The organism is Methylomagnum ishizawai (genome assembly GCF_019670005.1).
GTDB lineage: Bacteria > Pseudomonadota > Gammaproteobacteria > Methylococcales > Methylococcaceae > Methylomagnum > Methylomagnum ishizawai.
In genome coordinates this window covers 2963343-3194028 of record NZ_AP019783.1, presented here as the reverse complement: position 1 = coordinate 3194028, position 230686 = coordinate 2963343, and the positions used below count along the sequence as shown (strand labels likewise).

The 230686-nt window shown below is 62.1% G+C and carries 215 protein-coding genes, 5 tRNA genes and 1 pseudogene (2 of these 221 only partly in view); 99 read left to right on the top strand and 122 right to left on the bottom strand.

From position 1 onward, the window contains the following. Positions 1–1112 carry the 3' portion of a PAS domain S-box protein gene (locus K5658_RS14580; protein WP_221063839.1) on the top strand. The gene continues 3550 nt to the left of window position 1, outside the view, so the window shows 1112 of its 4662 coding nt (coding positions 3551–4662); its start codon lies beyond the left edge, outside the window; the stop codon is at positions 1110–1112. A gap of 169 nt (positions 1113–1281) precedes the next feature. Here K5658_RS14580 and K5658_RS14575 read toward each other — a convergent pair whose 3' ends face one another. Further along, entirely contained in the window at positions 1282–3255 is a 1974-nt protein-coding gene (locus K5658_RS14575) for a cyclic nucleotide-binding domain-containing protein (protein WP_221063838.1), read from the bottom strand. A gap of 213 nt (positions 3256–3468) precedes the next feature. On the opposite strand from K5658_RS14575, the gene K5658_RS14570 reads away from it, so the two are divergent. Then, positions 3469–4827 (top strand): DegQ family serine endoprotease, encoded by a 1359-nt coding sequence (locus tag K5658_RS14570; RefSeq protein WP_221063837.1) that lies wholly within the window; start codon positions 3469–3471, stop codon positions 4825–4827. Between the two features lie 91 nt (positions 4828–4918). On the opposite strand, the gene K5658_RS14565 is transcribed toward K5658_RS14570, so the two are convergent. The 6 genes and pseudogenes from K5658_RS14565 to K5658_RS14540 all read right to left on the bottom strand — a co-directional run bounded on the left by K5658_RS14565 (position 4919) and on the right by K5658_RS14540 (position 8821). Then, positions 4919–5263 carry a type II toxin-antitoxin system VapC family toxin gene (locus tag K5658_RS14565; protein ID WP_281425984.1) on the bottom strand — a complete coding sequence of 115 codons (345 nt, stop codon included), beginning with the start codon at positions 5261–5263 and terminating at the stop codon, positions 4919–4921. A gap of 57 nt (positions 5264–5320) precedes the next feature. Next, the gene (locus K5658_RS14560) at positions 5321–5572 is read right to left on the bottom strand and encodes a hypothetical protein (RefSeq protein WP_221063836.1); all 252 of its coding nucleotides are present in this window, start codon (positions 5570–5572) and stop codon (positions 5321–5323) included. Between the two features lie 125 nt (positions 5573–5697). Further along, positions 5698–7274, bottom strand: a pseudogene (locus K5658_RS14555) (IS3 family transposase). A 77-nt stretch (positions 7275–7351) separates the two neighbouring features. Next, on the bottom strand, positions 7352–7897 hold the full coding sequence (locus K5658_RS14550; protein ID WP_246628653.1) for a transposase: 546 nt from the start codon (positions 7895–7897) through the stop codon (positions 7352–7354). Positions 7898–7917: 20 nt separating this feature from the next. Then, on the bottom strand, positions 7918–8466 hold the full coding sequence (locus tag K5658_RS14545; protein ID WP_221063835.1) for a helix-turn-helix domain-containing protein: 549 nt from the start codon (positions 8464–8466) through the stop codon (positions 7918–7920). A gap of 28 nt (positions 8467–8494) precedes the next feature. Next, on the bottom strand, positions 8495–8821 hold the full coding sequence (locus K5658_RS14540) for a hypothetical protein (RefSeq protein ID WP_221063834.1): 327 nt from the start codon (positions 8819–8821) through the stop codon (positions 8495–8497). A 475-nt stretch (positions 8822–9296) separates the two neighbouring features. Between K5658_RS14540 and K5658_RS23985 the strand changes: the two genes are divergently transcribed. The 3 genes from K5658_RS23985 (at position 9297) to K5658_RS14530 (ending at position 10043) form a co-directional block, all read left to right on the top strand. After that, positions 9297–9431 (top strand): hypothetical protein, encoded by a 135-nt coding sequence (locus tag K5658_RS23985; protein ID WP_281425898.1) that lies wholly within the window; start codon positions 9297–9299, stop codon positions 9429–9431. 14 nt (positions 9432–9445) lie between these two features. Then, positions 9446–9655, top strand: a complete 210-nt coding sequence (locus K5658_RS14535; RefSeq protein ID WP_221063833.1) for a DUF1289 domain-containing protein — start codon at positions 9446–9448, stop codon at positions 9653–9655. Between the two features lie 130 nt (positions 9656–9785). Next, entirely contained in the window at positions 9786–10043 is a 258-nt protein-coding gene (locus K5658_RS14530) for a hypothetical protein (protein ID WP_221063832.1), read from the top strand. A gap of 18 nt (positions 10044–10061) precedes the next feature. On the opposite strand, the gene ubiA is transcribed toward K5658_RS14530, so the two are convergent. The 10 genes from ubiA to tusD all read right to left on the bottom strand — a co-directional run bounded on the left by ubiA (position 10062) and on the right by tusD (position 16204). Beyond that, the gene (ubiA, locus tag K5658_RS14525) at positions 10062–10934 is read right to left on the bottom strand and encodes a 4-hydroxybenzoate octaprenyltransferase (RefSeq protein ID WP_221063831.1); all 873 of its coding nucleotides are present in this window, start codon (positions 10932–10934) and stop codon (positions 10062–10064) included. Further along, the gene (locus K5658_RS14520) at positions 10931–11509 is read right to left on the bottom strand and encodes a chorismate--pyruvate lyase family protein (protein WP_221063830.1); all 579 of its coding nucleotides are present in this window, start codon (positions 11507–11509) and stop codon (positions 10931–10933) included. Before K5658_RS14520 ends, ubiA begins: the two co-directional genes overlap by 4 nt. A 154-nt stretch (positions 11510–11663) precedes the next feature. After that, complete coding sequence (locus tag K5658_RS14515; RefSeq protein WP_221063829.1) at positions 11664–12338, bottom strand: calcium-binding protein; 675 nt, start codon at positions 12336–12338, stop codon at positions 11664–11666. Between the two features lie 827 nt (positions 12339–13165). Continuing rightward, positions 13166–13948 carry a serine O-acetyltransferase gene (gene cysE, locus K5658_RS14510; RefSeq protein WP_221063828.1) on the bottom strand — a complete coding sequence of 261 codons (783 nt, stop codon included), beginning with the start codon at positions 13946–13948 and terminating at the stop codon, positions 13166–13168. Further along, entirely contained in the window at positions 13933–14097 is a 165-nt protein-coding gene (locus K5658_RS14505) for a hypothetical protein (protein WP_221063827.1), read from the bottom strand. The genes cysE and K5658_RS14505 overlap by 16 nt, the downstream gene beginning before the upstream one ends. Before the next feature lie 256 nt (positions 14098–14353). After that, positions 14354–14788: an NUDIX domain-containing protein gene (locus K5658_RS14500; RefSeq protein ID WP_221063826.1), complete on the bottom strand. Its 435-nt coding sequence runs from the start codon at positions 14786–14788 to the stop codon at positions 14354–14356. 34 nt (positions 14789–14822) lie between these two features. Next, positions 14823–15158: a TusE/DsrC/DsvC family sulfur relay protein gene (locus K5658_RS14495; RefSeq protein ID WP_221063825.1), complete on the bottom strand. Its 336-nt coding sequence runs from the start codon at positions 15156–15158 to the stop codon at positions 14823–14825. Then, positions 15158–15463, bottom strand: a complete 306-nt coding sequence (tusB, locus tag K5658_RS14490; RefSeq protein ID WP_221063824.1) for a sulfurtransferase complex subunit TusB — start codon at positions 15461–15463, stop codon at positions 15158–15160. Before tusB ends, K5658_RS14495 begins: the two co-directional genes overlap by 1 nt. Beyond that, positions 15463–15822, bottom strand: coding sequence for a sulfurtransferase complex subunit TusC (gene tusC / locus K5658_RS14485; RefSeq protein WP_221063823.1), 360 nt, complete (start codon positions 15820–15822; stop codon positions 15463–15465). The genes tusB and tusC overlap by 1 nt, the downstream gene beginning before the upstream one ends. A 1-nt stretch (position 15823) precedes the next feature. Then, a complete protein-coding gene (tusD, locus tag K5658_RS14480) occupies positions 15824–16204 on the bottom strand; it encodes a sulfurtransferase complex subunit TusD (RefSeq protein ID WP_221063822.1) in 381 nt (126 codons plus the stop codon). A 53-nt stretch (positions 16205–16257) separates the two neighbouring features. Here tusD and K5658_RS14475 point away from each other — a divergent pair, with 53 nt between their 5' ends. Beyond that, positions 16258–17724: a beta-barrel assembly-enhancing protease gene (locus tag K5658_RS14475; protein WP_221063821.1), complete on the top strand. Its 1467-nt coding sequence runs from the start codon at positions 16258–16260 to the stop codon at positions 17722–17724. 69 nt (positions 17725–17793) lie between these two features. On the opposite strand, the gene K5658_RS14470 is transcribed toward K5658_RS14475, so the two are convergent. From K5658_RS14470 to K5658_RS14430, 9 genes are all read right to left on the bottom strand, one after another. Beyond that, positions 17794–17869 (bottom strand) — tRNA-Gly (locus K5658_RS14470). Positions 17870–17877: 8 nt separating this feature from the next. Beyond that, a tRNA-Cys gene (locus tag K5658_RS14465) sits at positions 17878–17951 on the bottom strand. A 241-nt stretch (positions 17952–18192) separates the two neighbouring features. Further along, positions 18193–18268 (bottom strand) — tRNA-Gly (locus K5658_RS14460). Between the two features lie 17 nt (positions 18269–18285). Further along, positions 18286–18885, bottom strand: coding sequence for a CDP-diacylglycerol--glycerol-3-phosphate 3-phosphatidyltransferase (gene pgsA / locus K5658_RS14455; RefSeq protein ID WP_425515950.1), 600 nt, complete (start codon positions 18883–18885; stop codon positions 18286–18288). Then, entirely contained in the window at positions 18882–20720 is a 1839-nt protein-coding gene (gene uvrC, locus K5658_RS14450) for an excinuclease ABC subunit UvrC (RefSeq protein WP_221063819.1), read from the bottom strand. Before uvrC ends, pgsA begins: the two co-directional genes overlap by 4 nt. Positions 20721–20935: 215 nt before the next feature. Beyond that, a complete protein-coding gene (locus K5658_RS14445) occupies positions 20936–22132 on the bottom strand; it encodes a transposase (RefSeq protein WP_221063818.1) in 1197 nt (398 codons plus the stop codon). A 548-nt stretch (positions 22133–22680) separates the two neighbouring features. Next, on the bottom strand, positions 22681–23070 hold the full coding sequence (locus K5658_RS14440; RefSeq protein ID WP_221063817.1) for a hypothetical protein: 390 nt from the start codon (positions 23068–23070) through the stop codon (positions 22681–22683). A 577-nt stretch (positions 23071–23647) separates the two neighbouring features. After that, on the bottom strand, positions 23648–24448 hold the full coding sequence (locus K5658_RS14435; protein ID WP_221063816.1) for a dihydrodipicolinate synthase family protein: 801 nt from the start codon (positions 24446–24448) through the stop codon (positions 23648–23650). 43 nt (positions 24449–24491) lie between these two features. Then, positions 24492–25775 carry a DUF3422 family protein gene (locus tag K5658_RS14430; RefSeq protein WP_221063815.1) on the bottom strand — a complete coding sequence of 428 codons (1284 nt, stop codon included), beginning with the start codon at positions 25773–25775 and terminating at the stop codon, positions 24492–24494. 303 nt (positions 25776–26078) lie between these two features. Between K5658_RS14430 and K5658_RS23605 the strand changes: the two genes are divergently transcribed. Next, the gene (locus K5658_RS23605; RefSeq protein ID WP_246628450.1) at positions 26079–29210 is read left to right on the top strand and encodes a methyl-accepting chemotaxis protein; all 3132 of its coding nucleotides are present in this window, start codon (positions 26079–26081) and stop codon (positions 29208–29210) included. Positions 29211–29235: 25 nt separating this feature from the next. On the opposite strand, the gene K5658_RS14415 is transcribed toward K5658_RS23605, so the two are convergent. Together K5658_RS14415 and K5658_RS14410 are read right to left on the bottom strand one after the other, a co-directional pair. Then, entirely contained in the window at positions 29236–29790 is a 555-nt protein-coding gene (locus K5658_RS14415) for a flavodoxin (RefSeq protein WP_221063814.1), read from the bottom strand. An 854-nt stretch (positions 29791–30644) separates the two neighbouring features. Next, positions 30645–31415: a hypothetical protein gene (locus K5658_RS14410; protein WP_221063813.1), complete on the bottom strand. Its 771-nt coding sequence runs from the start codon at positions 31413–31415 to the stop codon at positions 30645–30647. 13 nt (positions 31416–31428) lie between these two features. On the opposite strand from K5658_RS14410, the gene K5658_RS14405 reads away from it, so the two are divergent. The 4 genes from K5658_RS14405 to K5658_RS14390 all read left to right on the top strand — a co-directional run bounded on the left by K5658_RS14405 (position 31429) and on the right by K5658_RS14390 (position 37721). Then, a complete protein-coding gene (locus tag K5658_RS14405; protein WP_221063812.1) occupies positions 31429–33465 on the top strand; it encodes a DEAD/DEAH box helicase family protein in 2037 nt (678 codons plus the stop codon). Between the two features lie 15 nt (positions 33466–33480). Beyond that, positions 33481–35106, top strand: coding sequence for an HsdM family class I SAM-dependent methyltransferase (locus tag K5658_RS14400; protein ID WP_221063811.1), 1626 nt, complete (start codon positions 33481–33483; stop codon positions 35104–35106). 177 nt (positions 35107–35283) lie between these two features. Then, complete coding sequence (locus K5658_RS14395) at positions 35284–36612, top strand: transposase (protein WP_221063785.1); 1329 nt, start codon at positions 35284–35286, stop codon at positions 36610–36612. A 5-nt stretch (positions 36613–36617) separates the two neighbouring features. Beyond that, the gene (locus K5658_RS14390; protein WP_221063810.1) at positions 36618–37721 is read left to right on the top strand and encodes a restriction endonuclease subunit S; all 1104 of its coding nucleotides are present in this window, start codon (positions 36618–36620) and stop codon (positions 37719–37721) included. A gap of 3 nt (positions 37722–37724) precedes the next feature. Here the strand turns inward: K5658_RS14390 and K5658_RS14385 are convergent, their stop codons facing one another. The 4 genes from K5658_RS14385 to K5658_RS14370 all read right to left on the bottom strand — a co-directional run bounded on the left by K5658_RS14385 (position 37725) and on the right by K5658_RS14370 (position 42349). Continuing rightward, the gene (locus K5658_RS14385) at positions 37725–38192 is read right to left on the bottom strand and encodes a DUF4411 family protein (protein ID WP_281425897.1); all 468 of its coding nucleotides are present in this window, start codon (positions 38190–38192) and stop codon (positions 37725–37727) included. After that, the gene (locus tag K5658_RS14380) at positions 38189–39367 is read right to left on the bottom strand and encodes a helix-turn-helix domain-containing protein (RefSeq protein WP_221063808.1); all 1179 of its coding nucleotides are present in this window, start codon (positions 39365–39367) and stop codon (positions 38189–38191) included. Before K5658_RS14380 ends, K5658_RS14385 begins: the two co-directional genes overlap by 4 nt. Before the next feature lie 487 nt (positions 39368–39854). After that, positions 39855–42101: an AAA family ATPase gene (locus tag K5658_RS14375; RefSeq protein ID WP_221063807.1), complete on the bottom strand. Its 2247-nt coding sequence runs from the start codon at positions 42099–42101 to the stop codon at positions 39855–39857. Positions 42102–42115: 14 nt separating this feature from the next. Beyond that, on the bottom strand, positions 42116–42349 hold the full coding sequence (locus K5658_RS14370; protein WP_221063806.1) for a helix-turn-helix transcriptional regulator: 234 nt from the start codon (positions 42347–42349) through the stop codon (positions 42116–42118). A 129-nt stretch (positions 42350–42478) separates the two neighbouring features. Here K5658_RS14370 and K5658_RS14365 point away from each other — a divergent pair, with 129 nt between their 5' ends. Next, positions 42479–43081 carry a hypothetical protein gene (locus K5658_RS14365; RefSeq protein ID WP_221063805.1) on the top strand — a complete coding sequence of 201 codons (603 nt, stop codon included), beginning with the start codon at positions 42479–42481 and terminating at the stop codon, positions 43079–43081. A gap of 10 nt (positions 43082–43091) precedes the next feature. Beyond that, positions 43092–44285, top strand: a complete 1194-nt coding sequence (locus tag K5658_RS14360) for a tyrosine-type recombinase/integrase (RefSeq protein ID WP_221063804.1) — start codon at positions 43092–43094, stop codon at positions 44283–44285. Between the two features lie 94 nt (positions 44286–44379). On the opposite strand, the gene K5658_RS14355 is transcribed toward K5658_RS14360, so the two are convergent. The 6 genes from K5658_RS14355 to K5658_RS14330 form a co-directional block, all read right to left on the bottom strand. Then, positions 44380–44455 (bottom strand) — tRNA-Phe (locus K5658_RS14355). A 103-nt stretch (positions 44456–44558) separates the two neighbouring features. Beyond that, complete coding sequence (locus tag K5658_RS14350; protein WP_221063803.1) at positions 44559–45239, bottom strand: helix-turn-helix transcriptional regulator; 681 nt, start codon at positions 45237–45239, stop codon at positions 44559–44561. Positions 45240–45280: 41 nt separating this feature from the next. Beyond that, positions 45281–45655: a VOC family protein gene (locus tag K5658_RS14345; protein ID WP_221063802.1), complete on the bottom strand. Its 375-nt coding sequence runs from the start codon at positions 45653–45655 to the stop codon at positions 45281–45283. Between the two features lie 214 nt (positions 45656–45869). After that, entirely contained in the window at positions 45870–47909 is a 2040-nt protein-coding gene (locus K5658_RS14340) for a thioredoxin domain-containing protein (protein ID WP_221063801.1), read from the bottom strand. Positions 47910–48059: 150 nt separating this feature from the next. Then, the gene (locus K5658_RS14335; RefSeq protein WP_221063800.1) at positions 48060–48716 is read right to left on the bottom strand and encodes a hypothetical protein; all 657 of its coding nucleotides are present in this window, start codon (positions 48714–48716) and stop codon (positions 48060–48062) included. 252 nt (positions 48717–48968) lie between these two features. Beyond that, positions 48969–50687, bottom strand: coding sequence for a hypothetical protein (locus K5658_RS14330; protein WP_221063799.1), 1719 nt, complete (start codon positions 50685–50687; stop codon positions 48969–48971). A gap of 302 nt (positions 50688–50989) precedes the next feature. Here K5658_RS14330 and carA point away from each other — a divergent pair, with 302 nt between their 5' ends. The 7 genes from carA to K5658_RS14295 all read left to right on the top strand — a co-directional run bounded on the left by carA (position 50990) and on the right by K5658_RS14295 (position 63883). Further along, complete coding sequence (gene carA, locus K5658_RS14325; RefSeq protein WP_221063798.1) at positions 50990–52108, top strand: glutamine-hydrolyzing carbamoyl-phosphate synthase small subunit; 1119 nt, start codon at positions 50990–50992, stop codon at positions 52106–52108. Positions 52109–52258: 150 nt separating this feature from the next. Next, the gene (carB, locus tag K5658_RS14320; RefSeq protein ID WP_221063797.1) at positions 52259–55483 is read left to right on the top strand and encodes a carbamoyl-phosphate synthase large subunit; all 3225 of its coding nucleotides are present in this window, start codon (positions 52259–52261) and stop codon (positions 55481–55483) included. Between the two features lie 132 nt (positions 55484–55615). Continuing rightward, positions 55616–56092 carry a transcription elongation factor GreA gene (gene greA / locus K5658_RS14315; protein WP_221063796.1) on the top strand — a complete coding sequence of 159 codons (477 nt, stop codon included), beginning with the start codon at positions 55616–55618 and terminating at the stop codon, positions 56090–56092. 127 nt (positions 56093–56219) lie between these two features. Continuing rightward, the gene (locus K5658_RS14310; RefSeq protein WP_221063795.1) at positions 56220–58220 is read left to right on the top strand and encodes a TonB-dependent receptor plug domain-containing protein; all 2001 of its coding nucleotides are present in this window, start codon (positions 56220–56222) and stop codon (positions 58218–58220) included. After that, positions 58220–58747, top strand: a complete 528-nt coding sequence (locus K5658_RS14305; RefSeq protein ID WP_221063794.1) for a YfiR family protein — start codon at positions 58220–58222, stop codon at positions 58745–58747. The genes K5658_RS14310 and K5658_RS14305 overlap by 1 nt, the downstream gene beginning before the upstream one ends. A gap of 160 nt (positions 58748–58907) precedes the next feature. Then, on the top strand, positions 58908–60935 hold the full coding sequence (locus tag K5658_RS14300; protein ID WP_221063793.1) for a TOL_0244 family TonB-dependent receptor: 2028 nt from the start codon (positions 58908–58910) through the stop codon (positions 60933–60935). 140 nt (positions 60936–61075) lie between these two features. Then, positions 61076–63883 (top strand): response regulator, encoded by a 2808-nt coding sequence (locus K5658_RS14295; RefSeq protein WP_221063792.1) that lies wholly within the window; start codon positions 61076–61078, stop codon positions 63881–63883. 19 nt (positions 63884–63902) lie between these two features. Here K5658_RS14295 and yhbY read toward each other — a convergent pair whose 3' ends face one another. Next, on the bottom strand, positions 63903–64175 hold the full coding sequence (gene yhbY, locus K5658_RS14290) for a ribosome assembly RNA-binding protein YhbY (protein ID WP_221063791.1): 273 nt from the start codon (positions 64173–64175) through the stop codon (positions 63903–63905). Positions 64176–64219: 44 nt separating this feature from the next. On the opposite strand from yhbY, the gene rlmE reads away from it, so the two are divergent. Beyond that, positions 64220–64837 carry a 23S rRNA (uridine(2552)-2'-O)-methyltransferase RlmE gene (rlmE, locus tag K5658_RS14285; protein ID WP_221063790.1) on the top strand — a complete coding sequence of 206 codons (618 nt, stop codon included), beginning with the start codon at positions 64220–64222 and terminating at the stop codon, positions 64835–64837. A gap of 8 nt (positions 64838–64845) precedes the next feature. Further along, positions 64846–65358 (top strand): BrnT family toxin, encoded by a 513-nt coding sequence (locus K5658_RS14280; RefSeq protein ID WP_246628652.1) that lies wholly within the window; start codon positions 64846–64848, stop codon positions 65356–65358. A 173-nt stretch (positions 65359–65531) separates the two neighbouring features. Here K5658_RS14280 and K5658_RS14275 read toward each other — a convergent pair whose 3' ends face one another. Then, entirely contained in the window at positions 65532–66683 is a 1152-nt protein-coding gene (locus K5658_RS14275; RefSeq protein ID WP_221063788.1) for an AI-2E family transporter, read from the bottom strand. Positions 66684–67004: 321 nt separating this feature from the next. On the opposite strand from K5658_RS14275, the gene K5658_RS14270 reads away from it, so the two are divergent. The 3 genes from K5658_RS14270 (at position 67005) to K5658_RS14250 (ending at position 72066) form a co-directional block, all read left to right on the top strand. Further along, positions 67005–67529 carry an OmpA/MotB family protein gene (locus K5658_RS14270; protein WP_221063787.1) on the top strand — a complete coding sequence of 175 codons (525 nt, stop codon included), beginning with the start codon at positions 67005–67007 and terminating at the stop codon, positions 67527–67529. A gap of 186 nt (positions 67530–67715) precedes the next feature. Beyond that, positions 67716–71744: a ribonucleoside-diphosphate reductase subunit alpha gene (locus K5658_RS23600; RefSeq protein ID WP_425515859.1), complete on the top strand. Its 4029-nt coding sequence runs from the start codon at positions 67716–67718 to the stop codon at positions 71742–71744. Between the two features lie 76 nt (positions 71745–71820). Beyond that, a complete protein-coding gene (locus tag K5658_RS14250; RefSeq protein ID WP_221063786.1) occupies positions 71821–72066 on the top strand; it encodes an FRG domain-containing protein in 246 nt (81 codons plus the stop codon). Here K5658_RS14250 and K5658_RS14245 read toward each other — a convergent pair whose 3' ends face one another. Further along, positions 72067–73395: a transposase gene (locus tag K5658_RS14245; protein ID WP_221063785.1), complete on the bottom strand. Its 1329-nt coding sequence runs from the start codon at positions 73393–73395 to the stop codon at positions 72067–72069. An 84-nt stretch (positions 73396–73479) separates the two neighbouring features. On the opposite strand from K5658_RS14245, the gene K5658_RS14240 reads away from it, so the two are divergent. Next, positions 73480–74145, top strand: coding sequence for an FRG domain-containing protein (locus tag K5658_RS14240; RefSeq protein ID WP_221063784.1), 666 nt, complete (start codon positions 73480–73482; stop codon positions 74143–74145). A 239-nt stretch (positions 74146–74384) separates the two neighbouring features. On the opposite strand, the gene K5658_RS14235 is transcribed toward K5658_RS14240, so the two are convergent. Further along, on the bottom strand, positions 74385–74723 hold the full coding sequence (locus K5658_RS14235) for a small metal-binding protein SmbP (protein ID WP_085213392.1): 339 nt from the start codon (positions 74721–74723) through the stop codon (positions 74385–74387). A 320-nt stretch (positions 74724–75043) separates the two neighbouring features. Here K5658_RS14235 and K5658_RS14230 point away from each other — a divergent pair, with 320 nt between their 5' ends. Beyond that, positions 75044–75472 carry a hypothetical protein gene (locus tag K5658_RS14230; RefSeq protein WP_221063783.1) on the top strand — a complete coding sequence of 143 codons (429 nt, stop codon included), beginning with the start codon at positions 75044–75046 and terminating at the stop codon, positions 75470–75472. Positions 75473–75645: 173 nt separating this feature from the next. After that, positions 75646–76374, top strand: a complete 729-nt coding sequence (locus K5658_RS14225) for a phosphoadenylyl-sulfate reductase (RefSeq protein WP_221066985.1) — start codon at positions 75646–75648, stop codon at positions 76372–76374. A gap of 39 nt (positions 76375–76413) precedes the next feature. Here the strand turns inward: K5658_RS14225 and K5658_RS14220 are convergent, their stop codons facing one another. From K5658_RS14220 to K5658_RS14145, 16 genes are all read right to left on the bottom strand, one after another. After that, positions 76414–77106: a hypothetical protein gene (locus K5658_RS14220; protein WP_221063782.1), complete on the bottom strand. Its 693-nt coding sequence runs from the start codon at positions 77104–77106 to the stop codon at positions 76414–76416. Next, entirely contained in the window at positions 77103–77507 is a 405-nt protein-coding gene (locus K5658_RS14215; RefSeq protein ID WP_221063781.1) for a RusA family crossover junction endodeoxyribonuclease, read from the bottom strand. The genes K5658_RS14220 and K5658_RS14215 overlap by 4 nt, the downstream gene beginning before the upstream one ends. 12 nt (positions 77508–77519) lie before the next feature. After that, on the bottom strand, positions 77520–79595 hold the full coding sequence (gene glyS, locus K5658_RS14210) for a glycine--tRNA ligase subunit beta (RefSeq protein ID WP_221063780.1): 2076 nt from the start codon (positions 79593–79595) through the stop codon (positions 77520–77522). Then, complete coding sequence (gene glyQ, locus K5658_RS14205; protein ID WP_221063779.1) at positions 79588–80511, bottom strand: glycine--tRNA ligase subunit alpha; 924 nt, start codon at positions 80509–80511, stop codon at positions 79588–79590. Before glyQ ends, glyS begins: the two co-directional genes overlap by 8 nt. Positions 80512–80602: 91 nt before the next feature. Continuing rightward, positions 80603–81607 (bottom strand): type II secretion system F family protein, encoded by a 1005-nt coding sequence (locus K5658_RS14200; protein WP_221063778.1) that lies wholly within the window; start codon positions 81605–81607, stop codon positions 80603–80605. A gap of 34 nt (positions 81608–81641) precedes the next feature. Beyond that, positions 81642–82622: an N-acetyl-D-Glu racemase DgcA gene (dgcA, locus tag K5658_RS14195; RefSeq protein WP_221063777.1), complete on the bottom strand. Its 981-nt coding sequence runs from the start codon at positions 82620–82622 to the stop codon at positions 81642–81644. A gap of 3 nt (positions 82623–82625) precedes the next feature. Beyond that, positions 82626–83633, bottom strand: coding sequence for an N-acetyltransferase DgcN (dgcN, locus tag K5658_RS14190; protein WP_221063776.1), 1008 nt, complete (start codon positions 83631–83633; stop codon positions 82626–82628). Positions 83634–83818: 185 nt separating this feature from the next. Continuing rightward, positions 83819–84601: an FkbM family methyltransferase gene (locus K5658_RS14185; RefSeq protein ID WP_221063775.1), complete on the bottom strand. Its 783-nt coding sequence runs from the start codon at positions 84599–84601 to the stop codon at positions 83819–83821. A 360-nt stretch (positions 84602–84961) separates the two neighbouring features. Then, positions 84962–86002, bottom strand: coding sequence for a DUF2333 family protein (locus K5658_RS14180; RefSeq protein ID WP_221063774.1), 1041 nt, complete (start codon positions 86000–86002; stop codon positions 84962–84964). A 63-nt stretch (positions 86003–86065) separates the two neighbouring features. Next, positions 86066–86992, bottom strand: coding sequence for a tyrosine recombinase XerC (gene xerC / locus K5658_RS14175; RefSeq protein WP_221063773.1), 927 nt, complete (start codon positions 86990–86992; stop codon positions 86066–86068). A gap of 6 nt (positions 86993–86998) precedes the next feature. Beyond that, the gene (locus K5658_RS14170; protein WP_221063772.1) at positions 86999–87688 is read right to left on the bottom strand and encodes a DUF484 family protein; all 690 of its coding nucleotides are present in this window, start codon (positions 87686–87688) and stop codon (positions 86999–87001) included. After that, positions 87685–88509: a diaminopimelate epimerase gene (gene dapF / locus K5658_RS14165; protein ID WP_221063771.1), complete on the bottom strand. Its 825-nt coding sequence runs from the start codon at positions 88507–88509 to the stop codon at positions 87685–87687. Before dapF ends, K5658_RS14170 begins: the two co-directional genes overlap by 4 nt. Before the next feature lie 10 nt (positions 88510–88519). Continuing rightward, positions 88520–89767, bottom strand: a complete 1248-nt coding sequence (gene lysA / locus K5658_RS14160) for a diaminopimelate decarboxylase (RefSeq protein ID WP_221063770.1) — start codon at positions 89765–89767, stop codon at positions 88520–88522. Beyond that, positions 89767–89997 (bottom strand): LPS translocon maturation chaperone LptM, encoded by a 231-nt coding sequence (lptM, locus tag K5658_RS14155; protein ID WP_221063769.1) that lies wholly within the window; start codon positions 89995–89997, stop codon positions 89767–89769. Before lptM ends, lysA begins: the two co-directional genes overlap by 1 nt. Before the next feature lie 151 nt (positions 89998–90148). After that, positions 90149–91006: a transglutaminase-like domain-containing protein gene (locus K5658_RS14150; protein WP_221063768.1), complete on the bottom strand. Its 858-nt coding sequence runs from the start codon at positions 91004–91006 to the stop codon at positions 90149–90151. A gap of 404 nt (positions 91007–91410) precedes the next feature. Beyond that, positions 91411–92118 carry a peptide deformylase gene (locus K5658_RS14145; protein ID WP_221063767.1) on the bottom strand — a complete coding sequence of 236 codons (708 nt, stop codon included), beginning with the start codon at positions 92116–92118 and terminating at the stop codon, positions 91411–91413. A gap of 115 nt (positions 92119–92233) precedes the next feature. Here K5658_RS14145 and K5658_RS14140 point away from each other — a divergent pair, with 115 nt between their 5' ends. After that, on the top strand, positions 92234–92968 hold the full coding sequence (locus K5658_RS14140; protein ID WP_221063766.1) for a hypothetical protein: 735 nt from the start codon (positions 92234–92236) through the stop codon (positions 92966–92968). A gap of 7 nt (positions 92969–92975) precedes the next feature. On the opposite strand, the gene K5658_RS14135 is transcribed toward K5658_RS14140, so the two are convergent. After that, positions 92976–93809: an SDR family oxidoreductase gene (locus K5658_RS14135; RefSeq protein WP_221063765.1), complete on the bottom strand. Its 834-nt coding sequence runs from the start codon at positions 93807–93809 to the stop codon at positions 92976–92978. 95 nt (positions 93810–93904) lie between these two features. Between K5658_RS14135 and K5658_RS14130 the strand changes: the two genes are divergently transcribed. Together K5658_RS14130 and K5658_RS14125 are read left to right on the top strand one after the other, a co-directional pair. After that, positions 93905–94309, top strand: a complete 405-nt coding sequence (locus K5658_RS14130) for a DUF3574 domain-containing protein (RefSeq protein ID WP_221063764.1) — start codon at positions 93905–93907, stop codon at positions 94307–94309. 244 nt (positions 94310–94553) lie between these two features. Then, on the top strand, positions 94554–95054 hold the full coding sequence (locus tag K5658_RS14125) for a hypothetical protein (RefSeq protein WP_246628449.1): 501 nt from the start codon (positions 94554–94556) through the stop codon (positions 95052–95054). 48 nt (positions 95055–95102) lie between these two features. Here K5658_RS14125 and K5658_RS14120 read toward each other — a convergent pair whose 3' ends face one another. Then, positions 95103–97598 carry an ABC transporter permease gene (locus tag K5658_RS14120; RefSeq protein WP_221063763.1) on the bottom strand — a complete coding sequence of 832 codons (2496 nt, stop codon included), beginning with the start codon at positions 97596–97598 and terminating at the stop codon, positions 95103–95105. 15 nt (positions 97599–97613) lie between these two features. Further along, complete coding sequence (locus tag K5658_RS14115) at positions 97614–98324, bottom strand: ABC transporter ATP-binding protein (protein WP_221063762.1); 711 nt, start codon at positions 98322–98324, stop codon at positions 97614–97616. On the opposite strand from K5658_RS14115, the gene K5658_RS14110 reads away from it, so the two are divergent. The 3 genes from K5658_RS14110 (at position 98323) to K5658_RS14100 (ending at position 100581) form a co-directional block, all read left to right on the top strand. Beyond that, positions 98323–98934: an arylesterase gene (locus tag K5658_RS14110; RefSeq protein WP_221063761.1), complete on the top strand. Its 612-nt coding sequence runs from the start codon at positions 98323–98325 to the stop codon at positions 98932–98934. The genes K5658_RS14115 and K5658_RS14110 overlap by 2 nt on opposite strands. A 143-nt stretch (positions 98935–99077) precedes the next feature. Then, positions 99078–99938 (top strand): LabA-like NYN domain-containing protein, encoded by an 861-nt coding sequence (locus K5658_RS14105; protein ID WP_221063760.1) that lies wholly within the window; start codon positions 99078–99080, stop codon positions 99936–99938. Between the two features lie 79 nt (positions 99939–100017). Continuing rightward, positions 100018–100581: a hydrolase gene (locus K5658_RS14100; protein WP_221063759.1), complete on the top strand. Its 564-nt coding sequence runs from the start codon at positions 100018–100020 to the stop codon at positions 100579–100581. Positions 100582–100594: 13 nt separating this feature from the next. On the opposite strand, the gene cysB is transcribed toward K5658_RS14100, so the two are convergent. The 4 genes from cysB to K5658_RS14080 all read right to left on the bottom strand — a co-directional run bounded on the left by cysB (position 100595) and on the right by K5658_RS14080 (position 103650). Continuing rightward, positions 100595–101569: an HTH-type transcriptional regulator CysB gene (gene cysB, locus K5658_RS14095; protein WP_221063758.1), complete on the bottom strand. Its 975-nt coding sequence runs from the start codon at positions 101567–101569 to the stop codon at positions 100595–100597. Between the two features lie 230 nt (positions 101570–101799). Further along, positions 101800–102123, bottom strand: coding sequence for a ferredoxin FdxA (gene fdxA / locus K5658_RS14090; protein WP_221063757.1), 324 nt, complete (start codon positions 102121–102123; stop codon positions 101800–101802). A 109-nt stretch (positions 102124–102232) separates the two neighbouring features. Further along, positions 102233–103144, bottom strand: a complete 912-nt coding sequence (locus K5658_RS14085) for an HDOD domain-containing protein (protein ID WP_221063756.1) — start codon at positions 103142–103144, stop codon at positions 102233–102235. A 5-nt stretch (positions 103145–103149) separates the two neighbouring features. After that, a complete protein-coding gene (locus K5658_RS14080) occupies positions 103150–103650 on the bottom strand; it encodes a cytochrome P460 family protein (RefSeq protein WP_221063755.1) in 501 nt (166 codons plus the stop codon). Between the two features lie 394 nt (positions 103651–104044). On the opposite strand from K5658_RS14080, the gene K5658_RS14075 reads away from it, so the two are divergent. Next, positions 104045–105748, top strand: a complete 1704-nt coding sequence (locus tag K5658_RS14075; protein WP_221063754.1) for a hypothetical protein — start codon at positions 104045–104047, stop codon at positions 105746–105748. A 6-nt stretch (positions 105749–105754) separates the two neighbouring features. Here K5658_RS14075 and K5658_RS14070 read toward each other — a convergent pair whose 3' ends face one another. Genes K5658_RS14070 through K5658_RS14045 form a run of 6 tightly spaced genes read right to left on the bottom strand, consistent with a single transcriptional unit; the run spans position 105755 to position 109625 of the window. After that, the gene (locus K5658_RS14070; protein ID WP_221063753.1) at positions 105755–105970 is read right to left on the bottom strand and encodes a DUF2905 domain-containing protein; all 216 of its coding nucleotides are present in this window, start codon (positions 105968–105970) and stop codon (positions 105755–105757) included. Further along, the gene (locus K5658_RS14065) at positions 105949–106887 is read right to left on the bottom strand and encodes a VWA domain-containing protein (protein WP_221063752.1); all 939 of its coding nucleotides are present in this window, start codon (positions 106885–106887) and stop codon (positions 105949–105951) included. Before K5658_RS14065 ends, K5658_RS14070 begins: the two co-directional genes overlap by 22 nt. Further along, complete coding sequence (locus K5658_RS14060) at positions 106884–107426, bottom strand: MxaK protein (RefSeq protein ID WP_221063751.1); 543 nt, start codon at positions 107424–107426, stop codon at positions 106884–106886. The genes K5658_RS14065 and K5658_RS14060 overlap by 4 nt, the downstream gene beginning before the upstream one ends. Then, positions 107414–108394, bottom strand: coding sequence for a vWA domain-containing protein (locus tag K5658_RS14055; protein WP_221063750.1), 981 nt, complete (start codon positions 108392–108394; stop codon positions 107414–107416). The genes K5658_RS14060 and K5658_RS14055 overlap by 13 nt, the downstream gene beginning before the upstream one ends. After that, on the bottom strand, positions 108391–109296 hold the full coding sequence (locus tag K5658_RS14050; protein WP_221063749.1) for a hypothetical protein: 906 nt from the start codon (positions 109294–109296) through the stop codon (positions 108391–108393). Before K5658_RS14050 ends, K5658_RS14055 begins: the two co-directional genes overlap by 4 nt. 14 nt (positions 109297–109310) lie before the next feature. Next, on the bottom strand, positions 109311–109625 hold the full coding sequence (locus K5658_RS14045; RefSeq protein WP_221063748.1) for a PilZ domain-containing protein: 315 nt from the start codon (positions 109623–109625) through the stop codon (positions 109311–109313). 154 nt (positions 109626–109779) lie between these two features. Between K5658_RS14045 and K5658_RS14040 the strand changes: the two genes are divergently transcribed. Further along, the gene (locus K5658_RS14040) at positions 109780–110178 is read left to right on the top strand and encodes an exosortase system-associated protein, TIGR04073 family (RefSeq protein WP_221063747.1); all 399 of its coding nucleotides are present in this window, start codon (positions 109780–109782) and stop codon (positions 110176–110178) included. A gap of 10 nt (positions 110179–110188) precedes the next feature. On the opposite strand, the gene K5658_RS14035 is transcribed toward K5658_RS14040, so the two are convergent. Further along, positions 110189–110557, bottom strand: a complete 369-nt coding sequence (locus K5658_RS14035; RefSeq protein ID WP_221063746.1) for a VOC family protein — start codon at positions 110555–110557, stop codon at positions 110189–110191. A 73-nt stretch (positions 110558–110630) separates the two neighbouring features. Between K5658_RS14035 and K5658_RS14030 the strand changes: the two genes are divergently transcribed. After that, positions 110631–111437, top strand: coding sequence for an ATP-grasp domain-containing protein (locus tag K5658_RS14030; protein ID WP_221063745.1), 807 nt, complete (start codon positions 110631–110633; stop codon positions 111435–111437). A gap of 10 nt (positions 111438–111447) precedes the next feature. On the opposite strand, the gene K5658_RS14025 is transcribed toward K5658_RS14030, so the two are convergent. The 3 genes from K5658_RS14025 to K5658_RS14015 all read right to left on the bottom strand — a co-directional run bounded on the left by K5658_RS14025 (position 111448) and on the right by K5658_RS14015 (position 115333). Continuing rightward, positions 111448–113118, bottom strand: coding sequence for an SWIM zinc finger family protein (locus tag K5658_RS14025; RefSeq protein WP_221063744.1), 1671 nt, complete (start codon positions 113116–113118; stop codon positions 111448–111450). Between the two features lie 402 nt (positions 113119–113520). Next, positions 113521–114069: a GTP-binding protein gene (locus tag K5658_RS14020; protein WP_221063743.1), complete on the bottom strand. Its 549-nt coding sequence runs from the start codon at positions 114067–114069 to the stop codon at positions 113521–113523. Further along, a complete protein-coding gene (locus K5658_RS14015) occupies positions 114053–115333 on the bottom strand; it encodes a hypothetical protein (RefSeq protein WP_221063742.1) in 1281 nt (426 codons plus the stop codon). The genes K5658_RS14020 and K5658_RS14015 overlap by 17 nt, the downstream gene beginning before the upstream one ends. 601 nt (positions 115334–115934) lie before the next feature. Between K5658_RS14015 and K5658_RS14010 the strand changes: the two genes are divergently transcribed. Together K5658_RS14010 and K5658_RS14005 are read left to right on the top strand one after the other, a co-directional pair. After that, a complete protein-coding gene (locus K5658_RS14010; protein WP_221063741.1) occupies positions 115935–117308 on the top strand; it encodes an ammonium transporter in 1374 nt (457 codons plus the stop codon). Between the two features lie 465 nt (positions 117309–117773). After that, positions 117774–119240 (top strand): PAS domain S-box protein, encoded by a 1467-nt coding sequence (locus K5658_RS14005; RefSeq protein WP_221063740.1) that lies wholly within the window; start codon positions 117774–117776, stop codon positions 119238–119240. Between the two features lie 46 nt (positions 119241–119286). Here K5658_RS14005 and K5658_RS14000 read toward each other — a convergent pair whose 3' ends face one another. The 3 genes from K5658_RS14000 to K5658_RS13990 form a co-directional block, all read right to left on the bottom strand. Then, positions 119287–119835 carry a hemerythrin domain-containing protein gene (locus K5658_RS14000; protein WP_221063739.1) on the bottom strand — a complete coding sequence of 183 codons (549 nt, stop codon included), beginning with the start codon at positions 119833–119835 and terminating at the stop codon, positions 119287–119289. A gap of 129 nt (positions 119836–119964) precedes the next feature. Beyond that, complete coding sequence (locus K5658_RS13995; protein WP_221063738.1) at positions 119965–120720, bottom strand: proteasome-type protease; 756 nt, start codon at positions 120718–120720, stop codon at positions 119965–119967. 475 nt (positions 120721–121195) lie between these two features. Further along, on the bottom strand, positions 121196–122218 hold the full coding sequence (locus tag K5658_RS13990) for a DUF3530 family protein (protein ID WP_221063737.1): 1023 nt from the start codon (positions 122216–122218) through the stop codon (positions 121196–121198). Between the two features lie 128 nt (positions 122219–122346). On the opposite strand from K5658_RS13990, the gene K5658_RS13985 reads away from it, so the two are divergent. The 3 genes from K5658_RS13985 to K5658_RS13975 all read left to right on the top strand — a co-directional run bounded on the left by K5658_RS13985 (position 122347) and on the right by K5658_RS13975 (position 125937). Continuing rightward, a complete protein-coding gene (locus tag K5658_RS13985; RefSeq protein WP_221063736.1) occupies positions 122347–123807 on the top strand; it encodes a glycosyl hydrolase family 57 in 1461 nt (486 codons plus the stop codon). A 109-nt stretch (positions 123808–123916) separates the two neighbouring features. Further along, positions 123917–125014, top strand: a complete 1098-nt coding sequence (locus tag K5658_RS13980; protein ID WP_221063735.1) for a DNA cytosine methyltransferase — start codon at positions 123917–123919, stop codon at positions 125012–125014. Then, positions 125014–125937 (top strand): DUF4928 family protein, encoded by a 924-nt coding sequence (locus K5658_RS13975; protein ID WP_221063734.1) that lies wholly within the window; start codon positions 125014–125016, stop codon positions 125935–125937. The genes K5658_RS13980 and K5658_RS13975 overlap by 1 nt, the downstream gene beginning before the upstream one ends. Before the next feature lie 185 nt (positions 125938–126122). Here the strand turns inward: K5658_RS13975 and K5658_RS13970 are convergent, their stop codons facing one another. The 4 genes from K5658_RS13970 to ftsH all read right to left on the bottom strand — a co-directional run bounded on the left by K5658_RS13970 (position 126123) and on the right by ftsH (position 130813). After that, positions 126123–126620 carry a hypothetical protein gene (locus tag K5658_RS13970; protein ID WP_221063733.1) on the bottom strand — a complete coding sequence of 166 codons (498 nt, stop codon included), beginning with the start codon at positions 126618–126620 and terminating at the stop codon, positions 126123–126125. A gap of 10 nt (positions 126621–126630) precedes the next feature. Continuing rightward, entirely contained in the window at positions 126631–127896 is a 1266-nt protein-coding gene (locus tag K5658_RS13965) for a glycosyltransferase (RefSeq protein ID WP_221063732.1), read from the bottom strand. Between the two features lie 9 nt (positions 127897–127905). Then, positions 127906–128802, bottom strand: coding sequence for a hypothetical protein (locus K5658_RS13960; protein ID WP_221063731.1), 897 nt, complete (start codon positions 128800–128802; stop codon positions 127906–127908). A 76-nt stretch (positions 128803–128878) separates the two neighbouring features. Beyond that, complete coding sequence (gene ftsH, locus K5658_RS13955) at positions 128879–130813, bottom strand: ATP-dependent zinc metalloprotease FtsH (RefSeq protein WP_221063730.1); 1935 nt, start codon at positions 130811–130813, stop codon at positions 128879–128881. 454 nt (positions 130814–131267) lie between these two features. Here ftsH and K5658_RS13950 point away from each other — a divergent pair, with 454 nt between their 5' ends. Next, positions 131268–132836, top strand: a complete 1569-nt coding sequence (locus K5658_RS13950; RefSeq protein WP_221063729.1) for a multicopper oxidase family protein — start codon at positions 131268–131270, stop codon at positions 132834–132836. Between the two features lie 183 nt (positions 132837–133019). After that, positions 133020–134246, top strand: coding sequence for a PQQ-binding-like beta-propeller repeat protein (locus tag K5658_RS13945; protein ID WP_221063728.1), 1227 nt, complete (start codon positions 133020–133022; stop codon positions 134244–134246). 371 nt (positions 134247–134617) lie between these two features. Here K5658_RS13945 and K5658_RS13940 read toward each other — a convergent pair whose 3' ends face one another. Together K5658_RS13940 and K5658_RS13935 are read right to left on the bottom strand one after the other, a co-directional pair. Further along, positions 134618–135130: a Slp family lipoprotein gene (locus K5658_RS13940; protein ID WP_221063727.1), complete on the bottom strand. Its 513-nt coding sequence runs from the start codon at positions 135128–135130 to the stop codon at positions 134618–134620. Beyond that, on the bottom strand, positions 135130–135690 hold the full coding sequence (locus K5658_RS13935) for a Slp family lipoprotein (protein ID WP_221063726.1): 561 nt from the start codon (positions 135688–135690) through the stop codon (positions 135130–135132). Before K5658_RS13935 ends, K5658_RS13940 begins: the two co-directional genes overlap by 1 nt. A 180-nt stretch (positions 135691–135870) precedes the next feature. Between K5658_RS13935 and K5658_RS13930 the strand changes: the two genes are divergently transcribed. From K5658_RS13930 to K5658_RS13860, 15 genes are all read left to right on the top strand, one after another. After that, positions 135871–135947, top strand: a tRNA-Val gene (locus tag K5658_RS13930). A gap of 58 nt (positions 135948–136005) precedes the next feature. Then, complete coding sequence (gene thrS, locus K5658_RS13925; RefSeq protein WP_221063725.1) at positions 136006–137922, top strand: threonine--tRNA ligase; 1917 nt, start codon at positions 136006–136008, stop codon at positions 137920–137922. Between the two features lie 21 nt (positions 137923–137943). Then, positions 137944–138468, top strand: coding sequence for a translation initiation factor IF-3 (infC, locus tag K5658_RS13920; protein ID WP_221066983.1), 525 nt, complete (start codon positions 137944–137946; stop codon positions 138466–138468). Positions 138469–138492: 24 nt separating this feature from the next. Continuing rightward, complete coding sequence (gene rpmI / locus K5658_RS13915; RefSeq protein ID WP_085213507.1) at positions 138493–138690, top strand: 50S ribosomal protein L35; 198 nt, start codon at positions 138493–138495, stop codon at positions 138688–138690. 32 nt (positions 138691–138722) lie between these two features. Next, the gene (gene rplT, locus K5658_RS13910) at positions 138723–139070 is read left to right on the top strand and encodes a 50S ribosomal protein L20 (protein WP_085213509.1); all 348 of its coding nucleotides are present in this window, start codon (positions 138723–138725) and stop codon (positions 139068–139070) included. Positions 139071–139163: 93 nt separating this feature from the next. After that, the gene (gene pheS / locus K5658_RS13905; RefSeq protein WP_221063724.1) at positions 139164–140186 is read left to right on the top strand and encodes a phenylalanine--tRNA ligase subunit alpha; all 1023 of its coding nucleotides are present in this window, start codon (positions 139164–139166) and stop codon (positions 140184–140186) included. Positions 140187–140207: 21 nt separating this feature from the next. Beyond that, a complete protein-coding gene (gene pheT / locus K5658_RS13900) occupies positions 140208–142586 on the top strand; it encodes a phenylalanine--tRNA ligase subunit beta (RefSeq protein ID WP_221063723.1) in 2379 nt (792 codons plus the stop codon). A 2-nt stretch (positions 142587–142588) separates the two neighbouring features. Beyond that, positions 142589–142906: an integration host factor subunit alpha gene (locus K5658_RS13895; protein WP_085213515.1), complete on the top strand. Its 318-nt coding sequence runs from the start codon at positions 142589–142591 to the stop codon at positions 142904–142906. A gap of 114 nt (positions 142907–143020) precedes the next feature. Next, positions 143021–144052, top strand: coding sequence for an N-acetyl-gamma-glutamyl-phosphate reductase (argC, locus tag K5658_RS13890; RefSeq protein ID WP_221063722.1), 1032 nt, complete (start codon positions 143021–143023; stop codon positions 144050–144052). A 55-nt stretch (positions 144053–144107) separates the two neighbouring features. After that, positions 144108–144341, top strand: coding sequence for a DUF433 domain-containing protein (locus K5658_RS13885; protein WP_221063721.1), 234 nt, complete (start codon positions 144108–144110; stop codon positions 144339–144341). Further along, on the top strand, positions 144338–144691 hold the full coding sequence (locus K5658_RS13880) for a DUF5615 family PIN-like protein (protein ID WP_221063720.1): 354 nt from the start codon (positions 144338–144340) through the stop codon (positions 144689–144691). Before K5658_RS13885 ends, K5658_RS13880 begins: the two co-directional genes overlap by 4 nt. 70 nt (positions 144692–144761) lie before the next feature. After that, on the top strand, positions 144762–145679 hold the full coding sequence (prmB, locus tag K5658_RS13875) for a 50S ribosomal protein L3 N(5)-glutamine methyltransferase (RefSeq protein WP_221063719.1): 918 nt from the start codon (positions 144762–144764) through the stop codon (positions 145677–145679). A 21-nt stretch (positions 145680–145700) separates the two neighbouring features. Then, the gene (locus K5658_RS13870; protein WP_221063718.1) at positions 145701–146309 is read left to right on the top strand and encodes an arylesterase; all 609 of its coding nucleotides are present in this window, start codon (positions 145701–145703) and stop codon (positions 146307–146309) included. An 84-nt stretch (positions 146310–146393) separates the two neighbouring features. Continuing rightward, positions 146394–147494, top strand: coding sequence for a chorismate synthase (gene aroC, locus K5658_RS13865; protein ID WP_221063717.1), 1101 nt, complete (start codon positions 146394–146396; stop codon positions 147492–147494). Continuing rightward, positions 147491–148660, top strand: coding sequence for an MFS transporter (locus K5658_RS13860; protein ID WP_221066982.1), 1170 nt, complete (start codon positions 147491–147493; stop codon positions 148658–148660). Before aroC ends, K5658_RS13860 begins: the two co-directional genes overlap by 4 nt. Positions 148661–148711: 51 nt before the next feature. Here K5658_RS13860 and mscL read toward each other — a convergent pair whose 3' ends face one another. Genes mscL through K5658_RS13825 form a run of 7 tightly spaced genes read right to left on the bottom strand, consistent with a single transcriptional unit; the run spans position 148712 to position 153645 of the window. Then, positions 148712–149167 carry a large conductance mechanosensitive channel protein MscL gene (gene mscL, locus K5658_RS13855; protein WP_221063716.1) on the bottom strand — a complete coding sequence of 152 codons (456 nt, stop codon included), beginning with the start codon at positions 149165–149167 and terminating at the stop codon, positions 148712–148714. A gap of 59 nt (positions 149168–149226) precedes the next feature. Further along, positions 149227–149793 (bottom strand): putative Fe-S cluster assembly protein SufT, encoded by a 567-nt coding sequence (gene sufT, locus K5658_RS13850; protein ID WP_221063715.1) that lies wholly within the window; start codon positions 149791–149793, stop codon positions 149227–149229. A 22-nt stretch (positions 149794–149815) separates the two neighbouring features. Then, entirely contained in the window at positions 149816–150499 is a 684-nt protein-coding gene (locus K5658_RS13845; RefSeq protein WP_221063714.1) for an SDR family NAD(P)-dependent oxidoreductase, read from the bottom strand. Then, a complete protein-coding gene (locus tag K5658_RS13840; RefSeq protein ID WP_221063713.1) occupies positions 150496–151176 on the bottom strand; it encodes an HAD family hydrolase in 681 nt (226 codons plus the stop codon). The genes K5658_RS13845 and K5658_RS13840 overlap by 4 nt, the downstream gene beginning before the upstream one ends. Further along, complete coding sequence (ubiG, locus tag K5658_RS13835) at positions 151173–151886, bottom strand: bifunctional 2-polyprenyl-6-hydroxyphenol methylase/3-demethylubiquinol 3-O-methyltransferase UbiG (protein ID WP_221063712.1); 714 nt, start codon at positions 151884–151886, stop codon at positions 151173–151175. Before ubiG ends, K5658_RS13840 begins: the two co-directional genes overlap by 4 nt. A gap of 30 nt (positions 151887–151916) precedes the next feature. Then, positions 151917–153227: a TRZ/ATZ family hydrolase gene (locus tag K5658_RS13830; RefSeq protein ID WP_221063711.1), complete on the bottom strand. Its 1311-nt coding sequence runs from the start codon at positions 153225–153227 to the stop codon at positions 151917–151919. 52 nt (positions 153228–153279) lie between these two features. After that, positions 153280–153645 carry a SpoIIAA family protein gene (locus tag K5658_RS13825; protein WP_221063710.1) on the bottom strand — a complete coding sequence of 122 codons (366 nt, stop codon included), beginning with the start codon at positions 153643–153645 and terminating at the stop codon, positions 153280–153282. Between the two features lie 309 nt (positions 153646–153954). Between K5658_RS13825 and K5658_RS13820 the strand changes: the two genes are divergently transcribed. From K5658_RS13820 to K5658_RS13805, 4 genes are all read left to right on the top strand, one after another. Continuing rightward, the gene (locus K5658_RS13820; RefSeq protein WP_221063709.1) at positions 153955–156252 is read left to right on the top strand and encodes a cytochrome C; all 2298 of its coding nucleotides are present in this window, start codon (positions 153955–153957) and stop codon (positions 156250–156252) included. Between the two features lie 77 nt (positions 156253–156329). Beyond that, positions 156330–157646 (top strand): dicarboxylate/amino acid:cation symporter, encoded by a 1317-nt coding sequence (locus K5658_RS13815; protein WP_246628446.1) that lies wholly within the window; start codon positions 156330–156332, stop codon positions 157644–157646. 49 nt (positions 157647–157695) lie between these two features. Then, a complete protein-coding gene (locus tag K5658_RS13810) occupies positions 157696–161094 on the top strand; it encodes a tetratricopeptide repeat protein (protein WP_221063708.1) in 3399 nt (1132 codons plus the stop codon). 55 nt (positions 161095–161149) lie between these two features. Next, positions 161150–161482 carry a DMT family transporter gene (locus tag K5658_RS13805; protein WP_085213545.1) on the top strand — a complete coding sequence of 111 codons (333 nt, stop codon included), beginning with the start codon at positions 161150–161152 and terminating at the stop codon, positions 161480–161482. A gap of 20 nt (positions 161483–161502) precedes the next feature. Here the strand turns inward: K5658_RS13805 and K5658_RS13800 are convergent, their stop codons facing one another. The 4 genes from K5658_RS13800 to K5658_RS13785 all read right to left on the bottom strand — a co-directional run bounded on the left by K5658_RS13800 (position 161503) and on the right by K5658_RS13785 (position 165476). After that, positions 161503–162408: a DUF2167 domain-containing protein gene (locus K5658_RS13800; RefSeq protein WP_221063707.1), complete on the bottom strand. Its 906-nt coding sequence runs from the start codon at positions 162406–162408 to the stop codon at positions 161503–161505. Continuing rightward, positions 162405–162998: a Uma2 family endonuclease gene (locus tag K5658_RS13795; protein WP_221063706.1), complete on the bottom strand. Its 594-nt coding sequence runs from the start codon at positions 162996–162998 to the stop codon at positions 162405–162407. Before K5658_RS13795 ends, K5658_RS13800 begins: the two co-directional genes overlap by 4 nt. A gap of 54 nt (positions 162999–163052) precedes the next feature. Continuing rightward, the gene (locus K5658_RS13790) at positions 163053–164240 is read right to left on the bottom strand and encodes a pyridoxal phosphate-dependent aminotransferase (RefSeq protein ID WP_221063705.1); all 1188 of its coding nucleotides are present in this window, start codon (positions 164238–164240) and stop codon (positions 163053–163055) included. A gap of 150 nt (positions 164241–164390) precedes the next feature. After that, entirely contained in the window at positions 164391–165476 is a 1086-nt protein-coding gene (locus K5658_RS13785; protein WP_221063704.1) for a right-handed parallel beta-helix repeat-containing protein, read from the bottom strand. Between the two features lie 675 nt (positions 165477–166151). Here K5658_RS13785 and K5658_RS13780 point away from each other — a divergent pair. Together K5658_RS13780 and K5658_RS13775 are read left to right on the top strand one after the other, a co-directional pair. Beyond that, a complete protein-coding gene (locus tag K5658_RS13780; RefSeq protein WP_221063703.1) occupies positions 166152–167267 on the top strand; it encodes a tyrosinase family protein in 1116 nt (371 codons plus the stop codon). A gap of 141 nt (positions 167268–167408) precedes the next feature. Beyond that, the gene (locus tag K5658_RS13775; protein ID WP_221063702.1) at positions 167409–169502 is read left to right on the top strand and encodes a carbon starvation CstA family protein; all 2094 of its coding nucleotides are present in this window, start codon (positions 167409–167411) and stop codon (positions 169500–169502) included. Between the two features lie 122 nt (positions 169503–169624). Here K5658_RS13775 and K5658_RS13770 read toward each other — a convergent pair whose 3' ends face one another. Then, positions 169625–170263: a hypothetical protein gene (locus tag K5658_RS13770; protein ID WP_221063701.1), complete on the bottom strand. Its 639-nt coding sequence runs from the start codon at positions 170261–170263 to the stop codon at positions 169625–169627. A 215-nt stretch (positions 170264–170478) separates the two neighbouring features. On the opposite strand from K5658_RS13770, the gene K5658_RS13765 reads away from it, so the two are divergent. The 3 genes from K5658_RS13765 to K5658_RS13755 all read left to right on the top strand — a co-directional run bounded on the left by K5658_RS13765 (position 170479) and on the right by K5658_RS13755 (position 173426). Beyond that, complete coding sequence (locus K5658_RS13765; RefSeq protein ID WP_221063700.1) at positions 170479–170970, top strand: helix-turn-helix domain-containing protein; 492 nt, start codon at positions 170479–170481, stop codon at positions 170968–170970. A gap of 533 nt (positions 170971–171503) precedes the next feature. Further along, positions 171504–173084, top strand: a complete 1581-nt coding sequence (locus K5658_RS13760) for a peptide chain release factor 3 (protein WP_221063699.1) — start codon at positions 171504–171506, stop codon at positions 173082–173084. A gap of 12 nt (positions 173085–173096) precedes the next feature. Then, positions 173097–173426 carry a hypothetical protein gene (locus K5658_RS13755; protein ID WP_221063698.1) on the top strand — a complete coding sequence of 110 codons (330 nt, stop codon included), beginning with the start codon at positions 173097–173099 and terminating at the stop codon, positions 173424–173426. Here K5658_RS13755 and flgL read toward each other — a convergent pair. The 19 genes from flgL to K5658_RS13660 all read right to left on the bottom strand — a co-directional run bounded on the left by flgL (position 173413) and on the right by K5658_RS13660 (position 188837). Next, positions 173413–174708: a flagellar hook-associated protein FlgL gene (gene flgL, locus K5658_RS13750; RefSeq protein WP_221063697.1), complete on the bottom strand. Its 1296-nt coding sequence runs from the start codon at positions 174706–174708 to the stop codon at positions 173413–173415. The genes K5658_RS13755 and flgL overlap by 14 nt on opposite strands. Positions 174709–174712: 4 nt before the next feature. Continuing rightward, positions 174713–176413 (bottom strand): flagellar hook-associated protein FlgK, encoded by a 1701-nt coding sequence (flgK, locus tag K5658_RS13745; protein ID WP_221063696.1) that lies wholly within the window; start codon positions 176411–176413, stop codon positions 174713–174715. A gap of 144 nt (positions 176414–176557) precedes the next feature. After that, on the bottom strand, positions 176558–177469 hold the full coding sequence (gene flgJ, locus K5658_RS13740; RefSeq protein WP_221063695.1) for a flagellar assembly peptidoglycan hydrolase FlgJ: 912 nt from the start codon (positions 177467–177469) through the stop codon (positions 176558–176560). Positions 177470–177481: 12 nt separating this feature from the next. Further along, the gene (locus K5658_RS13735) at positions 177482–178624 is read right to left on the bottom strand and encodes a flagellar basal body P-ring protein FlgI (RefSeq protein ID WP_221063694.1); all 1143 of its coding nucleotides are present in this window, start codon (positions 178622–178624) and stop codon (positions 177482–177484) included. Positions 178625–178641: 17 nt separating this feature from the next. Next, entirely contained in the window at positions 178642–179334 is a 693-nt protein-coding gene (flgH, locus tag K5658_RS13730; protein WP_221063693.1) for a flagellar basal body L-ring protein FlgH, read from the bottom strand. A gap of 11 nt (positions 179335–179345) precedes the next feature. Continuing rightward, positions 179346–180134: a flagellar basal-body rod protein FlgG gene (flgG, locus tag K5658_RS13725; RefSeq protein ID WP_221063692.1), complete on the bottom strand. Its 789-nt coding sequence runs from the start codon at positions 180132–180134 to the stop codon at positions 179346–179348. A gap of 43 nt (positions 180135–180177) precedes the next feature. Continuing rightward, the gene (gene flgF, locus K5658_RS13720; RefSeq protein ID WP_221063691.1) at positions 180178–180918 is read right to left on the bottom strand and encodes a flagellar basal-body rod protein FlgF; all 741 of its coding nucleotides are present in this window, start codon (positions 180916–180918) and stop codon (positions 180178–180180) included. Between the two features lie 40 nt (positions 180919–180958). Then, positions 180959–182227 carry a flagellar hook protein FlgE gene (gene flgE, locus K5658_RS13715; RefSeq protein WP_221063690.1) on the bottom strand — a complete coding sequence of 423 codons (1269 nt, stop codon included), beginning with the start codon at positions 182225–182227 and terminating at the stop codon, positions 180959–180961. Positions 182228–182251: 24 nt separating this feature from the next. Next, positions 182252–182935: a flagellar hook assembly protein FlgD gene (locus K5658_RS13710; protein WP_221063689.1), complete on the bottom strand. Its 684-nt coding sequence runs from the start codon at positions 182933–182935 to the stop codon at positions 182252–182254. Between the two features lie 12 nt (positions 182936–182947). Continuing rightward, entirely contained in the window at positions 182948–183385 is a 438-nt protein-coding gene (gene flgC, locus K5658_RS13705; protein WP_085214322.1) for a flagellar basal body rod protein FlgC, read from the bottom strand. A gap of 2 nt (positions 183386–183387) precedes the next feature. Next, on the bottom strand, positions 183388–183789 hold the full coding sequence (gene flgB / locus K5658_RS13700) for a flagellar basal body rod protein FlgB (RefSeq protein ID WP_221063688.1): 402 nt from the start codon (positions 183787–183789) through the stop codon (positions 183388–183390). 437 nt (positions 183790–184226) lie between these two features. Next, entirely contained in the window at positions 184227–185300 is a 1074-nt protein-coding gene (locus K5658_RS13695; RefSeq protein WP_221063687.1) for a tyrosine-type recombinase/integrase, read from the bottom strand. 247 nt (positions 185301–185547) lie between these two features. Further along, a complete protein-coding gene (locus tag K5658_RS13690) occupies positions 185548–185880 on the bottom strand; it encodes a hypothetical protein (protein ID WP_221063686.1) in 333 nt (110 codons plus the stop codon). Further along, positions 185877–186278, bottom strand: coding sequence for a hypothetical protein (locus K5658_RS13685; RefSeq protein WP_221063685.1), 402 nt, complete (start codon positions 186276–186278; stop codon positions 185877–185879). The genes K5658_RS13690 and K5658_RS13685 overlap by 4 nt, the downstream gene beginning before the upstream one ends. A 136-nt stretch (positions 186279–186414) precedes the next feature. Continuing rightward, positions 186415–186582 carry a hypothetical protein gene (locus tag K5658_RS13680; RefSeq protein ID WP_221063684.1) on the bottom strand — a complete coding sequence of 56 codons (168 nt, stop codon included), beginning with the start codon at positions 186580–186582 and terminating at the stop codon, positions 186415–186417. Further along, on the bottom strand, positions 186579–187283 hold the full coding sequence (locus tag K5658_RS13675; RefSeq protein ID WP_221063683.1) for a hypothetical protein: 705 nt from the start codon (positions 187281–187283) through the stop codon (positions 186579–186581). The genes K5658_RS13680 and K5658_RS13675 overlap by 4 nt, the downstream gene beginning before the upstream one ends. A gap of 83 nt (positions 187284–187366) precedes the next feature. Beyond that, on the bottom strand, positions 187367–187984 hold the full coding sequence (locus K5658_RS13670; RefSeq protein WP_221063682.1) for a glycoside hydrolase family 19 protein: 618 nt from the start codon (positions 187982–187984) through the stop codon (positions 187367–187369). A 9-nt stretch (positions 187985–187993) separates the two neighbouring features. Beyond that, positions 187994–188209 (bottom strand): hypothetical protein, encoded by a 216-nt coding sequence (locus K5658_RS13665; RefSeq protein ID WP_221063681.1) that lies wholly within the window; start codon positions 188207–188209, stop codon positions 187994–187996. Positions 188210–188486: 277 nt separating this feature from the next. Beyond that, on the bottom strand, positions 188487–188837 hold the full coding sequence (locus K5658_RS13660; RefSeq protein WP_221063680.1) for a hypothetical protein: 351 nt from the start codon (positions 188835–188837) through the stop codon (positions 188487–188489). Positions 188838–189312: 475 nt separating this feature from the next. On the opposite strand from K5658_RS13660, the gene K5658_RS13655 reads away from it, so the two are divergent. From K5658_RS13655 to K5658_RS13610, 10 genes are all read left to right on the top strand, one after another. Further along, positions 189313–189546, top strand: a complete 234-nt coding sequence (locus K5658_RS13655) for a hypothetical protein (protein ID WP_221063679.1) — start codon at positions 189313–189315, stop codon at positions 189544–189546. 291 nt (positions 189547–189837) lie between these two features. Further along, the gene (locus K5658_RS13650; protein ID WP_221063678.1) at positions 189838–190128 is read left to right on the top strand and encodes a hypothetical protein; all 291 of its coding nucleotides are present in this window, start codon (positions 189838–189840) and stop codon (positions 190126–190128) included. A gap of 9 nt (positions 190129–190137) precedes the next feature. Beyond that, positions 190138–191571: a DEAD/DEAH box helicase gene (locus K5658_RS13645; RefSeq protein WP_221063677.1), complete on the top strand. Its 1434-nt coding sequence runs from the start codon at positions 190138–190140 to the stop codon at positions 191569–191571. After that, positions 191568–194270: a DUF5906 domain-containing protein gene (locus tag K5658_RS13640; RefSeq protein ID WP_221063676.1), complete on the top strand. Its 2703-nt coding sequence runs from the start codon at positions 191568–191570 to the stop codon at positions 194268–194270. Before K5658_RS13645 ends, K5658_RS13640 begins: the two co-directional genes overlap by 4 nt. 433 nt (positions 194271–194703) lie before the next feature. After that, positions 194704–195219, top strand: a complete 516-nt coding sequence (locus K5658_RS13635; protein WP_221063675.1) for a terminase small subunit — start codon at positions 194704–194706, stop codon at positions 195217–195219. Next, entirely contained in the window at positions 195200–197314 is a 2115-nt protein-coding gene (locus K5658_RS13630; protein WP_221063674.1) for a phage terminase large subunit family protein, read from the top strand. The genes K5658_RS13635 and K5658_RS13630 overlap by 20 nt, the downstream gene beginning before the upstream one ends. 1 nt (position 197315) lies before the next feature. After that, the gene (locus K5658_RS13625) at positions 197316–197606 is read left to right on the top strand and encodes a Mor transcription activator family protein (RefSeq protein WP_221063673.1); all 291 of its coding nucleotides are present in this window, start codon (positions 197316–197318) and stop codon (positions 197604–197606) included. A gap of 2 nt (positions 197607–197608) precedes the next feature. Continuing rightward, positions 197609–197821, top strand: a complete 213-nt coding sequence (locus tag K5658_RS13620; protein ID WP_221063672.1) for a hypothetical protein — start codon at positions 197609–197611, stop codon at positions 197819–197821. Between the two features lie 32 nt (positions 197822–197853). After that, entirely contained in the window at positions 197854–198042 is a 189-nt protein-coding gene (locus tag K5658_RS13615) for a DUF6471 domain-containing protein (protein WP_221063671.1), read from the top strand. A 92-nt stretch (positions 198043–198134) separates the two neighbouring features. After that, the gene (locus tag K5658_RS13610; RefSeq protein WP_221063670.1) at positions 198135–199169 is read left to right on the top strand and encodes a P63C domain-containing protein; all 1035 of its coding nucleotides are present in this window, start codon (positions 198135–198137) and stop codon (positions 199167–199169) included. 211 nt (positions 199170–199380) lie between these two features. On the opposite strand, the gene K5658_RS13605 is transcribed toward K5658_RS13610, so the two are convergent. Next, positions 199381–200838, bottom strand: coding sequence for a hypothetical protein (locus tag K5658_RS13605; protein WP_221063669.1), 1458 nt, complete (start codon positions 200836–200838; stop codon positions 199381–199383). Between the two features lie 239 nt (positions 200839–201077). Continuing rightward, positions 201078–201545: a hypothetical protein gene (locus K5658_RS13600; RefSeq protein WP_221063668.1), complete on the bottom strand. Its 468-nt coding sequence runs from the start codon at positions 201543–201545 to the stop codon at positions 201078–201080. Positions 201546–201660: 115 nt separating this feature from the next. On the opposite strand from K5658_RS13600, the gene K5658_RS13595 reads away from it, so the two are divergent. Then, complete coding sequence (locus K5658_RS13595; protein WP_221063667.1) at positions 201661–202209, top strand: helix-turn-helix domain-containing protein; 549 nt, start codon at positions 201661–201663, stop codon at positions 202207–202209. 17 nt (positions 202210–202226) lie between these two features. Next, entirely contained in the window at positions 202227–202775 is a 549-nt protein-coding gene (locus K5658_RS13590) for a transposase (RefSeq protein WP_246628648.1), read from the top strand. Positions 202776–203026: 251 nt separating this feature from the next. Here K5658_RS13590 and K5658_RS13585 read toward each other — a convergent pair whose 3' ends face one another. From K5658_RS13585 to K5658_RS13575, 3 genes are all read right to left on the bottom strand, one after another. Beyond that, entirely contained in the window at positions 203027–203479 is a 453-nt protein-coding gene (locus K5658_RS13585) for a carboxymuconolactone decarboxylase family protein (protein WP_221063666.1), read from the bottom strand. 271 nt (positions 203480–203750) lie between these two features. Continuing rightward, entirely contained in the window at positions 203751–205442 is a 1692-nt protein-coding gene (locus tag K5658_RS13580) for a S8/S53 family peptidase (protein WP_221063665.1), read from the bottom strand. Between the two features lie 13 nt (positions 205443–205455). Next, positions 205456–205803 (bottom strand): Pepco domain-containing protein, encoded by a 348-nt coding sequence (locus K5658_RS13575; protein ID WP_221063664.1) that lies wholly within the window; start codon positions 205801–205803, stop codon positions 205456–205458. 641 nt (positions 205804–206444) lie between these two features. Here K5658_RS13575 and K5658_RS13570 point away from each other — a divergent pair. The 18 genes from K5658_RS13570 (at position 206445) to K5658_RS13485 (ending at position 227616) form a co-directional block, all read left to right on the top strand. Next, on the top strand, positions 206445–207287 hold the full coding sequence (locus K5658_RS13570) for a hypothetical protein (protein WP_343223250.1): 843 nt from the start codon (positions 206445–206447) through the stop codon (positions 207285–207287). A 351-nt stretch (positions 207288–207638) separates the two neighbouring features. Next, entirely contained in the window at positions 207639–207878 is a 240-nt protein-coding gene (locus K5658_RS13565) for a hypothetical protein (RefSeq protein ID WP_221063662.1), read from the top strand. Continuing rightward, a complete protein-coding gene (locus K5658_RS13560; protein ID WP_221063661.1) occupies positions 207871–209445 on the top strand; it encodes a phage portal protein in 1575 nt (524 codons plus the stop codon). The genes K5658_RS13565 and K5658_RS13560 overlap by 8 nt, the downstream gene beginning before the upstream one ends. After that, entirely contained in the window at positions 209438–211474 is a 2037-nt protein-coding gene (locus K5658_RS13555) for a ClpP-like prohead protease/major capsid protein fusion protein (protein WP_221063660.1), read from the top strand. The genes K5658_RS13560 and K5658_RS13555 overlap by 8 nt, the downstream gene beginning before the upstream one ends. Before the next feature lie 28 nt (positions 211475–211502). Beyond that, positions 211503–212162, top strand: coding sequence for a DUF2190 family protein (locus tag K5658_RS13550; RefSeq protein WP_221063659.1), 660 nt, complete (start codon positions 211503–211505; stop codon positions 212160–212162). 14 nt (positions 212163–212176) lie between these two features. Beyond that, positions 212177–212431 (top strand): hypothetical protein, encoded by a 255-nt coding sequence (locus K5658_RS13545; protein ID WP_221063658.1) that lies wholly within the window; start codon positions 212177–212179, stop codon positions 212429–212431. A gap of 54 nt (positions 212432–212485) precedes the next feature. After that, complete coding sequence (locus K5658_RS13540; RefSeq protein WP_221063657.1) at positions 212486–212782, top strand: hypothetical protein; 297 nt, start codon at positions 212486–212488, stop codon at positions 212780–212782. Next, positions 212779–213339 (top strand): phage tail protein, encoded by a 561-nt coding sequence (locus tag K5658_RS13535; RefSeq protein ID WP_221063656.1) that lies wholly within the window; start codon positions 212779–212781, stop codon positions 213337–213339. Before K5658_RS13540 ends, K5658_RS13535 begins: the two co-directional genes overlap by 4 nt. Beyond that, a complete protein-coding gene (locus tag K5658_RS13530; RefSeq protein ID WP_221063655.1) occupies positions 213332–213796 on the top strand; it encodes a phage tail terminator protein in 465 nt (154 codons plus the stop codon). The genes K5658_RS13535 and K5658_RS13530 overlap by 8 nt, the downstream gene beginning before the upstream one ends. Positions 213797–213798: 2 nt before the next feature. Continuing rightward, positions 213799–214026 (top strand): hypothetical protein, encoded by a 228-nt coding sequence (locus K5658_RS13525; RefSeq protein WP_221063654.1) that lies wholly within the window; start codon positions 213799–213801, stop codon positions 214024–214026. Between the two features lie 176 nt (positions 214027–214202). Continuing rightward, a complete protein-coding gene (locus tag K5658_RS13520) occupies positions 214203–215237 on the top strand; it encodes a phage tail tube protein (protein WP_221063653.1) in 1035 nt (344 codons plus the stop codon). Between the two features lie 25 nt (positions 215238–215262). Next, entirely contained in the window at positions 215263–215637 is a 375-nt protein-coding gene (locus K5658_RS13515) for a phage tail assembly chaperone (RefSeq protein ID WP_221063652.1), read from the top strand. Between the two features lie 77 nt (positions 215638–215714). After that, positions 215715–216032: a DUF1799 domain-containing protein gene (locus K5658_RS13510; RefSeq protein WP_221063651.1), complete on the top strand. Its 318-nt coding sequence runs from the start codon at positions 215715–215717 to the stop codon at positions 216030–216032. Beyond that, positions 216022–222579, top strand: a complete 6558-nt coding sequence (locus K5658_RS23980; protein WP_221063650.1) for a tape measure protein — start codon at positions 216022–216024, stop codon at positions 222577–222579. Before K5658_RS13510 ends, K5658_RS23980 begins: the two co-directional genes overlap by 11 nt. Positions 222580–222596: 17 nt before the next feature. After that, on the top strand, positions 222597–223007 hold the full coding sequence (locus K5658_RS13500; protein ID WP_221063649.1) for a phage tail fiber protein: 411 nt from the start codon (positions 222597–222599) through the stop codon (positions 223005–223007). 9 nt (positions 223008–223016) lie between these two features. Beyond that, positions 223017–223445, top strand: coding sequence for a hypothetical protein (locus K5658_RS13495; RefSeq protein ID WP_221063648.1), 429 nt, complete (start codon positions 223017–223019; stop codon positions 223443–223445). Positions 223446–224069: 624 nt separating this feature from the next. Beyond that, positions 224070–226826, top strand: a complete 2757-nt coding sequence (locus K5658_RS13490) for a hypothetical protein (protein ID WP_221063647.1) — start codon at positions 224070–224072, stop codon at positions 226824–226826. Between the two features lies 1 nt (position 226827). Then, the gene (locus tag K5658_RS13485; RefSeq protein ID WP_221063646.1) at positions 226828–227616 is read left to right on the top strand and encodes a hypothetical protein; all 789 of its coding nucleotides are present in this window, start codon (positions 226828–226830) and stop codon (positions 227614–227616) included. Positions 227617–227656: 40 nt separating this feature from the next. Here K5658_RS13485 and K5658_RS13480 read toward each other — a convergent pair whose 3' ends face one another. Continuing rightward, positions 227657–228799, bottom strand: coding sequence for an LBF_2804 family protein (locus tag K5658_RS13480; protein ID WP_221063645.1), 1143 nt, complete (start codon positions 228797–228799; stop codon positions 227657–227659). Between the two features lie 87 nt (positions 228800–228886). Beyond that, a complete protein-coding gene (locus K5658_RS13475; protein ID WP_221063644.1) occupies positions 228887–230098 on the bottom strand; it encodes a tetratricopeptide repeat protein in 1212 nt (403 codons plus the stop codon). 196 nt (positions 230099–230294) lie between these two features. On the opposite strand from K5658_RS13475, the gene K5658_RS13470 reads away from it, so the two are divergent. Further along, positions 230295–230686 carry the 5' portion of a thiosulfate oxidation carrier protein SoxY gene (locus K5658_RS13470; protein ID WP_221063643.1) on the top strand. Its footprint extends 79 nt past the window's final position, so only the first 392 of its 471 coding nucleotides appear in the window; the start codon lies at positions 230295–230297; the stop codon falls past the right edge of the window.

Sequence of the window (230686 nt, the reverse complement as noted above, 5' to 3'; positions counted from 1 at the left end):
GCATGGAGCTTGAATCGGTCAACTTCCCCTTGGATGCCGTGCTGGACCATGTGCAATCCTTGATCGCGGAACAGGCGAGGGCCAAGAATCTCGCGATCCATGTGGACGATGACGGCGTGCCGAGGTGGATCAAGGGCGATCCGACCCGCTTGCGGCAGGCCCTGCTGAACTATGCCGGAAACGCGGTCAAGTTTACGGCGGAAGGCTCGATCAGCCTGCGGTCCTTCCTGTTGGGCGAGGACGATGGCTTCTTGTTGGTCCGTTTCGAGGTCCAGGACACCGGTCCGGGCATCGCGCCCGAGAATTTGTCGAAGGTGTTCCAAGAATTCGAGCAGGTCGACGCCTCCACGACCCGCAAGCATGGCGGCACGGGGCTTGGCCTCTCCATCACTAAAAAAATCGCGCACCTGATGGGCGGCACGGCTGGCGTGGACAGCGTGCCGGGGCAAGGCAGCACCTTCTGGTTCACCGCAAAACTCAAACGCGGCGAGGAGATGGCTCCCTTGAACTCAAGCGCCCCCCAGGAAAACGCCCTGTTCAAATTGCAACGGAACCACGCGGGCGCCCGGTTGCTGCTGGCCGAGGACAACGAGATCAACCAGGAGATCGCCTCGCAGCTATTGCGGGCGGCGGGGCTCGTGGTGGAGGTGGCGGATGACGGCAGGCAGGCCGTGGACAAGGCTCAAGCCAATGGTTACGACCTGATCCTCATGGACATGCAGATGCCACACCTCAGCGGGCTGGAGGCCACGCGGATGATCCGCGCATTGCACGGCCTCCAAAACGTTCCCATCGTCGCCATGACTGCGAACGCGTTCGAGGACGACCACCGGGCTTGTATCGACGCGGGCATGGACGACTTCTTGTCCAAGCCGGTGGACCCGGAAATCCTGTACGTGACGTTGCTGAAATGGTTGCCCTCGGCCGCTTCGAAGATGAGCGGTGAACCGAGGGCAATGGCGGACACAGCCGACCGGCCTGGCTCGCGGCCGGGCCGCGCCGACCATACCGGCGGATCCCTTGATTTTGTGAGCCACCCGACCGATCTCGACATTGTTTCTGGAGGCCAAAAGCTCGGGTTGCCGTTCCAAGGCGATCTGCCCCTGGTCTAGCGACTGCTCGCCACGCTATGCAATCAAGGGATTCGTCCACAAGGCATTGATTGGAAAGAGGGGTGCTGCGCGCCGATTATCCCAAGGCGTACTTCGGCGCGGTGGGACGGGCGTTATAGCGCTGCCTGGCGCATTCCCAAGCGGAGTTCGGGAATGCGCGCCATGGGCGTCAGCCCCCGATGAGCGGGCGCAGCAGCGCCCGGCCCGGTTCCAACCCGAGCAAACCGCCCAGGACCAGGGCGGTCAGCAACAGGCCGGCCAGCAAGGACCAGAGCGCTTGCTTGGCCAGGGAAGCCTTGGGCGGGTTGGCGGAGGTTTCTCGCATCGCCACCGTGGCGGCGACCTCGCGCACCGAGAGCTGGGTCTTGAGGGTCTGGGTCTCGGCCTTGAGCTTGGTGTTTTCCGCTTCGATCTCGGAAGCCCGCGCTTGCAGGGCGGCGACCTCGGCCAGGGCGCGCTGGCGCACCATTTCCAACTCCGAGCGCAGGGCTTCCGCTTCCCCGCCCCCCGAATAATCGCCGCTATCGAGGAATTCCTCGACCACGGTTTTCAATTCGCCCACCTGTTTTTGCAGGACTTCGACTTCCTGCTCGGCGGCTTCCTTCTCGAACAGGACTTGGGAATGCGCCGCCTTGAGTTCCGCCAGTTCCTTGCGGAGTTCTTCCAGGCCCGCTCCCCCGGCCGCGGCCAGCGCCGCTTGGGCTTCCCCCAGTTCCCGCGTCAGCCGTCCGTGGTCCTGGACCAGGCTGTCCAGCCGGGATTCCTGGCGTTGCAGGGTTTGCTTGGCTTGGTCCAATTCGGCCAGGGCGGCGTCTTTTTCCCGCGCGAGGCGGCCGCGCTCGGTTTCCAGGAATTGCAGTTCCCGCTCGGCCCGCGCCAGGCGGTCGCGCAGTTTGCGGGTATCGTCGTTGGATTCGCCATCGGCGGGCACGGCGGGGTCGGGTTGCGGAGCCGGCGCGGGGAGGTTCCATTCGGGGTCCGGGGGTTCCCAGGCGGTCAGTTCGATATCCAGGTCGATGTCGTCGGTGCCGGGCGGCGCGCCGGCGGGGTCTTGGTCCTGGGGCGGGTCGCCGGGGTTGTCGGCCGGCCCGGCCTGGACGATGAGTTCCGGTGGCAGGGTGCCGATGCCGCCCCGCAGGGCATAGGCTTCGAAGCCATGGCGTAGCAGCAGGTAAGACCCCGCCGCGCTGACCTTGCCATCCTCGCAGACCAGCATGTATTTGCGGTGGCGTTCCAGCGAGGGCAGCATCATCCTCAGGGAAAAGAACGGGGTGTTGATGGCGCCGCGGGGGTGGCCCTGTTGGTAGATATCCGGCAGGCGCAGGTCCAGCCACTGGCCGTCCTGTTTCATCATCGCCCGCGCCTCGGCGCTATCGACGTAGCCGATGACCGGCTGGCCGACCAGCTTCATGAAATTGGCCTTGTCGAGGCGCAGCAGGACGCCGTCGGTCGCCATGGTCACGGTGACGGTGCGCGGTTTCTCGGAGATCAGGGCGTCCTCGCCGAAGGTGTCGTAGTCCTTGAGGGTGGCAAGCTTGATGTCCTTGGCGAGTTGCGAGGGCTTGCGGGTCAGGGCGCATTGGCCTTGTTTGATGATGTAGAAATAATCCCCCGGATCGTCCTGCTTGCAGACGGCCTCGCCTTTCTTATAGGGGATTTCCTCGACGGCGCGGAGCAGGGCTTGCAGGTTGGAGGGCGGCAGGCGGCGGAATATCGGCGAGCGCAATAAAGCCGAGATCCAATCGCCGCCGGAAGTGTCCGGCGAATGGCTGACGGTGTAGCCGGGCAGCGGGGCCGGGCCTTCGTCGCGCTGGTTCACCTGGTCGGTGGCGACGCGCACGTAGCGCACGCGGTCCTTGGCGACCGCCGAGACCTTGCGCGGGTTTTGGTGGGCGAGGGCGAAGCGGCCGGTTTCCGAGCCGCCGGTCACGGCGTCCATCTCCACGCCCCCGGCTTGCAGGGAAATGGTGCCGCTCAGCACATAGACGAATTCGTGGGTGGGATCGCCCTGGCGGAACAAGAGGGTGCCCTTGGGTCCGTCCTCGATCTTGAGTTCGGCGCACAATTGCTCGAAGCGGGGGGCCGACAAGGTGTTCAAGGGGATGAGCCGACGCAATTCCTGCGCTTCTGGGGAGATCGCCATGGATGGTGTTCGTTAATGGTATCGGGTAGGGAAGTGGGGGCCGGGCCGGCCTGGGGTCGGGCCTGCGCCACGGGTGGCGGAGGGGTCCGGCCCGAGCTTTAAATCCGCACGGGGTAGCCCAATATAATAGACCATCGCGGCGTCACTCCAAGCCTTTGTAAAGTCCCGGAATCCGGGCGGGATGTCGGTATAAAACAGCGTTCGAGGTCAAACATGTCAAGATTTCCGCAGAAATGGCTCGCCTTGGTTTTCATGGGGGGGCTGGCTTGTTCCGGCATGGCGTCGGCGGCCTGGCCGATAGGCGCGGATGGCCAGCCCATTCCCAGCCTTGCGCCCATGCTCAAACGCACCACGCCCGCCGTGGTCAACATCTCGACCCGTACCCAAATCCAGGAAGCCGAGCATCCCTTGATGCGCGATCCGTTCTTCCGGCATTTCTTCGATATCCCCAACCAGCCGCGGCGGCGGGAGGGTTCCAGCCTGGGGTCCGGGGTGATCGTGGACGCCCGCCGCGGCTATGTGCTGACCAACAACCACGTCATCGACAAGGCCGACGAGATCATGGTCACGCTCAGCGATGGCCGCAAGCTCAACGCCAAGCTGGTCGGGGCCGACCCCGAATCGGATATCGCCGTGGTCAAGGTCGATTCCAAGGACTTGGCCGAATTGGCGGTGGCCGATTCCGACAGGTTGGAGGTGGGCGATTTCGTGGTCGCCATCGGCAATCCGTTCGGGCTGGGGCAGACGGTGACTTCGGGCATCATCAGCGCCTTGGGGCGGTCGGGGCTGGGCATCGAGGGCTACGAGGATTTCATCCAGACCGACGCCTCGATCAACCCCGGCAACTCCGGCGGCGCCCTGGTCAACCTCAAGGGCGAATTGATCGGCATCAACACCGCCATCCTCGCGCCCAGCGGCGGCAATGTCGGCATCGGCTTCGCCATCCCGGCCAACATGGCGGTCAGGATCATGAACACCCTGGTCGCCCATGGCGAGGTGCGGCGCGGCCTGTTGGGCGTTTCGGTGCAGGACGTGAGCCACGAACTGGCCCAGGCCTTCGGGCTGAAGGAGACCCAGGGCGCGGTCGTCACCGGGGTGCAGCCCGATTCGCCCGCCGACAAGGCCGGGCTGGAGGCGGGCGACATCGTCCTCGCCATCAACGACCGCAAGGTGCGGAGCAGCATGGATGTCCGCAACGCCATCGGCCTGTTGCAGGTCGGCGAGGCGGTGCGGATCGAGGTGTTGCACAAGGGCGAGGCCGAGACCCGCGAGGCCAAGATCGCCGCGCCCAGGCTGGCAGTGGCCGAGGGCCAGAAGCTCAGTCCCAAGCTGGCCGGGACGATGCTCCGCAACGCCGACGGCGGCGGCGGGGAAAGCGGCGTCCTGGTCGAGAAGATCCACACGGCGTCCTATGCTTTCCAGGCCGGTTTGCGCCCCGGCGATATCATCGTGATGGCGAACCGCAGGCCGGTGCAGGACTTGGCGGACCTGGAAAAGGCGGCCAAGGGCGGGGGCCAGTTGTTGCTGAATATCGAACGGGACGGGGGCGGGTTCTTCTTGTTGTTGCGCTGAGGCGAGGTTACGTCCGGGCATGAAAAAGGGGCTTTTCGGCCCCTTTTTTGAAGCCCGTCGCTTGTGGATGCGGAACCGCGTTGGCCGGGAACTATGCGCAGAATGGGTTCAGCAAGCGAACGCCAGTGCGCTCGACATCCTTCACGTTGCGCGTGACCAGGATCAAGCCATGCTCAAGCGCGGTGGCCGCCAATAGGCTGTCGATGACCGGCAAAGGGTCGCGGGCGTTCAGGTATCCCCAGCGCTCGGCGATGGCTTGGGTGATGGGCAGGATTCGCCCGGCCATGAGCGCTTCCGTTGCCGCCAGTTTCCGATCCAGGTTTCCGGCCTGTATCGGATCGCGGCGGCGGAGGTTTTCGATGCCGCGCCGTATTTCGCCGATTACCAGCACGGATAAGAATAATTCCGTCTCTCCTAACGCAGCGAACCACCGCAGTACATTCGGATTGCAGCGGGTGCCTTTTTGTAGTTCCGACAGGATAATTGGTGTCGATCAGGTATCCCATTCTGGAATCTCCCGCCCGAAATCCTTGGGTCGCGCCAAGTCTTCATCGCTTAGCGCTTCCGATAGGCTCATCAGCAGGGCTTTCAGGGCTTGGCCTTCCGGGCTGTCGTCCGGGGGCGTTGGGGTGGGCGGTGTGGCGTCGAGCAGGACGAGAACCCGGAGTTGAACCCCGTCCGGCACGCTGTCGGGGATGCGGATGGTGTGGCCGTGGGCGATGGTCTCGAATTCGATGGCTTGCATGGGAGGCTCCTGGTGAAGGAGGTCAAGGGTAAGGCAGGGGGTGGGATGCGGCAAGCCTGTGGATTGGTGGACATTACTCCCTTCCCGGAAGATTTCAATGTAGTTGTCGCCTCGCCGTTGTGGGTTCAGGCCGCTTTTGGAGGCGTGGCGTGAACCTCGGATTGGGTCTTGGCTGGCGCGGCTGATCGTTCCGGGTTCAGGTGTACGGCCGGGATCGGCCGCCAATTGCGGAGGCCACCGGTCCATCGTTGCGGATGCCGTGCGCGGGCGGCCTCATAGACGGCTCGGCGCCGCTTCAGGAGGTCGGCGTCCTGGCCGGCATGCCGCTCGGCGGGGGTGACGAAGCGGATCGCGCCGTGGCGGTGCTCGTGGTTGTACCACCGGACCAGGCCTTCGGCCCAACGGCGCGCCGCCGCCAGGTCGTCGAACGGCCGGACCGGATGGTCGGGCCGGTATTTCAGGGTCTTGAACACCGCCTCGGCATAGGGGTTGTCGTTGCTGACGGCGGGCCGGCTGAAGGACGCCGCGACGCCGAGGGATTGCAAGGTCGCGAGCATGGTCGAGCCTTTCATGGGCCCGCCGTTGTCCGAATGTAGGACGACCTGGCCCGGGGCCACGCCCTCGCGCCGACATACGTCGCGCAGGAGTTCGCCGGCCAGGGCGCTGCTTTCCTCGCCGTAGACCTGCCAGCCCACGACCTTGCGGCTGAACAGGTCGAGGAACAGATAGAGGTAGAAGAACTGGCCCCGGATCGCGGCGGGCAAATAGGTGATGTCCCAGCAGTAGACTTGATTGGGAGCCGTGGCGCACAGGGCCCTGGGCTTGCCGCGCGGCTGTCCCGGCCGTTCGGCCCGGCGGTGCGCCAACTGGTTTTCGGCCTTGAGGATGCGGTGGAAGGTCGATTCCGAGGCCAGGTATTCCCCCCGGTCCGCCAGCCGGGGCACGATCTGGCACGGCGGCAAATGGCCGAACTCGGGGGAGTTGGCCACCGCCAGCACCTTGGCCCGCTCGGCCTCGCTCAGCTTGTGGGGTGGAACGTACACCCGCGCGGGCCGCCGGTCGGCCTGGACGCCGTCCCCGGATCGCCAGCGCTGGACGGTGCGGGCGGACAACCCCAGCACCCCGCAGGCCCGCTCCAGGCGCGCGCCGGCGGCGGTGGCCTCGTCGATCAGGGCGGTCACGGTTTCGCGCTCTTGCGGCGGGGTCATTCTTCCCCTCCCCCCAAGAGCGCCCGGTACTTTTTTTGAAGGACCAGCAACGCCGCCGCCTCCGCCAGCGCCTTGTCCTTACGCGCCAATTCCCGTTCGAGGCTCTGGTTGCGCTCCTTGAGGACCCGCAGTTCCCGGGCGTTCGTCGATGCCTCTCCCGTGCCCCCTGGATCCCGGCAAAAGTCCCGCTTCCAACCGTCCAGCTGGTGGGCGAACAGGCCGCGCTCCCGGCACCAGGCGTTCAGGGCTTCCCCTTCCAAGCCATGGCTCTCCTGCAACGCCGCCAACCGTTCCTCCGGGCGCCAGTCCCCGGGACGCCTCTCCCGCTTCACCGCGCCGCGTACCGCCTCGGGTAATTTCTTTTTCATCCAGCCCTTCAAGGTCAAGTGGTTCATGTTCAGTTCCTCGGCCACCTCTTTTATCGACCGGCGGCCACGCGCAAACACCTTCCGAAGCGCTTGCTCTTTGAACTCTGCGGAATACGTCGTAATCATGGGCAATTGTCCTCTTCTTTCCTCTTTCATTCGGAAAATTAGAGGCGACAACTATTCTGACGCCGGGGGTTCCCGCCCTAAGACCACCCACTTTTTGGCAGGCGGTAGATATGGCTGAGAATGTTCTTGACCTGCTGGGGTGTTTGGGGAGGAGCCTGGGCCAAGTGCCGATGGACGCGCTCGGCCCGCTGCTGGACCGTCATGGCATGGGGCAGGTGGTAGAGGGAGTTCTTCCTGACGAGGCGGATGAGGTATTCGGCCGGGTTGAACTTGGGGGAGTGGGCCGGGGTGTGGAGGAAGTCCACGGCGATGCCCTGGGCCAGGGGGATTTCCGCCAGCAACTCGGCCAGAGCGGCCTTCATGGAGTCGTTGTGGATGGAGCAGTTGTCGAGGATGAACAGAATCCTTTGGTAGCCCAGGCTGGCGTAGCGCAGGACGATCAGGGCGATGACGTAAACGGCGTTCGGGGTTTTGGCCTGGGGTTGGAAGTCCACGGTGGTCTGGCCGCTGTTCAGGTCCAGGGCCAGGAAGCCGTTCAGTTTCTCCCGCCGCTTCTCGTTGCTCGGCGGCGCCTGGGCGGTGTTCTTCTCCGCCCAGGCGTAGTGGGTGCGGGTCGTGGACAGCAGCGCGAACTCGTCGAGGGCTACGAGGGCGGTGCCGGGGTCGGCCTCGGCGGTTTTTTTTCGAGCGCCTCCACGAAGCCGGCCCGCTCGGCGGGCTGGGCGGGGCCGTAGTCGCGGTGGGCGCGCTGGTGGGAGAGGCCCAGTTCGTCGAAGATTTCGTAAAGCCGGTTGGCGCTCAGCGGCAGGCCCCACTTCTTAACGAGCAAACCCTGGACGTGGGCCGCCGTCCATTGGTAACTGTCGATGCCATAGTCCGCCGGCGTCTTGTGGAGCAGGATGTAGCGCAGGACCTTGCGCCGCTGCGGGTTCAGGGCTTGCGGGCGGGGCCGCCTTTGCGGGGCCAGCAGGGCGTCGAAGCCACCATGCAGGTAGCTGTCCAGCCACTCCTCCAGCGTCTTGCGCTGGACTCCCTGGCTGCGGCAGACCCCGGCCATGCTCTCGCCGTCCCACAGGGCCTTCAAGGCCAGCAGCCTACGCCGTCGGCTTTGCTGCTGGTGGCGGTAGAACAGCGCCTGCCACCGTTCACGGTCCTGCGGGGCCAGCCGTTGGATGCGGATACAGCGGTTCATCGTGCCTTTCCCAGTCCAGTTCGATTGCCTATAAGCTTAGTCGTTCTTTAGACGGGAAGGGAGTAATTCCACGTTCAAAAATATATAATGGCTCTGTTTCTTCAATATCGAACTGGCTCAAATATTTTTCCATTGAGATTTCGGCATGCGCCTTGACAACAAGGCATTGGAAACCTTCCTGAACCCCTAAGAGCTCAACCGAAAAATGATTATTGGCGTTTGTGCATAGGAGAATGCTTGGATACAGAATTTTCCTGTTTTTTGTTAATTGATTATCGAATGAATTGTGATAAATATCTTTTAGATAGTTATTCCAGAAATCCTCGCTTGCTTTGACAAAGACTTTAAATTCCATATGCCGCGATTTTCTCTGAAAACCTAAATGTGTATTAGGCGGCGCGGATGCCGCGTAACAAAACCCGATTATGCGTCACATCCGCCGCCCAAGCAAAAACGATACGCCGCCTAATTCTGCCCGTCAACAAAAAACACAGTTAAATCAAGGTATCCCACTTTCTTATGCGGCACGGCCACGGTTGACACCAACCCAATTACTCCGCCACGAAATGAGGTACCGAAGCCAGCGAACGCGCCATCGCTTATCGACGGCAAAACGGACCCGATCCCACCCCCAAAATCGGCGCTATCATACGAACCGCTTTCAATTGGCCCGAGGAGGCTCCGATGTCCACACAGGTGATGCTTGACGATGGTTTGCTAGAACAAGCCCGGCAACTCAGTCCGGCGAAAACTATCCGCGAGGTGGTTGACTGGCTCTGCGCGAATTCGTGGACCGGCGCGGCCCCGACAGTGGTTCCGGCCATGTTTCCATGGATAAGCCCGTGGATGCGGACGCGCAACGGCTTGAGGCTTTCCGCCTGTTGGACCAGCGCCGGGTGTTGCGGCCTAAATTGGGCGCGGAGGAAATCCGCGAAGCCCGGCTTGAGGCCCGCCGATTGAGGTAATTGGGAGATTTTTCTTGAACCCGAACCGCGCCATAGAATCCCCCTGCGTCCGCAACTGCTGCCTAGACCAACACAATATCTGCCTGGGCTGTTTCCGCGCCCTTGAAGAAATCATGCGCTGGTCCCAGGCCGACGACGCGGAGCGCGCTGCGATACTCGCCAATACCCGGCGCAGGCGGGCGCACAGCCTCGCCGGGAAGGACAACCGGCCCGGCCTGGACTAGCGGTTTTTATCGCCGCTTTTTGTGATCCGGGCGGCAAAAACGCAAAAAATTGGAGGGCGGAGCCGGCGGCAGGTGGTGGGACGCGCTAAACTGGGCATAGGGCATACCCAGCACGCCCTTGGAGGAAGATATGAGCGTTTATCCGGTCGGCGGCTCCGGCTCCCAAGCCCTACAGCAGGCCTATAAGCACATGAACGACGCGGCTTCCCGGATCGCCCGCGATTCCACCACCGCCGCCAATCCCAAAACCGAAGCCACCAGCAGCGGCAACGGCACCACCCAATCCCTGGTCGAGATGAAGGAAGCCTCGGCCCAGACACAGGCGGGCGTCAAAGCCGTCAAGGCCCAGGATGGCATGGTCGGCACTTTATTCGACAATTACGCTTGATCCTCGCGGGCGGCGGTCTCAGCGCAGCGCGTAATCCAGCGCCAGCCCCGCGAACACCGCCAGCCCGAACCAATTGTTGTTGAGGAAGGCCCGGAAGCACTCGGGCTTGCCGCGTTCCCGGATCAGCCCTTGCTGATAGCCCGCCAGCCCCGCCGCCACCGCCAGCCCGGCGTAATACGCCCCGCCCAAATCCGCCTGCCGGCCCACCGCGCCCAGGATCGCCAGCATCAGCGCCTGCAACAGCGCCAGGATCAGCCGGTCGTGCCGCCCGAACAGGATGGCGGTGGATTTCACCCCGATCTTGAGATCGTCGTCGCGGTCCACCATGGCGTACAGGGTGTCGTAGATCAGCGCCCAGAGGATGGTGGCGGCGTAGATTTCCCAGGCGATGAAGGGGATGCCGCCGGTTTCCGCCGCGAAGCTCATCGGCACCGCCCAGCCGAACGCCAGCCCCAGATACGCCTGCGGCCAATGGGTGTAGCGCTTCATGAAGGGATAGGACGCCGCCAACAGCGCCCCCGGCACCGACAGCGCGATGGTCAGCCAATTCATCGTCAGCACCAGGACGAAGGCCACGAGGCACAGCGCCACGAACAGCCACAGCGCCGACCTGGGCGCGATTTCCCCCGCCGCGATGGGCCGGAGCTTGGTGCGCTCGACATGCGGGTCGAAATCGCGGTCGGCGTAGTCGTTGATGACGCAACCGGCGGCCCGCATCAACACCGTGCCCAAGGCGATGACCAACACCACGGAGGGCGTGGGATGGCCCTGGCCCGCGATCCACAAGGCCCACAACCCCGGCCAGAGCAAGAGCAGGATGCCGATGGGTTTGTCGAAGCGCATCAAGCGCCAATAGGCGTCGAAGCGGGCGGCGGACAGGGGCGGCATCATGATTTTTGCTCCAGGGCGAATAGGGCGGGCAGGAAGAATTCGGCGACCAGCAAACGGCCCGGCCCGATGCGGTAGCAGGAACGGCGGCCCCGGATTTTTCCGGCGAGGCCCAGGGTTGCCGCCAGTTCGCGCCGCCACAGCCGGGGTTCGAGGGCGGTGAGTTCCAGATGGGTGCGTTCCAGGCGCGGGTCGCGGAACAGGATTTCCCCGAGGGGCCGGGTGCCCAGCCGGGCCAGCGCGTGTCCGGCCCCGCGCAGGGTGTCCGCCGGGATGACGCTGCGGGCCGCGACCAGGGGCCGCCCGCCGCATTGCAGCAGGACTTCGCGCACCACCGCCCGCCGCAATTGGGGGATGCCGAGCGCCCGTGCCTCGTCGGCGTAGGGCTGCGCCCAGTCCTGCCGCAGCAACCGCACGCGGAACTCCGGGCCGCACAGGGCGCGGAGCCGCAGGGTCAGCGAGCCTTGCTCGAACAGCCAGGACTCGGCGCCGGGCGGGATGTGGTGGCTTTGGCCGGGACGGACGGGACGCCAAACGGGCGGGCGGGTGAACAGCGGGCTGGATGTGGTCAAGGGCATGGTCTCGGGATGGGGCGGGGCATTCTAGCAAAGGGCGGCGAGGCTGGGAGTGCCGCGAACCGGAGGCTTTGCCAATCTGAACGCCATTTCCGAGAGCCGGGAAGATCGACCGGCGGCGCTTGGCGTCGTCGGTCGTGGCCGTCCGGTGGATTGCTTAGGGCTGGCTACAGGGTCCGCGGAGGATATCCCCACTATCGGACAAGACCGTGTTCTTGTCGGATTTGCAGATGATCAAGTCGCCGTCGTACCCGTCGCGTGCGTTGATATGGGTCTCGCCGTCCGGCGAGCCATAGAAGGTATCCTTGCCGGGGCCGCCCACGAGCAGGCTCCGCCCGGCGTTGACGGCCTTCAAAGTATCGTTCCCATCGCCACCGATAGCGACGGCGTCGGTGGCGTTTACGGTGATGGTGTCGTTGCCCAGGCCACCCAACACGACGCTGCGGTCCTTGTCGGCCCACAGTTCGTCGTCGCCCAGGCCACCGAAAACGGCACTATGGGCGCTCGGCGTCGATATCCGGTCGGATTTGACCGTGCCCAGCGCGATGCCGATGTCGCCATAAGCCAAGGAGAATAGTTTGGCGGACTTATTCCGGCATGACAGTTGTAAGCTCACGGATTGTCCATCCAGGTTCGGCGTGGGCAACGCGGTGACGCCCCGCTCGGTTTCCCAGAGGATGGCGTCGTCGGAACCGCTGGAGAAGGATTCCGCATGGATGGGAGAGAATCCCTTGGGGCAGGTCAGCGTCAACTGGGTCGGCATGACCGCGGTCTTGTCGAGTACCTTCATCCCCACCATATCGGCGATGCCGCCCATCCCAACACCGCCCATTCCGACCGGCTCGGCTGCGGCTTGCCCGATGCTTTGGAGGCCTGGAGGGGAACTCGTCAGGGTGGCCGTGATGGCCCCATAACTACCGCAGTTGGAACTATAGGCGCCGCTATCGGGTGTGCCGGCCGCCCATAAAGCCCCCACCCCCCAATCGTGGCTATGGAGCGCATCCCAATTGGTCGCCGACACGGAAAGCGGCCATGGGACAAGGGTATTGGCCCCTTTCACATACATATCCGGGGTTATGGATACCGCTGAGCTATTCGTACTCCAACAGAAAAAACCCCATGACCATTGGCCAGTCGGAGAACCATTTGGATAATTGGACCAGGTTTTGGTTTTATACGGTTTGATTTTTTGCTCCCCGGAGCCGGTTTGCGCCGCGCAGATATAGCCCCCCGTGTTGCTTTGGATATACTCGCCAGCGTCGCAGGCGACCGTGTCCGCGAAGGTGTCGCTTATTCCCAGGGCCGCGCCCAAGGCGATGAGCGGGCGGAATAGGGATGGGCTACATAGGGTGGGGCGTTTGTTCATGGTCATGATGGGTTTCTCCGGATTATTGTTGTGATGCCGGGGCGGGTGTGGTGGCATGGCCTGTATGTGGCAGGGCGGAATGCGGAAAGGCCGGGCCATGGCCAAGCTTCCCGGATTCCATTACATTCCATGTGGGCTATACGGGGCTAATCCAAACACAGGCCCAGAAATTAGGCAAGCGCCCATCACATGGCGCAAAAATTGATAAGTGGGGGAACCGGGCCGGAAAGCCCGCCGGGTTAGCCCGGAAACCGGCCTAACCCGCTGAGTAAGGAAGGGAAGAAGGGAAGCTTTCAGGCCGCGTCGGCCAATTCGGGCTGGATGAGCGCTTCGTGGGTATGGCAAACGGTTTCGGCGTGGCAGGAGGCGCATTCCTCGATCTTCTCGTGGACCGCCAGCTTGGCTTCCAGTACTTCGATGCGCTCCATCAAACAGGCGATGGCCTTGCCCACCGGGTCGGGAATCAAATGATGGTCCAGGTCGATCCCGAACGAATTCTCCGTCGGCGCGTCCTTCCGTTGCACGATCTTGCCCGGAATGCCGATCACCGTGCAGCAGGACGGCACATCCTTGATGACGATGGAATTCGCGCCCACCCGCACCTTGTCGCCCAGCACGATGGGACCGAGGATCTTGGCCCCGGCCCCGACCAACACCCCGTTACCCAGGGTCGGATGGCGCTTGGTCTTGTGCCAGGAGGTGCCGCCCAGGGTGGTGCCATGGTATAGGGTCACGTCGTCGCCCACCTCGGCGGTCTCGCCGATCACCACGCCCGCGCCATGGTCGATGAACAAGCGGCGGCCGATGGTCGCGCCGGGATGGATGTCCACGTTGGTCAACCAGCGGGTCAGGAAGGCCAGCAAACGGGCGGGGAATTTCCAGCCGCGCCGCCATAGCCGGTGGCTGACCCGGTGCAGCATGATCGCGTGGACGCCCGGATACAGGAAGATCACCTCCAGGAAGCTACGCGCCGCCGGGTCGCGGGCGAACACGCAGGAGACATCTTCCCGCCATTGCGCCCACAGCGGGGCGGGCGCTTCCCGCACGGGGACCAAATGGCTTATTCCGGCAGCCATGGGTTCAGGCTCCAAGCGATTTTGCCGGGCACGGGCGGGGCCGGGATGCGGTAGACGCATTCGTCGTCGGGGAGTCCGCTGTCGCGGGGCGTGGCGGCGAGGCCGGCGGCGGGGTTGGATTCTTGGGGTTCGCGGTAATCGGGGTTCATGGCGGCGGTCTCCAAATCGTTGTGGGGGCGTATGGTGCGCGGTATGGAGGTCCGCGCCCGGCAAGCACTCCGCAAGCGCCATGCCAGTCCATAACGGAGGCTAAGTGCATGATCTTGGAAGGGGCGGCGGGAGATTCCCCACTGTCCGCAGTGTTGGTTAAGGCACCGGGGAGGGCGGTTTTGTCGGGTTCGCGACAAGGCTGTTGATTCCCAAGCGCCGCTTGGGAACCCGTGCTGGCTGGGAGTTGCCGGGAGATCAGCGCAAGGGCGCGACCGCGCCCGTTTCCCGGAAACGCCGGTAATCCGCCAACACCAGGGCATGGTCGAAAGCCAAGGGCTGGGGCAAATCGTCCAGGGCGGAAACGCGGGCGGTCTTGGCGTCGTCGGCGGCGACCGGGCTGCCGTGGGCCTCGGCGACATAGACCGCCGTGACGGTATGGCCGCGGGGGTCGCGCTCCGGGTTGGAATACAGTCCGAGCAGGGCGACGAGTTTCACATCCAGCCCGGTTTCCTCGCGGGCTTCCCGCACGGCGGCGCATTCCAGGCTTTCCCCCACATCGACGAAGCCGCCGGGGATGGCCCAGCCCGCCGGTGGATACCGCCGCTCGATCAGGACGATGGGGCGGCCCGGTAGGTCGATGAGTTCGATGATGGCGTCGGCGGCGATCAAGGGCGTGACGGGTCTGGCCATGGGGAACGGTCCTCGGTATGGGTGAAGGAAGCTTTCAGACGCAGCCGGGCGGTTTGGGCAAACCGGCGACGAGGCAGGCGTATTTCAGGGGGCTTTCGGGGAACAGCCGGTGCAGGTAGCGCGAATTGCCCTTGTCCCCGCCCAGTTCCTTCTGTACCGCCTTGACGAACATGCGGGTATTCGGCAGATGCTGGAAACGCTGGTGGTAGCCGCGGATGAAGCGCAGGATTTCCCAATGGGCCTCGGTCAATTCGATGGGGAGGGTCGCGGCCAGGGCCAGGGCGACCCGTTCGTTCCAGGCGGAGCCGTCCACCAGGAAACCACCGTCGGTGGTGGCGAGCCGCTGGCCGTCGATTTCGAGTATGGGCATCAGAACCAGGATTGGATGGGGTTATGGGTGGTGGTGAGGGCGACGAAACCGGCGTAATCGACCGGGACGATATCCGCCGCGAGGCCGGAGGCCGCGAGGCCACGCGCCGCGAGGTCCGGGACCAGGGCATACAGGGCCACGCGTCCGGCGGCGAGCCGCGTGGTTTCCGCGCCCAAGCTCCCGACCGCCGCGTAGACGCCGTCCTCGATCAGCAGGACCGCATCGCCCGCGCCCGCCCGGAGCAGGCAGTCCGCCAAGGCCCGGCTTCCGTGCGGCGAACCGTTCACCAGATGTAAAACCGCCATCAGCAGGCCACCACGATATCCTGCGCCGCCGTCAGCCCGGCCACGGCGGCGCGGTCCAACAGGCGGACCGGGATGATTAAATCGGCGGGTTCCAAGCCACGCTCGGCCAGGGATTCGCGTTCTACCCACACCTCGTCCACATCGTACAATTCCAGCGCCTCGAACATCTGCGCCACCGGCGGCAAGCCGGCGGCTTCGGGATGCTGGCCGCGCTTGAGCGGGTAGACGCCATCGCCCAGGAATAACAGGGCGACGGTTTGGTCGAAGGCGGCGGCGGTGAGGATCATATCCAGGCTTTCGCGCAGGCGGAACCCGGCGTGGGGCGGATGGCGCAGGACGAACAGCAGTTTTTTCGCCATCTCAGCCCCCGAACACCACAACCCGGTCGGCCTTGAGGCAGGCTTCCATCCATTGCCCCAAACCCCCGGCCCGGAAGCCGGGCGCGATGGCCGGGGATTCCGGCCAATCGTTTTCTTCCGGCGGCAACAAACCCCGCCGGGTCGCCGCCGAGACGCATAGCACCAGGTCGAGCCCGTGCGCCCCGGCCAGGCCCGGCCAGTCCGGGAAGAGCCGGGGCGCGTCGGTGCCGCCCGGTCCGAAACCCTGTTGCACGCCATCGAGGTAGAAAAAAATCCTCACGATTTCGTGGCCTTCCGCCAACGCCGCTTTGATAAACTGGTAGGCGGTATGGGCCGATGGGGTTTGCCCCGGCCCGCCGTGTACCTGGATCGCGTATTTCATCCATCGCCTCCGCCGCCCGTCGTATCCATGCCCTTCGAGGGCGCTGCCATCCTATGAAATTCCAGAAAACCCTGCTCGCCCTGCTCATCCCCGCCCAACTCGCCCTGTCGTTCCCGTCCCCGGTCCGGGCCGAGGAAAAGAAGATCGAACTGCCCGATATCGGCGATTCCACCGGCACCTTGATGACGCCGCAGCAGGAAGCGGAATTGGGCGAGGCGTTCTACCGCAACCTGCATAGCCAGTTGCAGATCAGCCAGGACCCGGAAGTGCTGGATTATATTCAATCCATCGGCCAAAAACTGGCGGGCGAGAGCGACAATCCGGCCCAGCCCTTCCATTTCTTCGTGGTCGACGAACCCGCCATCAACGCCTTCGCCGGACCGGGCGGCTATATCGGCGTCAATTCCGGGTTGATCCTCCTGACCGAGGCCGAGAGCGAATTGGCCTCGGTGCTGGCCCACGAAATTTCCCACGTCACCCAGCGCCATCTTTACCAGGCGTTCCAGGCCGCGAGCCGGATGGCGATCCCCACCGCCGTGGCGATGCTGGCCGGGGCCTTGCTCGGGGCCAGGGGTGGCGGGCAGGCGGGCATGGGCGCGATGATGGCGGCCCAGGCCGCCAACCTGCAATACCAGATCAATTTCACCCGCGACAACGAGGCCGAGGCCGACCGCGTGGGTATGCAAATCCTGTCCAAATCGGAATTCGACCCCAGGGCCATGCCGGATTTCTTCGAAAGGATGCAGCAATCCACCCGTTTCGCGGGCAGCAAGATGCCGGAATTCCTGCTGACCCATCCCGTGACGGTGTCGCGTATCTCCGATACCCGTGGCCGGGCCGAGCAGTTCCCGTACAAGCAATATCCCGATTCCCTGGCCTATCGCATCGTCCGCGCCAAGCTCCGGGTGGAAACCGCCGCCAGTCCCAAGCTGGCCTTGGATTATTTCAAGGCGATGAGCGGGCAGGGCACCAAGGTCCAGCAGGATATCAACGGCTATGGTTTGGCCCTGGCCCTGATCAAGGCTTCCCGTGGCGAGGAAGCCAAGCCTTTGCTGCAAAGGCTGATGCAGGCCTATCCCGACCAATCGCAGTTCGCCAACGCGCTGGCGGAGGCGTACCTGGACACCAAGGACTTCGCCAAGGCCGGGCAGTTGTTCGATTCGTCCTTGCAGCGCTTTCCGGGCAACCGGGCCTTGACGCTGAACTATGTCCGGGTCTTGCTGATGACCGGCAAGGCGATGCAGGCGGGGAAGCTGCTGCACGATTACACCCGTTTCCACGCGGTCACGCCGGAAGTCTATGAACTGATGGCGGAAACCTATAGCAAGCTGGGCAACGAGGCCGAATCGCACCGCTATCTGGGCGAAGCCTATTACGCCGACGGCCAGACCCGCACCGCCATCCTGCAATTGCGCCTCGCGAAGAAATTCGCCGGGGATAATTTCTATCTGAATTCGGTGTTGGACGAGCGCCTGAGGGAATTGCAGGCCGAGGAGATGGACCGGCGCAAGGAGAAATAATGGCGATCTACGGATGTAGCCCCGGAAGGGGGAATCCGTTTAACGATGGGATACCGGGGAGGGGGGATTTGGAGCGGGAAACGAGACTCGAACTCGCGACCCCAACCTTGGCAAGGTTGTGCTCTACCAACTGAGCTATTCCCGCTTATATTTTGGAGGCTGAGGTCGGAATCGAACCGGCGTACACGGCTTTGCAGGCCGCTGCATGACCATTCTGCCACTCAGCCTTGGTTCTTCTTTCGGGGAGCGGTTTCAAAGCCTTGGCGGATCGCTTGGCTTTAGTTCCCCGTTGGAAGAGCGCGGCATTATAGCGGAGGCTCGCGGTCGAAGCAACACTTATGATTTCCGGGCGGGCGATAGGCTATCCGTGGCTCCAGGAACGGGGCGATAAACCTATCGGGGAGGGATTGCGCGGGGATTATCTCCTGGCAATAAAAAAGCCGTGATAAACACGGCTTTTTTTATATTTGGAGCGGGAAACGAGACTCGAACTCGCGACCCCAACCTTGGCAAGGTTGTGCTCTACCAACTGAGCTATTCCCGCTTGCTTGTCCGAATATTCTAAGGGTCCAGGGCGGGCTTGTCAACACTGGAGTTGGGCTGGTCGGCGAACGAGGGTAGGGCGGCGCGCAAATACACCACCATCGACCATAAAGTCAAAAGGGCCGAAATGGACAATAGGAATTGGCCGAGACCCTGCAAGGTCTCGCGCCAAATATCCATGCCGAATAGCAGCAAGGTGATGGATACCATCTGGGCCATGGTTTTCCATTTGCCGAGTTGCGAGACCTCGACCTTTTTGCGCTGGCCGATTTCCGCCATCCATTCCCGCAGCGAGGCGATGGTGATTTCCCGCCCGACGATGATCGCGGCGGCGATGGCGACGAAGGGGCTGGGGTCGGCCTGCACGATCAAGACCAGGGTGACCGCGACCATCAGTTTGTCCGCCACCGGGTCGAGGAACGCCCCGAAGCGGGTGGCCAGCCCCAGCTTGCGGGCCAGATAGCCGTCCAGCCAGTCGGTGAATCCGGCCACCATGAATACCAGGCCGCAGGCGGCGTGGGCGCCCGGCCAGGGCAGGTAGAACAACGCGACCAATACCGGGATCAGGACGATCCGCAGCAAGGTCAGGTAAGTGGGGAGGTTCAACTCCATAATCAGGGTTCCCGTTCGTGGAAGGTGTCGTAGATGCGTTGGGCCAATTGCTGGCTGATGCCCTGCACCCGGCTGAGGGCGTCCACCCCGGCGCGGCTGATTTCGCGGAGGCCGCCGAATTGGCGCAGGAGCTGTTGGCGGCGCTTGGGGCCGAGTCCGGCGATAGCGTCCAGCGTCGATTGTTGGTGGGCCTTGGCCCGGCGTTGGCGGTGGCCGGTGATGGCGAAGCGGTGGGCCTCGTCGCGGATCTGTTGGATCAGGCGCAAAGCCGCCGAATGCGGTGGCAATATGAGCGGCTGGCCGGTTTCCGCCGGGACGAGGACTTCCAGGCCGGGTTTGCGGTCCGGCCCCTTGGCGACGCCGACGATGCGGGGCGCGTCCAGGCCGAGCCGGGACAAGGTTTCCCGCACGGCGGCGACCTGGCCCTTGCCGCCGTCGATGAACAGGATATCGGGCGCTTCGATTTCCCCGTCCTTGATCCTTTGATAGCGCCGGGCGGTGGCTTGGGCCAGGGCGGCGTAGTCGTCGCCGGCTTGGATGCCTTCGATATTGAAACGCCGGTAGGCCGATTTGACCGGGCCTTGCCGGTCGAACACCACGCAGGAGGCCACGGTCTGTTCGCCCTGGGTATGGCTGATATCGAAGCACTCCAGGCGGTGCGGCGGTTGCGGGCACGCCAGCGCCTCGCCCAGTTCCAGGAAGCGGGCGTGGATATCGCGGCGGCTGGCGAGTTTGAGGGCGAGGTCGTGCTGGGCGTTGGTCACGGCCATCTGCACGCGCCTCGCCCGTTCGCCGCGCAGCCGGGCCGAGAGTTTCACGGCATGGCCGGCCTCGTGGGCCAGCATGTCCTCCAGCAATCCCGCGTCCTCGACCGGATGGCTGAGGAGGATTTCCTTGGGGATGGGCTTGCCCAGGTAATACTGGCCGACGAAGGCGGCGAGGATGCTGCCCGGTTCGTGGGCTTCCCGCATCGTCGGGAAGAAACTCCGGTCGCCGATTTGCTGGCCGCCACGGATGAACACCATCCGCACGCAGGCCACGTTGCCATCGAGGGCGCAGGCGATGATGTCCACGTCGCCGTGTTCGCCATGCACCGCTTGTTTTTCCAGGAGGGTGCGGAGGCTGGCGATCTGGTCGCGGTAACGCGCCGCCCGCTCGAAATCCAGCCGCGCCGCCGCCTGTTCCATGCGCCGGGCCAGGGTGTCGATCAAGCGCCCGCCCTCGCCTTCCAGGAAGGCCACCGTATCCCGTACATCCTCCGCATAGGCCGCCGCGTCGATCAAGCCCACGCAGGGCGCGGTGCAGCGCTCGATCTGGTATTCCAGGCAGGGGCGGGAACGGTTCTCGTAGAAGGAATCCTCGCATTGCCGCACCGGGAAGGTTTTTTGCAGCAGCTTGAGGTTCCTCCGCACCGTGTCGGCGCTGGTGGGGTAGGGTCCGAAATAGCGTCCCGGCTTGGACTTGGCCCCGCGGTGGAACGCCACCCTGGGGAATTCCTGGTGGGTGGAGATATAGATGAAGGGATAGCCCTTGTCGTCGCGCAGCAGGATGTTATAGCGCGGCTGGTAGCGCTTGATGAGCTGGCTTTCCAGCAGTAGCGCCTCGCCCTCGGTCTGGGTCACAGTCACGTCGATGGCGCGGATGCGGGCCACCAGCGCCTGCTGCTTGGACGGGGCGTCCTTGTGCGAGAAATAGCTGGACACCCGTTTCTTGAGGTTCTTGGCCTTGCCGACGTAGATCACCTCGCCTGTGTCGTCCAGCATCCGATAGACGCCCGGCCTCTGGGTCAGGCCGGCCAGGAAGGCGTCGATTTCGAAAGCGGCGGCGTCGGGCGGACTCATCGCGGGGCATACCGGAGGGTGGGGGATGGGGCGTCATTATAATGCGGAACCTCGGAGGGCACGCAGACTTACTTAGCTCCGGTCCGCTGGGGGGTGGGAAGGCCGGGAGGTGGCCCGCCACCCAGATTGGTATCGTATCGATATCTTATGATATTCGGATACATGGGGCGGAATCCGGGCGCGGGGTCCATATTCCCTTACAGGTGTAGGTTTATTCATACCGCCCCCGTGAGGATCGCCACGGTTGCCCCTGGGGTTGGGATTGGCACCGATGGCCAGGGTTCTGGGCGGGCCTTCCCCACCGGCAAGGCGCGGCGCTCGAAGAGGGCGGCCAGGATCAGGGAACGGCCATGGCGGAAAATCCCCACCAGCCGCCAGCGGTGGGCCTGTTGGCGGGGAGAGCCCGGAATGGCCGGGAAGGTGGCGGCGGCCATTCCGGCCTCGGCCTCCCCGCCCACCGAGAGCAGCCACCAGGTGGCGATGGCGATCGCCAACCAGAGGCGCTCCGCCCGCTCGGGATCGTCCATGCGGGTGTTCTGCCATTGCCAGCCGCCGCCCTTGATTTTCTTGAAGCTTTGCTCGATCCAACCGCGCAATCCGTACCAGCAGGCGTTGGCGGCTTCCGGCGGCAGGTCCGTCAGGACGAGCCAGGGGTCCTTGTGGCCTTCCCCCCAATAGGCCAACAGGGTGCAGTCCAGGCGGGTCCGCTTGCCGCCGAACGCCGTCCCCCGGCCTTGCCAGCGGTCGCCCACCTTCGGCACCAGGCGGGTGAACGGCCGCCAGTGCCGCCATCCCCGGGGGCGGAAGGTGCCGCCCGAGTTCACCCGCAGCATCGGGTGCCAGCCCAGCGCTTGGATCCCCTCGAACAGCCACTTGGCGTACAGCCCCCGGTCCGCCAGCACCAGGACGGTCCACGACGCGGGCGCGACGTCCTTAAAATGCCTCAGCAAGGCCAGCCATTCGGGCTTCCACGGATGCTTCCGTTCCGCCCTCAGCACCTTCCAGGCCACCGGCACCGCGCAGCCCCGGTAAAGTACGCTGACCGCCAGGACCACGAACCGCTGCCCCAGGCTCGTCGCGTCCAAGGCGACCGCCAACTGGTTTCCATCCCAGCCCTCCAAAACCCAGCCCAGCCAGGGGGCCCGGCACGCCTCCACGTCGAGTTCGCGGCGCTCCTTCCCGGCCTTGGCCTCCTTCCCACGGTAGACGTAGCGCAGGCGCTCCCGCACCGCGTCGCCCTTCTGCCCCAGCCGACACGACCACCAGTCGGTCAGCGCCGAAAGGCTGCAAGCGCCGACCACGACCATGCCCAGGCTCCACAGGGCCAAGCCCATCACCATCGGCTTCGAAAGGCCGGGAAAGTGGATGGCGATCTCCCGGTTCCATTGGTACAGTTCTGGAGGGCGAGGCATGGCGGTTCCTCCGGTACAGGGTGTTTGTCGTTACTCACCAATGTACCTTAACCCTTTGTCTCGCCTCCGGTTTTTTCAAAAACCTACACTTGTAAGGTCCATATTCCTGGATCTTCCGTTGCATCCGTGCTACGGCATCGACAGTCGATGGGTGGGGTCGGCTGGGACCGGGTGTTTTTTAAGCCGGTCATTATCGGCGTTTTGATAGGGCGGCGATGCCAGATGTCGTTATTTTTGATTTATCGCTTTGCGCTATGTGGCAGGTATTATTATAAACTTGTTTCAAATATGTTTTGGCTGTTTCTTGTGGTGTATTGGGTGGGTTTGTATAGGGGTATCTGTCGCAATGTATGCCTGGAATGACATGCCTGCGGATCGCCTGGGTCCGGGGAGTCGGGCTTAATCGCGGGGCACCCTATTTTTTATAGAGAAGTTTATATTTTTTCAAATTTTTTGAAAGCCGAAGCCATCCCGCCAATCATTCCAAGCGCGGGGATATTTCCCCGCGCCCAATCACAGCCGAATGAAGGTTTCGTGTATGCGGCGGGTCAATGCGGGCGGCTTGAGGAATACCCCAGCACGGTGCCCTCGAACACCGCTTTCAAGCGCTCGAAGCAGATTTGCAGGCAGACCAATTCCGCCGCGCTCAGCTCGAACACCATGTCTTCCCCCGGCGTGTCGGACGCGGAGCGGGTCATCTTCCAACTCCATAGGTCCTCGGCCAATTGGCGCTCGTAGCGGGTGGGGCGGATGCCGCCGATATTGGGGTTCATATTCAAGCGGTTGAACACGGCGGCGATGCATTCCGCCGCCCGTTCCTGGGAGCCGATCACAGGGTGGGTCGGCAGGTAGCGCATCAAGGGCGGGATCGCCAGGCGGAATTGGACCGGCGTGAGTTCCCGGCACAATTCGGCGAGATGGTGGACTATGGGTTCCATGGTGGCCTTCTTCGCGATGATCGATGGGATGGGAAAGGTGGGGCCGGGGGTATTTCCCACGACCGCCGTGCAAGGTCGGGGATAATATTAATAGGTTTCCGCCGAGGTTTCAGGTGCCTGCGACGAAGTTTGGGGAATCGCTAGGGTGGGCGGTTCGTTGGCGGGGGTATCGGGACGGGGCTGGCGGTATTCGGTCCAGGCTGGTTTTGGTGGATACCGCCAAGTATGTCGATCAGGTTTTTGGAGTGTGCCGCCTTATTGTGGCAGGGTTTGTACCGACCTGCTTGGGGTATGAGGCATCGCGGTTTTCTTAAGAATTTATCCAAGCCGGGGTGGGGACCGCCAAGCCAGCGCAATAAAGCTTGGATATGGGGGCGCAACCCGATATCGACCGGGTATCGTTGGCTCTGGGATTAGGGGTTTTGGCGAGACTATCTGTAACCCAGAGACCCCGGCTGAAAGCCATTTACAAGGAATGCGCCCCAGCCGGAATACGTTTACGGGCGTATTTCCGTCACAGCCCGGCCGGGGAAAGCGCGAACCATCCCGTTGCGCTATGGCCAACGGGCGAGCGCTTTCAGGGCGGCGGAAAACCGCAACCCGCCGCGCCGAGTTCGGACAGGAGGCCGCGCCGTCCGGGCTCGGACAGCGGGTACAGGGGCGGACGCGGGGCCAGCCAGCCGGGATCGCCGGTCTGGGCCGCGAGCAGGGCTTTGCAGGCGGGCAGGAAGGGATGGGAGGAGACGATCTCCAGGAAGTCCCGGATGCGCTTTTGGTCCCCGGCGCCGACGCCGGGTTTGAGCAGGGCGGCGACGGCTTCCGGCCAGAGGTTGGCGATGCCGCCGATGGAACCGGCCCCGCCCTCGCGCATCAGCCGGGGCAGGTCGGGTTCGTGCCCGACCAGGATCGAAAGGCCGGGCGCGGCGGCCAGGAAACGGGCGGTTTGGGCGTAATCGCCGCCGCTGTCCTTCAGCCCGGCGACCTGGACGGGATAGGCCGCCGCCAGCCGGGCCAGCACTTCCGCGCCGATGGCCACGCCGGAAACCTGGGGGATGTGGTACAGGTAGACCCGCAGCCGGTCGTCGCCCACGCCCTCGATCACATCGGCGTAATAGCGGAATAGCGCATCATCCGGCAAGCCTTTCCAGAAGAACGGCGGCAGCACCAGGCAACGCCCCACGCCCGAGGCCAGCGCGTGCCGGGTCAGGGCCAGGGTGTCGGTCAGGGCCGCGCAGCCGGTGGCGGCGAGCAAGCGGTGGGCCGGGATGCCCGCCGCCCGCAAGCCCTCCAAGCCCGCCATCCGTTCCACCACCGGGAAGGACGGGCCTTCGCCCATGGTGCCGAACGGCATCACCCCATCGACGCCCCGTTCCAGCAAGCGCCGGGCATGGGCGGCGGGGTGTCGATCATGGGGTCTCCGCTTATGCGCCGTGCTTGGCCGCTTTCCAAATATGCCGGGTGCCCCGGTATACGGCGTAGCCCACGAACGGGATCATCAAGGCTTCCAAGGTGTTGCCCTCCATCGGGAACAGGCCGTGTTTGTACAGCACGTCGCCGACGATGCCCATCAAGGACACCCCGGCATAGGTGATACCGGCCAGCGACAGGCTTTCCACCGTCTGCTGTAGGCGCAATTGCAATTCCGAGCGCCGGTTCATCGCGGCCAACAGGGCGTGGTTCTGCTGTTCGCGGCGCACATCGGCGCGGGTCCTGAGCATCTGGCTGGCATTGGTGACGCGGGTGGACAGGGTTTCCAGCCAGCGCATGGAGGAGTCGCAGCTATTCCGCGCCGGTTCCAGGCGGCGGTTCAGGTAGCCGCTGAGGGTGGCGAGCTCGCCGATCTTGATTTCCCGCAGTTCCGCCAGCCGGATCGAGACCATGTTGAAATAGGCCCGCGTGGCGTTGAAGCGGTATTCGTGGCTGGAAATCAGGTTTTCGATAGCGGCGGCCAGGGTCGAGAGGTCTTCCAGCAAATCCTCGTCGCTGCGGTTGTTGTGGTTGGCGACGGCGGTGGTCAGTTCGACCAGGGTGCGGTCCTTGTCGCGGAGGGTGGCGCGGAGCCCGTCGATCAGCGGGGCGGCGAGCAGGGCCATCATCCGGTAGGTCTCGACCTCCAGCAGCCTAAGCAGGGTACGGCCCGCCTGGGCAGGGTCGTCGCGGTGGTCGAACAGCAGCCAGCGCGAGAAGCCATCTTCGTGGATGCGGAAATCGGTGTAGGCCGACAGGGCGCCATTGGCGAGGCGGGCACCCATCAGGCGGCGCTCGGGGAAATGGGGGGCGGCGGCGTCCGGCGTCGCGTCCTCGATGGGGCAGGGCAGCACGGCGGCGTGGATGGCGACCATGACCCGGCCCGGAATCCCTTCGACCCAGTCCTCCGGGACGCGGCACAGGGCCGGGGCGGCGAAGGGGTCGTTCAGCGAATCCGCCAGGATGAACAGGTAGCGGGTGAATTCCTCGTGCTGCTCCACCCGCAGGCGCAGGTCGTCGAACTTGAGATGGAAGAAGCGCTCGCCGCTGTGGACCCATTCATGGTCGAAATGGCGGCACAGCGCGTCCAGGTGGGCGGTTTCGCGGGCGCGGTCCTGCTCGTCCACCAGATAGGCGAGGTAGGAGACCCGTTCCGGCGGGCGCAGGGGTTCGTAGGGCCGGGCGTTGATTTCGTCGTGCAGCTTGGCGCGCAAGGGATGTTCTGGCAAGCGGATCATGGGGCGTCCTGTAGTCTCGGCTTTTCGGAAGGCGCCTATCTTAGCCGAATCGCCGCCGGGAGCGGTTCCCCCGGCGGCTCCGCCCGGCCCGCCGCGGCCCGGTCCGGCGGTTTGATAACGGTTTTATCGATTTTATAACCCCGGTTTTACGGATGGGGAAAACCCCGCTTTCCGGGGGCGGGATAAGGGGCTTATGGCGGCCATGAAACCAGTGCGGGTGGGCTAGTCTTCTAGGCGACCGTACTCCCCGCGCAGCCGGCCCGGGCGTGGCCGGGGACTTGAAACAACTGAACAGGTATGCCCATGAAACAGAATATGCCGGTCACGGACACGGAATACGTCCTGAACCCAGACGCCATGATCGTCAGCAAGACCGACCTGAAGGGAGTCATCACCTACGCCAACGCCGAGTTCATCGCCGCCAGCGGTTTCGGCGAGCGCGAACTGCTCGGCCAGCCGCATAACCTGGTGCGCCATCCCGATATGCCGCCCGCCGTGTTCCGGGAACTGTGGGATAGCCTCGGGGCCGGGCGGCCCTGGACCGGGTTGGTCAAGAACCGCCGCAAGAACGGCGATTTCTATTGGGTCCGGGCCAATATCGCCCCGTTGTGGGAAAACGGCCGGGTGACTGGCTATCTCTCGGTGCGCGGTGCCATATCCAAAGCCGAGGCCGAACGGGCCGCCGAGCGATACCGGCGCATGAACGCGGGGGGCGGGGACGGGACTCCGCTGTGGCGGCGGCTGAATTTCCTGGGCCGCTGGCCGCTGCGCCGGCTGGGCATCCTGGTCGGTGTCTTGCTGCTGGCGGCGGTGGCCGTGCCCATGGGCCTGCTGCTCAAGGAAATCGGGGCCGGGATCGAATTCGCCGAACAGGAGCGCCAAGGCGTCGTGTACCTCCAGGCTTTGTCGGCTTTGCTGGACGACCTGCCGCGCCACCGGGCTTTCGTCGCCGCCGCGCTCGGGGGCGACGCTTCCGCCAGGGCCAAGGCGGCGGAGGTGGAGGCCAAGATCGAGGCCGAACTCGCGGTGGTGGACGCGCTGGACACCCGTTGGGGCGCGGCCTATGCGACCGGCCCCCAATGGGCGGCGCTCCGGGGGCGCTGGCAGGCCCTGCGCCAAGCCTGGCCCATGTCCAAGGGCGCGGACGGCTCCGAGGCCCACAACGCCCTGCTCAACAGCCTGTTGGGGTTGATTACCCAGGTTTCGGACGCCTCCAACCTGACCCTGGACCCGGAACTCGCGACCTACTACCTGATGGATGGCTGGGTCTTCAAGAACCCGCAAAGCCTGTACCACCTCGGGCTCGTGCGCGGTTTGGCGACGGCAGCGGCCTTGCGCCAGGGGATTTCCGAAGCCGACCACACCCGGCTGGCGCTCCTGTCGGAATCGGTACGCGCCACCCAGGCCGCCAACCGCTCCGGCTTGACCAAAGTGTTCGGCGAATTGCCGGGTTTGAGGGAAAGCTTATCGCCCCTGCTCGAAAACAGCGACCGGCGGCAACAGGCGTTCCTGGAGTTGCTCGACCGTGGCATCGTCCAGGCCGGACCGGTCGGCCTGCCGCCGGAAGAGGTGTCCGCGGCGGGCGGCGCGGCCATCGAGGCGGGTTTGCAACTGCACGCCGGTTTGGGCGCGGCCCTGGACGGGGCGCTGGCCGGACGCATCGACCGCTTCGCGTCCAGGCGCGCCGCGATGCTGGCGGCTTCCCTGGCCCTGGCCTTGCTGGCGGCCGGCGTGCAGCGCTATATGATGCGGCGGGTATTGGTGCCCTTGGGGCAGGCTTCGGAAGGCTTCATGCGGATCGCCCAGGGCGATTTCACCCAGGGCATCGAGGTGGCGCACAACGACGAATGCGGCGAGGTATTGAACGTCCTGCGCTGCGTGCAGACCAAGCTCGGCTACGACATGGTCGAACTGCGCCGCCTCGCCAGCGAGGGCCTGCGGATCAAGGCCGCGCTGGACAACGCCTCCACCGGCATGATGGTGTCCGACCAGAACTTCGACGTCGCCTACCTGAATCCGGCGGCGCGGAACCTGTTCAAGGCCGCCGAGGCCGATCTGCGCGGGGCGATCCCCGGATTCGACGCCGACCGCTTGCTCGGGACCGGACTCGATCTGTTGCAGTCTTCGCCCGCCCGTTCGCGCCACCTGCTGGAGCAGTTGATGTCCACCTACCGCTTCGAGACCGAGGTGGCGGGCCGGTGCTTCGTGGCGGTGGTCAATCCGGTGTTCGACCACGACGGCCAACGCATCGGCAGCGTGGTGGAATGGGCCGACCGCACCGCCGAGGTGGCGATAGAACGGCAGGTGAACCAATTGCTGGAGGAATTCCGGTCCGGCGACCTGGCGCGGCGGATCGAGGCGGGGGAGGGGGTCGGGTTCCTGAAAACCCTGTGCGAGGGCTTGAACCAAGTCGCCAGCGATACGGAATTGCTGTTCAAGGATTTCGGTTGGGTCATCCGCGGCATGGCCGAGGGCGATCTGACCCGCCAGACCGGCTATGACGCCTATACCGGCATCTATGGCGAGTTCCGCGCCAATTTGGCGCGGACCCAGGACAGGCTTGGCGGGGCGTTCGGCCAAATCCGGCGCTCCGCCGAGTTCATCCACAACGCCTCCCAGGAAATCGCCACCGGCAACAACGACCTGTCACAGCGCGCCGAGCAACAAGCCGCCAGCCTGCAACAGACTTCGGCCAGCATGGAGGAACTGACCGGCACGGTGCGGGAGAACGCCGAACACGCCCTCCGCGCCAACGAGGCCGCGGCCCAGGTCCGGCTGTTGGCGGAGCGCGGCGGCGAGGTGGTGCGGCAGGCCGTGGCCGCGATGGCGGAAATCAACGAGAGCAGCGCCAAGATCGCCCGGATCATCGGCACCATCGACATGCTCGCCTCCCAGACCAACCTCCTGGCCTTGAACGCGGCGGTCGAGGCGGCGCGGGCGGGCGAGCAGGGGAAGGGCTTCGCGGTGGTGGCGGCGGAGGTGCGCGGCCTCGCCCAGCGCAGCGCCCAGGCCGCGAAGGAAAGCCGTGAATTGATCGAGGGCAGCCTGGACAAGGTGCGGGTCGGCGTGGGCTGGGTGAGCCAATCGGGCGGGATGCTGGAGGAGATCGTGGCCGGGGTGCGGCAGGTGGGTGGCTTGGTGTCGCAGATATCGGCGGCGAGCGCCCAGCAGGCCCAGGATATCGGGCAGGTCAACCAGGCGGTGGCGCAGATGGACGAGATCACCCAGCAGAACGCCGCCTTGGCCGAGGAGACTTCGGCGGCGAGCCTGTCCATGTGCGGGCAGGCCGAGGAGATGGTGCGGTTGGTGGGTTTCTTCAAGACCGGGGACGGGGCCGGCGGGAGCCTGGCCGCGCCGTCGCCGGACCGTCCGGCGCGGCGATCCTCCCAGGAAGCGGTTTCGGCCACCGACGGCGGGGGGTGGGGGGAATTCTGAGCGTGGCGGGATGCCGCGCCCAGGTTTACGCCGCTTCCGCGTGGCGCTCCCGCAACAGCGGCCCGACCTCTGCCAGCCACGCCTCGATACGGGGATCGGTCAGCGCCGGTTGCGAGCGCTGGTCCACCACCAGGCCCACGAAGCGCCCATCGACGATGGAGGCCGAAGCCTCGAAGGTATAGCCCTCGGTACTCCAGGTGCCGATCAATTCCGCGCCATGGGCCTGGAAAAACCGGTAGAGGTGGATCAGCGAACTGGCGAAGCGCTCGGAATAGCGCTCCTGGTGGCCGAGCCCGAACAAGGCCACCCGCTTGCCGGAAAAATCCAGCCCTTCCAGCCGCGGCAGGAATTCCGCCCAATTGGGTTCGACGCAACCGACCGCCTGGCCGGGGATGGCCCCCACGCCATAGCTGGGTGTGCCCAGGATCAGGGCGTCGTAGCTGGAGAATTCCTCCAGCCCGGCCCGGTTGACGTTCTTGGGCGCGTCGGCGGCTTCCGCCCCCAGCGCCTTGAAAATCCGCTTCGCCACCAAGCGGGTGGTCCCGGTGTCGGTGCCATAGAAAATGCCGATCTTGTTCACGATGTTCCCCGTTGTTGTCCATGACCGCGCCGCGAGGCGCTGGAATCCTGTGCAGCAGGTTCCAGGCCAGCCGGTATTTTCGTGTGGGATTAAGGGGTTATGGAATGGAGGGCGGCGGTGGTGCGCCCGCCCCGGCGCTGGATTGTAGGGAATGCGACAAGCCCGGAGGGCGTGGAACGGAATCCGGGAGGACGGGCGGGAACTCCGGCTTCCCGGATTCCACCGCGCCGCCTCCGGGGCACGGGGTGCTTAAGCTCCGCAGCACTTCTTGTGCCCAGCCCTTCCTCCGAGACGCTCCAATCTTCCTAGCCGTCAAACGAAACGGGCGTGGTTTTTACTACGCCCGTTTTTTTGTGGCGTTAGCCAGGAATCTGTTTGTGTTAGCTGTACCCAACTTTTGCTTTTCTGGGTCCGCTCAGCGGGCCTCGATCCGCTATCGTGGGCTGTGCCAAAGACTTTGCCATTCTGTGCTAAAGACCTTGCCGCCCTACAGGAGCTTGACCCGTCAAATGTACCGTAAGGAATACTGGGATTGGATGCTATCGGATGAAATGGCTTGAAACAACAAAAAACCCGCAGAGCCTTACGCTGTGCGGGTTTCCGGTACGCCGTGGGATGGCGTGAAATGTCGATTTGGTGGCAGGGACGGAATCGAACCGCCGACACGGGGATTTTCAATGTTGAGTGCAAACGTTCTTGGAAGTTCTGAAATATTCCCAAGTCTTTGATTTTAATGCGATAAGTTGAGATATTGCACTTTAGACTATTCTAGCTGATTCTAAGATTTTGTGTAATTTTCCGGGCATGATTACACTGAAATTACACAGGGAGAACAGTCGGCTTTGTGCCTAAATTCACCATGGTAGGTTGATCTTTTTCAAGTGGGCCAGGAACGCAGTTGTAGACTCCCCGGTCAGCTCTTGGACTTCGCGGGATAGGCGGTAGAAGGTTCGCCAGTGCATCCCTTTGGGCTTGCCGCCCGGACCATGAAGGATTCCGGGTTCCCATTGAAGCCGCGCCCGCAGTTTATCGGCCCGCCTTGCCAGACGGTTATGCCTTGCTTCACGCTGGCTTGCGTAGGCCAATTGGTAACAATGTCGGCAGGCGAAATACCGGCCAGTACCGTACAACAGCGCCACGCGACGACCGCAACCCGCCGCCGGGCAGCGGAACCAATAGCGCCCGCCGCCGTAGTGGCAAGCGGTTTTTTCCAGCGCTACCGGGTAATCCAAGCTTTCCCATTCGCCACCGTTGCGGCGATAGCTGTAATTCAGGAACACACGCCCGCTTTCCACCCGGACCCGGATGTCCGCCACAACTTGGCCCCTGCGCGACCATTGCCAGCTAAAAGCATTTCCCGGCGTTAATAGCCCATCCCGTTGCCAGCGCCGCACATCCAAGGATCGCGATTCTTCCACCGTGTCTTTTGTCTTCCAACGATACCAGCTACCTGAATTTGGACCGCCCATGATTTTTTTACCGAAATCATTAGATAGGTTAACATTGTAACGATCTTGGGGTTGCCCGCAACAAAACAAGGCTACAGGAAATCCAATGGCGTCAACGGAAGCTTTTTCCCGTGCGGTGATAGACGGCTTGCTCAAAGATAGGGGATGGAACATCACGGATGGATCGAGCGTGCGCTTTGAATACCGCCTACCCGATGGCACCCGCGCCGATTATTTGCTGTGCGACCGCAACGGGCGCGGCCTCGCCATCATCGAAGCCAAGCGCAGCACCATCAATGCCGCCGATGCGGCGGACCAAGCCAAACACTACGCCGAACAGGCCGATGTGCCTTTCGTGTTTCTCGCCAATGGCCGGGAAATCCGCTTTTGGGATTGGCGGGCCGAAGCCCATCCCCACCCGGTTCGGTCCTTCTTCAGCCAGGAAGATTTGGAGCGCCGGGTAGCCTCCCGGATTCTGCGCGTCGATCCCTTGAAAATCCCAATCGATGCCAAGATCGCCGGGCGGGATTACCAAAAAGCCTGCATCGATGAGCTTTGCCAGGAAATCACGCGGGGTCGGCGCAAGCTATTGGTCGAAATGGCGACCGGCACCGGCAAGACCCGCACCGCCGCCGCGCTGATTAAGCGGCTGTTCCAGGCCAATTTGATTACCCGCGTTTTGTTCCTGGTGGACCGCATCCCCTTGGGACTGCAAACCGAAGACGCCTTTGCCGAACACCTCAGCGAATACCCTTGCTACGTGCTACGCAATGGTCGCCGGTTCGACGACGCCAAGCGCATCACCATCACGACCTTGCAGTCGATGATCAACATCTACCCCGAATATTCGGCGGGCTATTTCGATTTGGTCATTTCCGACGAATGCCACCGCAGCATCTACGGCAAATGGAAAAAGGTGTTGCTGCATTTCGATGGGATTCAAGTCGGCTTGACCGCGACCCCGTGCGTAGCCGGGGGAAACGAGACGGGCGACGACGAAGACCGTAGCTTCGTTCGGGATACCTTGCGGTTTTTCGAGTTGGAGCGCCCCACCTTCCGCTATACCTTGCAGCAGGCGATTAGTCACGGCTATCTGGCCCCTTATCAAATCTACCGGGCCAAGACGGTCGCCACCGCCGCCGAAGGCGGATTCCCGGTCAGGCGGGACCAAATCGATTGGGATGGGTTGGACGACCGGACCCGCCGCGAGTTGGAGGAAGCCTTTCAGCAGCAAGACCCGATCTTGGTCAGCCCGAACGCCTTGGAGCGCAAATTCACCTTGCCCGAGCGCAACCGCGCCATGGTGCGCGAATTCCGGGAGGTGATGCGGAACGGCTATTGGGATGCCGCCGCCGGGCGGGTCCGTGCCCCCCAGTTCGGCAAGACCATCGTGTTTGCTGTGACCAAGGCCCACGCGGAAACGCTGGCCCGGATGTTCGATGAGGAGTTCGCCGACCAAAAGCCAGCGCCCGAAATCCGCTACGCCGATTATGTGGTGTCGGGCATGGGGGCGGATGACGATACCGCCGATGGGCTGGCCCGGATCAAGCGCTTCAAAAAGGAGAAATATCCGCAAATCCTGGTGTCGGTGAATATGTTGGACACCGGCTTCGACTGCCCGGAAGTGATGAATCTGGTTTTCGCCCGCTATACCGATTCCGTCATCCTCTACCGACAAATGCGCGGGCGCGGCAGCCGCAAGGCGCAGGGCAAGCCGGTGTTCACGATGTTCGATTTCGTCGGCGTGACCGATGTCCACCTCGACGAAGACACCTACGGCGAAGGCGGACCCATGCGCGAATCCCCGCCGCGCCCGCGCCCCAATCCCCGCACCGTGGTTTCGGTCGATGCCGACGACCATATCGACCCGATGACCCGTGGTTGGGTAACGCTGGACGAAGACGGGCGCATGGTGTTCGCCGAAGCTTCCGAAGCCAAGGCGAACGAATTGGGCTTGCGGTTCGAGGAATGGCTGGGCGGGCAGGAATTCACGCCGGAACAGGAACGCTGGCTGCATTGGGTGGAATCGCAAATCCGCGCCAATGCCGAGATGTGCGACGACTTCACCATCGATCATTTAGAATGCCCGCCCTTTAGCAGTCAGGGCGGACGGCGCAAGGCGGTGGAATTGTTCGGCGATGATGCCCGGTTGGCCGAAACCATCGCCGGATTGAGCGCCGCCGTGTTCGAGCACCCGCCCGCCGCCTTTCCCCACGCTTCCCACTAAGGCCGATCCAAACCCATGCCCTTCACGCCCGAGCTACGCCAAAAAGTCGATCAAATCCGCGATTACCTGTACGGGGGCGGTTATCCCGATCCGGTCAGCAATGCCGAGCAATTGGCCTTCCTGCTTTATTTCAACATGGCCGAACCCTTGGACGCGCAGCACGCCGCCCGTGCCCGCGTCACCAAGCAGCGCCATGACAGCATCTACGCCGGGGAATGGGCGCTGAAAAATCCCTTGAACGGGGTGATGTTCGATGGACAGACCATCCCGAGGGAGCGGTTCCGCTGGTCGCAATGGGCCAAGGTGATGTCCGGGGAAAACCTGGTGCGCTTCGTGCGGGATGAGGTGTTCCCATTCTTCGCCGAGGTGGCCGAGCGGTCGGCGGTCAACTTCATGGACGGTGCCCGCTTGGGCTTGGACGAACCCACGGTCTTGACCCAGGCCATCGGCAAAATCGACGAACTCCGGCTGGACAGCGCCGACGCCGACACCAAGGGCGATTTGTTCGAGCATGTGTTGCGGCAGATCAAAAAGGCGGGCGAGTTGGGGCAGTTCCGCACGCCGCGCCATGTCATCCGGGCCATCGTGCGGATGATCGCCCCGGACATCGGCGAAACCATTTACGACCCCGCCGCCGGGACCGCCGGTTTTTTGGTCGCGGCCTATGACTTCATCCGGCTGGCCCATTCCAGCGAACACGCCCTGGAAACCGTGGAGGTGGACGGCAAGCCGCTACGGCGCGGGCATGGCGACCGGCTGAATCTGGCGCAATGGCAGGCGCTACAGGAACGGACCTTCTACGGCAACGATGTGGACCCGAAGATGGTCCGGCTCGCCACCATGAACCTGAGTTTGCGCGGCTTGCCCGAGGTGCGGATTCAGAAGCGCAATGTGCTGACCACCACGCTGGATAACGAGCAGAAGCGGGAGCGGGGGCTTCCGGTCGAGGGTTATCACGTCATCCTGGCGAATCCGCCGTTTTCCGGGCGGGTGGACAAGGACCGCATCGTCGAGGAGGTGAAGGTCGGCGGCACCACGGCCACGGAAATCCTGTTCCTCAAGTACATGATGGACAGCCTACGGCCCGGCGGGCGGTGCGGGGTGATTGTGCCGGAAGGCGTGTTGTTCGGCTCCACGGGGGCGCATAAGGAATTGCGGCGGCAGTTGTTGGAGAACTTCCGGGTCGATGCGGTGTTGAGCTTGCCGGGCGGGGTGTTCCAGCCTTATTCCGGGGTGAAGACTTCGGTGCTGTTGTTCAGCAAGCAGGGCAGCACGGAGCGGGTGTTGTTCCTTCATGCCGATGCGGACGGCTACAAGCTGGACGCGAACCACGACGCAGCCGTGGAGGCGGATGACTTGCCGGGCTTGGTCGAGGCGTTCCAGGCGCGGGCGGAACGCTGGGCGGCATGGCGTGACCGTGACCCGCAGGCGGAATGGGCGGAAAAATGGTGGTTCGCCACGGCGGAGGAAATCCGGGGGAACGATTTCAACCTGTCCGCCGGGCGGTATCGGCCCATGAGCCAGGCGCAGGTGGAGCATCGGAATCCGTTGGAATTGTTGGATGAGTTGGCGGCGATTGAGGCGGAAATAGCCGGGGAAATTGAAGAATTGCGGACAGCGTTGACGAGGAGCACCGCATGACGAAATGGCCGATAAAATCTCTCGCCGAAGTGTGTGAAATCAATCCGCGATTGCCTAAAAACCACGGTGTTACGGACGAACAGGAAGTATCTTTCGTTCCAATGGCCAGCCCTTTCAAACTGAAATAACCGATAGTATTATCGGCGCTCAACATACCAACACCAATAGTCGAGATCAATGCTAGAGCTATTCCGCCAGAAAATGCCCCTGTCCTGCCTGCTGCACGGCCTACTGGAACGCTGCTTTGCGGCGGAGAGGCTGGACAGGATTTTCCTGGAGAACGCGAAGGAGCAATACACGCGGGAAATCCTATTTTCGACGGTGTGCGACCTCATGCTGAGCGTGGTCCTCAAGGTCCATCCCTCGATCAACGCGGCCTACCAGAAACACCCGGAACCCCTGGGGGTAACGGTATCCGCGCTCTACGAGAAACTCAAGGGCGTTGAATTATCCGTGTCCCAAGCCCTGCTGCGCGATACCTCGGAAGACCTGTCGGATATTCTCGATGCCCTGGGTTTCACCCCCGAACCCTGGTTGCCGGGTTATCCGGTCCGCCTCCTCGACGGCAACTGTCTGGCGGCGAGCGAGAAACGCCTCGCCGTCCACCGCGAGGTCGGCGGTGCCGCGTTGCCGGGCAAGTCGCTGGTGGTGTTCGACCCGGAGCGCCGCCTGATGCGGGACGTGTTCCCTTGCGAGGACGGACATGCCCAGGAGCGCCGCCTGCTCGACGCCGTGGCCGGTATCCCCAAGGCCGGCGAACTGTGGATCGCCGACCGCAACTTCTGCACCGTGGGATTCCTCGACCGGCTCCAGGGCCGGAACGCCCACGCCTTGATGCGCTTGCACCTGAACCTGCCGCTGACCGAGGAAACCCTGTTTTCCCAGGCCGGGGAACAGGGCGGCGGGCGGCTTTTGGAAAAGCGGGTCGGCGTGGCCGGGCGGCCCTATCGCCTCGTCCGCGTCGAACTCGAACAACCCACCCGCGACGGCGATGCCTTCGTCGATATCCTGACCGACCTCCCGGCGGACATACCCGCCGCCACCGTCGCCGACCTCTACCGCAGGCGCTGGACCCTGGAAACCGCGTTCCAACACGTCGAAAAACATTTCAAGTCCGAGATCGAAACCCTGGCCTATCCCAAGGCCGCCCTGTTCGGATTCGCCCTGGCCCTGGTCGCCTATAACCTCTTCTCGGTCATGATCTCGGCGCTGGACTGCGCCCATGGAAAACCCGTGTCCAAGGATATCTCCGGGTATTATCTCTCCCACGAGATCGCCGCCACTTTCCTCGCGCTCATCCAACTCAGCGGGGTCGGCGACTGGCTGTTCGTCTCCGAACAAACCCCGGCGGAATTCGCCGCGTGGCTGCGCGAAACCGCCCGGAACATCCCGTTGCGTACCCTCAAAAAGCATCCGCGCGGCCCGAAAAAGCCCATCGACAAACCGCCCTACGACCCGAAACAGCCACATGTCTCGACATATCAATTACTTAGGAAGAAGAAGTAGTCACTTTGAAAGGGCTGGTTCCAATGGCTTCTGTTAATGAAATATCCGGTTCTATTTCCAGTAAGCAGGTTCGTCTATTTTCTGAGGTTAAGAAAGGCTACACATATTTCAAAGATAATGATGTGCTGTTTGCCAAGATTACCCCGTGCATGGAAAACGGGAAGGCGGCTATCGCTAATGGGTTAGTTGGAGGAATAGGTTTTGGTTCTACTGAATTTCACGTTCTACGGACTCGTGAAGAAATGTTGCCAAGTTGGATTTTTTACTTTGTCCGAAGACAGCAGTTTCGTGATGCCGCAAAACGCAACTTCACAGGAACAGCGGGGCAACAGCGAGTTCCAACGGATTTTGTTTCCGATGCTCAAATTTCCGTCCCACCACTCGCCGAACAAAGCCGCCTAGTCGATATTCTCACCCGCGCTGAAGGCATCGTGCGCCTACGCCGCGAGGCTTTGAAGAAAGTCCAGGAAATCATTCCCGCGCTGTTTGTTGATATGTTTGGCGACCCGGCGACGAATCCGAAGGGGTGGCCTCTCAAGTCGGTTGGTGATATTTGCAGTTATACGCGCTATGGGCCTAGATTCCATGATAGAGATTATTCTATCGACGGTGCCCATATTCTTAGAACTACTGACATGGGATATAGCGGCGAACTAAGATGGCAGGATTCACCAATTTTATCTATGAGTGAGGGAGAATTAGAAAAGTACAGCCTGAGAGCGGGAACCTTGCTTGTCACCAGAACCGGCGCGACCATTGGAAAGGTCGCTTTGTTTGAAGGCGCTACCCGGCCATGTATCGCGGGCGCTTATCTCATAGAGCTTGGATTTACCGATGAGGTAATTCCTGAATTTGTACTCCACTTTTTCCTTAGCAGTTTTGGACAGGCTTTATTGACAAGCGGAAGCCGTGCGGTTGCTCAACCGAACATCAACGTTCCGACAATCAAAGCAATAAGAATCCCCTTGCCGGGGCTTAATATTCAAAGAGAATTCGCGAAGAATATCGAGCGAATCAATTCCATCCAATCCCAAGCCACTCGCGCCCTAGCCACCGCCGAAGCTACCTTTCAATCCCTGTTGCACCGGGCCTTTGCCGGGGAGCTTTAGGGCTTAAAACCGCCAGCCTTCACGCCGAATCAATTCCAGAATATTCAGGCAAGGAATCGACAGCGCATCACAAACATCGGGGATTTTCGGCTTGTTCGGATTCCCACGGTTCTTTTCTCCCGTCACCAGAATTAACCCGTTGACTTGCGCCAAGGCGATAAAAAACGGATCGCCCATCGAGCGGCTTTTGTTTGGGTTGATGAGATTGGGAAACGTGCCAAGAATCGCCGCCACGGCGTTTTGTTGGGCTTCATCCATCGGCATAATCAAAGCATCCTCATTACGCTTAACCCATCCCGATAATTCGTCATCCTTGGGCACCGTTTCATCAAGAAGCAAAACAGGCGCTTTCAATCGATCTTCCGCCAGCAATTCATCAATACCGCGCCAAAAACTAGGAAACACGTCCGGCGGATAATGCCGAATCCGAGCATCCATTAAGGCGCTCGTATCGATGCAATACCGATTCAAGGGGAATCAGGCCGGTTTAATAGTTGGCCGATCCGGTCAATATGACGCACTTTCACCCCCAAATAATCAGAAACACGGGCCAAACTAATCTTATCTTGATAATACGCTTCTAAAATCAAGCGGGTATAAGGCTTCCCAAGGTTCCTAACCGCCATCACCGCAGGATTTGGCCCACCATCACCAGAAGGACGCTGTTCGGCCAATGCCTTATATTCCCTTATAAATAAACCCCGCATCTTTTGGTAATATTCCCGAGTCGTCCGGCCCAAATCCAAGAGACGGCGCAAAACCACTTCCTTACTGACAGAGAGTTCCCTGGAAATATCCTCCAACTCTTCCCGCGTCCAATCCCGAGGCTCAGCTTTTGGCGCAATCCCAATAATTACCGAACTAGGGACCATGGAGGCACCAGCCACCGCATTGCAAAACGCCTCAATTCGGCTGTCTGGGCTTTCTGGGTTTTCAAAGGCTTCCATATCGCAAACCCCGCCTTGCCTAAGCAAAAGGTGGGTATATTCGTGGAATAAAGTAAAAATCCGACCATTAGGACTATCACCGCCATTCAGGACGATAACCGGCAACCTATCCGCCGCAATGGAAAGCCCCCGCATTTCTTCATGCGGAATCCGGCTAACCTCGAAAACCAAGACGCCTTGCCGTTCTATCGCGGCTTTCCATGCCTTAAGCGCCTTGCCTGAATCCCGCCACCGCTTTTGCTCTGCAAGGGGAATATTCAGCCAACTCCTAACCCGGTCGGCGACAGTTTCCGGCGACTCTTCGAGGCTTGCCGAAAATTCAAATGGGGGAAATGACTCGTTTAGATCGCCCGCCAACTCCAAGGCTTCCTGCCGCCGCTCCTGTGCGTTGCGGATTTCAAAGTTAAGGCGAGGGGAATAAGGCCGCTGGGCCACTCCCGGCTGTAACCGGAAATCGTGAACCAGGGGTTTGGATAAGGGAGGTTCGGGTAGAAAAAACACCGCCAATGGCCGTTTATACGCATCCGCCGCTTTTTTCAGTTGCCCGAACGTAAGGCGGTTCTCGCCCGCCTCGACGGCTTTTAGTTTTTCGGTTTTGACTCCCAAACGATGGGCAGCATCGTCCAGCGTGAAGCCAGCCGTTGTTCTGGCCCACTCTAAAAGCGCTGGTTTTACAATGGCTTGGACTTGGCCTGTCATTTGGAAGCGAGTGAAGGAATGGAGGTGGAAGGTATCCGAAAGGCACGTAAATCGTATTACATTTGATTGCCCCCATAAACCGTCCGCGCCGGGAACCATGGCGCTTACCGCGCTCACGAACCGCGCCGAAATCGGTCACAGCTTCGCGGATCGAACTTCCACCAACTGCCGCACACCGCCGGGGACTCCCGACCCGCACCGCACAAAATCAATGCGGTATGGCCGGTCGGTTGTTGGTGGGCGCAATCGCAGCACCGCACGCGCCCAGAGACATGCGGCGGACAGGCTTCGGAAGCTTTGCTTTGGACTTCCACGGCTTGCGCTGGATCGCCGATAAGCGCCGCTATGATCGCGGGCTTGTTCTGCCGAATGAACGCCCGCTGGGACTCGGACAACTGGCTTGCCGGACTCACAGCTAGGTTGCTGCCTACGACAGCCAGGGTGAAGCCAGCGTCTTGAATGCGCCCAATCAGGCCGGGCACATCCATTAGAAAAACTCCACATCGGCGGAATTTGCCGAAGCTGCCCCATCCTGCCCTTGTGGCATACCTTCAAAATCGTGGGCACCTTGGGCTTCTTGGGCAGGTTCGCGGGTGGATGGGCTATCGGAAACGCCCGAAGGTGCCGAAGGTGCCGAAGATGCCCCGGTTTTTTGTGTCCGGGAATCGTGGGCGGGTTCGGGCACCTTGGGTAATTGCCAAAACCAACCGCCGGAAAATTCGCGTTTTACCGGCTGAACCCCAAGCTTTTCACGGGCGGTGCGTAATTGCTTGGAAGAAATTCCCGCTTCCTTTGCTTCCACCTCGACATCGGACGCCACCATGCCGCCATTGCCCAGAAGGTTACGCAACCATTCCATATTCGCATCCGGTGCCTTTTCCGGCTTTTCCGGTTCTTCCGGTAATTGCACCGCATCGGCCCGCGCCAATAATTCGCGGGCCGAACCGTCCATGGCCGCGCCCCATAAAACGCGGGTGGCGAAAATGTCGGGATGGCCCGGAACCTCGATTTGTTCCAAGTCATAGCGGAACCCGCCCGAATCCGGCCCGATGTTGCTCTTGCTTCGGCAGAACAGCCGCGCCCCGCCTTCCTGGTCATCGTCGGGCAATTTCGCCGCCGCGAAGACCACGCGGGCCAGGGCACCGAAGGCAATGGACCCCGTAACCCGTTCGACGGGATCGCGCCCGGCGGTGGATTTTGAAAAATGGGTGATGCCCAACACCGCCGCGCCCATATCGGCCCCGAGCGTTACCAAGGGCTGCAAACTGCGCCGGACTTCGGCATTTTTGTGGGAATCGCCCGCCACGGCGGAAACGATGGGGTCCACGATCAAAAGCTTGACGCCGCCTTCGATGTCCGCGACCGTCGCCGCCAATTTTGCAAAATCCGTCGCCGGATCGAACGGGCGCGGTTCACCGGCAACGAGGGTATCCCCCACGAAATAAACGCGGTTGATGTCGGCCCCGCACGCCAGCAAACGCGGCACAAGGGTATCTTCCGGGTCATCCTCCCCGGACCAAATCAACACATTGCCGATTTCGGCCCGAGTACCATCCGGCCATAACCCGCCCCTGGTCAACGTGGCCGCGATTGCCGCCGCCAAGGTGGTTTTGCCTGTTCCCGGCGGACCCGGCAAGACATGGAACTTGCCAGCCGCCAGCCACCCCGGCCATAACCACTTGATCGCCACGGGCCGAATACTGGCACCATGGATCAATTGAACCCTATCGGGGATCGCGCCTTGTTGGGGTGGTTGCCGGGAATCGGCCTGATTATCAGCCATCATTGACGCCTCGATTTGCTTGCGGACTTCGGCCAAACCAGCCACCGCCGCCAAGTCGTTGAAGTCGGTTCCGTCCGAGCCTTCGGGAAAGCTGGGAAGCACCAGCACCGCGCCCGTGGTTTTCGTGGCTTCCACCGCTTTATCCTGCCCATGGCCGATGTCGGCCAGAATCAGCAGACGCGCCGCCGGATAACGCGCTTGCATCGCCTTGGCGACCTTGAGCAAGCCATAACAAGACAGCGCCGCGACCGCCGCGTAACCAGTGGCTTCCTTGGCTGATAACGCGGTGGCAACGCCTTCGGCAATAACCAAAATCAACCCGGCCCCATCGCCTTTGGGCAACGGTTGCGCGGCCCAATAGCCGCCGCCTTTGGCCCCATCCCTGAGCGCCGCTTTCCGTCCGGCTTGGTCGATCAATTCAACGGAGGTGATCCTGTCGCCGATCTTTATCGGGACGACGATCCAACGACCGGGGGCAAGTGGGCCTTTTTTGCTTTTCGGCAGATAGCCCAGGATGCCCGTGGCCTGTTCTGACGGAATTTCCCGCAAAGTCATTACCGGCTTGACCCCCTTGCTGGTGCAGTAGGGATAGTCGGGTTCAAGCTCTGTTGCGGCTTTCCATAGCGCCACTGCTTTCAGCGCCGCTTGTTCCCTGTCGCGCTTCTCTTCTTCCTTGGCCCTTTGAATCAGCGCTTGGCGTTCCCGGCGTTCCTCATCCGTCAGGGTCCGGCCATCGTTGATGAAAAAAACATGGGGTTTGTCGCTGGATTTCCAGTTATGCACCATGCCGCCCCGACCATCGGGAAAAAGCTTGATGCGGCCATCGCCCCGGCCCCGTGGGTCATCCTCTATATCGGTGTCATGCCATCGACCATCGGCGGCAACTTCCCGGTAGAGGATGCCCACATGGGCACAAGCCTTGAGTAACGCTTGATAAAGATCGCCGGTCATCTATCGGTAAGCCTTCAACCGGCCAACCGTGCTGCTTGGGCCGTGCTTACCGCTTTCGCCGCCAGCAACCATTCATCCAAGTCGGTTCGGTAATAGAACACCCGACCGCGCTTTATGAACTTCGGGCCATTGCCGTTGCATCGCATCATTGCCAGGGTCTTCACTGAATATCCGAGGTACGTAGCCGCATTCTTGGCGTCCATTCGGCCATCGGGAAGGACCGTCACTTCAATATTTTGTGCCTGCATGTTCTATGAACCCCTATAGGGTGTGGAAAGTGTCCAGCATCATAAATTAAATTCCACAGCGTTGCCAAATGTTAACGTGTTGTCTATGATTCAAATAGAACAATGTAGAACTTTCGACGAGGGGACAAAGTGGCAACACGTAAACAAGATGATGAGGGCGGGGATTTCGTCCGCTCGAAGGTGGTGGGTGTAAGGCTTGACCCGAAGCTTCGTTATCTAGCGGAAATCGCCGCCAGAAAGCAGCGCCGAACAATTTCAAGCTTTATCGAGTGGGCTATTGAGGCCAGTCTAGGCGGGGTCGTACTTCAACATGGGGTTGGTTATAACGGTGGCGATGTCACCCTTGAGCAAGAAATCAATCGATTATGGGATGTTGATCCTTCCGAGCGCTTTGCCCGATTGGCCATTCTCTATCCCGAGCTACTCACAACCGAGGAACAAGAACGTTGGAAATTACTAACCGATAGCCTTTTATTTTCGCCCGCAAAATCTCGGGACCGAACTGGCGGCAACTCTTGGGATTGGCCCATGCTTGAAGACAGAGTTTTTCCTATGCTACGCAAGCTATGGCCGGACTTCATCAAAGCATGGGATAAAGGTAAAGAAGAACAACGTAAATGGGTTGAAGAAATAGGGGAAAAAGTTTCAAAAGGAAATATTTACCCCTATTATCCAAATAAGGATGAGATCAAACCAGAAGTTTTTGACGAATTTGGTGATGTTCCTTTTTAGTGGGATATATATGGCTAAAGCATTCGTAAAAATTACCCGTCCGGCCATGCGTAAGCTTAAACCGGGAGAGAAAATTATCGAACAGGGGATCAGTTTTGAACGGCTAGCCAATGGTGACGGCGTTTTCACTGTCAATGTTATGGTGGACGGACAGCGCATTCACCGGGTCATAGGCAGGGAGTCGGACGGCACGACCCGGACCCAGGCGGAGGAGTTCATAGAAAAGGTGCGGCAGGATGCCAAGCATGACCGGCTTGCGCTTCCCAAGGGTCGGAAAATAGTCCTAACTTTCCGCGAAGCCGCCGTCAAATATCTGGAAAAATTGGCGGAGGAGGGTGGTAAAGATATTCCCAAGAAACGCCAGCGTTTAGAGCAGCACCTTATACCGTTCTTCGGGGATATGCCGCTTGGGAAAATCAGTGGTTTTGATTTGGAGCGCTACAAGAAACAGCGCCGTGAAGAAGCAGCCGCCAAGAGCAATAGCCGGGGGCAAGGAAAAGTAACTTATAAGGAATCGGGGGCTTCCGCCGGGACCATTAACCGCGAGCTTGCTGTTTTGTCCCATCTTTTCAATAAAGCCGTTGAGTGGGAATGGCTTGATCGAAGACCGGCGAAAATTAAGCGGTTTAAGGAAGATAATGGGCGGATTACCTATTTGACCGTAGACCAGATCAAGCGGCTTGTGGAATGTGCCAGGGAGGATTCCAACCCACAGATTTACCCTTTCATTGTTATCGGCCTCGAAACATCCATGCGAAAGATGGAGATTCTTTCGATGCGCCGGGAGCATGTCGATTTGCAGAAGCGGGTTATCTTCATTCCGAAAGCCAAGGCCGGGGCTAGGGAACAGCCCATCACGGCACACCTTGCGGAATTTCTCGCGGGCCTTATGGCGGGACTGCCAAAGGGAACGCCTTGGCTGTTTCCGTCGCCCGCCGCGAGCGAGGGTCACACCATGGACATTCGGAAGCCCTTTTGCCGTGTCGTTGCCGCCGCTGGACTTGATCCAACACAGGTGGTCAGACACACCCTACGGCATACGGCGATAACCCACCTTGTTCAAGCTGGGGTCGATCTTCCAACCGTGAAGCGAATCAGCGGACACAAGACCCTTGCCATGGTGGAGCGGTATTCACACCAGAATGGTGAACACATCCAAAGCGCGATGGATAAGCTTGAAAGCCGGTTGAAGATCAAAGCCTAAACGCCGAAATGGCGATTTGGGGCACGATTACACAGGAATTACACAAACAAAAAAGGCTTGCAGTGCGTAAACACATGCAAGCCTTTGTTTTGTATGGTGGCCAGGGACGGAATCGAACCGCCGACACGGGGATTTTCAATCCCCTGCTCTACCAACTGAGCTACCTAGCCGCTTGAGCCGACTATTAAACAATAGTCCGGGAGATGAGTCAAGCATTATGTTTAAAAAAGATGAAGCGGGACTATCCCGCCAGTGCCCGGCGCTTGCCGATAGCTACTCACAGTTCATCCGCTTGAGGAAGTCTCGCAGGCTTTGGCCTTCGGCATCGGTGAAGGCCGCATCTTCCGGCTGTACGCTTTGCATCCGGTCCAGGCGGAAGCTACGGAAGTCGTCGCGGAGCTCGCACCAGCCGACCAAGGTCCAGACATTGCCCCAAAAGTACAAACCCAGTGGCCGGATGCGGCGCAGGCTTTGCTCGCCGTCGGCGCGGCGATAGCTCATGGTGATCATGCGCTTGTCGTCGATGGCTTTGCGGCAAATATCCAGGTCGATATCCAAGTCCTGGCGCTGCGAGAACCTTGGCGAAAACAGCTTGCTGTCTTCGATCTTGGTTTTGAGTTCGGCGGGGATGACGGCGGTGATCTTGTCCAGCGCCGATTGCGCCGAGCAACCTAACTCGGTGCCCGCCCAGGTCTTGGCCATCCGCGCGCCGACCACCAGGGCCTGGATTTCGTCGGCGCTGAACATGATCGGCGGAATGTCGATGGTATGCCGCAGGCGGTAGCCGACGCCGGGCTCGCCTTCCACGGGTACGCCGGATAGGCTGATATCCTGGATATCCCGGTAGATGGTGCGCTCGGATACTTCCAGGCGCTCGGCGAGCGCCTTGGCCGTCACCAAGCGTTTATTACGCAGGATTTGTACGATCTGGAAGAGTCGGTCGGCGCGGCGCATCGTGGAATGGGAGGCCGGATCAGCGGCCCCCGGCTGATGGATTAGGCCTGTGAATATAAACCGACACGGTTGCCTTCGCTGTCCAGAAACAGCGCGAAATAACCGCATTCACCGTCGTGGATCGGCGTTTTCGGCACCAGTACGCTGCCACCGTTTTGAATGGCCTTGTCCAGTGGCGTGTTAAGGTTCTCGCCGCCGTTGAGGTATACCACCGCGCCGGTTGGGCTGGGTTGATACTGCTCGCCCAACACCAGCATACCGCTGACGGCACCGGCCTCGGCATCGAAGATCGCCAGCTGGAAACCGTTCATTTCCTCGTCTTTGAACGCGGCATCCAGCACATTCCGATAAAAGCTTTGTGCGCGTTGCATATCGATCACCGGCAGTTCAAACCAGGTGGCTATATGGCTATTCATGATCCGCTCCATAATGAAGTGTAAGGAGCGGCCATGGTATTTCGATCCTCCTGACAGCGTGGTGTCAGTAGTGTTTGGCCATCGGGTAATTTTTCCCGAAGGGGATGCGGTGCCGATCCGCGCCATCTATCCGGCTTAACAACCACCGCTTGGATAAGGTGGGCATGGGGACATGTCCACCCTACGCCGAGCGTACACCCAAATCGAAAGCGCCCTAGCCCAGTTCCGCCAGGCTGCGGATCGGCGGCAGACAAGCCGTCCCGGCGCAGACATAGGCCACTTCGCCCGCCTCGGCTTTCCTTTCAGCCAAATCCCCCGGCAAATCGCCGATGTCATTGGGAATGGAAAACACCCAGCGCCGGGGATCGGCCCGCCGCGCCGTCGCGGCCCACAGGGGCAGCGCTCCGGGCTGGCCGCGCAGGATCACGCATTCCGGCGGCTCGAACCACTCGGCCAGGGCGGTGAGCAGCGCCCCATGGCTGTGTGGATATTGGTCCAAGGCCGTCGCGGCGGAAACCAGGGTGCGTTCCGCCGCCGTGGTGTAGCGCATATCCCCCACCAAGCGCCCTAGCCGCAGCAAGGCCAGGGCCGCGACGCCGTTGCCCGAGGCCATGGATTCATCGGCGTAGCCCTTGGGGCGGTGGATCAGGGTTTCGTGGTCGCGGGCGGTGAAGAAGAAACCGCCGTGGTCCCCATCCTCGAAATCCGCCAGCAAGCGGTCGGCCAGTTCCAGCAGCCAAGCCAGATCGGCGCTCTGCCAACGGCATTGCAGCAATTCCAGCCCCGCCGCCAGCAAAAAGGCGTAATCGTCCAGATAGGCGCGTAGCCGCGACTTGCCGTCCTTGTCGGTCGCCAGCAAATGCCCGTCCGCGTCCACGCAGGCCCGCCGCAGGCAGGCGAAGGCTTGTTCCGCCGCCGCGATGAAATCCGGGCGTTCCAACAGCCGTCCGGCCTGGGCCAAGCCCGCGATCATCAGGCCGTTCCAGGCGGTCAGCAGCTTGTCGTCCAGGCCGGGCCGCACCCGTGTTTCCCGCGCCGCGTAGAGCTTGATCCGCGCCGCCGCCAAGCGCCGTTCCGCCTCCTCCACGGCGATATCCAGCCGCGCCGCCACTTGCGGCAAGGGCAGCGCCACCTGCACATGCCAAGCTTCGCCCTCGAAATTGGGCCGCTGGTCCAGGCCGAAATGCGGTTCGACCACGGCGTATTCCTCCGGGCCGAGCAGCGCCCGGACCTGGGCCGGGGTCCACAGGTAATACTTGCCTTCCTCGCCTTCGGAATCGGCGTCCAGGGCGGCGTAGAACCCGCCTCCGGGCGAGCGCATCTCGCGGATCGCCCATTCGGCGGTGGCGGTGGCGGCGTCCCGGAACAAGGGCAGGCCGGTGGCCCGGTGGGCTTCGGCGTACAGGCCCAGCAACGCGCCGTTGTCGTACAGCATCTTCTCGAAATGGGGAATCCGCCAGGCCGCGTCCACCGAATAACGGCAGAAGCCGCCGCCGATCTGGTCGAACAAGCCGCCTTCGGCCATCTTGGCGAGGCTGGTGGCGACCACCGCCAGCGCGTCCGGGTCGGGCAGCGCGCCCGCTTCGGCCCGCCGCAGCAAAAAGCCCAGGTTGGCGGCCTGCGGGAATTTGGGGGCGCCGCCGAAACCGCCGTTCACCGGGTCGAAGGCGTCCAGCAGCGCCTGCCGGGCCTGGTCCAGCACCGCCGGTTCCAGGGGGGCGCCGCCCTCCTGCGCTTGCGCCGTCGCCAGCAGGTTGGCCAGATAATCGTGGTGTTTGTGCAAATCGTCCTTGCGTTCGTGGTAATACGCCGCCACCCGCTGCATGACGGTGACGAAGCCCGGCAATTGATAGCGGGCGGTCTTGGGGAAATAAGTCCCGGCGAAGAACGGCAGATGGTTGTGCGGGTTCAGGAACACCGTCAGCGGCCAGCCACCGCCGCGCCGGGCCATGATCTGATGGGCGAGTTGGTAGATTTTGTCGAGGTCGGGGCGTTCCTCGCGGTCCACCTTGATGTTGACGAACAAGCCGTTCATCACCTGGGCCGTGTCCGCGTCCTCGAAAGATTCGTGGGCCATGACATGGCACCAATGGCAGGCGGAATAGCCGATGGAAAGTAGGATGGGTTTGTCCTCGCGCCGGGCCAGGTCCAGGGCTTCCTGGCACCAGGGGTACCAATCCACCGGATTGTGGGCGTGTTGGCGCAGGTAGGGGCTGGTTTCGGCGGCGAGCCGGTTGCTGTGGGCGCTGTGCATGGGGAATTCCTCGTGGGAGCCTGGGGGGTTCCACACTGTAGCAGTAGGAAATTCCGAAAACAGTAGGCCGAGCGCGAATACCGGGTTTCCCCGCCCATGGAACAAGGGCGGTCCGGGGACCGCCTTTGTCCGGGGGGGAGCGCCCCGCCGTTATTTTTGCGGCGAAGTGACCGTGATCGACATGGCTTCGGTGTAGCGGGCGACCACCGCATCGCCGGTTTTCACCTCGTTGAGGCGCTTGATCTCGGGACCGGCCTTCACCTTCAGCAATTTGCCGTCCGATCTTTCCAGGGTGACCATGCGGCTGTCGTAGTCGATGGCCTTGACCGTGGCCGCGACCTCGACCGTCTCCACGGCGGCCATGCCCGGCTTGGCCCCCTTGGGGGCGCGTTCCACCACGGTGGCCCCGCCCGGTTCCGGCTTGTCCTCGGGGGCGGTGACGAACAGTTCGATGGTTTCCAGGAATTCCGCCGTCACATCGTCGCCGACCCGGATTTGCGCGAAGTTGCGGACTTCGGGGCCGCATTTGACCTTGGCCTGCTTGCCGTCGGGGTATTTCAGGGTGACGACCCGGTGCTTCTTGTCGATGGCCTTGACCTTGGCGGTCACGACGACCAGTTCGCCCTCGATCCCACCCGGTTTGTCTTCCGCGGCCGGGGCGGCGGGAGCGGGGGCGAGTTGCGCCGCCGGGGCCGGATCGGCGGCGGGGGCCGGGGCGGGGGATTGGTGGGCGCAGCCGATCAGGAGCGAACCGGCCACGAGGGCCGTGGGGCCGCCGAGCAGCCAGGGTTTCATACGATGGTTCATTGAAAAGCCTTTTTTGGTTTTGGGGATCGATGGCGGGGGCGGACGCAACCGCCGCTACCCGTTGGGCGCGCTGTCCGGGGCCGGGGCATTTTCGGTTTGGATATTCAGGGTCGGACCTGTAGGGGTGGATTAACCCGTCGTGGCCGCCTATGGCCGGAAATACCCCAGGGAAAACGCCGGGGTGCCGGGGGCTGAGTGTAGCGGTGGGTCGGCGGTTTGCCAATCCGGGAGGCAGGGGCCGCGCCGCCCGTTTCACAGGGCCAGTTCCAAGGGGGCGGGAATCAGCTTGAAACGGCTGAACGAGGCGGTGGCTTCCTGGATGCGGCCCAGGTGGAAACCGGCATGGGTGGTTTTGCCCGACAGGCGCAACAGGACGCCGGCATGGAACCCGGTGGGCGGCAGCAGGATTTCCGGTTCGGCGCGGACCGCCGGTATGGGCGGGAGCAACAAGCCCTTGCCTTGGGGATGGCCGAGCTCGTCCCAAATGGCCACGGATTCGGCGCTGGGTGATAGCAGTTCCACCCCGAAGCGCAGACCGTTTTCACGCTGCGCCAACCAGCGGATCACGCCGATATGGGGCGGGTGCGGCGCTTCGGCGATGCCGACCAGGGAACCGGCCTGGAGTTTGGGGTCGCCGCCGTCGCAGAGCAGCACGCAATAGCCGTGCGGGTCGGTATTGAGCAATTCCCCCGCCGTGCCCGGATCGGCCCCGGTCCGGTCCGCCGCCGCCCCGCCCCAGATTTCGTCCCTGGGGCAACCCGAGCTATCCAGCAGCAGGCGCTCGATCACGGCGTCGGCCCGCAAAGCCCGCTCGTCCTGGCGCGGATGCTCGGCGACCTCGTGTTCCATGGGCAGCAATTCCAGGCGGGAGGCGGCTTTGAGCCAATCGGCCCGGCCCGCGTTGACGGGTTTGAGCCGGGGCTTGGTGTGGGTGGGCCGGGGATCGAGGGCGGCGACCAGTTCTTGGAAACCGATGAACAATTGGCAGGGCTGGTGCAGCGGCAGGCGTTCCGAGCGCCGTTGCGCCGGGCCGAACAGGCTTTTCGCCAACAGGGTCGGCAACCGGGGTCCGTTCAGGCCCAGGGCGGCGAGTTTGGCGCGTTGTTCCGGCGATTTGTCCAGCAGGCGTTCGATCAGCCGCCCGATGAACAGGAACCGGCAGGAAGGGGCGGGCATCCAGTCGTCGCGGATGCGGTAGGGGCCGTGTTCGCTGTCGAGGTCGAGGCGGAACCGGGCCAGTTGTTCCCCGATCACGGGCCGGGCCTCCCAGGCCACATGGTCGGCCCATTCCCCCAGCATCCGGTAGATCAGGCGCATGTCGCGCTGGCGGTAGCGGCCATAATCGGCCATGGCGAACAGCAGGATGCGCTTGAATTGGCCCAGCGGCGTGCGGCAGGCCGGGGGTTCGCCGGGGTCGCCGAATTGCGCCGACGCCGCGCCCTGGGCCTCGGCCAGGCGGTAGGCGCGGTAGAGGTCGGGCCAGAACGCCGGGTCGGGTTCGCGGTAGAGCCGCGCCGTGTCCAGCAAGGCCAGTCCCCAGTGCTGGAACGCCCGGTACAGCGCGGCCAGGCTGGGGTCGGCATCGCCCAGCCATAGGCTATCCGCCGAGCGGCTGGCCGGGCAGGCATAGGCGTAGAGGTTGCCGAGTTCGCGGCGCAGTTGGCTGGTGGTCTCGATGCGCTGGGCGAGGTCCGGCGGGTAGGGCAGGGCGGCGTCGAGGCTGTGGGTGTCGATTTGTTCCGCCAACTGGGCGGCGCGGGGGCGGATCGCATCGGCCAGGGCCAGCCGGGCCGGGCCGGACAGGTCCGGCTTGGCGTTGAGCGCCCTCAGCAAGGCCAGGAGGGCGTCCAGGCTGCGCTCCGGGTGGGCGAGCGGTAGTTCCGCGAGCCAGTCCGCGACGGTTTGGGGCGTGGGGAGCGGCAGGATGATTTCGGACGCCGTTCCCGTGGGGGATGTGCCGGAGGGCTGCATGGGTGACTTCCTCGGTCCAGGATGTGCGGTGGCCCGGTCCCCTGGGATCGCGCTGATAAAGTGTGTGATATTGTATCGACCCGCCTGGAAAATGCCGGTTCCCGCCGCCCGGTTTCTCCGTTGGCCCTGGGATTTCGGTAAAACCACCCGTCCCCCTGGGCGGCGACCTTTGCCCGCATAGACAGAATTCCGGGGTTTCCTTTAAAATTTCGCGACCTACGGAACTTTACAAGAACAACATCGACGGGAGGAACCTCAAGGGGTCCTCCCGTTTTGTATGTTTAAGGCGACCCCACAGCATCATGAATACTCAAGCACTCTTGGCCCTGGAAGACGGCACTTTGTTCCGGGGCACCGCCATCGGCGCGGTTGGCCGGTCGGTCGGCGAGGTGGTCTTCAACACCGCCATCACCGGCTATCAGGAAATCCTCACCGATCCTTCCTATGCCCGCCAGATCGTCACCCTGACCTATCCCCATATCGGCAATGTCGGCGTCAACACCGAGGACGTGGAATCGACCGGCGTGTTCGCCAGCGGGCTGGTGGTGCGCGACGTGCCCCTCCGGCTCAGCAACTTCCGCGCCGGCCAGAGCCTGACCGATTACCTCAAGGCCCATAACGTGGTCGGCATCGCGGGCTTGGACACCCGCAAGCTGACCCGCATCCTGCGCGACAAAGGGGCGCAGCGCGGCTGCATCGTGGCCGGCCCCGATATCGACGCCGAGGCCGCGCTGGCCGAGGCGCGGGCGTTTCCGGGGCTGCAAGGCATGGACCTCGCCAAGGAGGTCAGCGCCAAGGCCAGCTATCCCTGGACCGAAGGTTCCTGGCAGCTGGGCGAGGGCTACACCCGGCCTGCGGCGGGACGCCTCCATGTGGTGGCCTACGATTTCGGGGTCAAGCGCAACATCCTGCGGCTCCTGGCCGACCGGGGCTGCCGCCTGACCGTGGTGCCCGCCCAGACGCCCGCCGAGGACGTGTTGGCGTTGCAACCGGACGGGGTGTTCCTCTCCAACGGCCCCGGCGACCCCGAACCCTGCGATTACGCCATCCGCGCCATCCGTGTTTTCCTGCAAGCCAAAATCCCGGTGTTCGGCATCTGCCTGGGACATCAGTTGTTGGGACTGGCGACGGGCGCCCGCACCGCCAAAATGAAATTCGGCCATCACGGGGCCAACCATCCGGTGCAGGAACTCGACACGGGCCGAGTGCTGATCACCAGCCAGAACCATGGCTTCGCGGTGGACGAAGCGAGCCTGCCCGCCAATGTGCGACCGACCTACCGCTCGCTGTTCGACGGCAGCCTCCAGGGCATCGAATTGACCGACCGGCCCGCGTTCAGCTTCCAAGGCCACCCGGAAGCGAGTCCGGGACCGCATGATTTGAAGCCGTTGTTTGATCGGTTTATTCGGATGATGGGTTAGCCTGCCAGCGGCTCGCGTCGGCTGGGTGAGTCGCCATGCCCAAGAAAATCAGGGAGCTTATCCGGTCTCCTTCATAGACCGGCGCAGGGCTCAACGCGCCTAGCCTGAATTCCCATCGAACCGTATGGGAACGAGAACATAGAAACCACCATGCCAAAACGTACCGACATCCAAAGCATCCTCCTCCTCGGCGCCGGCCCCATCGTCATCGGCCAGGCCTGCGAATTCGACTACTCCGGCGCCCAAGCCTGCAAGGCCCTGAAAGAAGAGGGCTACCGGGTGATCCTGGTCAATTCCAACCCGGCCACGATCATGACCGACCCGGAAATGGCCGACGCCACCTATATCGAGCCCATCGATTGGCAGACCGTCGCCAAGATCATCGAGAAGGAGCGCCCCGACGCCCTGCTGCCCACCATGGGCGGACAGACCGCGCTCAACTGCGCCCTCGACCTCGACCATCATGGCGTCCTGGAAAAATTCGGCGTGCGGATGATCGGCGCGTCGAAGGACGCCATCGACAAGGCCGAGGACCGTCAGAAGTTCAAGGAGGCGATGACCAAGATCGGCCTGGGCTCGGCCCGTTCCGGCATCGCCCATACCTTGGAACAAGCCTTGGCCTGTCTCGAACACACCGGCTATCCCGCCATCATCCGGCCTTCGTTCACGCTGGGCGGTTCCGGTGGCGGCATCGCCTATAACCGCGAGGAATTCGTCGCCATCTGCGAACGCGGCCTGGACCTGTCGCCGACCCACGAACTCTTGATCGAGGAATCGGTGCTGGGTTGGAAGGAATACGAGATGGAGGTGGTGCGCGACCGCCAGGACAATTGCATCATCGTCTGCTCCATCGAGAATTTCGACCCGATGGGCGTGCATACCGGCGATTCCATCACCGTGGCCCCTGCCCAGACCTTGACCGACAAGGAATACCAGATCATGCGCGACGCCTCCATCGCGGTGTTGCGCGAGATCGGGGTCGATACCGGCGGTTCCAACGTGCAATTCGCCATCAACCCCAAGGACGGGCGGATGATCGTGATCGAGATGAATCCCCGCGTGTCGCGCTCGTCGGCGCTGGCCTCGAAAGCCACCGGCTTCCCCATCGCCAAGGTGGCCGCGAAGCTGGCCGTGGGCTACACCCTGGACGAACTCCGCAACGAGATCACCGGCGGCGCGACCCCGGCCTCGTTCGAGCCGACCATCGATTATGTCGTGACCAAGGTGCCGCGCTTCACCTTCGAGAAATTCCCCCAGGCCGACGACCGCCTCACCACCCAGATGAAGTCGGTGGGCGAGGCCATGGCGATAGGCCGCACCTTCCAGGAATCCTTGCAAAAAGCCCTGCGTAGCCTGGAAATCGGCATCGACGGTCTGGCCGAGAAACTCGACGCCAGCGAGGAGGACGCCATCGGCAGCCTGATCCGCGAATTGCGCCATCCCGGCCCCAGCCGCATCCTCTACGTGGCCGACGCTTTCCGGGCGGGTTGGCCCTTGGAGCAAGTGTTCGAGCATAGCGCCATCGATCCTTGGTTCCTGGCCCAGATCGAGGATTTGATCGCCGAGGAAAAACGCCTGTCCGGGCGGGTCTTGGGCACGCTGACGGCGGATGAATTGTTCGCCCTGAAGCGCAAGGGCTTTTCCGATTCGCGGCTGGCCCGCATCCTCGACACCCGCGAGGCCGAGGTCCGCGCCGCCCGCCATCGCTTGGGCGTGAGGCCGGTCTACAAGCGCATCGATTCCTGCGCGGCGGAATTCGCCACCGCCACGGCCTACCTTTATTCCACCTACGAGGAGGAATGCGAGGCCGCGCCCAGCGACCGCCAGAAGATCATCGTGCTGGGTGGCGGGCCGAACCGCATCGGCCAGGGCATCGAGTTCGATTATTGCTGTGTCCATGCCGCCATGGCGCTGCGGGAAGATGGCTACGAAACCCTCATGATCAACTGCAACCCGGAGACGGTCTCGACCGACTTCGACACCTCCGACCGGCTGTTCTTCGAGCCGCTGACCTTGGAGGACGTGTTGGAAATCATCCACCTCGAAAAGCCCATGGGCGTGATCGTGCAGTACGGCGGTCAAACCCCGCTCAAGCTGGCCCGCGCCCTGGAAGCGGCGGGCGCGCCGATCATCGGCACTTCCCCCGACTCCATCGATCTGGCCGAGGACCGCGAGCGTTTCCAAAAGCTGGTGGACCGTCTCGGCATCAAGCAGCCGCCCAACCGTACCGCTCGTTCCCTCGACGAAGCCCTGCGCTCGGCCAAGGAAATCGGTTATCCCCTGGTGGTGCGCCCGTCCTACGTATTGGGGGGCCGGGCCATGGAAATCGTGTTCAACGACGAAGACCTCAAGCGCTATATGCGGGAAGCGGTCAGCGTGTCCAACGAATCGCCGGTCCTGCTCGACCGCTTCCTCGACGACGCCATCGAGATGGACGTGGACGCGGTGTGCGATGGCCAGCGGGTGGTGATCGGCGGCTTGATGCAGCATATCGAGCAGGCCGGGGTGCATTCCGGCGACTCGGCCTGTTCCATCCCGCCCTACGATCTCGCGGCCAATATCCAGCAGCAATTGCGCGAGCAAGTGCGGAAGCTGGCCGAGGCGCTGGGCGTGGTGGGCTTGATGAACACCCAGTTCGCCATCCAGGGCGAGGAAATCTTCATCCTGGAAGTGAACCCGCGCGCTTCCCGCACCGTGCCTTTCGTGTCCAAGGCCACCGGCTATCCCTTGGCCAAGATCGCCGCCCGCTGCATGGTCGGTAAAACCCTGGAGGCCCAGGGCGTGACCGTGGAGCGGATTCCGGACTACTACTCGGTCAAGGAGGCGGTGTTCCCGTTCATCAAATTCCCCGGCGTCGATCCCTTGCTCGGGCCGGAAATGAAATCCACCGGCGAGGTGATGGGGGTCGGGGCGACCTTCGGCGAGGCTTACGCCAAGGCCCAACGCGCCGCCAGCAACAAGCTCCCCCGTGGCGGCAAGGTCCTCATCAGCATCCGCGAAAGCGACCGGCCCAAGGTGACTTCCATCGCCCTCGACCTCCTGGCCCAGGGCTTCCAACTGGTCGCCACCCGCGGCACGGCCAAGGCGCTGGAAGACGCCGGGATTCCCTGCGCCGTCGCCAACAAGGTCTACGAAGGCCGTCCCCATATCGTCGACATGATCAAGAACGGCGAATTGCAGTTCATCATCAACACCACGGAAGGCAAGAAGGCCATCGCCGATTCCTTCACCATCCGGCGGCAGGCGTTGCAACAACAGGTCACTTACACCACCACCATTTCCGGGGCGCGGGCGACCTGCTACGCCTTGGGCGAACTCGACGCCGGCGATGTGAACGCTTTGCAGGACTTGCACCGGGCCTGGAACCAAGCCTAGGAATACCCAGGGGCGCGGATGGCCGGTTCCGCCGTTGCCATTCGCGCCCTTGTCATGAAAAACTTCCGCCCTAGCGGTGGCTCCATCGAAGCCACCCTTCCTCCTTAGATCAAACCACCGGGAATCCCCACCATGCAAAAAGTACCGCTGACCCTGCGCGGGGCCGAAAAGCTGCGCGAAGAATTGACCCACCTCAAAAGCGTGATGCGCCCCAGGATCACCCAGGCCATCGCCGAGGCCCGCGCCCATGGCGACCTCAAGGAAAACGCCGAATACCACGCCGCCCGCGAGCAGCAAAGCTTCACCGAGGGCCGCATCAAGGAGATCGAGGCCAAGCTGTCGAACTGCCAGATCATCGATGTGACCTCTCTGAACGCGCATGGCAAGGTGGTGTTCGGGGCCACGGTCGATCTGGCCGACGCCGACACCGGCGACGAAGTGACCTACCAGATCGTCGGCGAGGACGAGGCCGATATCAAGGCCGGGATGATTTCGGTGACTTCGCCCATCGCCCGCGCCCTGATCGGCAAGAAGGAAGGCGACCTGGCCGTGGTGCAAGCGCCGGGCGGGACGCGGGAATTCGATATCGTCGCCGTGCGCTATATTTGAGGTGGATTGGCGTCTGGCATGGCGGGGTTCTTCCCGTGGCCACCAGCGGGGCGCTGCGCGTGGATGAGGGCGCGAACGGGTATGGGGGAATCCTGTGCGGATGCCGATTGGGGGGGCGTTTGCGGCGATGGCCGCTCCGTGTTTACGCCGGGGAGGGCGCTGGCTGTTCGGGCTGGCGCTGTGCCTGGGCGGGACGGCCCTGGCCCAGGCCCCGGACGCGCTGGACCGCAGCCTGGAGGAACTGAGCGGTACGGGGCTTTCGACCGCCCCTAAGAATGTGCGGGTCTCGACGGCCTCGAAATATTCCCAAAAGGCCGCGACCGCGCCGGGCTCGGTCCACATCGTCACCGCCGAGGATATTCGGACCTACGGTTTCAGGACCCTGGGCGAAGCCCTGCGGATGCTGCCCGGCACCTACCTGACCAACGACCGCAACTACAACTACCTGGGCGTGCGCGGCTTCAACCGGCCCGGCGACTACAACTCCCGCATCCTCCTCTTGCTCGACGGCGAGCGCATCAACGACAGCATCTACGATAGCGCGTTGTTCGCCAACGATTTCATACTCGATATCGACCTGGTCGAGCGGATCGAATTCGCGCCCGGACCCGGCTCGGCGGTCTATGGCAACAACGCCTTCCTCGGCGTGATCAATGTCATCACCAAGCGCGGCAATGCGCTGGACGGTGCCGAGTTGTCCGGCAGCTATGGCAGTTTCGATGCCTACAAGGCCAGGGGCAGCTTCGGCCAGCGTTTCGACAACGGTGCCGAGGTCTTGCTGTCCGCCACCGGCTTTGATTGGGAAGGGCCGGGCCACCTCTATTATCCCGAGCTCGATACCCCGGACCAGAACCACGGCAAGTCCGTCGGCCAGGATTATGACCGCGGCCAAAACGCCTTCGCCAAAGCCTCCTACAAGGCGTTGTCGCTGGAGGCGGGCTATGCCAGCCGCACCAAGGGCATTCCCACCGGGTCGTTCGGCCAGCATTTCAACGATCCGGCCAGTTTCACCGACGATCAACGCATCTTCGCCTCGCTACAGTTCGACGACGAGGTCGCGGAGGATTGGGGGATCCATGCCCGGCTGGGCTATAACCGCTATCGCTATGTCGGGCATTATCCCTATGCCGACCCGTATGTCCTGAATGTGGACCGCGGCGAGGGCGACTGGTGGGATGGCGAACTCCGCCTGACCCACACCGGCTTCCAAGGGCACCGGATCATGGGTGGCCTGGAACTCCAGGACAATTTCCTGCAAGCGCAGCGGAATTTCGATGTCGGCGGCCCGGCTTACCTGGATAAGACCTATGCCAGCGTCCGCTATGGGTTTTTCTTGCTGGACGAGTTCGGCCTGTGGGATGGGCTGACCCTGCAGATCGGTGCCCGCTACGACCACACCCCTTTCGGCCATAGAGCCAATCCCAGGGTTTCGCTGGTGTGGCAGGCCCTGGACACCACCACGGTGAAGCTGCTGTACGGCACGGCCTTCCGCGCCCCCAACGTGTACGAGCGCTTCTATAACGATGGCAACATCACCCAGAAGGGCAATCCCAACCTGAGTCCGGAGCACACCGCGACCTTGGAACTCGATCTGGAGCATTATCTGACGCCCTCCACCCGCTTGGGCGCGGCTTTCTACCGGTACGGCATCGATGACTTGATCGGCCAGGTGACCGATCCGGCCGATGGCGTGCTGGTATATCGGAACGCGCAGGGCATCGAGGGGCTGGGAATGGAACTGGAGGCCGAGCAGCGCTTCGCCAACGGTGTCCGGGGCACCCTCGGCTATTCCTTGCAACATGCGGAAAGCCTGGGCCGGACCCTGATGAATTCCCCCGAGAACATGGCGAAGCTGCATGTCTCCGCGCCGCTGTGGGGCGACGGCTACCGGGTGGGCTTGGAAACCCTTTATTTCGGTCGGCGCTATACCAAGTCCGGCAAGGTCGATGGCTATGTGCTGACCAACCTCACGGCGCTCGCGGAACCCATCAAGGACGTGGCGTTTTCCTTCAGCCTTTATAACCTTTGGAACACGCACTACGCCGACCCGGTCGGCGAGGATTTCATACAGGAGAGCATCCCCCAGGATGGCCGCGGTTTCCGTCTCAAACTGACGGTGCGGTTCTGATGAAGCCGCTGGTCAAGCGCTTATATGCGTCGGTATTGAGCCTGCTGCTCGCGGTGACCGACCTTTCCAAGGGGGTCGAGGCCTTGACCGAGAGCCAGTTGAAGGTCGCGCTGCTTTATAAGTTCGCCCAATTCACGGTTTGGCCCGTCCTGCCCGACGAGGCGTTCGATTTCTGCATCTTGGGTGAAAACCGGTTCGGGGAGGATTTGGATGCCTTGGCGGGGAAAAAGCTCCACGACAAGCCCTTGAAGATCACCTATCCGGCCACCCCGGAAGCGGCCCGTGGCTGCCAACTCGCCTATCTCAATTTCCCAGATTCCAAACAGCTTGCCCATTGGATAGACATCTTGGCGTCCGCGCCCGTCCTCACGGTGAGCGAAAGCCCGGATGCCTGGCGGAAGGGGGTGATGGTCGTGTTCGAGGTGGAACCCAATGGCGTCAGTTTCAGTATCAACCTCACCGCCGCCCGCGATGCCAACCTCTCGCTGAGCGCCCAGATGCTCAAGTTGGCCAAAGATGTCCGCTAAGCAAAAGCCGCCAGTCCGGCTATTATGGAGGACGGATTGCCTTGGCCTCGCCGCCTTGGCGCGGAAAGCGCCGTGCCTGGGTTCCGATTCCAGGCAATCGCTTCCGCGGGCGGGAGGCGCACCGCCTATCCGCCGGGGGATGGGGGAGTTCTTGGGCGATATGAAATTGATCTGCAAGAGGACGCTGGTTTTTGCGCTGCCCTTCGCGTTGACGTTGTCGGGCGGCACCTCGTCTGCGGTGGAGACCAGCGAGCTTTTGGACATGAGCTTGGAACAGTTGATAAAGCTCGAAGTCACCAGCGTCGGCAAAAAACCCCAGCGCCAATCCCAGTCCCCCGCCGCTATTTTCGTGGTGCGCCAGGAGGATATCCGCCGCAGTGGCGCGACCAGCCTGCCGGACATCCTGCGGATGGTGCCCGGCCTGGAGGTGGCCCGTATCGATTCCAACAAATGGGCGGTCTCAGCCCGCGGTTTCAACGGACGCTTCGCCAACAAACTGTTGGTGTTGATCGATGGCCGGACGGTCTATTCCCCTTCTTTTTCAGGGGTTTATTGGGATATGCAGGATGTGATGCTGGAGGATGTCGAGCGCATCGAGGTGATCCGGGGACCGGGGGCGACCTTGTGGGGCGCGAACGCCGTGAACGGCGTCATCAATATCATGACCAAGGAGGCCGGGGACACCCAGGGCGGTTTGCTCAGCCTGGGCGGGGGGTCCATCGAGCAGGGCTTCGGCGCGGTCCGTTACGGGGGCAAATTGGGCGAAGGAACCTATGGCCGGGTCTACGGCAAGGGCTTCAACCGCGCCAGCTTCACCACCATCGAGGGGACCGATAGCGGCGACCAATGGAACCGCGGGCAGGCCGGGTTCCGCGTGGACCGCAAATCCGAGGACGGCGGCGGTGCCACCCTGCAAGGGGACGCCTATGCCGGGGATATCGATCAGCGTATCTCCCAGCCCGGCCTGGACCCCGCCAGGATGGTCTATGGACAGGACTATGGGAGGATGTCCGGATTCAACCTCTTGGGCCGCTGGCGCAAGCCGTTGGCGCCGGATTCCGAAATCACCGTCCAGGCCTATTACGACCATGCCTATCGTAGTGAAAGCTATGTGGTGCAGGAGCGGGATATGTACGATCTCGAACTGCAACATCGCTTCGTTCCGGCGGAGGGGCACGATGTGGTGTGGGGATTGGGCTACCGCCTGAACCATGACCGTTTCTCCAACCAGTTCCCGGTCTATTTCTGCTCCCCCAGCCAGGACCGCCAGCTTTTCAGCGCCTTCGTCCAGGACGAGGTCGCCCTGGCCGGGCGCGAACTCAAGCTGACCCTCGGCTCCAAATTCGAACATAACGAATTCACTGGCTTCGAGGGACAACCGAATATCCGCTTGGCCTGGACCCCCAACGATCGGCATACCCTGTGGGGGGCGGTTTCGCGCGCGGTCAGGATTCCCACCCGGGCCGAAAACGACGGCAGGATCACGATCTTGGTGGAGCCGGGGGTGCCGGAAACCTTCGGGTTGCCCATCGTGGTGCGGACCCTGGGCAATCATCATATGCAAGCCGAGGTGCTGATGGCCTATGAACTGGGGTATCGCTTCCTGCCCGATCCCTCGTTCACCGCCGATCTGGCGCTGTTCTACAACAACTACGACCGGATCCGCTCCACCACCACCCGCGTCGCGCCGAATTTCGCCAAGGGCGTCATCGAAAACGACGAAGTGTTCGCCAACCAATACGGGGGCGAATCCTATGGCGCGGAATTGGCGTTGGACTGGAAGCCCATGGATTTTTGGCAAGTGCAGCTCGGATATACCTTCCTCAAGCTGGACCTGCGTGGTTCCGATCCCTATGGCCCGCCCGCGATAGCCCAGAGCAGCCCGCAACAGCAGCTGACGTTGCGCTCCGGCGTGGCCTTGCCGCGCGATGTCTCGCTCGATCTCTGGTTCCGCTACGTCGACCGGATCACCGCGGGCTTCCCCGACCTGCGCATGGCCCAGCCGGTCGATGCCTATGCCACCCTGGACGCCCGCTTGGCCTGGAAACCCTGGAAGGAAGTGGGGCTGGCCTTGGTGGGACAGAATCTGCTCGAAAACCGCCATGTCGAATTCATCCAGGAAGGCTTCGGGCCGAAGCCGACCCAGATTCCCAGGAGCGTTTATTTGCAGCTGGACTGGCGGTTTTGAAGGGACGGGGGGCCGCCATGCGGATGAAAAATATCCGGGTGGGTGCCGACCGGTCCCGGCAAAAAAATTGAATATCCGGCCGCCGTGGCATCGGCCCGGCGGCCCAAGCGCACACGTTATGTCATCGGAGAGTTTTGAGCATGCCCCGATCCGTCTCCATCGCCGCGAAAATCCGGAGCATCGTGGTTTTGTCCACGGCCATCGCCTTGACCCTGGTGTTCTGCACCTTCGCGGTCATCGTGGTGCAGCGCGAGCGGCAGGCCACCCGCCAGGAAGTCACGACCCTGGCCGAGGTGATCGCCGCCAATAGCCAGGCGGTGCTGTCGTTCCAGGATTCCCATGGCGCGGCCGAAACCCTGCGCGCCCTGAGCGCCAAGCCCAATATCGTGAGCGCCTGGATACTGGACCGCGAGGGCCGGGAATTCGCCCGCTACGACCATGCCCCGGTGTCGCCGGGACCGGCCATCGTCACGGTCGCCGCCGCCCTGGGCGCGCTGGAGCCGCTCAGTGGCGGCTGGCTGTCGCCGGAGCTGGACCTGGAGCGGCAGATCACCCTGGGCGGTGAGGCGATAGGTTCGGTCCGGGTCCGCGCTAGCCTGGTGGACATGTGGCTCAGCCTGGTCCAGCAATTGGGGGTGTTGGCCCTGGCCACGGCGGGTTCCTTCGGCACGGCCTTGGCCTTGATTTTCCGGCTGCGGCGGCAGATCACCGAGCCCATCGACCGTCTGGTGGAAACCACCCGCAACATCACCCTGACCGGCGAATATTCGCTCAGGGTGCCGAAACAGGGCGAGGACGAGCTGGGGATACTGGTCGAGGACTTCAACCGGATGCTGGATCAAATCCAGGAGCGCGACCAGTTGTTGGCTGCTCACCGCGTCAACCTGGAACGGGAGGTGGATAACCGCACCGCCGACCTGCGGATCGCCAAGGAGGCGGCGGAAGCCGCCAATATCGCCAAATCCCAGTTCCTGGCCAATATGAGCCATGAAATCCGCACGCCGATGAATGGCATCCTGGGGATGACCGAACTCCTGCTCGACACCGAGTTGACCGATACCCAGCGGCGCAACGCGGAGATCATCCATAAGTCCGGCGAAAGCCTTCTGTCCATCATCAACGACATTCTCGATTTCTCCAAGATCGAGGCGGGCCGCTTGGAACTGGAGCGGGTGGTCTTCGACCTGCCCGTTCTGGTCGAGGAAGTGGCCGAGCTGTTCGCCGAACGCGCCGAGAACAAGGCGCTGGAGCTGATTTGCCGGATCGCCCCCGACCTGCCCGAGCGGATGGTGGGCGATCCCACCCGGTTGCGGCAGGTGCTCAGCAACCTGATCGGCAACGCCTTGAAGTTCACCGAGCGGGGCGAGGTGGTCATCGAGGCGGCTTGCGCGGACGGGCCGGACGGGAAGGCCGGAGCCGACCTGTTGCCGATCCGTTTCGTGGTGAGCGACACGGGGGTCGGGATCGCCGAGGACGTGCTGCCGCGCTTGTTCCAGGCGTTCACCCAGGCGGATGGTTCCACCACGCGGCGGTACGGCGGCACGGGGTTGGGACTCACCATATGCAAGCAATTGGTGGAACTCATGGGCGGGAAGGTCGAGGTCGAAAGCCGCCTGGGGCGGGGTGCCGCCTTCGGGTTCACCGTGCCCCTGGTCCGCGCCGACCCCGCCGGGGCGGGCGCCCCGGCCCAGCCCATGGAGTTGCAGGGGCGGCGGGTGTTGATCGCCGAGGACAACGCGACCCACCGGGATATCCTGGGGCGCTATGTCGAGTCCTGGGGCATGGAGGCGGGTTTGGCCGCCGACGGTTTCCAGGCCATCGATCTTTTGCGGGAAGCCGCCGGAACCGGGCATCCCTTCGATTTGGCCATGGTCGATATGGTCATGCCGAAGATGAATGGCCTCGAACTGGGGCGTTATATCAAGGCCCATCCCGCCCTGGCCGCGCTGCCGTTGGTGATGCTGAGTTCGGCCACGCGCCAAGGGGAGGCGGCGGAGGCGCGCCGGATCGGCTTCGCCGCCTATCTTTGCAAGCCCATCCGCAAGGGTGGCCTGCGCCGTAGTCTGGTCCAGGCGCTCGCGACCGAACCGGTCGCCTCGCCCCACTCGGTCCGCAAGGTGCCGGGATACCGGACGGTGCCGATGCCGCGGCTCGATGCCCGTATCCTGTTGGCCGAGGACAACCAGATCAACAAGGAGGTCGCCTTGACCATGCTGGAAAAGTTCGGCTGCGCGGTCGATGTGGCCGGGAACGGCCTGGAGGCGCTCGCCGCGCTCGAACGGGGCGTTTACGATGTGGTCTTGATGGATTGCATGATGCCCGAAATGGACGGCTACGCCGCGACCATGGAAATCCGCCGCCGCCAGGCCGAGGGCCGTTTGCCGGGCTTTCCGGTCGTCGCGATCACGGCGAACGCGGTCGAGGGCGACCGCGAACATTGCCTCGCCATGGGCATGGATGACTATCTGGCCAAGCCGTTCACGGCCGAAGGGTTGTACCGGATGCTCGAAAAATGGATTCCGCCGTCCCCGCCGCCGGGGAGGGAGTTTCCGGAGGAAAGCCCGGCGGTCGCAAGGATGCGGGGGGACGGTTTGGTGGACGCGGCGGCTTTGCTCAGGTTGCGGGGGATGCGGGCTAGCGGGGGGGAGAGCTTCGTCCGCCGGATCGTCGCGCTTTATCTGGAGAATTCGCAGACCCTCCTGCGCGACTTGGAACGGGGCTGGGCGGCGGGCGATGCCGAAGCGGTCCGGTTCGCGGCGCATAATCTCAAATCCACCAGTGCCCAGGTGGGGGCGGTACAATTGGCGGAAACCTGCCTGGCGGTGGAAAACGACGCCCGTGCGGGCCGGTGGGAAGCTTCCGGCGCGGTGTTGTCGCGGTTCCGGGAGTTGTACGCCGCGACCCGCTTGGCGTTGCAGGAGGAACTGGGCCGGTTCCACGGCCCATGACGGGCCGGGGGCGGTGCCCTCAGGGCTTGCCGGGATTCTTCCGGTACAGCACGATCACATGGCCGACGGCCTGGATCAGGGCCGCGCCGGTCTGTTCCAATATCCCCGACACCATGATTTGCCGCTCCTCCCGGTCGGCGGCGTTCACCCGCACCTTGATGAGTTCGTGGTGGTCCAGGGCCAGGTTGATTTCATTTAGCACCGGCGGGGTGATGCCGTTGTGGCCGGTGATGACCACGGGTTTCAGGGCGTGGGCCTTGGCTTTCAGGAATTTCTTCAAATCCGATTTCAAGTTGTGATCCTCGATGTACGATTCAAACGATGGCAGGTGCCGCCATGGCGCGTAGCCGTAGCAGCGGACGCTGGTTGTCCGAGCATTTTTCCGACGAATATGTGAAGCTGGCCCAGGCCCAGGGTTATCGGTCGCGGGCGGTGTTCAAGCTGAAGGAATTGGACGAGCGGGAGCGCTTGTTCAAGCCCGGCATGGCGGTGATCGACCTGGGCGCGGCCCCCGGCGGCTGGTCGCAGTACGCGGCGGAGCGGATCGGCAAAAGCGGCAAAATTATAGCCCTCGACCTCCTGCCCGTGGAAGCGATGCCGGGGGTGGTGTTCATCCAGGGCGATTTCCGCGAGGAGGCGGTGTTGGCCCAGCTCGGGGCCGAGCTATCCGGGCAACTGGCCGACGTGGTGCTGTCCGACATGGCCCCCAACACCACCGGCGCCCGTGCCGTGGACCAGTCCCGCTCCATGGTTCTGGCCGAGCTGGCGCTCGACACCGCCCGCGAACTCCTGAAACCCGGCGGCGGTTTCGTGGTGAAGCTGTTCCAGGGACCGGATTTCGACGCCTATGTCAAGGCGGCGCGGGAGGTTTTCGCCAAGGTCACGGTCAGGAAACCCAAGGCTTCGCGCGACCGGAGCCCGGAGGTTTATCTGGTGGGGCGGTCGCGGAAGTGAACTTGGCTATGAATTTCGAGTGGGATGACCACAAGAACAGTATCAATATCGCCAAGCACGGTTTCGATTTTGCCGATGCCTCGCGGATTTTCGATGCGCCGATGTGTGTGGGACTCGACCGGCGGGAAGATTATGGCGAGGATAGGTGGGTCGGAATCGGATGCTTGGATGGTAGGGTGGGGTCGTGGTTTATACCGAACCTGACGATACCACTATCCGGGTGGTTTCTTTGCGTAAAGCGCTTTCGCATGAGCGGGTTTGTTATGAGCGATATCTCAAAAACCGATTGGTCTAGGATAGACGCGATGACCGATGCGGATATTGATACTTCCGATATTCCGGCCTTGCCCGAGGAGTTTTTCGCTACGGCGCGGCTGCGTTTGCCGGATGCGCCGCAATCGAGGGTTGCGGTGCCCATCGATGCCGATACCTTGGCGTGGTTCCGTAGCCAGGGCGAGGATGCCGAGCGGTTGATGGCGGTGGCGTTGCGGATTTACGCCGAGGCGCATAGGGCGGCTTGACTGCCCCCGGAGCTTCGCGCCCCGGAGGCTTTTATTGGGCGGGGATTGCTTGGGCAGTTTCAGAACCTTGGGTTTCGCCGGGATCGGGCTATCGCGTAGCCGTCGGATTTGGCGGTGAGGACCGGGAATGCCCCGGCGCAAAGTCTCCGCCGCCGTGTTCGATAACCCCCGCCTCAATGCCGCTGCCGCCCCACCCAGGCATCCGGCCCCTTCAACATCGCCGCTGGAATCTCCGGGCTGGCCGTTGCCGTGCCCGCATCCTCCTCTTCCCCCAAACGCGGCCAGGCGTTCAGCACGGCCTTGACCAGGGTCGCCAAGGGAATCGCGAAGAACACCCCCCAAAACCCCCAAATCCCCCCGAAGAACAGGATGGCGACGATGATCGCCACCGGATGCAGGTTCACCACTTCCGAGAACAGCAAAGGGATCAACACCACCGCGTCCAGAGCCTGGATGATGGAATAGGCCAGGATCAAATACCAGAATTCGTCGCCCATGCCCCATTGGAAGAAGGCCACGATCACCACCGGGAAAGTCACCAGGGTCGCGCCCACATAGGGGATGATGGCCGACAGCCCGATCAACACCGCCAGCAACAGCGGATAGTTCAGCCCCATCAGGGCGAAGGTGGCGAGGCTCGCGATCAACAGCGCCAACACCTCGATGAACTTGCCGCGCACATAGTTCCCGATCTGCATGTCCACCTCGTCCCAGACCTTGCCCGATAGGTGGCGGTCCCTGGGCAGGTATTGGATGAACCAGGCCAGGATGCGCTCCTTGTCCTTGAGGAAGAAGAACACCAGGAACGGCATCAGGATCAGGTAGACGGTCAAGGTGATGATGCTGACCAGGGAGGAATAGGAGTAGGTCAGCATCGATTGGCCCCAGCTCAGCAAATCTTTGCGCATGGTGGCGGTAATCTCGACCAGCTGCGTCTCGGTGATGAAGCCGGGATAGCGTTGCGGCAGTTCCATGATCAAGGTTTGGGCGCTGTTGGCCCAGGCCGGAAGCTGGGTGATGAATTGCATGCTTTGCTGGTAGAGCAGGGGCAGCAGCGCCACCAGCAGGAACAGCACGAAGGCCAGGAACAGCAGGTAGACCACCAGCACGGCGGCCAGCCGCGGCAGCTTGCGGCGCTCGCCCGCCTTGACGATGCCCTCCAGGAGATAGGCGATCACGCCGGCGGCGAACACCGGCATCAGCATCTTGCCCAGCCCGATCACCAGCCCGAAGCCCAGGGCCAGCAGCAGCGCGAGTGAAATCGCCTGGGTATTGGGCAGCACTTTCTTAATCCAATCGTGGGTCCATTCGCTCAGGGTTTGCATAGCGGTTTTCTTATTGTTGTCGTGGCTTCCGTTGCGGGGTGGGGCCGTTCGCCGTGGGATCGATCCCGGAGCATGGCGGAAGCGGCCCGCGTGGAAGCCTTGTTTCTATTTTTCGATGGGGGGCGGTCGGCGATGGATGCCATCGGTCCCGTCGCGGGCGGCAGGGGGTTGCGAATCCCGCCCGCTGGCCGACTTTTATCCGTCGCAACGATAACATAACGCGGCCTCTGCCGCTCCGAAGGCGCGTGCCCGCGTCCGGCGGGGAATGGCGGGGGCCCCATGGCCTTCCGGCCCAATCACTACTGACACAGGAGCCACCCTATGCGTTTGCCAGCCGTATTGCTTGCGTCCCTACTCCTCGGCGCTTGCGTGATGCAACAAACCTACGACCGCGAACACCAGCTGAACCAACAGCTCGAATCGGAGCTACAGTCGGATCAGGTGCAAATACAACAACTCAAGGACCGGCTGCGGATCACCATCGAGGACAGCATCCTCTATCCTTCCGGCCGGGCCGACCTCAGCCGGGAAGGGCGGGCCTTGCTCGACAAGCTGGCACCCACCCTCCAGCAGGCCACCGACCATCGCATCGAAGTCGAAGGCTATACCGACGATGTGCCCGTCGGCCACCACCTCAAGGGCAAGTACAAAACCAATTGGGAACTCTCCTCCGCCCGTGCCGCCGGCGTGGTCGAATACCTGCAACGCAAGGGCATCGATCCCAGCCGGATGACGGCGGCCGGCCATGGCCAGTACCAGCCCGAAGGCGATAACAGCACCGCGTCGGGGCGGGCCGAGAACCGGCGCATCGATATCGATTTGGTGCCCATCTACACCCAGAACTAAGCCCCGGCCCCGCTGCCTGGGTATCGATCCGGGGGGCCATCGGGCATGGCCCCCCGGACGCCGCCGGCTGCCGGGGAATGGGCGGATATGGATTTTTCCGCGCAATAGACCACAGGATATGGTGCTTGACTCCGGGTTTTACCACACTCTATAGTGGCGACCCTTAATAAGACCCAGGAGTCGTCCATGCCGTCCGAAACCCGCCTGAACCATCCTTCCGCCCATGCCCTCCCGCCCGAAATGCCCGTCAACACTCCCGAACCCCACGCCGACAGCCCCGGCGGGATGCGCGTCATCCGCCGCAATGGCAAAGTGACCCAATTCGACCCCGGCAAGATCGGCGTCGCCATCACCAAGGCTTTCCTCGCGGTCGAGGGCGGTAGCGCCGCCGCCAGCCGCCGCATCCACGAAGTGGTGGAAGACCTCACCGCCCAGGTGGTCGCCGCCTTGTCGCGGCGTCATCCGTCCAGCGGCACCCTCCATATCGAGGATATCCAGGACCAGGTCGAATTGGCCTTGATGCGCGGCGAGCATCACAAGGTGGCCCGCGCCTATGTGCTGTACCGCGAGGAACACGCCCGGCTCCGCGCCGAGAAGTCCAACGAACAGCCGCCCGCAGGGGATGCCTTGCGCGTCACCCTGGCCGATGGCCGTCAGAAGCCGCTGGATAGCGTGCGCCTGGGCCGCATCGTCGATGAAGCCTGCCGTGGACTGGCCGATGTCGATGGCGGCTGGATCCTGGAGGAGACCCGCCGCAACCTGTTCGACGGCGTACCGGAAAAGGACGTGGCCGCCGCTTTGTTGATGGCGGCGCGGACCCGCATCGAGCAGGAGCCGAATTATTCCTACGTCACGGCGCGGCTGTTGCTCGACACCTTGCGCCGCGAGGCTTTGGGTTTCCTGGGCCAGGGCGCGCCCGAGGCCACCCAGGACGAGATGGCGGAACGCTACCCGGAGTATTTCGCCGACTTCATCAAGCGCGGCGCGGAATTGGAACTCTTGTCGCCGGAATTGACCCGCTACGACCTAGGCCGCCTGGGCGCGGCGCTCCAGCCGGAGCGCGACCTGCTGTTCAACTACCTGGGGCTGCAAACCCTGTACGACCGCTATTTCATCCACCACGGCAATACCCGCTTCGAGTTGCCGCAAGCCTTCTTCATGCGCGTCGCCATGGGTTTGGCTCTGAACGAGATCGACCGCGAGGCCAAGGCCATCGAGTTCTACCGCCTGCTGTCGAGCTTCGATTTCATGAGTTCGACCCCGACCTTGTTCAACTCGGGCACGCTGCGCCCGCAGTTGTCGTCCTGCTACCTGACCACGGTGCCGGACGACCTGGAAGGCATCTATGGGGCCATCAAGGACAATGCCTTGCTCTCCAAATATGCCGGTGGCCTGGGCAACGACTGGACCCGCGTGCGGGGTTTGGGGGCGCATATCAAGGGGACGAATGGGAAATCGCAGGGGGTGGTGCCGTTCCTGAAGGTGGCGAACGATACAGCGGTCGCGGTCAATCAATGTTTCTCTCCCGAGACTCCCATATTCTCTGCAGACGGTATCAAAGCCATCCGTGATATCGAAATCGGCGATTTGGTGCTGGGCATCAGTGGTACCTACCGGGAAGTCACCGACAAGATGGTTTACAACCAACGCGACCCGATGGTCAGCTTGGATGTAAAACACAGCGTCGAACCCTTGCGGGTGACCGCTGGACATCCGTTCTGGGCGATTCGCGGGGTGCCGATGGAGCAAGCCGCCGCCCGCACCCTGGCTTGGCTGGATAAGGGCAAGATTGGTCCCGCTTGGATCGATGCCGGTGAATTACGCAAGGGCGATTACGTGGGGCAGGTGATTCCCGCCGAAGTGCTGCCGGTGGACGGCTTCACCGAGGACGACGCCCGGCTCTACGGCATTTTGCTGGGCGACGGCCATATGTCGGGGGATGGTAAGGAATGGGGCGTTTCCGGTAATCCCGAGCGGGATGAACATATGGAATTCGTCCGTCTTTATCTGGCGCGGCGCGGCGTCCATTACTGGGAAAATGGTCGCGGCGAGACTTACGGCCAGATTCACTGGTCCACCGGGTCCGGCGCGGTGCGGGATGGCACCACGGGCCGGATCGTCGGTGCTGGCGCTCCGACCCTGCCGTTCACCCGCGACGACCTCTACGACGCCCAAGGCCGTAAGCGCATCAGCCGCCGTTTCAGCCATCTGCCTTTGCCCCAGGCCCGCGCCTTGATCAAGGGTTTGCTGGAAACCGATGGTGGTGTCAGCCGGGGCAAGGAAATCTATTTCACCAATACCTCGCACGCTTTGGTGGAAGGCTTGCGCTATCAATTGCTGCGGATGGGCATCCCCGCCGCCGGGCAATACCGGGAGCGCGAGAATGCCCATACCGCCCGTCGTTCCGATGGTTCGGAAATCGCCTTCAGCGGCGTGACCAAAGCCTACGACCTGCGGATTCCCGCCGTGCCGGAAATCGCCGAACTGGTGGATTGCCGCGCCATCGCCAAACGCAATTGGATCGTCTACCAAGGCTGCGTATTCAGCCGGGTCCGCAAAGTGGAGCCGATGGCTCCTTGCCCCTTCGTGATCGACTTGAAGGTCGAGGGCGACGAATCCTATATGACCGCCGCCGCCCTGGCCCATAACGGCGGGAAGCGGTTGGGCGCGGTCTGCGCCTATCTCGAAACCTGGCACCTCGATATCGAAGAATTCCTCGACCTCCGCAAGAACACCGGCGACGACCGCCGCCGTACCCACGACATGAACACCGCCAACTGGGTGCCGGATTTGTTCATGAAGCGGGTGGCGGAAGAAGGCCAGTGGACCTTGTTCAGCCCCAGCGATACCCCCGACCTCCACGACCTGACCGGCGCGGATTTTGAGAAACGCTATACCGACTACGAAGCCAAGGTGGACCGGGGCGAAATCGCCCTGTTCAAGCGCCTGCCCGCCGCGCAGTTGTGGCGCAAGATGCTGTCGATGCTGTTCGAGACGGGGCATCCTTGGATCACGTTCAAAGACCCGTGCAATTTGCGTTATAGCAATAGGCACGTAGGAATGGTGCATAGTTCTAATCTTTGCACTGAAATAGCTTTGCATACTAACGAAAATGAGATAGCCGTTTGTAACTTAGGATCGATAAATCTCGCCTCGCATATCACAGAATCCGGCGAAATCGATACTCCCAAACTGGAACAAACCATCTCCACCGCCATGCGGATGCTCGATAACGTCATCGACATCAATTATTACAGCGTGCCGCAAGCCCGCCGCTCCAACGTGCGCCACCGCCCGGTGGGACTGGGCATCATGGGTTTCCAGGACGCGCTGTATAAACTGGGCATCGCCTACGCCTCGCCGGAAGCGGTGGAGTTCGCCGACCGCGGCATGGAATTGGTGAGCTATCACGCCATCAAGGCGTCCACCGATCTGGCCGAGGAGCGGGGCCGTTATTCCAGCTTCGAGGGGTCGTTGTGGAGCCGGGGGATTTTGCCCATCGATTCCATCGCGCTGGTGGAGGAGGCGCGGGGCGGTTATCTGCAAATGGACCGCTCGGCCACGCTGGATTGGGACGCCTTGCGCGAGCGGGTGAAGACGGTCGGGATGCGGAACAGCAACACCATGGCCATCGCGCCGACCGCGACCATTTCCAATATCTGCGGGGTGTCGCAGTCCATCGAGCCGACCTATCAGAACCTGTTCGTGAAGTCGAACCTGTCGGGCGAATTCACCGTGGTCAATCCGTACCTGGTGGCCGAGTTGAAGCGGCACGGCCTGTGGGACGCGGTGATGATCAACGATCTCAAGTATTACGACGGCAGCGTGCAGAAGATCGAGCGGGTGCCGGAGGCGGTGAAGCGGATGTATGCGACCGCGTTCGAATTGGACGCCCGTTGGTTGATCGAGGCCGGTTCGCGGCGGCAGAAGTGGATCGACCAGGCGCAATCCTTGAACCTGTACATGGCCGAGCCTTCCGGCAAGAAACTGGATAACCTCTATAAGCTGGCCTGGATTCGCGGCCTCAAGACCACGTATTACCTGAGGACGCTGGGAGCCACCCATGTCGAGAAAAGCACGGCGTTCGATGGCAAGCTGAACGCGGTGAAAAGCGGGGAGGGCGCGTTGCTGATGGAACCGGCTTCGGATATTAGGCCGGCGGAGGGGGCCAAGGTGTGTTCGTTGGATGATCCGACTTGTGAGGCTTGTCAGTAGGTTATAAGCGATGGGGTGGGCATGTTTTGTGCCCATCTCATGAGATGGGCGCTTCAAGTTTAAACTAGGGGGTTATATGGAAAATCTTAAAAAGAATTTAAATATTGACGAGTTTCTTCCATCAAGGAATGGATTTTTAGAGCATAAGCTGGACTCTTGGGGTGATTATTTAGAGCTATCTAATTCCCTCAAGGAGTCATCGAATTTTATATTTCGTGGTCAATGTGATTCTAGTTGGGAGTTAATTCCAACTTTAACTAGGCATCTTGCTGGGGTTAATAAAAGGTTTATTAAGTTAAGTAAAGCAGCCCTTTCAAAGTGACTACTTCTTCTTCCTAAGTAATTGATATGTCGAGACATGTGGCTGTTTCGGGTCGTAGGGCGGTTTGTCGATGGGCTTTTTCGGGCCGCGCGGATGCTTTTTGAGGGTACGCAACGGGATGTTCCGGGCGGTTTCGCGCAGCCACGCGGCGAATTCCGCCGGGGTTTGTTCGGAGACGAACAGCCAGTCGCCGACCCCGCTGAGTTGGATGAGCGCGAGGAAAGTGGCGGCGATCTCGTGGGAGAGATAATACCCGGAGATATCCTTGGACACGGGTTTTCCATGGGCGCAGTCCAGCGCCGAGATCATGACCGAGAAGAGGTTATAGGCGACCAGGGCCAGGGCGAATCCGAACAGGGCGGCCTTGGGATAGGCCAGGGTTTCGATCTCGGACTTGAAATGTTTTTCGACGTGTTGGAACGCGGTTTCCAGGGTCCAGCGCCTGCGGTAGAGGTCGGCGACGGTGGCGGCGGGTATGTCCGCCGGGAGGTCGGTCAGGATATCGACGAAGGCATCGCCGTCGCGGGTGGGTTGTTCGAGTTCGACGCGGACGAGGCGATAGGGCCGCCCGGCCACGCCGACCCGCTTTTCCAAAAGCCGCCCGCCGCCCTGTTCCCCGGCCTGGGAAAACAGGGTTTCCTCGGTCAGCGGCAGGTTCAGGTGCAAGCGCATCAAGGCGTGGGCGTTCCGGCCCTGGAGCCGGTCGAGGAATCCCACGGTGCAGAAGTTGCGGTCGGCGATCCACAGTTCGCCGGCCTTGGGGATACCGGCCACGGCGTCGAGCAGGCGGCGCTCCTGGGCATGTCCGTCCTCGCAAGGGAACACGTCCCGCATCAGGCGGCGCTCCGGGTCGAACACCACCAGCGACTTGCCCGGCAACGCGGCACCGCCGACCTCGCGGTGGACGGCGAGGCGTTTCTCGCTCGCCGCCAGACAGTTGCCGTCGAGGAGGCGGACCGGATAACCCGGCAACCAGGGTTCGGGGGTGAAACCCAGGGCATCGAGAATATCCGACAGGTCTTCCGAGGTATCGCGCAGCAGGGCTTGGGACACGGATAATTCAACGCCCTTGAGTTTCTCGTAGAGCGCGGATACCGTTACCCCCAGGGGTTCCGGGTGTTTCTGGTAGGCCGCGTTGATCGAGGGATGGACCTTGAGGACCACGCTCAGCATGAGGTCGCACACCGTCGAAAATAGGATTTCCCGCGTGTATTGCTCCTTCGCGTTCTCCAGGAAAATCCTGTCCAGCCTCTCCGCCGCAAAGCAGCGTTCCAGTAGGCCGTGCAGCAGGCAGGACAGGGGCATTTTCTGGCGGAATAGCTCTAGCATTGATCTCGACTATTGGTGTTGGTATGTTGAGCGCCGATAATACTATCGGTTATTTCAGTTTGAAAGGGCTGGTTAAGTAAAGCTATGGCTGTTTTTAAAGGTGGTGGAGATATTGGCGAAGACTTAATTGAAGAAGATAGGTATTCTGTGTTTTCCGATCTATTTGTTACGGATGAGGAAATAGAAGCTCACCTAGAGAGATTTAAAAAAAGTATTCAAGGAATGCATGATGATCGTCCTGAATTTTTCAAGTCATTTATAAACATAAAAAATGAGGTGTGGGCTTTAGGACAACACTATGGACTGGGTACGCCTTTATTAGATTGGACAACTTCGCCCCTTATTGCTGCTTTTTTTGCTTTTGAACCTAAAAAAGACCCTGATTCCTCACAAGGTGAGCGTGTTGTTTACGCCATTGATAAAACAAAGCTTGACAAGCTAAAGGTTGGCGAGTCAAAGGTAGAGTTATTTGAACCAAGTTACAATGGAAACAAAAGATTAGCCGCTCAAAGTGGTCTTTTTACATATGTACCAAACGGTGTTTGCCTGAATGAGCTTGTCAAGCGGTGTTATAAAGATGTAGATGGTAATGAATATGTGCTGATAAAACTAATTATACCTGGCGATGATCGCGATGGTTTTCTTAGGCTATTGAATAGTAAGGAAAATATTAATAATTCTTCTCTATACCCTGATTTGATTGGCGTATCAAGGCATTGCAATCTCCATTTTGAAATAGATGATTACTAAAGGCCACTATGGGCAATAATCCAAGTAGTCTTCTTGCGATACTTCAGACCCCCTCGAAATCCCGGAGAATATCGTTGATTATCTTGCAGTTCATAGGGTACAATAACCGGTACCCCGGTGTATTCTGACCTACGGTATCAAAAACAAAAAAAGCACGCATGGCTCCAAAACCACACGCGCTTTTTCATATTCCCTGACTAACGTCGGACTCCCGCCCGGCGAAAGCCCTTGGCTAATTATTAACCGCCGATCTTCTTCATATCGGTCATGGCTTCCTCGACCGCCTTCATACCCTCGTCGACCTTGCCTTCCTTGCCCAAAGTGACGGCGGATTTCAGCTGTCTCACCATCCTTTGGGTGGCGGCGGAAAAAGGCTTGGATTGGGCCTGGATCAAGGCGTCTTGGCTGGCTTTGACGAACGCAGCGGAATCGCCTTGCTTGCCCGCGTCCAGCGCTTTCTGGGCGTAGGGGGCGATGGCCGACAGGTCTTCGTTCATCGGGCCGCCCGCCGCGTGGACGGCGCTGGCGGAGGCCAGCAGGGAAACCAATAACAACCTGATCGCGGTTTTGAATTTCATGTGGGGTTCCTTGAAAAATAAGGAGACATGGAAAACCCATATCCCCTTCGCAGAATAGGCTTTTTTAGAAAAATAAGCAAAGCCAAAAACAGCGGGCAACTGATTTGGCCCGTAGCCCGTAGGGCGGAATGGCCGGTACTTCGGCGGAATACGTCACTCTTCCCTACGCGGGCCAAGGCATGGAAAAAACCAGCTTGGCAAGCCTGGTGGGCATTAGGACTTGTGCTAAGCTCGATGGTGTTGCGCGCTGTGATAACGCCTGGTCACAAGTTGGGTAATATAAATAAGTTACGATTATATGATCGATGAGGGAAATCATTATGCGAAAAAAATTAGCGAGTATAACGATGCTGCTGGGCTTAATGTTGGCGCTTCCGGTACAGGCTGAGATATGGATTTGCGACTACGATGGCAGCTGGTCGACGTTCGGTAGTAATAATAAGGGCAGGTTTACTTGGAATGTATTTTGGAAGGGCAAAGCCGGGGTCGGTTGGGAAATCGATGGCGAATATACGGATCGCTATGGCAAATCGTTGCTAGACGGCAATTGCAATGACCATACGTGCAGCCTAACCCAGGTTTATCGCAGCGGTGAACTAAATGGGAAGCAATATTTTTGGAAGGGTAATTATACCGACGAAGCCATCGGCAATGCCAAGACGATCAATCGATTTGAAGGCACCTGGGGCGCTACGCCCAGCGCTGGCGATGGCTTGTGGCGGGCGGTCGCTACTTGTATACGCAAATAGTCTTTAGATACACCGCGTGGCAGTCCATGGTGCGGAATAGCCGGTACTCCGGCATATTCCGCCGCGCCCCCCGATATGGATGGGTGCCGAATATCCATAGCGCACAAACGAATTTGTCCGCTTCCCGCCTTATGGTAAGGTAAGCCCCTTTGCAATCCCGCCCATTGATGCCCATGAGTTTCGAGACTTCCGACATCGCCAGCCTCCATGCCGACCTGGTCGGCAAGAACCCCCGCACCATCCTCAAGACCGCGCTCTCCCTGTTCGACAACATCGCCGTGTCCTTCAGCGGTGCCGAAGATGTGGTGCTGGTCGATATGGCCCATAAAATCCGGCCCGACATCGCCGTGTTCACCCTGGACACGGGCCGCCTCCACCCCGAAACCTACCGCCTCATCGAAGCCGTCCGCGAGCGCTATCCCAGCATCCGACTGGAGGTGCTGTTCCCCGATTGCCAAGCCCTCTGGCAGATGGTCAAGGACAAGGGGCTGTTCAGTTTTTATAAGGACGGCCACCACGAATGCTGCGGCATCCGCAAGGTCGCCCCGCTGCGGCGCAAGCTGGAAACCCTGGACGCCTGGATCACCGGCCAGCGCCGCGACCAGAACCAAACCCGCCAGGAATTGGCCGAGGTGGAGATCGACGCCGCCTTCTCGGGACCGGAACGGCGGCTGGTCAAGTTCAACCCGTTGGCGAATTGGTCCTCGTCCCAGGTCTGGGATTACATCGAGGCCCACGATGTGCCGTTCAACGAACTGCACCGCCGGGGCTATGTCAGCATCGGCTGCGAACCCTGCACCCGTCCGATCCTGCCGAACCAGCACGAGCGCGAGGGGCGTTGGTGGTGGGAAGATGCCGGCAAGAAGGAGTGTGGGCTCCATGCCGGGAATGTGAAGGGATAGGTTGGCGCTGGGGTGGGGTGGGGATAGTCGAGGGCGGTTTCAATGCGCCGGTTGCCGCCAAGTTTCCAATAACCTGGAAACCAGAAGGCCGAAATCCTCCGCAAGCCGTGCGTGGACTATTTGGCTATCCGATCCGGCGATAGCGCCATGACTCAGCCGGTTCCGGGCCGCGAGCGCGGCCAAAACCAAGTCATAATCCTTCACCGAGATTTCCCCCAGCGAATACATATGGTCGACCGCCCGCCGCACCGGAAACCTTTCCACGGGGATGGCCGCCTCCACAGCGCGTTTACGCAAACCACCCTCGAAAATACCCCACAGATATAACAAAGCGGGTTCGTGCTCCCCGGCATCGATCAAATGCCGGGACCGGCCAACACCTTCGATAAGTTTCTGCCAAGCGGGTAAATCCGCCGCCAATCCCGGCACGGAATCCGATTCCACATCGTCGGGCGTGACCAGTATAAAACGCCAGCCAGGATGCTTGGCCACTTCTTCGGCCAAGGCGTGGAATCTTTCCACGGAAATCCGGGCCGAACTCGGCTTGACTTCGACGATAATCCCGGTCCCGCCTTTGACAGCGATAAAATCCGGTCGATAATCGCCAAGATCGAAGGGAATCGCGCCGGTATCGGGTTCAATCGATACTTGGAAGCCCGCCTCGGTATACTGTTCCGCTAGGGACCGGATTTGTTCATACTCATGATGGAAGGCTTGCGCGGTGGTATTCATAGATAAATCTCCAACGGTTGGGCAAGGCTGACTTTGATATAAACGCACTCCAGGCCGCTCGCTACACCCCGCTGTAATAACGGTGGCAAGACGCTAATGTCGATCCCTTCGCTGATAAAGCGGCGATGGCTATCCACATCAGAAATCAAATTATCATCTTTGAATACTAAGCCCACCAAAGCGTCTTGGATGGGCTTGATGATGTTATCGGTATCGGCGGGCGAGTCATCGCATAGATAAACCAGCGTGAACCTTAAAGTCATCGCTGCGATCGGAGGCTTGTCCCTCCAAGCCTTGGCGACTTCGCAGCGCACGAAAGTTTTCCAAGCTTGGAGGTTTTCCCTATTCCTGGTCTGTAAAGAAACAGGACGCTTTTCGATGAGGTATTCGAAAGGCAGCATGGTTTTCGCAGCTTATCCCTGCAATTTGGAAATATCCGCGATATTCAAGAACAAACCCTCCACGATGCCCAACAGCCCCAAACGGTTGCGGCGCAATTCGGCATCTTCCGCCATCACCATCACGCCATCGAAGAAGGCGTCCACCGTTTCCCGCAATTGGGCCAGACGCCGCAGCGCCCCGGTGTAGTCGCGTCCGCGCAGCAGCGGCAGCACGTCCTCCTTGGCGAGGCGGGCGGCTTCCAGCAGGCGCTTCTCGGCGGGTTCGGCCAGGACGTGGTCGTCCACGCTGGCGGCGGTTTCTTCCTCGGCCTTCCGCAGGATGTTGCGGATGCGTTTGTTGGCGGCGGCGAGGCTTTCGGCTTCCGGCAGGCGGCGGAATTCGCGCACGGCCTGCAAGCGCCGCTCGAAATCGAGCAGGCTCGACGGCCATACCGCCAGCACCGCCTCGAATTCGTCGTGCTTGATGCCCCGGTCCAGGAAATAACCGCGTAAACGCTCGATCATGAAACCGTGGACGTTCTCCCGCGCCTGCTCGGTCTCGAAGTCGTGGCTGAATTGGTCCAGCGCGAAATCCAGCAAATCCGGCACGTCCAAATCCAGCTTGGCCTCGATCAGGATGCGGATCGCGCCCAGGGCGGCACGGCGCAGGGCGTAGGGGTCTTTATCGCCGGTCGGGATCAAGCCGGCGCTGAAAATGCCGGTCAGGGTGTCGATCTTCTCGGCCAGGGCCAGCATCAAGCCGGTGCGGCTCTCGGGCAGGGCACCGCCCGAGACCTTGGGCAGGTATTGCTCCTCGATGGCGGCGGCGATATCCTCGGGTTCGCCTTCGGCCAGGGCGTAGTAGCGGCCCATGGTGCCTTGCAGTTCCGGGAATTCGCCGACCATGCTGGTCAGCAAATCGGCCTTGGCGAGCAGGGCGGCGCGCTCCACCCAGGCGCTTTCGGTATCGAGCTTCCCGGCGATATAGGCGGCCAGGGATCGCACCCGCTGGGTTTTCGCCAGCATCGAACCCAAGGTTTTCTGGAAGGTGATTTGGGCCAGTTCTTCGGCGCGGCTTTCCAGCGTGCGCTTGCGGTCCTGGTTCCAGAAGAATTCGGCGTCGGACAGGCGCGGGCGCACCACCCGTTCGTTACCGGCCCTGACCGTGTCCAGCGCGGTGCTGACCACGTTGGCGAAGGTGATGAAATAGGGCAGCAAGCCGCCGTGCTTGTCCTTGACCGGGAAATATTTCTGGTTGGCCTGCATGGTGGTGATGAGGACTTCCGGCGGCAGGGCCAGATAGCGGGCGTCGAAGCCGCCCAGCACCGGCACCGGCCATTCCACCAGGGCGGCGACCTCGTCCAGCAAATCCGGCTCGATATGGGCCTTGCCGCCGACCCCGGCGGCGGCTTCTTCCGCCAGCGCCTGGATTTTCCGCTTGCGGGCGGCGAATTCGGCGACCACATGGCCGGGATCCAGCAGGGTGTCGGCGTAGTCGGCGGGTTTTTCCAGGATCAGGCGCGAAGGATGGTGGAAACGGTGGCCCCGGCTTTCCCGCCCGGTGCGGACGCCCAGGATTTCGGTGTCGATGATTTCCCGTCCGAACAGCAACACGGCCCAATGCACCGGCCTTACGAATTCGGCGCTGCCATCGCCCCAGCGCATCCGCTTGGCGATGGGCAAACCGGCCAGGGCTTGCCGCAGGATATCGGGGATCAGATCGGCGGTGTAGCCGCCCTGCACGGTTTGGCGGAACGCCACCCATTCGCCCTTGTCGGTGCGGAGGGTGATGAGTTGCTCGGGGGTCGCGCCGCAGCTTTTCAGGAAACCTTGCAGCGCCTTGCTGGGCGAGCCGTCGGGCTGGTAGGCGGCGTTGACGGCGGGGCCGCGGCGTTCTTCTTCGCGGTCGGGCTGGGCCACGCTCAAACCCTGGATGACGAGCGCCAAGCGGCGCGGCGTGGCGTAGGGCCGCACTTCGCCATACGACAATCCCGCCTTGCCCAGCCCCGCCTCGACATTGGCCTTCAAAGCCAGGCTCAGGTTCGATAGGGATTTGGGCGGCAATTCCTCGGAGCCCAGTTCAAACAGCAAATCGCGGGTCTCAGTCATCTTTGGCGCTCCTAGCGTTCAGCAGCGGGAAGCCGAGTTTCTCCCGGCGTTGGTAATAGGCCTCGGCCACGGCCTTGGCCAGATCGCGCACCCTTAGGATGAAGCGCTGGCGCTCGGTCACGGAAATGGCGCGGCGGGCGTCCAGCAGGTTGAAGGCGTGGGAGGCTTTCAACACCATTTCATAAGCGGGCAGGGGCAGGTCGAGCGCGATCAGCTTCTTGCATTCGCGCTCGTAGGTGTCGAAGGCGTCGAAATGGAAGCCGGTGTCGGCGTGTTCGAAATTGAAGGCCGACATCTCCACCTCGTTCTGGTGGTAGATATCGCCGTAGGTCACCTCGCCCTGCGGCCCCCGCGCCCAGATCAAATCGAACACGCTGGACACGCCTTGCAGGTACATGGCGATGCGTTCGAGCCCATAGGTGATTTCGCCGCTGACGGGGCGGCAATCGATGCCGCCGACCTGTTGGAAATAGGTGAACTGGGTCACTTCCATGCCGTTCAACCACACTTCCCAGCCCAGGCCCCACGCGCCCAACGTCGGCGATTCCCAGTTGTCCTCGACGAAGCGCACATCGTGTTCCAGCAGGTCGAAGCCCAGGAAGGCCAGCGAACCCAGGTAGAGTTCCTGGAAATGGGCCGGGGACGGCTTCATGATGACCTGGAACTGGTAATAGTGCTGGAGCCGGTTGGGGTTCTCGCCGTAGCGCCCGTCGGTGGGCCGGCGGGAAGGCTGGACATAGGCGGTGTTCCAAGGCTCGGGACCGATGGAGCGGAGGAAGGTCGCGGGATGGAAGGTACCCGCGCCGACTTCGAGGTCTAGCGGCTGGAGGATCACGCAACCCTGCGCGGCCCAGTAATCCTGGAGCGCCAGGATCAAGCCCTGGAAAGTGGATACATCGTATTTTTGGGTGTTCACGCTGGCCCCTTGAAGCTTGCGGGTGGTTGAACGAAGCCGGGCATTATAGCCGGAATCGCCGATACCCAGCGGGGACCGGAACGGCTGGAAATCAAAGGGCGGAAAGGGCGGCGCTGGGCATGAACGCGCCGCTTCCCAGGATGGACGCGGCCATCATGGCGAGGACCGCGCCATAGACGAGGCGCGGCAGCCATTCGGCCAGGGCGTCGTCGAAGCGGGCGACGCGCTCGGCTTCCTGTCCGGCGTAGCGGCGCAGCAGGGCGGGGAGTTCGCCGCTGGCCTCGCCGGTGGCGACGAAGGACAGGGCTTCCGGCGGTCCCGGCCAGGGCAGGGTGCGCAGGGCCGACGCGAGGTCGCCGCCGCGTTTCAGCGTGCGTTCGGCGGGGGCCAGTTGGGCGCGGAGGACGAGGTTATCGACGGTGCCCAGCGCTTTGGGGAAGGCGTCCAGCATCGGCACGCCCGCTTCCAACAGCAAGGCCAGGCTGGACCAGAAGTCCCGCAGATTGCGCCGCATTTCATAGCGACCCAGTTTGGGCAGGCGCAGCAGCAGCCTATCGAACCCGGCCCGGAACGGCGACAAAGCCCCGCCCCGGAACCCAGTCGGGAATTTGAACAGCGCGTAAGCGCCCAGGCCCATCTGCAATAAGGGCAGCAAGGCCAGCTTGAGATAGCCCAGGCCATCGACCCGGCCCAATACCAGTTCCGGCAAGGGCTGGATCAAACCCGCCAGCACCAGCACCGCGACCGGCAGGGCCAGCCGCGCCCGGATTTGGCCGCGCCGCCGCGCCTGGGCGTCGTAGTGGTCGGACAATTGCCGATAGGCGCTGGCCAGGCTGCCGGTCGCCGCCGCCGCGCCCAGCAAGGCGGCGTCGAATTCGGTGAACAGCCCGTAGCGCCGCCCGGTTTCCACCCAATCGGCCCCGCGTTCCAGCCGGGACCGCAGGAGTTGGAGTAGTTGATCCGAGTCTTCCGTCTTGGGTGGATCGAGCATCGCCACGGCTTGGGCCGGGGCGATGCCGGCCCGTTCCAAGGCGGCGAGTTGGAGATAGAGGTCGGCGCGTTGCTTGGGCTGGTCGAGGCGGAAGGTTTTGGCCATGGCGGGTGTTATCGGTCGTGGAAGGGCGGGGCGATCATCCCCATACCGCTGCTTCCGCCGGAAATACCCGGCTGCCTTCGTAGCGCAGTCCCGGCTCCCGGTCTTCGGCTAGGAGCAACGGCCCGTCCAAATCCACATAATCCGCGCCCTGCGCCAATAACAGGGCCGGGGCCATCGCCAAGGAAGTCGCCACCATGCAGCCGACCATGATCCCGAAACCCTGCGCTTTCGCCAGGGCTTGCATCCCTAGGGCTTCGGTCAGCCCGCCGGTCTTGTCCAGCTTGATATTCAGCGCATCGTAGCGCCCGCGTAGCTGGGCCAGGCCGGCCCTGTCGTGGCAGGATTCGTCGGCGCAGACCGGCACCGGCCTCGGTAAGTCCGCCAATGCCGCGTCGGCCCCGGCGGGGAAGGGCTGTTCCACCAACTCCACGTCCAGCCGCGCCAGTTCCGGCATGAAGCGGTGATAATCGGCCAAGGTCCAGGCTTCGTTGGCATCGACGATCAAGCGGGCGGCGGGCGCGTGGGTCCGTACCGCCGCCACCCGTTCCAGATCATCCCCGCCCGCCAGCTTCAACTTGAGCAAGGGCCGCGCGGCCTGGGCGCGGGCCGTCGCCGCCACTTGTTCCGGCGTGTCCACACACAGGGTGTAGGCCGTGGTCAAGGGGGCGGGCGGGGGCAAACCGGCCAAGCGCCACACGGGTTGGCCCGCCCGTTTCGCGGCCAAATCCCATAGGGCGCAATCGATGGCGTTGCGGGCCGCGCCGGGGGGCATCCGTGTCAAGAGTTCTTCCCGCTCCAGGCCCGCCGCCAAATCCGGGACCAGGGCGGCGATGGCCCCGGCCACGGCTTCGGGCGTTTCGCCATAGCGGGGATAGGGGCGGCATTCGCCCCGGCCCCGGAACGCGCCTTCGCGGATTTCGACCACCACCACCGTGATTTCGGTATTGCCGCCCCGCGCGATGCGGAACACGCCGCGCAACGGCCAGTTTTCGCGCTTGATCGTGATTTCGCGCATGGCTCAGCCCAGCCCGGCGATACGGTCCACCAGGGCGGCGACCCCGGTACGCAAGGGATCGACACAGGGCAGGCCCAGCCGGTTCCGGGTGTCTTCCAGCAGCCGCCCGGCCGCGGCGGTGGAGAGGTGGGCGGTGTTGATGGAAACCCCGATGCAGCGGGCCTTGGGATTGGTGAGGCGGGCGGCGGCCTCGTTGGCGGCGATGCATTCGGCCAGGTCCGGCAGCGGATAGCCTGGCACGCCGCGCATGTGCGGGCGGGTGGGTTCGTGGCACAGCACCAGCGCGTCCGGCTGCGCCCCGTGCAGCAGTCCCAGGCTGACCCCGGCGAACGAAGGATGGAACAGCGAACCCTGGCCTTCGATCAAGTCCCAATGGTCCGGCGCATTGGCGGGGCAGAGCGTCTCGACCGCGCCCGAGATGAAATCCGCCACCACCGCGTCCACGCACACCCCGGCACCCGCGATCAGGATGCCGGTCTGCCCGGTGGCGCGGAAATCGGCGTCGAAGCCGCGCCCGCGCATTTCCCGTTCCAGGGCCAGGGTGGTGTACATCTTGCCGGTGGAGCAATCGGTGCCCACGGTCAGCAGGCGTTGGCCGGGACGTTTTTGGCCGGTGCCGACCTCGAAGCTTCCGCCAGGATGGCGCACGTCGATCAAGCGGCGGTCCAGGATGTCCGCCGCCGCCGCCAGTTCCGGGAGATCGGCGAGCCGCTGGTGCAGGCCGTTGGCGAGGTCCATTCCCGCTTGCAGGGCCGCCAGCAATTCGGGAAGCCATGCCGCCGCCAGCTTGCCGCCCCGGTTGGCGACCCCGACGATCAAGGTCCGCGCCCCGAGCGCGGCCGCCGCTTCTATCGAAAGCTCCGGCAGCCCGGTATCGGCTTGGCAGCCCGGCAGCCTGAGTTGTCCCACGCAATCCTCGGGGCGCCAACGCGCCACGCCATAGGCGGTTTTCGCGGCCAGGGGATCGGCGGCGTCGCCCAGGAACAGGAGATAGGGTTTGGCGATAAGCATAAGTGTCCTCATGTTGGCAACCTGAGAACGGGGATTATGGCGTGCCCACGGGGTTCCGGGGGGATTGCCGGGGCAATGCAACGTTTCATGGCGGCCCCGGCCCGGCCTTGGCGGGGGAGGCCGGGCCTATGGGCGGGCCCGGCCGCGGCCTTGGGGGGAAGGCGGGGCTGCGCGGTCTGGCCGGTTTATTCCGGCAGGAAAATATGGTCGTTCGGGCTCAAGGACTGATCGAAACGATAGCCCAGCGCTTTCAAAGCGGCCTCGCCGGAGGGGAATTCGTTCATGGGCTTCCTGAGTTCGACCCAGATGATGGGGCGGCACCGTGCCAGGGTTTCCTTGGCCCCCATGAGCGCCGCCACATGCCCCCCCTCCACGTCCATTTTCAGGAAATCCAGGCGTTCCAGGTTCATGGCGTCGAGGGAGGTCATCGCGTATTCCCCGTCGTCGCCGACCTGGAACGAGGAGGCACCGGTATTGACCGCGCTATACCGGCCGAGATTGGTGCGGCAGGGCCGTTCCCCGACGGCCGCGTTGGTGGCCGTGACGTTGGTGAGTTCGTTCAGGGCGATATTGCGTTGGAGTATGCGGAAGGTCTCGTGCAGGGGCTCGAAGGAATAGACCCGTTCGGCCCGGCAAACCTTGGAGAAATAGACCGTGTGGTTGCCGATATTGGTGCCGACGTCGGCGACGATGGCTCCCGGCGGGATCATGGCCTGGGCTTTGCGCAGCAGGTGGAATTCGTAGAACGTATTCCGCATCAGGATGAAGTTCTGGATGAAGTCGATATTCGCGAACGGGAGATACATTTTGAATATCTGGTCGGAATAGAGGAATTCATGGACCTTTTCCGGTCCCATGGCCAGATATTTCTGCTGTACGTTGAGGGTGGTGATTTGCTGCAATATCTGCTTCAGCAACTCTTCTTGGGACGGCAGGGTTTGCTTGGTTTCTCTGGTATCTTCGGACATGCTTGGAGCCTTTCGCTTTAGGGGGCGTGGTCGAGGGTTTCGAGGGGCCGCGATAGTGGATTGTCGCGGGTGGGGTGGATACCTACCCAATCCGGCGGGTTGCGATGATGGGCTGTGGCGCGCCTTCATGGCAGGGCGTTCCCGTGGCGGCGGGGAAATAGTATTTTAGCGAAGAGCCAGGGCCATGCCTGGAATCTTTGGGTTGAGTATATCAGAAAGATCGGAAAGCACGGCCCGGAGGCCACCACGGCCTTTTTTACAGGGGTCCGCATACCGGGATTGCCGTGGAATGCCGGTGTCCGGGGGCGGGCATGAAAAAAGGCACCCCTTCCGGGGTGCCTTTGCCGTGTGGGCCGGCTATCAACCTTGTTGCAGCAGGCTGCGCAGGTCGATGGTGGCGGCGTTGGCGCGGGCGATGTAGTTCGCCAGGGTCAGCGAATAGTTGGCGAACAGGCCGAAACCGCTGCCGTTCAGGATGACGGGGCTGAGATAGCTGGCCTGGCTGTTCTCCAGTTCGCGGATGATCTGCTGCAAGGAGACCAGGGCGGTCTTGTTGCTCAGGATGTCGCGGAAGTCGAATTCGATGGCTTTCAGCACATGCATGGCGGCCCAGGAATAGCCGCGGGCCTCGAAGAACACGTCGTCGATCTTGAGCCAGGGGGTCTTGGTGAGTCCGGGGCGGCGTTCCTCGGTGGTGCCGGGGGCGTCGGCGGTGCTGGCGCTGAGGCGGTTGGAGTAGTCGCCCATGCGCTTTTCCAGGATTTCCAGGTATTGGCGCAGGTTGTCGGCGCGGGCGTAGAAATTGGCGTCGCGCTTCATCAGCCGTTCCCGGTAGCCTTCCAGCGCTTCCACGCCTTTTTCGTATTCCGATTCGGAGGACGGCAATTGCCAGGATTTGTGGTCGAAATAGAAGAACGGTTCGCCCTTGGCGAGGTCCGGGTCTTCGCGGGATTGGGTTTGGGAGCGGGAGATATTGTTACGCAGGGCGGTGGTGGCGTCGCGCAGGGCGATTAGGGCACCCAGTTCCCAGTTGGGGATGTTGTCCAGCATCACGCTGGGCGGGAACACGTCGTTGGTCAGGAAGCCGCCCGGCTTGTGCAGCACGGTGTCGGCGATCTCGATCAAGGCGGTGGAATAGGTATAGCCCAAGGGCAATTCCTTGGGATTCTTGATATTGGCCGCTTCGGCCGCGACCTCGACCACGTCGAACCGGGCCGGCTCCCGGCTCCAATACCAGGAGATGCCGAGCATGACCAGTCCCACCACGCCGAAGAAAATGCCGACCTTCCAGGCCGTGCCCCGTTCGCGGAAGCTCTTGGCACCGAAAATACCCTTGGTGCCGGCGGTGGCGGAAGGGGCGGGGGAGGGCTGCTGATCGACATGCTCTGCTGGCGCTGACATGGTGGCGTCCTGGTGGCGGTTTCCCGAAGTGGGCGATTATAACTTAAAAGCGGGCGGGGTCCGTTAGCCTTGGCCGTCCTTGGCACGGTTTTTCTTGCGGGCGCGGGGATGGGCCTGGTCATAGACGCCGGCCAAATGCTGGAAATCGAGATGGGTGTAGACCTGGGTGGTGGCGAGATTGGCGTGGCCGAGCAATTCCTGCACCGCCCGCAAATCGCCGCTGGCTTCCAACAGATGGCTGGCGAAGGAGTGGCGCAGGCGGTGCGGATGCAGGTGTTCGGGAAAACCCTGCCGGAACTGCCAGCGGTCCAGGCGGACCTGGACCGTGCGCACCGAGATGCGCCGCCCCAACCGGCTGACGAACAAGGCGGTTGCCTTGGCATCGGCATAGGCGGGACGGAGGTCCAGCCAGCGTTCCAGGGCGGCGAGGGCCGGACCGCCCACCGGCACCATCCGCGATTTATCGCCCTTGCCATGCCGGATCAGCACTTGGCCCGCGTGCCGGTCCACATCGTACAGGTCCAACCCGGTCAATTCGGACAGGCGCAGGCCGGAGGAATAGAACAATTCCCACATCGCCAGATCGCGGATATCCAGTACGTCCTCGGCGGGCGCGTCCAGGAGTCCGGTGAGTTGGTCCGCGTCCAGGGGCTTGGGGAGTGTCTTGGGGGCTTTGGGGGCGCGGATGCCCTGGGCCGGGTTGCGCTTGGCCTCGCCGCGTTTGACCAGGAAGGCGAAGAAGCCCCGGATCGCCGACAGTTCCCGTTGCAGGCTGCGGCTGGCGATGTCGTCGCGGTGGCGCAGGGCGATATGCTCGCGGAGCTGGGCGGGTTCCAACCGGGTCCAATCGGCGATGTCCTTGCCCGCGCAGTATTCCCGCAGGCGCGCGAGGTCGTGGGCATAGCCCTCGACCGTGTGCGGCGAGGCGCGGCGCTGGAACCTCAGGCTATCGAGGAAAGCCGCGACTTGCCGGTCCGCCAGGGCGTCCATCGGGTTTCAATCCAGGATCAACGCGGCCAGCCGGGCCGAGACGATCTCGCCCATCTGGGCCAGGAAGAACGAACCCATACCCGGTTGATAGCGCTGGGGGTCGCGGCTGCCGATGGCCAGCACGCCCTTGAAACCGGCATGGCGCAAGGGCACGAAGGCGCAGGAGGCCGCTTCCCCGCCATGGGCGCCGAACAACGATCCGCCCTCGTGCGGAGCGAGGCCGAGGCAATGGGGTTCGCCATCCTCCAGCGCCGGGGTCCATAAGGGCGTGTCGCCGGAGAGCGCGAGGTCGGCGATGGGGCTGTCGAATGCGGGGTTGGCGATACGGACCGCCACGAAATCGGCCTGGAAATATTCGTGCAAACCCCATTTCAGCCCGGCCAGGGCGTCCTCCAGGCCGCGGGCGTCGATCAAGGTCAGGGTCAGGCGGTGGAGGCGTTCGCGCAGGACTTCGTTGTCGCGGGCGACATGCAGGATTTCGGCCATTTGCTGCTGCAAGCGCTGGTCGCGTTCCCTAAGGATTTGGATTTGCCGGGTGATGAGCGACACGGCCTCCCCGCAGGGATGGGGGATTTTCAGGCTTTCCAGCAAGGTCAGATGGTGTTTGAAGAACTCGGGATGCTTTTGGAGATAGGCTTCCACCTCGCGGGCGGTGGTTCGGATTCTTTCCTTGCGTTTGGCGGTTTCGGCGCTCATGCGGGGATTTCCCCCTCGAATACGGCGACCGCCGGGCCGCTCATCAGCACCGGCGAACCCCGGCCCGCCCAGGCGATGTCCAACGCCCCGCCGGGAAGATCGACCCGCACCGGGCTGTCCAGCCAAGCGCGCTCCATTCCCACCACCACGGCTCCGCAGGCGCCGCTGCCGCAAGCCAGGGTTTCCCCCGAACCGCGCTCGAACACCCGCAGGCGGATGTGGCTCCGCTCCACGATTTCCATGAAGCCGATATTGGCCCGTTCCGGGAACAGGGGATGGCTTTCCAGGCGCGGACCCAAGGCCGCGACCGGGGCGCTGTCCACGCTCTCCACCCGCAGCACGGCATGGGGATTGCCCATCGACACCGCGCCGAATTCCCAAACCGTGCCGTCGATCTCGACCGGATAGGCCAAGGCTTCGGTTTCCGCCCGCAAGGGGATTTGGGCCGGGGCGTGGCGCGGTACGCCCATGTCCACCGTGACCGAGCCGTCCGGGCGCGGACGCAGGATCAAGCGGCCCGCCTGGGTATCGACCCGGATTTCGTCCTTATCGCACAGGCCCTGGTCCAGCACGAAGCGGGCGAAACACCGCGCCCCGTTGCCGCATTGGGCGACTTCGCCGCCATCGGCGTTGAAGATGCGGTAGCGGAAATCGGCGTCGGGGCTTTGGGCAGGTTCGACGACGAGGATTTGGTCGCAGCCGATGCCGAAATGGCGGTCGGCCAGGAAGCGCATCCGTGCGGGCGAGAGGTCCACGGCTTGGCGCACGGCGTCGATCACCACGAAGTCGTTGCCCAAGCCCTGCATTTTGGTGAATTTCATAGGATTCGCTTCAGCCGGGCAGGATTTCATCGCGGAACAGGTCGGCCAGGGTTTCCCGCTGGCGGACCAGGATGGCTTGCCCGCCATCGACCAATACTTCGGGCGGGCGGGGCCGCGAGTTGTAATTGGAACCCATGCTGGAGCCATAGGCCCCCGCCGAGCGCACCGCCAGCAAATCGCCTTCCCGGATCGCCAACTCGCGTTCCTTGCCCAGGAAGTCGCCGGTTTCGCAGACCGGACCCACGATGTCGTAGACCTGGGCCGGGACCGCGTCCGTGGGCTTTACCGGCAGGATGGTTTGATAGGCATCGTACAGGGCCGGGCGGATCAAATCGTTCATGGCCGCATCGACGATGGCGAAGTTTTTGAAGCGGTTGGATTTGAGATATTCCACCTTCGTCAGCAACACGCCGGCATTGCCGACGATGGCGCGGCCCGGTTCCATCAGGATTTCGTAATCGGTCCCGGCCAGGAGTTCGGACAGGGCGGAGGCGTAGTCGGAAGGTTCCGGCGGGCGCTCGTCGCTATAGCGGATGCCGAGGCCGCCGCCGATATCGAGGTGATGGATGGCGATGCCGTCCCCGCGCAATTGCTCGGCCAGCCGCAGCACCCGCGCCAGGGCGTCGATGAAGGGCTCGACCTCGGTCAATTGCGAGCCGATGTGGCAATCGATGCCGACCACTTCGAGATTCGGCAGGCGGGCGGCGTGGCGGTAGCACGCGCGGGCTTCTTCGATATCGATGCCGAATTTGTTTTCCTTGAGTCCGGTGGAGATATAGGGGTGGGTCTTGGCGTCCACGTCCGGGTTGACGCGCAGGGAGATGGGGGCTTTCACGCCCAGTTCCCCGGCGATGCGGTCGAGGCGGTCGAGTTCGCCCGGCACTTCGACATTGAAGCAGCGGATGCCCACTTGTAGCGCCCGGCGCAATTCGTCCTCGCGCTTGCCCACGCCGGAAAACACCACCTTGGCCGGGTCGCCGCCCGCCGCCAACACCCGTTCCAATTCGCCGACCGAGACGATATCGAAGCCCGAGCCCAGTTTCGCCAGCACGTTCAACACGGCGAGGTTGGAATTGGCCTTGACCGCGTAGCACACCAGATGCGGGCGCTCGCCGAAAGCCCGGTCGAAGGCCCGCCAATGGCGTTCCAGGGTGGCGCGGGAATAGATATAGCAGGGGGTGCCGAAACGCTCGGCGATGGCGCGGAGCGGCACGGATTCGGCGTGGAGTTCGCCGTCGCGGTATTCGAAATGGTCCATCAGAATTGTTCTTGTTGCGGGAAGGATTGTTCCACGGTGTCCGGTTGATCCGGCTTTTGGCTGGTGGCCGGAGCGGGGGAGGGCGTGGTTTTCTTGGGCTTGGCGGCCACGGGTTGGCGTGGCGGGGGACGTTCCAGGTAGAGCGGCCCTTTTTGTCCGCAGCCTTGGGCCAGCAGGGCCGAGAGGCCGAGGGCGGCGGCGAGGGCGGCGCGGCTTTGGGATGGGGTCATGGGTGTTCTGGCGTGACGATCCGGTGAAGGAGAAGGCGGGCATTCTAAAGCAAAAGCGGGCTTTTTGGGGGAGGCGGGGCGGTGGGCAATGGTGGGCATGTACCCATGCCCACCCTGACCGCATCCGATGATGCTGCGCGGCGGGCTTGATCTACGGCGAACCGGGGCGTGCGGATCGGTCCTGGAGGGCTTTCGCGACCTCCGGGCGGGAGAGTTCGTAAGCCCAGATGTCGAATTTTTCCAGGATGTGCTTACCAAAGCTCGTGGTCAGGGCGACATCGGCGGCATCCCGGCCCCGGGCCATCAAAACCCGCCCCACGCGGGGAGTATTGTTGCGGGAGTCGAAAGTATGCCATTCCCCTTCCAGAAACACCTCGAACCAGGCACTGAAATCCATGGGCGGGACCACCGGCACGTGAATATCGCCAAGATAACCGGTGGCATAACGGGCGGGAATGCCCATGCATCGGCAGAAGGTGATGGCGAGATGGGTATAATCCCGGCATACCCCCCTTTGGTCCTTGAAGGTATCATAGGCGGTGCGGTCGCAGCGGGCGGCTTCGTGGGCGAAGGTGACGTGGTTATGTACCCAGTTGCAAATAGCCTGCACCCGTCCCCATCCTGTCGGCCCATGTCCGAAAAGCTCCCAGGCGACATCCGATAATTTCTCGATCTCGCAATAACGGCTGCCCAGCAGATAAAGCAGGGTATCGGTCGGAAGTTCGTGGATGGTATGTTGACGGGCCTCCGGTTTCAGGATATCCGGTAAACCGCCATCCACCACGATGGTATCGTTCTTGAGATGCAAGCGCCCGCCGGGACAGAAGGCCCGTGCGCACCGGTTCCCATAGATGTCTGTGAATTCCTCGATAGTGATGGCGGGATCGCTGCTCAAGCGCTCGGGCATCATTAAAAACGACGACCGCTCGGGATGCGTGTAGAGCATCAGGATCATTTCTGTGGGCTGGGGAAACGAATAGGCGATATCGAAACCGATTCTAATAAACATGGAATACTCGGGGGATTATAAGGATTGGCCCGATGAGTGGGCCGGGCTTTGGCAGGGCTGTTGGGCTTTGGGTATGGCCTGGTCGCGGCTGGCCAAGGGCTACTATGTTTACCGCGTTGCCATAAACCTCAGGAAGTCGGGCAGTTTCCTCCCCGGCTTTTCGCCATCCAGCAAGCAGGGTGGACTGGTATTCCCGGCCCACCACGAGGCTTGGAGATGGTGGGCGTGATAGGGTCATTCTACTCGCTTTTATCGTATCAGTGGGCTATTTTAAAACCACAATCACATTCACCGCTTCCATCCAAACCCTATTTTTCCCGGACCCGTACCCAATAGGTTCGCGCCGGTGTCAAGCCTTGCAAAAGGATAGGGGGACTGGTGGCGGAAGTCCGGGCAGGGCTCCATCAGGGCCGGACCGCCTTGGCCCGTGTTTCCCAATGCGCTTTGGTTCGTGCCCGGCAAGCGGCGCGTTCCAGGTCGGCACAGCCCACCTCGGCCAGGAAACCGGCCATCCCATCCTCCGGGATGAACCAACGCGGATCGTGGCCGCTGCTCAGGAGCTTGCCGTCGAGATGGTCGAGTTCCTGTTGGAACACCACGGCCTCGCCATCGGCGAGGGTTTCGCGGTGTTCCGCGCCGTCCGGGGTTTGATAGCGGAGGGTGATTTTTGCCGGTCTATCGGTGTAGCGGTAGCCCCAAGGCACGGATAAACAGCGCTCCCAGGCACCAAGGCGTTGGGCCGAGGCGGCGATGCGCCGGGGATTGAGGAAGGCTTGGAATTCCCCACCGGCTTCGCGCCGCAGCAGCGCGACCCTGACCGGAACGCCGATCTGGACCGCCGCCAAACCCATGCCGTGCATGGCTGTGACCGTGCCGCGCATATCGGCGATCAAGGCGGGCAGTTCCGGGCTGTCCGGCGCGATGGGCCGGCTGGGCTGTTCCAGACGGACGCGCTGTTCCGGGATGTCCACATTGAGCGTCGTGGCCATGCCGGCTTGGGCGCGGTGGCGTAGGTATTCGATCTCTGCGGGCGTCAGTCCACCATCGGCATGGCAGGTCGCCGCCATGAGTGGAAGGGCGAGCGCCAATCCAGGGAAAGGGGTGCGGGGCATGGGGATTGTTTCCATGGCAAGGCTTCAGCCTGGGTTCAGCCGAGGCAAGTATAAATGTGCGTGCGGTAGCGCCAATGTCCGGCTTTTTCCACCACACCTATCAAGAGCAATCGTCATGAAACCCCCGGTCCTGTGTTTTCTGGTCCTGCCCGCGCTGGCCTTGATGGCTTCCGGTTGCGCCGAGTATGGCGGCGGTGGCTATGGGGCGCGGCGGGCCTATCCGGGTGGCTATTATGAAACCCAAAGTTATCCTGGTTATTCCGGGTATCCGGTTTATTCGGCCCCGGCCGGATATGCCTATCCCAATGCTGGATATTACGAGGAAAGGCGATACCACGGCGACCATGAGGATCATGGCCGGCGCGAATGGCGGCGGACACCGCCGCCGCCGCAACCACCCACGGCCCGGCAAAGGCTGGATGCGGTGGAACGGGAAATGCGCCACGACCGGCGGCAATACCAACAGCAAAGCCAGCACCTCGACCAGCGCCAACAGCAGCGGGAGCAGCGCTTGGATCATCGGCTGGACCGGGCCGAAGAGCGGAGGCTGGGATACCTACGGCACCACCAAGCCCCCCCATCGGCTTTGGAGGCCGAGCGCCAGCAATTCCAACAGTATCGGGATTTCGCGACCCAAAGGCTAGAACGGCGCTTCGAGGCCAAGCAGGACCATCTACGCCAGCGCGAAGCCGGGGAACAGGCCCGCTTGGCGCGGCAGCAAGCGCATTGGCAGGCGCGGGTACAGGAACATCAGGCCCAGCGTCCGCCCCAGCCGCAACCACAATGGAACGGCGGGGGCGAACATCATCGCGGTTGTGGCGAAAAGCGTAGGCAGCGCGGCGAATGCTGACCCCGGCCTATCCCACCTTGCCGAGTATCCAATCCAAGGCCCGCGTCGGCAGTAGCCTTTTCAAATAGGCGAACAGATAGGTCGGGAAGGTCACGTAATAGCGGGCGCGGGGCCGCTTGGATTCCAAGGCCAGGATCACCTTGGCCAGCACCGCTTCCGGCCCCAGGGTGAAAGGCGCCGCCGGGCCTTCCTTTTGCAGGCGGGCTTCCATCGCCGCATAGGTCTGGCGGTGCGGGCTGTGTTCGGGCTGTATGTTCTTCCGGTACATGGCGAAGGCGTTGTCCCGGAACCGGCTGAGGATGGGACCGGGCTCGACCAAACACACCTCGACGCCGCTGCCTTTCAATTCCAGCCGCAAGGTGTCCGACAAACCTTCCAGCGCGTATTTGCTGGCATTGTAGGCACCCCGATACCGCATCGCGGCGAAGCCCAGCACCGAGCTGTTCTGGACGATCCGGCCATGGCCCTGCCGCCGCATGACCGGGATAATCAAATGGGTCAGTTCGTGGGTGCCGAACAGGTTGGTCTCGAACTGTTCGCGCAGCACTTCCCGCCGCAAATCCTCCACCGCGCCCGGTTGCCCATAGGCACCGTTGTTGAACAGCGCATCGAGTCCGCCACCGCTGGCTTCCAATACCGCGTCCACGGCGGCGCGGATCGAATCCGAATCGGAGAGGTCCAGCCGGAAAGCCTCGAAGCCTTCGGCGCGGAGCCGTTCCACATCGTCCGGGGCGCGGGCGGTGGCGAACACCCGGTAGCCGCGTTGCTTGAGGCCACGCGCCACGCACAGGCCGATGCCGGACGAACAGCCGGTGATGAGGATGGATCGGGGGGCGGTCATGATCGGGCTGTCTCGCAGGGAAAGGGGCGCATAGTTTCGCACGGCCCTCCGGCTTTGCGGTTATGATCCGCGTCCCCGCATCCCGGAGGCATCGCTTGAAACTTGGATTCGCCGCCCTGTGTCTGGCCGGAGTTTTGGCCGCTTGCGCCCTGGACGCGCCCGATGGCTGCCGTCCGGGCGAACGCGCCATGTGGGTCGATACCTTATATTTCGGCACGCGCAAACCGGATGGCGTGGTCGCCGCCGAGGCTTGGCGGGGCTTCGTCGATGCCGAGGTGACGCCCCGTTTTCCCGGCGGGTTCACTTGGTGGACGGGCCAAGGGCAATGGCGGACGGCCCAGGGCGGGATCCAGCGCGAGGACGCCTATATCCTCCGCGTCGTCCATGGCGATACGCCCGCCGAAACCGGGGCCGTGGGCGCTCTCGCCGAACGCTACAAGGCGGAATTCCAACAAGAAGCGGTGCTGCGGGTGCGGTCTATGGCCTGCGCGGCTTTTTGAGGCGCGCAGGCCGGGCCTGGGGGCGTTTTTGCCGCTGATCGGGGCGTGTCCCGTCCGCGCCGCTGAACTCGGACCGGATTCCTTGGTCGTAAACCTGCCCGGTGGCGACTCCCCTCAACGGCGGCCACCGGCCAAATTACCTGTTTGCATCGGATGGACGACATGATAATTTGCGCGTGCCCCAAGCAGCCCCGGCCCGGTCGCCGGGGCCGAATCAAAAAAATCCACTAGAGGAGGTATCAGAATGTCCGAAGAGAATAAAGACAGCGCCGCCCCGGAAACCCCGGCCCCCGCCGCCGAACAACCCGCCGCCACCGAGAAGCCCGCTGCCGCTCCCGTGCCCACGCCCACCGCCCAAGGAGGTCTCCTGGAAACCCTGAAGACCAACCGCAATGCCCAATACGCATTGGGTGGCGCGGTGGTGGTGGTGATCCTCGCCAGTTTCATGGGCGGTGGCGACGAAGTGACCAAGGTCAATACGGCGGCGGTGGCCATCGGCCAGACGGTGACGGTGGAAAATCCCAATGGCGGCAATTCCCAGTTGACCCTCGCGCCGGGCATGATGGGCGCGGCCGATCCCGACGACACCGAGCAGAACGTGTGCTTGGTCAAGGGAGCCGCCAAGGGCACTATCGAGGAAGAGCAGATCGCGGGCCTGTTGTCCTATGTCAAGGTCAAGATGCTGGAGGGCGATTGCCAAGGCAAGTCCGGCTGGACTTCCAAAATCAATATCAAAGCCGGTTGATCGCAGGGCGGCGATGCGCGTCCCCGAGGCCCATCGCCGCATCCGGTGCTAGAGTTCCCGCAACACCCGCATCGGGCTGTTTTTCACCACGGGCCGGGTATTCCAATAACCCGCCAGGCCCACCGCCAAAGCCCCCACCAGTGGCGTCGCCAGCCAAGCTTCCCAGTGCATCCGGTGCGCCAGGTCGAACACCCGGCTGAACAAGACCCAGGCCACGCTCTCCGCGATCCCCGCCGCCAACAATCCCGCCAGGAAGCCCAGGGCGCAGAATTCCACCCATTGCGCCCGCCGCAGCAAACCCCGGTCCGCGCCCAAGGCCCGCAACAGCGCATCCTCGCGCAGGCGTTCGTCCAGGGTGGCACGCACCGAGGCGAACAACACGGTGAAACCCGCCGCCAAGGCCAATACCAGCACGAACTCGATGGCGCGGGTGATCTGGGCCAGGATGCTCTGGAATTGCTGGAGCAAGGTGTCCACCTCCAGCAGGGTCACGCCGGGGAACGCCTTGACCAGCCGCGCCAAGGCCGGTTTCGCCGCCGGGGGCAGATAGAAACTGGTCAGCCAAGTATGCGGCTGCGAATCCAGCACGCCCGGCGGGAAGATCATGAAGAAATTGGGGGCCATGGTGTCCCAGCGCACGCCACGGGTGTTGGCGACCGTGGCGGTGAGTTCCTGCCCGGCGATGTTGAAGCCGAGCTGATCGCCCGGCTTGATGCCCAGGTTCTTGGCCAATTCCTTTTCCACCGAGACCAGGGGTTCGGTGGGGGCTTGGCTTTCGCGCCACCATTCGCCCTCGACGATGGGGTTGTCGGGTGGTGGTTCGGCCCCCCAGGTCAGGCTGAGATCGCGGTTGATGGCCCCTTCCGCCCGCGAATTCTTGCCAATGATCTGGAACACGTCCTGGCCGTTCACCAGGGTCAAGCGGCCCCGGACGATGGGGTAGAACCGGCTGCTGGCGATTTGCTCCCGCGCCAGGAAATCGCGGAAGCGGTCGAGGTCGGCATCGAACAGGTTGAGGGCGAAATGGTTGGGGGTGTTGTCCGGCAATTGCCGCCGCCATTCCTGCAATAGCTCGGTGCGGACCAGGAGGCTCAGCAGCATCGCCGCCAGGGTGATGCCGAAAGCCAGGATTTGGCCGACGCCCAGTTGGGGCCGCCGGGTCAGGTGTTGCAGGCCGAAGCGCCAAGCCAGGCCCACATGCGGGATCGGCAGCTTGCCCAGCTTGAGCAGGAACAAGCCCAACAGGCCGAATCCCGCCACCGCCGCGCCGCTCGCGGCCAGCACGGTGACGGTCATCAGCCCATCCTGGGTATAGCGCCACATCAACGCGCCCAGGACCAGGGCGGCGCAGCCATAGACCAGCCAAGCGCTGGACGGCAGGGGTTCCAGATCGCGGCGTAACACCCGCAGCGGCGGTAGGCGCTTGAGCCTCAGGATCGGCGGCAGGGAGAAGCCGAACAGGATCGGCAAGCCCACGCCGGTACCGAACAGCAGGGCGAACAGGCTGGGGCTCGCCAGATGGCGCGGCAGCAACGCCCCCAGGAAATGCGCCACCCCGGCTTGCAGGCCATAGCCCAGGGCGCAACCCAGGGCGCTACCGGCCAGCCCGATCAAGCCGAATTGCCAGAGGTGCAGCCGCAGCACATCGCGTTCCCGCGCTCCCAGGGTTTTGAGCAGGGCGGCCAGATCGAAATGGCGTTCGGTGTAGCGGCGGGCACTCATGGCGATGGCGACGCCCGCGATCAACACCACGGCGATGCTGGTCAAGCCTAGATAGCGCTCGGCCCGGTTCAGGGCGTTCCCGAGTTCCGGGCGATCCTCGTGGATATCGGAAATGCGTTCCCCCGGATGCAGGCGTGGTTGGAGCCAGCGTTTGAAGCCGCGCAGGGCGGTTTCGTCGCCCGCGTACAGGGAGAAATAATGGACATGGCTGCCGGGTTGCACGATGCGGGTGGCGTCGAGGTCGGCGGCGTTGATGATGATGCGGGGCGACAGGCTGTAGAGGTCGCCGCGGCGGTCGGGTTCGTGGGTGATGAGGCGGGTGGTCCGCAAGGGTTGTTCGCCCACCGTCAACGTGTCGCCCAGCTTCAAATGCAGGGTGGACAATACCCGTGGTTCGATCCAGACCTCGCCCGGCGCGGGAATGGCATGGGTTTCCTCGGCGGTGGCGGGATCGTCCAGGGTGGTTTTCACCGCGCCGCGCAGGGGATAGCCCACCGCCACCGATTTCACGCCCGCCAGCAGGATTTCGCCGTTCTCCATCAGCACGCTGGGAAATTCCGCCGTGGCCGAATGGGCGAGGCCCAGGCGTCCGGCTTCCACGGTCCAGGCCGGATCGGGCGGGCCGTGGCTCGCCACCGATAAATCCGCGCCCAGGAATTCCGCCGCTTGCAAGGCCATGGTGCGGTTCAGCCGGTCGCCCAGCAGGCTGACGGCGGTGGAAGCGGCCACGGCGACCACCAACGCCGCCAGCAGGAGGGTCAGTTCGCCGCTGCGGAAGTCGCGGCCCACCAATTTGAACGCCAGTTTGAAACTATTGCCCATGCCAGCCTCCCGCCTTCAAGCCTCGACCACGCGTCCGGCTTCCAGCCGGACCGTGCGTCCGCACCGCGCCGCCAGCGCCTCGTCGTGGGTCACCAATACCAGGGTGGTGTCGCGTTCGCGGTTGAGCGCGAACAACAGGTCGATCACCGTCTGGCCGGTCTTGCTGTCCAGGTTGCCGGTGGGTTCGTCGGCGAACAGGATGCGCGGCTCGGTCACGAAGGCCCGCGCCAGGGCCACGCGCTGTTGTTCGCCGCCGGAAAGCTGCTTGGGGTAATGCTTCACCCGGTGTTCCAGGCCCACCCGCGCCAGCATGTCGAGCGCCCGGCCACGGGCCTCGGGGCTGCCGACGAGTTCCAGTGGCAGCAGGGTGTTTTCCAGCGCGGTCAGGTGCGGCAGCAATTGGAAGGACTGGAACACGAAGCCGACATGCAGCGCCCGCAACCGCGCCCGGCCATCCTCGTCCAGCGCGGTGAGGCAGGTATCGGCCAGCCAGACCTTGCCTTCGGTCGAGCGGTCCAGGCCGGCCAATAATCCCAGCAGGGTGGATTTCCCCGAACCCGAAGCCCCGACCACGGCCAAGGTTTCCCCCGGTTTGATCGAAACATCGACTGATGACAAGATATCCAGCCAGCCATCCGCCGTGGGCACCCGTTTGCCGAGATTCTCCGTCCGGATGATATCCCCGGAGATCGCGGGGCCGTTTTTCTCCAATGGGTCGGAATCCATGCGTAATTTACTGTTGTCGTTCATGTTGTGGGCAATGTCCGGTTGGGTTGGCGCGGCAACCATCGTGGTGTTGGGGGATAGTATCAGCGCCGGTTACGGCCTGGAAAAAATCGACCAGGGCTGGGTTTCCCTGCTGGCGGAAAAACTCCGGCCCCGCGGTATGATAGTCGTCAATGCCAGCATTTCCGGGGATACCAGCGCGGGGGGGCTTTCCCGCGTCGATGCCTTGCTCGCCCAACACCATCCCGCCGTGCTGATCCTGGAACTCGGGGGCAACGATGGCCTCCGGGGTTTGCCGCCCGCCCAGATGGCGGCCAACCTGGGCGGCATCATCGACCGGGCCGGGGCGGCGGGGGCCCAGGTCTTGCTCCTGGGCATGAAGATTCCGCCCAACTATGGCAAGCGTTATACCGAAATGTTCCAGAAGGTCTATGCCGACCTGGCCGGGCGCAGCGGGGTGGCGTCGGTGCCGTTCCTGCTGGATGGCGTGGGCGGGGTGGAGGCCTATATGCAGGCCGACGGCATCCATCCGAACCGGGAGGCCCAGTCTTTATTACTGGAACAGGTGTGGAATAAGTTAGAACCCCTACTGGCGGGCCAGCCGCGTTGAAGCCGAATAAATATGGATTTTGGAAAAGTAATGTTTTATCCGTTGTATTGGAAAGGTGGCGAGAGGAGGATGCGGTTGTTGTGAAGTAATGTTGGAAATCACTCAAGGATATCACTGCTGGATTATTTTTTAGAAAACAACACATGAATTCTGCGATAAAAAATCATACATCGGGCTCCAAGGTCGGGATTTTCGTGGATTCCGCCAATATGTACCGGAATGGCGGGGCCAGGATGCAATACGACGTGCTGCGCGAATATGCCTGCCGGGATCATAGCGATCCGGTCCGGCTCAATGCTTATGTTTCCTACGACGCCCGCCGCGCCAAGGTGGATTATGATTATCGGAAGAAGGCGGAAGGCTTCCACTCGGTACTGCGCGATATAGGTTTCAAGGTCATCATCAAGGAAGTCAAATGGTATGAGGATATCGACGAGGAAGGGAAGCTGACCCTGGTGCCCAAGGCCAACGCCGATTTGGATTTGGCGGTGGACGCCTTGTTGCAGTCGGAGAACCTGGACCGGGTGTTGCTCGCCAGCGGCGACGGCGATTTCGTACAGGTGGTCAGGGCCTTGCAGAACAAGGGCTGCCGGGTCGAGGTGGTGGCGCTGGACAATGTCTCCTCGGCCCTTAGGCAGGAGGCCGATTCCTTCATGTCGGGGTATCTCATCCCCAATTTGATTCCCACGCCGACCCCCGCGCCGGAATGGGGGCAGGTGGGTTCCTGGGTGCGGGGCTGGTGCTATTATTACGACGACACCAAGGGTATCGGTTTCATGCGCTACCTTTCCCGTATCGATAAGAACCTCTGGCTGACCGATAAGCGCAAATACCCGGATTCCCCGTTCGAGACTTCGTTTTTCCATTTCTCCAAGCTCCAGGACGAATCCCTCACCAACCGGCTGCCCAGCCGCGATTTCATCTTCGAGTTCAGGCTGGCGGCGTCCGAGCGCGGCCCGGACAAACTGAACGCCACCGATATCCGTCTGGTCAGCGAGCTATGACGCCGCCGCCGGAGGCTTTCCCGCGGGGGCGTCCGGCGGTTTTCCCCACCCCATCCACGATTCCGAGAGGCGCGGTCCCATGAATATCCCTTCGCTTTGTTCCGCCGACGATAGCGTGTTGGTGGTGGTGGACCTGCAAATCCGCCTGTTGGCCGCCATGGCCGAAGCCGACCGCGCCCATTTGGTCAAGCATACCGAGACCCTGCTGCAAGCGGCCGGGGCGTTGGAAATCCCGGTGCTTTATACCGAGCAATATCCCAAGGGCCTGGGTCCGACCGTGCCCGCCCTGGTCGAGCGCTTGCCGGCCATGGCGCTGCGGTTCGAGAAGACCGCGTTTTCCTGCTGCGCCGCCGAGGGGTTCCTGTCCGCCTTGAAGGCGCCGGGCCGGGGGCAGGTGGTCCTGGTCGGCCAGGAAGCCCATGTCTGCGTGTTGCAGACCGCGCTGGAATTGCTGTCCCTGGGTTTCCGGGTGTTCGTGGTCGAGGACGGGGTGTGCTCCCGCGCCCAGGGCCATAAGCACAACGCCCTGGCCCGGCTGCGCGAGGCCGGGGCCGTCGTCACCAATGTGGAGTCGGTGCTGTTCGAATGGCTGCGCGACGCCGCCCACCCCGAGTTCAAAACCATTTCCCAGTGGGTGCGCTGAACCCCGGTACCCCTCAATGCACGGGTAGCTCGATGTTCTTGAACAGGGCGTCGAGTTCCCGTTTCTCGCGGGTTTCCATGGCCTGGTCGATCAGGTCGCGGGTCAGGTGCGGGGCGAAGGCTTCGATGAATTGGTAGATGAAGCCGCGGATGAACATGTCCCGCCGCAGCCCGATCTTGGTGGTGCTGGCCCCGAACAAATGGCTGGCGTCCAGCGGCACCAGATCGACATCGACCACCGGGTCGTAGGCCATCTTGGCGAGGATGCCCACGCCCAGTTCCAGCCGCACATAGGTCTTGATGACATCGGCGTCCACGGCGGTCAGGGCCAGTTGCGGATGCAGCCCGGCCTTGTCGAAGGCTTGGTCGAGTTGCGAGCGTCCGGTGAAGCCGAAGGTGTAGGTGACGATGGGGTATTCGGCCAAATCCTGGAGTTCGATGCGTTCCAGCCGGGTCAGCGGATGGCCCCTCGGGACCAGGACGCAGCGGTTCCAGCGGTAGCAGGGCAGCATCACCAAGTTCTCGAACAGCTCCAGGGCTTCGGTGGCGATGGCCATATCGACCAGCCCCCGCGAGGCCAACTCCGAAATCTGCATCGGCGTCCCTTGGTTGATGTGGAGCTTGATGCCCGGATAGCGCTGCATGAAATTCTTGACCACCGGGGGCAAGGCGTAGCGGGCCTGGGTGTGGGTGGTGGCAATGGCCAGCGAACCCACCTTGTTGTCGCGGTGTTCCTGGGCGATGTGCTTGATGTCCTGGACCCGGCCCAGGATTTCCCCGGCGATGGCGACGATTTCCTGGCCGGCGGCGGTGACCTCGGTCAGGTGTTTGCCGTTGCGGGCGAAGATCGGCACGCCCAGTTCGTCCTCCAACAGCCGGACCTGCTTGCTGATGCCGGGCTGGGAAGTGTAGAGGCTGTCGGCGGTGGCCGAGACATTGAGTTCGTGCTGCGCGATTTCCCAGATGTAGCGTAATTGCTGGAGCTTCATGGCACCCCGTTTTTTATTCCAAAATCATTGATAGAGCCGGAACCATTATAGCATTATGGTCTGAACGGCGCTGTCCTGCGGGACGGGGCGGATGGAAAGACCGCAACCAGCCGCCGTGCCTGGGCGGCGGCGGTTGGCTTCCGATGGGGGGCTGGTGCGGGGATGGGTTGGTCGCGCCGGGGGGATGCGCGAACCCTGGGCGATGGGGAACGGGGCCGGGTTCCCGGCGCTTATTTTTCCAGCAAATCGCGCTTGCCGGGTTTGCCCTTCCAGGTGTCGGCGTCGGCGTTGGCGGGCTTGACCTCGGTGATGCTGGGCCAAATCTTGGCCAGATCGGCGTTCAGCTTGATGAAGTCCTTCTGGTCGTTGGGCACTTCGTCTTCGGAGTAGATCGCGTTGGCCGGGCATTCGGGTTCGCACAGGGTGCAATCGATGCATTCGTCCGGGTCGATCACCAGGAAATTCGGTCCTTCGTGGAAGCAATCGACCGGGCACACGTCGACGCAATCGGTATATTTGCACTTGATGCAGTTTTCGGTAACTACGAAGCTCATTTCAGGGTCCTATCTGCTGTTTTAATCGCGGGCATAAGGCGCGAACCGCGCGCCATTTTACATGTAGCCCGGTCATTTCCCAAACCCGTCAAGCAAGGGGGAATCCCGCTCAGCGGGGGGCCCGGCCCGGCAGCAACAGGTCCAGGGTTTCCAGGAAATGGCTGTTGGCTTCCGCCAGGACCGGCTCGATCACGGCCTCGTCCAGTCCCGTGATTTCCCAGGCCAGGGGGGAGATGCGGGATTCGCAGCGGGGGAGGATGCGGCCCGGCTCCAGCCGGTTGGCGATGGCGTTGGCGAGATGGACGATGGCGATGTCCAGGGCGTGCGGGGATTCCGCCAGGGGTTCGTGATGGTGGAGGGCGACCGCCTGTAGGCTTTCCGGCAGCCCCCAAGCCTTGAGCAATTCCGCGCCCACCTCGGCATGGGTGTAGCCGAACACCCGCCGTTCGGCCCGGTAGGCGCCATCGTCGGCGGGTTCGGCCAGGACCAGGGCCTGGGCGGAGGCGGCGGGCTGGAACCGGTATAGCACCAGCTGGCCGATATCGTGGAGGATGCCCGCCACCGCCATGCGCTCGCTGTGCAGGACGTGGCAGCGCCGGGCCAGTTGTTGGGCGGCCAGGGCGCAATAGATGCTATGGTGCCAGAAGGTGGATAAATCCACCGCTTGCGGCGGGAGCTTGCCGAAGGTCCGCACGATGGTCGTGGCCAGCACGATATCCCGCAGGATGTGCCCGCCCAACAGCCCCACCGCCTGGGAAACCCGGTCCACCCGCCGTCCCAGGCCGTACAAGGGGCTATTCACCGCCTTGAGCAGGCGGGCGGTGAGGCCGCTGTCGCTTTCGATCAGCCGCGCCAGGGTCGCCGAATTGTGCCGGGGATCGTCGATCAATTCCTGCACGCGGTAATAGACCTCCGGCAGCGAGACCACCCGGTGGGCGCCCCGGACCAACTCGGCCAGTTCGGGAGCCTGGGAAGACGCCGGGGGATCGGCCTGGATGCGCGAGGACGGGGAATGGTTCATGGGATTCAGGGCAGTTTGGCCGGCGTGGTGAAGACCCAATCGGCGTCCTTGGCCGCGCCATGGCAGCCCAGGCACTCTTGGGCGAACTGGGCGTCCTGCCCGTAGGGGGTGAATTTGTCCCCGAGCCAGCGGGCGAAGCCCCAGCCCCCGGTCGCCGCGTATTTGGCGGCGTCCTTCACCATCAGATCGGTATGCACATATTCGCCGGGCACCACGGCGGTGGCGAACTTATCGTGGCCCTTCTGTTTCCAGGCGACCTTGGCGAGCATGGCCCCGTCCGGCCAGGGATGGGTTTGCCCGGAGCGGGCGGCCTCGATGGCCTTGTCGTTGCCCAGGATGGCCCGCAGGGTGCCGTTCTCGGTGCGCTGGGACACGCCCAGCAAGCGCCAGTTCTGGTAATCCTTGGGCAGGGTGATACCGTTCGGGGCCGGGGGGGCGGCGGCGGGGTCGGCGAAGCCCGGCAGGGTGTTGCAGGCCAGGGCCAGGACGAAAAGGGATCGCTTCATGATGGGTTTCCTCTGGGGCTGGGGCATATCAAGTTTAGAGTGGTTTTGCGGGAATCGGTCGGTCGCGTGGTGTTTTGGCCGCTCCCACGGCGGGCGATTATTGCCTAATCCCGCTGCCTGGGGGAGTCCGCGGGGGATTTCGCGGCTGTCAAGGGAACTAATTCCGCCGGGTCCGTGAAATGGTGGGGTCGGTGGGGTTGGCGGAATTCCTTTAAAGTCGGGCAATTGTCGGCAGGGGCGGTGGGTGCCGAGACAACGGGCGGGGAGAAACCCCGCCCGCCCGGACGGTGGGCGGCGGCTTTCGCGGCCCTGGCATAAACTGTAATATCGGTCCGGCGATAGCCGCGGTCTCGGGTGGGTGCCCGGCGGTGGCCATTCCAAGGGGGAACCCTCGATGACAGAATCAGTATCCAATTTCGGAAGTCCCCGGCGGGTTCGATATCAAATCGAACTCCCCGAAGCCAAGACCAAGGCGCTCGCCGCTTGGCTGGATGAGTTGCCGTTGGCGAACCTGTTCCATTGCTTCGATGCCGTGGAGGCGGTGCTGGAATATTTCAACGGCGAAACCGCCATCCCCGGCGCGGTCCGCCTGGAAATGGCCGAACTGCTGAATCCCAAGGTGGCCCTGTTGGTCGGGCAATGCGAGGGGCATTTCATGGACGCCGCCCTGCCTTATCATCCCAAGGCCGAATTCTATGCCGGGGTGGCTTTCCGCCTGCAATATGGCTTGGGGATGGCCTACGCCCTGGCCGCGTTCGACATCAAGCCGGCCCATGGCTGGTTCAACCATGGCGGCAATCAAACCTTGAAGGTGGTGTGCCGGGCTTTGCAGCACCTGGGCTTGGCGCAATTGCGGGTGGCCCAGCAATACCTGAGCCTGCCGATGGATTATTGGGGCACTTGGTTCCGCCTGTACCGCCACGCCGAAGCCCACAAGCTCTTGCTAAGCCATTTCGACTCCCCCGGCGAACCCGACGCCTGCAAAACCCCGCTCGGACTCTTCAAGCGCGGCCTGTTGTTCTATCTGGCCGGCACCCGCCACCTGCGCCAACGCGACATGGCCCGCGTCTACGACTTGCTGGGCCAATGGGCCGACCATGCCGAATGGAGGCCGGAAGCCGTCCGGGGTTGGCATTCCGCCGAATTCATGGTCTATCTCGACGGCGATTGCCCGCCCTCGCGCAGCCTGCCGGGCGGTGCCCCGCAACTGCGCGGCATCCATTTCCTCTATACCCTGGGCTTGGCCCGGGTGGTGGCGGAACTGGCCGAGGAGGCCGGGACCGGCTTGTCCGGGGACCGGCATCCCATCGACGAGTCCGTGTTATCGAGCGTGGCCCGCAACCTGGAAGGCATCCAGAAGCGCAAGGCCGACCGCAAGGTGCGGGACCGTGCCTGCCATTGCATCGTGGGCCTGAACAAACTGATCGCCGCGCTTGCCCCGTCCGGCTCCGACGCCGGCGAAACCGCCGTCCCGGCCGAACCGGGCCCATCCGGCAAGCTGGCCCGGCGGCTCGATTTGATCCTGGGGCGGGATTTGGATAACGAGGACGCCGATCTGCGTAGCGAAATCACCCTGCCCAGACTGATGCGCAAGGGCGGGCTGAGCCGGGATGAGATTTGGACGGCACGGCGGGAGGAAGAACCCGAAACCGCCGGGGACCGGGCCAGGGTCGAGGGCCGGATCGCCAATGTCGGGGTGAACGATTACTGCATCGTATGGCCCCTGGACCAAGTGGCCGAGATCAAGGTCGGCGAGGTGATCGGCGTGAGCGAACCCGGCCAGCCCTTGTTCATCGGCGTGATCCGCTGGTTGCATTGCGGCGAGGGCCGGGTGCGCTTCGGCGTGGAACGGCTGACCCTGTCCGCCCAGGTGGTCGATTTGCTGGACCACGATATGCAACCGACGGCCAAGGGCTTGCTCTTGCCGCCCGAGCCGGGACTCCGGGGCGAGCCGGAATTGTTGGCCCTCCCTGGGAAAACCCATCCCGGCGGCATGGTGCGCCAGAAGACCGGGGAGGGAAGCCGTTTGTTCCGCACCTATACCTTGCTCAAGAACGCGGCCTCGTTCAGCCGCTACGCCATGATCGCCTTGCAATGAACGGGTTCAGCGCCGGAACCACAGGTTGGCGAGCAGCGTCAGCACCGCGCTGACCACGATCATGCTGGTGATGGGGACGAAGAGGACGCGCTTGCCGTCCTGGATATGGATATCGCCCGGCAGCTTCCCGAACCAACCCAGCAAGCCCGGCGCATAGGACAGCGCCAACCCGGCCAACACCAGGACCAGGCCCAGCCCGATCAAGCCTTTTCCCCAATCCATCCTTTGCCCCTCCGCCGGGCCGCCGGCCAGTGCGCCGCCAATAACAAGGCCCAGGCCGCGAGTCCCAGGACGGGCCGCAGATCGGTATCGACCGTGCGGCGGACGGCGAATTCCGGTTCCCGCAGCAAGCGGCCCAGGTCCGCCGGGTCTTCCAGGCGATGGTAGCGCAGCCCGGTGATGGCGGCCAATTCCCGTAGGTGGGCCTCGTCCAGCCAGGACAGGAAATGCCCTTCCTTGGGCAGGGCGGGGGGTTTTTCCTGGGCGTTTTCATAGGCCGCGGTCAGGACCGGCGGGGTTTCGATATCGGTGTTTTCCCAATAGCCGATGAAATGGTTGTCGCGGTCGTAGCGCGGCACCACGGTGGGCAGGGTGCCGCCGGTGCCGACGATCACGCCGCGCACCGCGCCGGGCTGGCCCTGGAACAAGGCGCGGACGCTGGGTGGCGGGGTTTCCTGGCCGTCGGTGAAGAAGGCCAACCGGATCGACGGATCGCGCTTGCCGATCTCGCGCAGCGCCGCGTACAGCCCTTGCTCGACGAAGGTGTTGGCCGACCAGGCCATGCGCCAATCGATATGGGCCAGCGCGTCGTCGATCACCGGGAAATGCCCGCACACCTCCAAAGGCTCGAACAGGAACTGCACATTCTGGGTGGTGAAGAGGCCCAGCCCCGCCTCCGAACCGCAAGGCAGTTCGGCCAGCGCCCGGCGGAGGGCGGCCTTGGCGTATGCCAGCCGTTCCGGGGGCAGCCCCTCGGCGTGGTAATCGCGGGTGTTCATGCTCTGGGTGATGTCCAGCACGAACCAATAGCGGTAGACCGGCCTGGGCAGGGCGAGCCGCGGCTGGAACAAGGCCCAGGCCAGCAAGCCCGCCGCCAACCACAGGGCGGACTTGCGGCCATCGGCCCGGAAGCGCCTCATGGCGCACCGCCCGGCAGGCTGGGCATGGTGGCGTAGACGCTGCCCTTGGAGGCTTTGAAGTCCGATTTGGGTTTTTCCTTGGGCGGCGGGGTGATGCGGTAGGCGTATTCCAGGTTGTAGCGGGCGTCCCAGTGCCCAGGGGAGAGCCGCAGGGCCGCCCTGAGGTTTTCCTTGGCGGCGGACACCAGGGTATTCACCCGCACATATTCCAACACGCCGCGGGCGTTCCAGAGCCGGGCCGCGTCGCCCAGGTAGAGCGTCCCCAGGTTGTAATATGCCCGCGTCCGCAATTCCGCGTCGCCGGTTTGGGTCAGCGCGCCATAGAGCCGGGTGGCTTCCTGGGTATCGCCGTGGCGGGCGAGATCGTAGGCCTTGGCGAAGACCAGGGCCGGCGGTGTGGCGGGATCGACCTGGATGCGTCCGGGCGCGGCGATCAGCGCGTTATCGCGGTTTGCCCGCCACAGGTGCCAGCCTTCGTGGGCGGCCCCCGCCAGCGCCAAGGCCAGCGCCGCCCGGAGCGCGAGGTTCAGGCGTGCCATGTTTCGATCTCCAGGGTTTTGGCGGCGATGAGCAGGAGCAGCCAGGGCAGGGCCGCGCCATAGCACCAACCGGATAAATCCTGCCGCGGCAGTTTTTCGCGGTAGCGCAGGGGCAGGTTTTCCAAGCGCTCCACCTCGGCGATGGCGGCCCGCATCGCCGCCGGGTTGTCGGCCTCGAAAGCCCGGTAGGGAATCCCCAGGCTTTGGAAATATTGGTCCAGGAAATATTCCGGGGTGGTGCTTTCGTTGGGATTGGCGGGTTTGTCGGCCAGCCGCCCGCTGTTGGGATTGCGCAGGTAGATCCAATACAGGCCGGTCTGGGTGTCCTGGAAGCTTTGGCGCAGGCGGTCGCGGGTTTCCTCGTCGATGCGGGCCGCGCCGTCGGAAACCAGCAGCACGATGCGCGAGCCGGTCGGGGGGCGTCCTGCGAAGAAATCCAGGGCCATCGCCAGCCCCGGCGCGATGTGGGTGACGCCATGGCCGCGCCCGCCCGCCGCCGCGATGGCGGCTTCGACCGCCGCCCGGTCCTCGGTCAGCGGCAGCACGTAGACCGGGGCCGCCGCGAAATCCACCATGGCGAACAAATCATGCTCGCGCCGGGCCACGAACTCGCCCAGGAGTTGGCGGGCCACGGCGCTTTTGGATTCGCCGGTCTTGGCCCCCAGGTATTTGCCGGTGAAGTTCTCGTTCATGCTGCTGCTGCGGTCGAGCAACAGCACGATATGGGCACCGGTGCCGGTTTTTTCCACCCATTGCTCGCGTAGATAAGGACCGGCCAGGGCCAGGGCCAGACACAGCGCCGCCGCCGAACCCGCGAATTTGAGCAACCGGTCCAGCCCGGTGGATAAGGGATCGTCCGGCACCAGGGCCAAGGCGGAATAGGGCAGGGCCGGGGGGCGCGCCAGCCAGGGCAGGATGGCACCGAGTCCCAGCAGCAAGACCCAGGGTTCGGCTAGGTCCAGGTTCAAGCCCGCCTCCGTTCGGCCTGGGCGCAGCGGCGGCAGAGTTCTTCCAGCCGGGCGGCGGGATAGTCGGGCGGGAGGGGCGCATCGGGCGCGGCGAAGAACACGCGCCGCGACAGTCCGAAGAATCCGGCCAATTCTTCCCGCAATTCCGCGAAGGCGGGGCGTTCCGCGCAAAAGCCGCCGAGTTGCTCCGCGAACAGGCTATGGCCGGCGGTTTCGTTCAAGGCTTGGTGTAGGCGTTGGACCGCGGCGCGGTAGGTTGCCGCCGTGGCGCCACGCCGGAGTTGCCGCCGCAATTCGCGGTGGGCGCGGGCGAACGGGCGGGGTTCGGAACCATGCCGTTGCCAAGCGATAAGGCCGAGCAGGGCCGAGGCGAGGCCCAGATAGCCCACGAGGCGCGAGGTATGGGGCCGGGTGGGTGTCTCCATCGGCGGCAGCGGTCCGCGGATCGCGACTTGTTCGTCGGCGAGGTCGGGTGGGATCAGCGGCGCGACGGTGAAGCGCCATTCGGGCAGTTGGGCCGCCAGCGGGCTGGGTCCCTGGAAGCGCAAGGGCAGGGCGGGCACCGTCGCGGTTTCGGTGGCGCGCACCCCTTTGAAGACTTGGTAGGCGATACGCACCTCGTACACCGGCCCCTCTTCCTGCTGTTCCATGCGCCATTCGCTGCCTTGGATTTCGAGGTATTCGTCCAGCGCCCCGGTTTGGGGCAGGTATCCGGTTTCGAGCGTATAGCCTCGCGGGAGCGCGACCGTGAAGCTTTGTTCGAGGATATCGCCCATGGCGTAGCCGAAATCGCGGGGGGGCTGGATTTCGAGGCGCGGCGTGGCGGGGTCGGCCAGGACGGGGCCGGCGCAGAGCAGGAGCGGGAGCCACGCCGCGAGGGTGCGGGAGCGGGGGGCCATCATGGGCGCGGCCGCTGTTATTCGTCGTCGTCCCGGAAGCGGTAGGTGTTGTCGCCCACCCCGTCCATGCGGTTGATCTGGAAGCCGATATGGCAGGTGCCTTCCGGTTGCGGGGTGACGCGCACCACCGTGACCAAGCCTTCGACGCTTTGGTCCGGCAGGTTGATCCTGAGGATTTGTTCGGGTTGCAGGCCGGGGTTTGTATCGAACTCGGCTTGCAGTCCCCGCAGGGACAAGTCCAGCAGGGAGAATTTCCGCTCTTCGCCGGATGGTAGAATCAGGTATCCGGTCGATGTCAGTTTTTTCCGGTAGAAGTGCCTTTGTTCGCTCATGTCGTGTCCTTGGAATCTGGGTGGGTTGTGGCCGGGGGAAACCGCGGCACAGTTTAACGTTCCAGGGGGTGGGGGGTGAACGGGGCCGACGTTTTTCCAGCGGGACGTGCCCGACCCGGCATCGATCCCCCTATCCGCGACGAAGTGGAGTTTTATGAAGAAAATCAACTATATGGCCGTCGCGCTGGTTTGCGTCGGCCTGGCCAGCGTCCCGCCCTGCCACGCGCAACGCGAACCGGCCCCGGTCTATCGGGGCTATACCGGCACCATCGCCGAGAAATTCGGGACCGGCGTGACCAATATGGGCTTGGGCTGGGTGGAAATCCCCAAGACCATGTATGTGTCCTCGATGCAGGACGGCGTGTTGTCGGGCCTGACCCTGGGGCTGTTCAAGGGCATGGCCAACACCTTCGGCAGGATGTTCCTGGGGATGGCGGATATGTTCACCTTCATGATCCCGACCAAGCCCATGGTTACGCCCGACGTGGTATGGCGCGATTTCGGCACGGAAACCGCGTATAGCAATAGCTGGGAGTTGTACAACACCCGCTAGCCATGGGCCGTCACTGGCCGATCAACTCGAAGGCGTTGCCGTCGGGGTCGCGGCAGAACAGGGCGGGACGGCCCGAGCGGCTGAGGGTGTAGGGGATGCCCGCTTGTTCCAGGTCGGCCTTGAGGGCGTCGAGGTCGGCCACCCGCAGGGCGGTATGGCGGTCGCGCCCGCCGTGTTCGGGCTTGGGAAGGCCGAATTCGGGGCTGGGCAGGGCGAGCAGGTGGATTTGCTGCTCGCCGATGTCGTACCACGCGCCGTCGAAATCGAAGTTGGGGCGCTTGGGGTTGGGGACCAGCCCCAGGATGCCCTCGTAGAAGGGACGGGCCAGGGCCATATCGCTGACCATGATGGAGGCGTGGTGGAAGGCGGTGATTCGCATGGGAAGCTCCTGTGTCGGGTGGTTCGGGGGCCGGACGATCGCAAAGGCTGGGTGGCGCGGCAGGCTTATGGTTATGCGGAATTTCTCCCCGGTCAACTTGAAGGACCCGGGATTTTCTATTTTGTTTTCAGATAAAAAGGGTTGGAAAACCGCGCTGCAAAATAGGCTATCCGGGTACAACATAGCCTTCGGGGATTTCCGCGCCGTCGATCTGGGCGCTTTCGACCTCATTATCCCGCTGAATTTAAGCGACCAGAGATTTCTCAACGAGGTGGCGGTTGCGCACAAACCGTTGGCCGGCTTGGGTCCTTCGGAATATTGCATGGGGCTTTGCAATGACAAAACGGAACTTTACGCTTTCTTGCAAGATTTGGGTCTTGGCGACGCGGCCCCCAAAATCGATCAGCAATTGCCGCCACCTTACATACTGAAGCCGAAAATCGGGGAATGGGGGATTGGCGCAAGCATCGTCCTCGGCCCGGAAGACGAGCCGGGGAATGCCGATAAACTCAAGTCTGGAAAATATTTCAAGCAGGCATACATCGCGGGCGGACGCGAATATGCGACCCATATCATCATGAAGGATAGGAAGATCGTCTTTTTCAAGACCGTCGAATTCGAATTCGATACCGATGTCTATGTCAAGGGCATCGACAAAACCCCGGTCAAGGCGCGGCGGATCGACCATGGAAAATACCAAGGGATATTCGAGAAAATCTTAGGGGCGATGGATTATCAAGGGATTTGTTGCTTCGATTATAAGGTCGTGGACGACCGTCTTTATCTCTTCGAGATCAATCCACGCTATGGGGGCAGCCTGACGGGTTTCATAGAGGAGGCTTTGGCGGCCTATGCCCTGGCGGTTTATGGGGCGGGTTGATTCCGCGCGCCTACAAATCCCAGCCCATTTCATCCAGCAGCTTCATGAAGTTGCGCTTGGCCTTGAACGCCGCCCGCCACCCGGCCAGCAGCCCCTGGAATTCATCCTCCCGGTCCAGGCGCTGTAGCAATTCCCCGACGATCCCGATCAACTCCACCGCCCGCTGGTAGGCTTCGTTCTTGCCCAGGGCGACCTGCGCCGGGATCATCGGCAGATAGAGCGCCAGGGCTTCCGCCGGGCGCGGTTCTTCGAGTTTTTCGGCCAGCCGCGTCTTGAGTCCCGGTTGGCAATAGCCCCGCTGCGCCGCTTCCCAACCCGCCTCCGGGTCTTCCTCCCACAGGGCGATTTCCACCCGCAACGACGTATCCGGGGTTTGGTTCTGGGTGGCCCAGCGCTTGGGATGTTGGGCCGCGCGTTCCACTTCGGCCAAGGCCCGTTCCCGCTGTTCGGGCCACTTGCCCAAGCGTTCCGCCAGGCCGCGCAGCTTTTGATAGGTGCGGAGGCTTGGGTCTTCGGCGAATTGCGCCCAGGCCAGAGCCAGCGCCTCGTCGTTCCGCCCGAGTTCCAGATACAACTCCGCCAGGAAATCCCGCAGCCGGGAGTCCGGGCGTTCGGGAAAGGCTTCCAGGCCGAGTTCGGCCCACTTCAAGGCTTGGTCCGGTTGCCGGGCCTCCTGGTAGATTTCGGCGATGTCCAGGAAGCGATGGGCGGACGACAGGTCGTGGGCCTTGACGGCGACCAGGGCTTCGATATTGCCGGATTCCCGCGCCAGGTTTTCCATGATCGAGCTGATCCGATAGTTGCCGCCAGGGTTTTCGCGCCAAGCGGCTTCGGCGAGTTCCCGGTAGCGCCGCGTCCCGGCTTCGCCCAGCGCTTCCCGGTAGTCGGGCAGGCTGTTGTGGAAGGCATCGCCTTCGCCGGTCGTGTCGTAGCGGAACAGCCGTTCCGCCAGGGCCACCGGGTCGGGCCGGGCCGACAAGCAGGCTTGGCGGTGGAGTTCGCCCAACCGGTCCAGGATATCGATGGCCTCGCCCTCGTCGTATTCGAGTTCGGGAATGGCCGCCTCCACCCGCTCGACGGCGTATTCGGCCACCTCGACCACGGCGGCGGGTTCGGTGTCCAACAGTTCTTCGAGGCTGTCGAGCAGGGAATCCCAGTCGTCCGGGTTGCAATAACGGGCGATTTGGTCGACTTCCCGGCGCAGGGCTTTGATCTGGTGTAGCGAGCCGCCGACCTTTTCCATGGCCAGCCGCAAGGTCCGGTAGGTGGTTTCGTCGCGTCCGGCGGCTTCGAGCAGCCAGTCCACCAGGGTTTCCACAGGTTGGAGCGGGAGGTATTCCTGTAAACGCACCCAAACGCCTTGCGGAGTGTTTTCCGGGGCCAGATGTTCCATACCGCGCCGCCCGTCCAGGAAGGCCAGCCCGGCCGCGACGCAGTGCTTGCAGAAATTGCCCTCGGCGGCGTGGGGGCAGGTGCAGGCGTATTCGAATTCCTCGCCGTCGGTCCACAACTCGACCTCGTAGTCCTCTGAGCCCGAAACCCGGGCGCTGACCCGGTGGCCGATGTCGCGCAGCCGGGTGACGGTGTTGGCTTGGAAATAATCGAGCCCGCGTTGGAAAACCTTGGGACCGGCGTATTCGGCCAGGGATTTCCGGGTGATCCATTCGTCGAGGTCGGGCATGGGAGCGCTCGGTGGTGGTGGGAGGAGGGGTAGTGTAATGGATGTGCCGTTCCGTGCTAAGCCGTGGGGGGCGGGCGGCGGAATCCGGGGGGAATTTCAAAATTCGGCGTCGATGCCCTGTCGGCGGTGGGGGGAATCGGTTGAAAGCCCTGGGGTTGGAAATCCGCTTCGCGCGGACTTCCGGGCGATAGGACGCATCCAAATTTCTGGATTTCTGGCGCATATCCCGGCACGGCACAGGCGAGAACGGCGCTGAACCGCCCAATACAACCCGCCGGGCCAGGAAAAGGGGAAGAAAAACAGCGGGAAATTCGCCCGACCGGAACCCAGTGGAATCCGTGACCCCCAAGAAACCGGGTCGTCACGGATTCCACCCAACTCCACCCAGGCGGAAGGGGAACCTCAGCCGAACTCCAACACCGACAGCAGCGCGTTCACCAGGATCGTCACATCGTCCCGGCTGCGGGCGTCGGCCTTCAGCACGGGCCAATATTCCCCGCGCTCGGCCAGGCATTGGTAATACTCCTCGATGCCGGGCGTGGCGGCCTCGTCGAGGTGGGTCACGCCGATCACGGCGGGCCGGTCCTTCAGGAAATCGGCGTTGAGGTTGAGGTAGTAGTCCAACTCGTCCAAGGGCGTGGGATGGGCGTTGTTGATGAGTACGATCAGCCCCAGCGCGCCCTTGGTCAGGATATGGCACATGAAATCGAAACGGCGCTGGCCCGGCGTCCCGTACAGGTTCAGCTTGATCCCGCCTTCCAGGGTCAGCTCGCCGTAGTCCATCGCCACCGTGGTGCTGTTCTTGCGGAACGCCACGTCGTCGCTGGGGCGGGCCTCGGTCATGATCGGCGGCACCTCGCTGATGACCGAAATCGCCGTGGTCTTGCCCGCCCCCACGCTGCCGGTGAAAACCAGCTTGATCTGCGGATTGCCCTTAGGAGGTTGGCTCATGCTGCGCGCCCGCCTTCATGGTCTCCAGGGCCTTGGATATCTTCCGGTAGATTTCGCGCTGGCCTTCCGCCACCGGTTTGGCCTTGATGCTCTCGGTCCCGCCGGCCTCGATCAGGCCCAGCGCCGCGCAGGCGTTGTGGAATTCCGCCACCCGCCCCAGCGAGATGCCGGTGTATTCGGAAATCTTCGCCACCGAGGCGGTATTGGCCGACATGAACGCCGCCAGCGCGAAAAACCGCCGGTCCAGTTCCAGGCAGTGGGCTTCCGGCCAGCGGGTCAGGCGCACGGTGTCGCCCAGGGCGCTGCCCGCCACCAACCGTCCGCGCGAGGTGTCCAGCGTGGCCCGGAATAGCAGTTGCGTCAGCGGATAGGACGGTGGCGCGGCCACTTGCACTTCTTTCTTGCGGCGTACCCACATCCGCCCGATCTGCACCAATTCTTCCTCTTCCCCGGTCTGGGTGCCGAGGCCGTCGGCGATGCCGATGTCCATTTCCGCCAGCGAGGCCGTGGCATAGGCCGCGACCGTGGCGGCGTCGCCCTGGGTGTAGTACTTGCCTTCGGCGGGGGCCAGGAACAAAGGGGCGCGGCCCGGCAGTTCGCAGCGCCGCATCTGCCGGTCGACCAGCGCCCGCTGGATCGTCCCGGCCAGGTATTCCCCAGGGTCGAAGGCGTTGCCGCGTTCGATCAAACCCAGGGCGGCGCAGGCGTTGTGGAAGTCGAACACCTTGGCGAGCGGGATGCCGGTGGCCTCGGCCACGGTCAGGAGGTCGCCGCTCTCCTCCATCATGAACACCGCCAGGGTCATGTCGTGTTCGGAATGGGGCAGGATCGAGAAATCCGGGCAGCGCTTGAGCCGCACCAGATCGTCTGCCCGGCAGCCGTGCAGCAATTGCCCTTGCGAGGCGCTGAGGCTGGCGTACCACAGGAGTTCTTGCAGGGGGCGGGCGGGCAGGCTGGGGGCGGCGGTTTCGGCTTTGGGTTTACGCATCCAGAGCCGGCCCGCCTGCACCGCTTCCTTGCCGCCGTCGGGCCGCCAGTCCGGCACCGGTTCCACCGTCAGGTCGAAGGGCGCGGCCAGGCAGAGTCCGCGTAGCGCCTGGACATTGGGGGCCGTCGTGTAGTAGCGCTTGTCGGCGGGTACGATATAGACCTCGGGACAGGCCGGCATCGAACAACGCCGGGGAATGCCGTCCGAGAGGGCTTTCTGGATCAGTCCAAGGAAGTGGAACGAGGGGTTGAATTGGCCTTCTGTCGCTAGTGGCATGATCGTTCACCGGGGAAGTGGGGCAGCGGAGCGGGGTGGTCGCGGGGGCGTCCCGCATATGCCGGGTAGGCAGCAGGTTATGTGCCAAGCGTCCCACGGGTTCGCTGTGTCGGGTGTAGCCGGAATTAACCGGGGCTTGTGACGCCGTCATGGCCTGGGTCCGTTTGGGCTATGGCCCTATGGGGCGTATGGATATGCACCATTATTGAGCTTGGCCGTGAACTTGGTTTGTTCGTGGTGCGTGTGGGTGTCGTCTAAGCAAGGCCGGTGTCGGTGCAGGCGTGGCACGGTGGGGCCGGGGGTCTGGGGCGGGTTTCGTTCCGCCGCCGCCGGTCCCGCGCGGGGCTGCCCTGTATGTTTGGCATCTTTAATGCTAGGACGCATTCCGCTCATCGCGCACCGGCCTGGGGGGCGCGGGGACCACGCATCCCGTCGGCCGGGACCGGATACAGCGACCCATCGCCCTGCGCCGCCGCCCGCGGACGCCGAACAACGGCCAAGGCCCGATCCGCCCATTCGGGGAGGGACGGATCGCGATTTGGCTGGATGGGGTGATTTTTGATGAGAACAACCTTTCAGAAACAACCGTTTAGGGGAGTCCATGATTAAACCATCGACCTCGCTCGCTTTATTGCTCCTGTCCGGCGGCGCGATGGCCGCCGAACCCGTGGCCAGCAAGCCCGACACCGCTTGGCTGTTGGTCGCCACCGTGCTGGTGATCCTGATGACCGTGCCGGGGCTGGCCTTGTTCTATGGCGGCATGGTCCGCGCCAAGAACGTGCTGTCGGTCCTGATGCAGGTGTTCGTGGTCTTCTGCCTGGTCGCGCTGCTGTGGGCCGTCTATGGCTATAGCCTCGCCTTCACCGAGGGCAACGCCGTCCTCGGCGGCCTGGGCAAGAGCTTCCTGAGGGGCATCACGGTGGATTCGGTCGCGGCCACCTTCAGCAAGGGGGTCTATGTGCCGGAATACGTGTACGCGATGTTCCAGCTCACCTTCGCCGCCATCACGCCGGCCTTGATCGTGGGCGCCTTCGCCGAGCGCATGAAATTTTCGGCGGTGCTGCTGTTCATCGTTTTGTGGTTCACCTTCTCCTACCTGCCCATCGCCCATATGGTGTGGTACTGGGCCGGTCCCGACGCCTATACCGACGCCCAGGCCGCCGAGGCCGCGGCCGCCACCGCCGGGTTCATCTTCCAGAAGGGGGCGCTGGATTTCGCGGGCGGGACGGTGGTGCATGTCAACGCCGGGGTGGCCGGCCTGGTGGGTAGCCTGCTGGTCGGGCAGCGCCTCGGTTTCGGGCGCGAACCCATGGCCCCGCACAATATGCCGATGACCATGACCGGTGCCTGCCTGTTGTGGGTGGGCTGGTTCGGTTTCAACGTGGGTTCCAACCTGGAGGCCAACGGCGCGGCGGGGCTGGTGTTCGCCAACACCTTGCTGGCCACGGCGGCGGCGACCCTGGCCTGGATGTCCGCCGAATGGCTGGCGCGGGGGATGCCCTCCGTGTTGGGCGCGGCTTCCGGGGCGGTGGCGGGTTTGGTGGCGGTGACCCCGGCCTGTGGCTGGGCCGGTCCCATGGGGGCGATCCTGTTGGGGTTGGTGGCGGGGGCGGGTTGCTTCTGGGCCGTGACCGGCTTGAAGGGCCATTTCGGCTACGACGATTCGCTGGATGTGTTCGGCGTGCATGGTGTCGGCGGCATCATCGGCTCCCTGGGGACGGCCTTCGTGGCCGCCCCGGTCCTGGGCGGTACCGGGGTCTATGATTACGTCGCCAATGGGATCGGCGAGTACAGCCTGGGATCGCAACTGCTCAGCCAGATTTGGGGGACCGGGGTGGCCTTGGTCTGGTCCGGCGTGGTGGCCTTCCTGGCCTTCAAGTTGGTGGACATGACCCTGGGCCTGCGTGTCGCCCCCGATGCGGAGCGCGAAGGACTGGATTTGTCCGAACATGGCGAAATGGCCTATCACGATTAAAATCCGGGGGCTGCCGCCATGGCGGCCCCCGCTTCGGCTTTCCTCCCTATGGGGTTCGACCGGGCGGCGGACCTGTGACACAGGTCCGATCCGCCACATCCTTGTGGCGCGACCATAGCGCTATCAGCGGATTATCCCCGGACACACCGGCAGCGCGCCCGGATTTTCCTAAGCATTAATACTTATTCCCCCGCTGGCAGGTTTCTGTATATTGGTCCACGATTCCATCGGCGGACGGATGGTGGCCCATCCCATGCGGGTGCGGTCCCCGAGAATCTCTCCCTCATAGCGGTTTGCGCGGATCGTTTTCACAAAACCGGACACCCCGGTATCGCCATAATACCCGCGCTCCCCGTTCGACAGCGTCCACCACCCCGGTTTTCCCCTGTCCGACCGCGATCCCCCGCCGTGGTGTCTTTATGCCCTGTGTCGTCCATTGTCCCGGCCAGTCCAAGGAGTCCCAGCATGAACCCGCAGCCCCACCACACCCCCCCGGTCCGCCTGTTGCTCGTCGCCAGCGATCCCGTCGATAGTGCGGCTTGTCGGCGGGTCCTGGCGCGATCCGGCGGCGCGTTCGCCCTCCACGAGGCCGGGACCGTCGCGCAAGGCATCGTTTTGGTGCAGGACGGTGGCTGCGATTGTGTGCTTTTGGAGCAGCGGTGGCCCGATTGGGAATTGCTCGCGGAATTGGCCGGGACCTGCGAAAGGGCCGGCGTGCCCGTGGTGGTGCTGGCCGGAGCCGAGGACGCCGGGGTCGGGCTGCGGGCGCTGGAATCGGGCGCCGCCGATTATGTGGTCGCGACCGCCGCCGGCCTGGAATGGCTGCCCGCCGCGATTTTCAAGGCCTTGCGGGAAAGCGCGGCCCGTCGCGTGGGCCGTGCGGCCTTGGCCGAGCTCGGGGCCGTGCGGGCGCAGTACCGGGGCTTGGTGGAGCAGATGCCGGCCATCGTCTACCTCGCCGCCTTGGAACCGCCGGGGCGGCTCCTGTACCTCAGCCCCCGCATCGCCGATTGCCTGGGCTATCCCGCCGAGCGTTGGCGGGAGGCGCGGGACGGGCTGCTCGGCGCGGTGCATCCCGAGGACCGGCCCCGGTTGGCCGGGCTGTGGGCGCGGACCTGGGAGGACCATGCGCCCCTGCGGGCCGAATACCGGATGCTCAAGCGCGATGGCCGCGTCCGCTGGATGCTGGACGAGGCGCGGGTGGTGCGGGACGAACTGGGCCGTCCTTTGTTCGTGCAAGGGCTGTTGGTCGATATCACCGAGGACAAGGAGAACGAGCGCGACCTGGAGTATTACCGCCACCGGCTGGAGGATTTGGTGGCCCAGCGCACCGAGCAGCTGGAGCGGCAGAGCGGCTTGCTCCTGGCCGCCAACCAGCGGATGGACCTGGAGCTATGCCACCGCAAGCAGGCCGAGGCCAAGCTCCGGGCCAGCGAGGCGCGGTTCCGGCTGTTGTTGGAATCGGTGGGGGAGGGCATCCTGGGCATGGACCGGCAGGGGCGCTGCACCTTCATCAACCGGGCGGCGCGGGATTTGCTGGGCTGCGAGGACGGTTGGGAGCCGGTGGGGCAGGATTTGCTGGGTTTCCTCTGCCATTGCCAGGGGGAGGTGGCCGAACCCTGCCCCTTGCGGCGCACCCTGCGGGACGGGGTGCCGGCCCGTTTCGACGAAACCTTGCTGCGTTCCGACGGTACCCATTTCGTCGCCGAATTCGCCGCCTATCCCTTGCGGATCGGGGCGGAGGCGGCGGGGGCGGTGGTGGTGTTGCGGGATATCGGCGAGGCCCGCGCCTTCATCGCGCGTTTGGCCCAGGGCGCGGGGTTCGGCGGCCATCTGCCGGGCCGTCTGGATGCGGAATGGCCCGTCGAGGCCCCGTCCTCCGCCCACCACGCCCCCAGGGCCGAGCCGCTGCGGCAGGTCGCCACCGGTTGAGGGCGCGGCGGGGGCCGGTCCCCGGCCCCCGCCCGCCGGGACCGGCTCAATAGGCCGATTCCACCACCCGTTCGTAGATGTTCTGGTAGCGCCGCCGCATCTGGTCCGTGAACAAGGGATCGGACCCCCGCGGCAGGCCCGCTTCGATCCCCGCCCAATCCTCGTCCCCCAGCCCTTCGGCCAGCATCCCGTAGATCGAGCCTTCCTCCAGGTTCAGGTGTTCCCATTGCAGGCGCAGGTAGTCGTCGATCTGCCCGGCGACCTGTTCCCGCGGTATCGGCGAATCGCAATGCCATTGTTCCAGCGAGACCTTGAGCTGGGCGGTGCTGTCCAGCAGGGTTCGATGCTCCGCCATCAGGCGCTCGATCACGTCGATCCCCGGCAGCGCCCGCGCCCGGTAGGCCGCGAAGATCACGTCCTCGCGGGGATGGTGGACGAGGTCGGGATAGCTCTGCACATAGTCGATGATTTCGCCCAGGACGTGGATGTCCGCGTCCGCGCCGGCGCGGAGCAGGCCGAGCTGGTTCTCCAGGATACGCAAGACCCTGCCGAGGTTGACATGGTCTTGGTGCAGTTCATTGAGTAGGCGATGCATGGCGGACCTCCTGCGGGGGAGCCGGGTGGGGACGGAAGGCGGGACCGTCCACGCCGGTGGCGGCGTGGGCTTGTATATCCTGCTCCGATTCGCGGTGGATGGCGAGTCCCTCCCGGGGGTCCGCCGGCCTTAGGGCGGGGAGGCTTTCTTGTCGCGCTTGTCTTCCCAGGAAAATACCGGGAGGCTTTCCAGGGCCAGGATCAGCCCCTTGTTCCAGCGCTCGGACAACTCGTGGGCGAAGGGGTCGTCGTCGGTGAGGAACAGCCTGCGGCCCCCGCTGAGGCTGTCGCGTTCGTAGATCAGGAGTTCCACCGGCGGGCCGACGGTCACGTTGCTGCGGATGGTGGAATTCATCGACACCAGGGCTACCCGCGCCGCCCGTTCCAGGTCGATTTCGCGCTTGATGGTACGGTCCAGGATGGGTTTGCCGTATTTGGTCTCGCCGATTTGCAGGAACGGGTGTTCGCTGGACTCGTGGATGTAATTGCCCTGCGGATAGACCATGAAGGTTTCCGGGGTCGCCGTCCCCAACTGTCCCCCGAAGATGAAGGTGGCCTCGAAATTGGTGTTGGCCGTGTCGCGGGTGGCCTGCTGGCGCTGGATTTGGGTGCTGATCATGCCCACGTAGTCGGCGGCCTCGCTGATGCTGCCCACCGAGAGCAGGTTGGGGACCAGCGCCTGGTCGATATCGCGGTTGAGTTTTTTCACCACGGCCTGGGTGGTCGCCAGGTTGCCCGCCGACAACAGGACGAATACCCGGTCGCCCGGCCAGATGAAGGGATGCATTTTCGAATAGCTGCCGATGTTGTCCATCCCGGCGTTGGTGCGGGAGTCGGAGCAGAAAATCAAGCCGCGGTCTACGTTGATGGAAAGGCAGTAAGTCATGGCTATCCGGGTCCTGAAGGTCTTTTTAATTCTTGAATGCTAGGTCTTGGGCCTCAGGGATGGTCCTGGGCCGCCGTGCGGTCCGGGGAATCGGCCGGGGGCGCGGCACGGATGGCCACATTAGGCAGAAATTAAGCCATTTACGCAAGTCCGGCATTTACCCCCTTGCGGCAGGGATGCGGGGCTGGGCCGGGCGTATGGGGAAAGGTCTTGCCCCGTCGTGGTGCGTGGATGCCTTGCGATGAGGCGGCGCGGCGGGGAGGGAAAGGGCGGGAAGCGGGATTCGCGGGGGCCGAAAAAACGGAAACCCGACCTTGCGGCCGGGTTTCAGTCCCCCAGTCCGAAACGGAACACCGATGCAAAATGTCTCCGCCAGACTTGGTGCCTATTTAACCGCGGTACCGTTTATCGGTAAATTAGTAGATTCCGTCGCTATCTACGAGGAACTACGTAGTCCCCGCTACGGGCACGGGCTTCAGGGGGCGTCGGCGGTATCCTGGATCGGCACCGATCCGCCGGGATCGGCGCTTTGTTGCAGCCGCACCAGCCAGCCATGGACCCGGTTTTCCACGAACTCCTCCATATCCTTCCAATCGGGATGGGGATCGTTCAGGACCGATTGCCGGTAGCCGGGATCGCCCCGGAACGCCACCCGCCATAGCCGCGCCTCTTCCCCCAGGACCGCGATATCCCGCCCGGTGCGGAGGTCCAGGACCGGGAGCCGCAGCCGCGCCGCCTGTTCGTTGCCGATCCCCGAACCCGGCGCGAAGATGCCCGGCACCGGGTCGATCACCACGGCGGCCTTGACCGCGGGGTCGGCCTGCTTCAGTAGATAGCCGAGCAAGGTGCGTACGCCTTGGTCGTGTCCCAACAGGATCAGCGCCCGCAAGTTCTTGCCCTTGAGGAAATCCACGCCCGCCTTGACCCGCGCCTCGGCCTGTTCCAAGGCCTGGGCTTGGCCCGGCGGCGTGTCCGGCAGGACCAGGGACAGGCTGGACCAGCCGCGTTCCGGTAGCCGGACCCGGAGCGGATCGACGACGGCTTGATCGTTCGCCGCCGAACTCCGGCCATGCAGCAGGAGGATCGTGCCCCGGATCCGCCGCGCCGGGGTTTCGCGGAACAAGCCCTCGAAGGACGTGCCGTCCGCCGTCAGCTTGACCACTTCGCTGGGCGGGAACAGGTCGCTCGCTTCCGGAGGCTTGGGTTTCGGTGGCGCGGCGGGTGGGGTGGGTGCCGGGGCGTTGGTGGTCGTGGGCGTCGGGGTGCTGGGGGGCGCGGGCGTACCGCCGGGCGCGGGTGCGGTGGGCGGCGCGGACGCGGGCGGGACTGGAGCCTGAACTTGTCCGGGCGGGCCGGCCGGTGGATTCGCGGGGGGCGTTGGCGGTTCGGGGGCCGCCAGCGGCGGGGCCGTCGCCAGCAGCAGCGGCCAGCCGAGCCAGAGGGTCCGGACCCCACGCCGGGGGCGCGGAATGGAAGCGGAGCGGGATAGGCGGTTCATGGCGGATAAGTTGCATCAAGGCCGGACTGCCGGGTCCGGGGATTCGTGTAAACTCGGGCCGTCGCGGCGGGCCGGTCCCCGTGGGTCCGGTACCGAGCCAACCCCTCCACAGTTTAGAGGAGCCTGCCATGGAACATATTCCCGAATACATCGACGACCTGCCCAATATCTCCGGTTCCGAAGCCTTGATCGAAGCGGCTGTGCGGAACCGTCCCGCCGAGGTGTTCAAGCCCGCCAGTCCCATCCATTTCGATCACATCGAGAGCGCCTGCGCCATCGCCCTGCACATGCACCAGCCCTTGATCCCGGCGGGCGGTGGCGACCTCCGCAGCGCCGATATCATCAGCAACCTGCAATACATGATGTGGAACCAGGGCGTCGGCGACAACCACAACGCCCCGGCATTCCACTGGTGCTATAAACGCATCGGCGAATTCGTGCCGCAGTTGTTCCACGAGGGCAAGAGCCCCCGGGTGATGCTGGAATACTCCGGTACGCTGTTCCACGGACTGCGCAAGATGGGCCTGCACGATGTATTCGATACCTTGCGCAATGTGACCTGCAACCCGGATTACCGCCAGGGCGTGGAATGGCTGGGCGCGCCCTGGGGCCACGCGGTCGCGCCTTCGACCCCGGCCCAGGATTACCGCCTGCACGTCAAGGCGTGGCAGCACCATTTCGCCGCCATCTTCGGCCTGGAGGCGCTGCAACGGGTGCGCGGCTTCTCGCCTTCGGAAATGGCCCTGCCCAACCATCCCGACGTGGCCTACGAATATATCAAGACCCTGCGCGATTGCGGCTTCACCTGGCTCTTGGTGCAGGAACACACGGTCGAGCAACCCGGCAACGGCCATGGCCCGGAGCTCAAACATTTGCCGCACCGGCTGGTCTGCACCAATTCGGCGGGCGAGAGCGTCGATATCATCGCCATTATCAAGACCCAGGGCAGCGACACCAAGCTGGTGGCGCAGATGCAGCCGTTCTACGAGGCCAAGGCGTTGTCGCGCTGGACCTTGGCGGGGCGTTCGGTTCCGCCCCTGGTGACGCAGATCGCCGACGGCGAGAACGGCGGGGTGATGATGAACGAATTCCCCGGCAAGTTCATGGACGCGGTGCGGGAAGCCAGCGGCAGCCGTTCCCCCTTGATGAACGCCACCGAATACCTGGAATTCCTGTTTGCCATGGGCATCAAGGAGAGCGATTTGCCGGTGGTCCAGCCCTTGTTCCAGAAGAAGATTTGGGACCGCTTCGCGCCGGGCGACGGTCCCGCCAAACTGGAAGCCGTGATCGAGGATATCCGCAAGGAGGATCACCGTTTCCACATGGAGGGCGGCAGTTGGACCAACGATATTTCCTGGGTGCGCGGCTATGACAACGTGCTGGGGCCGATGGAGGAGGCCAGTTCGGCGTTTTACCAGAAGGTGCTGAAGTCCGGCGCGTCCACCGCCGATAGGCGCTACCGCAACGCGCTGTTCCATCTGATGACGGCGCAGACCAGTTGCTACCGCTATTGGGGGCAGGGCCAGTGGACCGATTATGGGCGGGAGATTTGCCGGCGGGCGGTGGAGATCGCGACGCACGATTTTTGAGGGGATTTGGGGGCGGGTTGGTTTTTTAAGATTAACCCGCCTTACATAACACGGCAGGATGGGTAAAAGTGATAACAGGAGTTATCACGATGATTGAAAACCAAGGTCTATGAGTAGAGTGTACAACAAGCCAACCTGCTTGGATTTTTTCGCCGGTAGCGGGTTGGTGGCCGAAGGGCTGAAAGACCATTTCGAGACGGTTTGGGCGAATGATATTTGCGAGAAGAAAGCCAAGATTTTTTGTGCTAACCACGATGGAAACATCTTCCACCTCGGCTCGATCAGCGATGTGAAAGGTGGAGACCTACCCCCGGCGGTTTTGTCCTGGGGAAGTTTCCCATGCCAGGATGTTTCATTGGCCGGCAATATGGGGGGTCTCTCTAGTTCACGCAGCGGCTTGGTTTGGGAATGGCTGCGGGTGCTGGATGAGATGCCGCGCCGGCCCCCATTGGCGGTCGCCGAAAACGTTGTCGGTTTGGTGTCCACCGCGCAGGGAGAGCATTATCGTAAACTTCATCGTGCCTTGATCGAGAGGGGGTATAAAGTCGGTGCAGTCATAATCGATGCTTCACACTGGGTACCCCAATCGAGAAAGCGTGTCTTCGTCATCGCTGTGGAGGCCGGGATACCGACAGCCCCCTTTGAAATGGACCAGCCAGCTTGGTGCCATCCCTCCGCCATTACCAGGGTGGCCGAGGGATTGAAGGGCTGGATCTGGTGGAATCTCGCCAGACCACCGGAAAGAAAAAAGAAACTCGATGATTTGATTGAATTCACCGCGCCCTGCGATGGTCCAGAAAAGCAGACACGCCTGCTAGCCTTGGTACCGGACAAACATTACGAGAAAATGGCGGTCGCTTCCAAGGAGGGGCAAATGGTTTTTCCTGGTTATAAACGTATCAGGCAGGGGCGGCAGGTTTTGGAATTGCGCTTCGATGGTCTCGCCGGATGCCTACGCACACCGGAAGGCGGTAGCAGTCGTCAATTTTTGGTGATAAGGGAAAATAATGGTTTGATTAAAACCCGGTTGCTTACCATAGGGGAAGCCGCTGCCTTAATGGGGGCACCCGCAAGCTATAAACTGCCCGGCACTTATAACGATGGGTATAAGGCAATGGGTGACGCTGTTGCCCTTCCAGTATCCCGGTATCTTGCGGAGAACTTATTATCTCCCCTGGCGGAATTGATAAGGAAAAGAGGTTTTTAATGCCCTTCGATGAGAAACTCGATGAGTTCGCCCGGAAAAACCATATGAAGGGCAAAGGGCCGCTTTGCGTCGCCTTGGTCGTGACGCGCCATGGTAGGAAACTTGGAATGCCCCTCGACCCGGAGGCATTGTTGACCGAGGGCGGTGGGCAAGTCGTGGGACTTGGGAAATCCGCTGTGCAGGCCATTTTGAAAGAGCATGGCATCGAACGTGTCCTGGCCGAGGAGGGCGGGCGTACCAGCCGGGGCAGCGTAGGCAATATGCGGAAATATGTCGCCTTCCTGAACGAGGCCCACGCTTCCGGCATCATCGATTTCGCACGGTTGGAAGCGTGGTGGATCGAGCGTGTGCGGGAGTTTTTCTCGGGCAAGCCCTTTGTGCTGCGGTTCGACGGTTCGAAGTCCCTACGCGCCGTGATCCGGGACTTGCTGTCGCAAGCCGAGAAACGGCAGGCCCAGGCCAATGGTTCGACTTTTGTGGGGACTATGCTCCAACATCTGGTTGGCGCGAAATTGAACCTGTTGCTCGATTCGCCGCTACGGCATCATGGCGCGAATGTCGCGGACGATGTGTCGGGCCGTGGAGGTGATTTCATCGTCGAGGATGTCGCGATCCATGTCACCACCGCCCCGTCCGAGGCATTGATACGCAAATGCGGGAGGAATCTCGATAATGGGATGAAGCTCGTCATCATCACCACTGGCCGGGGTGCGGTGGTGGCGGAAGGGCTGGCCGAACAGGCGGGCATAGCCGATAGGCTCGACGTATTCGAGGCCGAGCAGTTCATAGCGGGCAATCTGTATGAGATAGGCAAGTTCGCCCAAGCTGGCCGACGCACCACGACGGAACAACTTATCTCCGAATACAACGCCATCGTGGATGAATGCGAGACCGACCCTGGTTTGAGAATAGAGGTCGCTTAGGGGTTGGCCGGCAATTTGCGGCTCCCACTCACTGTTTGGCGTGGCGCTGGAAGCAGGGCTTCGTATCGGCATTTCCAAACGGAGCTTGGGGATGCGGGTATAGGATGGGCAGAAACAGTAGCCCAAACCCGGTTTGCACGGCCTGGGCACGAGCCGCTTGGTTTGCATCGCCGCGAAGCAAGCCGCTATCGAGCCAGCGCGGTCCGCGCCCGCAAGAATTCCCCGATATACTCCCCCGGCAGCGCCAACCCCCGCCGCCCGCCCGCCTTCCCGAGCAAAGCCAATTCCACCCCCTCGGCCCGCGCCCGCTCCAAAGCGCCCGGCGGCGGGTCGAGGTCCAGCACATCGTGATAAATGCAGCGCGATTGCAGGCTACCGAACACTTGGCAACGCTCCGCCGAATGTTCCAACACCCGCAAAGGCTGGATGCCCAGTCCCGGCCAGTCGATGGCGCGGAAATCGGCGCTGGCGGCCCCATAGCGCAAATCCACGACGAGTTCGTCCCCCGCCGCCGTGTGGCGCAGGCGGTAGGCCGCTTCGTCATAGCCGTAGAATTCGCCGCGCCACCATTGGGCATGTAGGCGCGGGGCTTCGATCACGCCGGGTTCGGTGGCGGGGGGCGAGGCGCAGGCGGATAAAACCACCAATAACAGCGCTATCGACCGGGATCGGAGTCTGGGCATGGCAAACCAGTCAAGGGTATGGGGCCAGGGGAAGGTGCCCGCCGGGATAGCGCCTTTCCGCCACGGCCCGCACCAAGGCCACCTGTTGGGGCAGGCACAGGCGTTCCAGGTCGTAGCGCTCGACCACGGTACGGCGGGCGTTTGCCCGCAAATCCCGTAGCTGTTCCGGCTGTTGCAGTGCCCGTATCACCACCCCGGCGATGGATTCGGGCGAGAAGAAATCCACCAACAGCCCGTTCACCCCGTCCTCGATCACCTCCTCGACCGGCGGCGTGCGGGAACCCACCACCAAGCAGCCCGCCGCCATCGCTTCCAGCACCGACCAGGACAGCACGTAGGGATAGCTCAGGTAGACATGGGCGGCGGACACTTGGAACAGCGTCAACAGCAGCGGGTGGGGCAGGGTGCCGACGAAGTGCACCCGGCCCATGTCCAGCTGGGCGCCGACCTCGGCCAGGGCGCGTTGCTTGTAGCTGTCGCCGGCGGGGAGCGCCGGGCTATAGCTGGCGGTTTCGCCGCCGACGATGATCGTCCGCGCCTGGGGACAGGCCCGCTGGATCAAGGGCAGGGCGCGCATGAAACCCAGGAAGCCGCGGGCGGGTTCCAGGCTGCGGGCCGCGAAGGTTATCACCGGGTCGCCGGGGCGTAGCGTGAGCCGATGGGCGGCCAGCTGGATAGAGGCGTCCGGGTCGGGCCGGGCGGCCTGGGTGTCGATGCCGTCGTGGATGACTTGGATGCGCGGGCGGTGATAGTCCGGGAACTGCGCGGCCTGCCACTGGGTGGGGCTGATGCCGAAGTCCATGGCGTCGAGTCCATGCAGGGCGAAGCTGTTCTTCATCCGCCAGGCGCATTCCGCCTCGAAACCGCGCTCCGGGTATGCGTGATCGAACGCCCCGAAGTGGTTGCCCCGTTGGAAGAAGAATTCCAGATAGCACAAGAGCGGCGCATCCGGCCACACGTCCTTGAGGAACAGGGCTTCGCCCCAACCGGGATGGGCGCAGATCGCATCGGGGACGAAGCCGCCGCGCTTGAGTTCCAAGGCCGCCCGCGCCGCCGCCTCGCCCATGAGGACGCGGGTTTCGGTGGTTTCCAACCAGGGGTGGAGGCCGCTGGCGAAGTCCGGTCGCACCGTGTAGCGCACGGCTTGGAGGCCGGGGGGCAAGGGGCGGCGGTGGGCGCAGAGGACCACCACTTGATTCCCAGGGTCAGCCGCCAGTTGGGGCGCGAGGCGCTGGTATTGGCCGGGGAAATTCTGGTGGACGAACAGGACGTGCATGGGCCGGGTTCAAGTCCTGCCGCACCAGGAACCGCGATAGGCCTTGCGGATATCGCGGGTGCCGAGATTGGCCTGGATGCGCTCGACCCGGTCTTGGATATCGTCGGCGGACTGGCGGCGGTAGTCGGCGATTTCGCGTTCGATGCGCTGCTGGGTTTCGGGCGAGGCCGTCTGCACGAAGCGGTTCAGCAGCCCCGCGAACACCGGGCCGCTGTCTTCGGTCGGGCCGCTGATGCCGTAATGGCGGCGGATGGCGGCGGCGGCTTGGTCGGTGTTGCAGAAGTCCAGGTCCAGCCATAGCCGGAGTTGATCCAGCGCGGTGTCTTTGTTGCCGAGGGCCGTGCCGGTGGCCGCGCCGTTCCCGGAGACGGCGGCATAGGCCGTCCAGCTGCGCTTGACTTCGGCGTCATAGGCTTCGCGGGTGATGGTCCGGGCTTGGTATTGCTTCCAGGCCCGCGCCGTTTCGGTTTGATAGCTGCGCCAAGCTTCCATTTCGGCGAGGTAGTCGGCTTCGCTGGCTGGGGCGGCGGGCGCGGGCGCGCTGGCTTGCGCGGGGGCATGGCGGGTTTTGGGACGGGGTGGCGGCGCGGGTGCCGGTTCCGCCGGGACTGCGGCGGGGGCGGGTTGGACCGGCGCGGCGGATTGGGATTCCGGGAGGGTGGGTTTGGGTTTGGGTTCCGGTGCGTGTCGGGGCCGGGGCGGCGTTTTCGCGGCCACGGGAGCCGGGTGGTGGTGTTTGGGCTCGGTGGTTTTGGCCGGTTGCGCCGCCTTGGCCGGGACCGGGGCGGCGGCTTTGCTGGGGTGGGGTTTGGCTTTGCCAGGGTGTTTTTCTGCGGCGGCGGCGGGGCCGAGCGTACACAGGAGGGCGAGGGCCAAGGGCAATTGTCGGACGATGCTCGGGGTCATTGTGATGCTTGGAGATGGGGAATCAAGGGGGACGCGGGCCGATGGCGTTGCGGATTCCCGGCCCGCGCCCCTGGTGTCAGCCGCCGTGGATGATTTCCTTGATTTCTTCTCCGCCGACGACTTCCTTATCCTGAAGCAGCTGGGCGATTACGTCCAGGATTCCGCGCCGCTCGCCGAGGATTTCCCGCGCCCGGCGCTGGCCTTCCTCCACCAAGCCGCGCACTTCGGCGTCGATCAGCTTCGCGGTTTCCTCGCTGAAATTGCGCTCCTCCATGCCTTCGGTGGCGAGATAGGCCAAGCGCTGGCGGCGGCCATAGGTCAAGGGACCGAGCCGCTGGCTCATGCCCAGTTGGCAGACCATGGCGCGGGCGATTTCCGACGCCTTTTCCAGGTCGTTCTGCGCCCCGCTCGACACATCGCCGAACACCAGTTCCTCCGCCGTGCGTCCGCCCAGGAGGATGGCGATCTGGTCGCGCAATTCGGCCTCGGTCGAGAGGAATTTCTCCTCCACCGGCAGTTGCAGGGTATAGCCCAGCGCCGCCGCGCCCCGCGGGATGATCGATACCTTATGCACCGGCTCGCCGGTCGGCACGATCTCGGCGACCAGGGCATGGCCGGATTCGTGGTAGGCCACCCGGCGCTTCTCGGCTTCGTTGAGGGTGCGGGATTTCTTTTCGGGACCGGCGATGACCCGGTCTATCGCCGCTTCGAAATCTTCCAGGCCCACCGCGTTCTGGTTCTTCCTGACGGCGATGATGGCGGCCTCGTTGCAGATGTTGGCGAGGTCCGCGCCGACCAATCCGGGGGTGCGCTGGGCCACGATGCGCAGGTTCACGCCCGGTGCCAAGGTGATCTTGGCGGTGTGGAGTTGGAGGATGGCGAGGCGGTCTTCGAGGCCCGGTTTGTCCACCACGATCTGGCGGTCGAAACGGCCCGCCCGCAGCAGGGCCTTGTCGAGGATTTCCGGGCGGTTGGTCGCGGCCATCACCACCACGCCGACGGAAGGATCGAAGCCATCCATCTCGGTCAGCAATTGGTTGAGGGTCTGCTCGCGCTCGTCGTGGCCGCCCATGACCACGGGACCGCCACGGGCGCGGCCTATGGCGTCCAGTTCGTCGATGAAGATCATGCAGGGGGCTTTCTGGCGGGCCTGCTCGAACAAATCGCGCATCCGGGCCGCGCCCACGCCGACGAACATCTCGATGAATTCCGCTCCGCTGATATTGAAGAACGGCACGCCCGCCTCGCCGGCCACGGCCCGCGCCAGCAGGGTCTTGCCGGTGCCTGGGGAACCCACCAGCAACACGCCCTTGGGCATGCGTCCCCCCAGGCGCTGGATTTGGCTGGGGTCGCGCAGGAATTCGATGGTTTCCCGCAGTTCCTGCTTGGCTTCCTCGGCCCCGGCCACGTCCTGGAAGGTGACTTTGACCGAGACATCGGCGTTGATCCTGACCCGGTTGCGGCCAATGCTGAGGAAGCCGCGGCCCGCCCCGCCGGTCATGCGCCGGGCCATCCAACTCCATAGCGCGACCATGATGGCGATGGGCAGCAGCCAGTTGAAGATGAAATTGCCCAGCCAATTGCTGCCATAGCGCACGCTGTATTTGACGCCCTTGGCTTCCAAGTCCTTGGCCAAGTCCTGGTTCCACAGGGGCACAGTGATAAAGCGGCGGCGTTCCTCGCCGTCCTTGGGTTTCAGGGTGCCGGTGATGACCTGGTCGGTGACGACGGCGTCCTCGATGCGTTGTTCCTGCACGTATTTGAGGAAATCGCTGTAGGGGATTTCGTCCTGGCGGACTTCCTGGTAGCCCTGCCACAGATAGAGCGTGGCGAAGAACAGCAGGGCGTAGAAAAACAATAAGTTGCGGCGGCGCTGGCCATCGCCTTGGGGATTGATTTCCACCTCGGGCTTCCCGAGCGGGTTGGCGGATTTGAACGAGTCGGCGAGCTTTTGCCAAAGTTCCTGGAGGGTTTTGAGCAGGGGGCTGGAGGGGGAAGGGTCTTTGTTCATGGTGTTCTCCTTAAAAACTCGGGGGGATTGCCGGTTCCGGCCGTTTCGCGGGGCGGAGTTGCCCCGAAGGATAGGGGCCGTCCGCCGTTGTTCAGGGCGCATCCTAGCTTGGATTTGTTGCGGACGGCGCTGTGGACGGGCGGGGCGTCGGTCCGGGGCGAGTGTAGGCGCTAGCCGTGGGGAATGAAAGTTTACAGCCCGAAGCGCGGTTCGCGGGCGGGTTGGCCCGGTGGGGTTGCAAAAGCGGCGGACCCGTCGATTTAAGTGGGTTCGCGTATTTATCCGTATCGACCCGGTTTCTAGGATGTGGTGTCGGCGCGGGATCGGCGGTCGCTCCGGTGGACGGCCCTATCCTGGGCTATATTCCGATTCGGTCCCGCCGTGTCCGCCGTGGGCGGGCGCGGACCGGGCCGAGGTATGGACAAACGACAACTAAAACCGATAAGAGGTGGCTATGCATGCTTTGAATAAATCTGTGGTGGCGGGAGCGATTGCGCTGCTGACGGGAGTGGCCTGGGGGGCCGACGCGCCGGGCGACGCAGCGGCGGCGCGGTCCGGCGCGGCCCACGCCGGGCATCGTATGGATGCCGAGGTGGCCCCGGCCGCGCCGCCGCCCCGGATTCCCAACAGCGTATCCGGCGATATCCTGACCGGCCTGCCCCTGACCGAGCCGCCGGTGATCCGCAGCCGCCAAGGCGTGTTGAAGGTGGAGTTGACCGCTATGGCGACCCCGGTGCGGATCAGCGGCAAGCTGGTCAACGCCCGCGTCTATGCCGCCAGCGCCTACGGGCAGAGCTATCCGCCCGCGTTCGCCCCGCCGACCTTGGTGGTGGACCCCGGCGATAACCTGCAAGTGACCCTCAATAACCAACTGGGCGAACCCACCAACCTGCATACCCATGGCTTCTTCGTGTCGCCGATGGGGAATCAGGATAATATCTTCGTGGATTTGCCCAGCGGCTCCAAATTCCTCTACAGTTATGATTTGCCCAAGGGTATATCGCCGGGCTCGTATTGGTATCATCCGCATTTCCATCCCTTGGTCGAGGAACAGGTGTTCGGGGGTTTGTCCGGGTTTATCTATGTGCGTGGGCAGGAGTCTTTTTTGCCCCAGGATTTGCAGGATATTAAGCAGCGCTTCCTGCAACTCAAGGATTTCCAGTACGACAGCGGGAACACGATCCCGGCGACCAATATCGATTCCAACGCCGCCACCCATCGCACGGTGAACGGTTTGGTCCAGCCGACCCTGGCGCTGCGGGCGGGCGAGACCCAACTTTGGCATCTCGGCAATCTCGGGGCCGATATCTGGTATACGCTGGAACTGTCCGGGCTGAGCTTCACCGTGATCGGCGAGGATGGCAACATCCTCAGCCGCCCTTGGACCACCACGCAATTGCTGATGCCCCCGGCCAAGCGCTTCGATGTGCTGGTGCAGGCCGGGACGCCGGGCAGTTATTCCCTCCTGACCGCGCCGATGGATACCGGCCCGGCGGGCGATAACTACCCCTTGGCCTTGTTGGCGACCTTGAACGTGACCGGCAAGGCCGCGGAACCCGCCGCCCTGCCCAGGTTTCTCAAGCTGTATGACAATCTGAGCGACGCGGCCATTGCCAAGCAGCGCGTGTTCGTGCTGTCCGAGAACCAGAACACCAATCGTTTCTTCATCAATCACCGCACTTTCGGGGCCAACCGGGTCGATGCCACGCCGGAGACCGGCACGGTCGAGGAATGGGTGTTCCAGAACACCACGCAGGAACTGCATCCGATCCATTTCCACGTCAACGATATCCAGGTGATGAGCGTGAACGGCGTTCCGCAGCAGGCGCGGTCCCTGGTGGATACCGTGCCGATTCCCTATGCGACCACGGACGCGGCGGGGAACCGGGTGCCGGGCGAGGTGGTGATACGGACCCGCTTCAGCCGGTTCGTCGGTCCCTATGTGTTCCACTGCCATATCCTGGCGCACGAGGACAACGGCATGATGTCGATTATCAACGTGACCAGTCCGGGATCGGAATAGGGGCGGCGTGCCCACCCGGAACGTGGGCTGATCCTGTCTGGTAGGGTTGACTTATGGATTGGACAAGGATTGTCCGATCCGGGTTGACCTGTCCGGCCACTTGGACGAGCATGGGACACGGTATCGATCCACGGTGGTCCGCCATCCCGGCGACCGGACCCATTTCCTTCCAGGAGACCCGATATGTCCAAAGCGCGTTTTTCCCTGAAGATCGCCGCCTGCGCCTTGTTGTGCGGGGTCGGCCTCGCCGCCCAGGCGGCCCCCGCCCAGGCTTGGCGGCAGAGCGGCTACGACGCCGCCCAGACCCGTTATAACCCCAACGAAAGCCAGTTGAGCAGTAATACCGTTGCCCGGTTGCGTCCGGTGTGGTCGGCGGAAACGGCGTTCTACCGTACCGCTCCCATCGCCGAAGCCGGGGGCGTGGTGTATCAATGCGGCTCCAACCTCACCGCCCACGATCCCGCCACCGGCGTTGTGCTGTGGAGCGTGCCCGGCTGCGGCACGGCCCCGGCCCTGGTGGGCAATCTTGTGTTAGGCAGCGCCCTTTCCGGCCATTCGATGGTGGAGGTCGGCGCCTACAACAGGAACAAGGCGGGGGCCAAGGTGTGGCGGCAGACTTTCGCCGGCGAGCATATTTCCGCGCCCACCGTGGCCAACGGGGTGGTCTATGTCAGTGTTTCCTATGGCTTCCAGAACACCACGCCGCCCTCGGTGTACGCCCTGGACGCCAAAACCGGGGTGGTTTTGTGGCAGGGGCAGGCACCCGCCGACAAGACCGTCTTCCATGACAACGGGGTGAGCGTGGCCGATGGGTTGGTCTATCTTTCGGACCACGATTGGGTACTCAAGCCCAAGGGGAGGGGGCGGATCACCGCCTTCGACGCCACCACCGGAGCCCAGGTATGGAGCGTCATCCGCAGCACCCTATATGTCCCGGTCGCGGTGGCGGACGGTTTGGTTTTCTTCGGCGAGGAGAGCGGCCGGGCCACCGCTTTGGACGCCAAGACCGGCGCCGAGGTCTGGAGCCTGCCCAAGAAGGCCAGCGGCTGGTTGTTCCTGTCCCCCGCCGTGGCCGGCGGGACCGTGCTGTTCCCGGCACCCGGCGGGGTCGCCGCCTTCGAAGGCAAGACCGGCAAACCGCTCCGCGAATTCCGTATCAGCGAGGCCCGGCTCAGTTCCGACATCGTGGTCGCCAACAATGTGGTCTACCTGACCCTGGACAGCTTCGGGCCGGGAGCCATCCATACCTTGTTCGCCCTGGACTTCTTCAGCTTGATGCCGGTCTATATCACCCCGCCCCTGGGGGGCAGCGATTCTATCGCCTATTCGCTCCAGGTGGTGGATGGGAAGCTTTATTCCAGTAACACCAACGGAGGATTGAACGCTTATGGGTTGCCGTCGCAGCCTTGAGGGGCGGGAACCCGAACTCCGCGAATTGGCAATGAGGGCGTCCTGCGGGACGCCCTTTTGGTTGGGGCCACCGGCACCTTGCAAGGCACCGTCGCCGCCGCCCGGCGGATTACGCCTTCGCCTGAGCCGATACTGGCAGCGGCGGCAGCCATGCCGCCATCCGCATCCAGCAGAACTCCCACCGCACCGGGCCAAGGCCTCATCCGCCCAGCGGAAGCCGCCCACCACGGCGGGAATCCCGCCCTCCGACTCCGGGAGAGGCGCTCCCTGTTTTTTCCGTGCCCGGTTTGGTCATGATCCCGCTGCAAGGCTGGGTCAAGGCCGAGGGCACCAAGCGGGTTTCGAGGCCGTTTGTGGGGGATGGGATGGCCTTAAAACCCGCCCATCACCCCGATACCGATCAGGATGGGAGAATCGTACAAGGTGGGTTCCGGCAGCAGTTTCAATTCCAAGGAGCGCAGTACGGGGTGGTGCTGTACGGTGCCGTTGCTGGAGGTTTCGCGCTCGCCTTCGACCCGCGCGGCGGCGGCGATGGAACGCCCCGGCCAATAAACCTTGGGGTCCAAATAGCCGGGATAGCGCAGGAAGAAGCGCGCCAAGGCCGGTTCGCTGGTATCGGGAAAGCCCCGCGCCGTGGTGGGATAGCCGAGAATTTCGAGTATCGCGCCTTCCTTGGGGTTTTCCAGCCCCAGGATGGGACCGGCCAGCAGCACGACCTGCCCGATATGATGGCGGGGAGCCTCCAGCACCGCGCCGGGTGTGACGCCCGGAGTCGCCCAATCCATCGCGGCCCCGGAAAGCGCTGTGGCGCAACCGCCCAGCTGCCAGAGCGCCCAGCAGAGTCCGAGGTGAAACCCGCGCCGGGCCAGGCGGTTCCGTCGCATCAGTACGGATACCAATAGGGGTAATACCCCGCCCAGCCACCCCACCCAAGACCATAGCCATAGGGATAAGCCGGATAGTAATAGGCCGCTTGCGGCTGGGCCGGCCACAAATGGATTTGCTGGCAGCCGATCACCGGATAGGTATAGTGGATTTGATCGAGGGGCCGGGTTTCCGCGCCCTCGACCGGTCCCGCCACCGTGATATCCCGCCCCTTGGCATAGAGCGCCGAGTCCAGGAAGCCGGGACAGCGCACCAGGAAGCGCCCGGCACTGCGGTCGTTGTCCTCGGGGCTGTCGTTGTAGCGGCTGAGGGGTTTCTGCAAGACTTCGATTTCGGTGGTTTTCGGCTGGTTGGTGGTTTGGATCACGCTGCCGCCCAGCACGACCGCCCGGCCCTTGAACGCCCCGGGCTGGACGGCGATGGCGCTGAACGCGGGCTGTTGTTCCGCCGCCTGCCGCAGCGGCTTGGAGATGGGGCTGGCGCTACATCCCGCCAGCAGGAGGGACAGCAAGAACCAGGGCAGGCGGGAGCAGGGCGGGTGGGTCGGGTGGATGTCCATGTCGCGGTCCTCGGTGATGGATGGAAAAGAAGCTTTAAAGAGCGGTTTCATCCTGGGCGATAGTTTAGACCGCCCGCCGCTGCGGCTATCCCGGACGCGGTTGGCACGACTTATGTCCGCGCCCGCAAGAAAAGGCTTGCGCATCCATGAAATCCCGATATAATGAGCGCTCTTGATTGCAGGCGCGTAGCTCAGTTGGTTAGAGCACCACCTTGACATGGTGGGGGTCGTTGGTTCGAGTCCAATCGCGCCTACCAAATCCCAGAAAAAAGCATCGCAGTGCGATGCTTTTTTTGTTAGCGAGGTGATGAAACGATGCCCGTGATAACGTTGCCCGACGGCTCGACCCGGCAATTCGACCGCGCCGTCACGCTGCTGGAAGTCGCCGAATCCATCGGCCCCGGTCTCGCCAAGGCGGCCTTGGCCGGTCGCGTCGATGGCAAGCTGGTCGATCTGTCCCAGGTGATCGAGAATGACGCCCAGGTCGCCCTCGTGACCGGCAAAGACGCCGATGGCCTCGAAGTCATCCGCCATTCCACCGCCCACCTCCTGGCCCAGGCGGTCAAATCGCTGTTCTCCACCGCGCAAGTCACCATCGGCCCCGTGGTCGATAACGGCTTCTACTACGACTTTTCCTACGAGCGCCCCTTCACCCCGGAAGATTTGGCCGCCATTGAAAAGAAGATGGAGGAACTGGCCGCGCAAGCCCTGCCGGTGCGCCGTCAAGTGATGCCGCGCGACGAGGCCGCCGAATTCTTCCTGAAGCAGGGCGAGGCTTACAAAGCCGAGATCATCCGCGATATTCCCGCCGACCAGGATATTTCGCTCTATGGCCAAGGCGATTTCACCGACCTGTGCCGCGGTCCCCATGTGCCGGATACCGGCAAGCTCAAAGCCTTCAAGCTGATGAAGATCGCCGGGGCCTATTGGCGCGGCGATCCCAAGAACGAGATGTTGCAACGCATCTACGGTACGGCCTGGGCCGACAAGAAAGACCTGAAAGAGTACCTGCACCGCCTGGAAGAAGCCGAGCGCCGCGACCATCGCAAGATCGGCAAGACCCTGGACCTGTTCCACTTGCAGGAAGAAGCGCCGGGCATGGTGTTCTGGCATCCCAAGGGCTGGGTGCTGTGGCAGGTGGTCGAACAATATATGCGCTCGGTGTTCCGCGCCAACGGCTACGAGGAAATCCGCACGCCCCTGGTCGTCTCCCGTACCCTGTGGGAAAAATCCGGCCACTGGGACAAGTTCCAATCCGAGATGTTCACCACGAACTCGGAAGAGCGGGACTACGCCATCAAGCCCATGAACTGCCCCTGCCATATCCAGGTGTACAACCAAGGCTTGAAGAGCTACCGCGATTTGCCCCTGCGCTTGGCCGAGTTCGGCGCTTGCCACCGCAACGAGTTGTCCGGCGTGCTGCACGGCCTCATGCGCGTGCGCGGCTTCACCCAGGACGACGCCCATATCTTCTGCGCCGAGACGCAAATCCAGGACGAGGTTTCCCGCTTCATCGACCTATTGCACAAGGTCTATGCCGATTTCGGCTTCGAGAAGGTCTTGGTGAAACTCTCGACCCGTCCCGCCAAGCGTGTCGGTTCCGACGAAGTTTGGGACAAGGCCGAGGCCGCGCTGGAAACCGCCTTGAACAACAAAGGCATCGCTTTCCAATTGCAGCCGGGCGAAGGCGCGTTCTATGGCCCCAAGATCGAATTTTCCTTGAGCGATTGTCTGGACCGGGTGTGGCAATGCGGCACCATCCAGGTCGATTTCTCCATGCCGGAACGCCTGGGCGCGGTCTATGTGGCCGAAGATGGCGCCAAACACACCCCGGTGATGCTGCATCGGGCGATTTTAGGCTCGATGGAGCGGTTTATCGGTATTCTGATCGAGCATTTCGCGGGATATTTCCCCTTGTGGCTCGCGCCCATACAAGCGGTGGTCATGAATATCACCGATAGCCAGGCCGGGTATGTCGAGACATTGGCGGGCGAATTGACCCGGCATGGACTCAGGATTGAAACCGACTTGAGAAATGAGAAGATCGGCTTTAAAATCCGCGAGCATTCCATGCAGCGCGTCCCTTATCTACTCATCGTCGGCGATAAGGAAGTCGAGTCCCGCACCGTTTCCCTGCGTACCCAAAAAGGCAAGGACCTCGGCAGCTTCGAGTGGCCGGAGCTTATCCGTTTGCTCACCGAAGAAGCGGCGACCCGCGCTGTCACTCAATAATCGTCTGTGGAGGATTAGGATATCACTGCCGAAAGAAAAGAACCGCGCCTGAACGACGAGATCATGGTCCCCAGCGTCCGTTTGATCGACTCGGAAGGCAACCAAGTCGGGGTCGTATCGATCAGGGAAGCCAAGCAAATGGCTTATGAGGCCGAATTGGACCTGGTGGAGATTTCCCCAGGGGCCGAGCCTCCCGTTTGCCGCATCATGGATTACGGCAAGTTTCGCTTCGAGCAGAACAAAAAGCTGCAAGCCGCGAAGAAAAAGCAGAAGCAAATTCAGGTCAAGGAAGTTAAATTCCGCCCCGGCACCGACGAAGGCGATTATCAGGTCAAACTACGCAATCTCGTGCGTTTTTTGAGCGATGGTGATAAGGCCAAAGTGACCGTCAGATTCCGCGGGCGCGAATTAAGCCATAAAGATTTGGGTATGGACCTGCTCAAACGGATCGAAACCGATTTGGTGGAGCATGCGGTGGTCGAGCAGTTTCCGAAGATGGAAGGCAAGCAATTGAGTATGACGCTTGCGCCCAAACGCAAAAAATAACCCGACTTCAACCTGGAGACTATGATGCCAAAATTGAAAACCAATCGCGGCGCGGCTAAACGCTTCAAGAAAACCGCGTCCGGCGGCTTCAAGTGCAACCACTCGCACCGCCGCCACATCCTCACCAAGAAAAGCACCAAGCGTAAACGCCAGCTGCGGGGGGCCAATATGGTCCACGATTCCGATGTCCGTGGCGTGGCCCGTCTGTTGCCGCATAGCTGATTCCACTACGATCCGAGAGTTAAGAGGTTTCCATGCCTAGAGTAAAACGGGGGGTAACCGCTAGAGCCCGCCATAAGAAGGTGCTCAAGCAAGCCAAGGGTTACTATGGCGCCCGTAGCCGCGTCTATCGCATCGCCAAGCAAGCCGTCATCAAGGCCGGCCAATATGCCTACCGCGACCGCAGACAGAGGAAGCGCCAGTTCCGCGCCCTGTGGATCGTCCGCATCAACGCGGCGGCCCGCGAATTCGGCCTGTCCTACAGCCGCTTCATCGACGGCCTGAAGAAGGCTTCCGTCGAAATCGACCGCAAAGTATTGGCGGATTTGGCCGTGCGCGACAAGGAAGCGTTCGGCGAATTGGCCAAGATCGCCAAGGGCTGAGACCCCAGCGTTCCCCGGCGGGAAGGGCGTGCCATACGCTGCTTCCCGCGTCTGTTTATCCCCCACAAGTACTGAGCAAGGCAAGGCGCCGTGATGACCCCTCTCGAAGATGTGCTCGCGCAGGCGCGCAAGGATTTGGCCGAGGCCGATAGCCTGGTCAAGCTGGATCAGGTGCGGGTGCATTATCTCGGCAGGAAGGGCTTGTTCACCGAGCGCATGAAGGCGCTCGGCGGTCTTCCGCCCGAGCAGCGCAAGGAGGCCGGTGCCCAGATCAACCGCGTCAAGGATGGCTTCGTCGCCGAGTTGGAAGCCCATAAAACCCTGCTGGAAACCCGCGAGCTGGAACTGCGCCTCGCCCGCGAAACCATCGACGTGACCCTTCCAGGTCGCGGCCAGCACACCGGCGGTTTGCATCCGGTCACGCTGACCCTGCGCCGCATCTCCGAATTATTCGCCCAGGTGGGTTTTGAAATCGTCGAAGGCCCGGAGGTCGAGGACGATTATCATAACTTCGAGGCGCTCAACATCCCCGCTTCCCATCCGGCGCGGGCGATGCACGATACCTTCTATTTCGACGAGCATACCCTGCTGCGCACCCATACCTCGCCGGTGCAGGTGCGGATCATGGAATCGCGCCAGCCGCCGCTCAGGGTGATCGCCCCAGGGCGGGTCTATCGTTGCGATTCCGATTTGACCCATACGCCGATGTTCCATCAGGTCGAGGGCTTCCTGGTCGATGAGAACGTCAGCTTCGCCGATTTGCGCGGCATCCTGTACGACTTCCTCACCCTGTTCTTCGAGAAGGATGTGCAGGTGCGTTTCCGCCCGTCCTATTTCCCGTTCACCGAGCCGTCCGCCGAGGTCGATATCGAGTGCGTGATGTGCGGCGGCTCAGGTTGCCGGGTATGCGGCCAGACGGGCTGGCTGGAAGTGATGGGCTGCGGCATGATCCATCCCAAGGTATTCGACTTCGTCGGCATCGACCCGGAACGCTATACCGGCTTCGCCTTCGGGCTGGGCGTGGAGCGCATGGCCATGCTGCGCTACGGCATCAACGACCTACGGCTGTTCTTCGAGAACGATCTCAAGTTCCTCGGGCAGTTCGCGGCTTTCTAAGAACAAGATACGGCTTTTCCTATGCGTTTCAGCGAAGCCTGGCTCCGGGCCTACGTCAATCCTTCCCTCGATACCGCGCAACTGGTCCATCAACTGACCATGGCGGGGCTTGAGGTCGATAGCGCCGAACCCGCCGCCGGTGCGTTTAGCGGCGTGGTGGTGGCCGAAATCCTGGAAACCGCGCCCCATCCCCAGGCCGACCGCCTGAAGGTGTGCAAGGTGGCGGCGGGGCAGGGCGAACCCCTGCAAATCGTCTGCGGTGCGCCGAATGCGCGGGCGGGACTCCGCGCTCCCTTGGCGATGGAAGGCGCTGAATTGCCGGGCGGCCTCAAGATCAAGCGTTCCGCCCTGCGCGGCGTGGAATCCTGCGGCATGATGTGTTCGGCCAAGGAATTGGGCATCGACGAGAATGCCTCGGGGCTGTTGGAATTGCCCGCCGATGCCCCGGTTGGCACCAGCCTCCGCGACTATCTGCAACTCGACGATACCTTGATCGAGGTCGATCTGACGCCCAACCGCGCCGATTGTCTCAGCGTCGAGGGCATCGCCCGCGAAGTGGCCTTGCTCAACGGCCTGGACCTGAACCCGCCGGCAACCGCGCCGGTGTCCGTGACCATCAATGACACGCTGCCCGTCGGCCTGCCCGCGCCGGAAGCCTGCCCGCGTTACCTGGGCCGCATGATCAAGGGCGTGTCCCGCACGGCGGAAACCCCGCTGTGGATGAAGGAGCGCCTGCGCCGTTCGGGCCTGCGTTCGCTCGACGCCGTGGTCGATGTCACCAATTACATCCTGCTGGAACTGGGCCAACCGCTCCATGCCTTCGACGCCGCCAAGCTCGACGGCGGCATCCAGGCCCGCTATGCCCAACCCGGCGAAAAGCTGAGCCTTTTGAACGGCCAGGACATCGAATTGCACGCCGACACCTTGGTCATCGCCGACGACCGCAAGGCGCTAGCCTTGGCCGGCATCATGGGCGGCAGCGAATCCGCGGTGGGCGAAACCACGGTCGATATCTTCCTCGAATGCGCCTTCTTCTCGCCCGCGCTGATCATGGGCAAGGCCCGCCGCTATGGCCTCGCGACCGATTCCTCGCACCGCTTCGAGCGCGGTGTGGATTTCGGGATGCAGGCCCGTGCCATCGAACGCGCCACCCGCTTGATCCTCGACATCGCGGGCGGCGAGGCCGGTCCCGTGGTCGAGGCTTCCAGCCCCGGACATCTCCCGAAGCGCGAACCCATCGCCCTGCGTTCCGAACGGATTGGCCGTTTGCTCGGCCTTTCCATCGAACCCGCACGGGTCAAGGACATCCTGTCCCGCTTGGGCTTGAGCCCAAAAGAAACCCCGGAAGGCTGGTCGGTCACGCCGCCCGGTTTCCGCTTCGATATCGCCATCGAGGCCGATTTGATCGAGGAACTGGGCCGAGTCTATGGCTACGACGCCTTGCCGCGCCGCCAGCCGGCCATCCCCACCGCGATGCGCCCGGTGTCCGAACACAGCTTGGCGCTGGACCGGGTCAAGGATGTGCTGGTGGATCGCGGTTTCCAGGAAGCCATCACTTATAGCTTCGTCGATGACGCCATGCAAAAGCTCATCGAGCCGGGGATTTCCGGCCTGCCGCTCAAGAACCCGATTTCCGCCGAACTGGCGGTGATGCGGACCGGCCTCTGGGTCGGCCTATTGGACGCCGCGCTCAAGAACGCCAATCGCCAGCAAACCCGCGTCCGTCTGTTCGAAACCGGCCTCCGGTTCGTCCAACGTCCCGAAGGACTGGAACAACGCAAATCCATCGCCGCCCTGGCCATGGGCACGGTGAACGCCGAGCAATGGGGCGAAAAAACCCAGCCGGTCGATTTTTACGATCTCAAGGCCGATGTCGAGGCCATTGTGCGTTTGACGGGCCGTTCCGACGCCTTGAGTTTCGCGGCGGGCAGCCATCCGGCCCTGCATCCGGGGCAGGCCGCCGCGGTCAAGCTGGACGGTGAGTTCCTGGGTTGGATCGGCATGCTGCACCCGCGCTTGGAAAAACAACTGGGCTTCGAGCAGAACGTGTTCTTGTTCCAATTGGATCAGGACATCCTGCTCCAGCGCGCTGTCCCCAAGTTCAAGCCGCTGTCGAGATTCCCGCAGACCCGCCGCGATATCGCCTTGATCGTCGATGCCAATCTGCCGGTGGACCGCTTGGTGGATTGCGCCCGGACCCACGGCGGCGACCTGCTGCGCGAGGTCTCGGTGTTCGACGTGTACCGGGGGCAGGGCGTGGAACCCGGTAAGAAAAGCGTGGCCTTGGCCCTGATCTGGCGCGACGACGCCGAAACCCTGACCGATGCCAAGGTCGATGCCGCTGTTGCCACGGTGGTGGAAGCCCTCGCCATCGCCCACGAAGCCAAATTGAGGGACTGAACATGGCGCTCACCAAGGCGGATATGGTGGAACATTTGTCCACCGAACTCGGTATGAACAAGAAAGACGCCAAAGACCTGGTCGATCAATTTTTCGAGGAAGTCAAAGCTGCCTTGGCGCAGGGCCGTTCGGTCAAGCTGTCGGGCTTCGGCAATTTCGACCTCCGCGACAAGAATCAGCGTCCCGGCCGCAACCCCAAGACCGGCGAGGAAATCCCCATCACCGCCCGCCGGGTGGTGACATTCAAGCCGGGCCAGAAGCTCAAGGTCAAGGTCGAGGCGTTCGAGGAACTGAACCGGGGCCAGGAAGTCGCGGGCTGAATAATCACGGGGTGGCGGGGGGTCGGCGATGGGTTCCAGTGGAAACGTTCATCCCGGCCACCCGCCACTTTTTTTGTCCGCGCATTCCGGCGCGGCAGCGGTGGAGGTAAGCATATGATCCGAGCGGGCATCGTGGGCGGCACCGGCTATACCGGCGTGGAACTGCTGCGCATCCTGGCGACCCATCCCGGAGTCGAGATCGGAGCCGTGACCTCGCGGGCCGATGTCGGCAAGCGGGTGGACGCGGCCTATCCCAACCTGCGCGGCTTCGTGGACGCGGTGTTTGTCGAGCCTGGTGCCGCAGCCCTGGCCGGGTGCGACGTGGTGTTCTTCGCCACCCCGAACGGCACGGCCATGCGGATGGCCCCGGAACTCCTGGCCCGTGGCGTCAAGGTGATCGACCTCGCCGCCGACTTCCGGCTGCAAGACCCCGCCGTCTGGGCGCATTGGTATGGCGAGCCGCACGCCTGTCCCGAACTGTTGGCGGAAGCCGTCTACGGCCTGCCCGAGGTCAACCGCGAGGCCATCCGCTCGGCCCGTTTGATCGCCTGTCCTGGCTGTTATCCGACTTCGGTGCAACTGGGCTTGTTGCCCTTGCTGGAAGCCGGTGTGATCGATCCGGGCCGCATCATCGCCGATGTGAAATCCGGGGTCAGCGGGGCCGGGCGCAAGGCCGAAATCCCCATCTTGATGAGCGAGACCGGCGAGAGCTTCAAAGCCTACGCCGTCCAGGGCCACCGCCATTGGCCGGAAATCAAGCAGGGTTTGGAGCTAATGGCCGGCACCGCCGTCGGCCTCACCTTCGTGCCGCACCTGACGCCCATGATCCGCGGCATCCATGCCACGCTGTATGCCGATCTCAAGGGCGGCGCGGACGATTTGCAAGCCTTGTTCGAGGCGCGTTACCGGGACGAGCCATTTGTCGATGTGCTGCCCCAGGGTGCCCATCCCGACACCCGCAACGTGCGCGGCGTCAACCGTTGCCAGATCGCCGTGCATCGGCCTTTGGGCGGGGATACCGTGGTGGTGTTGTCGGTCATCGATAATCTGGTGAAGGGCGCGGCGGGGCAGGCGGTGCAGAATATGAACCTGATGTTCGGCTTGGCGGAGACGGCGGGCTTGTGGGCGGTGGGTTTATATCCCTGAGCCGGTTCAAAAGCCAAGCCTGCGTAATGTGAGCGGATTGCCGGAAATGGATACCATGGAAAAACCAACTGGACGAATCACCGTAGACCCCGGAGTCTGCCACGGCAAACCGTGTATCCGCGGTATGCGCTACCCGGTGGAAAACATCCTGGAATGGCTGGGCTCGGGCATGAGTTTTGAAGATATTCTGGCCGACTACGAGGACCTGGAGCGGGAAGATATCGTCGCGGCCTTGGAATTCGCCGCCCGTTTGGCCCAGGTGAAGCGGATTGAAATGCTGGCCGCATGAGATTTCTGATCGATGCCCAGTTGCCGCGGAGCTTGGCGGCTTGTTTGAGATGGCGCGGCCAGGATGTTCTCCATACTTTGGAATTGCCCTCGGGAAACCGCACGCCCGATCAGCGTATCAACGAAATCTCGTTGGAAGAACAACGGGTGGCTGTCACCAAGGACGCGGCTTTTGTCAATTCGTTCTTGGTTTCGGGGGTGCCTTATAAACTCCTGCTGGTCTCGACCGGAAGTATCAGCAACCGCGACCTTGAGGAGATATTCTCCAAGAATCTACCGGCCATCCTCGATGCGTTCGAAGCCTATGATTACGTTGAAATAACCCGGACCGCATTGATTGAACATAGGTAATGGTTCAAGTTATCGGCGATGTAGCCCGGTGTGGTCCTCCTAGTCCATTTACCTTATCGATATCCTGTCCATGAACCGCCAAACCACCCTGGAAACCCTTTCCACCCTGCGCGATTACGTCCGCTACGCCGCCAGCCGCTTCGCCGAGGCGGGCTTGTTCTTCGGCCACGGCACCGCCGGACCCTTGGACGAAGCCGCCGCCCTGGTATTGCACGCCCTGCGCCTGCCCTACGACCTGCCCGGCGGCTATTTCGAGGCCCGCTTGATCCCCTCTGAGCGGGAGCGGGTCTATGCCTTGATCCAGCGGCGCATCGACGAGCGCAAGCCCCTGGCCTACCTGACCCACGAAGCGCCGTTCGCCGGGCTGTCGTTCTATGTGGACGAGCGGGTGTTGGTGCCGCGTTCGCCCATCGCCGAGTTGATCGAAAACCACTTCGCGCCCTGGCTGGAAGAGCCGGACGCCGTGACCGATATCCTCGACCTTTGCACCGGCAGCGGCTGTATCGCCATCGCCTGCGCCCACGCCTTCCACCAAGCGGCGGTGGACGCCGCCGATATTTCCCTGGACGCGCTGGAAGTGGCCCAGGTCAACATCGCCCGCCACGAGATGGAAGACCATGTGCGGGTGGTCGAGTCCGACGTGTATTCCGGGCTGGACGGCAAGTGTTACGACATCATCGTCAGCAACCCGCCCTATGTGAACCGGGCCGAGTGGCAAGCCCTGCCGCCCGAATTCCACGCCGAGCCCAAACTCGGTCTCGAAAGCGGCGAGGATGGCTTGGATTGTGTCCGGCGCATCCTCAAGGACGCCCATCGCCATCTCAAGCCCGACGGTATCCTGGTGGTGGAGGTCGGGAGTTCCGCCGAAGCCTTGGCCGAGGCTTACCCGGAGGTGCCGTTCTGCTGGTTGGATTTCGAGCGGGGCGGGGATGGCGTGTTCCTGCTGACCGCCGAGCAGGTCGAGGAATACCGCGAACTGTTCCAATAATAATAAGGCCGGGCGGCTGCCATGCGCGGATTTTTGAACATCGGCCTTTGCCTGTTCCTGCTGTGCCTGTGGGGTTGCGGTCCATCCGCCAAGCTGCCGCCCTTGCCGGGCGAAGCCAAGGTGCTGGCCTTCGGCGATAGCCTGACCTATGGTACCGGGGCCGGTTCCGGCCAGAGTTATCCCGATCTGTTGGGGGGGATGATCGGTCGCGATATCGTCAACGCCGGGATTCCGGGCGAAACCAGCGCCGAGGGCTTGGTCCGCCTGCCGGAACTCCTGGACGAATACCAGCCCGCGCTATTGATCCTCTGCCATGGTGGCAACGATTTCCTCCGCAACCTGGGCGAAAAGGGCGCGGAGGACAATCTTAGGGCTATGGTCAAGCTGGCGCGGGAGCGTGGCGTCGATGTGGTGTTGATCGCGGTGCCCAGCTTCGGGCTGACCTTGTCGCCGCCCGATCTCTACGAACGCATCGCCGGGGAATTCGCCCTGCCCATCGAAACCGGCACCCTGAGCCGCATCATCCGCGATCCGGGGCTCAAGTCGGATTCGGTGCATCCCAACGCGGCGGGTTATAAGTTGTTGGCGGAGGCGGTGGCGGAGCGTTTGAAGGCGGCGGGGGCGATTTGAGGAAATCGCGGGATCGTTATCCGCGCCTATTCCGGCTTGTCGAAGCCAAAGCGGTTTTATAAAAGGTATCCAGGAATAGTTCACATGTCAGGCAACACCCTAGGCCAACTCTTCACCGTCACCACCTTCGGCGAAAGCCACGGTCCCGCCCTCGGCTGCATCGTCGATGGCTGCCCGCCCGGCCTGCTTCTGTCGGAGGCCGATTTGCAGATCGAACTCGACCGCCGCAAACCCGGCACTTCGCGCCACACCACCCAGCGCCGCGAACCGGACGAAGTGAAAATCCTCTCCGGCGTGTTCGAGGGCAAAACCACCGGCACGCCCATCGGCCTCCTGATCGAGAACGTGGACCAGCGTTCCAAGGACTACGGCAATATCGCCGAGCAATTCCGGCCCGCCCACGCCGATTATACCTACCACATGAAATACGGCTTCCGCGACTACCGGGGCGGCGGACGTTCCTCGGCGCGGGAAACCGCGATGCGGGTGGCGGCGGGGGCCATCGCCAAGAAATACCTCCGCGAACGCTTGGGGGTCGAAATCCGGGGCTATCTGGCCCAACTCGGCCCCATCAAGATCGGGCGCATCGTCTGGGAAGAGATCGATAACAACCCGTTCTTCTGCCCCGACCCGGACCAGGTCGAGGCGCTGGAGAACTTCATGGACGCCCTGCGCAAAGCGGGCGATTCCATCGGTGCCCGCATCAACGTGGTGGCGATCGGCGTGCCGCCCGGCTGGGGCGAACCCGTTTTCGACCGGCTGGATGCCGAACTGGCCTATGCCCTGATGAGCATCAACGCGGTGAAGGGCGTGGAAATCGGCGGCGGCTTCGGCTGTGTCGAAGCCAAGGGCACGGAGTTCCGCGACGAAATCACGCCGGAAGGGTTCCTCAGCAACCATGCGGGCGGCATCCTGGGCGGGATTTCCTCGGGCCAGGATATCCTCGCCAGCATCGCCTTGAAACCGACATCCAGCCTGCGCCTGCCGGGCCGTTCGGTGAATGTGCGGGGCGAGCCGGTCGAGGTCGTCACCACCGGACGCCACGATCCTTGCGTGGGCATCCGCGCCACGCCCATCGCCGAGGCCATGGTGGCCCTGGTGCTGATGGATCACTACTTGCGGCACCGCGCCCAGAATGGCGATGTCGCGCCCGGTGTGCGGCCCATCCCGCCGCAAGCCCCATAAACGCTCCTGCCGGGCCGGGCCTGCCCTACGTCCGGCTGTCCGGCATCTATTTCTTCTACTTCTGCGCCCTGGGCGCGTTCCTGCCGTACTGGCCGTTGTATCTGGAAGGCATCGGTTTCGATCCGGTCCAGATCGGCCAGATCATGGCGATCCCCGCCGCCACCAAGATCGTTTCCCCCAACCTCTGGGGCTGGCTGGCCGACCATACGGGCCGGACCCTGCGCTTGATCCGTTGGGCCGCGTTTTCCACCTTCGCGGGGTTCTGCGCCGTGTTCTGGGTGCGGGACTATGCCGGGGTGGCCTGGGTCATGCTGGGGTTCAGCTTCTTCTGGAACGCCATCCTGCCTTTGTTCGAGACCATCACCCTGGGCCATTTGCACGGGCAGGCGCAACGCTATAGCCGCATCCGGATGTGGGGTTCCATCGGCTTCATCGCCTTGGTGGCATTGCTGGGCAAGGGGCTGGACGGGCTGTTCCCGGTCGCGTGTCTGCCGCAGGCGGTGGCCGTGCTGTTCGGGGCGCTGTGGCTGAATACCCTGGTGGTGCCATCCTCCGGGCGCGAGAACCATGGCGAAGGGCAGGGCAGCTTGGCCGTTATCCTGAAACGCCCGGATGTGATCGCCTTCTTCACGGCCAATATGCTGTTGCAGGTCGCCCATGGGCCGTACTACGTGTTCTTCTCGGTCTACCTGGAGGAACACGGCTTCGACGGGGCCGGGATCGGCCAGCTTTGGGCCTTGGGGGTGTTCGCCGAAATCGTCCTGTTCGCCGGGTTCCACCGGCTGCTGCGCCTCGCCAGTCCCCGCGCCATCCTGCTGGGCAGCCTCGCCCTGAGCGCGGCGCGGTGGCTGATGATCGCCTGGGGCGTGGACCATCTGGCTTGGTTGCTCATCGCCCAGGTGTTGCACGCAGCCAGTTTCGGGGCGGTCCACGCGGTCGCCATCCATTTGGTGCATGGCTATTTCCGGGGGCCGCACCATGGCAAGGGACAGGCGCTCTATAGCAGCCTGAGTTTCGGGCTGGGCGGGGCGTTGGGGAGTTTCCTCAGCGGCTATGGCTGGGAGGCGTTCGGGCCGCATTGGGTGTTCACGGCGGCGGCGGGGTGTTGCCTGCTGGCCTTGCTGGTGGCTTGGCCGGGGGTGGGGCGGAGCCGGTCTCCGGCTTGAGCCGACGCCATCGCCCCGGATTCCCGGCGGGGCCGGGGCGATGGATCGGTTTCATTTGCTCTTCAGCAAATCCCGGATTTCGGTCAGCAGTTGAATATCGGCGGGCGCGGGCGGCGGGGCTTCCGATTCTTCGCTGGCTTTTTTCCGGGAGGCCAGCTCCGCCAGCTTGTTCATCGGCTTGACGATGATGAAGAACACCACGGACGCGGTGATCAGGAAGCTGACGCCGGCCCCGATGATGCTGCCGATATCCAGTTCGATCAGCTTGTTCACGGTGCGGGTGACGGGTTCGCCCGCCGCGTTCTTTTCCGTGACCTCGACCAGCTTGTTCATGATCGGGATGGTCAGCCTGGGCTGGGGACCGCCCCCGGCCAAGGCCAGGATGGGTTCGACGATGCCCTTGGTGAACGCCGTCACGATGCCGGTGAAGGCGGCCCCGATGATGACGCCGGTGGACAGGTCGACGACATTGCCTTTCAGGATGAATTTTTTGAATTCTTCGAACATGGGCGGCTTCCTGGGGGTCCGTTGAGGGGGATGGCCGTTGGGCCGGGTTCAAGGGTGCCTCAAATCATCCCCAACTGCAATTTCGCCACCTCCGACATCCTGTCGCGGCTCCAGGGCGGATCGAACACCACTTCCACCCGCACATCGCCCACGCCCGGCAGGTTCTTCACCGCCGCCTCGGCGTCGTATTGCAGGACCGGCCCCATGCCGCAGCCCGGCGCGGTCAGGGTCATGAGGATATGCACGTCGTTCAACCCGTCTTCCCGTGGCCGCACCCCGCAGTGGTAGACCAGCCCCAGGTCCACGATATTCACCGGGATTTCGGGATCGAAGATGGTCTTGAGGATTTCCCAGGCGTTGCGTTCCACCGTCCCGGCGTCGGTGCCGCTGGCGAGGTTGCCGAGGGCGGGGGGTTCCTTGCCCAGGGCGTCGGCGTCCTCGCCGGCGATGCGGACCATATAGCCCCATTCCGTCGTCACCGTGAAATTGCCGCCCAGGGATTGGTAAAGCGTGACGATATGCCCGGCGGGCAGGGTGCCGGGGGTGCCTTCGGGGATGTTGACCACGTTCACTTCGCGTTGCAGGGCGATGCTCTCGCGCCCGTAACCATGGCTATGACCGTACATAAGCTTTGCTCTCGGTGGGTTCTTACGGATTCGGGGCCAGCAGGGCGAGGATGCGCCCGGCGGCGGTGTCCGGCTTCGCCAGCGCTTCCGGGGGTTCGGCGGGATAGGCCGAACGCCGGATCGGGCTTTGGAGCGGGCCGGGGATGAAATAATGGACCTTGAGTCCATGGCCTTCGGTTTCGTCGGCGAGGATGCGGGCGTAGCCTTCGAGGCCGATTTTCGCCACGCCATAGCCGCCCCAATAGGCTTTGCCCAGCCCGACCGCCGAATCGCCCACAAACACCGCCGCGCCCGCGCCGGCTTTGAGCAGGGGCAGCAGTTCGCGGGTCATGATGGCGGGGGCGGTCAGGTTGACATGGAGCAGGCGTTGCCAGCGTTCGCCGGTGACATCGGCCAGGGGGCCGAGGCTGCCGAGTTCGGCGGCGCAATGCACCAGCCCGTGCAAAGCCCCGAGTTCGCGTTCCAGGGTGTCGGCCAGGTCGGCGTAGTCCTTCTCGGTGGCCCCGGCCAGGTCCAGCGGATAGAGGGCGGGTTGGGGACCGCCCGCGGCGACGATGGCGTCGTAGAGCTTTTCCAGCCGGGGGATTCCGCGGCTCAGCAGCACCACGGTCGCGCCGGCGCGGGCGCAAGCCTGGGCGGTCGCCGAACCCAGGGCGCCCGTGGCCCCGGTGACGAGGACGACGCGGTTTTGCAGGGGTGTGGTCATGGCTGTGTTCCTCCGTCCAACCAAGCGAGCAGGTCCAAGGGCCGGTGGATATGGCCATCGGCTCCCCAGCCCAAGGGGTTGTCGTCCGCCGCGATATAGCCGTACCAAGCCGCCAAGGTGGTCATCCCGGCGCGGCGGCCCGCTTCCATATCCTTGGCGGCATCGCCGATATAGACACAGCGTTCCGGCGCGTGTCCCAGGCGGCGGCTGGCTTCCAGCAGGGGCAGGGGATGGGGTTTGCATTCGGCGGTGGTGTCGCCGCTGACGATGCAGGCGGTCCGCGGGGTGAGCCGGAGCGCCGCCGCCAGGGGGTCGGTGAAGCGGCGGCGCTTGTTGGTGACGATGCCCCAGGGCAGGCCGCGGGCGTCCAATTCGGCCAGCACGGTATCCATGCCCTCGAACAATCCGGTCCGGTCGGCCAGATGGGTTTGATAAAGGTCCAGCATCCGCTGTAGCAACGGTTCCCCCGCCGCCGCCACCGGACGGCCCAGGGCATGGCCCAGCATGGCCCGCGCCCCGCCCGAAATATGGGGTTTCACCGCCGTCGCCGCGCAAGGGGGCAGGCCGGCCTCGGCCAGGGCGGCGTTGAGGGCGAAAACCAGGTCGGGCGCGGTGTCCAGCAAGGTGCCGTCCAGGTCGAACAGCACGGCGGTGATCGCGGGCGCGGTGTTCTTCATGCTTCCGGTTTGGCGAAGGCCGCCAGGTAGTTCACGCCGATGTCGCGGCGGCTCAGGTTGAATTGCCGGGTCAGCGGGTTGTAGACGATGCCTTCGAGTCCCAAAAGGTCCAGCCCGGCTTCCCGCGCCCAGCGCCCGAGTTCCGAGGGTTTGATGAAGGTGGAGAAATCATGGGTGCCCTTGGGGATCATCTTGAGCAGGTATTCCGCGCCGACGATGGCGAGCAGATAGGCTTTGAGGTTGCGGTTGAGGGTGGAGAAGAACACCCGTCCGCCCGGTTTCACCAGGTCGGCGCAGGAACGCACGATGGCGGCGGGGTCGGGCACATGTTCCAACATCTCCATGCAGGTGACGTGGTCGAAACCGCCCGGCTGTTCCCCGGCCAGCGCTTCGGCGCTGATGTGGCGGTAGTCCACGGCCAGCGCGGCGGCTTCGGCGTGCCGGGCTGCGACCTCCAGGAGTTCCTCGCCCAGGTCGATACCCAGCGCCTCGGCCCCGGCCCGCGCCAGGCCTTCGGTCAGGATGCCGCCGCCGCAGCCCACGTCCACCACGCGCCGGCCCGATAATTCGGCATGGGAACGGATGAATTGCAGGCGCAGCGGGTTCACCGCGTGCAAGGTCTGGAATTCGCCGGCGGGGTCCCACCAGCGCTCGGCCAAGGCGCCGAATTTGCGGATTTCGTGTTCGTGTACGTTGTCGGTCGGGGTCATGGGGTTTCCTTGAAGCTTGGGGGGCGGGGGCTACGGCATCAGTTTTTGCCGCCAGTCCTGGGCGCGGCGGCAAATCTCGACGGCGTCCAGCGTGGTCAGTTCGCGCTTGTACAAGAGCCGTTTGCCCGCCACCCAGACATCCGTCACCTGATGGCGGCTGGCGGCGTAGACCAGGTCGGAGATGGGATTGTACAGCGGTTGGGTTTCGATGCCGTCCAGCCGGATCGCGGTGATATCGGCGGCCTTGCCCAGTTCCAGGGAGCCGATTTCGCTATCGAGCCCCAGCGCCCTGGCCCCGTTGAAGGTCGCCATCCTGAGCGCGGTCCGGGCCGGGACCACGCTGGCGTCCTCGGCCACGGCCTTGGCCAGGAGCGCCGCCATCCGCATCTCGCCCATCACGTCCAGGTCGTTGTTGCTGGCCGCGCCGTCGGTGCCGATGGCGACATTGACCCCCGCCGCCACCAGTTTCGCCACCGGGCAGAAGCCGCTCGCCAGCTTGAGGTTGGATTCCGGGCAATGCACCACGCTGGCCCCGCCGCGGGCGATGAGGTCGATGTCCTCCTCGGTGAGCTGGGTCATATGCACGGCGACGAAGTTGGGACCGGGCAGGTTCAGCGCCCCGAGCCTTTCCAGCGGGCGCACACCGTGGCGCTGGAGGCTTTCCTCGATTTCACCGGCGGTCTCGTGGACATGCATATGGATGGGCCGTTCCAGTTCGGCGGCGAGCCGGCGCAGCCGGGACAAGGGTTCGTCGGAGACGGAATAGGGCGCGTGGGGCGCGAAGGCCACGCTGATGAGCGGGTCGCCGTTCAACGCCTCGTGCAATTCCAGGCCTTTGCTCAGGTATTCGTCCGCTCCCGTGGCCCAGGCGCTGGGGAAATCCACCACGATCAGCCCCACCACCGCCCGCATCCCGCACAGTGCGGCTTGCCGCGCCGTGACTTCCGGGAAGAAATACATGTCGTTGAAGCAGGTGATCCCGCCCCGGATCATCTCGGCCAGGGCCAGGTCGGTGCCGTCGCGCACGAAATCCTCGTCCACCCAGCGCTGTTCCAGGGGCCAGATATGCTCGGTGAGCCATTCCATCAGCGGGCGGTCGTCGGCGACGCCCCGCAGCAGGGACATGGCGGCGTGGGTATGGGCGTTGACGAAGCCGGGGATCAGGGCGTGGAGCGGGAATTCCTCGGCGGCGGCGTTGGGATAGCGGGCGCGGGCCTCGGCGGTGGGCAGGATGGCGGCGATGCGGCCCGCCGCCAGGGCCAGCGTGTGGTGTTCCAGCACCAGGCCGTCGGGTTCCACGGGGATGATCCAGCGCGCGCTCAGGAGGGTGTCGATAGGCATGGCATAACCTAGTGTTTCGGTAAACTTTAGCACAGGGGGGCGGGGCGTGGGCCTAGGGATGCAGCAGCCAGGCCCCGGCCAAGGCTTCCTGCCCGGTCTTGAAGAATTCGATGGGGAAGGGCAGCAAGTCCTTGAGGAAGAACAGCAAGGCACCGTCCCGCCATTTCAGGTCGCCGACGATGGCCAGCCGGCTCATGTGGCGTTGGAGGAGTTCGTCGTCGCGGTCGTCGTCCCAGTTCGCGAGGGGGTCCAGGTTGGCGAAACCGGGTTCGATGACGATGAGGATATGGGCCTTGCCTTGCGGTGGAAGGGCGGCGATCACCTGTTGTTTGGCCGCGTCGGCTTCGGGGCGGGTCACTGTGCCCGAGGCCCGGACGAGCATGAGGCCGGGCTGTGGGTGTTCCAAGGTCAGTGGCATGGGTTGGGTGTGTTGGGGAAGCTTGGGGATGGGATGGGGCCGCATTATAGCGCCGTCCCGGCCCGGCGGCTCCGGGAAGCTCGCCCGCCGGGGGTGGCCGATATTGCCAATTCCATCACGTTAAATCCGATTTATACCGCTTGAGATAATTAGTTTTTGCTAATACCCTTAATTTCCAGGGCAGGGGTAAGGAGATGCGGGGGAGGTGGGTGCCGCGTCTGCCCGATGTCCGGCAGGACCGGCGCGGGCCTTCGTCGACCGCCCTCTACGTCCGTATTTATAACCACATGATTCACGCGGTATAAGCCCATGAATAGCCTAGGATTATTACGCCAACGGCGCGGCCCGGCCCTGGCCGCGCTGGGATTTTTGCTCTGTGGCCCGTGGTTCGCGCAGTTCGCCACGGCGGCGGCGACGGCGGCCACCTCCATCAATTCGACCAGCCAGAACAAGCCCAAGAAGCTCAACGCCGTGCCCCAGGCCGCCCAACGCATCGATGGCAGCAAGGGCTACCGGGTGTTGGCGACCAACGACCTGGGGATGCATTGCTCCGATCTCGATTACCGGATCGCGGCCATCCTGCCGCCCTACAACTCGGTGCATTCGCAGGTCGTGCGCATCGGCACCTCCAGCGCCAATCCGCCCCGGTTGCTCGACGCGACCGCCATCGACCTGTATTACTCGGCGGTGGCGAATCCCCAGGAACCCTTGCTGGCGGGCGGCGCTTACATCCCGCCGCCGGGTTACGAGAATCCCCCGGCCGGGACCACGGCGGTGTTCAAGGGTAATTTCTGGGCCTGCCAGTCGGGCGCGGCCACTTGCGCCGTGACCGCCACCAATGCCTACAAAGCCTATAACCCGTTCTATCCGGCGGGCATCCTGGGCCTGTTCAACCTGACGCCGGATTACGGCCTGCCCACGCCGGATGTCGAGCGGCTCTATCTGGGCGATGGCCAATTGACGGCGGACCAGTCGGCGATGCCGGGCCAAAGCGGACCGATGACGGCCAACGCGCCGCGGAAGTTTGGCCGCTATAACCAGAGCTATCCGGTGTTCAAGGATTTCCCGTTCGGTTATGTCGCCCAGCCGGGTTGGTTCTCGGCGGAAGGCATTCCCATCACCAACTGGGACGATGGCGGGCGGCTCAATGCCTATCCGCTGCTGCGGGTGCAGGCCGTGGCCAAGGGCGCTTTGCCCACCGACGCGGCCAACCTGCTGGCGAGCCTGGATACCGTCGCCCCGGTGTCGGGCGAGGCCAATTGCCGCAGTTGCCATACCGACGGCGCGGCGGCCAATGGCGGCCTGGGCGGCAATGGCGTCGCCACCGTCGGCTTGGCCCAGGTGTTCAGCGCCGCCGACGATCCCAAGTTCGGCAAGGTGCCCCTGGCCGTCAGTGTGGAATACGCCGCCGACAAGAATATCGTCGGCCTGCACGACCAGCGCGAAGGCGCGCAATACGTCAATTCGGCCACCGGCAAAGCCGCGCCCTGCGATGCCGCGCATCCGGGCAATTGCTTGATCAAAAAGACCCCGGTCGCCTGCCAGACCTGTCATTACACCCCCGCCCTGGACCTCGCCCAGGTCGGCCCGATGGGGCCGGGCACCAGCGCCAACGGACGCCAACAAACACTGCATGAATCCATGTCGCGGGTGATGCACGGTTTCCACGGTGCCCTGACCGACGGCCACGGGGCCAAGCTCATCCCCGACATGCCCGCGCCGGGCCAGCGCACTCCCCAGCAAACCCAGGCGTTGCTGCAACAAACCTGCTATACCTGCCATCCGGGCAATAACACCAAATGCCTGCGCGGGGTCATGGCCGAGAACAACGTGGTCTGCCAGGATTGCCACGGCGGCATGGCGCAGATCGGCGAGGATTTCTCGAAAGGAGTGTCGCGCAGCCATCCGGGCGCGTTCACGCTGGATGGGAGCCTCCGCGTGCCCTGGGCCGACGAACCCGCTTGCGGTTCCTGCCATACCGGCGACGCCCTCAGCAACCTCGCCAAGGCCGCGAATACGGTGAAATCCGCCGACGGCATCAATCTGGCCCAGGCCTACCGGGTCGGGGACGCCAGCGCCAAACCCATCGTGCCGGGCAACGATGCCCTGGGCGTGGTCGGCGTCAACGGCAATAAGCGCTTCGCCGAGCCGGTGGTCGCGACCGCCCTGGGCGCGAAGCCGATGTTGTACCGCTTCAGCACCGGCCATGGCGGCGTCTATTGCCAGGGTTGCCATGGCAGCACCCATGCCGAGTGGTCGAACACCGCGCTCAACGACAACGACGACGTGCCCTCGGCCCAATTGCAAGGCCATACCGGACCCATCGTCGAATGCTCGACCTGCCATAAGAACGACCTCGGCATCACCCTGGACGGGCCGCATGGGATGCACCCGGTGGGCGCGAGCCGCTTCGTCCAGGGCGGGCACGAGGATTATGCCGAGCATCATCTCAACGAGTGCCGGGCCTGCCATGGCACCGACCTCAAGGGCACGGCCTTGTCCAAGGCCCAGGCCGACCGCACCCTGAAAGTGGAAGACCGCACGGTCAAGATCGCCAAGGGCCAGGCCGTGGCCTGCAATACCTGCCACGAGATGCCCGGCCACTGAGTTTCGCTGTGTTGGCCCCGCCCGTCTTCGATGGGCGGGGCTTTTTTTATGCCACTGTCCCGTGTTGCCTTGCCCTGTTGTCCCCGAACGCATACGATCCGGGCGGCTTTTCCACCGAACCCGACCCGGAACCCCGCATGGATATCCACCCGAACACGCATACCCATCCCCCCAACCGCCAAACCCTCCACGTCCTCGCGGCCCTGCTGCTGGGGGTGGTGGCGGGCGAAATCCTCAACCTGGGCCTGGGCGCGGACAGCCCCGCCCTTGCCGCCCTCGTCGGCGGTTGCGGGGTCGTCACCGATATTTTCATGCGGCTCATCAAGATGATCATCGCGCCCCTGGTGTTCGCCACCCTGGTGGTGGGCATGGCGAAGATGGGCGATGGCAAGGCGGTCGGGCGCATCGGCGGCAAGGCCATCCTGTGGTTCTTCTCGGCCTCCTTGCTCAGCCTGGTGCTGGGGATGATGTTGGTGAACCTGTTCGATCCGGGCGCGGCCCTGCATTTGGAGCCGCCGCCCGCCGGCACCGACACCGGCTTGGCCAAGACCGCGCCGAGCTTCGGCAATTTCGTCGCCCATATCTTCCCCAAGAGCATCGCCGAGGCCATGGCCCAGAACGAAATCCTGCAAATCGTGGTGTTCTCGGTGTTCTTCGGGGTGGCCGCCGCCCAGTTGGAGGAACTGGCCCTGCCCATGGTCAAGACCCTGGACGCCTTGGGCCATATCATGCTGAAGATGACCGGCTATGTGATGCGCTTCGCGCCGGTGGCGGTGTTCGCCGCCATGGTCGCGGTCATCGCCAAGCAGGGTTTGAGGGTGTTGGCGACCTATGGTTTGTTGATCGGCGAGTTCTATCTCGGCTTGTTCCTGCTGTGGGGCGTGCTGGGTTTGGCGGGATATCTATGCCTGGGGCGGCGGGTGCTGTCCTTGGTGCGGCATATCCGCGAGCCGATGCTGTTGGCCTTCGGCACCGCCAGCAGCGAGGCGGCCTATCCCATGCTGCTGCGGCAGCTGGAGCGCTTCGGCTGCGAGGAGCGGGTGTGCGGCTTCGTGCTGCCCCTGGGTTATTCCTTCAACCTGGACGGCAGCATGATGTACATGACCTTCGCGGTCTTGTTCATCGCCGGGGCTTATGGGATCGAGATGCCGCTGGCCGACCAGTTGTTGATGTTGCTGGTGTTGTTGTTCACCAGCAAGGGCGTGGCGGGGGTGCCGAGGGCGTCCTTGATCGTGATTTCGGCCACGCTGTCGATGTTCCATATTCCCGAGGCGGGGGTGTTGCTCCTGCTCGGGATCGACCAGTTGTTGGACATGGGGCGCAGCGCCACCAATGTGCTGGGGAATAGCGTGGCGGCGGCGGTGGTGAGCCGGTGGGAGAAGGCGTTGCGCTGAAATATGCCGCTTTTGTGAGGGTGGTTTTTGGTGTAATCGGGGGCTGGAGATGCGGGTTCCTAAAGCTTGTTTGGTTTTGATTTTCACCGTTTGCTCAATGGGATATTGCACGATAGCGCTATCGACGAAGCTATCGGGGCCATCGACTACCGACACCCAACCGCTAAAATGCGAAGACACCCCTATTCCAAACCCTATCGAGCAGTATGAAACCTTGCCAGTTCATCAGAAATTTGTCGATTATCCGAATTATTGGCCTTACCATGGTCCGTCGAACCGGATTACTTGCCAATCCCGGAAATTCAAATATGAAGGCGTGCAAACCGGCGACACACTCAAGGTGGTTTCACACTACCGGGAAAATGGACATATCCACGCTGAATATCTCGCATTCAACGATAGAAAGATATCCGGGTTATATCGGAAGCACGGGATACTGCGCTCGTTTTGGCCTAATGGGCTTCCCCAGGCAACGGAATATTTCTGTAATGGATTCCCGGTCGGGTTCCATCAATATCTCGATAAGCAAGGGAAGTTGAAGTATGTGGTGGACTATAGCGGCAGCGATTATGAATTGAAAAAGCGTGGAGGCCATAGGATTTTCTATCTCGACAACACTCGTTTTTCTTTTCCTGGTTCCCCTAATGGTTCCCAATTGTTCAGGGAGGTCTATGCCATCGAGGAAGGCCGGGCAATCCACAAAGCCTTCTGGGGAGCTGGGATTTTTCATTTGCCATGGACTCCGCTCGATCCAGCTTCGAACTTCGTGCAATGGACGACGCCGGGTGATCAAGGTTTGCTATTCGTTAATGGACGGCAGGTGCGTATCGTCAACGAAGACTTGGATTACCTGTCCTTCGCGGAGGTTTACCAGCGCCATCAACAAGGCTTGCCGGGGCTGAGGTCGCCCCAGCCTTTCCATCCCGAGATATTGGCCTGTCCTTGGATCGACGAGGCCATGCGCCTTGGGTTGGAAGACCCGCGTTTCAAGCTCAAGCCCATCGCCGCCATCAGCGCAGCGGAGCGGGCCGCTTCCACCGAAGGCCGCTTCGCCGCCTGCATCGCCCATCCAAATGCCGATTGCCTGTTTGAACACGCTGCGGATGGCCTGCGATTCGAGGGCCCCCACTGGCTGACCGATATTCAAGGGTTTGCCCGTAGCGCCTTGTCCGGGGGGCATCCGCGTTGGGCACGGCAGGCCATGGAGGGTGCCCTGGCCAAAACCGAGGGTTTCCGGCTTCCTAATCCTTTGTTCGCGGAACGTGCGGCGCTTAAAGCGGAAGCGGAGTTCGCGCTGGGTTTGGACCAGGAAGCCGAGCGGTCTTTAGGTGTCGCATACAGCCATGCGACCACTGAGGGGACTGGCCATGCACGGGACTGGGACCGGATCGCGGGTTTAATGGCCGTGGGGTCAGTGTGGGCAAAGCAGGCGGACATGGAGCGGACCCGCCAGGTTTACATCAAAGCCGTTGCCGAAGGCGCACCGAAGGCGCTCGATATCATGGCGGCGCTGGGCGTGGCGCTGGCGCGGCAGGGCCAGCCTGATGCAGCGCTCAAACTGGCAGATGAGTTCTTTCCGGCGGAAACCACCAGCGCCTTGAATAACCCATCGAACCCCAGTTTTCCAACTCCTTCCAAACTCCCCTCTATCGCCGAAGCCGACGCCCGCTTGTATTTGCAAGCCCTGATCGGCTTGATGAAAGGCCGGTTCAAGCGGGGCGATGTGATGGCGGCCCGCGAATTATTCCAAGAGATCGACGGCCATCCCCTCGACTCGGATTCGGCGAGTCGGCTTTCCCTGGTCTTCGCCGAAATGGGCGAGGCTGAACGCGCCACACGGATCACGCAACATATCTATAAGTGGAGATATGGCTTATGGATAGATACCGCCGCCGCCCTTTGCCAAGCGGGCAGGAAAGAGGCGGGAACCAAGCTGGTTGCCCAGGTAGGCGCCTTTTCTTCGTCGTCTGGAATCGACAAGGCCACCCATCTAGCGAATCTGGCGAGAGGGGAAACCCTGTGCGGCGATCCTCGGAAGGGCCGGAAAACCTTCGAGCGGGCCAGAAAAATTGCGGCGGCGATTCCGTGTTGCGCCTCGGATGTGATTTCCGATTATGCCGGTCGAATGCTTGCCTTGGTGCGGGCGAACAGATTAGAAGCCGGAATCATGGATGGATTGGATAAGCCGGAACCCTATGATGATCCGACTTTTGCTCTCCAAGTCGCTTTTGAACGGATGCGAAAAGGTGATACGGCGGGGGCTTTGGCGAGGTTGGACGAGTTAGGGCCACGGGAGCCCACGCAATATCCACGGCAGTATTACATCTATAACCAGTATCGCCTTTATGAAAACCTTTTTCCGCAGATACGTGCCGAAGTATTGAGCCTGTTGGGCCGGAAAGCCGAGGCGGGTGCGGAACTTGCCCAAGCCAGGCGGTTGGCGCTGGAGCCTAGTGGGATAGGGGGTGCCGAATCACGGGCGTCGGGATTGACCCAGGTCGCACGGGTGTATTTGCGGTTGGGCCAGACTGGGGAAGCACGGGCTTTGGTACGGGAGGCGTTGGAAAATATTGCCGCGATAGGCATGAGCGATGCTGCCACGACTAACCATTATGGCCGCGATGTATACCCGGCCATCGCCGAAGTGTTGGCGCAGGTTGGGGCTGACGAGGAAGCCCGTGCGGTCGCCGCGGCCCTGAAAGAAACCTACCCGGATCACTTCGCTCGCCGATCTATGTTGGCCGACGGTCGTGCCCGCATCCTGGGCGAGGTGGCGGTTAGCCGATTCAGGGCCGGACGGGCCATCGGCGGACTGGATGCCCTGGATACGATACAACCCGCCCGGCTGCGGCTGGGGTTCCGGCTCGCAGCCGCCGAAATCGCCAATCAATGGGAAGACAAGGCGGCGCTGGAAGCCTTGCGTCCCAGTTTGGCGCAAGAAATCCAAACGATGGCGGCATCGCTCGATACCGGCATGGGCGGCCAGGCAAGGCGCCTGGCGATCCATCGGTATGCCCGCTTGCTGCGCTCGGGTTTCGTCCCACTCATGGCGGCGGAACGGTCGGGGGCGTTCCGGCAACTGGTCGAGGAAGCGCACCGCCTTGGAGCCAAGGAAAGCGCTAATGCCTTGTGCGAGTTGGGCTATACCGCGAAGAAGCTGGACCTGCGGGAAGAAAGCGCCAGGCTATTGGCCGAAGGTTTGTCCCTCACGTCGAAAGCGGGGGGGCCGGCTTCCGCAACCCTCGGTGCTTGTGGGTTTTGGCTCAAGGTTGCCGGGGAAGAAGCGCGTTCCCGCGAGGCGATGGGTGCGTTGTTGAAAGGGATCGATGGCAATAATCCCACGCCCGAGCAGCGCGATGGGCTCAGCCTATTGGGTTACGCCGTCGCCTATGCCGAATACGAGGCGGGTGAAATCCTGGGATTGGACGGAACCCGGCTCCTTCCCTGAAAATTGGGCCGAAATCAAGCGAGCGGATTTTTAAACATTAGGAGTGGTGGTACCCATGCAGCAATGGATTTTCCTGGCGGTGGCCATCGTCAGCGAAGTGGTCGCCACCTCGGCGCTCAAGGCCACCGAGGGCTTCACCCGTTTGTGGCCTTCGTTGATCGTGGCCTTTGGATACGTGTTGGCCTTTTTCTTCCTGTCGCTCACGCTTAAAACCCTTCCAGTGGGTGTGGCTTACGCCGTTTGGTCCGGTGTGGGAACCGCGCTGGTGGTATTGATCGGATGGGCTTGCCTGGGGCAGGCGCTCGATATTCCCGCCATGATCGGTTTGCTATTGATCGTGGCGGGCGTCGTCGTCCTCAATTTCTCCAAGACGGTTTCCCATGCCTGACGTGGCCGCGCCCGGCGGGCCTAGGCCTCCGGTTTCTTCTTCCGCCCGAACACCTTGGCGAATCCGCCCATCGCCACCACCGCCCCGGCCAGGATGACCTTGGCGAACTTGGCGAAGAACACCCCCGCCAAGGCCAATAACCCCAACTTCTTGGCCGCCACCCCGGCCACCAGGGCGGCGAGTCCGTATTCCGCGACCTTATCGGTGTCCGGCTGGAAATCGGCGTAGCGCTTGCCCGCGTCGAACTCCAGCGAGGCCAGCATATTGCGGGCGACGGGCTTGAGCCGCTCGATGCTGGCGAGGTCGGTCACCAGGTTGAGGCTGATATAGCCCTCGCGTCCCAGCATCAAGGTGTTGTAATTGACGCCGCTGGGTTGGTCGTTGCCGGAAAGCCGGCTCGATAGCGACCACACCAGCCGGTGGGTTTCGGGGTCGTACTGGGGGGCTTCCACCCAGCCGGCCACGGTGAGTTCCGGCAAGCCCCGCGTCCGCCGTTCCTCGTTGGCGGTGGCCGTGCCCTTACGGATTTCCTCCAAGAGGGCGTCGGCCTTCCAATCCTTGGCCTCGTCGTCCTTGATATAGCCCGCCGGATTGAAGCTCACCACGATGAACCAGGGGGCCTCCTGTTCGCGGGCCGGGAAGATCATGCCCTGCACATGGTCCGCGCCGGGATTGCCCATGGCCGCCAACAATTGGCGGGCGGGTTCGGCGGGCACGAAGTGATAGCCCGAAGGCAGTTGCAAAACCGCCTGTCCGGCGATGGCGACATCGGTCGGTCCTTTGATGGTGGCCGCGTCCACCGCCTGGAACGCGGTTTCCAGCTGGGAGCGGGTGGTTTCCGGGAGTTCGGGGGCGGCTTGGGCCGGGGCCGCGGCCAACGCGGCCAGGAGCAATAACCACGGGGCCGGGCGGCGGAAGCTATTCATGCGGATTCCTTAGGGTTGGGTGATTCTGGCGTGGGGAAATCGACCTGGGCGTAGATATCGGCGAGGTCCAGCGTGGCTTCCAGCCCTGCGAGCGGGATGCGGCCTTCCCGGTATTCGGTCAAGCGCCAAGCTTCCGCCGACAGCCGTTCATACAGTTCCACATGCGGGCGGTCCGGGTCGATCAGCAGGTAATAGCCGAGGGTTTCGATGCTCCGGTAATGCTCGAACTTGCCGCCCCGGTCGTAGGATTCGGTCGAGGGCGACAGCACTTCCACCACCAGGACCGGGTTTTCCACATAGAGTTTATGGCGGATGCCCTTTTCGCATAGCACCTGGGCATCGGGATAGCAAAAATGGTCGTGGCGGCGGATATAAAGCTTCGCGTCCGAGTTGTAGACCCGGCAGGGCTTGCCGCGCAGGGTGTTGCCCAAGGCGATGACGATATTGGCACCGACCAGGGCATGGCTTTCGGTTCCGCCCGCCATGGCGAAGATTTCCCCGGCGCAATATTCGTAGCGCCAGTCTTCGCGCTGTTCCAAGGCGAAATAATCTTCGTGGGTGTAGCAATGGAATTGAGGTGGGGACGACATGGGTGGGCCTCCTGGGGTTCAGCACCGGGGATTCTAGTGTCGCGACAGCTCCCGCTACGGGGAGGTGAGGATTCTACGCAATCCCGCCGTCAGCCGCCGGATTCCCTCAGCCGCCGTGTCCGGTTCCAAGGCTCCGTAGGCGATGCGGAGATAACAGCCCGTTTCCAAGCCGAAGGCGTTGCCCGGAATCGCCGCGACTTGGTGTTCCCGGATCAAGCGCTCGGCCAGGGTCATGGCGTCCAGCGCGGTATTTGCCTTGAGCAGGCAATAGAAAGCGCCTTGCGCGGGCGGGACGTGGCAGCAATCGGCCACGGTCCGCAATTCGTCCAACACGATGTCGCGCACCTGTTGGAGGCTGCGGAGCTGTGCCCGGCAATAGGCCGCGCCCACGTCCAGCGCGGCCACGGCGGCGTGCTGGGAAATCAGCGGGGCGCAGATGAGGTTGGTGTCCTGGGCTTTCAGCACGGCGTCGTGGAGCTGTTCCGGGATCAGCATGTAGCCGATGCGCCAACTGGCGAAGCCGTAGGCTTTGGACAGCGAATACAGCGCGATGGTGTGGGATTCCGCGCCCGCGCTGCTGGCCGGGGGAAAATGCCGGGCCTCGTCGTGGACGAAGTATTCGTAGGTTTCGTCCGAGATATGGTAGAGGCCGTGTTCCCGGCACAGCGCGTTCACCGCCCGCAGATCGGCTTCCGGGTAGACCGCGCCGCTGGGGTTGTTGGGCGAAATGGTGACGATGGCGCGGGTTTTCGGTGTGATGGCGGCGCGGAGGGCGGCGAGGTCGAGTTGATGGTTGGCGTCGGTCGGTACCGGCACCGGCACGCAATCCAGCATCCTGAGCGCCATTTCCTGGTTGAAATAGTACGGCAAGGGCAGGATGACCTCGTCCCCTGGATCGGCGATGGCGAACAGCGCGTTGAGGAAGCCCATGTTCGCGCCCGCCGTGACCACCACGGTCCGGCCCTCCAGGTTGGCGAGGCCGTTTTCCGCGACCAGCTTGCGCTCGATACGCTCCCGGAGTTCCGGGATGCCCTGGACCGGGCCGTATTTGTGCTGTTCGGGCCGGTCGCCGAAAGCGCGGGCGGCGGCGAGCGCGGCTGGGGGCGGAGGCCATGAGGCCACGCCCTGGCCCAGCGAGATGGTGCCGGGGGTGCTTCGGAGCCAATCGGCGACGACCGGGATGATGGGGGCTTGGACTTGCGCCATGCGGCGGCTGGCGCGGAGTAGTGGCTGGGGAGGCATGGACGCTGGGGAAAAGCGCTATTGTAGCGGGGGACGGCGCGGTTCCGGCAGACGGGCCGGGAAGGAATCGCCCGGAGGCGGCATCCCGGAATCCGGGCGGCGCGGGGTGATGCGCTTCCCGGATTCCGCAAGGCGCCCTGGGCCGAGCGCTTATCGCTTGGAACAGACCACGCCGTCGCACTGGGCCGGATTGCCGTTGAAGCGGGCGCGGTTGCCTCCGCCATCGGTGGCTCCCGGCACATCGAGTCCAAGATCGGCGTTCCGGTCGGCGCTATTGCCCGATAAGGTGATTCCGACGAGGCCATCCGGGTGGTTCATCCCCTGGATATTGGCCCTGGCCGTAACGCCATCGTCGTTGGGGAATTCCGGAGGCGATCCGAACCCGTTGGAGATCAATTGATTGCCTGCTATCAAAGTGCCTTGTCCGGGGCAGGGGGCGGGGGCGTTGCCGGAGGGGGTTCCGCAATTGAGTTCAATAACGATGCCGGAGGTGGCATTGTGATAGAACTGGTTCTTGAGGATCTGATTCCCCTGCAGTGTTAGAGGGCGGTAACCATTATCGAAATTCTCCATATGTATCCCCGCCCGGTTATTTAGGAATTGATTAAGGCGAATCATGTTATTCGTGGCATCTTCCTCAAGCCCTGAATGGAGGCCGACCCCTATACTGTTTCTCCTGAATAAATTTTTCTCGATCAGCACGTCGGGCCTCCAGCTTATAACCGCAATGTTATTGCCGGTAAATGCCGAGTTCCGCACCGTTCCGCCACTATATCCGCGGCAGGCCCCGCCCCAGGTACCGAAGCCTAGCGCGGTTGCCGGGATGTTTTCAAAAACGCTGTTCTCCACGAGGGAAGCGTTGTCGATGGTGCCCCAGCTGGAGGGGGTGCCGGCGCTAACAACCCTAACATTCCTCAGTTTACCGCCATTGGAGCAGCCCCATACGGTATGGTTGGTGCGGAGCGTCCCATTGCTTATCGTGGTTTGATCGGACATGTGGATGGTGATATCCCCTGTGAAGGCAAAACGGTTGAGATCGAAGATCTTGTTTGCGTCGCGCATCCACAAAAAACTGCAAGCCGTGTTCTGGGTAAGCCGATAGCCGCCTGGGGTGGCGATGACTCCGGGGCAGTCCAAGGGGGTATTGGTGGCCGCCTGCGCGGATGGCGCGAAAGCCATGCTGGCCGTGTAGATTGCCAGCGCTTGGATAATGGCGCTTCCATGTCTGGTTTCCATGTCCTTGTCCTCTTGTAATATCATCAGGGATACACAAGCTGAAGGCCGTATTCCTGTGGATTCTTACGCAAAATAACGCTCCGCGATATCGTGCGGTCCGCGATTTTCCTTCCTCGGCTTGTGATGGTTTGACGCTGAATGGCCAGGGTGACTTATACGCTTGTTAGGGATATTTTCAACTGAGCATTTATCTTGGAAATTAATATGACCGGCTCGGCAATATTGAATTGTATCATGGCCTATGGCTTAGGCTTTTTTGGGGCAAAGATAGGGAAAAACAATTACCTTCGGTTGAGTCAAGAGATGGTTTTTGTCTCGCCATGTTATTTAATCTGAAAGAGAAAGGCGGCATGGTTTTCCGGAGCCGTGGGCCCATGCCAGGGCAAGCCCTGGACTTCCCTGGGACTTCGACGGCAAGCCGGAGGTGGTCACGGCCAATGGCCATAGCAACACGGTGTCGGTGTTGGTCAACCAGTCCACGCTGCCTTGAGCGCCCTGGAGGACGCGGTGCCCGGACCTTGCCCGCAATGCGGGTAGAAAGTGAAGAGAATATGAATTTGAATGGGTTCAGGGTTGGCGGTAATGGATACGGTTGTAAGCTTTGATGTTGCCGGTGCGCGGTATTGGGACCGTTCTGGCATTGACCAAAATCATCATCAAAGAGAGGTTGCGACCATGGGAACAGAAACATCGAGACGGCAATTCATGGCGGGGGGCTTGTTGGCGGTGGCCGGTGCCGCCATACCCTGGGCGCTGTCGGCGGGTGATAAGGGCACGGGCGCTGCCCGTTCCAGGCCACCATCGGTGCGGAAGAACGTGAAAAACCTCGCCAAATGGGAAAAGGACCGCTTGGTTCAGGCCATGTTGGCACTCAAACAAACGCGCTCGCCCTACGATGCTTCTCTCAGCTATTACGATCAACTCGTGAGGTTCCACCAACTGGTGGTGCTGCGCGACCGGCTCGGCCCCGGTTATTCCACCGCCCACGACTGCCCTTCCTTCTTGCCCTGGCACCGGAAGTTGCTGATGCTGTTCGAGGACGCGCTCCGCGCCCAGGTCGGCGACGATCTGGCCCTGCCTTATTGGGATTGGACCGATAGCGACAGCCTCGATGTCGTTTTCGCCAATAGTTTCATGGGGCCATACCTGGGCGATTCCAGCGACAACTACGCCTTGACCAAGGGGCCGTTCCGCAAGGGGGAATTCCCGGTCAATATCCTGCCGCAGCCCATCGGCGGGGATACCATGGCCCAGTCGCCGTTCACCTTCCTGACCCGCGGCCCCAAAACGGTGGAGCTGCCCACGGCGGCAGAGGTGGATGCCTTGATGAAGGTTTCCCGCTACGATGCGCCCCCTTACGACATGACCGCCGACATCCAGCAAAGCTTCCGTTGTTACCTCGGCGGCGTGCCCGCCAAGGGAGGCGGGCCGATCCTGCATAGCGCCGTGCATGCCTGGCTCGGCGGCGAGTGGACGGGCACCTACTACTCGATGGCCTACCAATCGTCCAGCACCACCTTCGTCGGTTCCATGACCGCCTTGGACAGTTCGCCCAACGATCCGGTGTTCTGGTTGCACCACTGCAACGTGGACCGGCTGTGGGCGGTTTGGGAAAAGAGGTACGGCAACCTGTACGAACCCAGCTCCGGTTGGCACCAGGGTTGGAACCTCGACGACGAAATGTATCCGTTCACCGAGTACAAGCGCTTCCGCGACATCAAACGGTACGGGATCACCAACGCATCGATGCTGGATATTTCCCAACTCGGCTATACCTACGACGATTTATAACCCTTTGGTTTGGAATGGCCCAGGGACGACGCTCCGGCCCGTCCCGATGACCATCCCCGCCGGTTGCCGCCCGCCACCATTTCCCCATACCGCCCATTGCCCTTATCCTGTGCCATTTGCGGACACACGGGATCGATAGGCATGACCCAGGACAAACAACACTCTGAGACCCACTGGCGATTCACCGCCCTGTGGCTGGCGGTGGCCTTGCTCGGGGCGGCGGCGGTGGGCGGCATCGCCCTGAACCGGGGGGAAAGCGTCAACAGCATTTGGTTCGTGACGGCGGCGGTGTGCGTGTACGCGCTGGGCTACCGCTTCTACAGCGCCTTCGTGGCGACCCAGGTGCTGGTGCTGGACGGTTCCCGCGCCACCCCCGCCGAACGCTTCGACGATGGCCGCGACTTCGTGCCCACCAACCGCTGGGTGGTGTTCGGCCATCATTTCGCCGCCATCGCCGGGCCCGGCCCCTTGATCGGGCCGACCCTGGCCGCGCAATTCGGCTACCTGCCCGGCACCCTGTGGATTCTGGTCGGCGCGGTTTTGGGCGGCTGCGTGCAGGATTTCGTGATCCTGTTCTGTTCGATCCGCCGCGATGGGCGCTCGCTGGGACAGATGGCCCGCGACGAGCTCGGCCCCATCGGCGGCGGCGCGGCCTTGCTCGGGGTGATGTGCATCATGATCATCCTGATCGCGGTGCTGGGCCTCGTGGTGGTGAACGCCATGAAACATAGCCCTTGGGCCACTTCCACCGTGGGCGCGACCATCCCCATCGCCATGATCATCGGTGTGTATATGTCGAAGCTCAGGCCGGGACGGGTGATCGAGGCCACGGTGTTGGGGGTGTCGCTGCTGTTGCTGTCGGTCTGGGGCGGCGGGGTGGTCGATGGGATGCCGGGGCTGCGGGAAGCCTTCGATTATGACGGCCAACCCTTGGCCTTCATGGTCATCGCCTATGGCTTCGCGGCGGCGGTGTTGCCGGTATGGTTGCTACTGGCCCCGCGCGATTATCTCTCCACCTTCATGAAGCTCGGCACCATCGCCGCCCTAGCCGTGGCGATCCTGTGCCTGCATCCCGAGGTGAAGATGCCCGCCATGACCCGCTTCGTCGATGGCACCGGCCCCATCTTCGGCGGCACGCTGTTCCCGTTCGTGTTCATCACCATCGCCTGCGGGGCGATTTCCGGTTTCCATTCGCTGATTTCCTCCGGCACCACCCCCAAGCTCCTGGCGAACGAGGCCGACGCCCGCTTCATCGGCTATGGCGCGATGATGATGGAATCTTTCGTGGCGATCATGGCGATGGTGGCGGCGACCGTGCTGGACCCCGGCGTTTATTTCGCCATCAACAGCCCGGCGGGCGTGGTGGGGAAGGAGGCCGTGGACGCGGTGGCGAAGATTTCCGGCTGGGGTTTTCCGGTGACGGTGGAGCAGATGCAATTCCTGGCCCGCGAGATGGGCGAGACCACGCTGTTCGCCCGTACCGGCGGCGCGCCCTCGCTGGCGGTGGGCATGGCTTCGCTGTTCGCCAGCGCCTTCGGCCAGAGCCTTTTATCGCTGTGGTACCACTTCGCCATCATGTTCGAGGCACTGTTCATCCTGACCACGCTGGACGCCGGGACGCGGGTGGCCCGCTTCATGTTGCAGGATATCCTGGGCAACTGGATTCCGGCGCTGGGCCGGACTTCCTGGTATCCGGGGGTGATCCTGACCTCGGCCCTGGTGGTCGCGGGTTGGGGTTATCTCCTCTATATCGGCGTGATCGATCCCTTGGGCGGCATCAATAGCCTATGGCCCTTGTTCGGCATCGCCAACCAGATGTTGGCCGGGATCGCGCTCTGTGTCGCCACCACCATCATCGTGAAAAGCGGCAAGCTGCGCTATGCCTGGGTGACGGCGGTACCGCTCCTGTGGCTGCTGACCGTGACCACCACGGCGGCGCTGGAGAAGCTGTTCAGCCCGCAGCTGCGCATCGGCTTCCTGGCCCATGCGCGGGACATGGCCGACAAACTGGCGGCGGGAACCCTGCCCGCCGACCAAGTCGCCAAGGCACCGCAATTGATTTTCAACGATTATCTCGACGCCGCGCTGACCGGGCTGTTCCTGCTGGTGTCGTGGACCTTGGCGGGCGATACGTTGCGGGTATGTTGGGCCATCGTGGCGAAAAAGCCGCATCCGCCGTCCAGCGAGTCGGCGCATATTCCGAGCCGGCTGGTGGAGGATTGGGTCAGGGATTGACGGGGCCGGAACCGGGCTGCCAGCAAGCGGCGTGCGGGATTGTTATCCTGGTCGCGCGGGGTATCTGTAGGGGCGGATTCATCCGCCCCTACTTCGTCCAGGCAAGCCGGTTCCGCGACGATCTAAAACTTGCCGTAGCGGTGTTGCAAAACCAATGCGGCCAAGCCGATACCGAACAGGGAGAAGGTGAAGGGTTCGGGTATCACAACCCCATTATGCAAGTCATCGAATATGCCTGTTTCCGAATGGAATATGGTATTTTTCCAATAGAAGCTTTCCAAGGGCGGGGTAAAGGGGATATAGCCGGTATCGGATCCGCTGGTGCTGATCAAGTGCAGGAGCGAAGGACCGGCCAAATCGGCGTATATATCCGCGGTGGCTGTAGTATTGGTACCGGTGATGATCGTGTCCAGCATGGCGTTGTTCCATGCCTGCCCGTCCAACCGCTCCCATTGATAAATCAGCGTGTCGGTGGTTCCCGCCGCCGGGCCGTAGGCGGCGGGATCGAAAGCGAAACCGACGCCGTAATATTCGAGGCCACCGATCTCGGTTTCCTTGAAAGTAACCACCGTATTGCCTGGAAGCACGGTCGAGGAACTATTATTCCAAGTCCAGCGCGTATCCCCGTCGCCATCGACGACCGGATTGGCCTGCCAATCGCTCAAGGTTCTTTGTGTACTCCACACCGAAATCGCCGAAACTTCCCCGCTCGCCATTAAACCAGCCACCATGCACAGTCCCGCAATCAATTGGGCGTTCATGTCGATTACCTAAGGTTATGGTTAAAAACCGCTGGATGTTTGAAAATAATTAGGGGATTACAAGCGAAGTTTTATCCTTCCCTAATCGAAGGGCTTAAAGGCAATGTTGATGCCATAATGTGCGGGGGCCGGGGGCGCAAAAAGTCTTGCCACCGGCGGGTTGTTCCTGGAGCTATCGGAAACCTTCCCCGCTCATCGCGGAAATAGGGGGCTTTATGTTTGATAATGCACGGGAAAACGCTGCGGCGGTCGGGCTGCTGAGGACCACCCTCGCGGAGGAACTGAAGGGGAAGCCGGATGCGCGTTATCTGCATCGGCTGCATTGCGTCTTGCTGGTGATGTTCGGGTTTGAGGCCAAACGGGTGGGCGGATGTTTCTGCGACGATTCCAGCACCGTGGCCCGTTGGGTCCGGCATTTTCGGGAATCCGGCTTGGAGGGTTTGCGCGAGGTCAAGCGGAGCGGGCGGCCTACCGGACTCAGCGAGGGGCAAATGCTTGATTTGGCGGGCGAGTTGCTGCAACCGCCCGGACGGCTGGGCTATGGGACCGGCATGGGCCGCTGGAACGGCAGGCTGCTGAGGGAGCATCTCAAGGCCCGTTACGATGTCGTGTTCAGCGTGCGTCAATGCCAAAGACTCTTGCGCCAAATGCGTATCGAGACGGGGGCAGGCGGCGGACTGGGCGCTACCACCATGGCGGGGCTGTAGGACGGGGCCGGGGACGCACGACTTTTGTCGCGACACGGGCGGGGCTGGAACCGGACGCCGTTATTCCCGCCGGATGGGGATGTTTGTAAGATTTTCCAGCATCGCTGCCCGGATGGCCGTGGTCGATGGGCCGCCGCCGTTGCGCTATGGCAAACGGTCCGCACGCTCAGGGCCACGACGGTTAAGTCCTTACAGTTCAAGGGGTTTATGGTGGGGATGCCGGGTTCCGGGGCGGCTCCGCCCGGCGCGATAGGGATGTCCCCGGCGTCGTAAAATTTGACGCCGGTTTTTCCACCTTCAAATTCAAAGGGATAGAACCATTGATTTGTGGGGCGCTTGAATGGCGGGGGGCTGGACTGTAAGGAATTCCGACGATTCTGCCGCCGTGGTGTCCTTGGGGCTTGGATGGAAGGCGTTGATGCCGGGGCGGCGGCGTTCGCCGTCCGTGGATCGGCGCGATTCCAGCCGCGCGGACCGCCCGGCCCCCGCGCCGATCCGGCTATAATGCCGCCTTTTTCCCACGCCCAAGCCCCATGTCCGAAACCCTCCAGGAACTCCAACGGCGGCGCACCTTCGCCATCATTTCCCACCCCGACGCCGGCAAGACCACCCTTACCGAAAAGCTGCTGCTGTTCGGCGGCGCGATCCAGCTCGCAGGTTCGGTCAAGGGCCGCAAAGCCGCCCGCCACGCCACCTCCGACTGGATGGAGATGGAAAAGCAGCGCGGTATCTCCGTCACCACGTCGGTGATGCAGTTCGAGCATAAGGAGCGCATCTTCAACCTGCTCGACACGCCCGGCCACGAGGATTTCTCGGAGGACACCTACCGCACCCTGACCGCCGTGGACTCGGCCCTGATGGTGATCGACAGCGCCAAGGGCGTAGAAGACCGCACCATCAAGCTGATGGAGGTCTGCCGCTTGCGCGACACGCCCATCCTCACCTTCATCAACAAGCTGGACCGCGAGGGCCGCGAGCCCATCGAGCTTTTGGACGAGGTCGAGGCCGTCCTGAAAATCCAGTGCGCCCCGATCACCTGGCCCATCGGCATGGGCAAGCGCTTCAAGGGCGTCTACAACCTGGCCGAGGACGCCGTGCATTTGTTCAGCCCCTCGCATGGCGACCGCATCGTCGAGGGCGAGAAAATCCAGGGCTTGGCCAATCCCCGCCTCGACGAGGTGCTGGGCGACCAGGCCGACGAACTCCGCACCGAAATCGAACTGGTGCAGGGCGCGAGCCACACCTTCGACCATGCCGCCTATCTGGCGGGCAAGCAGACGCCGGTGTTCTTCGGCTCGGCCATCAATAATTTCGGGGTGCTGGACCTGTTGGACGCCTTCGCCGATTTCGCGCCGGGGCCGCAGTCGCGGCGGGCGCGGGAACGTAACGTCGAGGCCGAAGAGGAAAAATTTAGCGGCTTCGTCTTCAAAATCCAGGCGAACATGGACCCGGCCCACCGCGACCGCATCGCCTTCCTGCGCATCTGCTCGGGCAAATACACCAAGGGCATGAAGATGCACCATGTCCGCATCGGTAAGGCGGTGCAGATCGCCAACGCCATCACCTTCCAGGCCGATAGCCGCGTCAATGTCGAGGACGCCTACGCGGGCGATATCATCGGCCTGCACAACCACGGCACCATCCAGGTCGGCGATACCTTCACCCAGGGCGAGACCTTGAAATACGAGGGCGTGCCGTATTTCGCGCCGGAATTGTTCCGCCGGGTGGTGCTGAAGGACCCGCTCAGGGCCAAGGCGCTGCAAAAGGGTTTGCAGCAATTGACGGAGGAGGGCGCGACCCAGTTGTTCAAGCCTTTGAAGAACAATGATTTGATCCTGGGCGCGGTGGGGGTGTTGCAGTTCGACGTGACCGCGTTCCGCCTGAAAGCCGAGTACAACGTGGAATGCGTCTACGACAATGTGTCCGTGACCACGGCGCGGTGGGTGACTTGCGACGATCCCAAGAAGCTGGAGGAATTCAAGCGCAAGTTGTTCGACAACCTGGCAGAGGACGGCAGCGGCTATCTGGTCTATCTCGCCACCAGCCGGGTGAATCTGGCCTTGACCCAGGAGCGTTGGCCGGAAATCAGGTTCAGCGCGACGCGGGAGTTATAAGCCGGGAGAAGTATGACGTGGAAAGTCCGCGGCCGCATGATGATCGCCCTGGGCCTTTGCGCCTATTTGGGCGGCTATGCCTGGGTCCGGTATGGCGGTTGGATTGTCCACCGGGCGGAGTTTTATACCGCGCCGGATCGGACACGGAAGGTGGCGGGCCACGACTTGGCACCGGGGGATTTCGGTGTGCCTATGTTCCATCCGGTGTTCTCCGGGTTGGCGTATACCGCCTACGGGCTGTATTGGCCTGTCCGGCGATTGGAATGGTGCGTTTGGCGGCTGGCCGTACCATTGGATTCCTCCTGGCCCGCCGAATGGAAGGCGGGGGTCACAGGTAATTGAACAACGACAGTTTCTGCACCTGCGAGAACGCTGTCATCGAGGCTTGCAGCACCGTTTGCTGTTGGCTGAAGCGGCTGATGGCCTCGGCGTAGTCGAGGTCTTGCACCTTGGACAGGTTGGCCTGGGTGTCGATGATGAATTTGCTTTGCAGGGAGTCTTGCTCGTCCAGGGCGTTGAGGCGGGCACCTATGCTGGCGCGGACATCCAACACCCGCTCCAGGCCGGTGTCGATATCGGCCAGCGCCGCGCTGGCGGTGGCGTGGAATTCGGTGGTCGATCCGGTGCCGGTCGAGGGATCGGCCAGCCCCGCGTCGGCCAGGAAGCCGGGCGTGCCCTGGCTGACGGTGACGCTGGCGTTGGGACCGATCTGGGCCGAGGCGAATTGGATCGCCCCGTTGCTGACTTGCGCCGCCACTTTGTCCCGGAGCGGTCCCGCGCTGATTTGGGTGTTGATGGCATCGGCCAAGGCTTGGGCCGAGGGGTAGTTCTGGGCCGGAATGGTGATCGTCTCCGCCGTGCCGCCGTCCACCGCCAGATTGAAACTCGCCGGTCCCGCCGAATAATCCTTCCCGCCCGCGAGGTTCGCCGTGCCGGTGAGCGTGCCGTGGGTGCCGGTCAAATCCCCTTTGAGCGCCTGGGCCAGGGTGTAGACCGTGTTGAGGAGGCTTTGCTTGCCATCGACATTGGCGATGCCGAGCTTGCCCGCCGTCGAGGGCACGTCCTCGAATACCCGGAATCCGGTATCGCCATCCTCGATGTTGCGCAGATCGCCGATCCGCAGCGAGCGCTGCTGTTGACCGCCTTGATAGACATAGCTGGGCGGCGTCCGCTGGTCGTCGAACACATAGGGCGGGGTATCGGTGCGGTAGCCGCCGAAGATGTATTCGCCGTTGGCGTTCTTGGTGTTGGTGAGCCCGGTGATTTCGTCGAGGTATTGCTGGGTTTGATCGCCCAGGGCTTGGCGGTCGCTGGCGGTGAGGGTGTCGTTGAGTCCGCGCACCGCCACTTCCTTGATCCGCTGCAACAGGGTATCCACCGAATCCAGGGCGGAGTCTTCGAGTTGCAAGCGGCCTTGCGCCGTGGTCAGGTTGGTTTGGTATTGCTGGGTGGTCTTGAGCGATTCCGTCATGATCTGGGCGCCGACCGCCCCGCCCGGATCGTCCGCCGGGGTCAACACGCGCAGGCCGGTGGATAGCTGCATCTGGGTCTGGGACACCAGGGACTGCTGGTTCAGCATCGAATTGACGCCCAGTTGTTGTATCCAACCGCTCGATATCCGCATGGCCCTAGCTCCTGACCGCCGCCATCAGCGCGTCGAAAGTGTTGTTCAGCGCCGGGATCAATTGCGCCGAAGCCTGATAGGCTTGCTGGAATTTGACCAGATTGGCCGCTTCCTCGTCCAGGTTCACGCCCGACACCGATTCGCGGGACTGGGTGACTTGGTCGAGCAGGTTCTTCTGGGCCGTGTTGTCCAGGTTGGCGGCATTGGCCTTGACCCCGACCTCGCCGATCAATTGGTTATAGGCGCCTTGGAAGCTGGCTTTGCCTTCCAGCATCCCCTTGGTTTGTTGCAGGTTGACGAGGGCGCGGGCGTTGACGTTGTCGCCGGGTCCGGTCGAGGGCGAACCGGCGGCGGCGACTTGGTTGGGATCGTCCAGGGCCGCTTGGATCGTGCCCGCCGGGGTGCGGAACGGCTGGATCAGGAAGCTATCGCCCGCTTTGGCCGTGCCGCTGGCGATGCCGATCTTGAGCCCATCGACCTGGAACGCGCCCGAACCCGCCGGGTTGTCGGTGAACTTGGTGTTGTCGCTGAGCCGGGTCAGGACGGCGTTGCCGCCGCTGTCGTAGTCCAGCCGGTAATCGCTGGCGGTGAGCTGGGCGGGGGTGTTGGCCGGAGTGGTGGCGGTGGCCGGGGTATTGTCGAAAGCCACGCTCAACCGGGCGTCGCCGCCGTTGGTTTGCTTGGCGAACCAGGCATCGGTGGGCGTGGTGGGGTCGGTGAAGAAATCCTGCCCGGCATTGCCCTTGAGGTCGCTGCCCTGGCGATGCTGGGCGTTGACCGCCAGGGCGAAACCGGCGGCGATGCGGCCTAGGCTGTTCTGGGCGGGGTCCAGCACGTCGTGGCTGAATTTCAGCAGTCCCCCCATTTCGCCGCCGGTCAGGGCTTGGGTAATGACGATGGCGCCTTGGTCGCCGCCGCTGGAGAGGGCGATGTCGTCGGCGCGGGCGTCGTAGGCCGAGGGCTGGGTTTGCAGGCGGTTATAGGCCGCGCCCATGACGAGGCTTTGGCCGTTGCCGATGAACACGTCGATGGCCCCGTCGGCCTCGGTCATGACGCTGGTATCGACCTTGCCCGAGAGCTTTTCCAACAACAGGTTGCGCTGGTCGAGCAGGTCGTTGGGCGGCTGGCCGGTGCCGCTGGCGGATTGGGACACGATCTGGGTGTTGAGCTGGGCGATAGTCGCGGCCCAGGTGTTGATCTGGTCCACGTCGGAACTCAGGGTTTGCTGGACCTGGGCGCGCAGGGTGTTGAACTGGGTGTCGAGGACGTTGAAGCGCTGGGCCACGCTGTCGCCCTGGGTCAGGAGGACTTGGCGGGCGGCGATGGCGCTGGGATCGTTGGCCACGTCCTGGGCGGCGTTGAAGAAGGATTGCAGCGGGGCGGACAGGCTGGCGCTGCGGTCGCCGATGAAGCTGTTGATCTGGGACGTCAGCTGGTTGTAGGCCGTGGCGCCGCCGCTGGCGGATTGGCTGGTGCGGACCTGGGTGTTGAGGAAGTTGTCGTAGAGGCGGGCGACGGTGTCGATATTGACGCCGTTGCCGAGATAGCCCCCGGCGGTATAGGTCGAATCGCGCTCGCTGGTTTCGACCCGCTGGCGGTTATAGCCGTCGGTGTTGGCGTTGCTGATGTTGTTGCCGGTCGTGGCGAGGGCGCGTTGCGCCGCCAATAGCCCCGATGCCGCGATGCCTAGAAGTCCGTCCGCCATGGGTTCCACCTTGGGGGCCGCGGGGTTTGCGCCCGTGGCAAGCCATTATCCCACCTGAAGCTATCGGCCTCCTTGCGCCTTTCCTGAGGTTGCCGCCATTCCCTGGGGCGCGGACCGAGGTTTTCACGCCAGCCCGCTTCGCGTTCAAAAAATCTCCGGCACCTGATCGAAGGCGTCGCCGTCCTGGTAGATCGCCATCACTTTCCGCGCATAGGCCGGGTCGGTGGCATAACCCGCTTTCTGTAGCCCGGCGATGAATTGGCGCGGGTTCTCGGCGTGCTGCAAAGCCTCCTGGTAGCGCGGGTTGCTCTTGAGGAAGCCGACGTAGTCCCGGAAGCTGTCGGCGGGGCTGCCATAGGCCCGGAACGCGGCTTGCTCCCGCACCTGGGCACCGCCGACGAATTCGGTGGTGTTGGCGGTCGATCTCGCGCCTTGCCAATGGCGGTCGGCCTTGATGCCGAACAGGTTGTTGCCGTTGCGGGATTTGCCCCAGCCGGTTTCCAGCGCGGCCTGGGCCACCAGGAGCTTGGGATCGACGCCGATTTCCGCCGCCGCTTTCTGGGCGTGGGGCCAGACCGCCGCCACGAATTGATCCCGATGGTCGAATTCGCCGGAACCGGGGTCCGGGGTCGGCAGGTCCGTTCGAGCGTTACCGCCGGTGTGCTGGACGCCCGCCGCCATGCCGCGCGGACGGTAGTAGGGTGTTTGCCGGTAATCGTCCAGGGTCTTGCCGTTCAGGCCGTTGGATGGGGCCGCGCCGCCACCGAGTTGCCGTTCCAGCATGTTGGCGATGCCCAGCTTGGAATGCTTGCCCAATTCCACGGCCAGTTGCTGGTCGTGCATTTCCTGGAAGGTCTCGGATTGCGGGCTGTCGGTCAGGCCGGATTTCAGCGTGGCCTGCCGCATGCTTTTCAGCGCCATCTGCACGAACAGCGACTCGAATTGCTGGGCGGTTTCCTTCAGCGCCGCCTTGGGGTCTTGCTTGGCCTGGGTGCGGAGCGCCGCCGTGCCTTTGAAATCGGTGTAGACATCGGCCAAGCCGCCGGATTTGATCATGGCCGCATCCCCTTAGATGACGATGAGTTCGGCCCTGAGCGCCCCGGCGCTCTTGAGGGCTTCGAGGATGGCGACCAGGTCGCTGGGGGCCGCGCCCACGTTGTTGACCGCCTTCACGATCTCGTCCAGCGATACGCCCGGATTGAACACGAACATGCGGTTGGCGTCCTCCTTCACCGAAATATCGGAACGCGGCACCACCGCCGTCTGGCCGTTGGAGAAGGGGCCGGGCTGGCTCACCACCGGCTTTTCGCTGATCGTCACCGACAGGTTGCCGTGGGTGACGGCGGCGGGCTGGACCCTGACATGGCTGCTGATGACCACGGTGCCGGTGCGCGAGTTGACGATGATCTTGGCCGGGGTTTCGCCGGGGGAGATTTCCAGATTCTCGACCATGGAGGTGAACGACACCCGCTGCGAGGGATCGCGGGGGGCTTGGACCTGGACCGTGGCGGCGTCGATGGGGCGGGCCACTTCGCCGCCATAGGTGCGGTTGATTTCCTCGGCCAGCCGGTTGGCGGTGGTGAAATCGGGATTGTGCAGGTTCAGGAGGATATGCCCGCCCTGGGCGAAGCCGGTCGGCACTTCGCGCTCGACCGTGGCCCCGTTGGGGATGCGGCCCGCGCTGGGTACGTTCACGGTGATCTTGGAGCCGTCCAGCCCTTGGGCGGCGAGTCCGCCCACCACCAGGTTGCCCTGGGCGATGGCGTAGATTTGGCCGTCCGCGCCTTTGAGCGGGGTCATCAGCAGGCTGCCGCCCCGGAGGCTCTTGGAATCGCCCAAGGAGGCCACGGTGACATCGATGGTCTGGCCCGGTTTGGAGAACGGCGGCAACTCGGCTTGCACCGACACCGCCGCCACGTTGCGGGACTTGAGGTCCAGCCCGGCGGGCAGTTGTATGTTCATTTGCAGCAGCATGTCGCGGAGGGTCTGGCTGGTGAAGCGGTTGGGGTTCTTGTCGCCGGTGCCGGTGAGGCCGACCACGAGGCCATAGCCGATCAATTGGTTGCTGCGGACCCCGGCCACACCGGCGATATCCTTGACCCGCTCGGCCTGGACGCTGGCGGCGAACCCCGAGAGCGCCAAGGCCGCGAGCAAAGCGCGCAGCCAAGGCCGGAGACGGGCCGCGGTGGATGGGAATGTGTGGGTGTTCATGGCCGATTCTCGGGGCATCAATAAGGGAAGATGACGCTGGTGAAGAAGCGTTGCAGCCAGCCCATGCGGTTGGCGTCGTCGATCTGGCCCTCGCCGTTGTAGATCATGGTGGCGTCGGCCACCTTGCTGGAATCCACGGTGTTGGCGGGGTCGATGTCGATGGGGCGCACGATGCCGGACAGCTTGATGTATTCGTTGCCCTGGTTGAGTCCCAGGCGCTTTTCGCCCTGGATGCGGAGGTTGCCGTTGGGCAAGACCTCGACCACGGTCACGCTGATGCTGCCGGTCAGGGCGTTGTTCTGGTTGCTGGTGCCCTTGCCGGTGAAATCGTTGCTGGCCTTCAGGCTGCTTTCCAGGCTGTGGCCGAGGATTTGCGCGGCTTGCTGGCCCAGGATCACCGGGGCGTCCACCGTGGTGGTGCCTTCGCGGCTGGCGCTGCTGTCGGCGCTCTTCTGGGCCTTGGTCTGCTCGCTCAGGAGGATGGTCAGGGTGTCGCCGATCCGGCGGGCCTTGGCGTCCTCGAACAAGCGGATTTCGTAGCCCGGTTGGAAGATCGCGCCCATATTGGTCAAGGGCGGCGTCGAATCCTCGGCGCGGGTGGGGGCGTAGTTGGGGTCGCGCTTGGGCGGCGGATGCAGCAGGTCGGCGCAGCCGGTCAGCAGCAAGCACGCGCACAGGGCGGAGTGGGCGGAAGCGCGGAAGGCGGTCATGGCGGCGGTCCTTACATATTGTTGGAGGCGAAGCTCAACATCTGGTCGGTGGTGGAGATGGCCTTGGAGTTCATCTCGTAGGCCCGTTGGGTCTCGATCATATTGACCAGCTCTTCCACCACGTTGACGTTGGAGGTTTCCAGCGCTCCTTGTTGGATGGAGCCAGCGCCGTCCTGGCCGGGGGTGGCGACGATGGGGGCGCCGCTGGCCAGGGATTCCTTGAACAGGTTTTCGCCCACCGGCTGCAACCCGGTGGGATTCACGAAATCGGCGATTTGGAGATTGCCGATCACGGTGGGCGCGGTGTTGCCGGGCGAGAGGACCGACACCGTGCCATCGGTGCCGACGGTGATGCTTTGCGCCCCTTGCGGTACGGTCATGGCGGGTTCCAGGGCGTAGCCGCCGTTGGTGACGATCTGGCCGTTGGAATCCAGCTTGAAGCTGCCGTCGCGGCTATAGGAAATGCTGCCGTCGGGCATCAGGATTTGGAAATAACCCCGGCCATTGATCGCCATGTCGAGGGAATTCTGGGTCTGGACGATATTGCCCTGGGTGTGGATTTTCTCGGTGGCGACGGTGCGGACGCCGGTGCCGAGTTGCAGGCCGGAGGGCAGGGTGGTGTTCTGGGTGGATTGGGCGCCGACCTGGCGGACGTTCTGGTACAGCAAGTCCTCGAACAAGGCACGCTCCTTCTTGAACCCGTAGGTGTTGCTGTTGGCGAGGTTGTTGGAGATCACCGCCATTTGGGTTTGCTGGGCGTCGAGGCCGGTTTTGGCGATCCAGAGGGAGGGGGTGGTCATGGTCGTTGCCTATGGTGTGGTTCGGTCGTGTTCTTGGGTCGCTTCAGCCCATCCGCATGATCTGGGCGCTGGCCCCGCCATCCTCGTCGATGGTCTTCATCATCTTGATCTGATGCTCGAACTGCCGGGCCAGTTGGATCATCTGCACCATCTCGCCGACCGTGCTGACATTGCTGCCTTCCAGGGTGCCCGTGGTCAGCTTCACGCCGGCGTCGGCGGGGGCGGGTTGTCCGCCCTTGACCCGGAACAGGCCGTCGGTGCCTTTTTCCATCTGGTCCAAGGGCGGCTTCACCAGCTTGATCCGGTCGATCACGGCCAGGTTGGCGATGGGCGTGGCCTGCGGCACGATGTTGATGCTGCCGTCGCGGTCGATCTCGATCTTTTCCTGCGGCGGGATGGCGATGGGGCCGTTGTTGCCCATGACCTGGAGTCCGTTGCCCGTCACCAATTGTCCTTGGGCGGTGATATGCAAGTCCCCTGCCCGGGTATAGGCCTCGCTGCCGTCCTTGGATTGCACGGCGATCCAGCCCTCGCCATCGATGGCCACGTCCAATTCCCGTCCCGTGGTTTGCAAAGCCGCCGCCGAAAAGTTGACGCCGGGCCGCTCCGACATCGCGTAGACCCGGCTGGGATGGCCCACGCCGAACATCGGCATGGTCCTGAATTGGTCGAGGTCGGCGCGGAAGCCGGTGGTGTTGGCGTTCGCGAGGTTGTTGGAGTTGGAATCCTGGGAATGCAGGATTTGCTTGGCACCGCTCATCGCGATGTAAAGGCCGCGGTCCATGGTCTTGGCTCCTCTCTATGAATGCTTGCGCCCACCCCGATCAGCGGATGTTCAGGACCGAATCGATGGCCTGGTTCTCGGTGGTGATGCTTTGGGCATTGGCTTGGTAGGACTGCTGGGCCACGATCAGCTTGATGAGCTGCTGGGCGATGTCCACGTTCGATTGTTCCAGGGAACCCGAATTGACCGCCCCGAAACCGCTGGTCCCGGCCTCGCCGATGATGGCCGGGCCGGAGTTGATGGTCTGGGTCCATTCGGTGTCGCCGATCTTCTGCAAGCCCTGCACGTTCTGGAACCGGGCCAGGGCCACTTGGCCCAGGGTCTTGGTCGCGCCGTTGCTGTAATTGGCGGAGACGATGCCGGTTTTGTCGATGCTGACCCCGCTCAGGTTGCCGACCGGCAAGCCGTCCTGGGTGACGCCGAGCACCCTGGAGCTTCCCGACAGCTGGGTGCTTTTGGCCAGATCCAGGGTGATGTTGAGCGCGGCGGCGTTGCTGTCGGGGATGGTGTATTCGGGCAGGGCGAGCGTGGTCGAGGCGGCCCCGTTGACATTGGTCAGGTTGCCGTTGCTGTCGAAGGCCAGCGGGGTCGAGGTGGTCGAAAGGACGGTGCCGTCGATGGCGCTGTACATGTTCCACTGCCCGGCGGTGTTCAAATCCTTCACGAAATAATTGGTCACCAGATGGCTATCGCCCAGCGAATCATAGGTGGTGATGGCGTTCGACCAGTTGTAGGTGGTCGCGTCGTTGGCGTTGAAGGCCAGGGTGGCGCCGTTGGCGTCCACCGGGGTCTTGCTGTTGGAATTCAGGTTCACCGATTCGTTGACGGTCGTGGTGGCCTGGGGGGCGCTTTGCGTGGTGTCGAGCCGCAGGGCTTGTAGCGAACTGCTGAAGCCGGCGGCGGCGGTGTCGCCATTGGCGGTGTGGAGCAGCAAGGGCTGGTTGTCGTTATTCACCACGTAGCCGTCCTGGTTGGCGTGGAATGTGCCGTTGCGGCTGTAGAGCTGGGCTTGGGTGTTATCGAGGCTCTGGCCCAGCACGAAGAAACCTTCGCCATTGATGCCCAAATCCAGGGTGTTGCCGGTGCTGTCCAGGGTGCCTTGGCGGAATTGCTGGGCGTCGTTGGCGATACGCACGCCCATCCCCGGCGTGGTCGCCGTGATATTGGCGAAGGTGCTGGCGTACATATCCGCGAATTCCGAGCGCGATTCCTTGAAGCCCGTGCTATTGGCGTTGGCGATATTGTTGCCGGTCACGGAGAGGAGGTTCTGGGCGGCGGTGAGTCCGCTGAGGGCGATGCTGAAGCTCATGGGGGCGACCTCGTGTCGTTCGGGTTAATTCACGGATTGGATATCGCTCAGGGCGTAGCTGCCGAGCCCTTGCAGTTCCACCTGCATCCCCTTGGCCCCGCCCAGGGTCACGCCGGTCACTGGCGCGGTGGCCTGGGTGGTCAGGGCCGTGGTTTGGCCGCCGATGACCGCCTCGGCCTTGACGGTGTAAAGCCCCGGCTGGGCCAGGCCGCCGCCGTCCTGGGTGCCGTCCCAGGCGAAGGGTAGGTTGCCTTGGCTTTGCGGTCCCAGGTTTTCCACCTTCATCAAGGTTCCGCTGCTGTCGGTGATCCGCAGCGTCACCGCGGAAGCGGCGGCGGGCAGCACCATCTCGCCCTTCAGCGTGCCATTGCCCGGCAGCATCGCCTTGTCCGAGGCGACCGAAGCCGAATGCCCGACCAGATTGGACGCCGACAGCGATTGGTTTTGTTGGATCGCGCCGGAAAAGCTGTTGAACGAGGACTGCAAATCCTGGATGCCGCTGACCATGCTGAACTGGGCCATCTGGCTGAGGAATTGGGTGCTGTCCTGCGGGCTCATCGGGTTTTGGTTGTTGAGCTGGGCGGTCATCAGCTTGAGGAATTGGTCCTGGCTGACCAGCTTGTTGTTGGCGGTGCGGGTGCCGCTCGCCGCCGCCGTCGCGGCGGGCGAGAGCCCCAGGGCTTGCAAGGTATTGGTATCCACGGCCATGGCGGTTGCTCCTTAGGCTTGGCCCATGCGCAGGGTTTGCAGCATCAGTTGCTTGGCGGTGTTCACCACCTCGGTGTTGTCCTGGTAGGAACGCGAGGCGGACATCATGTTGGTGAGTTCTTCGATGGGGTTGACGTTGGGCCGGAAGATATAACCGTCCTTATTGGCCAAGGGATGGCTGGGGACGTATTCCACCCGCATCGGCGTCTGGCTCTCCACCACGCCCAAGACCTCGACGCCCACGGCTTCGTCGGCCTGGCCCTTGTCCACCCTTTGGCCCAGGGCGTCTTTGAGCTGGGCCGCGAACACCGGCTGGCGCGAGCGGTAGGTGTTGTTGATGCTGCTGCTGACGGTTTCGGCGTTGGCGAGGTTGCTCGCCACCAGGTTGAGGCGCACGGTCTGCGCCGCCATGCCGGAACTGGCGATGTCGAAAATCTTGAAGGAAGGCATGGTTATTCTCCTTTGATGGCGGTTTTGAGGCCGGCGAAATCGCTGCCGACGAAGTTCAGCGAAGCTTCGTATTGCAGGGCGTTTTCGCCGAAACGGACATGTTCCTGCTCCGATTCCACGGTGTTGCCGTCCATGCTGGGCTGGGCCGGGATGCGGTAGAGGGTCGGGGGTTCCTTGGGGATGTGGTCGATATCGATGTGGGCGGGGTGGGTCAGGCTCAGGCCGAGCGCGGGATCGGGGTCGGTCACGCCCTTCAGCACCTTGCGGAAATCGATATCGCGGGCCTTGTAGTGGGGGGTATCGACATTCGCCAGATTGGAGGCCAGGAGTTCGGTGCGGCGGTCGCGCAGTTTGAGCGCGAGCGGGTGGATGCCTAGCGCGTTGGCGAAACTGATGCTGCCCATGTCGGAATCCTCGTGTACGGTTGCGGCGGATTTTGCAGAAGCCGTGCCACGGGAGGGGAATGGCGGAATTCGGACGTGTGGGGAGGACGGGTTCCGGGACGGTTTGTCCTGGCTAATTATTTGAATTTAAAGAGATATGAGGTGCGGAGGGCCGGGGGCGCGATCCGGTCGCGGGCCGGATGGCGCGGAGCGGGTGGGCAGGATTTACGAAGGTAGCAGTGACGGATTCCCGGCGCTCCGTTCCCGCCCAGGCATTTTCGCAATGGGTGTACCGTTGGAAGTTTCCGTCCACCCAACCCGGAAACGCGCTAACCGCCGAGATAACGGGCCGTGACCGCCTCCAAGCCCTGCCCATCGACGAAATCGCGCAGATAAGAGAATATCTTTTCCACTCAATGGCTTATATTTTCGCGTGAAATAAAACGTGAAAACTTTTTTTATTTCACGCTTTGCAGACGGGGTGGTGCTTCGTCCAGCGCCGCCGCCGCGTCCGCCAGGGCTTCGGTCGAAAGATGGGCATAAACCCTATCCGTCACCGCCACCCCGCTATGCCGCATCAATCGACTAATCCGCTGGATTGGCACGCCCTTCTGTGCCAGCCATGAGCCGAACGTCCGCCGCAAATCATGGATGGTCACATCGAACACTTTAGCCCGTCTAGCCGCCGTTCGGACGCCATGGCAGGGCGCGACCTTTGGGAATACCCGTTCTCCCGTTGTTGCCGCCCGCCGCCTAGCCAGCGCCGCCCAGACTTCCCGGTTGAATGGGATCGATTGAGCCTTGCCGTTTTTTTGGTCCTTGCCCGAGAATCGGATTACCCGGCCTTCCAGGTCTATCCGGTCCCACGTCAAGTCGCTGGCCTCTTGCTTCCGTAGCCCCGCGTACAGGCACAGCCGGATATAGTCCGCCAGCCACGCCCATTGTCCTGGCTTCTCCCGGCCCATCGCTTCCGCCGCGTTTAGCAGCTTGTCGGCTTCGTCCGTGGTTAGCCAGCGCTTGCGTGGTTCCGGTTCCGCTGGCTTGCGGCGGTGCCACGGGTTGGGGATGGGCCATTCCAATTCGTGGATAGCCCAATTGGTGGCGGCGCTCATTAACGATATGTCGCCCCGGATCGTGTTCCGGGCGAATCCCTCATCTTCAAGGCGTTCGATATAGCGCCGCACGGTGTCCGCCCTGAAAGCGGACATTTCCATTCCGGTGAAATGCTCGAATAACCGCCCAATGATATAGTGGTATACCCGTTGGGTTTTAAGCGCTCTTTTCGCTACCTCTTGATCTAAGTACAGGTTCATCAAGCGGTCAAACGAAAAGTCATCGGGGGCCGGGTCGGTTTGATGTTCGCTTTCCGCCATCATTGCGGCCCTGGCCTTCCTGGCCTGGGTGCCTTTGGGGTCGGCGCTTACTTTAATCCGAGTCGAGCGGCGAGCCGCGCCGCCTCGGGAGTCCGTCCATGAGACCCACCAGTACGGGCTGTCGGGGCGTTGATAGATGCCGTCGCTGTCGTTTCGCATGTCGGTTCCTCCGTGGTTGTGGAGGACTCGCCAGCTTGCCGCCCCCGAAGATAATCCTCTAGCACTTGTTCGTCCACCCGCAGGCACGCCTTGCCGACCCGGATCAAAGGAATGTGGCGGCGCACGCTGGCCTCGCTGATATTGAGTTTCTTGGCGGCTTGGGCAATGGTTAAGAAAGTCATGTCGCCTACTCTTGGATTCCCGATAAAAAATAGGGCGCTCACGCGCCCTTAGAGGTAGGGGAGGCTCAATCGGCGGGTATTGGTGGCAAGTCTATCCACCAACGCACTTGGTCGGTTACTTCGTGATGCGAACCATCCAGGTAAATGGTCCATTCTTCGCGGTTTTTGAAGAAGGAATATTCGGCCATGACTGGATGGGCGGTTGTGAATCCCAGGTCGTTATCCTCGCACAGCACTACCAAACGGCTATTGCCGTCCGCTGGCGGCTTGATCGATCCGGGTTGCCAGTCCAACAGGATTGAATTACCGGCCAATTGCTTAGCAAGGCAACGGTCCTTTTTACGGCGCAAATCGGAATAGTTCAGCGCTGACCTTATATTGATTTCTTGTTGGCTCATATATTCCTCTTCATCTTATCTTGAAGCTTTTGCAACGCATGTGGATAAACCTCTTTGAGGGCAAAGCGGACCACATATAAATCTTCCTTCGCTTCCCGCCAGCGCTTGAAATCGATCCGGCAACCGGGCGGGATTAGGTCCGGGTGGCGGTCGAGCCATTCCAATCCCTCTTGCTGATAGTCCGAGTCCGGCATGGACCCTGTGTTTTCCAGGTACGGCTTTTCGGTCAAAGCGATTTCCCCGATTTTTTCGCCCTTGGCGCGGGGGGAGCGGTCGTACACATCGATCACTTGCCCGCTCTGGAACTTCGCCGCATGTTCGGGTTTCCAGCCCCGCCGGGTCACGGTTTTGTGGCCCGCCACCAAGGCGGGCCATGTCCAGCCGAATACAATAATCATTGATATTCCCCCATCCATTCATCGGTGTTCGCCCACAGCGAGCTTAAAACCGATATGGGCGCGTCGGTGCCTTGGCAAACCATGACTAGCCAGTTATTCCAGCGGCATAAATCCCGGAATAATTGCCTGTCCATGGTTAACCACCGATGGCGGCGTAGGCGATTAAAACCGCAATGCCCAGTATCAATAGGGTATCGGTTATCCGTTCCATCCATCGCCAAATCCTGTCGGTATCGCGCTTGTGCATGGCGATTTGGCGGGCGTTCATGTGTTGGATGAAGGTGTGGCGCTGGCGTAGGTTCATGGCGATGTCCTTTGTCCATTCGCGGCGCAAACCGCACGTTTTAACCCCGATAATTCTGAGAGGGGATTTAGGATTTCCCCGGCGACTTCGCGGGCAGTGTAAATCCGGGCGCTATAGGGAATATTCGCCAATACGTCCAGGGATATGCCGGGTTCCGGGGGGAGAGATAATGCCGATTCCATGGCCCACACCGCCGCTCTGATTTCATTGCCCAAGGCTGGGTCTACGCTTTCTTTTTCCAGCGTGGATATGAACGCATGGGCGGCTTCTTCAATCGCGGTGAGGCGGGCTAGTTCGGGTTCGGAGATATGGATTATCTCCGGTGCCGGGCGGGGCGGAACGGGATCGTAGGGATATAGCAGTTGGTCCCGCTCATAGGTTTTGTAGGCATAGGCGGCGATCTTGGCGAGACATTCGCGCTGGCGGGCGGGGCTGGGGTTATCCAGGCGGGCCAACCGCCAGTATTCGCCGATGTATTCGGCGATCATGGCCGCGCCTTCGTCCGGGGTACTGGGGCGCTTGGGGGGCAGTTGGTGGAGTTCGGCTCGGGCCTGTGCCCGGAAGTCGAGCAACGGCCAGAACGTGAGGTAGGCGGATTCGGCCAGGGCGGACAGCCGGGGCAGCGCACCAAGCCGGGGGCCGCAATGGTTGAGGGCGTTCCAAGCGCGGTTGAGCCATACCCAAACCTCGTGGGCGCTCACTGGGGCGGTATCCGTGGGGGCGTGGCCCGAATCAAGGAAATCTTCAAAACTTTGTGGGGTTGGCATAAGGGTTTCTCTAAGGGTTAATTCCAGATTTCCAAAGCGCGGGCCGTGGCGGCGCGGCGCTCTTTCAAACCCAATAGGGCCGGGCCGTTCACCCGCTCCGTGATTTCTTCAATATCGCCCTGGTCGGCATACTGGGAACAGTTATTGGCATCCCAATACTTGACCGCGATCAATGCCGCCGATTCGTATTCCCGCGCCAGTTCCGGGCGGGATACCAAATCCATGCCTATCTTGATACCGTAGGCGCGGTAGTTATTCTTGAAAGTCAGATGGATATACCCGGACCCGCGATATTTCCAGCCGTCGCCGCTGGCTTCGTCGCCATTGCCGCCCCGGTAGGCGTAGACGCAATTGGCGATGGCTTCCGGCCCGGCCTTGATAAGGCGGGCGGCGTGGTCGATGCTGCGCACGTTCTTGAACAGCGCGTCCAGGCGTTCGGGCGTGCGGTAGTTGAGGTTTTCGCTTAAAGCCGTGAGCCAGTCGGTTTCCTTGGCGATCTGCCCAAGGAAGGCGGCGAGGCGGCGGGGGGTGTCGATGCTGCTTTGCTGGCGGGCCGCTTCCAGGGCGGCGGCTTGGGCCGGGATGTTCGGGGCGCGGGACGACGCGAAGGCTAGCAACTTGGGTACGGTAATCATGCGTGTCTCTCACTCGGCGGCATCAAGGACGCGATCAATGAGCTTGCTTTTGAAGTGCGTTCCTTGCGCCCCGCAATCGCGGGCCCGGAAGCTTGAGCAAGGCAGCAAGGCGGCATGGACGGTGGTTCGCTCGGCCTGGGGATGGGCGCAAAACCATTCCAGGCTGTGCCTCCCCATGGCGGGGATGCTGTGTAGGCAGTCGATGCAGGCGTTTTGGGTGGGCATGTTGGCACCTTGAAAAAGCGGGGCGGCGGACCGCCCCGGACAGTTGAGGGGTACTCCCGCGCAGATTGGCGCGGCGGCAAAAGATTACCTATAGGTAAATATAGAAGTCAAGCGATAATTTACCCACGGGTAAATTCAAGGTGATTGCTCACATTTTTTGCAGAAAAAACAAGATGGTACGCTGTGAAAAATTCACGTTTCCAACGTGATTTTTTTACAGGAAGCAAAAAGAAGCCCGCTCAAAAGCGGGCTTGGGGGATGAGGGACGGGGGATGATCTAGGCGGCGCGGGGCGGGGCCGAATCAATAAGCGTGTTGATTGCGGCTCGGATGTGTTCTGGAATCATGCGTTCTTTAACTGATTTTTCAACCCCGTGCAACCACTGTAGCTCGTCCATGCTTGGCTCAACGGTGCTTTTGGCCCTATCCATCCAATAATCAGGCAGTTGGAACTCTCGTTCTATCGACCTCGCCAGCTCTTCACCTATGCCCTTATTGCCAGTGAGGCACCGGCTAATGTAGTCGGGGGCGCGTTCGATCCGATGGGCAAAACTGGCTTGGTGTCCTCCATACATCTCATTGATGAGTTGCCGCAAGCGCTCCCTGCGAATGATTTTAAGGTCTGTCATGGTTTTTGCTCCTGCTATGAGTGATGCCGCAACTATGGCCCACGTTTACTCTAGGGTAAATTACCTTTAGGTATTGACCAAACATTTACCTACAGGTAAAGTCTTCCGCCATGGAAACACTACGTCTCTATCTCAACTCCCTCCCCAAGGAACAGCAGGAAAGCTACGCATTGCGGGCCGGGACAACGCTTGGCTACCTCCGCCGCGCTATGGCTCCCAGTGGGGTGCAGCGGCTTGGGGCCGATCTGTGTATTGCCCTTGAGCAAGAGTCCGGGGGGAAGGTGCGGGTCGAGGAATTACGGCCCGATTTAATGGAACGATGGATTTATTTTCGCGGCACTAAGGCCGCGTGAATCTGGCGTTTTTATGAATAACGGTTGCAAGTGCCAGCGAAAGTCTCCGGTGAGCGCCGGGGTTCATACCCCCGGAAGCCGGGTTCAACTCCCGGAATTCTTTTTTCAACCCAGGTGATTGTATGAGCGTTCTAAAGGGCTTCGTGGCTTGGAATACCGATTCGGAAATCAAATATATCGATACCATCGGCAGTAGCATCAAAAATACATCCCATACTCCGGAACAGGCATTAACCGGGTATATCGAAAGCATCCCGCATCGCGCCGATTGGAAAGGTATGAATCGGGAGCAAGTGGAGCAAGCCGCCCGCGCCAAGCTCTTGGCCTTGCGGGCTATCGGCCATGGGCAGGGTTAAGGACCGGGCGCGGTCGGATCAAGACAGCGGCGGGGCGGAACCGCAGGCGCGGCGCTGGCCCCAGGTGGTACGAATCGGGTCCGAATCCGATTACGACCTACCCCCGGAAGGCCGGGCATTCTTGGATGAAACGGACGGGCGGCGGCGGTGCGGCGATTGCGCCCGCTTGGTCAATGAGCAATGTATGGCGTCGGATTATATGGGCTGGCCTTATTATTCGCGGGAACGGCCCAACCCGGACATTCTGCGGCATTGTCCATTTAAATGTTTTGTGGAAAGGGAGGAATAGGTATGGCTGAGAAACCCGAAGCCCTGCGGTTAGTCGAGTGGATTGATTCCGATTTCGACCCGGATGAAATGCTCGAATCTGGGTATGACCGGATTGCCGCCGAATTGCGGCGATTACATGGAGAAAATGAGCGGCTGGAAAAGGAACGTGATCGACTCCGCGTTTTGCTGGCCGAAGCGGAAATCTATGTCCGCGCCTACAAGTGCCAAGTTCAAGCGCCGGGCTGGATTGCAGGGGCGAGCCGGTTAGCGGGGGAAATCGCCGTGACAGTATCTAAACCCGCCGATACCTGAGTCCCGCCCATGGAACTCTTCGATTATCAACAGCAGGCGGTGGGGAATATCCGCGCCACCTTGAAAAGCGGGGCGCGGGCACCGCTCTTGGTGTTGCCCACGGGCGGCGGGAAAACCGTGGTGTTTACCTTCATCGCCAAGGGCGCGGCGGCGAAGGGGGGGGCGTTGTTGCTGGCCCACCGCAAGGAATTGGTGAGCCAAATATCCGCGGCCCTTGAACGCTGGGATGTGCCGCATGGGGTGGTGGCCCCGGATTCGGCCCCGACCGACCACCCGGTACAGGTGGCGATGGTGCAAACGCTGGCCCGCCGCTGCAAGCTGGACAAGGCGGGCCGCTACCGCCGCCCCCTGGTGATTATCGACGAGGCCCACCATGCCACCCGCGACAGCACCTGGGGCAAGGTGTTGGAACACAACGAGGGCGCGATATTGCTGGGGGTATCCGCGACCCCGTGTCGTCTGGACGGTAAGGGACTGGGCAAGGACGCCGATGGATTTTTCGATTCGATCATCGTGGGGCCGTCCGTGTCCGAATTGATCCGGCGCGGGCGGCTGTGCCCGCCCGTGGTCTACAGCCCGGAACGCTTGCCCGACTTGGAAGGCGTCAAGCGCCGGGGCGGGGATTATGTCGCGGCGGATTTGGCGGCGCGGGTCGGTGCCCTGGGCATCACGGGGGATGCCGTGGCCCACTATACCGCCCGCTGTCCAAGGGCACCGGCCATCGCCTTTTGCGTGGACGCCAAGCACGCGGACCATGTGGCGGCGCAGTTTTCGGCGGCGGGCTATCAGGCGGCGGTGTTGATGGGTACCACGCCGGACGGCCTCCGCAAGCGGATGATAGCCGACCTGGGCACCGGGGCATTGCATGTGCTGGTGTCGGTCAATGTGGTATCGGAAGGCACCGACATTCCCTCCGTGGTGGCGGCGATCATGCTACGCCCCACGATGAGTTTTTCCCTGGCGATGCAGCAGGCGGGCCGCGCCTTGCGGGTTTGCCCCGGCAAGGACCGGGCCATCATCTTGGACCATGCCGGGAACATGATTAAGCACGGGCTACCCACCGAGCCGGTGACATGGACACTGGACGGCATGGAGAAGCCCGCACGGGCCGGGAGCGACCTGAAACCCTGCTTTGGCTGCAAAGCCCTGGTGGCGGTGCGCTTGGCCGAATGCCCCCATTGTGGCCGGGAACTCCGCAAGGTCGATAACCCCGCGGTGGAAGCCTTGCAGGTGGAAGACCTGTATGGGGCGGCGGAAGGCGAGTTATTGGAACTCACACCCGAACGGCGCAAGGCGCTGACGCGCTGGCGGGAGCAAGCCGAAAAGGCATGTAAAACCTTCGAGGAATTGGAGCAAGTCGGGAAGGCGTGCGGCTATAAGGAAGCGTGGGCGCGGCTGCGCTGGCGGGAATTGCATCCGCAACAGCAAGCGGGGCGGGCATGATGCCGGGGCCGCAGAAACAGGAAATCCCACCGACCCGGCATAACGTGTGGTCGGCCCTGCGTTATGTCTCCCCCAGCTGCGACCATCGCTCATGGTTCCGCATCCTGGCCGCGATCAAGGACGCCCTGGGGGAGGATGGCCGGGACATCGCCGACGAATGGAGCCAGGAGGGCGACAGCTACGATAAGGCCGCGTTCCGGGACGCCTGGAAATCGGCCAAGCCGGGCGGGAAAGTCACCATCGCCACCCTTTGGCGGATGGCCTTGGACGGCGGATGGAAGCCGGACAGCGAAGCGCGGCCCGAAACCGAAGCGGAGCGCCAGGAGCGCGAACAGAGGCGCAAGGCGCGGGCCGAACAGGCGGCGAAACAGCAGGCGGAAGCCGCGCAAACGGCGGCGACCAAGGCGGCGGCGCTGTGGAAAGCGGCCCGCCCGGCGCGGCCCGAGCATCCCTATCTCGGGCGCAAACGCGCCAAGCCCGTGGAAGCCCTCCGTGAAATCCCCGTGGAACAGGCCGCTTCGATCCTGGGCTATCCGCCCAAGAGCGACGGGGAAGCGCTGGCCGGGCTGGTGTTGGTGGTGCCGGTCAAGGTCGATGGCAAGCTGTCCACGGTGGAATTGATCGACGGCCAGGGCCGGAAAACCGCCATCGCGGGCGGGCCGAAAGCGGGCGGCTTTTGGGCCGCGCAAACCCTGCCCGAGGGCGACGGCGGCGGCTTGACCCTGGCTATCGGGGAAGGCGTGGCGACGGTCCTTTCATGCCGGGAAGCGGTGCAATGGTCGGTTTTCGCGGCGCTTTCGGCCAGCAACCTACCCAATATCGCCCGAATCCTGCGGGCGCGGTGCCCCGCCGCCCGCATTGTGATTGTGGGGGACATCGGCGGCGGGCTGGAATATGCCCGGCAGGCGGCGGAAGCGGTGGGCGCGGCGCTGGCCGTGCCCGCGTTCACCGATGAGCAAACCATGGACTGGGTACGCGGGCACAGTAAGCCGCCCACGGACTTCAACGATCTGCACCAAGTCGCCGGGCTGGACGCCGTGGCCCGCCAGTTGCGGCGGGCGGTGGACGGCGAACCCAGGCCGGTCCCGCCGATCCCCGCCGCCATTCCCGCGCCGCCTCCCGAGTCCCGGCCCAAGGTTATCGATTTTTCCCAGAAAAGAGAGGCCCGCCTAGCCTTTGAGGCGCGGATAGTTACAACCGATGATATTGATATTCTGGTACATCAAATTGGCAAAGATATAGCGGAATCGAGTTTGCCAGAGGCGATAAAAGTATCCCTATTCAAACAGGCGGGGAAAAGGGCTGGAGTCGGTTGGGAGGTTTTACGTAAGAGTGCCGAGTCGGGGGATTCCGGTGGCGGGGATAACCACGATGATACTATCCCGCCTTATATCTCAGAGCTTAATAAATATCATGCCATAGTACATATGCAGGGAAAGACCCGCATTATGTCAGTGGTCGATAATCCAGAATCGAAACGGCAAGAGGTGACTTTCTCGGCCCGGAACGATTTCCTGTTGAGGTATGAGAACCGGATAATTCGGGTGGATGGGGATGACGTATCTTGGGCAGAAGCATGGCTTAAACATCCGACCCGCCGCGAGTATAGCCATGTGGTGTTTACGCCTGGGCTATTGGATTCCGAAATGCCACCCGGCACTTTCAACCTGTGGCGCGGGTGGGGATTGGAGCCGCGCCCCGGCTATTTGCATCAAAGCTATTTGGATATGGTCCGCGATGTGATTTGCGCGGGCGATGAAGAAGCCTACGGCTATATCCTGGGCTGGATGGCGCATCTAGTCCAATATCCCGCCGATTTGCCGGGCGCGGCTTTGTTGCTGCGCTCCGGCCAGCGCACGGGCAAGGGGACGTTCGCGGAAGCGCTGGGGCAAATCGTGGGCTTGGCCCATTATATCGAGTTGACCAATACCGCCCACTTGACCGGGCAGTTTTCGGGGCACTTGGCGAATGCCTTGCTGGTCTTCGCGAACGAAGCGACCTGGGGTGGAGATAAGGCCCACGAAGGCGCGTTAAAGGCGATGATTACCGACCCCAACGCATTGATGGAAGCCAAGCGCGAGAACGCGGCGATGGTGCGGAACTATAAGCGGGTGGTCATCGCCACCAATAATAGTTTTCCAGTGCCGAGGGATATGGACGATGCGCGGTTTGTCGTGTTGGATGTGTCGGAAGCGCACAAGGAAGACCATGAATATTTCGGCAGGATCAAGGGCGACTTGCAAGGCGGTGGACTGGAATCCCTGTTTTATTATTTGCTTTATGATGTGGATATAACCGGCTTCCATCCGCGCAAAATCCCGATGAAGCTGCGGGAAGCGGGGTGGGATTTGAAGATCAAGAGCGCCGATAGTATGGTGCAGTGGTATTACGCTTGTTTATGCCGGGGCTGGATGTTCCCGGAAAGCGAAAAAGAACCGCCTTATTGGGCGAATACGGCCAGGACTTATAATGTCCGAAGCCAATATGAATACTATTGCAAGTTTAGGAACATCCCCCACCATAAGCAAATCGACGAAGGCACTTTCGGCAAGGCGTTAAAGAAATGGGGGGTGGGAAAGAAGAAGGCAAGCTCTGAGGGAAGGCCGTGGGAATATATATTCCCACGGTTGAACTTGGCACGGGCGGCGTTCGGTTCGCTTTGGGGCATCCCGCCCGGCGAATGGGACGATGATGGGTGATTGTCCAGGCATGGCCGGGTCGGCGGGGAAATTTACGGCTGTAAGCCATTGAATGTCCAAGATTTCCAAGTCGTCCAAGGTAATTCCACGCGCACACGCGGGCGGGCTGTGCATAGGGGTACGAGGTAAGGGCAACGGCCTATAGCTCTGCAAGAAAATATCTTGGACAGGTTGGAAATCTTGGACATTCAATAGCTTACAACTGATTTTCGAGGATAGACGATGGACAAGGTAGGACAGGATCGGGGAAAGCGGGTTCGAGGGATTGGCCGGGTAGTCGGCAACGCACCGGGCCGGGCCGGTGGGCCGGGCATGGGGGCGGCAGGGACGCAAGGGGCCGGGGGCGGCGGTAGGTACCTCTGGCATTCAGGAGCCTTGCGAGGCGGACCCGCGGGCTTTTCTCTAGTTTTCACTCGTCCCATGGGGGGTTAAGTTGCTGATAGAACTGGAAAAACCCATCAAACAGCGCGATTTCGCGGCCCTGATCGACGTATCCGAGGCCCGCGTCTCCCGCCTGTGCAAGGACGGCATCATCGACCCCGACGCCAGCGCGGGCGACATGCTCCGCGCCTACTGCGCCCACATGCGCGAAATGGCGGCGGGCCGCAATGCCAGCCTTGCGGAAGAGCGGGCCGGGCTGGCCCGCGAACAGCGCCTGGGCCAGAAAATCCGCAACATGCAAGCCCTGGGCGAGTGGGCACCGATAGACAATCTCGCCCTGGCGCTCTCGCGGGTTACGGGGCAGATGGCGACCGAATTCGAGGCCGTCCCCATGCTGCTGAAACGGGCGTGGCCGGAAATCAGCGCCGACCAGCTCAACCTCGTGCGCGACCAGCTGGCGAAGGCCCGCAACCTGCTCACGAGCGTGGGCCGGGACGCCATCGCCAACGAAGCCGCCCGCTTGGTCGATTACATCGATGAGTTCGACGATGGCAAACAAACGGTATGACCCCCGCGCCCGCGCCGCCGCCCGCTTGCTGGCGGCGGTGGACGCGGGCTTGGAACCCCTCCGGGTCGATCCCCCCATGCGGATGAGCGAGTGGAGCCGCGCCCATTTCTACCTCAGCCGGGAATCCTCCCATGGGGAAGGCGGCTGGGAACCTTGGCCCTACCAAATCGCGGTCATGGACTGCATCGGCGACGACGATATCCGGGAAGTAGACGTGAAGAAGTCCACCCGCTGGGGCTACACCAAAATCATGCTGTGCGGGTTGCTGTATTTCGCCGAACACAAAAAGCGGAACCAGGCCGTTTGGCAACCCACGGACGCGGACAAGATCGAATTCGTCAAGACGGAACTGGACCCGGCCTTGCGCGACGTGAAGCGCATCCAAAAAATCTTCCCCAACTCACTGAGGAAGTCGGCGAACAACACCCAGGACATGAAGCGCCTGCTCACGGGCGTGATCTACAACAAGGGCGGCACTTCCGCGAAGGAATACCGCCGGATCACCATCGGGGCGGGTTGGTTCGACGAATTGGCCGCGTTCCCGTCCGATGTGGAAGGGGAGGGCAGGGCGTTCAACCTGGGGCTGAAGCGGATCGAGGGCAGCCCCTACGGCAAGATGGTGGCGGGCAGCACGCCCCGGATCAAAACCAGCGGCCCCGGTTCCTGCCAAATCGACGAACGGGTGAACATGGCCCAAGAGGTGTTCGTCTATCACATCCCCTGCCCCGAGTGTGGCCGGGAACACGCCCTCGAATTCGGCGCGACCGTGGCCGAGAAGCACGCCCGCGGTTTCCACTGGGACGACGACGACCCCGCCACCGTGCGCTATGCCTGCCCGCAGGGCGGTTGCCTCTACACCCAGGCCCAATACCTCGCCATCGCCGACCACCCGGACTACCTCAAGCGCGGGCGCTGGCTCAATCCGGCCACCGGCACCTGGATCGACATCAATCCTGGCGGGGAACTGCTGTTCCGGGACGCGGCGGGCGCTGTGGTGCCCAAAGCGGCCCACATCGCCTTCCACGGTTGGTCCGCCTACAGCCCACAGAAATCGTGGGCGTCCATCGCGGCGGAATTCATCGCGGCCCGCCTCAAGGCGGCGGCGGGCGACAGCACGCTGTTGAAGACCTTTTGGAACACCACGGCGGGCGAGTGCTGGGAGGAAGAGGTCGAGCAAGGCGACGCGGCGGCGCTCATCGCCCGCGCCGAGCCGTACCCGCTCCGCACCGTGCCCCGTGATGCCCTGGTGCTGGTGGGCTTCACCGACGTGCAGGGGGACCGCTTTGAACTGGTGGTCTGGGGCATCGGCCCTGGGGAGGAAATGTGGGTGGTCGATTACCGGGTCATCGACAACATCAACCCGTTTATCGATGGCGATTGGAACGCCCTGGAAACGGCCCTGGGGCGGCGCTACAAGCACGCCCGTGGGGGAACCCTGGGGATAGAGATTTGCGGCGTGGACACGGGCTACGCGACCCACCAAGCCTATCGGTTTTGCCGGGGCCGGGAGCGGCGGCGGATCTACGCCACCAAGGGCGAAACCAAGGAAGGCCAGCCCATCAAGTCGCGCATGACGCGCCCGGACGTGAAACAGCATACCGGCAAGCCCATCCCCAACGGCTGCAAACTCTATTGGATCGGCACCGACGCGGCGAAGGACACCATTTACGGGCGGTTGCAAGTCGCCGACCCCGGCCCCGGCTACGTGCATTTTTCCAAGGATTTGCCGCCGCAGTTCTACGAGCAATTGACATCGGAACAGCGGGTTAAAACCAAATCGGGGGGCGATAAGTGGGAGAAACCCAATTCACATACCCGTAACGAGGTGTTGGATTGCACCGTGGGCGCGTTGTGGGGTTTTGAAATGCTGGTCGAAGGCTACCGCAGCATCGACCGCTTTTGGCAGGAATACGAGCGCCGCCTTGCCCAGCCGGACTTGATGGAATGGGCCGACGAACCGCCCACCGAACCCGCCGCGCCGGGTCCGGCCCCGTCCGTGCCGGTTTCCATCCCCGCCCCGGTCCCGGCCAAACCGGCCCGGCCCGTGGCCCCGCGTATCGATCATGGTTTCGGTTCCGCCGATTGGAGTTTGTAGCATGAGTACCCAACAAGACGCGGCGTTGTCCTTGCGCTGGAAAATCTCCCAGTATATCCGGCAGACCGCGCCGTTCCTGAGCGAGAAATTCGCGGAAGACCTGGCCTGTGGGATTTTGGATTTCCTATACCGGGACCACGGGGCGGGCCGGGTCTATATCCCGGCCCCGTCCTTGGAATCGAGGGACGAGGCGATACGGCGGGAATTCAATGGAAGCAATCTCAAGGAATTGATGGAAAAGTATCATCTTTCCAAGAGCCGGGTTTATGAAATCGTGAATGGGGGGAAATAGCTATGTTGCCCCGAACCCTACACCAACGCCTAGCGGAAACCCTGGCCGCTACCGATGCGGCCCGGCATGGCCCCGAGGAAATCGAGCGGGCCATGGTGAAACATTGGCCGGATGAAGAGGTATTGCGGCGTAAGGTCCGCAAACTGGGGCGGCGGGCGCGGCGCTTGATCGACAGCCTTGAGCCGCAAACAAGCCTTTTTGATGAGCAAATCTAAGCCGCGTAGCCCCGTAGGGTGGGCATGTACCCATGCCCACCGCCCTGCAAACATCATGGTGGACTGGGAATGCCACCGCCCACCCTACCAAATTCAACGACATGAGCGTGGAAGAGACTTACAACAGCATCAACACCAAGATCAATTGCGGATCGTTCACCTTCAGCTTCTTCTTGCAATGCATCCAGGCGATTGGAACGCAGGATGTAAGATTTAATTAAATCCGTTTAATGCAAGCATATAAAAAATTCTTGCTTGCATTTTTGCGAATCAGGGGCCATGATGCAAGTATAGACAAACTGGAGTGCTTGCAATGAGTGAAGAGCGTAAAGGCAGGGCAAGGGGCGGGGTGGCTCGGGCACAAGTTTTAAGCCCCGAGAAAAGAAAGGAAATTGCAAAAAAAGCCGCTGAATCTCGATGGGGAGGCGAAGGCATGGGTGGTAACGCAGAGGCGGTAAAAGCAACCCATGGATCACCAGATCATCCACTTAGAATCGGCAATGTTGAAATCCCGTGTTACGTACTTGAAGACGGGAGGCGGGTATTAAACCAGCGCGGCATGTTTCCGGCTCTTGGCATCTCTAAGGGCAGCACAAAAAGTGGCGGTGATCGATTGGCGGCTTTTGTGGCCCAAAAGACGCTTGAACCCTTTATAAACAGCAATTTAATCGAGGTGACATCCAACCCAATCAGGTTCAGAACCCCACGTGGTGCCTTGGCGTTTGGCTATGAAGCTACGGTGCTAGCGGATATATGCGATGCCGTCTTGGAGGCGAGGAAAAGTGGAGCATTATCAAAGCAGCAAGAACATATTGGCGCTCAAGCTGAAATGCTTGTACGCGCATTTGCGCGTGTTGGAATCATCGCTCTAGTTGATGAGGCGACGGGCTATCAGGAAGTAAGAGATAGACAAGCGCTGCAAGCTATATTGGATGCATATCTGAGGAAAGAGTTTGCTGCTTGGGCTAAGAGATTCCCGGATGAATTTTATGAGCAAATTTTTAAATTAAGGCAATGGGAATGGAGGGGAAGAAAAGTTAACCCTCCTCAAGTCGTAGCGCATTACACGAAAGATATCGTTTATGCGAGATTAGCTCCTGGTATTTTAGAAGAATTGCAAAAGCGAACACCAACAGAATCCGGCAAAAGAAAGCCTAGATTCCACCAATGGCTTACCGAGGATGTTGGGCATCCAGCGTTAGCACAACATCTACATGCAGTTATTACCCTAATGCGGGTTTCTAGTTCTTGGGATCAATTCAAAATGATGTTGGATATAGCGCATCCGCGACGAGGCGATACCCTTCAACTTCCATTTATGTCTGATGACTGCCCCGCCGAACCTTAACTGACATTTTTTTTATTCGCCTTACCCATCAAGCGCAAGCTTTCCGGCTTGCGCCTTATTATTGCCCAAGCTTTGTGCAACTGCTACATAATTTCGGAAATCTTACAGTGTTCGTCATAGCCCCGTAGCTCCGTGCTTCGTTAATCACACCTGCGGCCCTAAGAAAAGTCTCACCGGCACAGCGTTTTTAAGCTAATTGTGATGCTTGGGTTCATGCGTTTGAACCTGATGGCTTATTACTTTTTCTGGCATCAATTAGAATTAATTCTTTGCCTGGATTTAAGTTTAATTCTTTTAATGTTCTTAAAAGTTTATTTAGCTCCGTATCATCAAAGTACAATATAACTTTAATTGATTTCCTGGTGTTATTTGCTTGTTCATATACTTTAACTTGATTTTCAAGATTTGCTTTTAGTTTACTGTTGCTGGCAAGTTTAAACTCAACAAGAGTCTTATCCTTATCGCCCCTGGATATTTTATAATCTACAGGGCCACGTCCATTATTTACTTCACTATTAACATCTGATGGACTTGCAAACCAAGTTAATCTAAAAATTAACTGCAAGTCAGATTCTCTCTTTACTGGCTCTCCTTTAACATAGAAAAACCTATAGCCATCATTCTTCTCAATAACTTGCTTTAAATATACAACTCTCTGATAGGCTTCCTCGAAAGTGTCCCAGTTTTTTTCAAAAAATTCGCTGGATCGCCCTAACTCTCTAATTAGTTTTTCAACGCCTTCTATAAATAAATTTTCTGTTGCCTTAACCTTTGACGCACTCAGTTTCTCAGCTTCGTTACCATGATCCTCTTTATATCGTATGTAATGATCAATAAGCTCGGGATATTGCAAGTAAACCCTAGCTGCGGCCCGATCAATATCTTTCTTCTTTGCATTGTCTGGCAATAGTCTTAAAAAATATTCGTTCACTTGCGCTCTGAGTTCTGCATTCGGAAGGGAGTGTGCTATTTCATCAAAGTCGCCAATAAGGTCGTGCTTGTTTATCCATGTGTCATCTTTGGTAAGAATATCTTTTGGTGTTAAAAGAACATAATCACCGTCTATGTATGGCAAATAATATATTCCATGCTCCCAACTTCTTGTCTTATAATTAAATAAAACATGTCTAACCGAGACTTTTTTTGCGCCGCTTTTTCCGATATGTTGCTTTGCAAAATCTTGAGTATATTCACATAAGAAGCCCTTGATAAGGTTCATAGTGAAGTCGCTAATATTGTCTCTACCAACCCCTTCCTTTACTAGGCATAACTTTTCTAAGTGACTCCCTTTCGTTACTTCTTCTTTTCCAAAATTATTAAATATTGAGTTAAGATTGGCGTTAAGTGCATTTGCAAATTTATGACCTAATCCACTACCACCATTTCCAACTTTGCTATACCCGAGCCAATTTTGTTTAATTTCTGGAAAAAGATACCAGCTTTTTATCAGACCAAGCCTCACACCGTCTGATGAGGATATCTCTCGTAGAAAGCGAAGATAATTTATAATGTCATCATGTAGCTTTCGATATTGCTCTTTTTCACTATTAAACAAAAGAAACGGGTCAACAAATAATGGCAGATCGTTAATCAGTGAGATATTTAGCGCTCCATACTCCTCCAGCAACAGTGGATCAATGCCAAAGTAATCTGAAAAATATACATTCATATATTGTCCTTATTTTCAAGCTTAACCAGGAATTGAACGGACCCGCCTAATACTTTACTTCGATTAGCGAAGCGTAATCGGAGGCATTGAAACCGTGCGATTACGCTGCGCTAATCGCGCCTACGGCCCTAATTAAACCCTGCCAACGACAAGCCTAACGCAGAGCTAAGCCGACCGCTGGAGCGTAGCGGAAGCGGGTCGGCTTGAGCGCCGGGTTAGAGTTCGTGCGTATAAAACTATTACATTGATGGGGCTTGAATGTCATCTTTAACATATACAGGTTCAAAATAATCAAGGGAGTCGGGGCGCAAAATCGTGTCCAAAGTGTTATTAAATCCGTTTGGCCCATATCCAAATCTTCCGTGGACTTTTATGGCTTCTGAGAATACTGCCTGTACTTCTTTTCTTTTGGATTCAAACTGTTTGGGAAACCTATGGAAAGAGATTTCGTTACCAAACGTGTGTGTTGCACGAATTTCAAAATATCGATTCAGGTAATACAAGAAATAATGGTTTTGGCAAGATTCTTCACGGGATTCGCTAGGTACGAGAAAGAGGAATGAATTATTTTCAAAATCTATTACCCACGATTTCGGGAACGACAAGATATGCAAGCGCTTAAATCGCTTTTTTAGATTGTCTTCCTCTGCAGCTTCGACAATTTTGAAAACATCAGCGATATGAACATCTCGGCGTGTAAATGGCATTGGTAACTCTAACTTGGTGTTATCCGGCGAAAATGCCGCCTAACCACACCTACTCCCTTCCCGTCTAAAGAACGACTAAGCTTATAGGCAATCGAACTGGACTGGGAAAGGCACGATGAACCGCTGTATCCGCATCCAACGGCTGGCCCCGCAGGACCGTGAACGGTGGCAGGCGCTGTTCTACCGCCACCAGCAGCAAAGCCGACGGCGTAGGCTGCTGGCCTTGAAGGCCCTGTGGGACGGCGAGAGCATGGCCGGGGTCTGCCGCAGCCAGGGAGTCCAGCGCAAGACGCTGGAGGAGTGGCTGGACAGCTACCTGGATGGTGGCTTCGACGCCCTGCTGGCCCCGCAAAGGCGGCCCCGCCCGCAAGCCCTGAACCCGCAGCGGCGCAAGGTCCTGCGCTATATCCTGCTCCACAAGACGCCGGCGGACTATGGCATCGACAGTTACCAATGGACGGCGGCCCACGTCCAGGGTTTGCTCGTTAAGAAGTGGGGCCTGCCGCTGAGCGCCAACCGGCTTTACGAAATCTTCGACGAACTGGGCCTCTCCCACCAGCGCGCCCACCGCGACTACGGCCCCGCCCAGCCCGCCGAGCGGGCCGGCTTCGTGGAGGCGCTCGAAAAAAAACCGCCGAGGCCGACCCCGGCACCGCCCTCGTAGCCCTCGACGAGTTCGCGCTGCTGTCCACGACCTGCACCCACTACGCCTGGGCGGAGAAGAACACCGCCCCGGGGCCGCCGAGCAACGAGAAGCGGCGGGAGAAACTGAACGGCTTCCTGGCCCTGGACCTGAACAGCGGCAAGACCACCGTGGACTTCCAGCCCCAGGCCAAAACCCGGAACGCCGTCCACGTCATCGCCCTGATCGTCCTGCGCTACGCCAGCCTGGGCTTCCGCCAGATCCTGTGCATCCTCGACAACTGCTCCATCCACAACGACTCCATGAAGGCCGCTCTGGCCGAGTTGCTGGCGGAAATCCCCCTGGCCCAGGGCATCGCCGTGGACTTCCTCCACACCCCGGCCTACTCCCCCAAGTTCAACCCGGCCGAATACCTCATCCGCCTCGTCAGGAAGAACTCCCTCTACCACCTGCCCCATGCCATGACGGTCCAGCAGCGGGCCGAGCGCGTCCATCGGCACTTGGCCCAGGCCCCTCCCCAAACACCCCAGCAGGTCAAGAACATTCTCAGCCATATCTACCGCCTGCCAAAAAGTGGGTGGTCTTAGGGCGGGAAGGGAGTAGCGCTCGCAAACGCGGCGTGTTGATCCGGGACCGGATGTTCCAACCAGATGGGCATGTACCCATGCCCACCGCCCCCGTGCATCGCGGTGGGCCGGGAATACCGGCCCACCCTACCGGGCTTTTCTATTGATCCCTAATACAGCCCGGTAGCTCCGATTAGCGTAGCGTAATCGGAGGCATGGAATCCGTGCGATTACGCTGCGCTAATCGCACCTACGGCCCTGTTAGCCATTAGTCAAGCCTCAACAGGATAACGACTAGAGATGGCAATTCGGTTCCAAGCATTGATGACTATAGAAAGCCATTCAATAGCCGAAATTTCTTCCTTGGAAAGTGTGGCCGCTGCTTGCTCATAGACGGACTCTGGTACTTGCCCGTCAGCGATCAGCGTAACTGCCTCTACCAATGACAGCGCAGCCCGTTCCTTCTCCGTAAAGTACCTAGTTTCCCGCCATGCGGGCAGAACACTGATACGGTCACTGGATTCGCCGCTGCTCAACGCATCACGGGTATGTAGCCGGATACAAAAAGCGCAATGGTTAAGCTGTGATGCGCGAAGCCGTAAGAGGTGTGAGAATCCGTCGTCTATCCCAGCAGACAAAGTAGCTTGTGAGGTCAGCTTATCAAGGTTGATAACTGCTTGATATAGCTCCGGCGCGGCCTTTCCAAGGTTAACTCTTTCTGACATCGAAATTTCCTTTTGTATAGACGGCTAACGAAAAAGCTAAGGGGCGCGGCGCTCCGCGATAGATTCGGAGAAATGTTGCTTGCCCCACGTCCCACTTGAATGACCCGTTAGGCCCGCTACGCAGAGCGGGGCTTGTAAGTTCAACCAACCCCTGGCCGGAAGGAATCCCGCAATTTCAGCCCGGTAGCTCCGATTAGCGCACAGCGTAATCGGAGGGTATAAAACCGTGCGATTACGCTTCGCTAATCGTACCTACGGCCCTATCAATAAATTAAGGATTTATTAGGCCATATCCATATTTTTGATCTGGCACCATATAACAATTAAAAAACCTTTTATTGGCAGAATTCTGCGCAGACTTTAGAACATGTCCAACCTTTTTGCTATGATATTGATTGTCTGAATATTGCGGATAAACGAGATGTGGAACATGTTTGTGATTTACAGGCCCTTTAAAAGGAACATAAATATTATAGTTGTTTTTAACAGCCTCTAAATAATAAGATGACATTTTTCTTGCTAAAATTGCTGTGGCAATGGCTGATGATACCGAAGTTCCACAAGCTGTGGAAAAGCCAAAACTATTAGATAAGGATATAACCGTATTATCCTCATCTCCTCCAAATGCACAGAACCCTACGCTTTCATTAGCATCCATATCCGCATAATTCGAAAAGCTAGATAGCGACATGATGTTGCGATTAACCTTGTCGAAATTGACGCTTGAAATACATATAACATCGTCCAAAGATGCCGGTAAATCTAAGCCACAAGCCCCTCCATTTTTACCATTTCCTGCTGGACATATAATTAGTTTTCCTTGGTTTGTTAGCTGATTAACTATATTGGATAGTGAAACAACCTTGCGATGGTCTTCCACTTTAGAAAAGCATATCGAACATAGTATTAAGTCCAGTTCTATTTGCTCACAATATTCCAATGCTTCAATAACTGCGACTAAATCATTAGATTGATCTATTTCTCCTGATCGTGGTTTGTTATAACATTTGAGCACAACAAGCTCAGCTAAAGGGGCGATCCCTCTTACGTCAATTTCTAAATCTAATAAGCTCTGAAAATATCGGTCGCAAGCATTGGCATCCGAGTCTTCTAACCCACCAATAAACGATAGCTTCCTGAAATCAGAAATTATATACTCCGCTGGCGGTCTTGCAGTTAATAACCCTGCCATCATTGATCCATGTCCAACCGTGTCTGTTAAGTTCAACGAATCATCAAGTATATTTTTGCTTTCAGGGCTGATGACTCTCATTGCACCATAGATGGCGGTATGTATTGGTAACTCGGGCCTTGATGTCCGTTTCTGCCCACTAAGCCATTTTAATATTTCATCTTCCCAAAGATTCCATCTGTCTTCCTTCTCTTGCTTAATAAGGACGCTTACTGCATCACAGAGTTTCTTATGTTGATTGAAGTGCTGTTCAATTGCAGCGACTTGTGCTAAAAAATCGGCGGTACTATTTACACGTACCGTCTCGTGCCAACCTAATGAGTTACCTAAAGCTTCTGAGAATGAGATGGAAGGTAGGTAGGGGTGCGGATCAATCCCAGTATCAATTAAAGCAATTTTTATACCAATTCCTGCGTGTGGATCATAATCCAGGTTATGAAGCGAGAAGACATCTGTGGCACCAGTAAGAAATTGGCGCTGATCCAAACGAATATGGGCATCAAATGAATTTATCTTTGTAAGATAATCATAATCACAGTATTCCACTGAGTCGAGCTTAGTGACGTCGTCAGCAAACTTATGTAATTTTTCTGGCACCACCTCTACGACTACGGCATTCATAGTTCTAAAGTTCTTAATAACTTTAAGAAAACCCTCCATGCCATCAAACTGCGTTGACGCTTTTTGTATTGGTGAATTATAACCATGAAGGTCATGAATATTAAAATGACTATTAAAACCTACGATAAGTCGAGAGTTATGCCAGGTCATGGGCTCCTCCGCGTTAATTTTTCACTTTAAATTTAATCTCAAATGTAACGGCTCCTTTAATGTCCATGCCAGTTCCAAGGAAGCCGACCTTACCAGTTGAAGAAATTGCAAATTTCATTGAAAGCTCATCAGGAGTGATATCGTGATTTTCTGAGATTTTGCTTTTTATCTGGCTTGCCAATACGCTGGCAGCATCTAAGCATTGATGTAAGGTAACTTTGTCTACATCAATTTTTTCTATCACCTTATTTATGGCACTTCGGACTGTATCGAAAGAGGCGGGTCCTCCTACTACTTTAGGGCCTTTCTGATTATCAATGGTTATGTCTATAAGTACAGGCAAACTAATCTTTTGATCCATTTTTGTCTCCATGAGTTAATTTTAAATTGCTAAGTAGGTTCGTAGAGCGGACATATTCCGCCGAATGTGACACACCGGCCACGCGGCGAAATACGGCGGGGTACCGCCTATTTCGTTCTACGCGGGCCGGGATTTCACATCGTACCATCCCTGTTGCGTTATGATTGTGCGCCAATGTTTCGCAAAATCAATGGAACTAGTTCTCTTGACTTTGCTCCCTATTTATGAAACAGTTCCCGCGCTCCCCGGACGCATCCGGGGCCGGGACGGCAAAACCCGCGAAATACACAGGCGCATAGCCCCAAATTCATGCGTACATGGGTCTTTTTATGCCCGTGGCACGCTTATCGAGTGATGGCGGCGGTGCGTGGGCACGCGCAAGCGTGGCCGGTTCCTGTGTGCCGGTTTTTGCCTCCCACGCATCGTCCGTCGCCTTCCTCTCGGCAAAAGAGACGCGACGGATTCAACTTCACACACAGGAGTCCGTCATCATGGCTAACACGCCTATCCCTATCCTCAATCCGTCCGTAACTTCCATGTCCAGCCGCGAAATAGCGGAACTGGTTAAATCCCGCCATGACAGCGTGAAGCGTGCTATTGAGCGCCTAGCCGACAAGGGCGTTATCGTCCGTCCACCATTGGTGGATACACCAATTGTCGGTGCGAAGAGACACCCATTTACCGAAGGGGTCTACCACGTTGGCAAGCGCGACAGCTATGTCATCGTCGCCCAACTCTCCCCCGAATTCACCGGGGCGCTGGTGGACCGCTGGCAAGCGCTGGAAGAACAAGCGGCGGCGGCAGCCCTCCCGCCGCCGCCCGCGCCCCAGGTTCCTCCCATGCCCGGCACGCTCCACCCCGAAGACATCGCGGAAGAACTCGCCAAGTTCCTGGCCGACAAGGACCAAGTGACGAACGCCGACCTGCTGGAAGCCCTCTGGCCCGGCGAACCCTGGCAACAGGACCGGGCCTCCATCCTGGGCAAGATCATGAAGAAGCACTTCCGCAACTGGTTCCGCCGCCGCGTCGGCTACCCGCAAGCCCGCGCCTGGTGCTACGTGCGTTCCCGCAAGGGCGAACGGCCCGCCTTGCCCGCGCCCCAGCCCACGGACATGCGCGCGCTGCCCGCCCCCGACGACCGCCTTTTCACCGACCTCGATTTCCGCATCGCGGCGGGCGAAGCCCTCAACCAATACATGCAGGCGTGCTGGGACGCGGGCCGGGCCGGGACACCGGCCCCGCCGCCCAGCGGGGAAGCGCTGCTCATGATCGCCAATGGCCTGTACGGTCGCGCCTTGAACAGACGCCAATTCCTGGTGACGTTCCGCCAACCCTTCGAGCTGCGGCCCCTGCCCCTGACCGCCGCCGTGGTCGATCCGGCCAGCCGGGGCGATATCGAAGCCCTGGTGGGCAAGCGCGTCCCCATCGGCCTGATTCCCGAGATCGTGGCCCAATGCATGGCGCGGCTGATGCCCCAAGGCTAATTGCCCGCCACTCGAAAGCCCGTCCCCGGCCCCCCGGCGACGGGCTTTTTATTTTCACACGTGAAAGTGGCGCAATTCGCCCCGCTTGGTTTTTAAAAGTGAGGATTTCTCACAATTAGAAATGTCGGCAAGCGTTTCTTTTTTTTCAAAAAAAATAGTTCCACGTGGAACCAAGCCGCCCGTCCCGCCCAAAAAGTCCGGCGACCGGACTGCCCAAGCCGCCCGCCCGAACCCCGCCCAAACCCCCGCAGCCCGCGCCAGCCGTGGCTTCCAGCGATTTTAGAGCCGCTAAAAAATAGTCCGGTTTCTTGGCTAGAAACTGGACAAGCCGGTACCGCATCCTATCGCCCCATGAGTACCGCAACCGACCGCCTACAAGCCTACCTAGCCGCCGAAAGGGCCATCCTCTCGGGCGGACAATCCGTGCAAGTGCCCGGCCTACACGGCGGCACCACGCAAGTGACCCGTGCCGACCTCGCCGAAATCCGCGCCGAAATCGTCCAGCTAGAGCGCCAAGTCGCCTCCGAAGCCCGCGCCGCCCGTGGCTGTGGTGGGCCGCGCTACAGCCAAGCGAGTTTCCGCGATGACTGACCAACCCGCCCCGGACCAGCGCCCCGGCCTGTTGGATCATGTCGGCGCGTGGATCGACAGCGCCGCACTCGCCCTCTCGCCCAAGTGGGCCGCGAGCCGCGAACATTACCGGCGCGTCCATGCCGCCTACGAAGCCGCCAAGCCCAGCACACTCCGCAAGGGTCGGCGCGAAGCCGCCAGCGGCGACGGCGCGACCCTGCGGGCGGGCCGGTCCCTCCGTGAACAGGCCCGCCACCTCGAACAAAACCACGACCTGGCCCGTGGTGCTCTGGCCGTCCTGGTCGCCAACATCGCGGGCGGGCACGGCATCGGCATCGAGCCGCAACCCTGCAACAAAGACGGCACCATCAACCTGGAAGTCGCGGACCAACTCCGCAAACTCCACCGCGATTGGGAGCGAAAGAAGCCGGAAGTGACGGGTACCTTCCGGTGGGCCGGTGCCCAGCGCCTAGCGGCCCGTTCCTGGGTCCGCGATGGCGAATTCCTCTATCAAGATTTGATCGGGAATATCCAGGGATTAAACCACCGTTCCAAAGTCCCATACTCGATAGAGTTAATAGAATCCGACCTATTGCCCTTTGAACTCAATGCCTCCGGCGACCCCTGGATCACCATGGGCGTGGAACGCAACGCCTGGGGCGAACGGGTAGCCTACCACCTCTATAAGCAACATCCGGGGGATTGGCTGGCCGTCAACCTATGGAGTATCGCGCCCGGCTCCACCGGGATTCGGCGGGTATCGGCGGATCGTATGCACTTGGTGGGGCTATTCGACCGCATCCGCCAATGTCGTGGGGTATCCATATTCGCCAGCGTCCTGACCCGCCTGGACGACCTCAAAGACTACGAAGAATCCGAACGTATCGCGGCTAAAGTCGCCGCGAGTATGGCGGCGTATATCAAGAAAGGCCGTCCCGAAGAATACGCCAGCCACAAAGGCGAAGATTCCCCGCATCGGGCGCTCAAATTCCGCCCCGGCATGATCTTCGACGATCTTTTGCCCGGCGAAGAAATCGGCACTATCGATACCTCCCGCCCAAACACCAATCTTGCGGAGCATAGGAATGGTCAATTACGTGCTGTCGCTTCCGGCGTTAATACCTCTTTTTCTAGCCTATCCAAGGCTTACCTTGGGAGTTATTCCAGCCAACGGCAAGAATTGGTCGAAACCTGGAATAACTATCTGGTACTGCAAGAGGAATTCACCGCCCAATTCGTGGCCCCGGTCTACGAAACCTTCGTGGCGGCGGCTCTGGCGGCGGGCTTGCTTCGACTCCCATCGACCATCGACCTCGACACCTTGGACGATGCCCTCTACATCGGTCCCCAAATGCCGTGGATCGATCCGGGCAAGGAATCCCAGGCGTGGGAACGATTGGAGCGCAACGGCCATGCCAGCGGCCCCGAGATTATCCGCCGCCGTGGCGAAAGCCCGGATGACGTGCTGCGCCAGGAACACACGTGGCGGCAACGCTGGAAACAGATGGCAATGGTCAATGCCGCCGACCCGGCCAATAATGCCGCCCCGATTCCCCACGACAATACCCCGGTAAATAACAATGACTAAACCCCTGGAAGTATTGGCGAGCGGCGAATGGTGGAAAGTCAAAGCCGCCGCCGACCCCAATACCATAGAAATCATGATCTATGGCGACATCGGCGAAGATTGGTGGAACCCGGAAAATAGTATCACCGCCAAGGATTTGGTGGCCCAAACCGAGCAATTCAAAGACCGGCGTATTAAATGCCGGATCAACAGCGTGGGCGGGTCGGTGGTCGATGGCTTGGCGATCTACAACGCCTTCAAACGCCATCCGGGCGGCTGCGATACGGCGGTTGAAGGCGTCGCCATGTCGGTGGCGTCCCTCATCGCCATGGCCGGGGAAACCGTTTCGGTGGCGCAAAACGCCATCATGATGATCCATGCCCCATGGGCTTATGTGTCGGGGAATGCCACCGAATTGCGGAACCAAGCCGACAATTTGGATATATGGGCGGAAGCCATGGCGACCTGTTACCAAGCCAAATCCGGCCAGCCCAAAGAAACCATTATGGGGATACTGACCGATGGTACGGACCATTACTACACCGCCGACAAATGCAAAACCATGGGGTTTTGCGACGAAATCACCGATCCCCTCCCGGTAGCCGCCGCCCTGGCGAGCGGATTCAATGCCCGATTCCAGCGGCCCAAAGGCCGCGCCCACCCAACCCAAGGTAATCCTATGGCCCAAGAAAATCCCCAAACCAATCCCCCGCCCGGCCCGGCCCTCGATCCCAAGGCCATCGAAGCGCAAGCCCTGGCCAAGGACAAAGCCCGCCGCCAGGGCATCCGCGACGTGTTCGCCCGTTTCACCGGACACGAAGGCGTCCCGGCGCTCATGGATGCCTGCATGGACGATCACACGGTGGACGTGCCCACCGCGTCCGCCAAGCTCTTGGACGCGCTGGGCAAGGGCGCGGCCCCGGCCAATCCCCCCGGCTACACCCCCCGCATCGAAACCGGCGAAACCGACGACCAAAAATTCGCGAAGGCGGTAGGACAAGCCGTGATGGCCCGCTGTGGCGCGGACAAACCCGACCCGCAAAACGAACTCCGCGGTTATCGCCTGATCGAACTGGCCCGCGCCTCCCTCGAACGGAAGGGCACCAAGACCGGCCACATGGACCCGATGACCCTGGCCCGCGCCGCCCTGCGCGGGGTCCGGGGGCAGGGCGTGAGTACCTCCGATCTGTCGGTACTCCTCGAAAATACCATGCACAAAATGGTATTGACCGGGTTCGGCCAGGAAATCACTACCTGGGAAATATTCTGCAAGAAAGGCACGGTATCCGATTTCCGCCAATGGAAACGCCTGATTCCCGGCCTCATCGGCAACCTCGACGATGTGCTTGAAAGCGGCGAATACCGTTACAAATCCATCCCGGATGCCACCGCCGAAAGCGTCCAAGCCAAGCGCAAGGGGAATATCATCCAATTAACCCCGGAAACCATCATCAACGATGATACCGGTTATATCAGCGACATCACCAACCTCTTGGGCCGCGCCGCCAAGCGCACGGTGGAAAACAAGGTCTATACCCTGTTGGAATCCAATCCCACCCTGAGTGACGGCAAGGCGGTATTCCACGCCGACCATGGCAACCTAGCCGCATCCGGTTCCGCGCCGTCCATGGCCTCATTCGAGGCCGGGCGCGTGGCGATGGCAACCCAAACCCTCAGCAATGGCCCCGACGCCAAAATCACCATCCGCCCGGCGTTTTGGGTGGGTTCCGCCGCCAATTCCGGCACCGCCCGCGCCGTCAACCGGGCCGAGAAAGACCCCGATGTAGCGGCGGGCAACAAACCCAATATCGCCATGGGCACATTCCGGGACATCGTGGATACCGGCCTGCTCACGGCTGGCCCCTGGTATATGTTCGCCGACCCGCTGGTAGCCCCGGCCATCGAGGTGGTTTTCCTGGATGGCATGACCGAACCCACGGTGGTGATGGAAGAGGATTTCGATACCGGCGGCGTGAAATACCGGGTCGAATACCACCACGGTGTGGCCTTTATCAGCGCCCAGGGCGCTTATAAAAACCCCGGCCCCTAATCCATAAAACCATTATCAGGAAACCATCATGGGCACTCTTTACATTCAACAAGGCGCTGTGGCCGATTGGGACAATTCGACCGGCGCGGCGGTATCCAGTGACGCCGTGGTCCGTCTTGGCCTATACGGCATGGGCATCGCCGGGACCGACATTGCCAATGCCGACACCGGCTCCGTCCAGCTGGAAGGCGTGTTCCGGCTCGCCAAGAACAGCGACGCCTTCACCCAAGGGGGCAAGGTGTGGTGGGACGGCACGCAATGCCGCGCCACGCCCGCGAAAAACGCCTATTTCATCGGCTTCGCCTTCCGGGCGGCGGCGACCGACGCGACCACGCTGGACGTGCGCCTCGACGATTTCTGTTGCGAAGGACCGCGCCTCTTGACCCTGGCCGCGACCGGCGCGGAAACCCTGAATGTCGGCGACTTCGCGGGCGGCTCCCTCACGCTCTTGGTCCCCAACACGGCGGCCAAAACCGTCAACCTGCCCGCCGTCGCCACCATTCCCATCGGGGCGCGGCTGCGGGTACGGAAAACCGATGCCACCGCCGCCGCCATCACCTTGGACCCCAACGGCTCCGAGCAAATCAACGGCGGCAGCACCTTTGCCAGTCTGGACGCGAACAACGACTATGCCGAGTTCGCCAATTCCGGCACGGCCTGGGTATTGGTCGATAGCGCCATTGCCTAACCATGGATGACGATATGGACCCAAAAAGTTTTGCGAGATTTGGGTTTCCCGCCCTATTGGTTGCCGTGCTGTTATTCCTGCACCACGATGAGCGCAAAGAATGGCGGGAAACCATAGATAATATGTTCAACCGGATGGATCAAAGGCAAGCGGAAACCAATAACCTGCTCAAGGATAATACCATTGCAATCCAAACCCTAGCGGATAGGCAAAACGATGTTAATAATCGGCGATTATTCCAGAGTGAATATAACCATAATAGCCGGTGAAACTTTGGAAGTTATGGTTATTAAAATCCCTGGCATCCCCGATAGGGCTGGGTCATGCACTTGACCATTGAGCAAACCAAAACCGCCTGTCGCTCGATCATGGATGACTTAATCCTGGTGCAGGGCGATACCGAAACCCAGACCCAAGGGTTTTATCACGCCGGTTTTGGTTCGGATTTGGATGGCCGGGCGAGTCCGCCCCAACCTATGGTGAGTGGTTATGGCGAAGATTTCCCCGGCCTAGCCATCGGCAATATTTTGGTTATCGCCGGGCTTAACTTCGCGGTGGCCGATTTCCAATGGGACAAGCCCACCGATGAAATCATTATCTATCTGAGGAAAGCCCCATGAAAATCTCGATAAAAGCGGAAGGCTTGGAGCGCTTTGGGGATTTCATCGGCATGACCGCATCGAAATTCGATACCGCCGCCGCCCGCGCCATCAACCGCACGATTGACGGCACGCTAACCCTGGCCCGCCGCACCATCGCCGCGCAAACCCACATCAAACCCAGCCGGATCAAGCGCCGCTTGGTTATCCGCAAAGCGGCCCGCGACAGCCTTAACGGTGCGATATGGGTAGGCGTGCTGCCCTTTCCCGCCGCCTGGATCGAACCCATCCGCCCCAAGGGCATGAACCCCCGCCAGCAACGCAAAATGGCCGGGGCGACGGCGGGCGGCGGCAAATTCAATTTCCCCGGCGCGTTCGTGGCGCGGATGCCCAACGGGAAGCTGGGGATTTTCCAGCGCCAAAGCCCGGCGCGATCCTCGTTTATCGAAAAAACATTGACGGCGGATCAACTCGGTATAGCCAACCTAGAACAGCCCCTATCCGACTATGCGGAAGACCGCCTGGAACGCGAACTCAGCCACGAGCTGGGCCGCTTGCTAGGGGTATCCAATGGCTAGCGTGCTGGACGATCTGGTAACGGCCATCCAAGGTCGCGGCCATTTCGCCACCGTGGGCAAGCGGGCGGACCACGCGGCGGCATTGACCGGCCAGGGCAAAAACGAGGAACCCTTACCCGCCGCCTATGTGATTTTCCCCCGCCAAATTCCCGGCGAGAACCGCATGAATAATGCGGTATCGCAAATAACTACCTTGACCTTTGATATTGTCGTCGGGGTTTCCAATCTGGCGGATAACACCAATAGCGGTTTGGCCGCCGTGGATGACCTGGATGAAGCGTTATGGGAAATCCGCAAAGCCTTATTGGGAAAGGTATTTGGTACGACCGACCCCAAGCTACAAGCCAGGAGCAATGGGCAAATGGAATTTACCGAAGGTTATCCTTTTGGATATGACGCCAGTCAATTCTGGTACGTGGTGCAATATTCGATGCAAACCCTATATCAAGAGGTATGAAGATGGACGACACAGACGATATGGACGATTTTGAACGGGAAAATCGAACCGAAGAACCCCCGGCCACTCCGGTGCCCGCGCCGATAGTCGAGGAACCGGCGGCGACGGAAACCGTGGAAGCCGACCCGGCCTGGAATACCGACGCCAGCCCAGGCCGGGGCGGCAGTTATGAACTCGACCCGGCGACGGGCATCCGCAGACTCATCCAACCCGCCCACGCGGCGGCTTGATCCCAACCCATCACCACAGGGGAAAACCCATGGCCGATAAGATTTTCATGAAAAACGCCCTCTTGCTTGGCAAGGCGGAAAGTTCCTACGGCGTGGACCCCACGCCCACCGGGTCGGCGAATGCCTATCTGGCGGAGGATATGACCCTTAGCCCCATGGAAGGGGAAACGGTGGATTTGAGCTACTACAAGGGTTTTTTCGGTAGCGATATTTCCCTGCAAACCACGCATTACATGACGTTGGAATTCACCCTCCCGTGGATTCCGGGCACCAACACGCCGGGCACGGCCTCGCACTTCGATCCGCTTTTCAAGGCGTGCGGGCTGGCGGCTACCGCGATGGCTTCCGCCGTGACGGGTACGCCGCAAGGCAGCAACACGGATGCCATTACGTTAGCATCGAACGCATCCTCTACGAATAATATCTATCGTGGGGTTATTATCGACATTAGCCCAACCGGTGAAAAAGCGGTATTACTTGATTATAACGGGACGACCAAGCGGGCCGGGACTATGACGAAAACCGGGGTATGGGATGTAAACCCCACCAACCAGGATGATTATAGTATTTGCCAGAACATGGCCTATGATCCGGTCAGCAAGGACCAAGGATCGATAGCATTTTATTATTATCTCGACGGGATATTGCATAAAATGTTCGGGGCGCGGGGGGATTTTGAATTGACCGCCGAAGCCAACAACATGCAGCGCATCAAATTCACCTTCACCGGCCTTTATGGCGGCATCGCCGATGCGTCCATGCCCACCCCCTCGTATTCCGCCTTCAATACGCCGGTCCCGCTCAATAGCACCAATACGATGGGCGGAATCCACGGCTGCAATATGTCCGGCAACGATACCGGCGTCCAGCTGAAAAAATTCACCTTCGGCCTGGGCAATACGGTGAAACATCGCCAATTGGTCGGCAGCGAAGCGGTGGTTATCTCCGACCGCATGGCGAAAGGCAGCGTGTCCCTGGAAATGACGCCGATGGCCTTGCTGGATTGGTTCGACAGGATCCAGGAATCCACCACCGGGATTATTTTCCTCCAGAACGGCACCGAAGCGGGATACCGGACCAATATCATCCTGCCCAAAGCGCAATTGATGAAACCCAAATACAGCAATGACGATAATGTCGCGATGCTGGATATGGATTTCAAAGCTATTTGGACCAGCGGCAACGACGAAGTGCGTTTGTTGGAAATGTAAAACCCAATCTCGATAGGATATAAAAATGCCATTCATCTTAGATACGAAAACCGGGAATTCCTTCAAATATCCGGTCAACATCCCGCATATCAATGGCGAAGGCTTGCCGGAAAAAATCGGCTTCAAGATGGTCTTCCGCCGCTTTTCCCGTTCGTCCTACCTGGCCCTACAGGATGATTTGGATGGCAGGGACATCCAGGGCGGTTTGCTGCGGGACGTGGATTATGTCCTGCGGGTGGCGGACGGCTGGGAAGGCATCGCCGGGCCGGACGCGGCGGAATTGCCGTTCACCGCCGAAAATATCAAAACCCTCTTGGACCACTATCCAGCCGCCGCCGGGGCCATCGTGGACGCCTTCCATGACGCGGTGTTGCGCGGCGGGGTGGCGCGGGGAAACTGATCGACGCGGCGCGGTATTGGGCCACTCCCCAGGCCGCGCCGCCCGATTTATCCGCCCTGGCCGCGCAGGCCAGGGCGATGAACCTACCCCCGGCGGCGCTGGCCGCGATGCTGGGGAATACCCTGCAAGCCGCTTCCCCCGATTTCCAGGTATTGCCGGAAAACTGGGATACCGTCATGGCATTTATCGAGTGCCGCCACGATTGGCGGCGCGAACTCCCCGCGTTCGGAACCGAATGGATCTGGCACGGACTCGATAAGCCCGCGTGCGAATGTATTATCAGGAACCTGGGGCATAAAGAGGACAAGGCCCGCGAGATATTCCAAGGCATCTTGATAATGCAAGAGGCGGCATTACCTCTGTTGAATAAGGGCAAAAAATCCAATGGCCGATAGGCGTGTAAAAATAGGGATTGCCGTCGAGGGCGCAGCGTCCGCCAAGTCCGAAGTGCAGGCGCTTGAAGCCGGGGTGCAAACCCTATCGCAAACCCTCAAGGACCAATCCCGCGCCGCCACGGCGGCGGCGCAATCCCAGGCCGGGCTATCCAAGGCGGTCGATGCCCTGACCGTCTCCGAAGCCCGCCTGAAAACCCAGGTGGCGGACACCCAGGCCCGCCTTGCCGCCGCCCAAGCGGCCAGCGCCACCCGGCAAAGCGCCCTGGACACGGCGGGCGGGCGGGCCGATTCCTTGGGCATCCAAACCGCCCTGGCCAAGAAGGCGCTGGCCGACCTCGCGGCCCATGGCGTGGCTCCCACCCATGTCGAATACCAAGCCCTGGCCGGGCAAATCCAAATCATGGAAGCGGACCTCAAGCGGTCCCTATCCACTGTCAAAACCGCGCAGAAGGAATACGACAGCGCCGCCCGCGAAACCGCGAAGCTCGAAGCGGAATACAAGCGGCTGTCCACCGCCGCCGATCAAGCCGGAACCGAACTCGCGGCGCAACGGGCCAACCTTGCCGCCGCCACCGCCGAATCCGCCCGCCTGGAAAAGCAGGCGCAGGCCACGGCCCAAGCCCTCAAGGCGCAAAGCAGCGCCGCCGCTACCGGCAAGGCGTGGCAGGGCTTCGGTACGGGCATCACCGCCCAAGCGCAAGCCCAACAGCAGGCCGCGCAACAGCACGCCGTTCAACAATGGGTTGCGGTCGGTATGGCCGCTGTCGCCGCGCAAGTCCAAGCCAAGCAACAGGCTTCACAGCAGCAACAGGCCGCAAAGCAATGGAGCGCGTTCGGCATGGCTTCCGATCCCCGCCGTGCCGGTGCCGCCGCTATCGGTGCCCGCGAGATATTGGGTATCCGCAGTTCCGCTGAAATCGTCGCCGACATCCGCGCCGTGAAAGCGGCCTATGCCGATCTCGCGGCGTCCGGCCAAGCGTCCCTGCGCGAGCTGGCCCGCGCCGAGCAGGCGACGGCGGACAAGGTGAAAGCGCTCAAAACCGAGCTACGGGGCAACGTGGCGACACCCATCGCCGATTCCCGCACCACGCTGGGCATCCGGGGCGGCGCGGAAATCGAGGCGGATATTGCCAAGGTCCGGGCCGCTTACCAAACCCTGGCGACCTCGGGCCGGGCGTCCGGGCAGGAATTGGCCCGCGCCCAAGCGGCGGCGCGGACCCAGGTGAAGGCGCTCCGCGATGAACTCGCGGGCGCGTCCCAGGCGCAAAAGAACCTCAACCGGGAGGCCGGGCTGTACGGCATGGCCCGCAACGCCCTGGCGGGCGTGGCCGTGGTTTCGACCGCGAAACAACTGGCCGGGGCGGCGGACGGATGGGCCAATCTCTCGGCCCGCCTCAAACTCGCCACCACCTCGCAGAAGGAATTCACCACGGCGGAATCGGCCCTGTTCGGCATCGCCCAGCGCAATATGACCTCGTTGGAGGAAACGGCGGGGCTGTATACCAAAGTGGCCGGGTCCATGCGCGACCTGGGCATGACCCAGCAACAGGGCTTGGCCTTGACCGACGATATCGGGATGGCCCTGCGGCTCAGCGGCGCTACCGCCACGTCCGGCGCGGCGGGAATCCAGCAATTCGCCCAAGCCCTGCAATCCGGCGTCCTGCGGGGCGACGAGTTCAACAGCATCATGGAGAACTCGCCCCGGCTCGCCAAGGCGCTGGCCGATGGTCTCAAGGTGCCCATCGGATCGTTGCGGAAGATGGCGGAACAGGGCGACCTGACCGCCGAAAAGGTCATCAAGGCCATCCTGTCCCAATCCGAAGTCTTGCGGCGGGAAGCCGCGTCCATGCCCACCACCATCGGCGGCGCATGGCAAAAGATCGAAAACGCGGCCCTGGCCTACATCGGCAAGGCGGACCAAGCCAGCGGGTCCAGCGCCCAACTGGCCGGGGAATTATCCAGGGTGGCGGATAATTTCAGCGCGGTAGCCGACCCGATAATGACCATCGCCCGTATCGAAGTGGGCGGCTTCAATAAGTTCGTGGATTTGGTCAAGGATTTGGGGGACGCGCTCGCCAAGATACCCAAGGGCGATTTCTTGCCGGATATTTTCAACCATGGATTATCCGAAGATGCCCAGGCCAAAGCCTATGAAGCCGACCTCAAGCGGATGATGGAAAAAGGGTTCGGTCCCAGCACCGCGCCATCCGCCTCTACGGTATCCCAGGTCATCAAGCCCACCACCGACCAAATCATGCTGAAGGTGGCGGAAGCGGCCAAGAAATATCAAGTCCCCGAAGCCTTCGCCCTGGCTATCGCTAAAACCGAATCCGGGTTTGCCCAATACAATGCGGATGGAAGCCTTAAATTGGGTTCGCCCACCAAGACTGGAGCGCGGGCCGTAGGCGTTATGCAAACGATGCCAGCCACCGCGAAACGGTATGGGGTGGACCCGGCCAATGTCGATGAGAATATCGACGGCGGAATGCGTTATCTCCGCAACATTCTTGCCAAATTCCATGGAGATTTGCGCCTTGCCGCCGCTGGCTATAATGCCGGGGAAAACAATAAATCCCTGGAAAAGGGCGTGGTCCCCAATATCAAGGAAACCCAGAATTATGTTGCTACAGTCAGTAAATATTATAACGAGTTCCTAGCCAAATATCCGGGCGGCTTGCCTTTCGAGGAATCGGCCAGCCGTCAAAAGGAAATCGATAACGCTTGGGAGCAATTCAAGGCCGGTATTGATCAAGGGATAGCGGCCAGCGAAAACCGGGCGCGGCTGGACGAATCCCAGGGCCGCAACGAAATCGCCCGGATCGAACAGGAACGCGCCGCCGCCCTCGAAGCCGACCGTGCCAAGATCGACGGGGCCACCCGCTACACCGATAAGCTCAAACTGTTGGAGCAATCCAGGGACGCCCAAATCGGCTACTACCGGCAAGAGGCGGCGATCCAACGGCAGCAGGTGGGCGACGAAGAAACCACCCTACAGGCCCGCCGCGATGGCATCGCCCAACAATTGAGCGCCGCCGAACAGTACAAACTCAGCCTATCGGAAACCAACCGGCTGAAAGCGGAACAGGAAGGCATCGATGCCGCCTTGAAACTCCTGGCCGAAGACCGGCGCGGGATCGACCTGGATTTGGCCGCGAAGGAAACCAGCGCCGGGCAAGCGGTCATCGACGCCAAGCGGAAGGAAGCCGAGTATATCCAGGGTATCAACCGGGAATTGCAATTCCAAATCGACCTCAACAACCAATTGACGGAGGCGAAGGCCCGGAGCGCGTCCAAGCGGGAACTGGGCACTATCAAAGCCACGGCGGAAAGCTCGCGCACGGCGGCGGAATCGGTGGGCGCGGGGGAATTGCCGGGAATCCAGGCCAGCATCGCCAAAACCCAGGAACTCAAGGCGAAAAACGAGGAAATCGCCGGGTCCGTGCAAAAGGTCTCCGAAGAACAATTGCGGATGAACGCGATTTGGGACCAAACCCTACAGCGGCAACAGGATTATGCCGAAACGTGGCGGGAGATTACCGGGCAGCAGCATAACGCCTTCGCCGATCTGTCCGTCAGCATCATGGAATATGCGAAACAAATAGATCAAATCGGCGCGAAGTATAAGGAACTTTCTACCCAAGACCCGGTAAACGAAGACTTTTACAATACCCAAAAGAATACCGAAACCGCCGCCAGTAGTTTCAATATACTGGCGAAAACCGCCGTGACCCTGCGGGGCATGTATAAGGAAGGCACGGCGGGCTATGAGTCCATGTCGGCGGCGGCGGGCGCGTTCGGGGCGGTGGCGCAAGCCCTCAACATCGTTGAGGGCATTGGTGCGGTAATCCACCAATTGCGCGACGGCGACGTTTACACCGCGATTCCCCGCGCTGTGGGCGTGGCCGCGATGGTCGCCAGCATGGGCATCCAAACCGGCGCGTCCGGTTCCGGGTCCGGTTCCGGGAGCGCCGCCCTGTCGCCCACCGCCAAAACCGGCACCGGGACCGTGTTCGGCGACTCCACCGCCCAATCGGATTCCATCGCCCAATCCTTGGACATCCTCAAGCAGAATTCCAGCACCGACCTCGACTACAGCGCGGGAATGCTCCGTGCTTTGGAAAGCATCGACGCGGCCATGGGCGGGGTATCGGCCAGCATCGTCCGGGGCGTGGCCCCGGCCACGATCACCCAGCCGGGGCAGTTCACCAACGGGATAGGACTTCCCGCGTTTTTGGACCCCGGAATGATGCTGACCAACTTCTTAATGAAGCGGACCCGCACCATTACCGATTATGGGATTACCGCCGATCCACAACAAACCCTTTCCAGCGTCCTGAAAAACGGATTCCAGGGGCAGGTCTACACCGACATCAAAACCGAAACCAAGGCGTTCGGGATGACGGTTTCCAGTTCGATGAAAACCGTATTCTCGGAACTCGATAGCGGGGTGGAACGGGAATTCACCAAAACCATCCGCTCCATCCGCGACGGGCTGGTCGCCGCTGGCTCCGCTTTCGACCTGGGCACCGCCGATTTCACGCGCCGCCTGAAGGGCTTCAAAATCGACTTCGGGCGCTTGTCGCTGCAAGGGCTGTCCGGCGACGAAATCACGAAACAGGTATCCGCCCTGTTTTCCTCCGAATCCGACCGCATGGCCCGCCGCTTCGTGCCCGGCCTGCGGCAATTCCAGGCCGTGGGGGAGGGCTATTTCAAAACCTTGACGCGGGTGGCGGAAGGCGTCAACCGGGCCACGGGCGAACTGGAAGGGCTGGGTATCGCGGCCATCGACTACAAGGCCATCGCCAACAAAAACGGCGACGTGGCGGCGGAAATCGTCCGCCAGTCCATCGCCACGGCGGAACTGGGCAGCAGCGTCGGGAAGTTCATCGACGGGGCCACCGGGTCGGCGGAAGACCTGGTTTCCGCCTACAAGAGCCTGACCGCCGCCCGCACCATCTTCCTGACCGCTGGCCTGGATACCTCCGGTATTTCCCGCGACATGACCAACGCGGCGGGCGGGGTGTCCGAATTCCTATCGAGTCTCCAGACCTACCGGGACAAGTTCCTAACCGAAGGCGAGCGGGTTACGGGGGGCTGGAACGCCCTGGCGGCGGAATTCACCCGGTTCGGCCTCAAGATGCCCACCACCCGCCAGGGCTTCCGCGATTTGGTGTCCGGGATCGATACCAGCACCGAAGCGGGGCAAAAGCTGTTCGGGGGCGTCATCACCCTGGCCGGATCGTTCGACGAATTGACCGCATCGGTCCAAAGCAGCGCGGACGCCTCTTTCACCGCGGTGAAGGACGCCTATAGCCGGATGAAGGACCAAGCCAAAAGTTGGCGGGACTACGTGGCCGGGCTGGCGGTCAACGATCCGACCCTATCCCCGGAAGCCAAATACCGCAACGCCAAGGACCAATTCACCGCCTTGCTGGGCAAGGCGCGGGCGGGCGATAGCGATGCCCAGGGCAAAGTGCAGGGGGCGGCGGATACCTTGCTGGCCGCATCGCGGGATTACAACGCCTCGTCCATGGCCTATCAATCGGATTTGGCCTGGGTCAAGACCGGCCTGTCCGGGCTGGCCGCGCAGACCGAAGGCCAGCTTTCCAGCGCGGAACGGCAAATCCAATCCCTGGACGGCAACACCACCGCTTTGCAGGACGTGGCGGGCGGCTTGACCACGCTGTCCGCCGCCCTGGCCCAATACGCCCAGGACCGGGCGGCGGGCGCGGCCCCGGCCAGCGCGGCCAGCGCCACCGACACCAACGCGGCCCACACGTCCGCCGCCGAAACCGCCGCCGCCAACCAACCCGGCACGGTGCGGGGGGTGCAGGCCGTCAACGATGCCAACACGTCCGCCGCCGAAACCCAAACCAAGCGGGAAGCCGCCGCCCTCGAATTCCAAACACGGATCGACGCAGCCCAAAAGGAATTGCGGGCGGCGGCGAAGGAGGGCCGGAAAGAGTGGCGGGACTATTGGGCTTCCCAGGTGGATTCCATCGTCAAGGAAATCAGGGAGTCGCCCTTCAACCTGAGAGTGGACAACCTCAAGCCCAAAGGCTACCGGGCGGACGATAACTGGGAGGTGAAGCGGTTGGCGGGTGGGGGCCGGGTACGCGGTCCGGGCACCGGCACCTCGGACAGCATCCCGGCGTGGCTGTCGGATGGCGAGTATGTGTTCACCGCCGACCTGGTGCGCCGGAATGGCGTGGCCGCGCTGGACCGCGCCCTCCGGGGCGAGCCGGTGACGCTCAATGCCGATGCCCCGGCTCCGGCCCGGTTTGCGGCGGGTGGGGCGGTGGGCCGGGTGGATTTCCGTCCGCCGTCCAGCGCCGCGCCGGTAGTGGTGCCCGCTATCTCGCAGCAAACCGATATTGATGGGTTGATAAAAGTATTCCAAACCACGATGACCGGCCAGCGGGACGCCCTGCAAGCCGGTATCAAAGTGGACCAAGCCGGATACCAAATGCTGGTTAAATTGCTGACTTCAATAGATGGCAGATTAACCACTTTGGAATCCAATAACAAACTAGCGAAAGCAATGTAGGTATTTATATGTCCGCGATGAGTAATTATCTTGAGGCCGCGCTATTGGCCCATATCTTCCAGAATTCGGCTTATACCGGCCCCACCACCGTCTACGTCGCCCTGGGCACGGCGGGCGCGGATGGTTCCTTCACCGAGCTATCCGGCAACGGCTACGCCCGTGTCGGTGTGACCTGCAACTCGACCAACTGGGCCGGTCCCACCGGCAACAACGGCACCGTCGCCAACGGGACCGCGATCACCTTCCCCGCGCCGTCAGGTGGGCATTGGAATGGCGGGTCCAGCTTCGGCTACTTCGCGATCTTCGATGCCAGTTCCAGCGGCAACATGCTGTTCTGGGGCGCGTTGGACACGGCCCAAACGGTGCTTTCGACCAATTCCGCGCCCTCCATCGCCATCGGGTCGCTCTCGATCCAGATCGATAATTAAGGGGGCGGCATGACCTACGGCACGCGCACCTCGCTGACCACCTCGGCGCACAACTCCCTGGCGAACAGCACCTATGTCGTACTGGGCACGCTCAACAACAGCGCCAACAATCCCTACGACGTGCATATCGAGTTCACCTGCACGCCGGGCACGGTATCCGGCAACAAGCGGGTCCGGCTGTTCGCGCAGTTGAGCTTGGACGGCACCAACTTCGAGAGCGGCCCCGCCTCGGGCAGCACGACAACGGATGAACCCAACCTGCACTTGATCGGGGATTTGCCATGCAACACGAGCAGCGCCGCGCAAACCCGCGTGTTCTCGCTGGCGGCGGCGCTCGGATGTACGCCATTCCGTAGCGTCAAACTCATCGCAAAAAACGAAACCGGGGCGGCGTTGTCCGGCAGCGGCAATTCGGTCTATTACCAAGAGCTGACCTAGGATATGGCCCGCCTCAACTACCCACGGGTGTCCGTGCCCCCCGCGCCCGCGCCCGTTGATTGGGGCAGTTCCCTCGCCTCGGGGCTGTCTTATGTTTGCGGCCCCACGGTCCAGCGTAATTTCACGCCCGCGAACGACACCACCACGCCCGTGCTGTTGGCCGATGGGCCATGCCTTATTACGAGTACCAGCGCCTACCTATCCAGTCCATCGCTTCCTGTCGATGAACGCCGACCGCAGGAATCAACCACGATGGTGGTTGTCATCCCATCCGCAATTACATCCCAAGTGTTTTGCGGGGTGGAATCGTCGGGAGACGCCAGTAATACGGGCGCTTGCGACCGTGTTATGGGGATTACTAGCGGCGGCGCGGTTTTCAGCATCATCAGGGATACTGGCATTGGGAGTGACACCTATAGGACATCCTCCCTGGCCCCCGTAGCGAATAAGCTGTCCGTGGTGTTGCTACGGGTGCGTCCGAATGAATTGACCATAGCGCATAACGGGGTGCTTGATATATCCACATGGTCGGGGGGGACTGGAATATCCGGTTTTGCGCTGGGGTCGAGCAGTAAATGGGTTTTAGGTCCAAACCCCCTTTATTCATCTACAGGCTCACGGATCATGCTGGCGGCGATGTGGGCGGGCCGGGCGCTATCCGACACCGACTTGACCGCCCTATGCGCCAACCCCTGGCAACTGCTCGCACCCCGCACCATTATCGTGCCGGTGGCTGGCGGTGGTGGTGGGGGGGGCGTGGCGCTCTCGGGGAGCGCCACCTGTGAAGCCATGGCCAGCGCCGTCCTATCCGTGGGCGTGGCGCTATCCGGTAGCGCCACCTGTGAAGCCACGGCCAGCGCCACCCTGTCGGTGGACGCGCCGCTGGCCGGTAGCGCATCCTGCGAAGCGACCGCCACCGCCGCTCTGTCCGTGGGCGTACCCCTATCCGGTAGCGCGGCTTGTGAATCGACGGCCACGGCCAGCCTTACAGTGCGGGACTTGATAACTCCCCCGCCGCCCCAGCCCATCACCGAATACCTGGTGGAAATCACCGGCTATAAACCCGGTTCAACGATAGTCCTTCGCCTTTCAACGTCCGGCTATACCACGGGCGCATCCGACGATCCGCCGCACACCCATTACGAAGCGCGGTTATTGCAACCCGGACTTATGCGCCGCGACGTGTTTTCCGACAAAACCACGGGCGGGAAATCAACGGTGGGATTCGGGATAGTCGAGGCCATCAATACCGGCGACTTGGACTATCTCATGGATTACGCTTTCGATGGCAGGCAAATCAGGATTTTGGCCGGATATGGCGATAAACCCTTATCCGAATTCACCACGGTATTTGTCGGCACCATGGAGCAAGCCGAATATTCATTGACGCGGATAACTTGGCGTATCCGCGACCGGATGGCGGAACTGGCCGTCCCGGTCCAAACCGTGAAATATGCCGGTAATAACGCAAGGACGGTCGAAATATCCGGTACCGCCGTGGCGGATTGGAAGGACGGGCTGACCTGGACGCTGAACCATGACTTGATCTCGGTCGGCGGGGTACGGTATGACGGCGATGCGGTGTCCGGCTATTCGGTGGATTTGGACAGCGGCGACATCGCTTTGCCCGCGTCCACATTCGATGTGCGGGCCGATTATATCGGCCCGGCCAGTTCCGCCAATCTTACCGGAACCTGCGACGGAACCGCCAAATTCGCGTTTGCCCGCTTGGACGCCTATGGTGGCGCTTACGCGCAATCCCTATCCAATATCGAAATAGCGTCCACCACGGCGGCGGCTACTACCGATTTAACCGGCTGTTCGGTGACTATCGCCCATCCCTTGCCGCTGGCGGTCGAATTCCTCATGTACAACCGCTATGACTCGCCAGAGGATGCTAGCGCGTATTGGCTGTCCGCGTCTCATGTGTCCGGGTCCACCTATCGATGCGCGCTTAATTTCAGCGGGCAATATGTCGCAGCCGTCCGGGTCGGCGGGGTGGCGCTGACGGATTTGGTGATTACCGTGCCGCCCGGCATGGACCCGGCCCAAACCGATGTGGACCTTGACGATCTGACCGGCCTTGCCGTCACGGCGGACGTAGTGCGATTCCAGGCCACGGCGGATGAGGCGATGAGCCACGTGTCCGGCCTGACCTGGGGCAAATCGTCCGGGACCCTCCTGGATTTCACGGCGGTGCGGCTTGACGGGGCATCGGTGGCTTTCACGGAGGATACCGGCTCGCGCCGGGTCACGTTGACCCATCAGCCGGGGGGAGAGGTGCATGTCGATTACGTGGCGCTGGACGCGGACCTCTCGGGACTGGAAGGCACCGACGATATCAAAGGCAACCTCAAGCCCAAGCTGTGGGGGCATGCGCTGAATGTTTCCCCGCCGCTGGCGAATGCTTCCCGCTTGATCTATCAAGTCAACGATGGCCCGGCCACGGCCTACCCGGTTTGGGACGATGGCGTGGCGATCACCAGGGGCGCGGACTACGCCTCACAGGCGGATATGGAGGCCACCGCGCCCGCCGCTGGCACCTACCGCGCTTGGCCGGGCGGCGGCTGTTTCCGCTTGGGCAGCAGCCCGCAAGGGCAGGTGACGTGCGATGCGGTTCAAGGCGATACCAGCGACCGCACGGCGGCGCAAATCCTGAAAGCCTTGGCCTTGCGGGCGGATACCCTGTCATCGGGGGATATTGTCGATGAGGATATAACCGCCATGGATGCGGATAATTCGGCGGAATTGGGTATCTGGTTGTCAGATGCGTCCAATATCGACGCGGCGATGGATGCGATAGCCAATAGCGTCGGGGCGTGGTATGGCTTCGACCGCTTGGGCCGGTTGCGGATGGGGATACTCACGGCTCCATCCGGTACGCCCGATTTGGAGCTATCGGCGACGGATATTACATCGCTTGAGCTATCGAGCAATAATGATAGCGGGCGCGGGATTCCCTATTATCAAATCGCCATGAACTACGGCAAGAACTATACCGTACAATCCAATATGGACCCAGATTCCACGAATTACCGCAAGGCGTGGGCCGCTTTGGAGTATCGGACATACACCGGCACTAATAACTCCACCAAGACCGTGCATCCGTTGGCCGGGGTATTGACCGTCGATGGGCTGTTCGTGGATCAAGCGGACGCGGGCACCGAAGCCGGGCGGCGGCTGGCGCTATACGGTACCCGCCGCGATACCTTGACGGTTTCCGCCCATGCCTCGCTGGCGGAATTGTTGTCCGTGGATTTGATGGATGTGGTGAAGATCACCTATCCACGGTTCGGTTATGGCGACGGCAAATTATTCCGGGTATTGGGCTTGCAGCCCGATTACCGGACCGGGAATATAGAATTGACCTTGTGGGGATAATATGGCCCTGATCCTGGGTTACAGAAACCTGATCGACCGTTGCGCCGTGTCGGGCGGATCGTATGAAGCCACCTTGCCCTTGGGCAACATCCAGGACCGCCGTTTGAGCAAGCGGGCGCGGACCACGGGCCTATCGGGCGGGCGGGTGGACATCACCTTGCCACCCAATGGTTCGGGATTGCCCTACGTCACCTTCGTGGCGGTGGCCGGGCACAACCTCACGGACACCGGTACGATCCGGGTCCGGGGCTATGAAGATTCCAGTTATGCGACGGCGATCTATGATTCCGGCACGGGGCCGGTGTGGCCCGTGGTCGCCGATTATGGGGCGACACCGGGACTGGCCGTGGTCCTGCCGGACCACGGGGCATGGTTGCCGTGCTGGCGGATCGATCTCGCGGACCCGGACAACGCGGCGGGCTACCTGGAATTCGGACGGGTGTTCATCGGCCAGCAATGGGAGCCGACCCCGCCCGACTTCGGGTGGAGCCTGGGGTACGAGGATCCGACCGTGGTCGAAGAGTCCTTGGGCGGGGCGGAATATTTCGATCTCCGGCGTCTGTACCGGGTATTGAAAATCGGATTTTCGTATCTGGAGGATGGGGAGGCCGATGCAGCGCTTGAGATTCAGCGGGTGGCCGGAATCGGCGGGGAACTCGTGGTGGCGTGGGACTGGGGCACCGTGGCCGGGCGGAGCTTCATCGGACGGATGCGGGCGCTCAACCCGCTGGAAAGCCCGGACCCGGTGCGGTTCTCGATGGCCTTCGAGGTGCGGGAGACGGTGGCTTAGGCGCTTCTCAAATACATTTCACGTTCGTGAAAAAATTGCCTCAAAACGGCCTGATTTGGGCGGTTTTGAGGCTGTCGGCAAACTGGCAAGTCTTTGATTTTAAAATGATTTGTGTGATATTGTCTTTATCGCGCAGATAGTCTTCCAAGTCCGCCGCGTCCAGATCCAAGACCCCCAGTTCCCGCAACCGGGCCAGTTGGCGGCGCTCCCGCCCGGACAAGCGCCCGTCCAGCAGGAAGCCCAGCACGATGATGAGATGGCAGATATCGGCGACCCGCGGGCGGGCCGTCTTGAGCTTTTGGAGATAATCCGGCGGCAGGGGATGGTAGGGTTCGACCGGGATGCCGAACCACTCGACCACGGCCTTGGTGAGATGGTAATGGTTGGCGTGGAAATCGCGCTTGTTGACCGCGATATATTGCAGGGTATCGTAGATCAGCCCCAGTTCCGTAGGCTCGGGCCGGAATTCCGGCAAGCGCCGCACGATGAGGTCGATGGAGGTCTGCCCCATCACCACCACCCTGGCGTTGCGCAGGATGGTGTGGGTGGTGTAGGCGTTGACCGCCATGTAGATCGGCATCCCCGAGAAATCCAGGTAGACCCGCAGCAACTCCCGCCCGAACAGGTTCGACAAGGCCGCCCGCACCAGGGCGCTGCCGATCAAGCCCTTGAGCCGGTTGAACAACAGGTAGAGATAGACCAGCCAGGGCGTCAAGCCCTCGAACGGGTCGATGCCGTAGACCCGTTGCTCGCCCGAGCGCCGTTCCAGGGCGATGCGGATCAGGCCGTGGGTTTCCCCGGCCCGCTGATCGCGCCGGATATAGCCGGTCGCCACCGCGATGCCGTGGACCGCCGCGAGATTCAGGAGCAGTAGCGCGTACAATTCCAACAGGGTCACGCCCAGCATCCAGAGGCCGCGCTCCCAGTGGATGCCGTTCCCGAGGTGTAGGAACGGCCCGCCGATGCGCCCGGCTGGGCCTTCGAAGACATCCGGGAAGGCGTAGATCGGCAGGAAGATCGCGAGATAGGCCACGAGTTCGATCAGGACCGCCGCCGCCATGGCCCGGCGTTCGGTGCGGCGCACCCGCCGCAGTTCCTCCGGGGTCAGCAGATGCAGGTCTTCGTCGCTGTGCGGGAAGCGGATCGGCAGGGCGTCGAAGAAGCGATGGTAGAGGCGTTCCATGGCTGGGTTCTTGGCCTTGGGGAAAAACCGCGGCGGGGGGCGCGGGCCGGCCCGCGGATTCCTTGGAGTCCGCGGGGCGGGGAGCGCCTATTCCGCCTTCGCCGCTGGCTTGGTGGGCCGGCTGCGCAGTTTGGCGATTCTTTGCAAGCCTTTCTCGCCCAGGGCTTCGCCGGGGTATTGGTCGGCCAGGGCTTGGAATTCGCATTCCGCCGCTTCGAGCTTGCCGAGCTTCATCAGCAGATTGCCGATCTTGAACCGCCAGCGCTTGGCCTTGGGATGCTTGGGCCGCAGGGCGAGGCAATCCTGATAGCGGTCGATGGCCTTGTCGGCTTGGTCTTGCGCCTCGGCGATGGTGGCCAAGCCTTCGTAGGCCTCCAGCAGGTGGCTGTTTTGGTCCACCAGGGTCCGGTAATGCTGTTTCGCCGCGCCATGGCGACCGGCTTGGACCAGGGCCGCCGCCAGTTCGACCCGCCAATCGGCGGCGTCGCCATGGTCCGGGAAGCGTTCCAGGCAGGTTTGCCAAAGCGGGATGGCGGCCTCCCAATCCTGGCGGGCGCTGGCGGTTTGGGCGAGGGCGACAGGGCCGGCCGCCCGGTTGGGATCGCTTGCGGCCAGTGCGGCGGCTAGGGTTTCCGCCGCTTCATGGCGTCCTAGCCGGATCAGCGCCCGCACCTCGGCGGCCCGCCAGTCGGCGGCGTCGGGGTGGTCGGGATGGTGCTGTTGGCAGGTTTGCCAGCGGGCCAGGGCTTGTTCCCAGTCCTTGGCCTTTTCCGCCAGCCGGGCGAGGCCGCACAGGGCGGCGGGCCACTCGGGGGCTTGCGCCAGGGCTTGGCGGAAGGCGGCGTCGGCTTCGGCCCATTGTTTGATCCCCAGGTGGATGTCGCCCTTGAGCGCGAGGAGTTCGGTGGAATCCGGGTATTGCGCCAAGCCCCGCACGGTCTCCGCGAGCGCGGTCTGGGGGGCTTTGTCCTCGATCAGCAGCCGGGCCAGTTGGGCGAAGCCGGCCGGGTCGGGGGATCGCCTGAGGGCTTCGCGTTGGGCGAGGACCGCGTCGGATTCCCTGGTTTTCGCGCCGCGCCGTGGCCCGGTGGGGTCTTCGACCGTGTCTTCGGTTTCCTCTTCCGCCGCCGTGGGTTCCGTTTCGGTTTCGGGTTCCTGGATGAGGGCTTCCGCTTCCGGTGGATCGGTGGGGGCCGGATCGGAGGGCGCGGCGGACGGGGTGGCTTCCGCTGTGGGTTCCGGTTCTGGCTTGGCGGGTTCCGTCCGACCGATTTTTAGCAATTTTTTCCATAGACTCATAGGCTTACCTTGGATGGGCTGCGGTTTGGAAGGTTAAGTATAAGCCCGCCGTGGTGCTTGCGGACCGGGGCGGGTGGGGTTCATGGGCCTTGGGGCGGACGGTACGATAGGCGGGGCAAGTATACAAGACAATCGGTTTTTCCCAGGCGGGCGGGGCCGGATGAACGCGGTTTGGCGGAAATTTTAAGGAGTGGACATGACGATGCAAGCGTTGGACGGGGCCGGTACGCGGCGGGGGTTTTTGCGGTGGATGGCGGGCTGGGCGGCGGCGCTGGCGGTCGGGCGGGCGGCGCGGTCGGCCCCCGCCGGGGCGGGCGGCCCGCCATCCGGGGCGTTCCAGGCGGCTTTGGCCGCGGCCTTGGGCGGGCGCGATTGGACCGAATCCCCGGCGGTCGGTTTGGAGGTTCCGTCCCTGGCCGAGAACGGGGCCATCGTGCCGGTCACGGTCGAAAGCCGCCTGCCCGATACCACGCGGTTGTTCATCTTCGCCGAGAACAATCCGGGGCCGCTGTTGGCCCGCTTCGATTTCGAGCCCGGCACGGACGGTTACGCCTCGCTCCGGGTCAAGCTCAACGCCTCCGGTCCGGT

Bases quoted from the DNA above. Each gene is read 5' to 3' on its own strand.
- K5658_RS14575 (WP_221063838.1), bottom strand. From the start codon at position 3,255: ATGGCGATCTCCCCAGAAGCGCAGGAATTGCGTCGGCTCATCCCCTTG.
- K5658_RS14570 (WP_221063837.1), top strand. From the start codon at position 3,469: ATGTCAAGATTTCCGCAGAAATGGCTCGCCTTGGTTTTCATGGGGGGG.
- K5658_RS14560 (WP_221063836.1), bottom strand. From the start codon at position 5,572: ATGCAAGCCATCGAATTCGAGACCATCGCCCACGGCCACACCATCCGC.
- K5658_RS14545 (WP_221063835.1), bottom strand. From the start codon at position 8,466: ATGAACCGCTGTATCCGCATCCAACGGCTGGCCCCGCAGGACCGTGAA.
- K5658_RS14540 (WP_221063834.1), bottom strand. From the start codon at position 8,821: ATGGAATTTAAAGTCTTTGTCAAAGCAAGCGAGGATTTCTGGAATAAC.
- K5658_RS23985 (WP_281425898.1), top strand. From the start codon at position 9,297: ATGGATAAGCCCGTGGATGCGGACGCGCAACGGCTTGAGGCTTTCCGC.
- K5658_RS14530 (WP_221063832.1), top strand. From the start codon at position 9,786: ATGAGCGTTTATCCGGTCGGCGGCTCCGGCTCCCAAGCCCTACAGCAG.
- ubiA (WP_221063831.1), bottom strand. From the start codon at position 10,934: ATGATGCCGCCCCTGTCCGCCGCCCGCTTCGACGCCTATTGGCGCTTG.
- K5658_RS14520 (WP_221063830.1), bottom strand. From the start codon at position 11,509: ATGCCCTTGACCACATCCAGCCCGCTGTTCACCCGCCCGCCCGTTTGG.
- K5658_RS14515 (WP_221063829.1), bottom strand. From the start codon at position 12,338: ATGGGCGGTGTTGGGATGGGCGGCATCGCCGATATGGTGGGGATGAAG.
- cysE (WP_221063828.1), bottom strand. From the start codon at position 13,948: ATGGCTGCCGGAATAAGCCATTTGGTCCCCGTGCGGGAAGCGCCCGCC.
- K5658_RS14505 (WP_221063827.1), bottom strand. From the start codon at position 14,097: ATGAACCCCGATTACCGCGAACCCCAAGAATCCAACCCCGCCGCCGGC.
- K5658_RS14500 (WP_221063826.1), bottom strand. From the start codon at position 14,788: ATGGCCAGACCCGTCACGCCCTTGATCGCCGCCGACGCCATCATCGAA.
- K5658_RS14495 (WP_221063825.1), bottom strand. From the start codon at position 15,158: ATGCCCATACTCGAAATCGACGGCCAGCGGCTCGCCACCACCGACGGT.
- tusB (WP_221063824.1), bottom strand. From the start codon at position 15,463: ATGGCGGTTTTACATCTGGTGAACGGTTCGCCGCACGGAAGCCGGGCC.
- tusC (WP_221063823.1), bottom strand. From the start codon at position 15,822: ATGGCGAAAAAACTGCTGTTCGTCCTGCGCCATCCGCCCCACGCCGGG.
- tusD (WP_221063822.1), bottom strand. From the start codon at position 16,204: ATGAAATACGCGATCCAGGTACACGGCGGGCCGGGGCAAACCCCATCG.
- K5658_RS14475 (WP_221063821.1), top strand. From the start codon at position 16,258: ATGAAATTCCAGAAAACCCTGCTCGCCCTGCTCATCCCCGCCCAACTC.
- uvrC (WP_221063819.1), bottom strand. From the start codon at position 20,720: ATGAGTCCGCCCGACGCCGCCGCTTTCGAAATCGACGCCTTCCTGGCC.
- K5658_RS14445 (WP_221063818.1), bottom strand. From the start codon at position 22,132: ATGCCTCGCCCTCCAGAACTGTACCAATGGAACCGGGAGATCGCCATC.
- K5658_RS14440 (WP_221063817.1), bottom strand. From the start codon at position 23,070: ATGGAACCCATAGTCCACCATCTCGCCGAATTGTGCCGGGAACTCACG.
- K5658_RS14430 (WP_221063815.1), bottom strand. From the start codon at position 25,775: ATGATCCGCTTGCCAGAACATCCCTTGCGCGCCAAGCTGCACGACGAA.
- K5658_RS23605 (WP_246628450.1), top strand. From the start codon at position 26,079: ATGAAACAGAATATGCCGGTCACGGACACGGAATACGTCCTGAACCCA.
- K5658_RS14400 (WP_221063811.1), top strand. From the start codon at position 33,481: ATGCCCTTCACGCCCGAGCTACGCCAAAAAGTCGATCAAATCCGCGAT.
- K5658_RS14395 (WP_221063785.1), top strand. From the start codon at position 35,284: ATGCTAGAGCTATTCCGCCAGAAAATGCCCCTGTCCTGCCTGCTGCAC.
- K5658_RS14380 (WP_221063808.1), bottom strand. From the start codon at position 39,367: ATGACAGGCCAAGTCCAAGCCATTGTAAAACCAGCGCTTTTAGAGTGG.
- K5658_RS14375 (WP_221063807.1), bottom strand. From the start codon at position 42,101: ATGACCGGCGATCTTTATCAAGCGTTACTCAAGGCTTGTGCCCATGTG.
- K5658_RS14370 (WP_221063806.1), bottom strand. From the start codon at position 42,349: ATGCAGGCACAAAATATTGAAGTGACGGTCCTTCCCGATGGCCGAATG.
- K5658_RS14360 (WP_221063804.1), top strand. From the start codon at position 43,092: ATGGCTAAAGCATTCGTAAAAATTACCCGTCCGGCCATGCGTAAGCTT.
- K5658_RS14350 (WP_221063803.1), bottom strand. From the start codon at position 45,239: ATGCGCCGCGCCGACCGACTCTTCCAGATCGTACAAATCCTGCGTAAT.
- K5658_RS14345 (WP_221063802.1), bottom strand. From the start codon at position 45,655: ATGAATAGCCATATAGCCACCTGGTTTGAACTGCCGGTGATCGATATG.
- K5658_RS14340 (WP_221063801.1), bottom strand. From the start codon at position 47,909: ATGCACAGCGCCCACAGCAACCGGCTCGCCGCCGAAACCAGCCCCTAC.
- K5658_RS14335 (WP_221063800.1), bottom strand. From the start codon at position 48,716: ATGAACCATCGTATGAAACCCTGGCTGCTCGGCGGCCCCACGGCCCTC.
- K5658_RS14330 (WP_221063799.1), bottom strand. From the start codon at position 50,687: ATGCAGCCCTCCGGCACATCCCCCACGGGAACGGCGTCCGAAATCATC.
- carA (WP_221063798.1), top strand. From the start codon at position 50,990: ATGAATACTCAAGCACTCTTGGCCCTGGAAGACGGCACTTTGTTCCGG.
- carB (WP_221063797.1), top strand. From the start codon at position 52,259: ATGCCAAAACGTACCGACATCCAAAGCATCCTCCTCCTCGGCGCCGGC.
- greA (WP_221063796.1), top strand. From the start codon at position 55,616: ATGCAAAAAGTACCGCTGACCCTGCGCGGGGCCGAAAAGCTGCGCGAA.
- K5658_RS14310 (WP_221063795.1), top strand. From the start codon at position 56,220: ATGGCCGCTCCGTGTTTACGCCGGGGAGGGCGCTGGCTGTTCGGGCTG.
- K5658_RS14305 (WP_221063794.1), top strand. From the start codon at position 58,220: ATGAAGCCGCTGGTCAAGCGCTTATATGCGTCGGTATTGAGCCTGCTG.
- K5658_RS14300 (WP_221063793.1), top strand. From the start codon at position 58,908: ATGAAATTGATCTGCAAGAGGACGCTGGTTTTTGCGCTGCCCTTCGCG.
- K5658_RS14295 (WP_221063792.1), top strand. From the start codon at position 61,076: ATGCCCCGATCCGTCTCCATCGCCGCGAAAATCCGGAGCATCGTGGTT.
- rlmE (WP_221063790.1), top strand. From the start codon at position 64,220: ATGGCGCGTAGCCGTAGCAGCGGACGCTGGTTGTCCGAGCATTTTTCC.
- K5658_RS14280 (WP_246628652.1), top strand. From the start codon at position 64,846: ATGAATTTCGAGTGGGATGACCACAAGAACAGTATCAATATCGCCAAG.
- K5658_RS14275 (WP_221063788.1), bottom strand. From the start codon at position 66,683: ATGCAAACCCTGAGCGAATGGACCCACGATTGGATTAAGAAAGTGCTG.
- K5658_RS14270 (WP_221063787.1), top strand. From the start codon at position 67,005: ATGCGTTTGCCAGCCGTATTGCTTGCGTCCCTACTCCTCGGCGCTTGC.
- K5658_RS23600 (WP_425515859.1), top strand. From the start codon at position 67,716: ATGCCGTCCGAAACCCGCCTGAACCATCCTTCCGCCCATGCCCTCCCG.
- K5658_RS14250 (WP_221063786.1), top strand. From the start codon at position 71,821: ATGGAAAATCTTAAAAAGAATTTAAATATTGACGAGTTTCTTCCATCA.
- K5658_RS14245 (WP_221063785.1), bottom strand. From the start codon at position 73,395: ATGCTAGAGCTATTCCGCCAGAAAATGCCCCTGTCCTGCCTGCTGCAC.
- K5658_RS14240 (WP_221063784.1), top strand. From the start codon at position 73,480: ATGGCTGTTTTTAAAGGTGGTGGAGATATTGGCGAAGACTTAATTGAA.
- K5658_RS14235 (WP_085213392.1), bottom strand. From the start codon at position 74,723: ATGAAATTCAAAACCGCGATCAGGTTGTTATTGGTTTCCCTGCTGGCC.
- K5658_RS14230 (WP_221063783.1), top strand. From the start codon at position 75,044: ATGCGAAAAAAATTAGCGAGTATAACGATGCTGCTGGGCTTAATGTTG.
- K5658_RS14225 (WP_221066985.1), top strand. From the start codon at position 75,646: ATGAGTTTCGAGACTTCCGACATCGCCAGCCTCCATGCCGACCTGGTC.
- K5658_RS14220 (WP_221063782.1), bottom strand. From the start codon at position 77,106: ATGAATACCACCGCGCAAGCCTTCCATCATGAGTATGAACAAATCCGG.
- K5658_RS14215 (WP_221063781.1), bottom strand. From the start codon at position 77,507: ATGCTGCCTTTCGAATACCTCATCGAAAAGCGTCCTGTTTCTTTACAG.
- glyS (WP_221063780.1), bottom strand. From the start codon at position 79,595: ATGACTGAGACCCGCGATTTGCTGTTTGAACTGGGCTCCGAGGAATTG.
- K5658_RS14200 (WP_221063778.1), bottom strand. From the start codon at position 81,607: ATGGCCAAAACCTTCCGCCTCGACCAGCCCAAGCAACGCGCCGACCTC.
- dgcA (WP_221063777.1), bottom strand. From the start codon at position 82,622: ATGCGCGAAATCACGATCAAGCGCGAAAACTGGCCGTTGCGCGGCGTG.
- dgcN (WP_221063776.1), bottom strand. From the start codon at position 83,633: ATGCTTATCGCCAAACCCTATCTCCTGTTCCTGGGCGACGCCGCCGAT.
- K5658_RS14185 (WP_221063775.1), bottom strand. From the start codon at position 84,601: ATGTCCGAAGATACCAGAGAAACCAAGCAAACCCTGCCGTCCCAAGAA.
- K5658_RS14180 (WP_221063774.1), bottom strand. From the start codon at position 86,002: ATGTCAGCGCCAGCAGAGCATGTCGATCAGCAGCCCTCCCCCGCCCCT.
- xerC (WP_221063773.1), bottom strand. From the start codon at position 86,992: ATGGACGCCCTGGCGGACCGGCAAGTCGCGGCTTTCCTCGATAGCCTG.
- K5658_RS14170 (WP_221063772.1), bottom strand. From the start codon at position 87,688: ATGAGCGCCGAAACCGCCAAACGCAAGGAAAGAATCCGAACCACCGCC.
- dapF (WP_221063771.1), bottom strand. From the start codon at position 88,509: ATGAAATTCACCAAAATGCAGGGCTTGGGCAACGACTTCGTGGTGATC.
- lysA (WP_221063770.1), bottom strand. From the start codon at position 89,767: ATGGACCATTTCGAATACCGCGACGGCGAACTCCACGCCGAATCCGTG.
- lptM (WP_221063769.1), bottom strand. From the start codon at position 89,997: ATGACCCCATCCCAAAGCCGCGCCGCCCTCGCCGCCGCCCTCGGCCTC.
- K5658_RS14150 (WP_221063768.1), bottom strand. From the start codon at position 91,006: ATGTTTATTAGAATCGGTTTCGATATCGCCTATTCGTTTCCCCAGCCC.
- K5658_RS14145 (WP_221063767.1), bottom strand. From the start codon at position 92,118: ATGCCCCGCACCCCTTTCCCTGGATTGGCGCTCGCCCTTCCACTCATG.
- K5658_RS14140 (WP_221063766.1), top strand. From the start codon at position 92,234: ATGAAACCCCCGGTCCTGTGTTTTCTGGTCCTGCCCGCGCTGGCCTTG.
- K5658_RS14135 (WP_221063765.1), bottom strand. From the start codon at position 93,809: ATGACCGCCCCCCGATCCATCCTCATCACCGGCTGTTCGTCCGGCATC.
- K5658_RS14125 (WP_246628449.1), top strand. From the start codon at position 94,554: ATGTCCGAAGAGAATAAAGACAGCGCCGCCCCGGAAACCCCGGCCCCC.
- K5658_RS14120 (WP_221063763.1), bottom strand. From the start codon at position 97,598: ATGGGCAATAGTTTCAAACTGGCGTTCAAATTGGTGGGCCGCGACTTC.
- K5658_RS14110 (WP_221063761.1), top strand. From the start codon at position 98,323: ATGCGTAATTTACTGTTGTCGTTCATGTTGTGGGCAATGTCCGGTTGG.
- K5658_RS14115 (WP_221063762.1), bottom strand. From the start codon at position 98,324: ATGGATTCCGACCCATTGGAGAAAAACGGCCCCGCGATCTCCGGGGAT.
- K5658_RS14105 (WP_221063760.1), top strand. From the start codon at position 99,078: ATGAATTCTGCGATAAAAAATCATACATCGGGCTCCAAGGTCGGGATT.
- K5658_RS14100 (WP_221063759.1), top strand. From the start codon at position 100,018: ATGAATATCCCTTCGCTTTGTTCCGCCGACGATAGCGTGTTGGTGGTG.
- cysB (WP_221063758.1), bottom strand. From the start codon at position 101,569: ATGAAGCTCCAGCAATTACGCTACATCTGGGAAATCGCGCAGCACGAA.
- fdxA (WP_221063757.1), bottom strand. From the start codon at position 102,123: ATGAGCTTCGTAGTTACCGAAAACTGCATCAAGTGCAAATATACCGAT.
- K5658_RS14085 (WP_221063756.1), bottom strand. From the start codon at position 103,144: ATGAACCATTCCCCGTCCTCGCGCATCCAGGCCGATCCCCCGGCGTCT.
- K5658_RS14080 (WP_221063755.1), bottom strand. From the start codon at position 103,650: ATGAAGCGATCCCTTTTCGTCCTGGCCCTGGCCTGCAACACCCTGCCG.
- K5658_RS14075 (WP_221063754.1), top strand. From the start codon at position 104,045: ATGACAGAATCAGTATCCAATTTCGGAAGTCCCCGGCGGGTTCGATAT.
- K5658_RS14070 (WP_221063753.1), bottom strand. From the start codon at position 105,970: ATGGATTGGGGAAAAGGCTTGATCGGGCTGGGCCTGGTCCTGGTGTTG.
- K5658_RS14065 (WP_221063752.1), bottom strand. From the start codon at position 106,887: ATGAGGCGCTTCCGGGCCGATGGCCGCAAGTCCGCCCTGTGGTTGGCG.
- K5658_RS14060 (WP_221063751.1), bottom strand. From the start codon at position 107,426: ATGGCACGCCTGAACCTCGCGCTCCGGGCGGCGCTGGCCTTGGCGCTG.
- K5658_RS14050 (WP_221063749.1), bottom strand. From the start codon at position 109,296: ATGATGGCCCCCCGCTCCCGCACCCTCGCGGCGTGGCTCCCGCTCCTG.
- K5658_RS14045 (WP_221063748.1), bottom strand. From the start codon at position 109,625: ATGAGCGAACAAAGGCACTTCTACCGGAAAAAACTGACATCGACCGGA.
- K5658_RS14040 (WP_221063747.1), top strand. From the start codon at position 109,780: ATGAAGAAAATCAACTATATGGCCGTCGCGCTGGTTTGCGTCGGCCTG.
- K5658_RS14035 (WP_221063746.1), bottom strand. From the start codon at position 110,557: ATGCGAATCACCGCCTTCCACCACGCCTCCATCATGGTCAGCGATATG.
- K5658_RS14030 (WP_221063745.1), top strand. From the start codon at position 110,631: ATGCGGAATTTCTCCCCGGTCAACTTGAAGGACCCGGGATTTTCTATT.
- K5658_RS14025 (WP_221063744.1), bottom strand. From the start codon at position 113,118: ATGCCCGACCTCGACGAATGGATCACCCGGAAATCCCTGGCCGAATAC.
- K5658_RS14020 (WP_221063743.1), bottom strand. From the start codon at position 114,069: ATGAGCCAACCTCCTAAGGGCAATCCGCAGATCAAGCTGGTTTTCACC.
- K5658_RS14015 (WP_221063742.1), bottom strand. From the start codon at position 115,333: ATGCCACTAGCGACAGAAGGCCAATTCAACCCCTCGTTCCACTTCCTT.
- K5658_RS14010 (WP_221063741.1), top strand. From the start codon at position 115,935: ATGATTAAACCATCGACCTCGCTCGCTTTATTGCTCCTGTCCGGCGGC.
- K5658_RS14005 (WP_221063740.1), top strand. From the start codon at position 117,774: ATGAACCCGCAGCCCCACCACACCCCCCCGGTCCGCCTGTTGCTCGTC.
- K5658_RS14000 (WP_221063739.1), bottom strand. From the start codon at position 119,835: ATGCATCGCCTACTCAATGAACTGCACCAAGACCATGTCAACCTCGGC.
- K5658_RS13995 (WP_221063738.1), bottom strand. From the start codon at position 120,720: ATGACTTACTGCCTTTCCATCAACGTAGACCGCGGCTTGATTTTCTGC.
- K5658_RS13990 (WP_221063737.1), bottom strand. From the start codon at position 122,218: ATGAACCGCCTATCCCGCTCCGCTTCCATTCCGCGCCCCCGGCGTGGG.
- K5658_RS13985 (WP_221063736.1), top strand. From the start codon at position 122,347: ATGGAACATATTCCCGAATACATCGACGACCTGCCCAATATCTCCGGT.
- K5658_RS13980 (WP_221063735.1), top strand. From the start codon at position 123,917: ATGAGTAGAGTGTACAACAAGCCAACCTGCTTGGATTTTTTCGCCGGT.
- K5658_RS13975 (WP_221063734.1), top strand. From the start codon at position 125,014: ATGCCCTTCGATGAGAAACTCGATGAGTTCGCCCGGAAAAACCATATG.
- K5658_RS13970 (WP_221063733.1), bottom strand. From the start codon at position 126,620: ATGCCCAGACTCCGATCCCGGTCGATAGCGCTGTTATTGGTGGTTTTA.
- K5658_RS13965 (WP_221063732.1), bottom strand. From the start codon at position 127,896: ATGCACGTCCTGTTCGTCCACCAGAATTTCCCCGGCCAATACCAGCGC.
- K5658_RS13960 (WP_221063731.1), bottom strand. From the start codon at position 128,802: ATGACCCCGAGCATCGTCCGACAATTGCCCTTGGCCCTCGCCCTCCTG.
- ftsH (WP_221063730.1), bottom strand. From the start codon at position 130,813: ATGAACAAAGACCCTTCCCCCTCCAGCCCCCTGCTCAAAACCCTCCAG.
- K5658_RS13950 (WP_221063729.1), top strand. From the start codon at position 131,268: ATGCATGCTTTGAATAAATCTGTGGTGGCGGGAGCGATTGCGCTGCTG.
- K5658_RS13945 (WP_221063728.1), top strand. From the start codon at position 133,020: ATGTCCAAAGCGCGTTTTTCCCTGAAGATCGCCGCCTGCGCCTTGTTG.
- K5658_RS13940 (WP_221063727.1), bottom strand. From the start codon at position 135,130: ATGCGACGGAACCGCCTGGCCCGGCGCGGGTTTCACCTCGGACTCTGC.
- K5658_RS13935 (WP_221063726.1), bottom strand. From the start codon at position 135,690: ATGGACATCCACCCGACCCACCCGCCCTGCTCCCGCCTGCCCTGGTTC.
- thrS (WP_221063725.1), top strand. From the start codon at position 136,006: ATGCCCGTGATAACGTTGCCCGACGGCTCGACCCGGCAATTCGACCGC.
- rpmI (WP_085213507.1), top strand. From the start codon at position 138,493: ATGCCAAAATTGAAAACCAATCGCGGCGCGGCTAAACGCTTCAAGAAA.
- rplT (WP_085213509.1), top strand. From the start codon at position 138,723: ATGCCTAGAGTAAAACGGGGGGTAACCGCTAGAGCCCGCCATAAGAAG.
- pheS (WP_221063724.1), top strand. From the start codon at position 139,164: ATGACCCCTCTCGAAGATGTGCTCGCGCAGGCGCGCAAGGATTTGGCC.
- pheT (WP_221063723.1), top strand. From the start codon at position 140,208: ATGCGTTTCAGCGAAGCCTGGCTCCGGGCCTACGTCAATCCTTCCCTC.
- K5658_RS13895 (WP_085213515.1), top strand. From the start codon at position 142,589: ATGGCGCTCACCAAGGCGGATATGGTGGAACATTTGTCCACCGAACTC.
- argC (WP_221063722.1), top strand. From the start codon at position 143,021: ATGATCCGAGCGGGCATCGTGGGCGGCACCGGCTATACCGGCGTGGAA.
- K5658_RS13885 (WP_221063721.1), top strand. From the start codon at position 144,108: ATGGAAAAACCAACTGGACGAATCACCGTAGACCCCGGAGTCTGCCAC.
- K5658_RS13880 (WP_221063720.1), top strand. From the start codon at position 144,338: ATGAGATTTCTGATCGATGCCCAGTTGCCGCGGAGCTTGGCGGCTTGT.
- prmB (WP_221063719.1), top strand. From the start codon at position 144,762: ATGAACCGCCAAACCACCCTGGAAACCCTTTCCACCCTGCGCGATTAC.
- K5658_RS13870 (WP_221063718.1), top strand. From the start codon at position 145,701: ATGCGCGGATTTTTGAACATCGGCCTTTGCCTGTTCCTGCTGTGCCTG.
- aroC (WP_221063717.1), top strand. From the start codon at position 146,394: ATGTCAGGCAACACCCTAGGCCAACTCTTCACCGTCACCACCTTCGGC.
- mscL (WP_221063716.1), bottom strand. From the start codon at position 149,167: ATGTTCGAAGAATTCAAAAAATTCATCCTGAAAGGCAATGTCGTCGAC.
- sufT (WP_221063715.1), bottom strand. From the start codon at position 149,793: ATGTACGGTCATAGCCATGGTTACGGGCGCGAGAGCATCGCCCTGCAA.
- K5658_RS13845 (WP_221063714.1), bottom strand. From the start codon at position 150,499: ATGACCACACCCCTGCAAAACCGCGTCGTCCTCGTCACCGGGGCCACG.
- K5658_RS13840 (WP_221063713.1), bottom strand. From the start codon at position 151,176: ATGAAGAACACCGCGCCCGCGATCACCGCCGTGCTGTTCGACCTGGAC.
- ubiG (WP_221063712.1), bottom strand. From the start codon at position 151,886: ATGACCCCGACCGACAACGTACACGAACACGAAATCCGCAAATTCGGC.
- K5658_RS13830 (WP_221063711.1), bottom strand. From the start codon at position 153,227: ATGCCTATCGACACCCTCCTGAGCGCGCGCTGGATCATCCCCGTGGAA.
- K5658_RS13825 (WP_221063710.1), bottom strand. From the start codon at position 153,645: ATGCCACTGACCTTGGAACACCCACAGCCCGGCCTCATGCTCGTCCGG.
- K5658_RS13820 (WP_221063709.1), top strand. From the start codon at position 153,955: ATGAATAGCCTAGGATTATTACGCCAACGGCGCGGCCCGGCCCTGGCC.
- K5658_RS13810 (WP_221063708.1), top strand. From the start codon at position 157,696: ATGCGGGTTCCTAAAGCTTGTTTGGTTTTGATTTTCACCGTTTGCTCA.
- K5658_RS13805 (WP_085213545.1), top strand. From the start codon at position 161,150: ATGCAGCAATGGATTTTCCTGGCGGTGGCCATCGTCAGCGAAGTGGTC.
- K5658_RS13800 (WP_221063707.1), bottom strand. From the start codon at position 162,408: ATGAATAGCTTCCGCCGCCCGGCCCCGTGGTTATTGCTCCTGGCCGCG.
- K5658_RS13795 (WP_221063706.1), bottom strand. From the start codon at position 162,998: ATGTCGTCCCCACCTCAATTCCATTGCTACACCCACGAAGATTATTTC.
- K5658_RS13790 (WP_221063705.1), bottom strand. From the start codon at position 164,240: ATGCCTCCCCAGCCACTACTCCGCGCCAGCCGCCGCATGGCGCAAGTC.
- K5658_RS13785 (WP_221063704.1), bottom strand. From the start codon at position 165,476: ATGGAAACCAGACATGGAAGCGCCATTATCCAAGCGCTGGCAATCTAC.
- K5658_RS13780 (WP_221063703.1), top strand. From the start codon at position 166,152: ATGGGAACAGAAACATCGAGACGGCAATTCATGGCGGGGGGCTTGTTG.
- K5658_RS13775 (WP_221063702.1), top strand. From the start codon at position 167,409: ATGACCCAGGACAAACAACACTCTGAGACCCACTGGCGATTCACCGCC.
- K5658_RS13770 (WP_221063701.1), bottom strand. From the start codon at position 170,263: ATGAACGCCCAATTGATTGCGGGACTGTGCATGGTGGCTGGTTTAATG.
- K5658_RS13765 (WP_221063700.1), top strand. From the start codon at position 170,479: ATGTTTGATAATGCACGGGAAAACGCTGCGGCGGTCGGGCTGCTGAGG.
- K5658_RS13760 (WP_221063699.1), top strand. From the start codon at position 171,504: ATGTCCGAAACCCTCCAGGAACTCCAACGGCGGCGCACCTTCGCCATC.
- K5658_RS13755 (WP_221063698.1), top strand. From the start codon at position 173,097: ATGACGTGGAAAGTCCGCGGCCGCATGATGATCGCCCTGGGCCTTTGC.
- flgL (WP_221063697.1), bottom strand. From the start codon at position 174,708: ATGCGGATATCGAGCGGTTGGATACAACAACTGGGCGTCAATTCGATG.
- flgK (WP_221063696.1), bottom strand. From the start codon at position 176,413: ATGGCGGACGGACTTCTAGGCATCGCGGCATCGGGGCTATTGGCGGCG.
- flgJ (WP_221063695.1), bottom strand. From the start codon at position 177,469: ATGATCAAATCCGGCGGCTTGGCCGATGTCTACACCGATTTCAAAGGC.
- K5658_RS13735 (WP_221063694.1), bottom strand. From the start codon at position 178,624: ATGAACACCCACACATTCCCATCCACCGCGGCCCGTCTCCGGCCTTGG.
- flgH (WP_221063693.1), bottom strand. From the start codon at position 179,334: ATGACCGCCTTCCGCGCTTCCGCCCACTCCGCCCTGTGCGCGTGCTTG.
- flgG (WP_221063692.1), bottom strand. From the start codon at position 180,134: ATGACCACCCCCTCCCTCTGGATCGCCAAAACCGGCCTCGACGCCCAG.
- flgF (WP_221063691.1), bottom strand. From the start codon at position 180,918: ATGGACCGCGGCCTTTACATCGCGATGAGCGGTGCCAAGCAAATCCTG.
- flgE (WP_221063690.1), bottom strand. From the start codon at position 182,227: ATGAGCTTCAGCATCGCCCTCAGCGGACTCACCGCCGCCCAGAACCTC.
- K5658_RS13710 (WP_221063689.1), bottom strand. From the start codon at position 182,935: ATGGCCGTGGATACCAATACCTTGCAAGCCCTGGGGCTCTCGCCCGCC.
- flgC (WP_085214322.1), bottom strand. From the start codon at position 183,385: ATGCCTTCCTTCAAGATTTTCGACATCGCCAGTTCCGGCATGGCGGCG.
- flgB (WP_221063688.1), bottom strand. From the start codon at position 183,789: ATGGGCAGCATCAGTTTCGCCAACGCGCTAGGCATCCACCCGCTCGCG.
- K5658_RS13695 (WP_221063687.1), bottom strand. From the start codon at position 185,300: ATGCGAAACGACAGCGACGGCATCTATCAACGCCCCGACAGCCCGTAC.
- K5658_RS13690 (WP_221063686.1), bottom strand. From the start codon at position 185,880: ATGAGCCAACAAGAAATCAATATAAGGTCAGCGCTGAACTATTCCGAT.
- K5658_RS13685 (WP_221063685.1), bottom strand. From the start codon at position 186,278: ATGATTATTGTATTCGGCTGGACATGGCCCGCCTTGGTGGCGGGCCAC.
- K5658_RS13680 (WP_221063684.1), bottom strand. From the start codon at position 186,582: ATGAACCTACGCCAGCGCCACACCTTCATCCAACACATGAACGCCCGC.
- K5658_RS13670 (WP_221063682.1), bottom strand. From the start codon at position 187,984: ATGATTACCGTACCCAAGTTGCTAGCCTTCGCGTCGTCCCGCGCCCCG.
- K5658_RS13665 (WP_221063681.1), bottom strand. From the start codon at position 188,209: ATGCCCACCCAAAACGCCTGCATCGACTGCCTACACAGCATCCCCGCC.
- K5658_RS13660 (WP_221063680.1), bottom strand. From the start codon at position 188,837: ATGACAGACCTTAAAATCATTCGCAGGGAGCGCTTGCGGCAACTCATC.
- K5658_RS13655 (WP_221063679.1), top strand. From the start codon at position 189,313: ATGAGCGTTCTAAAGGGCTTCGTGGCTTGGAATACCGATTCGGAAATC.
- K5658_RS13650 (WP_221063678.1), top strand. From the start codon at position 189,838: ATGGCTGAGAAACCCGAAGCCCTGCGGTTAGTCGAGTGGATTGATTCC.
- K5658_RS13645 (WP_221063677.1), top strand. From the start codon at position 190,138: ATGGAACTCTTCGATTATCAACAGCAGGCGGTGGGGAATATCCGCGCC.
- K5658_RS13640 (WP_221063676.1), top strand. From the start codon at position 191,568: ATGATGCCGGGGCCGCAGAAACAGGAAATCCCACCGACCCGGCATAAC.
- K5658_RS13630 (WP_221063674.1), top strand. From the start codon at position 195,200: ATGGCAAACAAACGGTATGACCCCCGCGCCCGCGCCGCCGCCCGCTTG.
- K5658_RS13625 (WP_221063673.1), top strand. From the start codon at position 197,316: ATGAGTACCCAACAAGACGCGGCGTTGTCCTTGCGCTGGAAAATCTCC.
- K5658_RS13620 (WP_221063672.1), top strand. From the start codon at position 197,609: ATGTTGCCCCGAACCCTACACCAACGCCTAGCGGAAACCCTGGCCGCT.
- K5658_RS13615 (WP_221063671.1), top strand. From the start codon at position 197,854: ATGCCCACCGCCCTGCAAACATCATGGTGGACTGGGAATGCCACCGCC.
- K5658_RS13610 (WP_221063670.1), top strand. From the start codon at position 198,135: ATGAGTGAAGAGCGTAAAGGCAGGGCAAGGGGCGGGGTGGCTCGGGCA.
- K5658_RS13605 (WP_221063669.1), bottom strand. From the start codon at position 200,838: ATGAATGTATATTTTTCAGATTACTTTGGCATTGATCCACTGTTGCTG.
- K5658_RS13600 (WP_221063668.1), bottom strand. From the start codon at position 201,545: ATGCCATTTACACGCCGAGATGTTCATATCGCTGATGTTTTCAAAATT.
- K5658_RS13595 (WP_221063667.1), top strand. From the start codon at position 201,661: ATGAACCGCTGTATCCGCATCCAACGGCTGGCCCCGCAGGACCGTGAA.
- K5658_RS13585 (WP_221063666.1), bottom strand. From the start codon at position 203,479: ATGTCAGAAAGAGTTAACCTTGGAAAGGCCGCGCCGGAGCTATATCAA.
- K5658_RS13580 (WP_221063665.1), bottom strand. From the start codon at position 205,442: ATGACCTGGCATAACTCTCGACTTATCGTAGGTTTTAATAGTCATTTT.
- K5658_RS13575 (WP_221063664.1), bottom strand. From the start codon at position 205,803: ATGGATCAAAAGATTAGTTTGCCTGTACTTATAGACATAACCATTGAT.
- K5658_RS13565 (WP_221063662.1), top strand. From the start codon at position 207,639: ATGAGTACCGCAACCGACCGCCTACAAGCCTACCTAGCCGCCGAAAGG.
- K5658_RS13560 (WP_221063661.1), top strand. From the start codon at position 207,871: ATGACTGACCAACCCGCCCCGGACCAGCGCCCCGGCCTGTTGGATCAT.
- K5658_RS13555 (WP_221063660.1), top strand. From the start codon at position 209,438: ATGACTAAACCCCTGGAAGTATTGGCGAGCGGCGAATGGTGGAAAGTC.
- K5658_RS13550 (WP_221063659.1), top strand. From the start codon at position 211,503: ATGGGCACTCTTTACATTCAACAAGGCGCTGTGGCCGATTGGGACAAT.
- K5658_RS13545 (WP_221063658.1), top strand. From the start codon at position 212,177: ATGGACCCAAAAAGTTTTGCGAGATTTGGGTTTCCCGCCCTATTGGTT.
- K5658_RS13540 (WP_221063657.1), top strand. From the start codon at position 212,486: ATGCACTTGACCATTGAGCAAACCAAAACCGCCTGTCGCTCGATCATG.
- K5658_RS13535 (WP_221063656.1), top strand. From the start codon at position 212,779: ATGAAAATCTCGATAAAAGCGGAAGGCTTGGAGCGCTTTGGGGATTTC.
- K5658_RS13530 (WP_221063655.1), top strand. From the start codon at position 213,332: ATGGCTAGCGTGCTGGACGATCTGGTAACGGCCATCCAAGGTCGCGGC.
- K5658_RS13525 (WP_221063654.1), top strand. From the start codon at position 213,799: ATGGACGACACAGACGATATGGACGATTTTGAACGGGAAAATCGAACC.
- K5658_RS13515 (WP_221063652.1), top strand. From the start codon at position 215,263: ATGCCATTCATCTTAGATACGAAAACCGGGAATTCCTTCAAATATCCG.
- K5658_RS13510 (WP_221063651.1), top strand. From the start codon at position 215,715: ATGAACCTACCCCCGGCGGCGCTGGCCGCGATGCTGGGGAATACCCTG.
- K5658_RS23980 (WP_221063650.1), top strand. From the start codon at position 216,022: ATGGCCGATAGGCGTGTAAAAATAGGGATTGCCGTCGAGGGCGCAGCG.
- K5658_RS13500 (WP_221063649.1), top strand. From the start codon at position 222,597: ATGAGTAATTATCTTGAGGCCGCGCTATTGGCCCATATCTTCCAGAAT.
- K5658_RS13495 (WP_221063648.1), top strand. From the start codon at position 223,017: ATGACCTACGGCACGCGCACCTCGCTGACCACCTCGGCGCACAACTCC.
- K5658_RS13490 (WP_221063647.1), top strand. From the start codon at position 224,070: ATGCTGGCGGCGATGTGGGCGGGCCGGGCGCTATCCGACACCGACTTG.
- K5658_RS13485 (WP_221063646.1), top strand. From the start codon at position 226,828: ATGGCCCTGATCCTGGGTTACAGAAACCTGATCGACCGTTGCGCCGTG.
- K5658_RS13480 (WP_221063645.1), bottom strand. From the start codon at position 228,799: ATGGAACGCCTCTACCATCGCTTCTTCGACGCCCTGCCGATCCGCTTC.
- K5658_RS13475 (WP_221063644.1), bottom strand. From the start codon at position 230,098: ATGAGTCTATGGAAAAAATTGCTAAAAATCGGTCGGACGGAACCCGCC.